Origin of the sequence: Pseudomonas sp. NFX15 (genome assembly GCF_049132105.1) — a bacterium.
GTDB lineage: Bacteria > Pseudomonadota > Gammaproteobacteria > Pseudomonadales > Pseudomonadaceae > Aquipseudomonas.
Window position 1 is genome coordinate 1 of sequence record NZ_JAFMPV010000009.1, and the last position, 217,696, is coordinate 217,696.

Here is a 217,696-nt window from a genome sequence, read left to right on the forward strand (position 1 = left end):
AACGACACCGCCCCCTGTTGGAGCGCGCTTGCCCGCGAAGGCGGTGTGTCAGCCTGTGAAGATGCCGAGTCGGACGGCCCCTTCGCTGGCAAGCCAGCTCCTACGGTGGATTTGTGGCGTATGTCGAAGCTGTAAACGACACCGCCCTCTGTAGGAGCGGGCTTGCCCGCGAAGGCGGTGAGTCAGCCTGTGAAGATGCCGAGTCGGACGGCCCCTTCGCTGGCAAGCCAGCTCCTACGGTGGATTTGTGGCGTATGTCGATGCTGTAAACGACACCGCCCCCTGTTGGAGCGCGCTTGCCCGCGAAGGCGGTGTGTCAGCCTGTGAAGATGCCGAGTCGGACGGCCCCTTCGCTGGCAAGCCAGCTCCTACGGTGGATTTGTGGCGTATGTCGATGCTGTAAACGACACCGCCCTCTGTAGGAGCGGGCTTGCCCGCGAAGGCGGTGTGGCAGTCAATGGTGATGTTGAAACAGCCAACCTATTCGCTGGCAAGCCAGCTCCTACAGGTTTTTCGTGTGCCTGAAAGCGGGTTGCTCAGCTCAAGCCCTTGTCGGTTCAGGTAATCTCTTCTGGTTATATAAACATTCTTAAATAGTCTTTTTAAGAATATCTGCGCGTCTCTAGTATTGCTCTCACGCCGCAAGCAGTGCCGACACTGCGAGGCAACCTCCCAGTTGAAGGAGCAGCACCATGAGCGCATCCCTGCGAAGCATCGACGGTCAAGACGAAGCCACCATCCTGCGTGAAATCCAGAGTGCCCTGCGCGACCTGCGCTTTGGTGCCGTGGAAATCACCGTGCACAACGCCCAGGTGGTGCAGATCGAGCGCAAGGAAAAATTCCGTTTGCAGCAGCCGGGCAACAAACCGGGCTGAGGCAAATCAGGCACCGCGATACCCCATAAGAAAAAGCCAATACACCAGAATTCCAGGAGCTTTCACCATGTCGTCGATTCGTCATTTCGCTTTGGCCGCCCTGGCCAGCGCCCTTTTTGCCGGCTCCGCCGTTGCCAAGGACTACGAGCTGCTCAACGTGTCGTACGACCCGACCCGTGAGCTGTATCAGGACTACAACGCCGAGTTCGTCAAATTCTGGCAAAAGGACCACGCGGGCGACACCGTGAAAATCCAGCAATCCCATGGTGGTTCGGGCAAGCAAGGCCGGGCGGTGATCGATGGCCTGCGTGCCGACGTGGTGACCCTGGCCCTGGCCGGTGATATCGACGAAATCGCCAAGCTCGGCAAAACCCTGCCGGCCGATTGGCAAAAACGCCTGCCGGACGCGAGCACGCCGTACACCTCGACCATCGTGTTCCTGGTGCGCAAGGGCAACCCCAAAGGCATCAAGGACTGGGGCGACCTGGTCAAGAATGACGTCTCGGTGATCACGCCGAACCCGAAAACCTCCGGCGGTGCGCGCTGGAACTTCCTCGCGGCGTGGGCCTATGGCCTGAAAGCCAATGGCGGCGACGAAGCCAAGGCCAAGGAATACGTGCAGACCCTGTTCAAGCACGTCCCTGTACTGGACACCGGCGCTCGCGGTTCGACCATTACTTTCGTCAACAACGGTCAGGGCGACGTGTTGCTGGCCTGGGAAAACGAAGCCTTCCTGGCGCTGAAGGAAGAGGGCGGCGCCGAAAAATTCGACATCGTCGTGCCTTCGCTGTCGATCCTCGCCGAGCCACCGGTGGCTGTGGTCGACAAGAACGCCGAGAAAAAGGGCAACGAGCAGATCGCCGAAGCCTATCTCAAGCACCTGTACAGCCCGGCCGGGCAGGAGATTGCGGCGAAGAACTTCTATCGTCCACGTGACAAGGATGTCGCCGTCAAATACGCCCAGCAGTTCCCGAAACTGGAACTGGTGAGCATCGACAAGGACTTCGGCGGCTGGAAAACCGCGCAGCCGAAATTCTTCAATGACGGGGGCGTGTTCGACCAGATCTACCAGGCGCAATAACCTGGCTTAAGCTGCATAAATGCAGGAGCGGGCTTGCCCGCGAAGACGGTGTATCAGGCGGCATTGACGTTGGCTGACACACTGCCTTCGCGGGCAAGCCCGCTCCTGCATGAATCGCGTTTTAGCTGAACAATTTTTAACCAAGGACTTTTATGTCGCGTCGTATCTCCCCCGTCATACCCGGCTTCGGGCTGACGCTGGGCTACACCTTGGTGTACCTCAGCCTGATTGTGCTCATACCCCTGGCGGCGATGTTCGTGCATGCCGCCCAACTCACCTGGGACCAGTTCTGGGCAATCATCTCGGCGCCACGGGTGCTGGCGGCGCTGAAGCTCAGTTTCGGCACCGCGCTGGCCGCCGCCATCATCAACGGCATCATTGGCACGCTGCTGGCCTGGGTCTTGGTGCGCTATACCTTCCCTGGACGAAAAGTGATCGATGCGATGATCGACCTGCCGTTCGCATTGCCCACAGCCGTGGCCGGTATTGCGCTGACCGCGTTGTACACCCCTAGCGGGCTGGTCGGTCAGTTTGCAGCCGATCTGGGGTTCAAGATCGCCTACACCCCCCTGGGCATTACCCTTGCCCTGACTTTTGTGACACTTCCATTCGTAGTACGTACCGTACAGCCAGTACTGGCTGATATTCCTCGTGAAGTGGAAGAAGCGGCGGCGTGCCTGGGTGCGAAACCGTTGCAGGTTTTTCGTCATATCCTGGTGCCGGCGCTGTTGCCTGCCTGGCTCACCGGCTTCGCCCTGGCCTTTGCCCGCGGGGTCGGCGAGTACGGTTCAGTGATTTTCATCGCTGGCAACATGCCGATGAAAACCGAGATTCTGCCGCTGCTGATCATGGTCAAGCTCGACCAATACGATTACACCGGCGCGACCTCCATTGGTGTACTGATGCTGGTGGTTTCCTTCGTCCTGTTGCTGCTGATCAACTTGTTGCAGCGGCGCATCGAAACCCCATAAGGAGGCGGCACCCATGTCCCAATCGTCTATTGCTGCCGCTTCCTCGAACGCTGCCCGCCGTGGCAGTGCGACTTCGCGGCGAATACTGATCGGCCTCGGCTGGCTGATTTTTGCGCTGTTCCTGTTGTTGCCGTTGTTCATCGTGGTGTCCCAAGGCCTGAAGCTCGGCCTCGGGGCGTTTTTCACCGCGATCTTCGAGCCGGACGCGCTGTCGGCACTGAAGCTCACGGTCATCGCCGTGCTGATCTCGGTGCCGCTGAACCTGGTGTTCGGTGTGAGTGCCGCGTGGTGCGTGAGCAAATACTCGTTCCGCGGCAAGAGCATGCTGGTGACGCTGATCGACCTGCCGTTTTCGGTGTCGCCAGTGATCGCAGGTCTGGTCTATGTGCTGATGTTCGGCGCCCAGGGCCTGTTCGGCCCATGGTTGCAGGACCACGACATCCAGATCGTCTTCGCCCTGCCGGGCATCGTGCTGGCGACGATCTTCGTTACCGTGCCGTTCGTGGCCCGCGAGCTGATCCCCCTGATGCAGGAGCAAGGCACCCAGGAAGAGGAGGCCGCGCGCCTGCTCGGGGCCAATGGCTGGCAGATGTTCTGGCACGTCACCGTGCCCAACATCAAGTGGGGCCTGATCTACGGCGTGGTGTTGTGCACCGCCCGGGCCATGGGCGAATTCGGTGCGGTGTCGGTGGTTTCCGGGCACATTCGCGGGGTGACCAACACCTTGCCGCTGCACGTCGAGATCCTCTACAACGAATACAACCACGTGGCCGCGTTCGCCGTGGCGAGCCTGTTGCTGATCCTGGCGCTCTTCATCCTGCTGCTCAAGCAGTGGAGCGAAAACCGTATCAACCGCCTGCGCGCCAGCGCCGCGGAGGAATAATTCATGTCGATCGAAGTGCGTAACGTCAGCAAGAATTTCAATGCATTCAAGGCGCTGGACAACATCAGCCTGGACATCCACAGCGGCGAACTGGTCGCATTGCTCGGCCCGTCGGGCTGCGGCAAGACCACACTGCTGCGGATCATCGCCGGCCTGGAAACTCCCGACCAGGGCAACATCGTGTTCCACGGTGAAGACGTGTCCGGCCACGATGTGCGTGATCGCAACGTCGGTTTCGTGTTCCAGCACTACGCCTTGTTCCGCCACATGACGGTGTTCGACAACGTCGCGTTCGGCCTGCGCATGAAGCCGAAAAACCAGCGCCCGAGCGAAAGCCAGATCGCCAGCAAAGTCCACGAGCTGCTGAACATGGTACAACTGGACTGGTTGTCGGACCGCTATCCGGAACAACTTTCCGGTGGTCAGCGCCAGCGCATTGCCTTGGCTCGCGCCTTGGCGGTAGAGCCTAAAGTGCTGCTGCTCGACGAGCCTTTCGGCGCCCTCGACGCCAAGGTCCGTAAAGAACTGCGTCGCTGGCTGGCTCGCCTGCACGAAGACATCAACCTGACCTCGGTGTTCGTGACCCACGACCAGGAAGAAGCGATGGAAGTCGCCGACCGCATCGTGGTGATGAACAAGGGCGTGATCGAACAGATCGGTTCACCGGGCGACGTCTATGAAAACCCGGCCAGCGATTTCGTCTATCACTTCCTCGGCGACTCGAACCGACTGCACCTGGGTGATGACAAACACGTGCTGTTCCGCCCACACGAAGTATCGTTGTCGCGCCATGAACTGGACGACCATCACGCGGCCGAAGTGCGGGATATTCGACCGCTGGGCGCGACGACCCGGGTGACGCTGAAGGTCGAAGGGCAGAGCGATCTGATCGAGGCTGAAGTGGTCAAGGATCACGACAGCCTGATCGGTTTGGCGAAGGGCGAGACGTTGTTCTTCAAACCGAAGGTCTGGCAGAAGGTCGCGAATATTTAAAATCAAAAGCTTCGCTGGCAAGCCAGCTCCTACAGGGAATTGTGTCGTTCACGCATCTCCTGTAGGAGCTGGCTTGCCAGCGAATGCGATCTAGACAGCCGCACGCTTCGGATTGACCCGCACACTTCCCGCCCGCGCCTCGATCTGCTCCTTGAGGTCATGCCGCATCCCCAGCATGAACGCCAGCTCGGCCACTACAAACAGCGGCCCGACAATCAACCCGGTCACGTCATCGACAAAGGCCGGTTTGCGCCCTTCGTAGTGATGGCCGACGAACTGGATCGCCCAGCCGATCACAAACATCGCCACGCCGCTGCCCAGCCAGACCAGCGTGCTTTGCTGCGCCAGCGCATGACCGGCCCACACCGAGAGCCCGAGCAACACCGTCATCAGCACGCCCAGGCGCAATTCCAGGCGCAGGTAAAACCACGCCGACGCCAGCGAGACGAGCACGGCCGGCGACAGCCACACGCCACCCACCGACCATTCCGGCCGTGACAGCAGCACCGCGACGGCCACCACGATCAGTGGGATGCCGATAAAGTGCGAGGCAATGTTGCGCGGATCACGGTGGTAGGTGGCGTATTGACTGAGGTGGTCGACGAGGCTTTTCATTGTTGTTCTCCTGTAGGGTGATTGATCATGCCCCGGGGCCAGTTCCCGCTCTGTCAGCCAGGCGACAATCACTAGGAGTTTTCATGGATATGCAGGTCTGGCGTCCACGCCTGATGAGCGGTCAATGGTTCAGCCATTTGCCTGTATCACTTCAGGATAGCCTGCTGTCGGCGGCCCGGTTGCGGCGCCTGTCATCGGGCCAGCGGCTGTTCAAGCGCGGCGACCCGCCCTGTGGCCTGTACGCGGTGCTTGAAGGTGCGGTGCGCGTGGGGGCTGTCAGCGAGCAGGGCAAGGAAGCGCTGCTGAGCCTGGTGGAAACGCCGCACTGGTTCGGCGAGATCTGCCTGTTCGACGGCCAGCCGCGCACCCACGATGCCTATGGCGTGGGCCAGTGTACGCTGCTGCACATACCCCAGAACACCTTGCTCGCGCTGCTCGACGAGCATCCGCAGCACTGGCGGCAACTGGCGTTGCTGATGAGCCAGAAACTGCGCATGACCTTCATCAACCTCGAACAACTGAGCCTGTTGCCGGCCCCGGCACGGCTGGCGCACCGCTTGCTGATGATCGCCGAAGGCTACGGCCAGACCACCCCGCCACGGCGGGTCCTGCAACTGCCCCAGGAGCAACTCGCATCGATGCTGTCGCTGTCGCGCCAGACCACCAACCAGATCCTCAAGGACTTGCAGGGGCAGGGGATCATTGGGCTGAGTTACGGCGAAATCGAGATTCTCGATGCCGAGCGGTTGCGGGCATTGGCGATGGTGTGATCCCAGGCAGTAGAAGCGGCTGGACTTCGGTGCAAATCTGCACTAAATACAATGCATAGTTGCTGAAAAGACAAAATATGCACTGTATATGATGCATGGTGGTGAAATGGAAAACCTCGGCGAACTGATCCGAACCCTGCGCAAGCAGAGAAAACTCTCCCAGCAAGACGTGGCACAGCAATATGGAATGAGCCGTGCAACGATCTCCGGCATCGAAAACAACACCATTTCCGAAATTGGCCTACGCAAAGTCGAGGCGATTCTCAACGGCTTCGGTTACGAGCTGACCGCCGTACCGCGACCATCGCAGCGGCCGACGCTGGACACCCTGAAAAAGGCCGACTTTCATGGATGAGCCGCAGGATCGACTGAACATCAGCGTTTCCAACCGTGCAGTCGGAACCCTCGGCCGTGGCCAACCTCCGATCGACACCGTGTTTGCCTACGCCGAGAATGCGCCTGAACAAAACGCCGTCTCGTTAACCATGCCGGTGCGTCTCGAGAGTTACGCGTGGGAACCCGGTGTTCCACCGCTTTTTGAAATGAATCTTCCAGAGGGCGCCTTACGCGATGAATTGACGCGTCGTTTCAGCAAGGCCGTGCGAGGGTTTGACGACTTTTCGATGCTCGCCATTGTCGGCCCGCACCAGCTTGGAAGAGTCAGCATTTCAAAACCGCAAGAACCGCACAATCAGCCGCCTGAAACCAGCCTGGCGGATTTGCTCGTGCACGATGGCGCGCAAGGTCTGTTCGAAGACCTCTTGCAGACCTATGGCCAATATTCGGGCGTTTCCGGTGTGCAGCCGAAAGTGCTGGTGCGTGACAGCGCGTCCTCCATCGACCGGTTGTCACATCGGGGGGCGACGCATCTGGTCAAGGCCTTTCGGCCAGAGCAATACCCGGAACTCGCTGCCAATGAATACTTCTGCATGCGAGCGGCATTGCATTCGGGCCTTGAAGTGCCGAAGTTCGAACTCAGTGAACACGGCAAATTCCTGATCGTTGAACGCTTCGACCTCAATGAAAAAGGCTATCTTGGGTTCGAGGACTTCTGCGTACTCAACGCCTGGCCTGCCAAAGCCAAATACGATGGTTCATATGAAGGGGCGGCCAAGCAGATCAAGGCCTTCGTTTCCCCGGCTTTGCTCAATCAGGCACTGGAGTCGTTTTTCAAGATCGTCGCACTTTCATCGGGGCTGAAAAATGGCGACGCGCACCTGAAGAATTTTGGCGTCCTGTATGAAGACTGTGCGGTCGATGCGTCAATCAGCCTGGCGCCCGCCTACGACATCATCACCACGTCGGTCTACATCAAGACCGACAGCATGGCGTTGTTACTGGGCGGATCTAAAGCATGGCCCAAGTACAAGATGCTGATGCGGTTTGGCCGTTCTGCCTGCAATCTGACCGAGGGCCGCTGCAACGAATTGCTGCAACAAGTCATCCACGGGATGCAAATGGCGATGGGCGAGATGAGCCAACACATCAAGGCCAACCGCGCCTTTGCCAAGGTCGCAGGGGCAATGCTCGAGCAGTGGGACGAGGGTATGGCGCGCAGCCTGGTCAAAGGCTGATCAACGCAACCCATCCCGAAACTGCCCCGGCGTCATCCCGGTCCAGCGTTTGAACGCGCGGCTGAAACTGCTGGTGTCGGCAAACCCCAGCAAATAGCTGATCTCGCTCAGCGATACCTGCGGGTCGCGCAGGTGCAGCAGCGCCAGGTTTTCGCGGCTTTCGTTGAGCAGCGTATCGAACCGGCAGCCTTCATCGGCCAGGTGCCGTTGCAGGCTGCGCAGGCTCAGGTGCAGGGCCTTGGCGATGTGTTCGGCGCTGGGCTCGCCTTCGGGTAATTGCTCTTCGATGGCATCACGCACCTTGCGCTCCCAAGTCAGCGGCTTGAGTTGCGCCAGGGTGCGCTTGAGCACGGTTTCGTTGTGTTCGGCCAACTCCGGGTTGGCGTCATCCAGGTGGCTGTCGAAATCGACGAGGGCAAATTCGAGGCGGTCTTCGCCAGCACCGAAATGTATCGGTGCGCGAAAGACCTTGTGCCACTGGTGCGCGTCTTCCGGCTCCGGGCGCCGCAGGTAAACCGCCAGCGGCGCGTAGTCGCGACCGAGGCGGTTCCGGCAGGTGCGCACATAAATCGCCATGAACGCATCGATGGCCTCGAAGGCCGGCAGCGGATTGCCCGGCGGGATTTTCAGGCGAAAGCGGTAACGGTCATCGTCGCGGATCAGTTCCAGCTCCTGGGCATCGCTGACCACCTGGTGATAGCGCACGATACGCTCGAACACTTCCCGCAGGCTGCCGCTGGCCACCAGTGCATACCCCAGCGCATGAAAGGTGGTCGGGCTGACAAAACGCGAAACCCGCAAGCCAATCGCCGGATCGCCGCTGACCTGCACCGCCAGTTTCCACAGATGCGTGGTGCCCGACAGCGGATAACGCGCGTTCGGGTCGTCCATCAAGTTCGGGTCGAGACCCGCCTGATGGCACAGGGCAGTGCTGTCGAGGCCCAGGGCATCGAGTTGCTTGCGCAGGGCGCGGGTCCAGCTGGCGAGGGAGGTCGGTTCAGTCATGCTGATTGGCGCTTCCAGTCAACAGGTTGGCGTTCTCGGCTACCGCGTTGCGAACGTTCGCAAGGCAGGATGCAACCATCAATAACCAGAGGATGGAAGCATGAGCGGCACTTCTGCAAGCCCCCAACGACTGAATGCATCACAACGATCCGCCCATATCCGTGAAGTGGTGCTGGCCAAAGGTGTCGAGCTGCGTGAGCGGTACCCGATTCTCAAGCATCAGGACGCCCTCGGCGCGGGTATTCTGACCTTTGCGTTGGCCGGCATGGTCGGTTCGGCGGCGCTCTACATGACCGGGCACATGGCCTGGTGGGCGTGCCTGTTGCTCAACGGGTTTTTCGCCTCGTTGACCCATGAACTGGAACACGACCTGATCCACAGCATGTACTTTCGCAAGCAGAAGGTGCCGCACAACCTGATGATGGGCCTGGTCTGGCTGGCTCGGCCGAGCACCATCAACCCGTGGATCCGTCGTCACCTGCACCTCAATCACCATAAGGTTTCGGGCTCGGAAACCGACACGGAAGAACGCGCCATCACCAATGGCGAGCCTTGGGGCATCGCGCGATTGCTGATGATTGGCGACAACATGATGTCGTCGTTCATTCGCATGCTGCGGGCCAAGACCTGGGCCATGAAGTTCAGCATCATCTACCGCACGCTGAAGGTCTACGCACCGCTGGCGCTGATGCATTGGGGCGCGTGGTATGTGTTTCTCGGTTTCCACGCCGCGAACGGCGTTGCGCACCTGATGGGCGCGCCGATCGAATGGTCGGCGACCACCTTGTCGGTGATGCAGGTGATCGACATTGCGGTGGTGGTGATCATCGGTCCGAACGTGCTGCGTACGTTTTGCCTGCACTTCATCAGCTCGAACATGCATTACTACGGTGATATCGAGCTGGGTAACGTGATGCAGCAGTGCCAGGTGCTCAACGCCCCGTGGCTGTGGCCGCTGCAAGCGTTCTGCTTCAATTTCGGCAGCAGCCACGGCATCCATCACTTTGTGGTGAAGGAACCGTTCTACATCCGTCAGTTGACCGTGCCGGTGGCACACAAGGTAATGCGCGAGATGGGCGTGCGCTTCAATGATTTCGGCACCTTTGCCCGGGCGAACCGGTTTGTGCGCAAGGCAGACGTTCAGGGCCAGGCTGTGGAGGGTGCGCGCGCCTGATGGCCTCTTCGCTGGTAAGCCAGCTCCCACAAGGGCGACGCATGACCTGTGGGAGCTGGCTTGCCAGCGAAGGCGGTTTAACAGGCAATATCAATCCGGTTGAAACGGCGACTCGCTCAAGATCACCCCGGTCTCATCCACATACCTCTGCCAATGCTCGATCAGCCCACTGAGTTTCTCCGGCTGACTCGACGCCAGGTCATGAATTTCTCCCGGATCACTGCCCAGATCATACAGCTGCCAGGTTGCCGGCCCCACCGGCCCCGGGATGTACACCGCCTTCCATTGCCCCTGTCGAATCGCTCGTCGCCCGAACAATTCCCACCCGGTCACGGTGTGCTCGTCATGCACCTGCGCCGTCTCGCCCGACAGGAACCCAAGCCATGATTTGCCGCGAACTTCTGCCACGGGTTTGCCGTGCCATTGCTTGCCCGGATGGCGCACGCCGGCAAGGTCCAGAATGGTCGGTGTGATGTCCATCACGGTGCCAAAACCGTGGCTGATCTGGCCTTTGAGCGGCAGCTGCGGATAGTGCACCAGCGCGGGCACGCGGATCCCGCCTTCGGTGGTGAAGGCCTTGAACAGCCGCGACGGTGCGGTCGCCACCTGCGCCCAGTTCGGCCCGTACCAGACGTAGGAATTGGCCCGGCCGATGTTATCCAGGCTGTTGTCGTAATGCTGGTTGAGGTAGGTCAGCAACTGCGGGCCGAATTTCGGGAAGGCCTCCAGCAATGCGCCTTCGGCACCGTTGTCGGACATGAACAGGATGAACGTATTGTCCAGTTGTCCCTGCTGGCGCAGGTAGTCGACGACGCGGCCGATGTTCCAGTCCATGCGCTCGACCATCGCCGCGTAGACCTCCATCGCCCGCGCAGAAATCTGCCGTTGTTCATCGCTCAGGGCATCCCACTGTGCCGTCAACTGGATCAGCGGATGCGGTTCGACATCGGCCTCGATCAGCCCCAGCTTCTTGAGTTTTTCCAGACGCTCAAGTCGCAGCACTTCAGGGCCAGCGTCATAACGGCCACGGTATTTCTCGACCACATCGGCCGGCGCCTGTAACGGCCAGTGCGGCGCAGAAAACGGCAGGTAGGCGAAGAACGGCCGGGTCTGATCGCGCTCCTTGAGGTATTGCAGCAGCTTGTCGCCGAAGGCATCGGAAGAATAAAAATCCTTGGGCAGTTTATCGATGAACTGGTCGTCCTCGATGTACAGCGCCGGGGTGGATTTCAGCAACCGTGGCGTTGACTCATCGTAGGTCGGCTCGAAGCCGTAATGGTTGGCCGCGCCTGGTAACAGCGAAAAAGAGCGCTCGAACCCCCGGGCGTGTGGCGCCAATTCCGCGGTCAGGCCCAAGTGCCATTTGCCGCTCATCAACGTCTGGTAGCCGGCCTCGCGCAGCAACTCGGGCAGGGCGACCACGCGGTCGTTCAAATGCCCTTCGTAGCCCGGTTTGCCAATCAGGTCCGGGGTGAGGGCTTCGGCCATGGTGCCGATGCCGGCGATGTGGTGGTCGGTGCCGGTGAGCAGCATCGAACGGGTCGGCGAGCAGGTGGGTGCGGTGTGGAAATCGGTCAGGCGCAGGCCATTGTTGGCCAGGGCATCGAGGTTCGGCGTGTTGATTTCACCACCGAAGGCACCGAGGTCGGAAAAACCCAGGTCGTCGGCCAAAATCACCAGAAAGTTGGGACGTTGCGGCATCAAAATTTCCTTTTTCAGTAGGCAATGAAGGACAGCGGCAGATCGCGGACCTGCACCGGCACGGGCGGCTGGTAGTGATCGTCGCTGGTGAGTTCGTGAAGCAGTTCTTCGCGCAGTTGGTGGAAGTCAAAACTGCTGCGCTGGCGCGGATGGGGCAGGGCGATGTCGACCACTTGCTTGATGCGGCCGGGGCGCGGCTCCATCACCACCACGCGGTCGGCGAGGAAGATCGCTTCCTCGACATCGTGGGTGACCAGCACCGTGGTGATTTTTGCCCGCGCGCGGATCGCCAGCAGTTCGTCCTGCATCTGCTGGCGGGTCAGCGCATCGAGGGCGCCGAAGGGCTCGTCGAGCAGCAAAATCCGGGGGCTGGCGACCAGGCCGCGAGCGATGGCCACACGCTGCGCCATGCCACCGGAGAGTTGGTGCGGATAGGCGCGGGCAAAGTCGCCGAGGCCCACCAGTTCGATGAAATCATTGATGCGCTGGTGTTTTTGCGCGGCGCTCAATGGCTCGTTGACCAGGCCCAGGCCGATGTTGTCGGCCACGCTCAGCCACGGGAACAAACGGTGTTCCTGAAAGACGATGCCGCGTTCGCCCCCGATGCCGGAGACCGCTTTCCCATCGACGGTGATCTGCCCGCGAAACTGTGTATCAAGGCCCACCAGCAAGCGCAGTAAGGTGGATTTGCCGCAACCGCTGGAGCCGACGATCGCGACGAATTCGCCCTCGGCAATCTCCAGGTTGAATTCTCGAATGGCCTCCAGTTCGAAGCCGTCGACGTCGAAGGTTTTGCCCACGTGATTGAAGCTGACAATCGGTGCGTTCATGCGTGTCTCCAGCCAGTGGCGCGGATTTCCAGGCGTTGGCCAATGAGGTTGAGCAGGGCGCCGGTCAGGCCCACCAGGAGCATGCCGGCCATGATCAGGTCCATGCGCAGCAGTTGCTGGGCGCCGATCATCTGGCTGCCGATGCCGCCGTTGGACGGCATGAAGTATTCGGCGCCGATGGTGCCGAGCCAGGCGTAGATCAGGCTCAGCCGCAACCCTGCAAAAATCCCCGGCGCAGCGCCGGGCAATACCAGCCGAGCGAGGCGCTGGCGCAGGTTCAGGCGCAGCACTTGCGCGGCTTCGTTGAGCTGCGGCGAGAGATTGGCGACGCTGCGTTGGGTGGCGATAAACAGCGGGAAAAACGCGGCGAGGGCGACGAACACCCACTTGGCCAATTCCCCCAAGCCGAACCATGCGGTGAGCAACGGCACCCAGGCGAAAATCGCGATCTGGCGCAGTGCCGCGAGGGTCGGGCCGAGCACGCGCTCGCTGGTTGGCGATAGCCCCAGCAACAAGCCGAGAGCAAACCCGAGGCCACCACCGAGCAGCAATCCACCCAGGGTTCGACCGAGACTCAGGGCCATGCCGTTCACCAGTGTGCCGTCGAGCAGGCCATTGAAGGTGGTGTGCAGCACGGCCAGCGGACTGACCAGAATATTCGCGTCAATCCATTGCTGATCCGAAGTCAGTTGCCACAACGCCAGAAGCGTCAGTGGCAGCAGCCACGGTTGCAAGCACTGCCAGCCTTGATAACGCGGCCCACGACGGATTTCAGCGGTGGCCGGGTGTGGCCAGTGCACCAGTTTGCTGTCCAGCAGGCCGATGGCGCGGTCCATCGCCACGCCGATTACGCCGATCACTACGATGCACACGAACACGATATCGAGCATGAACAACTGCCGTGCCCAGACCATCAGGTAGCCGATGCCTTCGCTGGAAGCGAGCAGCTCGACAGCCAGCAACGAGGTCCAGCCTGCGGCCAGCGCCAGGCGCACGCCGGCCATGAAGGCCGGCAGCGCGGCAGGCAATATCAAGCGTCGGATCAACAGGTGCCTGGGCAGGCGCAACACGGCGGCGGCTTCGCGCAATGTTGGTTGTGCATCGCGTACACCAACCAACGTGTGCAGGGTCACCGGCACGACGATGGCCTTGACCAGCACCACCAGTTTGAGCACTTCGCCGATGCCGAAAAACACCATGAACAAGGGAATCCAGGCCAACGTCGGGACTTGGGCCAACCCAGCGAACGTCGGAAACACCAGACGCTCCAGTCGACGGCTGAAACCCAGTGCCGCACCCAAAACAGCACCAGCGCTGATCCCGGCCAGCAGCCCCCAGAACAAGCGTTGCAGGCTGATCCACAAATGGCTCCATAGCTCGCCTTGGGACAGCTCGACCGCGCTGCTCCAGACCAGTGTCGGCGCCGGCAGGATCTGCTCGCTCATCCAGTGATTGCGGCTGGCGAGCCACCACAATGCAAACAGACTGAGGGGCAACAGCCAGGGCAAGAGCCGCTGGTTCAGCGTCGGCCAGAGTTGTCGACCCTCAAGCTGAGGTGCGGCCAGTGGCAGATCGAGAAGGGAAACACGGGTCATGAGGTGACCTCCGTTGTCGGAATGGACGCGTCATCAAAAACACACGGTCTCTTGTAGGAGCTGGCTTGCCAGCGAAGGCGGTGTATCTGATAGACCGGGTTGTCTGAATTCGCTGGCAAGCCAGCTCCTACAGTTATTCGCAATTGATCTATTAATGTATGGAAATAAGCCATTAAGAAATAATAGAGGTCATTTAAGGCCTCACCGTCGACCCACATCCAATGCCTTCGAAGAATATTTTTCATGCGGCCGAGGCATAGCTTGCGCAGAGGCCCGTGGTCGTTGGTATAGATCTAAAAGATCTAAAAATGTGAATTTATAGTATTTAAGTGATGATCCCACTTCAGCCTACTTTCGGCTCTTCAACGCCCGTTACCCCAAGGAGCCGCACCCATGAACATTCCCTTCAAACGCGTCATCAGCCTGCTCACTGCACCGGCGCTGGCGGGCCTTCTGGCCTTCTCGGCCAACGCCGATGAGCTAAAGGAAATCCGCATCGCCGTGCCGGACCTGAGTGCCGGCACCCTGCACAGTGGCGGCGGTGTCGTGGACGTATTGCGCGATCAACAGATCTTCGAAAAAGCCTTCGCCGACCAAGGCATCAAGATCCAGTGGAATTTCTTCAAGGGCGCAGGCCCGGTCATCAACGAGGCGTTCGCCAACGGGCAAGTGGACCTGGCGTACCTCGGTGACCTGGCCGCGATCATCGGCAGGTCCAATGGGCTGGACACGCGATTGCTCAGTGCCTCGGCGCGCGGGGTCAAGCACTACCTCGGCGTGGTGCCAGGTTCAGGCATCAAGACCCTGCAAGACCTCAAGGGAAAACGCGTGGCGATTTTCCGTGGCACCGCCAGCCAGTTGTCCTTCGATGCGGCGCTGGCCAGCCAGGGCTTGAGCGAGAAGGATGTGAAAGTCATTAACCTGGACTTCAACGCGGCGGTCGCGGCGCTCGCGGCGAAGCAGATCGATGCGTCGTGGAGTGGTTCCGCGCTCGCGGCATTACAGGCCAGGGGGCTGGCTGAGTTGCCGCTGACTACCAAGGACCTCGGTGGGGCCGGCAGCGTGCAGGCGGTATTGGTGGGCAGCGGCAAATTTGTCGACGAGCACCCGGACGTGGTCGCCAAATTGCTCAAGGCGCAGCAGCAAGCCGTGGCGTGGCTGACCCAGGAAAGCAACAAGGAGGCTTACGTGCAATTGGTGTCGGGGCTGGCGAGTTATCCGCCGGTGATTCTCAGCCAGGACCTGAAGGATCAGAAGTTGAGCGAAGTGTTTCCCTCGACACTGGATCCGGTGTTCCTTGGCAAATTACAGGATTCGGTGGACCTGGCTTCGCAGCAGAAGCTGATTCGCAAGCCGTTCAAGGTCAGTGATTGGGTGGCGCCGGAACTGGCGGCGGCGAAACTTTGATTCTTTAGCGCCCATTCGATCGCTTTCGCTGGCAAGCCAGCTCCTACAGGTGATACGCCATCCTTGTAGGAGCTGGCTTGCCAGCGAAGAGGCCCTAGACCGCAACGGCAATCTGCTGTTTATCCACAGCTACCAGGGTCTCGATCATCGCCCGAGCCGCCGGTGACAAGCGGAACCCCGTACGGCTGACGATCCCGCATCGTGCGTTCATGCTTTCGATGTTCTGCGGCAAGTTGCGCCAGTGCAGCAATACCAGCGAACCCTGGGCAATGTCCTCGATAAACGCCTCTTCAGTGCCCACGCCAATCGCATTCGATTGCAGCACCACTTTCACCAACGCCGGGAAATGCTCGGTCTCGATGGTCGGCGAAAAATCCACCCGGCCACTGAGGTTCGCCAGTAGTTTGCGAATGCCCGGCGGGATCATCGTGGTTGCCAGCGGGTAGTCGAACATGTCGTTGGTCGACAGGCTCTCCTTGGTCAACAGCGGGTGCCCCGGCCGGCAGAAAAACACCCCGCGCTTGGGCGTCAGCGCCTGGGTCTGGAAGTTCGGGTCCGCTTCGAAATGGCGGATGTCGGCAATAAAGAATTCGATCTCTTCACGGCTCAGCGCACGGCTGAGTTTCTCCCAGTTATCCACCGCAAAGCAGGTGCGCACTTTCGGGTGCGCGTTGACGAATTGCGCCACCGCATCCGGCACCAGTTTCACCGCTGGCGCCGGACCGCAGCCGAAGCGCAGTTCCCCGGCATCGAGCTTGTTCATCTGCGTCACTTCGGCGTTCAGCAGCGCCGCGCCCTGCACCAGACTACGGGCATGTTGCAGCACCACCAGGCCTTCGGGGGTGGGGCGCAGATCCTTGTTGCCACGGTCCACCAGCACACAGCCGAACTCTTGCTCAAGCCCCTGGATACTGCGGCTGAAGGCGGGCTGGGTAATGCCCATGGCCTCGGCGGCGCGCACGAAACTGCGGTGTTCGTCGAGGGCGATGAAGTAACGCAACTGGCGAAGATCCATATGCTTTTGCGGCATCCTAAAAATAGCTCGAAGGCATTTGCGACGAGGGTTGACTGAGGTTTTAAATGCAACCTCTTATTCCGTCAACGAAGCATGTAGATATCTATTAGATCTAAATTGAATATAGATAGAGCAGTGTTTCGCGGCCGGTTCAACCGCAAGCAGTCCGATGAGGGTCTACCCATGAGCAATGCCGCTATCGCTGTACAACCTGCTGTTCACGCGCTTGAAGTCCATCCGGTGGCCGGCCGCATCGGTGCCGAAATTCGTGGCGTGCAACTGTCGGGCGAGCTGGATGCCGCCACCGTCGACGCCATTCAGCAGGCGCTGCTGCAATACAAGGTGATCTTCTTCCGCGAGCAGACCCAGCTCGACGATCAGCGCCAGGAGGCGTTTGCCCATCTGCTCGGCGAACCCGTGGCACACCCGACGGTACCGGTGCGCGAAGGCACCCGTTTTCTGCTGGAACTGGACGGTGCCGAAGGTCAACGCGCCAGCTCCTGGCACACCGACGTGACCTTCGTCGAGGCGTACCCGAAAGCCTCGATCCTGCGCTCGGTGGTTGCCCCTGCGTTCGGCGGCGACACCCTGTGGGCCAATACCGCCACCGCTTACGAAGGATTGTCGACGGAGCTGCGTGAGCTGGCGGACAAACTGGTCGCCGTGCACAGCAACGAATACGACTACGCCGGTACCCGGCCTGACGTCTCGGCCGAGAAGCTGGAGCGCTACCGCAAGGTCTTCACTTCGACCGTTTACGAGACCGAGCACCCGGTTGTGCGTGTGCACCCGCTGAGCGGTGAGAAGAGCTTGCTGCTGGGGCATTTCGTCAAGCGCATCAAAGGCTATTCCCAAGCCGATTCGGCGCACCTGTTCGGCCTGCTGCAAAGCCATGTGATCCGCCAGGAAAACATCGTGCGCTGGCGCTGGAAGGCCGGTGATGTGGCGATCTGGGACAACCGATCCACCCAGCATTACGCGGTGGATGACTACGGCACGCAGGACCGGATCGTGCGCCGGGTGACGCTCAAGGGTGAAGTGCCGGTGGGTGTGATCGGGCAGGTCAGCAAGACCGTGAAAGGGCCGGATATCGGCGGCGTCTGACCTCACGCTTTCGCGAGCAGGCTCGCTCCCGCAAGCAGGTCCCTTGTAGGAGCTGGCTTGCCAGCGAAGGCGGCCTGGCAAGCAACACAGAACATTTTTTGATCGGGAACCCTGCCTTATGAGTCCGTTGCACCTCGCCCCAACCTCGTCACCCCAACGGCTCAAACGCCTGCCCCTGGCCCTGTTGCTGGCGGGCAGCGCCGGCTGGACCCAAGGCTACGCGGCCGATAGCGCCACCCCTGAAACGACCCCGGCAAAAACCGCCACCGCCGACAACACACAACTAGAGACGGTGACGGTCACCACGCGCCGCCGCGAAGAAAGTTCGCAAGACGTACCCACGCCGATGAGCGTGGTCAGCGGTCAGACCCTGGAAACCCAGCGGGTCTATCGCATCCAGGATTTGCAGCAACTGGTGCCCAGCGTCAATGTCGCCTACATGCATGCGCGCCAGTCCAGCGTGTCGATCCGTGGCCTGGGCAACAACCCGGCCAGCGATGGCCTGGAAGGCAGTGTCGGCCTGTACATCGACAACGTTTACCTCGGCCGGCCGGGCATGGCCGTGTTCGACCTGATGGACATCGAACAGCTCGAAGTGCTGCGCGGTCCGCAAGGCACATTGTTCGGCAAGAACACCACCGCCGGCGTGATCAACATCAGCACCCGTGCACCGACTTTTACACCCGAACGCAGCATCGAATCGTCGGTGGGCGAGGATGGTTACTTCCAGACCAAGGGCACGATTTCCGGCCCGCTGAATGATGAACTCGCCGGGCGCTTTTCCGCGTATCGCACCCGCAGCGACGGCGACATCAAAAACGAATACGACGGCCACGATTTGAACGGTGGCTCGCGCGATGGCTTTCGTGGCCAGTTGCTGTTCAAGCCCAACGAGGCGTTCAACCTGCGGTGGATCGGCGACTACAACGAAGAAGATTCCAGCGCCGGCACCCGTGTGTTGTTCAACACCGGGCCGACCATCAATGGCACCAACCTGTATCAGGCCCGGGCTACGGCCGCGGGTGCGACACTGGTCGACGGCACGGATCGCAAGGTCAACCTCAACAATGACCAGCACGTCACCGTGCACCAGGGCGGCACCTCGGTCGAGGCGAACTGGACGTTGCCGAGCGACTTTACCCTGACTTCCGTCAGTGCCTATCGCTGGTGGAATTTCACTCCGCGCAATGATGATGGCCTGAATACAACGGCCTTCTACAACGCCGGCGTTTCGGTGGAGGATAAGCAGTACTCCCAGGAGTTTCGCCTGGCGTCGCCGACCGGCGGATTCTTCGATTACGTGTTGGGCGCGTATTACTTCGGCTCCGACCTGGACAACAAGTCCTTCACCTTCAACGGCCCGCAAGCGGACATCTGGAACGGCACGCCAACCGGTGCCCTGAACAACGTCGACAGCGTCGGCAACGGGCATATCGAAACCAACAGCTTCGCGCTGTTCGCCCAGGGCACCTGGCATTTGACTGAACGCCTGGACTTCACCGCTGGCCTTCGCGGCACCTATGAAGAGAAAAGCGCCTGGGTGACCCGTGACGCGCCAACCGGTGGTGCTGACGTTACCGGTGCAGCGGCGGCGGCGCGGCGTGCGCGCGCTGGTGTCTTCGATTCCGGCGACTTGAATCAGTACAGCTCCAGCCCTTCGGGCCTGTTGAACCTCAGCTACCGCCTCACCGACGACTTGCTCACTTACGCCACGTTATCCCACGGCGAGAAATCCGGTGGGGTCAACCTGGCCGTGGGCACGGCGGCGGTGGCGGGGGCCGATTCGCTGCTGATCGGCACCGAGCGCGCCAACAACGCCGAACTGGGGTTCAAGAGCACGCTCTGGGATCGTCGTCTGCAACTCAACGCCAACCTGTTCTGGACCCAGGTCAACGGCTACCAGACCAATGCCTACGACGACGCCAACCGCGTGCAATACCTGACCAACGCCGGTTCCGTGCGCTCGCGTGGCGTCGAGTTTGAAAGCACGGTGCTGCCGTTGCGTGGCCTGACGCTGAACCTCAACGGCTCGTACAACGACGTCAGCTACCTCTCGTACAAGGACGCGCCGTGCCCGCCGGAAGTCAGTCTCGCGCCGGGCGCTCCAGCGTCTTGCGACCTCAGCGGTCATCAAGTGGTCGGTGCGTCGAAATGGATCGGCAACGCCAACGGCGAATACAAGTGGAACCTGAGCAACGGCTTCGAAGAGTACGTCACCGCCAGCTATGCGTTCCGCTCCAAAGCGGTGGGCACGGTGGAGGATTCCGACTTCGGGCAGATCCCGAGTTATGCCGTGGTCAACCTCTCTACGGGCCTGCGTGGCGACTTGAACCAGGGCCAATGGGACGTTTCGTTGTGGCTGAAAAACGCCTTCGACAAAACCTACTACACGACGCTGTGGACGGCGGCGAACGGCGGTTATGAAGGCCTGCTCGGCACACCACGAACGTTGGGCCTGACCGGTCGATACGACTTCTAAGAAAGGAGTTCAGCAATGGGCAATGTCCAGACCGCCGCCAGTACGCACGACGTGCCATGGCACCCGGCTGCCGGTGGCGCGTTGTTCGACCTCGGCCGACCACACCGCGTGCCCTTGGGGCAACAGCGTTTGCAGCGTGCGCCCAAGGGCATTTTGCGCCGGCGCGAAACGATCCTGCTTGGCGTGCTGGCGTTGCTGGCGCATGGCGCGGTGATTTATTGGGTCAACCAACAGCCTACTGCGGTGCTGCCGATCGTGCCGCCGGAAACTCCGCCGATGACCATCGAGTTCTCGCGACCGGCGCCACCGGTGGTCGAGCCGCCGCCACCGCAACCGGTGCAGCCCGTGGTTGAACCACCCCCCCCGGTGGAGGACGAGTTGGCTGTGAGGCCACCGCCACCCAGGCCGGTGCCCAAGCCCAAGCCGGTCGCCAAACCGATACCGAAACCGGCGCCGAAAGCCGTTGAGCAGCCGCCCGCGCCCGCTAAACCGACAGCCCCCGTCGCAGCCCCGGCCGCGCCCGCACCACCCGCGCCGACGCCTGTGACACCGGCCTCCGCCACCGCTGGCTACTTGAAAAACCCGGCACCGGAGTACCCGTCGCTGGCCCAGCGTAAAGGCTGGGAAGGCACGGTGCTGTTACGCGTGCATGTGCTGGCCAGCGGCAAGCCCGGCGAGATCCAGGTCCAGAAACGCAGCGGTCGCGATGCACTCGACGAGGCCGCGTTGAACGCGGTGAAACGCTGGAGCTTCGTGCCGGCCAAGCAAGGTGAGGTCGCCCAGGACGGCTGGGTCAGCGTGCCCATCGACTTCAAGATTCATTAAACCGAAACCAATTTCGCGCGAAACGTTTATACGAGGAATACATCATGACGTTACTGGCATCTCCACTTGAATCCATCGAGGGCGCGGTGATCTGGCTGCTGGTGGTTTTTTCGGTTGCGACCTGGGGCCTGGCGTTACTCAAGGGTGTGCAATTTGGCCGCCTCAAGTCACAGGATCGAAAGTTTCACCAGCAGTTCTGGGCCGCATCGAGTCTCGATTCGGCGGCTGAACTGAGCGAAACAAGGCCTGGTGCCGCGGCCCGTGTCGCACAGGCCGGTTACGCGGCGATTCAGGTCGGCGAGGCGCCGCAGGCGGCGGACTTGAGCCAGGCGATCAACCATCAGGATCGTCTGGAGCGTGCCTTGCGCCAGCAGATCGTGCGTGAGCGCCGGTCGCTGGAAACCGGGTTGGCGGTGCTCGCGAGCATTGGCAGCACCTCGCCGTTCATTGGTTTGTTCGGCACGGTGTGGGGGATCATGGAAGCGTTGAAAGGCATCAGCGCGGCAGGCTCGGCGAGCCTGGAAACGGTCGCCGGGCCAATTGGCGCGGCACTGGTCGCCACCGGCGTCGGCATCGCCGTCGCGGTCCCGGCGGTGCTGGTTTACAACTACTTTTTGCGCCGTTTGAAACTGACAGTGGCGGACCTGGATGACTTCGCCCACGACTTCTACAGCCTGGCGCAGAAGAGTTCGTTCCGCGTGTTGATCCACCCGACGGCGCACAAAGTGACGGCCCAGGGCAACGCGCAGACAGTGAAGGAGGCATCCTGATATGGCCTTCTCCACACAAGACACCGATGAGGTGCTCAGCGAGATCAACGTGACGCCACTGGTGGATGTGATGCTGGTGCTGCTGGTGGTGTTCATCGTCACCGCACCGCTGTTGACCAACGCGATTCCGATCAACCTGCCCAAGACCGAAGCGGTGGCGCCGGTGGAGCAGAAAGACCCGTTGGTGGTGAGTATCGACGGCGCCGGCAAACTGTTTATCAACAAGGATGAAATTCAGCCGGACCTGCTGGAGTTCAACCTCAAGGCGGCCAAGGCGAAAGACCCGGAAGTGCGCGTGCAATTGCAGGCCGACAACGGGGTGAATTACGGCGAAGTGGCGCGGGCCATGGCGTCGATCGAGCGGGCAGGGATTACCAAACTGTCGGTCATCACCGCGCGCTAAGCAGATTTTCGTTTTCCGGGGCCGTCTCCTTGGCAGGGTGCGGCCCTTTTTTTATCCCGAGAAAACAGCATCACAACATCTGTAGGAGCCGGCTTGCCGGCGAAGGGGCCCTGATGGGCGATGCAAGGCTCAAGGGCTCATTCGCTGGCAAGCCAGCGGCTAAAGATGCGGGGCTTTATATTCTTTATGGGTATTAATAAATAGCTTCTTATTCCTTAACGAATATATCTAGCCTCCCTATACTCGACCGGGAACAGACACGCAGCAGGAGAGCTCCCCCATGCGCAACGAATCAATTCGCTACCTGATTGTGCCGGGCTGGCAAGGATCGCCAGAAGATCATTGGCAAAGCCACTGGCAGAACAGCCTGCCGAACAGCGCACGGGTGGAGCAGGCCGACTGGCTGACACCGCGTCGTGAAGACTGGGTCGCGGCGCTGGCCGAGGCGATTGCCGCCGACAGCACGCCGGTGATCCTGATCGCCCATAGCCTGGGTTGCATCACGGTTGCCCATTGGGCAGCAACCGCGCCTGTGCAGTTCTTGCGTCAGGTTCGTGGTGCCCTGTTGGTTGCGCCTGCCGATGTTGAACGCCCGGCGTGCGCGCCGGCCTTGCGCAACTTCGCGCCGATCCCGACGGATCTGCTGCCCTTCCCGAGCCAGGTCGTCAGCTCCGACAACGACAGCGCCGTCAGTGCACCGCGGGCCCTGGAACTGGCGCGCAACTGGGGCGCCGAGGCGGGGATCCTGGCAGGCGCCGGGCATATCAACGTGAAGTCCGGTCACCAGCGTTGGGAGCAGGGTTTTGCTTATCTCTATCGCCTGCAAAACCGCATGGAACACCACGCCCTGCGCCGCGCTTGAACCCCATTTATTTTTGAACGCCCCCGTCTCCCGGCGGTTTTGGGCGGGAGTCTGCCATGAGCTTTGAAACCTTTGGTCAGCCGCTGCTGACCTTTCCCGATGCCGAAAAAAGTCCCCTGAGCATCCGCGCCAAGGCGCTGGTGTTTGTCGATCCACGTTCACGGCAACTGCGCGAGGACCTGGAGCAACTGGCCCCGCGTTCGGTCTCGGTGCTGATCCGCGGCGAAACCGGCACGGGCAAGGAGTTGCTGGCGCGGCATATCCATCGCGCCAGTGATCGCGGCGGATTATTCGTGTCGGTCAACTGCGGCGCCATCAGCCCGACTTACGCCGACGCCGAGTTGTTCGGCTATGCGGCGGGCAGTTACAGCGGCTCGGCGAGCAGCCGCGCCGGCTGGTTCGGCTCGGCCAACGGCGGCACGCTGTACCTGGACGAAATCGGCGACTTGCCGCTGCCGATCCAGATCAAACTGCTCGCGGCGCTGGAGAACCACGAAGTGACCCGAGTCGGTGCCCATCAGCCGAGCCCGGTGGATGTGCGGCTGGTGGCGGCCACCAGCATCGACCTGGCCCAGGCGGTTGCCGCCGGCAAGTTCCTTGAACGGCTCTATCACTACCTCAGCGAAGGCCAGCTTGAACTGCCGGCCCTGCGTGAGCGCACGGGCGACATCCTGTCGCTGGCCGAATACTTCCTCGGCATCTACAGCCAGCGGCTCGACCTGCCGGTGCCGCTGATCAGCGAAGCTGCGCAGTCAGTGCTGGAACGCCACAGTTGGCCAGGCAATACCCGGGAGCTGGAGAACATCATTCACTTTGCGTTGCTGGTGAGCACGGGCGATGAGATTTTGCCGGAGCATTTGAATTTGCCGCAGGTGTCCGTTTCGCTGGAGCAGATCGAGCACCAGATAAGGCAGATTTTCGCCAGCGGCTCAGTCGCTGACCAAACCGCCTTGCAACAACTGCTCAAAAACACCGCGCTCCTGTAGGCGCAAGCTTGCTCGCGAACCAGGCGACGGGGTTTTCCGAGAGGACGCCTTCGCTGGCAAGCCAGCGCCTACGGGGGAGGGTGGGTGATGCAGGCAGCATGAACAAAACGCTATATGAACCTGAATAAAGGTTATTGTTCTGGAATAAAAAATCCCGGTATTGTCCGCCTCACGCCAGCGATAGCATTTCACTGGCACTCTCATTTTGAAGCCGTCGCCACAAGCGACTGTTGATTGTCGATAAGGACACTGCATGAAAAAGGTTCTGTTGTTCACCGTACTGGCGGCTGCCCTGACCGCGGGCCTGGCCCAGGCTGGCGAGAAACTGGTGGTTGCCGCGACCCCGGTTCCACACGCCGAGATTCTCGAACTGATCAAGCCAACCCTCGCCAAAGAAGGCGTGGACCTGGAAATCAAAGTCTTCACCGACTACGTTCAGCCAAACATGCAGGTTGACCAGAAGCGTCTGGACGCCAACTACTTCCAGACCCTGCCGTACCTCAAGAGCTTCAACGAAGGTAAAGGCACTCACCTGGAAACCGTGATCGGTGTTCACGTTGAACCGTTCGGCGGTTACTCGAAGAAAATCAAAACCCTGGCTGAGCTCAAAGACGGCGCGACCATTGCCATCCCGAACGAAGGCAGCAACAGCGGCCGTGCCCTGATCCTGCTGCAGAAGGCTGGCCTGATCGAGTTGAAAGACCCGAAAAACGCCCTGGCCACCCCGAAAGACATCGCCAAGAACCCGCACAACTTCAAGTTCAAGGAACTCGAATCGGCCATGCTGCCGCGCGTGCTGGATCAGGTCGACCTGGACATGATCAACACCAACTACGCACTGGAAGCGGGCCTGAACCCGGCCAAAGACGCGCTGGTGATCGAAGGTGCCGATTCGCCGTACGTGAATTTCCTGGTAGCCCGTCCTGACAACAAGAACAGCGACGCCATCCAGAAGCTGGCCAAGGCCCTGACCAGCCCTGAAGTCAAAGCCTTCATCGCCGAGAAGTACAAAGGCGCGGTACTGCCGGCGTTCTGATTCGCGAGGTAAACTGGTTCAAGGTTTCAAACGCCGACGGCTTTCAATAGCGTCGGCGTTTTTTTCTGGGGGCCGGCGAGGATACTTTTGTGGCTGCTTCGCACCCCAACGGGGGCAAGCCCCCTCGCCACAGGATCAACAGCCGTCAGGCGGGCCTGGTTTCCAGTGCCCGGCGCAATGCCGTCAAAAGCTTGAGAATGTCCTGCGGATCCAGCGGTTGCGGTGCTTTTGCGTCTGCCATGTTCTCGTCCTTGTGAGGTATTGGCCGGGAGTCTGGCCAAAAGTGGTTCGTCCTTGGAGCAGTACTGCGAAAAAAAGATCCTTCCTACGGCGCAAGGTAAAATAGACGTCTTCCTTCATCCCGACAAATAACCCGTCGCTCAATCCGGCCAATACCAGGCCGGCTCCTCCAGCAACGTTTGGCCGACCATCGCGGTTTGCCCAAGGTTTTTCTCCAGCACAATACAGTTGCACTCGGGGTCTTCCTGCAGCGCCGAAATCAAGCGCCGGGCATGGGACACCACCCACACTTGGCATTGCGCCGAGGCGTGGATGATCAAGCGGGCAAGTGCCGGCAGCAGGTCCGGGTGCAGGCTGGTTTCCGGTTCGTTGAGCACCATCAGCGTCGGCGGCCGTGGCGTCAGCAATGCGGCGATCAGCAGCAGGTAACGCAAGGTTCCGTCCGACAACTCGGCCGCCGATAACGGCCGCAGCAAACCCTCCTGAAAGAACTCGATGACGAAGCGGCTGCCGGGCAATGGCTCGATGTTCAGGCGTGCGCCGGGGAAGGCATCGCTGATCGCTGCACGCAACGCGTCGGGATCGCCAATCTCAATGATCGTCTGCAAGGCCGCCGCCAGGTCACGTCCGTCATGGTGCAGCACCGGCGTGCGGGTACCCAGTTGCGGTTGACGGGCCGGCGCATCGGCATCGCTGCGAAAGTGATCGTAAAAGCGCCAGCGGCGGATGAACTCGCGCATCTCCAGCACTTCTGGGGAGCTGCGCAGACTGCCGACCTGATCGAACAGGCTGTCGAACGTCGGCGTGTGCTGCGACAGGACATCCCATTGACGGTAGGCGCGGGCGCGGACCATCGGACCGTCACGATCGACCAGCAGGCTAGCCGGGCGATAGAACGCCCCGGCCCACAGGCATTCGCGTTTGATCTGCGGGTCGAGGCTGAAATAAGAGGCTGTCGGCGTGCTGCGTCCGGGCAGCATGAAGTGGCCATTGGAATCGGGTAGGCCGAGGCTGATCGAGTAGCCGAAATCCTCCCCGGCAAACCCCAGGCGCAGGCGTTTGACGCCCTGGCGCACGGTGGGCTCGATGGCGACTTCGCCGTTGCGCATGCGACGGCTGATGGTTTGCGGCCCGGCCCAGAAGGTCGAATCCAGCCCGCCTTCACGAGCCAGGGCGTTGACCACGCCGCCTTGGGCGGTTTCCGCCAGCAGGCGCAGCGCCCGGTACAGGTTGGACTTGCCGCTGCCGTTGGGACCGGTGATCAGATTCAACCGGCCCAGCGGGATCACCAGTTTGTTGATCGAGCGGTAATTGGCCACCGCGAGCGTCTTGAGCATAAGGGTTCCTGGAGCGGGTTCGACCGGGTCATATTGTCAGATAAGCGCAGGTGTCTATGACAGGGGTTTCAGGGCGAATAAGCTGTGAATTCTTTCTTCATAAGGGGGACGTGCAAGCCGGGAATTCTGTTCTAAGCTCTCTGTCGAGTTGTCCAAAAAAAGGCCAAGGAGTTTGCATGGCGGTTCCCGGATTTAAAGTAGCAATGGCCTTGAGTGTCGTCACCCTGCTGACGGCTTGCGACGAGAAAAAACCCGTGCAGGAATACCTGCCGAGGGTTTTCGTGCAAGTCGTCAAGCCAGCGGATTACGCGGCCTCGGTAACCCTCACCGGTGATATCCAGGCACGGATACAGACGGAGCTGTCTTTCCGTGTGGGGGGCAAGATCATCCAGCGTTCGGTGGACGTCGGTGATCGAGTGACAGCCAAGCAAGTGCTGGCGCGACTTGACCCGAAAGATCTGCAGACCAATGTCGACTCCGCCCAGGCGCAAGTCGTCGCCGAACAGGCGCGGGTGACGCAAAGTGCGGCGGCGTTCATGCGCCAGGCAAAACTGTTGCCCAAAGGTTATACCAGCCAGAGCGAATACGACTCGGCCCAGGCGGCCCTGCACAGCAGCCAGAGCGCCTTGAGCGCGGCCCAGGCGCAGCTGGCCAACGCCAAGGATCAACTGAGCTATACCGCGTTGATCGCCGATGCACCGGGGATCATCACCCAGCGCCAGGCCGAAGTCGGCCAGGTGGTGCAGGCGACCATGCCGGTGTTCAGCCTGGCCCGTGATGGCGACCGGGACGCGGTGTTCAACGTCTATGAAGCACTGCTGGCCGAGAAGCCCACAGACCAAACCATTGTCCTGAGCCTGCTCGACAATCCTGCGATCAAAACCACCGGCACCGTGCGTGAAGTCACCCCGTCGGTGTCGGCGCAATCGGGCACCGTGCAGGTCAAGGTCGGCCTCGACAAACTGCCTGACGGCATGCAATTGGGTTCGGTGGTCAGTGCCACGGCCAGGGGCTCGGGCAGATCGGTCGTCGAATTGCCCTGGTCGGCGCTGACCAAGAACATCAGTGACCCTGCTGTGTGGATTGTCGACGACAAGGGCAAGGCCCAGTTGCACACAGTCACCGTCGGCCGCTACCTGACCGGCAAGGTCATCATCAGCGGCGGTTTGAAGGACGGGGATAAAGTCATCATCGCCGGCGGGCAGCTCCTGCACCCGGACATGGAAGTCGAGATTGCCGAAAACACTTACAAGGATCTGACGTGGGGGGCCAAGCCATGAAGCCTTTATGGGCATTGTCCATCGGGCTGGTGCTGAGCGCCTGCTCCAAGAGCGAACCGCCGCCGGAACCGGTACGGCCGGTATTGTCGATCAAGATCCAGTCCTTGAACGAAGAAGACCTGGGCCGTTTCGCCGGCAGCATCCAGGCACGTTATGAAACCGACACGGGCTTTCGGGTGGGCGGACGCATCGCCAGCCGCAACGTCGATGTCGGTACCGAGGTGGATAAGGGCACGCTGCTCGCCACGCTCGACCCTTCGGATCAACAGAACCAGTTGCGATCGGCCCAGGGCGACCTGTCGAAAATCCAGGCACAACTGATCAACGCCAAGGCCACGGCCCAACGTCAGCAAGCCTTGTTTGACCGTGGCGTCGGCGCGCAGGCGCAACTCGACGAGGCCAACACGGACCTGAAAACCACCCAGGCCTCGCTGGACCAGGCCCGTGCGGCACTCAACCAGAGCAAGGACCAATTGGGCTACACCGAGCTACGCGCCGACCACAAAGCCGTGGTCACCAAGTGGAGCGCCGAAGCCGGGCAAGTGGTCACGGCCGGTCAGCAGGTCGTGACCCTGGCGCAACCGGACATCAAGGAAGCGGTGATTGACCTGCCCGACACCCTGGTCGACCAGTTGCCCAGCGATGTGGTGTTCCTGGTCGCCATGCAACTGGATCCGAACACCAACACCACGGCGATCATCCGCGAAATCGAGCCCCAGGCGCAAAGCGCTACGCGCACCCGTCGCGCCCGCCTGACCCTGGCTGAAACGCCGGAAGGTTTCCGTCTGGGAACGGCGATCAGCGTCACCCTGAGCTCGGCGATCAAACCGCGCATCGAGCTGCCGCTCACCGCGCTGCAGGAGGTCGATGGCAAGCCACGCATCTGGGTGATCGATGCACAAAGCAAAACCGTCTCGCCCCGCGATATCAAGATCATCAGCCGCACCGACAGCACCGTGGTACTGGCCGGTGGCGTGAAGAACGGTGAGCGGGTGGTCAGTGCCGGTGTCAACAGCCTCAAACCGGGGCAACCAGTGAAATTCGACGAGGACAGTCAATGAAAGGGCCTTTCAACCTCTCGGAATGGGCCCTCAAGCATCAGTCGTTCGTCTGGTATCTGATGTTCGTCGCGTTGCTGATGGGTGTGTTCTCGTACTTCAACCTGGGGCGCGAAGAAGACCCTTCGTTCACCATCAAGACCATGGTGATCCAAAGCAAATGGCCGGGGGCGACCCAAGAGGAAACCCTCAAGCAGGTCACCGACCGGATCGAGAAAAAGCTCGAGGAACTCGACTCCCTCGACTACGTGAAAAGTTACACGCGGCCCGGTGAATCGACGGTTTACGTGTACCTGCGCGACACCACCAGTTCCAAGGACATCCCGGAGATCTGGTACCAGGTACGCAAGAAGATCAACGACATCAAGTACCAGTTCCCGCAGGGTATACAGGGGCCGTCGTTCAACGACGAATTCGGTGACGTCTTTGGCTCGATCTACGCCTTCACCGCCGACGGCCTGACCCTGCGTCAGTTGCGCGACTACGTGGAACAGGCGCGCATGGAAATTCGCGGCGTGCCGGGGCTGGGCAAGATCGAGATGGTCGGCCAACAGGACGAAGTGCTTTACCTGAACTTCTCCACCCGCAAACTCGCCGCACTGGGCATCGATGAGCGTCAGGTGGTGCAGAGCCTGCAATCGCAGAACGCCGTGACGCCAGCGGGTGTCATCGAGGCCGGGCCGGAGCGGATTTCGGTGCGCACGTCAGGCAAGTTCGTCTCGGAGAAAGACCTGGCCGAGGTCAACCTCAAGCTCAACGACCGCTACTATCGGCTGGCCGACATTGCCGACATCAGTCGTGGTTACGTCGATCCGGCTTCGCCGCAATTCCGCTTCAACGGCAAACAGGCCATCGGCCTCGCCATCGCCATGCAGAAGGGCGGCAACGTCCAGGCCTTCGGCAAAGCGTTGCACACGCGTATTGAGCAGTTGACCGCCGACCTGCCGGTGGGTGTCGGCATTCACAACGTTTCCGACCAGGCCGTGGTGGTAGAGGAAGCCGTCGGCGGCTTCACCAGTGCCTTGTTCGAAGCGGTGGTGATCGTACTGCTCGTCAGCTTCATCAGCCTTGGCGTGCGTGCCGGGTTGGTGGTGGCATGCTCGATCCCGTTGGTCCTGGCGATGGTGTTTGTATTCATGGAATACAGCGGCATTACCATGCAGCGGATTTCCCTCGGTGCGCTGATCATTGCCCTCGGCCTGTTGGTGGACGATGCGATGATCACCGTGGAAATGATGGTCACGCGCCTGGAGTTGGGCGAGACCAAGGAGCAGGCAGCGACCTTCGCCTACACCTCCACCGCGTTCCCGATGCTCACCGGTACGCTGGTGACGGTGGCGGGCTTCGTGCCGATCGGCTTGAACGGCAGCTCCGCCGGTGAATACACCTACACCCTGTTCGCGGTGATTGCCTGCGCGATGTTGGTGTCCTGGGTGGTGGCGGTGCTGTTTGCCCCGGTGATCGGTGTGCATATTCTCAGCACCAACGTGAAACCCCACGAAGGCGAACCCGGGCGTATCGGCAAGGCGTTCAACGGCGGCCTGCTGTGGTGCATGCGCAACCGCTGGTGGGCCATCGGTATCACCGTGTTGCTGTTTGTGCTGGCACTGTTCTGCATGCGTTTCGTACAGAATCAGTTCTTCCCGTCTTCGGACCGCCCGGAAATCCTGGTCGACCTGAACCTGCCGCAAAACTCATCGATCGACGAAACCCGCCGTGCCGTTGATCGCCTCGAAGCCACGCTCAAGGACGATCCGGACATCGTACGCTGGAGCACCTACATCGGTCAGGGCGCCATCCGGTTCTACCTGCCGCTGGACCAGCAACTGCAAAACCCGTTCTACGCGCAGTTGGTGATCGTGAGTAAAGGCAAGTCCCGCGAGGCCATGATGCAGAAGCTTCGCGAGCGCTTGCGCAACGACTTCGTGGGCATCGGCGCTTATGTCCAGGCACTGGAAATGGGGCCCCCTGTAGGGCGTCCGATCCAGTACCGGGTCAGCGGCAAGGACATCGACCAAGTGCGCCGACATGCCATCGACCTGGCCACTGAGCTGGACAAGAACCCGCACATTGGCGAGATCATCTACGACTGGAACGAGCCGGGCAAAGTGCTGCGCATCGACATCGCGCAGGACAAGGCGCGGCAGCTCGGGTTGTCTTCCGAGGACGTGGCCAACCTGATGAACGGCATTGTCAGTGGCCAGACGGTGACCCAGGTCGATGATGATATCTATCTGATCAACGTGGTCGGTCGCGCAGTGGATTCCGAACGCGGTACACCGGAAACCCTGCAAAACCTGCAAATCGTCACACCGAGCGGTACGTCGATTCCGTTGCTGGCGTTCGCTACCGTGCGCTACGAGCTGGAGCAACCGTTGGTTTGGCGTCGTGATCGTTTGCCGACCATCACCATCAAGGCAGCGATCCGCGACGAGATCCAGCCGACCGACCTGGTGAAGATCCTCAAGCCGTCCATCGACGACTTCGCGGCCAAACTGCCGGCCGGCTACAAGGTCGCCACGGGCGGTACGGTGGAGGAAAGCGGCAAGGCCCAGGGGCCGATCGCCAAGGTCGTGCCGCTGATGCTGTTCTTGATGGCGACCTTCCTGATGATCCAGCTGCACAGCGTGCAGAAGCTGTTCCTGGTGGCCAGCGTGGCACCGCTTGGGCTGATCGGCGTGGTCCTGGCGCTGGTGCCGACCGGTACGCCCATGGGCTTCGTGGCGATCCTCGGGATTCTGGCGTTGATCGGTATCATCATCCGTAACTCGGTGATCCTGGTGACCCAGATCGACGAGTACGAGAAGAAGGGATATGCGCCGTGGGATGCGGTGGTGCAGGCCACCGAGCACCGGCGGCGTCCGATCCTGCTGACCGCAGCGGCGGCGAGCATGGGGATGATCCCGATTGCCCGTGAAGTGTTCTGGGGGCCGATGGCCTACGCGATGATCGGTGGGATCGTCATCGCCACCTTGCTGACGCTGCTGTTTTTGCCGGCGCTGTATGTGGCCTGGTACAAGATTCGCGAGCCGAAGAAAGAGGGGCAGTAAAGGCGAGCGCTGCGCGCTCATCGCGAGCAGGCTCGCTTCCACAGGTTGACCGCGTTGCTACAGACAACGCGGTTCCCTGTGGAGCGAGCCTGCTCGCGAAGGTGTCCGAACTGACTACACAGCCTTACGCCAAACACTCGCCAACCAAGGCTGCTGTTCTCGCGGCAGCCCGGCCGGCCGGTAGTAATGCTCAAGCTCCACAAACCCCGCCTCGACCAACAACTGCTGCCACGCCGCCAGGTCGTGATACGACCCATAGCGTGGCCCATTCCAGCCTTCCTGATTCTCGCCACGGGGATTGGAACTGAACAACACCCCACCCGGCTTCAGCGTTCCCCACAACTGCTTCAACACCCGCGGCAACTCCTGGCGCGGTATGTGAAATAGCACCGCATTGGCAAAGATCCCGTCGAAGCGTTCGGTCGGCAGATCAAGCTTCAGGAAGTCCTGCTGCCAGACCTCGCAACCGCTGTCCTCACGGGCCATCTGCGCGAATTTTTCCGAACCGTCGAGGCCGACGGCGGTGTGGCCCATGCGAGTGAACGTCTGCAAGTCACGCCCCGGCCCGCAGCCGAAATCGAGAATGTCGAACGGCGCTTGCCCTAGAATGTGCCGCAGCAGGGCATCGATGTTCTGGCTGACGTCGTGATCGCGCGTGCCTTCCCGGAAACTGTCGGCCACCGAGTTGTAGTGGCCCAGGGTCGTGGCGGTGATCCGCTGGAGGTCGTCGGGTGTTTGCTTCATGGTCGGCCTGCGCAGGCAAATGGGATTGGCCGAATATACGCCATCATGCCTGGGGCCGCTGCGCAGCCCATCGCGAGCAGGCTCGCTCCTACAAGGAATCGCCCCGTGCACAAATTTACCAGTGCGCTGAAACCGCTGATTTTCCTGTACGAAAACTTCCCTGTCAGGGGAATGATCATTTGTGGCGAGAGAGCTTTCGTGGCGAGGGGGCTTGCCCCCGTTCGACTGCGCAGCAGTCGTAAAACCAGCGACCTCGTTTTTTCTGACACACCTCATTGAATGGTATTAGGGCCGCTTCGCGCCCCAACGGGGGCAAGCCCCCCTCGCCACAAAAGCAGGGTGACCTTCAGCTCATCAACGCTTGTTCAACCCCCGCGCCAACCGATCCCCACCCAACTGAATCACCGCCACCAACGCCACCAGCAACACAATCACCGTCAACATGATCTGGCTATCAAACCGCTGATACCCATAGCGATAGGCAATGTCCCCCAACCCACCGGCGCCAATCGCCCCGGCCATGGCCGAGGAGTTGATCATGGTCACCAATGTGATGGTAAACCCGCCGACAATCCCCGGCAGCGCTTCGGGCAGCAACACATGCCAGACGATGTGCCAACGCCGGCAACCCATGGCCTGCGCCGCTTCGATCAAACCGTGGTCAACCTCACGCAGACTGACTTCGGCAATCCGCGCAAAGAACGGCGTCGCGGCAATCGTCAGCGGCACCACGGCCGCCCACACACCGTACGTGGTGCCGACAATCAGCCGGGTGAACGGAATCAGCGCGACCATCAGAATCAGAAACGGGATCGAGCGAAACAGGTTCACGAACGCGCCCAACGCTTTGTTGAGCACTGGCGCTTCGTAGATCCCGCCCTTGTCGCTGGTGACCAGAATCACCGCCATCGGAATCCCCACCAGCAAGGCGATCAGCGACGACACGCCGACCATCAGAAAGGTGTCGATGAAACCCTGCAGCAAACGATCAAACCACATAACCCAACACCTCCGCCCGTTGTGCCCATTGCCCGGCGCGCCCGCGCAATTGTTCGGCACTTGCCGCCGAGCCGCTTACGGTCAGCAGCAGTTGCCCGAGCGCATGCCCCTGAATCCGCTCCACACCGCCCTGCAGCAGTTTCACCCGCCCACCGAGAGCGGCGAACAACGCCGCCAGATCCGGCTCGTCACTGGCACTGCCGGTGAACTGCAAGCGCAGCACCACCGCTGCTTCGGTGGAGGGCGGTGAGGCATGCAGACGGCTTTGAAGTTCCTCTGGCAAGGCGTGTTGCAGCGGCGCGAGCAAGGTCTGGCTGACCTCGTGCTGTGGATTGCCGAACACTTCCCAGACCGGACCTTGCTCGACGATCCGTCCGTGTTCCAGCACCACCACGCGGTCGCAGATTTCGCGGATCACTGCCATCTCGTGGGTGATCAGCACGATGGTCAGGCCCAGACGCTGGTTGATCTCGCGCAGCAGGCCAAGGATCGACTGGGTGGTCTCCGGATCCAGCGCCGAGGTCGCCTCGTCACACAGCAGAATGTCCGGGTCATGCACCAGCGCGCGGGCGATGCCGACGCGCTGTTTCTGCCCGCCGGAGAGTTGCGCCGGGTAAGCCTTGTGTTTGCCTTGCAAACCCACCAGTTCCAGCAGTTCACGAACTTTCCGCTCACGCTGTTCCTTGGGCACGCCAGCGACTTTGAGCGGCAGCTCGACGTTCTGCCAAACGGTCTTGGCCGACATCAGGTTGAAATGCTGGAAGATCATGCCGATGCGCCGACGCAGCGTCACCAGACGGTCTTCGTCGAACTCACCGATGTCGACCTGATCGATCAACACCCGGCCACTGCTCGGCTGTTCCAGGCGATTGATGGTGCGGATCAGCGACGACTTGCCGGCGCCGCTGCGGCCGATGATGCCGAACACTTCACCGCGCTGGATGACCAGGTCGATACCCTGCAATGCAGCCACCGGACCTTGCTGGCCGTTGTAGGTTTTGCCCAGGCCGATGAAACGCACGTGGGCGCGATTGAGCTTGGGGTGCAGTTCGGTTTGATCAGCACTTTGCGGCTCTGGAAGTTCCAGTCGCCGATGGATGGCAGCCGTCATGTTCAGCTTTCCCAGCCGGCTTGATAGAGCTTGCCGTGAGCTTTATCCAGCGCAGCGCGCACGGCGGGTGAATGCTGGTAGATGTCGACGAACTTGATCAGGCGCGGGTCGGTTTTACTCTTGGGCTGGATCACGAACTGAATCACGTATTCCTTGTGATCGAGGCCGTCGAACAGCAATGCGGAACCGGCATCGAACGTTTTCGACAAACGAATATAGGCGGGGTAGCCCTGCACCAGATCGGCATCGTCATAGGCACGCACCAGTTGCACGGCTTCGACCTGGAGGATTTTGATTTTCTTCGGGTTGGCGATGATGTCTTCTTCGGTGGCCTTGTAGCCGACACCCTGTTTGAGGGTGATCAAACCGGCCTTGGCCAGCAACTGCAAACCGCGACCGCTGTTGATCGGGTCATTGGCGATGGCCACGCTGGCGCCGTCGGGCAACTCGTCGAAGCTTTTGTATTTTTTCGAGTAGAGACCAACGTTGTTGATGATGCCCGGCGCGAACGGCACCAGGTCAAAACCGGCGGCAGCCTTGGCGTTTTCCAGGAACGGGATGTGCTGGAAATAGTTCACGTCGATGTCGCCAGCGGCGAGGCTGACGTTCGGTGCGATCCAGTCGGTGAACTCCACCAGTTCGACTTTCATGCCTTGTTTGGAGGCCTCTTCGACGGCCGCTTCCAGCGGGATGGCGAAGGCGGCGGTGGTGCCGATTTTCAGCGGTGCGTCGGCGGCGAAGATCGCCGAGCTGAACAGGCCGAGGGCCAGGGCCAGTGCTTTGACTGGATGGGAGAGGGAGTGCTTGGTCATGATCAGGTTTCCAGTCAGTGCATAGAATTTGGGGTGTTTGGGCGGGCCTCTTCGCTGGCAAGCCAGCTCCTACAAGGACCTGCGATAACCTGTAGGAGCTGGCTTGCCAGCGAAGCTCTTAGCGGCGAAACGCCGAACCCGTATGTTGCTCAGGCAAAAACGCCTCTCGCTCAAACAGCTTCTCGCGCAAGGTGCCGCTGTCGTATGCCGTTTTGTACGACCCGCGCCGTTGCAGCTCGGGAATCACCAGATCGATGAAATCCACATAGCTTTCCGGCGTGACGATCCGCGTCAGGTTGAAGCCATCCAGCCCGGTTTCGGCGATCCATGACTCCAGCTCATCAGCCACCTGTTCAGGCGAACCGACCACGGTGATGTAGCGACCACCGAGGGCGTGCTGATCGAGCAATTTGCGCCGGGTCCAGTCGTTGTTTTGCAGGTGTTGGGTAGCGGACTGAATGGCGTTGCTCTTTACGTACTGGATCGGCTCGTCGATCTCGTACTGGGAAAAATCGATGCCGGTCGACGCCGAGAAATGCGCCACCCCAGCCTCGGCACTGGCGTAGCTCAGGTACTCGGCGTGCTTGGCCCAGGCCAGCTCCTCAGTGGCGCCGACGATCACGTTCAGGCCCATGAACACCTTGATGTCCTCGGCGTTGCGCTCGGCTTTGATGGCGCTGGCGCGCACCTTGTCCACCTGCGCCTTGGTCGATGCCTTGGTCTGGCCGCTGATGAACACGCACTCGGCATGCCGCCCGGCAAACAGCAAGCCGCGATCGGAGCTACCCGCCTGGAACAGCACCGGCGTGCGCTGCGGCGACGGCTCGCACAGGTGATAACCCTCGACCTGATAGAACTCGCCCTTGTGCTCGACCTTGTGCACTTTGTCTGGCCGGGCGTAGATCCGTTGCTGCGGATCGTTGAGCACCGCGCCGTTTTCCCAGCTGCCTTCCCAGAGTTTGTAGAGCACCTGCAGGTACTCGTCGGCCTGGTCGTAGCGGCGGTCATGCTCGACCTGTTCGCTCAGGCCCATGGCTTTGGCGGCGCTGTCGAGGTAGCCGGTGACGATGTTCCAGCCCACCCGTCCACGGCTCAGGTGATCCAGCGTCGACAGGCGACGGGCGAACAGGTACGGCGCTTCGTAGGTGAGGTTGGCGGTCAGGCCGAAACCGAGGTTTTTCGTCACCGCGGCCATTGCTGAAACCAGCAGCAACGGGTCGTTGACCGGCAACTGGATCGACTCTTTGAGCGGCACGTCCACCGAATTCCGGTAGACGTCGTAGACCCCGACGATGTCGGCGATGAACAGGCCGTCGAACAGTCCGCGCTCCAGCAGTTGTGCCAGTTCGGTCCAGTACTCGATCGTGTTGTAGTGGGTGGACGTGTCGCGCGGGTGCGTCCACAAGCCATGGTTGATGTGCCCGATGCAGTTCATGTTGAACGCGTTGAGCAGGATTTTCTTTTTCGATGTGGTCATCAGATGGTCCCCCGCAGTGGCGGGTTTTCATCGTTGAGGTAGTAGTTGCCCACCGCGTGATATTTCCAGCGCACCGGGTCGTGCAGCGTGTGCACCCGGGCGTTGCGCCAGTGGCGGTCGAGGCCGTGTTCGCTCAAGGTCGCCTGGCTGCCGGCCAGTTCGAACAGTGTGCTACCGGCAACCAGGCAGATTTCAGTGCTCAGGGCGCGGGCTTCGGCGACGGCAATCGATGCCGCGGCGACGGTTTCGGCGTTGGTCTCGGCCTGGGCCTTGTCGAGGTATTCACCGGCACGCTCCAGCAGTGCCTCGGCGGCGTGCAGGCGAATACTCAGGTGGCCGAAACTCTTGAGGGTGAGTGGGTCGTCCGTGGCTTTTTCGTGGGTGGCGTCGATCCAAGGCCGGGTTTTCGTGCGCACAAAGTGCAGCGCATCTTCATAGGCAGCACGGGCGATGCCGGTGTCGATGGCAGCATGGAGAATCTGCGCCAGCGGGCCGACCGGGGTTGGTCGCTCGAAGGCGCTTTGAAAGGGAATGACATCCTCGGCCGTGACGTAGACCTCTTCGAACACCACCGAACCGCTACCCGTGGTGCGCTGGCCGAAGCCGCTCCAGTCGTCGATCACCGTCAGGCCCCTGCTGCTGCGCGGGACGAACGCCAGTTGCTGCACGCCGTTTTCATCCACCACCGAGGTCGGAATGCGCTGTGCGTAGATAGCGCCTGTGGCGTAGAACTTGCGCCCGTTAATGCGGTAGCCGCTGCCGTCACGAGTCAGGCGAGTGACGCGGTCATGGGCGGTTTTGGTACCGAGCTCGGCCAGGGCATTACCGAAGCGCTGGCCGGCCAATACTTCGGCGTACAGGCGTTGCCGCTGTTCGTGGCTGCCGTTCACGCGCAACACTTCCAAGGCATAGAAATGGTTCTGCGGGATCTGCCCCAGGGAGCCGTCGGCCCGGGCAATGAGGGCGATGACCTTGGCCAGGGTGACGTTGGAAACACCGGCGCCGCCGTATGCCTTTGGCACGCTGATACCCCACAGCCCCGAGCGGGAAAACACGTCCAGTTCCGGGTATGGCAATCGGCGTTCACGGTCGCGTGGGGCGCTGTCGCGTTTGAAGTCTTCGGCCAGGTCGCTGGCGACAATGAGGGCTTGCTCATCGCTGGTGATGACCGCGACGTGCTGAGAATGAGTCATGTTGTTCTCCAGATGTCTGGTCGTCAGATCCAGGAATGGCGATTAGGCAGCGTGCCGTTGAGTCGATAGGCGCCGACCGCGTGATACTTCCAGCGCACCGGGTCGTGCAGGGTGTGCACCCTAGCGTTGCGCCAGTGGCGGTCGAGGTTGAATTCGGCGAGGGTGGCGCGGCTGCCGGCCAGTTCGAAGAGCTTTTCGCTGGCCAGCAACGAGATCTCGGTGGTCAGCACTTTGGCTTCGGCCACGGCAATCGAGGCGCGCGCGGCAGCCTGGGCGGTGAGCGGCGCGGCGCTGACGTCATCGAGCACTTGCCCGGCCTTGCGCAGCAGCGCTTGGGCAGCATGCAGTTCGATTTTCAACCTGCCGATATCGGCGATCACGTACAGGTCATCGCTGGCCCGCTCGACCTTGGCGTCGATCCAGGGCCGTGCGCGGGTTTTCACGAAGTCGATGGCATCGTCGATGGCGCCTCGGGCGATACCGGCGTCGATGGCCGCTTGGATCAGTTGCGAGACAGCGCCCTGGATATTCGGCGTGTCGTTGATCCGCCAGTTATCCACGACCAGTTCGGGGTCGACCTGCACGTTGTTGAGCAAGATCGTTCCGCTGGCGGTGGTGCGCTGACCGAAGCCGGACCAGTCATCGACAATGCGCAAGCCCGGTGTGCCACGACGAATGAACGCCAGCACCTGCTTGCCGTCTTCGTTGAGCGCCTTGACCGCAACCCAGTGGGCAAACAGCGCGCCTGTGGAATAGAACTTCTGGCCATTGAGGATGCCGTCGGCGCTGATGCGGGCCTTCAGCTCCAGGGTGTTTTTGCTGCCACGTTCAGGCCCGGCATTGCCGATGCGCCAACCGTCGAGCACGCTTTTGAACAGCTGCTGTTTCTGCGCCTCGGTGGCACTGCCGAGCACCAGATTGAGGATGCCAAACTGGTTTTGCGGGATCTGCCCGAGCGCCGGGTCTGCCGCGGAAATGATCGCGAAGACCTCGGCCAGGGTCACGAACGAAACCTGCGGGCCGCCGTATTCGCGGGGAATGGAAATACTGCCCAGACCGCTGCGGGTGAACTGTTCGATCTCAGCCCACGGCAACTTGCGCTGCTGGTCGCGCCTGGCCGCTTGCTGGCGGGCAACCTGTGCCAGTTCATGGGCCGCTTTGATGGCTTGAGCGTCGTTGCGCAGGATTTGCGCAGGTAACAACAACGGGGCGATGTCCAGGTCACTCTGGACGATTGCATCTGCCAGACTGGACATCAGCGCCACTCCTTGGCTGCACGCAATGCCCTGGCGATCTGCACTGGGGTGAACGTGTTCCGGACCATACCTACCTCACATCTCATGAAAGCGCCGCTTGTGGCCGCGCATTGAAAACAAGAATGTCCGGTGGTCCGGTGTATATACCCTAAACGCGTATAAAAGTTTTAGAAACTAACTTTTTGGAATATCAATAGAAGCGTGTTCTCCAGCGCAGAACGCAATCCCTGTGGCGAAGGGTCTTGCCCCCGTTGAGGTGCGAAGCGCCTCCACCGGCCGAATGAATTTCTCCAGTTAAAACCCATTAGCCGGTTTTACGACTGCTGCGCAGCCGAGCGGGGGCAAGCCCCCTCGCTACAATCTGTGTTCATTGATGGCTGGATTCAGCAGCCTTGAGCATTTTTTTCGGGGGCGTGTTCAGGTAAGGATTTGCGCAACCAATCTTCAGCATCCTGGCCGGCGCCCAGCGCGAGTTGTTGCCCACCCGGTCGAGAATGCAATACGTCACTTCCAGCCGCAGGTCTTCGCCGGCTTCAAGGATGATCGCCGGCGGGATCCAGACCTGAACCGGCTGGCCTACATCGCCGGACGTGAGTCGAGGCAGGTCCATGCGCACATCGCCCCAGCGCAAAGTGATTTCATCGTCGACGGCCATGTTCAGGTACGGCTCGATGGTCAGGGGAACACCGCGTTTGACCTGGCTTGGGTTGACCCCCTTGCGGCGAATCGCCTCGGGAATGTTCACCGGTGCCAGGTGCTGGTTTTCATCATCGCCCAGCGTAGAGGGTTGGCCGCCAGGGCAGTCGAGTTTGATCTGCACGTTGCAACCGGCCGATATCGCCGGGTCCCGGCCTACCTGCATGACCCGGTAGTGAAGGCGTGACGTACCGTTGGCGACGAAGCTCTCGGGGACCCGCAACTGCACCGGTTGCCCGACATCGCTGGCTGCCAGCACGCGCGATGCCACGTAGCAGTTGTCCCAGAACAATTCGATCAGGTCGCCTTCGTCCATGGCGGGGTAGGGCGCAACGTCGATCAGCAGGTGCGCGGCGCAGGTGATACTGATGCCGGTCTTGTTCGATTGCGCCAGGGTCGGGGCCAAAAGCTCGGGTTTGTTCGCGGTGCTTTTCATGAAGTCTCCTTGAAGTCTTGCAACGAAGTCCGTTTCTGGAAAATCAAAAACCAAATATCGAACAGCAAAACCATTCATTACTTTGAAATGAAATAATGATTTGAGCGTGATGAGTGTCGCTGACTGGAGACTAGATAAGAGTTATCAATAAGCAGTGTCAATGAAATTTGTTAGTTGCGTGGCGGGATTGTGGTTATTCGGAAAGTTCCTACGCTGGCAAGTAAGTAAACCCTACTCTTGTGTCGAATTTATCCGCTGATGGCCGCGTTGCACGGTCGCTGTGGCTTGGGTTGGCGGTTATGTGCTTCGACCGTTGATTGAGTCGAGTCATTCGGTTTATTTGTTTCTACACATATATATGTACCGCACGTGCTGACAAAAACAACGTGTCGAATATATAAGGTCAATGGGGTATTAGTGCGGTGTTTGTTTTGAAGTGGTATCACTTCCGTCCCTGGAAGTTGACCATTGCTGCGTAGGTGTATTAGTTGTGGGCGTTATTCAGGAACTTGCTGAGAAACTGCTTCGTGCGTTCTTCTTTAGGGTTGGCAAACAGCGCCTTGGCTTCGCCTTGTTCGACGATCACGCCCTTGTCAAAAAACACCACGCGGTTGGCCACGTCGCGGGCAAAACCCATTTCGTGGGTGACGATCACCATGGTGCGCTTCTCTTCAGCGAGGCCACGGATGGTCGCCAGTACTTCGCCCACCAGCTCCGGGTCGAGGGCCGAAGTTGGCTCGTCGAACAGGATTACTTCGGGCTCCATTGCCAGCGCCCGGGCAATCGCCACGCGCTGTTGCTGGCCACCGGAGAGGCGACGCGGGTAAGCGTCCTCTTTGCCCGCCAGGCCGACCTTGGCCAACAGTTTCTTGCCCAGGGCTAAGGCGTCGGCGCGAGGTGTCTTCTTGACCACGATCGGGCCTTCGATGACGTTTTCCAGGGCGGTGCGGTGGGGGAACAGGTTGAAGTTCTGGAACACGAAGCCCACGTGCTGGCGCAGGTTGCGCACCAGGCTTTGCTGCTGGTTCAACGGGCGGCTGGTATCGATCTCGATATCGCCGACCTTGATCCGGCCGCTGGTGGGTTCTTCGAGGAAGTTAAGGCAGCGCAGGAACGTAGTCTTGCCCGAGCCACTGGGTCCGATGATCGCGACCACCTCGCCTTCCTTGACCTCAAGATCGATGCCGTTAAGCACGACTTGACCCTTGAACTTCTTTGTCAGTTTTTCCACGACAATCATCGGGTCAGGACTCCTGGTCGTGCCGATTGGCCCGCTCTTCCAACTTGTTCTGCAGGTGCGACAGCACCGTGGCCAGAATCCAGTAGATCAGCGCGGCGGCAAGATACATGGTGAAGACTTCGAAAGTCCGGGCGGTAATCAGCTGCGCCTGACGGAACAGCTCCGGCACCTGGATGGTGGCGGCCAGTGCCGTGTCCTTGACCAGTGAGATGAAGCTGTTGCCCAGCGGCGGCAGCGCCGTGCGCATCGCTTGCGGCAGGATGGCCCGGCGCAGGGTTTGCGCACGGGTCATGCCGATGCTCGCAGCGGCTTCCCATTGGCCGCGTTCGATCGATCCGATCGCGGCACGCAGGATTTCACAGGCGTAGGCGGCCATGTTCAGCGAGAAGCCGATCAGGGCCGCGGGCAGCGGATCCAGTTCCAGACCCAATTGCGGCAAGCCGTAATAGATCACGAACAGTTGCACCAGCAACGGCGTGCCGCGAAAGAACGACACGTAGATGCGGGCAATCCAGCTCACCAGTTTGAAGCGCGACAGGCGCATCAATGCCAGGCCGAAGCCCAGCAGCAAGCCGAAGAACATGCCGCCAAGACTGAGGATGACCGTGTAGTACGCGCCCTTGAGCAGAAAGGGCGCGGAGTCCAGTGCGAGTTGGAAAGCTTCTTCCATTATTGAGTGACGTCAGCTTGGAAGTATTTTTCCGAGATCTTGGCCAGGGTGCCGTCGGCACGCAACTCATCGAGGGCCTTGTTCACGGCTGCCAGCAGTTCCGGCTCACCTTTGCGCAGGGCAATACCGGACTCCTGACGGGAGAACGCTTGACCGGCAGCCACGGTTTTCGGGGCTTTCTTGGCGTATTCAAGCGCGGCGAGGCGGTCGATCAGGATCGCGTCGGTACGGCCGTTGTTCAGGTCGGCGAACTTGGTCGGATCATCGTCGTAGGTGCGCACGTCAGCGCCCGGCACGTTGGCGCGGACCCACTGCTCGTAGTTGGTACCCAGGCCTACACCGACTTTTTTGCCGGACAGGTCAGCGGCGGTCTTGATGTTCAGCGCGGCTTCCTTGTCCTTGAGCACCAGCGCTTGAATCCCGGAGATGGTGTACGGCTCGGAGAAGTCATACTTCTTCTTGCGTTCCTCGGAAATGGTCACCTGGTTGACCACGACGTCCAGGCGCTTGGATTCCAGGGCCGCGAGGATGCCGTCCCACTTGGTTGGCTGAATCTTGGCTTTGACGCCCAGTTTTTTCGCCAATGCTTCGGAAAGTTCGACTTCGAAGCCGGCCAGTTTGCCGTCGGCGTCGACGAAACTGAATGGCGGGTAGGTGCCTTCCAGGCCGACGTTGATCACGCCGGCATCCTTGATTTTTTGCAGTTGCTCACCGGCAACCGCCTGGCCGATCAGGCCGGCGCTCAGTGCCAGGCCCAGTGAACCCACCAGCAGATTGCGACGTAGTGCGGAAAAATTCATGACAAGCCCCTGTGTTTTCTTATGGAAGACTTTTTAAGGAAAGTTGGCAAATTCGGGATTTGGACGACTGCGATATCCTGCCCTAATGCAGCTTATGCGTCTCGCTGCAAATTCGCCTGCAGCATGACTATAAGATGACGTAGTTAGATATAAAAATAATAAATATTCTATTTTATATTCTTTATGGGTATATATCAGTGAGTCGCCGCGAATCCCTGTAGGCGCTGGCTTGCCAGCGAAGGCGGCGTGTCAGTCAACATTAATGTTGGATGTAGCCGCCTCTTCGCTGGCAAGCCAGCTCCTACAGGGTTCGCGTTGTATCTGTACTGGCTTTACAGATAATTCTTATAGGCAAACAACGCCGGTGCCCCACCCGTGTGCAGGAAAATGATCGGCCCCGCATCGAAACGCTGACGCCCGATCCCGTCCAGCATCCCCGCCATGGCCTTGCCAGTGTAGACCGGGTCCAGCAGCAAGCCTTCCTGGCTCGCCAGCAGCTTCACCGCCGCCAGTGTCCCGGCATTTGGCTCGCCGTAGCGCGGGGCGAAATACTCATCCCACAACTCGACCTTGAACGCGTCCGGCAAGCTCACGCCCAGCAACTCGGCGGTACGCTCGGCCAGCCCCTGGACCTTTGGCCGTTGATCTTCATCGCTGCGCGACACCGTCACGCCGATCACGGGCAGATCCGGCAGTGTTTCACTCAAGGCCAGTGCCAGACCGCTGTGGGTACCGGCGCTGCCCGAGGCCAGCACGACGGCGGCGAAGGTCAGGCCGGTGTCCTTGATCTGCTCGGCCAGTTCCAGTCCGGCGCGAACGTAACCCAATGCACCCAGGGCATTGGAACCACCGATCGGCACCAGATACGGCTTTTTGCCGTTGCTGCGCAGCCGGCCGGCGAGCGCTTGCAGTTGCTCGTCGGCGTTGTCGAGGTTTTCCACCAGTTCGACCTTGGCATCGAACAGGTCGAGCAGCAGGCGATTGCCATTGCCGGTGTAATTGCTGTCAGTGGTACCGAGTGGGTTTTCCAGGAGGGCCACGCAGCCAAGACCCAGTTTCGCGGCAATGGCGGCAGTCTGGCGTACGTGGTTCGATTGCAACGCGCCGGCGGTGATCAAGGTGTCGGCGCCCTCGGCCAGGGCATCGGCGGCCAGGTATTCGAGTTTGCGCAGCTTGTTGCCGCCCATCGCCAGTGGCGTCAGGTCATCGCGTTTGACGTACACCTCGCGACCCAGCCAGGTCGACAGGCGTTCGAGTTTTTCCAAAGCGGTGGGCTGACCGAGCAGGTCGAGGCGGTTAAAGCGGGCGAGCTGTTGTTTGATCATGGGTCCGTACTGGCCGTTGAAGGTCTTCGGACTATAGGCACGCGAAAAAGCCTGGGCAACTGCCAATCGCTTATAGCCAATCGAACTGAGCACAGCACTATTGGTTCTTAATTTGCCTCGCGACCCTTGCCGTAAAGTATTCGCCGTCAGTGCGGCCAGACAGTCCGGTCGCCCGTGAGGAGTTTTTACCGTGAGTGAGCGTTCCAGCCATTGGCAATTGCAGACCATCGTCAGCCAGCTGCGCACGGCACGTGAACAGTGGCGTGCCCAAAACGGCCGGGCCAGCGGCGAGCAGGGCGGTCGTGAATTACCCTCCCGGGCGGCCATGGCAGAGATTCTCGAAGCCCTGTGCGGCGCCTTGTTTCCGATGCGCCTGGGGCCGGTCGACCTGCGCGAAGAAAGTGAGGACTTTTATGTCGGTCACACGCTGGACGTGGCGCTGAATGCGCTGTTGGCCCAGGCGCGCCTCGAACTGCGTTACGCCGCACGCCACAGTGCCCAAGCGGATTCTGAAGTCGAAGCCAAGACTATCCAGATCATCCAGGACTTTGCCCTCGCGCTGCCGGGGTTGCGCAGCCTGTTGGACACCGACGTGCTGGCGGCCTATCACGGCGACCCGGCGGCGCGCAGTGTCGATGAAGTGCTGTTGTGCTACCCGGGGATCCTCGCGGTGATTCACCATCGCCTGGCGCACCATTTGTACCGCGCCGGGTTGCCGTTGCTGGCGCGGATCAGCGCGGAAATCGCTCACTCGGCCACCGGCATCGACATTCACCCTGGCGCGCAGATCGGCCGCAGTTTCTTCATCGACCATGGCACTGGTGTGGTGATTGGCGAAACCGCGATCATCGGCGAGCGCGTGCGGATCTATCAGGCCGTGACCCTGGGCGCCAAGCGCTTCCCGGCGGACGAAGACGGCCAGTTGCAGAAAGGCCAGCCGCGCCATCCGATTGTCGAGGATGACGTGGTGATTTATGCCGGGGCGACGATTCTCGGGCGGATCACCATCGGCCAGGGTTCGACCATCGGCGGTAACGTCTGGCTTACCCGCAGCGTACCGGCGGGCAGCAACCTGACCCAGGCGAACCTGCAGCATGATGATGGGGCGCAGAAGTAGGGTCCCGAAATTATCGCTGGGCAATACGCCGCTTTCGCTGGCAAGCCAGCTCCTACAAGGTCGACGTAATACCTGTAGGAGCTGGCTTGCCAGCGAAAGGTTTCAAGGCCAACACAAAAATGGGTCAACCCCAAAGATCTGACTCTTCCCCGTTCTCAAGCTAGTGTAGGACCGCGACCATCGAGCCCCGCGATTAGTCCTTAGCCCCCTATCCATGTTTAACTTGAACGTTCATTCAAGTTAAACCGGCGGTTCGCTGCCCGCTCACAACAGGAGGCTTGCCTTTGCTGAGTCCGATTTCTACAGCCACGTTTTACCCCTTCGAGGTGCTCCGAACGTGAGTGCGCCCTCCATTCCTCCAAGCGGCCTGGTCCGCATGAACCCGCCGGTGTTCTGGTTCTCGGCAAGCTTCATTCTGTTGTTCGGCATCGTGGTGATCGCCATGCCCGAACAGGCCGGCGCCTGGTTGCTGGCGGCGCAAAACTGGGCGGCCAATACGGTCGGCTGGTATTACTTGTTGGCGATGACCCTGTATCTGGTCTTCGTGGTGGTCACCGCGTTATCGGGCTACGGCAAGATAAAACTCGGTGCCGACCACGACGAACCCGAATTCAGTTATCTGTCCTGGGCCGGCATGCTGTTCGCCGCCGGGATCAGCATCACCCTGTTTTTCTTTTGCGTGTCCGAGCCGCTGACCCACATGCTCCAGCCCCCCCAAGGCGAGGCCGGCACGGCGCAGGCGGCGCGCCAGGCCATGCAGATTCTGTTTCTGCACTGGGGCCTGCATGGTTGGGGTGTGTTCGCCTTTGTCGGTATGGCGCTGGCCTATTTCGCCTACCGGCATAACCTGCCGCTGGCCCTGCGGTCGGCGCTGTACCCGCTGATCGGCAAGCGCATCAACGGCCCCATCGGCTACGCGGTGGATGGCTTCGGCATCATCGCCACGGTCTTCGGCCTCGGTGCCGACATGGGCTTCGGCGTGTTGCACCTCAACTCGGGCCTGGACTACCTGTTCGGCATCGCCCACACCCAATGGATTCAGGTCGGCCTGATCACCTTGATGATGGGAGCGGCGATCATCGTCGCCGTCTCCGGCGTCGATAAGGGCGTGCGGGTCATGTCCGACATCAACATGTTGCTGGCCTGTGCGCTGTTGTTGTTCGTGCTGTTCGCCGGCCCCACGCAGCACTTGCTCAACACCCTGATCCAGAACCTCGGCGACTACCTCGGCGCCTTGCCGATGAAGAGTTTCGACCTGTACGCCTACGACAAACCCAGCGACTGGCTGGGCGGCTGGACGGTGTTCTACTGGGCCTGGTGGATTGCCTGGTCGCCGTTCGTGGGACTGTTCATCGCACGGATTTCCCGTGGCCGCACCATCCGCGAATTCGTCTTCGGCGTGCTGTTGATCCCGCTCGGCTTCACCTTGGCGTGGATGTCGATCTTCGGCAACAGCGCCATCGACCAGGTACTCAACCACGGCATGAGCGCGCTCGGTATGTCGGCCATCGACAACCCGTCGATGACCCTCTACCTGCTGCTGGAAACCTACCCGTGGAGCAAAACCGTGATCGCGGTGACGGTGTTCATCAGCTTCGTGTTCTTCGTCACTTCGGCCGACTCCGGCACCGTGGTGCTCTCGACGTTGTCCGCCAAGGGCGGCAACCCCGATGAAGACGGGCCGAAATGGCTGCGGGTGTTCTGGGGCGCGATGACCGCGCTGGTGACCAGTGCGTTGTTGTTCTCCGGCAGCATCGATGCGTTGAAGTCGGCGGTGGTGCTGACCTCGCTGCCGTTCTCGTTGATTTTGCTGTTGATGATGTGGGGGCTGCACAAGGCGTTTTATCTGGAGTCGCAAAAGCAGATTGCGCAGATGCATTCCCTGGCGCCGGTGTCCGGTTCACGCCGCGGCGGCTGGCGTCAGCGCCTGAGTCAGGCGGTGCACTTCCCCTCGCGCGATGAGGTGTATCGCTTCCTCGACACCACGGTGCGCCCGGCGATTGAAGAAGTGTCGGCGGTGTTCCGCGAAAAGGGGCTGCACGTGGCCCTGCACCCGGACCCGGCCCATGACAGCGTCAGCCTGGAAATCGGTCATGGCGACCAGCATCCGTTCGTTTATCAGGTGCAGATGCGCGGCTATTTCACGCCGTCCTTTGCCCGTGGCGGCATGGGTTCCAAGCAGCTCAACAATCGCCGTTACTACCGGGCGGAAGTGCATTTGAGCGAGGGCAGCCAGGACTACGATCTGGTCGGCTACACCAAGGAGCAGATCATCAACGACATCCTCGACCAGTACGAACGGCACATGCAGTTCCTGCACCTGGTGCGCTGATCGCGGGCAAGGCGCCGGGGCTTTTCAGCGCTCGGCGCTCAGCACCATGAACAACACCAGCGCCGCCACTGGAATGCTGAACACGATCGTGCCAATCCCCAATTCCGTGCTCAACGACCGCCTGGCGATGACCACGCCGATGGCGCCATTGATCACCGTCAGCGCCAGCCACAGCACCACGAAACCGTAGGTCAATGTCTGGCGGCTGAAGCCGATTCGCTCGCCGATGAACAGCATCAGGGCGAGCAGGGCCAGGCCGAACGCGATGATGATCGTCGTGTGCATGACTGCTTCCATCCTTGCGATAGCGATCGCTGTTTCGTTGCTTGGGCGACTGTGTGCCTGTCGAGCCCGGTCACGCAAGCCTGTCATGGTTTTGTGCAATTGCACGGCTGATTGAATTTTTGTGAAACGTTTCAGCATTTAGTCGAATCCCGGGTTTTTTGCGGCTCGTGCGGGCGTATGCTGGGCGACTGGCGAAACAGTCGAGACCAGATTCAAGACCGACAAGAGAGGATTCGATGACTTACACCGCTGCCGAAAACCGCTATGACGCCATCCCTTACCGCCGCGTGGGTCGCAGCGGTCTGGTGCTGCCGGCCCTGTCGCTGGGCCTGTGGCACAACTTCGGCGACAGCACGCCGATCGACACCCAGCGCGCATTGCTGCGCACTGCCTTCGACCTGGGCATCAACCACTTCGACCTGGCCAACAACTACGGCCCGCCGTACGGCAGCGCCGAGATCAATTTCGGCCGTTTGCTGCGCGAAGACTTCAAGCAATACCGCGATGAACTGATCATCTCCAGCAAGGCCGGTTGGGACATGTGGCCGGGGCCTTACGGGCAGGGCGGCGGCTCGCGCAAGTACGTGCTGGCCAGCCTCGACCAGAGCCTGCAACGCCTGGGCGTGGACTACGTCGATATTTTCTATTCGCACCGTTTTGACCCGGACACCCCACTGGAAGAAACCGCCAGCGCACTGGCGACAGCGGTTCAGCAGGGCAAGGCGCTGTACATCGGTATCTCGTCTTATTCCGGGGTGAAAACCCGCGAAATGGCGGCCTTGCTCAAGGAATGGAAAGTGCCGTTGCTGATCCACCAACCGGCCTACAATCTGCTCAACCGCTGGGTGGAAAAAGACCTGCTGGAGACCACCGAAGAACTCGGCACCGGGGTGATTGCCTTCACGCCGCTGGCCCAGGGGCTGTTGACCGACAAGTACCTCAACGGTGTGCCGGCGGACGCGCGGGTCAACCGCCCGGGCGGTGGTTCGTTGCAGGCGTCGCACTTGTCTGACGCCAACATTGCTCACGTCCGTGCGCTCAACGAGATCGCCAAGCGTCGTGGCCAGAGCCTGGCGCAACTGGCCTTGGCCTGGACCCTGCGCGACCCACGGGTGACCTCGGCGCTGATCGGCGCGAGCCGGCCGGAGCAAATCATCGAGAACGTTGGAGCGTTGAAGAACCTGAGCTTTAGTGCAGAGGAACTGGCGGAAATTGACCGGTTTGCCCAGGAGGGCGGGATCAATCTGTGGGAGAAGCCTTCTACGGCTGAGTAATTTTCAGCGCCTGTCCCGGCCCCAATCGCGAGCAGGCTCGCTCCTACAGGGAAACGCATTCCAATGTAGGAGCGAGCCTGCTCGCGAGGGGCCGTATCGGCCAATAAAGAAATCAGGGTTCAGCGAAAGAACGGCACATCCCCCAACACCGTCGCCCGCTGCATCACACGCCGCGCCGGCCGGTAATCGTCCACCGCGTAATGCTGGGTCACGCGGTTGTCCCAGAACGCAATGTCGTCCTGCTGCCAGCGCCAGCGAAGGGTGAATTCCGGCCGCGTTGAATGGGCGAACAGGAACTTCAGAATCGCCTCGCTCTCGGTTTCCGACAGCTCGTTGATCTTCGACGTGAAGCCTTCGTTGACGAATAGCGAACGACGCCCGCTCACCGGGTGTGTGCGGATCACCGGATGCGACAACGGCGGATTCTTGCGTCGTGCTTCTTCCCATTGGGCCAGTGCTTCAGGCGTGTTGCCGTAGCGCTCCAGCGGAAACGAACGGGTGAAATCGTGGGTGGCGGTCAGGCCTTCGAGCAAGGTTTTCAGCGGCGCCGACAGCGCTTCATACGCCGCAATCCCGCTGGCCCACAACGTGTCGCCGCCAAACGCCGGCAGCAGCTTGGCGCTGAGCACCGCGCCCATGGCCGGGGTCGGCAGGAAGGTCACGTCGGTGTGCCAGATCGCGTTATCGCGCACGTCGGTGACGGCGGTGTCGAGGATCAGCACTTCCGGCTGCTCCGGCACATTCGGGTAGATCGGGTGAATATGCAGGTCGCCGAAGTAGGCGGCGAAGCGTGCCTGTTGCTGTGGGGTGATCGGCTGGTCGCGAAAGAACAGCACTTGATGCTTGAGCAGGGCTTGTTCGATGGCGTCGCGATGTTCCGCGCTCAGCGGCTGGCTGACGTCGACGCCGCTGATTTGCGCGCCGAGGGCGGAGCTTAAAGGGACGATGGTCAGGTGGCTCATGGTGGATCTCTTCAATCAGGAGGTGCCAACTGTAGGAGCGAGCCTGCTCGCGATCGCGGTGCATCAGTCAAAGCATTGTTGCCTGATAATCAGCAATCGCGAGCAGGCTCGCTCCTACAGGGGTGTTCAATATTCAGTGGGCCTGGCCGTGCCATGGCACCAGTTTGCGTTGCAGGGCGCGCAGGCCCATTTCCATGGCAAAGGCGATCAGCGCGATCACCAGAATCCCCAGTACCACCACATCGGTGACCAGGAATTGCGCTGCCGATTGCACCATGAAGCCCAGTCCACTGGTGGCGGCAATCAGTTCGGCGGCGACCAGCGTCGACCAACCCACACCCAGGCCAATGCGCACCCCAGTCAGGATGTCCGGCAGGGCACTCGGCAAAATCACATGGCGAATCAACTGCGCCCGGGAGGCACCCAACGATTGAGCTGCGCGCAATTTGGCCGGGTCGACCGTGCGCACACCGGTGGCGGTGGCGATGGCAATCGGGGCGAAGATCGCCAGGTAGATCAGCAGCACTTTCGACAACTCACCGATGCCGCACCAGATCACGATCAGCGGCAGATAAGCCAGCGGCGGAATCGGTCGGTAGAACTCAATCAGCGGGTCGAGCACGCCACGGGCAATGCGGTTGGCACCGATGGCGATGCCTACCGGCACGGCCGTGAGAATTGCAAAACCGAGGCCCAGGCCAATTCGGCTCAGGCTGGCACCGAGGTGCTGCCACAGGGTTGAGTCCATGTAGCCCGAGGTCGCCAGCAGCCAGCCTTTTTGCAGCACGGCGCAGGGTGGCGGCAAGAACAGCGGCTCGATCAAACCGGTCGCCGTCACGGCCCACCAGACAACAACGAGCGCGGCCAGCGTCAGTAGACTGATCCAGCGCGTGCTCAAGCGGCGGCGTACCGCCGTTACGGTCGAGGCTGGCGTTATCGCAGCCACGGGAACCTGGTAACTGCTCATGCGCGCTCCTGGCGCTGGGCGGCGCTGCGTTGGGAGAACACTTTGGCGAGGACGTGTTCGCGGGTTTCAATAAAACGCGGGTCGGATTTGATCGAGCGGGCCGACTCACCGGCGGCATAACGCTGGCCGAAGTCGAGGCTCAGACGCTCGACGATCTGCCCCGGGTTCGGCGCCAGCAGAATCAGGTCGGTGGCAAGGAACACGGCTTCTTCAATGTCGTGGGTAATCAGGAACACCGGTTTGGCGGTGCGTTGCCAGACTTGCAGCAACAGTTCCTGCATTTGCTCGCGGGTGAAGGCATCGAGGGCGCCAAAAGGCTCGTCCATCAGCAACACGCGCGGGTCGGCGGCGAGGGCGCGGGCCAGGCCGACACGCTGCTTCTGGCCACCGGACAGTTGCCAGATGCGCCGTTGTTCAAAACCGCAAAGGTCGACCAGGGCGAGCATCTCCCGGGCACGAGCCTCGCGTTTGTCCCGGGCAATGCCGGCCAGCTCAAGGCCGAAGGCAACGTTGGCCAGCACGTCTTGCCATGGCAACAGTGCGTCGTCCTGGAACACCACGCCGCGTTCGGCACTCGGGCCTTTGACCGGCACGCCGTCGAGGGTGATGCGCCCGACGCTGGGTTCGACGAAACCGGCAATCAGGTTCAACAGCGAAGTCTTGCCACTGCCGGACGGGCCGAGGGCAACCAGCAACTGCCGGGGCCCCAGGCTCAGGGAGATATCCGACAACACCGGTTCCGGGTTGCCGGGGTACTGTGCGCTGATGCGCTCCAGCTGTAGCAAGGCCATCGCGTTGACTCCCGATCAGTTGGTGATGAACTTGGCGCTGACGTACGGCGCGTAGTCCGGCAGTACCGCCTCGACCTTGCCTTGTTCCTTGAGGAAGGCGGCGGTGTCGGTGATGGCTTTGGTGGTCGGTGCGCCGAGGGTGATCACCTGGTCAGCGGCCAGCGGGTAGACGTTGCCTTGCAGCAGCAATGGAATGTCGGAGGCCTTGGCGCCAGACAGCTTCACCAGCTTGTCGACGTTGCCCTGGTTGGCCAGCCACGCTTGTGGGTCTTTGCGGTATTCGGCGTAGGCATCGAGAGTCACTTTGGCGAACGCGGTGACGATTTCCGGGTGCTTCTCGGCGAAATCCTTGCGCACGATCCAGGCATCGAAGGTCGGCGCGCCGAACTTGGCCAGTTCACCGGAGGTGATCAGCACTTTGCCATTTTCCTTGGCGACACCCAGGGCCGGGTCCCAAACGTAAGTGGCGTCGATGTCACCGCGTTTCCAGGCAGCAATGATTGCCGGTGGCGCGAGGTTGAGCACGGTGACTTTCGACGGGTCGATCTTCCAGTGCTTCAGTGCGGCGAGCAGGCTGTAGTGGCCGGTGGATACGAACGGCACGGCGATTTTTTTGCCGATCAGGTCTTGCGGGGTCTTGATCCCGGAACCGTCGCGCACGACCAGGGCTTCGGCGGCGCCGATCTGGGTGGCGATGAGGAAAGTTTCAACCGGGACTTTGCGGGTGATCGCGGCGGTCAGCGGGCTCGAACCGAGGTAGCCGATCTGCACGTCGCCGGAAGCGATGGCGGCAATGACGTCGGCACCGTTGTCGAACTTGCGCCAGCTGATATCGGCCTTGGTGGCTTTTTCGTAGGCGCCGTCGGCCTGGGCGACTTTCGCCGGGTCAACGGTGGTCTGGTAGGCGACGGTGAGGTCGGCCGCCTGGGCAAAAAAGCTCGCGGTAGCCAACGTAGCGGCCGCCAGCAAGCGAAGGGGGAAAGTCAGTTTCATCAGAAAAGCTCCTTGTCAGGCGACCGAGTGTCGGCATGAGAAAGAGACTAAATGATCTAAGAATTAGAAAATAAATAACTTTTTCGAATTAGCTTATGAGAGGAAAAATACTCTGTCAGTTCTTTGTAGGAGCCGGCTTGCCGGGGAACCGGGCGATGCGGTGTGACAGGTGCACCGCTTTCGCTGGCAAGCCAGCTCCTACAGGTGGTGACTAGTTGCTGATCGCCAGGATGCTCGCCTGGTAGGCACCGACGAACACATCGAAATCACCGACTTCGTTCTGCTCAAGCTCAGCCTGCTGAGCCAGCGACGAACGTGCACGCTCTTCAAACTTCGCCTGTTCCTCAGCGGGCAATGGCTCGCTGCGGAAGAACTCGGCATGGGCCTGGCTCTGGCGCAGGGAGAACTGGGCAAAGCTCTCCTTGTGTTCGGCCATCGCCGCCAGCACCTGGGCCGAGGGCGTCAGGGACGGGTCCTGAACCTTTTTCATCTGGGCGTCCAGCGCTTTGCTGTGAGCATCACCGCCATGGCTCTGATCGAGCATCGCCGCCAGGGGCGCAATGTTCTCCAAAAGCTCGCCGGCCCATTCCTTCAGGGTAACCGGTTGACCGTCACGCTGTAATTGCAGGCCCGGACGACGACCTTCCTTGACCACGCTGAGGAAGTTCGAGGTCGCGTTGCCGCAACTGGTGTTGGTCAGCAGCGGGCTGTCGTTGAGCGCGCAATACAGCAGGAACGCGTCGAGGAAGCGCGACTCGGTGAGGTCGATGCCCATCGGCAGGAACGGGTTGATGTCCAGGCAACGCACTTCGACGTACTGGATGCCCCGGGCCACCAACGCCTGGATCGGCCGCTCGCCGGTGTAGGTCACGCGTTTCGGGCGGATGTTGGAGTAGTACTCGTTTTCGATCTGCAGGATGTTGGTGTTGAGCTGAACCCACTCGCCATCCTTGTGCGTGCCGACTTCAACGTACGGTGCGTACGGCGTGGCCACCGCTTTGCGCAGGCTGTCGGTATAGCTGGCCAAGTCGTTGTAGCACGGTGTCAGGCCGGCCTGGGCATTGCTCTGGTAACCCAGGTCGCTCATGCGCAGGCTGGTGGCGTACGGCAGGTACAGGGTGTGCGGGTCCAGTTGTTCCAACTGGTGCGAACGACCACGCAGGAACCCGGCGTCCAGCGCCGGCGATGCCCCGAACAGGTACATCAGCAGCCAGCTGTAGCGGCGGAAATTGCGGATCAGCGCGATATAGGACGACGACTGGAAATCGCGGTCGGTGCCGACAAAACCCTCGGCCTGCCGGAGCAGTGGCCAGAGCTTTTCCGGCAGGGAAAAGTTGTAGTGGATGCCGGCAATGCATTGCATGGTCTTGCCGTAACGCAGGGCCAGGCCCTTGCGATAGACGTACTTGAGCTGCCCGATGTTGGACGTGCCGTAGTAGGCAATCGGGATGTCTTCCTCGGCCGGCAACGGGCACGGCATCGATGGACTCCACAGGTACTCGTTGCCGAGCTTGCTGTAGGCAAAGCGGTGAATGCTGTCCAGGCTCGCCAGCGTGTCCGCCGGGTCGGGCAGGGCTGGAGTGATGAACTCCAGCAGCGACTCGGAGTAGTCGGTGGTGATCTGTTCGTTGGTCAGCGCGGAACCCAATTCTTCCGGGTGCGGCGTTTGCGCCAGGCGACCTTCGCCGGTCACGCGCAGGCATTCACGTTCGATGCCGTGAAGGCACTGTTCGAGCAGAGAGAGGTTAGCGCGCTCGCCGAGCAGAGCCAGGCGGCGGTTGAGAAGTTCGCTCAAGTTGGATTCCTTCACGCGTCAGTCGCCCCAATATGGGGGTGGGCAAGACGGTCTACAAGGGTGAAGTTAAAACTGGCGTTTTCGCCTGGTTTTTATGCCGCACTGAATCGGTCAATCACTGATTGCAGCATTCCCCGTTGGAGCCAGTCTGTGGCGAGGGGGCTTGCCCCCGTTGGGCTGCGAAGCAGCCCCAAAATCTCATGGACCAGGATTTTGTGAGTGCTACGCACTCAAACGGGGGCAAGCCCCCTCGCCACAAACTGGATCCCACAGGGTTTCATGGCGTCGAAATTAACTCAAATCGATGACATCTCGCTACAGCACCGCGAACGTGCCTTGAGCTTTTGCGACCAGTTTGTCGCCCTGCATCACATCGGCTTCAACCACCAGGGTGCGCCGGCCCGGGTGGATAACCCGCGCCGTGCACATCACCTCGCCGTCAGCGACGGCGCGGATGTAGTTGATCTTGCATTCGATGGTCGCACTCTGCTGGTCAAAGCCGTGGGTGCTGGAGCAGGCCAGCCCCATGGCAATGTCCACCAGGCTGAACAAGGCCCCGCCGTGCATCTTTTCGGCGCGATTGCGCAGAGGCGGCTCCAGCCCCAGGGCGACTTGCGCCACCCCCGTTTCCAGGCTGTGCAAGCGACACCCCAGCAGCTTGAAAAAGGCGCTTTCGGTGTAACCGGCAGGGATGTCCATCAGCGTTTCTTCAACTGCTTGGCGTTGGCAAACAACGACGCCATGGCGTTGTTGCTCGGTGCTGCTGCCGTGGTTTCCTTGCGCGGTGCGGTGTTCTGGGATTGGCGTGGCGCCGACCCCGGACGTGCGCCGCGTGCACCATCGATTTTCTCGCCCGGGGTGTCGCTCATGCGCATCGACAGGCCGACACGTTTGCGCGGGATATCGACTTCCATGACCTTGACCTTCACCACGTCACCGGCCTTCACCGCTTCGCGCGGATCCTTGATGAACTTCTCCGAAAGCGCAGAGATGTGCACCAAACCGTCCTGATGCACGCCGATGTCGACGAAGGCACCGAAGTTGGTCACGTTGGTCACCACGCCTTCGAGGATCATGCCCAGTTGCAGGTCCTTGAGGTCTTCGACGCCTTCCTGGAACTCGGCGGTCTTGAACTCGGGACGCGGGTCACGGCCGGGCTTGTCCAGTTCCTGGAGAATGTCAGTGACGGTCGGCAGACCGAAGGTTTCGTCGGTGAACTTCTTCGGATCAAGGCGCTTGAGAAAACCGCTGTCGCCGATCAGGGAGCGAATGTCGCGATCAGTTTCGGCGGCGATACGCTGCACCAGCGGATAGGCTTCCGGGTGCACCGCGGAGGCGTCCAGCGGGTTGTCGCCGTTCATTACGCGCAGGAAGCCGGCGGCTTGTTCGAAGGTCTTTTCGCCCAGGCGCGGGACTTTCTTCAACGCAGCGCGGGTCTTGAACGCGCCGTGCTCGTCGCGGTGGCTGACGATGTTTTGCGCCAGGGTCGCGTTGAGGCCGGAGATCCGTGCCAACAGTGCCACCGAAGCGGTGTTCACGTCGACGCCCACGGCGTTCACGCAGTCCTCGACCACGGCATCCAGGCCACGGGCCAGTTTCAGCTGCGACACGTCGTGCTGGTACTGGCCGACGCCGATGGATTTCGGATCGATCTTCACCAGTTCCGCCAACGGGTCTTGCAGGCGACGGGCAATCGATACCGCGCCACGGATTGACACGTCGAGGTCCGGGAATTCCTTGGACGCCAGTTCCGACGCCGAGTAAACCGATGCGCCGGCCTCGGATACCATGACCTTGGTCATCTTCATGGCTGGGTATTTCTTGATCAGTTCAGCGGCCAGTTTGTCAGTCTCGCGGCTGGCGGTGCCGTTGCCGATGGCGATCAGGTCCACCGAATGCTTGGCGCACAGGGCGGCGAGCACGGCGAGGGTCTGGTCCCACTTGTTGTGCGGTACGTGCGGGTAAACGGTGGCGTGATCGAGCAGCTTGCCGGTGGCGTCAACCACCGCGACCTTGCAACCGGTGCGCAGGCCAGGGTCAAGGCCCAGGGTGGCACGCGGGCCGGCCGGCGCCGACAGCAGCAAGTCGTGCAGGTTGTGGGCGAACACGTTGATCGCTTCGGTTTCCGCGCCATCGCGCAGTTCGCCCAGCAAATCGGTTTCCAGGTGGGTGTAGAGTTTGACCTTCCAGGTCCAGCGCACCACTTCGCCCAGCCATTTGTCGGCGGCGCGGTTCTGGTTCTGAATGCCGAACTGTTGGCCGATCATGCCTTCACACGGGTGCATGCTGCCCGGCAGCTCGTCGCCGACTTTGAGTGCGGAGCTGAGGATGCCTTCGTTGCGGCCACGGAAAATTGCCAGCGCGCGGTGCGATGGCATGCTTTTCAGCGGTTCGTCGTGTTCGAAATAGTCGCGGAACTTGGCGCCTTCCTCTTCCTTGCCGGCGATTACGCGGGCACTGAGGGTGGCTTCCTGTTTGAGGTAGTTGCGCAGCTTGTCGAGCAGGCCGGCGTGTTCGGCGAAGCGCTCCATCAGGATGTACTTGGCGCCTTCGAGGGCCGCCTTCACATCGGCCACGCCTTTTTGTGCGTCGATGAAGCGTGCGGCTTCGGTGTCCGGGCTCAGGGACGGGTCGTTGAACAGGCCGTCAGCCAGTTCACCGAGGCCGGCTTCCAGGGCGATCTGGCCCTTGGTGCGGCGCTTTTGCTTGTACGGCAGGTACAAGTCTTCGAGGCGGGTCTTGGTGTCGGCGAGCTTGATGTCGCGTTCCAGTTGCGGCGTCATCTTGCCTTGCTCTTCGATGCTGGCAAGGATGCTGATGCGCCGTTCGTCGAGTTCTCGCAGGTAGCGCAGGCGCTCTTCCAGATGACGCAATTGCGTATCGTCGAGGCTGCCGGTCACTTCTTTCCGGTAACGGGCGATGAAAGGAACGGTAGAGCCTTCATCGAGTAGCGCGACGGCCGCTTCGACCTGTTGTGGGCGTACACCGAGTTCCTCGGCGATGCGGCTGTTGATGCTGTCCATAAAACCACCTGACAAATTGTGAAAGCAGGCTCGCAGGCGCATGAATAGGGCCTTGGCGAGTCTGGTTGAGCGGCCTGGCCAGCGCCGCTGCCTGGGTCAATAGGCAATGCGTTGACCCGTGAAATCGAACAATTACTGCTGACGCCATAAAAATAAATCGCGTCGCTCTGTAGTACCTGTCTGACGTTGCCTGACACAAAAGGCCGCGCATTATAACCAGCGTTACGGCATTCGGGGGCATCGTGGATTACCGGTGCAATGGCTGGTTTTCTGGCACTAAAGGAAAAATCTGCTAACAATGCACACGGTGCGTATAACGGCAGCTACGCCATAATGCGCGCCGAGATCAAAGGAGCATCCAATGAGCAGCACTGCACAAACTGCTGAAGGCGAAAAAATTCTTATCGTTGACGACGATCCGGGGCTCAGCAGCCTGCTGGAACGCTTTTTCGTCAGCAAGGGCTACCGCGCCCGTGCCGTACCGAACACTGAGCAAATGGATCGCCTGCTGGCGCGCGAAGTGTTCAACCTGGTCGTCCTCGACCTGATGTTGCCCGGCGAAGACGGCCTGACCGCCTGCCGCCGCCTGCGCAACGCGAACAACCAGATTCCGATCATCATGCTCACCGCCAAGGGCGACGAGCTGAGCCGTATCAAGGGCCTGGAACTGGGCGCGGACGATTACCTGGCCAAGCCGTTCAACCCCGATGAGCTGATGGCCCGTGTCAAAGCGGTCCTGCGTCGACAGTCGGCACCGGTGCCGGGCGCGCCGGGCAGCGAAGACGAAAGCGTGACCTTCGGTGACTACGAGTTGTCCCTGGCCACCCGCGAACTCAAGCGCGGCGAAGAAGTGCACATGCTCACCACCGGTGAGTTCGCGGTGCTCAAGGCGCTGGTGATGAACGCGCGTCAACCGCTGACCCGCGACAAGCTGATGAATCTGGCCCGTGGCCGCGAGTGGGATGCCCTGGAGCGCTCCATCGATGTGCAGATCTCCCGTCTGCGCCGGATGATCGAACCCGATCCGTCCAAACCGCGTTACATCCAGACTGTCTGGGGCGTGGGTTACGTGTTTGTACCGGACGGTACCGCCACCAAGTGATGGGCGATTTGTAGGAGCGGGTCTTGCGGGCAGCCGATCAATCGATCCTGTGCGCAGACTCGCGATCCGCAATATGCGAGCATCGCTCGCTCCTGCAAGTGTGTAACGGTTATCCATGAAAACCCCCGTTTGGTTCCCCCAGAGCTTTTTCTCCCGCACCCTTTGGCTGGTGCTCATCGTCGTACTCTTCTCCAAGGCACTGACCCTCGTTTACCTGCTGATGAACGAAGACGTGCTGGTGGACCGCCAGTACAGCCACGGCGTCGCCCTGACGCTGCGCGCCTATTGGGCGGCCGATGAAGAAAACCGCGGCAAGATCGCCGAGGCTGCGACCCTGATCCGGGTGGTCGGTGCCGGCGTGCCGGAAGGCGAACAGCACTGGCCCTACAGCGAGATCTACCAACGGCAGATGCAGGCGGAGCTGGGTGCCGACACTGAAGTCCGGTTACGCATGCATTCGCCACCGGCGCTGTGGGTCCGTGCGCCAAGCCTGGGCGATGGCTGGCTGAAGGTTCCGCTGTACCCCCATCCGTTGCGCGGCCAGAAAATCTGGAACGTGCTGGGCTGGTTCCTCGCCATCGGCTTGCTGTCCACGGCGTCGGCCTGGATCTTCGTCAGCCAGCTCAACCAACCGCTAAAGCGCCTGGTGTATGCCGCACGGCAACTTGGCCAGGGCCGCAGTGTGCGTCTGCCAATCAGCGATACGCCGAGTGAAATGACTGAGGTTTATCGCGCCTTCAATCAGATGGCCGAAGACGTCGAGCAGGCCGGTCGCGAGCGTGAGCTGATGCTGGCCGGGGTGTCGCACGACCTGCGTACACCGTTGACCCGCCTGCGCCTGTCGCTGGAACTGATGGGTGATCGCACCGACCTGACCAACGACATGGTGCGTGACATTGAAGACATGGACGCGATTCTCGACCAGTTCCTGGCGTTCATTCGCGACGGGCGTGATGAGTCGGTGGAAGAAGTCGACCTGAGCGACCTGGTGCGCGAAGTGGCAGCGCCGTATAACCAGACCGAAGAAAAAGTGCGATTGCGCCTGGAGCCTATCCAGCCGTTTCCATTGCGTCGGGTATCGATGAAGCGTTTGCTGAATAACCTGATCGGCAACGCGCTGCATCATGCTGGCAATGGCGTGGAGGTGGCAGCGTATGTGTCCGGTGACACCGCGGCGCCGTATGTGGTGCTGAGCGTCATGGACCGTGGTGCGGGTATTGATCCCTCGGAGCTGGAAGCGATCTTCAACCCGTTCACCCGTGGCGACCGCGCCCGTGGCGGCAAGGGCACCGGGTTGGGGTTGGCGATCGTCAAGCGGATTGCTTCGATGCATGGCGGCAATGTCGAGCTTCGCAACCGCTCGGGCGGTGGGCTGGAAGCGCGGGTGAGGTTGCCGTTGGGGTTGATGTTGCCGCGCGATGCGGTTTGAAAAAGCAGATTTTTTCAGCGGGCTGATGGCCCCTTCGCTGGCAAGCCAGCTCCCACAGGGTTTTCGGCTGTACACAAAAATAGTGTTCACTGAAGATCACTGTAGGAGCTGGCTTGCCAGCGAAGGCAGCCTCCTGGCCGCCCCAAAATCCAGGATTAACCCTTGCCCTTGGTCCGCGTCATATTCGGCCCGCCATTCTTCTCCAGATGCTCGATGATGATCCCCGCCACATTCTTCCCGGTGGTGGTCTCAATCCCCTCCAGCCCCGGCGACGAGTTCACTTCCATCACCAGCGGCCCATGGTTGGATCGCAGGATATCAACGCCCGCCACCGCCAGCCCCATGACCTTCGCCGCCCGCAGCGCGGTCATGCGCTCCTCTGGCGTGATCTTGATCAGGCTCGCGCTACCACCGCGATGCAGGTTGGAACGAAATTCGCCAGGTTTGGCCTGGCGCTTCATCGCCGCAATCACCTTGTCACCCACGACGAAGCAGCGAATGTCCGCGCCCCCGGCTTCCTTGATGTATTCCTGGACCATGATGTTCTGCTTGAGGCCCATGAACGCCTCGATCACCGATTCCGCCGCCGTCGCGGTTTCGCACAGCACCACGCCGATGCCCTGGGTGCCTTCCAGCACCTTGATCACCAGCGGCGCGCCGTTGACCATTTCGATCAGGTCGGGGATGTCATCGGGGGAGTGGGCAAACCCGGTCACCGGCAAGCCGATCCCGCGACGGGACAGCAATTGCAGCGAACGCAGCTTGTCCCGGGAGCGGGCAATGGCCACCGATTCATTGAGCGGAAACACCCCCATCATTTCGAATTGGCGCAGCACCGCGCAGCCATAGAACGTCACGGATGCACCGATCCTTGGAATCACCGCGTCGAAACCCTCCAGCGGTTTGCCGCGGTAGTGGATCTGCGGCTTGTGGCTGGCGATGTTCATGTAGGCGCGCAGAGTATCGACCACCACCATTTCATGACCACGTTCGGTACCGGCTTCGACCAGACGGCGGGTGGAATACAGACGCGGGTTCCGCGACAGCACAGCGATCTTCATGCAACACCTGTGGAGGAGGTAGATACCGGGAACACCGGCTTGTCTTGTACATATTTAATGCCCGGATTGACCACCAACTGGCCGTCGATCAGGGCTTTGGAGCCGAGCAGCAGGCGATAACGCATGGATTTGCGGCAGGCGAGCGTGAACTCGACCCGCCAGACCCGATCACCGAGGGCCAGGGTGGTGCTGATCACGTATCGCACCTGCGCGTGACCGTTAGAGCTTTTAATGGTTTTCATCGTCACCATCGGGGCTTCGCAGCGCCGGTGACGCAGTTGTACGACGGAACCCAGGTGGGCGGTGAAACGCACCCACTGCTCACCGTCGCGCTCGAAGGGCTCGATGTCGGTGGCATGCAGGCTGGAGGTACTGGCGCCGGTGTCGATTTTTGCCCGAAGGCCCGCGACTCCCAAATCCGGGAGCGCCACCCACTCGCGCAGACCGACAACGGTCAAATGGTCAAATGTCTTCAAAAGTGCTCAACCGGTAGAAACCGCTCTGGCCGCACGCGGCCGGATTCGCGGTATTCACGCAGAATAATGATTAAAAGGCGACAGATATCTACGGCCCGGATTTCCAGCGCCTCGGGGAGGCTCTGGCGTGTGAGCATTGTAATCCGGACCGGCGAAATTCTTGGTACGACTGAAACGGTAGTACAGTTCACCAATATTTCAGATTGAGGAAATTCCATGGCACAAAAAAACGAAGAGGACGACAAAGTCCGCCTCGATAAATGGTTGTGGGCTGCCCGTTTTTACAAAACCCGCGCCTTGGCCAAGGCCGCGATTGAAAGCGGCAAGGTGCATCACCGGGGCGAGCGCTGCAAACCGGGCAAGGAGCCACGCATTGGCGATGAGTTCGTCATCCGCACCGGTTTCGATGAGCGCACCGTGGTCGTCCAGGCGTTGTCGATTGTCCGCCGTGGCGCGCCAGAAGCGCAGACGTTGTACGCCGAGACCGAAGCCAGCATCGCCAAGCGCGAAAATGCGGCGGCGCAGAGAAAGGCCGGCGCCCTGGGCGTGAGTACCGATGGCAAGCCGAGCAAGAAGCAGCGGCGGGACCTGTTCAAGTTTCGCGGCAGCAGCAACGAGTAGGCCGGGCCCTGGGGTGAGCACGTTCCGGTGGGAGCGTGGCTTGCCCGCGATCGAGTGCGCAGCACTCGCCAAATTACAAGAACACTTGCATTTACCCATGCGCGCACCCATATCTGCGTAACGCAAACGGCCCATCGCAAGCATATTGCCACTCGTCGAAAATCGCACACAGCCCCTGGCCTGTAGGCCATAACCACAGTGCCGGCCGTGCAGAACGGGAAACGCCCGACCCCGCCAGCGCTTGAGCCGCCGGCTTGGATCGGGCCCGGATTGTTCTTAAAATGCCTTTCATGGCTGAACATTTCGCACCTGAGGGTGGCCGCAAGGCAAATTTCCTGTTCCTGTCATCTTTTTCACTACTTCAGATACCCAGACCTATGACCGACCTAGCGGATAACGACTTCACCCAACGCTTCATCTTCGATGACAGCGACACCCGTGGCGAGCTGGTCTCGTTGGAGCTCAGCTACGCCGAAGTCCTGGCCAAGCACGCCTACCCGCAGCCGGTCGCGCAACTGCTCGGCGAGCTGATGGCGGCCGCTTCATTGCTGGTCGGCACCATGAAGTTCGACGGCCTGCTGATTCTGCAGGCCCGTTCCGAAGGCCCGATCCCGCTGCTGATGATCGAGTGCTCCAGCGAGCGTGACATCCGTGGCCTGGCCCGCTACGAAGCGGATCGCATCGCACCTGACGCGACCCTGGCCGACCTGATGCCCGATGGCGTGCTGGCGCTGACCATCGACCCGAAACAGGGCCAGCGCTACCAAGGCATCGTCGACCTCGACGGCGCGACCTTGTCCGAGTGCTTCACCAACTATTTCGTCATGTCCCAACAAGTCGGCACGCGTTTCTGGCTGTACGCCGACGGCCGTCGGGCCCGTGGCCTGTTGCTGCAACAACTGCCGGCCGACCGCTTGAAGGACGAAGACGAACGCGCCGCCAGCTGGCAGCACATCACCACCCTGGGCAGCACGCTGACCGCCGACGAGTTGCTGAGCCTGGACAACGAAACCGTGCTGCATCGCCTGTACCACGATGAGCAGGTGCGCCTGTTCGATGTGCAGAAATTGCGCTTCCGTTGCAGTTGCTCGCGCGAACGTTCAGCCAACGCCCTGGTCAGCCTGGGTCAGGAAGACGCGCAACAATTGGTGGTCGAACACGGCGGCAACATCGAGATCGATTGCCAGTTTTGCAACCAGCGCTACCTGTTCGATGCCGCGGATGTCACCCAATTATTCGCCGGAGCGGGCATCGATACGCCGTCAGATACCCGCCACTAAAACGGTTCAGCGCAGGTAAATTCACTGCCTTGTGCCGGATTAACGCCGTTACGACAGGAGGGGCCTACTCTTTTTGGCCTTTTCTGGCATAATCCGGGCCACTTTTTTCGCGGTAGTAGTGCACGACTTTCTACTACAAAAACGTTTGGAGCACTCGGCCACTGGCCGACGGGGAACCTCATGACGCAAGCCAATAACGCCGTGTACACCGATCTGAGTGTTGATGATCTGGTTAAAGAAGCCCTCAACCGCGGTGAAGGCGAGCTTGCCGATACCGGCGCACTGGTTGTTCGTACCGGTCACCGTACCGGCCGTTCGCCAGTCGATCGTTTCATCGTTGATGAGCCGAGCACCACAGGCGCCATCGCCTGGGGCCCGATCAATCGCAAGTTCCCGGCCGACAAGTTCGACGCTCTTTGGGCTCGCGTTGAGGCATTCAACAACGCGCAAGAACACTTCGTGTCCCACGTGCATGTAGGTGCCGCTTCCGAGCACTACCTGGCTGTGAAGATGACCACCCAGACTGCCTGGCAGAACCTGTTCGGTCGTTGCCTGTTCATCAACCCGGCCCAGTACAACCCGGCTGGCCGTGAAGAGTGGCAAGTGCTCAACGTTGCCAACTTCGAGTGCGTGCCTGAGCGTGACGGCACCAACTCCGACGGTTGCGTGATCCTCAACTTCGCACAGAAAAAAGTGCTGATCGCCGGCATGCGTTACGCCGGTGAAATGAAGAAAGCCATGTTCTCGGTGCAGAACTTCCTGCTGCCGGCCGCTGACGTGCTGCCAATGCACTGCGCTGCCAACATCGGTGAAGAGGGCGACGTGACCCTGTTCTTCGGTCTGTCCGGCACTGGCAAGACCACCCTGTCCGCCGACGAAAGCCGTTACCTGATCGGTGACGACGAACACGGCTGGGGCGAAGGCGTGGTGTTCAACATCGAAGGCGGTTGCTATGCCAAGTGCATCGACCTGTCCGAGAAGAACGAGCCGGTGATCTGGAAAGCCATCAAGCACGGCGCCGTATTGGAAAACGTCGTGATCGACGATGCCAAGCACGCCGACTACGCCGATGTCAGCCTGACCCAGAACAGCCGCGCCGCTTACCCGCTGGAAAACGTTGCCAAGCGTTCCGAGAAGAACCTGGGTGGCGAGCCTAACGCGGTAATCTTCCTGACCTGCGACCTGACCGGCGTGCTGCCACCTGTGTCGATCCTCAACGAAGAGCAAGCGGCCTACCACTTCCTGTCCGGCTACACCGCTTTGGTCGGTTCGACTGAAATGGGTTCGGGCAGCGGCATCAAGTCGACTTTCTCCACCTGCTTCGGCGCACCGTTCTTCCCGCGTCCGGCTGGCGAATACGCTGAACTGCTGATCAAGCGCATCCGTGGCTTCGGCTCCAAGGTCTACCTGGTCAACACCGGCTGGACCGGCGGTGGCTACGGCGTCGGCAAGCGCTTCAACATCCCGACCACCCGTGCCGTGATCGCAGCGATCCAGAGCGGCGCGCTGATCGGTACCGAGACCGAGCACCTGGACACCATCAACCTCGACGTGCCAGTGGCCGTACCGGGCGTTGAGACTGGCCTGCTGAACCCACGCAACACCTGGGCTGACAAAGCCGCTTACGACGAAGCCGCCAAAGCACTGGCCGGCCTGTTCATCGAGAACTTCAAGAAGTTCGAAGTGAGCGACGCGATCAAAGCTGCCGGTCCCAAGTTGTAAGTGTTGGTTTGAGCTAACGAAAAAGCCGCCCTTCGGGGCGGCTTTTTTGTGGGCAAAACTCAGTCTTTCGCGAGCAAGTCAGGATGCGTCGGGCCGTTACTGGCCTTCGAGCGCATCTGTGTCCCAGCGTTGGGCCTTGATGGCCCGATAGAGCATGCCGATGGTCAATGGTGCCTTGTCGCCGCGACCCTTGGCTTTGCGCTTGAGAAATACATCGTAGCCGTCGGGCTGGAAATAGCGATAACTGTCGTAATCCACGAAATCGATGGCGAATTGGTCTTCCAGGGTTTCGATCAGGTGTTGAGCATCGGCGCCGCTGCAGCCCAGGTCGAAATTGATCGAGGTGTTGAGGCTGATGGTTTTGCGTTCGGGGAATCCGAGTTCTTCGTGTAGCAACTGGATGAGCAGATGTAGGGAGGGATCGTCGGGGAGGTTGGGGGCGAGGCTCATTACGGGGGCGTCCGATGTTGGAGCGGGAAACGGTCAAGTATGTGGAGCATTCAATAGGTCACCAATGCAATGTTCGAAAATAGCTTCAAGACCACGGTAGTCGCAGGCCACTGCAGCGATATTCGCGGGAACCCATGCAGCGTCTTTTATCAGCCACCAATCTACTGCGAAGCCGGCATTAATGATGATCTGTTCGAATAGGATCCGTTGAGCGCGACCGTTGCCCTCAAAAAAAGGTGAACGACGTTGAGATCACCGTACGACTCAGCAATCCTTTCGACTAGTTCGGTTGTACTGGTTCCGACAAACCCCGAAGCAGCCTCCATGACGCGAAAAATTTTCTCGGCTTCAGGGGCAACTCGGTCTGCGGCACAAAAAAGTGTGTCGCCTTTGCGGATATTGACAGTTCGCAGCAATCCCGCCCATTCGTAGACATCTGAAAACAGGGCCTTATGAATGTGTTGTAGAAGGCTAAGGTCGCATGGAGGGGGAAGGAGGCGGAAATTGCTGACGGCAATTTCTGAGAGTTCGCGCTCCGCTTTTTGTAGCTGCTCTTCGTCTCGGATATTGAGCAAGTTACGCAGAACGTCGCTACCTGGGTAGCAATAGGGGTCTTGTCCGACCCCATATTTATCCATCATTAACGTGGGTTCTGACGATATTTTTCGAGCACCGACTCCCGTGTCGGGCCCGGATGCGCTGGAGGGCGGCTTCGAGGATGTCTTGGGGGTTGGCTTCTGTGTCGATGATCAGGGGCGGGGTGTCGGTGAGGGTGGTTTGGAGTGGGAGATAGCGCTCGTTGGTGAACGGGTTCCATTTGTTCATTGGGAATTTCTCTTTTATGTCGTCTATGAACCGCCGCTATCGTGACCAAGCGATGGGAGGCGGACTGTGTTCAGGTTGGTCAAACCAGGGAGAGATAACCCAGGCACGCCGAAGCGTCCCAAACACAGCCGCCATAAAGCGTGTCGACAAAAAAGACGTCGGCAGCATACAAGCGCTTGCATAAGTTTTCTCTCATTTTCAGGTGACCAAACCTGATCGCTGATTTGGCAGCGACGGTCCGGACTATGGGGCTAAGTCGCAAATTACCGATAGCAGACAAGGTGTCTTGTTTTGTAGGACCTTGCCGAAGCTTTTATAGGTTGTTGCTGACGGACTTATCCACAGAGCACGGCGTTATCGTTCTTCGCTGGCAAGCCAGCTCCTACAGAGGGTTGTGGTGATCTTCAATCAGTGGGTTTGGGCAGGCGTTGGCGGGCGGCGTCGAGCAGATCGTTGCCGTCCTGGGTCAACAGGTACAGGGCGCTGACGATTTTGGGGATGTCGCTCGCATCGGCCTGTTTGAAACACAGGCAGTAGAGGGTTTCGAGCATGTCGCTGGCGGCGCGGATGCGTTGTCGGGCGGCGTCGAGAATTTCGAAGGGGTCGGCCTCGGTATCGATGACCAGCACCGGGGTTTCGCTGTAGCGGGATTTGAGCGGGCGGTAGCGGTGGGGCAGTGGATCTGCGCTGTTCATCGAGTGGTCCTGTGCGAAATCGGCAAGTGTGCCCGGCAGGCCGAGACACTGATTTCAGCCGCGCCGCAGACTATAGAAGGGTGCGGTGTTGTGCGACAAGACGGCTGAGGTCGACAGGTTTTGTAGGGGGTTTTCCGGGTTTTTGAGGAAAGGGACTACGCGGTGGGTGACGATGCCTCAGACGCTGTAGGTTATTTCGAAATTTATGGTAATTGAGCTGGCCTCATCGCGAGCAGGCTCACTCCTACACTGGATCTTGCCGTACACAAATTCCTTGTAGGCGTGAGCCTGCTCGCGATGACGATCTAACAGTCGCTACATCCCTCAAGTCTTCCAAGCCATCCGCGGTATCATCCCGTATCGTTTTTACCTCGACGTTTTCTCGACTCGCTGCCATCGCCGGCTAGGCTTTGCTCATCGCAGCGGTCAACGGAGTGACAGCTTATGCACAACACCCTGGAACAGGTTTTCGGTTATCCACAGTTTCGGCCCGGTCAGGAAGCGGCGGTCACTGCCGTGCTGGCGGGGCGCTCGGCGGCGGCGATTTTCCCCACCGGTTCCGGCAAATCCCTGTGTTACCAATTACCTGCGGTGATGCTGCCGCACCTGACATTGGTGGTCTCGCCATTGCTGGCGTTGATGCAGGATCAACTGGGGTTTCTGCAACGCCATGGCATCTCGGCGGGCAGTATCGATTCGGCCCAAAGTCGCGATGACGCCAGCGATGTCATGGCCCGGGCCAAATCCGGCGAGTTGAAAATTCTGATGATCTCGGTCGAGCGCCTTAAGAACGAGCGCTTCCGCCATTTTTTGCAGCAAGTGCCGATCTCGCTGCTGGTGGTGGACGAAGCGCACTGCATCTCCGAGTGGGGCCACAACTTCCGCCCTGACTATCTCAAGCTTCCGGACTATCAGCGTCAGTTCAACATCCCGCAGGTGCTGCTGTTGACCGCTACCGCGACGCCAAAAGTCATCGACGACATGCAGGCGAAATTCGCCATCGCCGCAGACGACGTGGTGACCACCGGATTCTATCGTCCTAACCTGAATCTGCTGGTTGAGCCGGTTCGCGGCCAGGACAAGCGCCGACGCCTTGTCGAGTGGATGAGCCAGCGTCCGGGCCAACCGAGCATTGTTTATGTGACCTTGCAGAAGACCGCCGAGCACATCGCCGAACACCTGAATCGCAACGGCATTCAGGCTGAGGCCTATCACGCCGGTTTGCCCCACGATCAGCGCGAAGCCATCCAGAAACGCTTCATGGTCGGTCAGTCAAACTGCATCGTCGCCACCATCGCGTTCGGCATGGGCATCGACAAGAGTGACATCCGCAACGTGGTGCATTTCGACCTGCCCAAATCCATCGAGAACTACAGCCAGGAAATCGGCCGCGCCGGGCGTGACGGCCAGCCATCGGACTGCCTGGTCTTGGCCAACCGCGACAGCCTCAACGTGCTGGAAAACTTCGTCTACGGCGACACGCCGGAGCTGGAGGGCATCCGTTGCGTGCTTGACGAGATACAAGCGGCAGTGGCCGAAGGGCAGTGGGAGTTTTTGCTGGGGCCGTTGGCCGATCAGAGCAATATTCGCCAATTGCCGCTCAAGACCCTGCTGGTGCAGCTGGAGTTGCGTGGGCTGATCGCTCCGCGTTACGCCTACTACGCCGAGTACCGCTTCAAGTATCTGCAGGAACCCGAAGCGCTGCTGGCCCGTTTTGAAGGTGAGCGCAAGGATTTCGTCGCGGCGATCATCCAGACCTCCAGCCGCGCACGGACCTGGGCCACGGTGAATTTCGAGGCGCTGTACGAGCAGCACCAGGCCGAGCGCAGTCGCGTGGTCAAGGCACTGGATTATTTCCAGGAGAAGGGCTGGGTGGAGCTTGAAAGCAAGCAGATGACTGAGGTCTACAGCGTGCTGCAAAGCAGGTTCGACAGCGCTGCGCTGGGCGAGGAACTGCACGGGTATTTCACTCGGCACGAACAAACCGAGATTGCACGGATTCATGCAATGCTGGATCTGTTCGCCACCGACCGCTGCCTGGGTTATCGCCTGGCCGAGTACTTCGGCGACCACAATGCCCCGCAGCAGTGCGGGCATTGTTCGGTCTGTCACGGGCAGATCGCGCGCCTGCCAGCACCGCCCGAGCTGCCGGCGCTTGTGGATAAAAACTTCGAGGCGTTGTGCGGTGGTTTTATCCACAGGCACGAGCAGCACACCGGCAACGTGCCTTCGGCGGAGCGCGTGACCCGTTTTCTGTGTGGAATCAGCGTACCGCTGTTCACCAAGCTCAAGGCACGGTCGATTTCTGGGTTTGCGGCGCTGGAGGATTATCCGTATGCCGAAGTGCGCGAGTGGGCCGAACAACATCTGACTGGTTGAACCCAACCCCTTGTAGGAGCGAGCCTGCTCGCGAGCAGGCTCGCTCCTACAAGGATTCGAGGGGTTCATCCATGCGCTGAATGTTGCTCATCACAGGAATAAATTTCAAAAAATCCCGATGCCTGACTATGGTGGTGGCTGTCTTCGGATCGCCAACAAGAGAACACAACATGAGCCAGACACCGTCGAATATTCAGCGCGCCGCCGTCATCGGCGCGGGCACCATGGGCCGTGGCATTGTCATGTGCCTGGCCAACGCCGGAGTGGCCGTTCATTGGGTCGACAATAATCCGCAAATGCTGGAACAGGCGCTGACCACGGTCGCGGACACCTATGCCCACAGCGTGCGTCAGGGTCGTATTGATCAGAATGAAGCCGATGCGCGTTTCACGCGGATCACGGCGGCCGATGGTTATGTGGCCATCCGCGATGTCGACCTGGTCATCGAGGCCGTGTACGAAAACCTCGAACTCAAGCAGCAAATCTTCCGCGAGCTCGATGGCTTGCTCAAGCCTGAAGCGATTCTGGCGAGCAACACCTCGGCGCTGGACATCGATGCCATCGCTGCGGTGACCCGTCGTCCGCAACAGGTGCTGGGCCTGCATTTCTTCAGCCCGGCGCACATCATGAAACTGCTGGAAGTCGTCCGTGGTGCGCAGACTGCACCGGCCGTGCTTGAGGCGGCGCTGGCGCTCGGCCAGCGCATGGGCAAGGTCAGTGTGGTGGCGGGCAATTGCGACGGGTTCATCGGCAATCGCATGCTCAACACCTATGTGCACGAAGCGCGGAAAATGCTGCTCGAAGGCGCATTCCCCTACCAGGTGGACGCCGCGCTGCAAGGGTTCGGTTTTGCCATGGGGCCGTTCCGCATGTTTGACGTGGTGGGCGTCGACCTGCAATGGCGCTCGCGCCAGCTATCGGGTATAGGCCAGGACGTGCCGGAAGTTCAGGTGGATAACCGTCTGTGTGAACAGGGGCGTTTCGGGCAGAAGAGTGGCAATGGTTTTTACCACTATGAGCCGGGCAGCCGTCAGGCTGAACACGACGCGCTGGTCGACTCGCTGGTGCTTCAAGTCAGTGAAGAACTCGGCTTCCAGCGCCGCGATATCGGTCCGCAGGAGATTCTCGAGCGCTGCTTACTGGCACTGGTCAACGAAGGCGCGAAGATCCTGCAGGAAGGCATTGCCGGGTCGGCCCACGACATCGATCTGGTTTACCTCAACGGCTACGGTTTTCCGGCAGACAAGGGCGGGCCGATGGCCTGGGCGGATCAGCAGGGGCTGGCGGACATCCAGCAACGTTTGATGGCCCTGGAGACGCGTCAGGGCGATCATTGGAAACCGGCGCGGGTGATTGGTGAGTTGGCGGCGGCTGGCAAGGGCTTTGCTGACAAGTGATTGATGGGGCGCCGGTGAGGGCGCCTTCGCGAGCAGGCTCGCTCCTACAGTTGAAATGCATTCCCCTGTGTGAGCGAGCCTGCTCGCGAATGATCACAACGCGATTTTCACCTTAGACTGCCGAACCCACTCCAGGAATCGACACGATGTCCAACCCGATGCCGCAACGCGCCGACTACCCGCACTTCCAGCCGATCACCACCCGTTGGCACGACAACGATGCCTACGGTCACGTGAACAATGTCACCTACTACAGCTTCTTCGACACGGCGGTGAATACCTACCTAATCGAAGTCGGCGGCTTGGATATCCATGACGGTGAGGTGGTGGGGTTTGTGGTGAGTTCGGCCTGTGATTACTTTGCGTCCATTGCGTTCCCGGATCGCATCGAGATCGGATTGCGGGTGGGCAAGCTGGGCAACAGTTCGGTGCAGTACGAGTTGGCCGTGTTCAAGCACGGCGACCCGGACGTCTGTGCGGCGGGGCGTTTCGTGCATGTGTTCGTCGATCGCGTGTCGAACCGGCCGGTGCCGATCCCGCAGCGATTGCGCGAAGCGCTGGAACACTTACTAGTGGTGCAGTAAGGCAAAAAAATCGCAGCTCGGGGGCTGCGATTTTTTTGATGGTCTGGCGCGTAAGGCGATCAGGCCTTAGTCGCGATAGTACTTGTGATGCTTGCGATGACCATAGGCGTGGCCGCGGTGACGGTGGTCGTCGCGGTAGTAGCGACGATCGTCATGGCCACGGTACGAGCGATGATCTTCCTCGTTGCTCTCTTTGCCCATGTAGTTACCCAGCGCGCCACCGGCGCCGCCGCCTGCTGCCGCGCCGATCAGGCTGCCGGTGGTGCCGCCCATGCTGCGGCCAACCACGTTACCGCCGGCTGCGCCGAGCGCACCGCCAATAGCTGCTTCGCCACGGCTGTGCTTGTTTGCGCCGACGGCGCTACCACCCGCGCCACCCAGGGCCGCGCCAATGGTGGAACCTGTGCTGCCGCCCAGCGATTGGCCGACGACCGAGCCCAAAACCCCGCCCAATGCGCCGCCTACGCCGGCTTCGGTAGTGCCGCCAGCAGACGCAAAACCGCTGACCAGGCCAAGGGACAACAAGAGAATCGAGGAGAACTTCATAAAGGAACCTCAAGGGGATGACGGCGCGATCCTGAGGCTGTGTCAGCGGTGTGACAATCGAAATCCGACGAGTAACACGACTTGTACACAATTCTATAAGTTACTGTTTTTAGGACGGAACTTAACGTTTTTTCGCGGGTCTTTTACTTATTCGCAAAGGCCGTTTTCGTGAGGAAACGGCCTTTTTTGTGGGCGAAAGGAAAGTACTGAATCTGGAATATTTGTTGTTTGATCTACCGTATTCGCGAGCAAGCCCGCTCCCACAGGGGAACGCATTCCAATGTGGGAGCGGGCTTGCTCGCGAAGAGGCCAGACCAAACGACGAATTACGCCGACCTGGCCATGATCAAGCCAGTCTCACTCGCCGCTTCCAGGCGGATCGCCACGAACTTCGACGTTGGCGTATGGCTGCCATCCCCGACGCTTTCCAGCGGCACCAATGGATTCACTTCCGGATAGTACGCGGCCGCTTGCCCGGCCGGGATATCAAACGCCAGCAGCGTGAAGCCTTTGACCCGACGCTGAACGCCATCATCCCAGAGCGAAACGATGTCAGCCTTCTGCCAAGGCTTGAAGCCCAGGCGAATGATGTCGGCTTCGTTGACGAACAATACATCGCGTTGTCCCTTCACACCTCGATAACGGTCGTCGAGGCCGTAGATGGTGGTGTTGTACTGATCGTGCGAACGCATCGATTGCATGATCAGGTCCGGCAGTACGCCGGTGGCGCGGGTGCGTTCGTGCACCAGATCTTTGGGCAGGGTGTTGGGTTTGAAATTGGCCCGGCCCGAGGCGGTGCTCCACTTGCGTGCGCCGGCGCTGTTGCCCAGGTAGAAACCGCCGGGTTGCTTGACCCGTTCGTTGAAGTCCTTGAAGCCGGGAATGGTCTCGGCGATCAGGTCGCGGATGCGGCCGTAATCGGCCACCAGCCAGTTCCAGTCCACCGGGTGGCTGCCCAGGGTCGCGGCGGCGATACCGGCGAGGATCGCCGGCTCCGAGCGCATCTGGTTCGACAGCGGGTGCAACTGACCATTGGAGGCGTGGACCATGCTGAACGAATCTTCGACGGTGACCGCTTGCGGGCCTTCGGTCTGAATATCGATGTCGGTACGGCCCAGGCACGGCAGGATCAGCGCGTCCTTGCCGTGGGTCAGGTGGCTGCGATTGAGCTTGGTGCTGATCTGCACGGTCAGGTCGCAGTTTTGCAGGGCCTGGAAGGTGCGTGGGCTGTCCGGCGTGGCTTGCGCGAAGTTGCCGCCCAGGCCGATGAAGACTTTCGCCCGGCCTTCGGCCATGGCGTGAATCGCCTCGACCACGTTGTGCCCGTTGTGGCGGGGCACTTTGAACGGGAAGCGGCGCTCCAGCGAATCAAGAAATGCCACCGGCGGGCGTTCGTTGATGCCCATGGTCCGATCGCCCTGCACGTTGCTGTGACCGCGCACCGGACACAAGCCTGCACCCGGCCGGCCGACGTTGCCGCGCAGCAACATCAGGTTGGCGATTTCCTGGATGGTCGCCACCGAGTGACGATGCTGGGTAATGCCCATGGCCCAGCACATGATGACGTTCTTGCCCTTGGCGTACATGCGCGCCGCTTGCTCGATCTCCTCGAGGGTCAGGCCGGACTGCTCGACGATCTGCTCCCACGGCGTGTCGTCGATGGCCGCCAGGTACTCCAGCACATTGGCGCTGTGTTCATTGAGGAAGTCGTGGTCGAACACCGCTGGGGCGCCAGTACGTTGTGCATCGCGCTCCCAAAGCAGCAGGAATTTGGCCATGCCGCGCATGATCGCCATATCGCCGCCGAGGGCGGGGCGGAAGAATGCGGTGTTGGTCGGCTTGTCGCCGTTGGTGAGCATTTCAATCGCGTGTTGCGGGTGCTGGAAACGCTCCAGGCCACGCTCCTTGAGCGGGTTGATGCACACCACTTGTGCACCGCGCTTCACCGCTTCGCGCAGCGGTTCGAGCATTCGCGGGTGATTGGTGCCCGGGTTCTGACCCCAGACGAAAATCGCGTCGGCGTGTTCGAAATCGTCGAAGGTCACCGTGCCTTTGCCCACCCCGACGCTTTGCGACAACGCCACACCGCTGGCCTCGTGGCACATGTTCGAGCAATCCGGGAAGTTGTTGGTGCCGAAGGCGCGCACGAACAATTGGTAGAGGTACGCCGCTTCGTTGCTGGCGCGCCCCGAGGTGTAGAACTCAGCCTGATCCGGGCTCGCCAAGCCGTTCAGGTGTTTGGCGATCAGGGCGAAGGCAGCGTCCCAACTGATCGGCTTGTAGCAGTCGGTGTCTGCGTCGTAGCTCATCGGTTCGGTCAGGCGACCCTGGTATTCGAGCCAGTAGTCGCTTTGCTCCAGCAACGAAGTGACGCTGTGCTTGGCGAAGAACCTGGCATCGACCCGGCGTTTGGTCGCTTCCCAGTTCACCGCCTTGGCGCCGTTCTCGCAGAACATCACCATGCCCTTTTCCGGCGAATCACCCCACGCGCAACCCGGGCAGTCGAAGCCACCGTTCTGGTTGGTCTTGAGCATGATGCGCAGGTTTTTCAGGGCATTGTCGCTGGTCAACCAGGCCTGGGCCACGCTGATCAAGGCGCCCCAACCACCGGCCGGACCTTTGTAAGGCTTATAGCGAGGAACGGGTTTCTGGTCGGCTTGACGGTGTTGACTCACGCTTGATTCTCCAAAGCCGGGCTGTACACCCGAGGCGCATTCTTCTGGGGCAGATGGATGAGATTGAGGTTGTGGCGACGGGCCCATTGCACGGCAAGGCCCGTGGGCGACGATAGGCTGACCAGGGTCTGGATCCCGGCGCGCAGGACTTTCTGGATCAGTTCGAGGCTGCAACGGCTGGTGACAATCGCCAGGCCGCCCGCGGTCGGAATATTTTGCCGGATCAGCCCGCCGATCAGTTTGTCGAGGGCGTTGTGCCGGCCGATGTCTTCACGGCCCAGCAGCAGCTCGCCCTGGTCATTCATGAACACCGCCGCATGCACGGCGCCGCTGTGCTGGCCCAAAGGCTGGAAGGCACCGATGCGTTGGCGCAGGCCATCGAGCCATTCGGCCGGTGGCAGTGGCGCGCCGGGCAATACCTGAAGGTCGGGCAAGGCCTGTTCGACGGCTTCCACACCGCACAACCCGCAACCGCTGGTGCCGGCCAGTTGCCGACGCTGCTGCTTGAGGTTCCAGAACGCACGGTTGGCGATGGTCACTTGGGCGTACTGCGCCGAGCCCGAGCCGCTTAGCTGCAAGTCATAAATGTCGGTGGCGTCGTGGATGATGCCGCTGCCGAGGCTGAAGCCGACGATGAAGTCTTCCAGGTCCGTGGGCGTGACCAGCATGACCGCCTGGCTGATGCCGTTATAGGCAATCGCCAACGCCACTTCCTCGGCCAGCGCGGTGCTGGTCGACTCCTCGAACTCAAGATTGCTGTAACTGTACGTCTGGCTGGCGGCTGGCGCGGGCGTTTCGAGGGCTGGCGCCGGACAGGCAGGGCGCTTGGTGTTCATGGCATCACCCACGGTTTGATCAGCGTTAAGACTAGGCGCGGCACCTTGTCGCGTCTAATCGCTAATACTGATCTACCGATAGATGCCGTCGATCAAGCGCCCATCAATGATCGTTGGTAGATCGCGAAACAGGCTTCAGCCAGGGCCGAGCGTGGCGCGCTGCGACGCATGATCAGCCCCAGTCGGCCGAGGGTCTGGGCGTTTTCGATCGGTTGCAGGCGCAGGTGTTCGGTCAGCCCTTCGAGGCCGCCCTCCAGCGGCATCACCGCGCAACACAGTCCGCCGTGCACCGCTTGTAACAATTGATGGACGGCGTCGGTCTGCAGCAACGGTTGTGGGGTCAAGCCGCGGCTGTGGAAGTTATGGTCGATCGATTGGCGAAAGTGCATGCCGCTGGTGAGCATGCCCAATGGCAGTTCGATCAACGATTCCCAGCTCAGCGGCGCTGGCCCAAAGGTGAAGAAGCGCTGGTCGTAGAGCAGGCCCATGCGGGTTTCGCTGAAGGCCAGGGAGTCGAAATGCTCGGCGTCGAGGCGCTCCAGATAGGAAACCCCGAGGTCCAGCCGATTGTTCGCCAGTTGTTCAAGAATCTGCTCGGAACTCAATGCCGAAAGTTCGAAGCGCAGGTTCGGGTGTTCCGCGTGCAGGCGTTGCAGCAGCGGCAATGGATCAAAACTCGACAGTGGCACCACGCCCAGGCGCAACGTACCGACCAGGTTGCCGCGACAGGCAGCCGCCTCGGCATACAGGCCGTCGTAGGCCGCCAGCACCGTGCGCGCCCAGGCCAGCACCCGTTCGCCCGGCGCGGTGAAACCTTCGAAGCGCTGGCCGCGATTGACCAGTGGCAGGTCGAGTTCTTCTTCGAGGCTGCGCAGGCGCATGGACAGGGTCGGCTGGGTGATGTGGCAGCGGGCGGCGGCCTGGCCGAAATGGCGGGTTTCGTCGAGGGCGATGAGGAATTTCAGCTGCTTGATGTCCATCTTCGCTCCAAGGTGCGGGAAGCTGCCGATTCTATCGCAAGCTTGGTCATTGGTCGGGTTGGATTCGCAAGTGACGGTCGTGGGCTAGGCTTTGGCGTCTGGAACCCGAAACCCAAGGAGAGTGCACCATGAGTCTTTTGAGCTTTGTGAAAGAAGCAGGCGAAAAACTGCTGGATTTGCTGACGCCCGGTAACGCCAATGCCAGTGAGCAGTTGAAGGAGCACATCAGCAAGGTCGGCCTGGGCAACCCGAATGTGCAGGCGACGGTCGATGGCGACAAGGTCACGGTGACCGGCGAAGTGGCGAGCCAGGAAGAGAAGGAAAAGATCCTGTTGGCGGTGGGCAATATTGCCGGGGTTGGCAGCGTTGACGATCAGATGACGGTGACCGGGCCTGTCGTGGCGGCGGCGCGTTTTGTGGTGGTGAAAAAAGGCGACACCCTCAGCGCGATCTCGCTGGCCGTGTACGGCAATGCCAACCAGTACAACAAGATTTTCGAGGCTAACAAGCCGCTGCTGTCGCACCCGGACAAGATCTATCCGGGGCAGTCGTTGCGGATTCCTGAGTAAGGCTCAAAACCGCGTGATGGCCTTCGCGGGCAAGCCACGCTCCCACAGGATCTGAGGTGTTCACGAATGATGCGAACGACTCAGTCCCTGTGTGTGTATTGCCCGCGATGCAGACGACTCGGTATCAAAGTCCGGCAATCAAGTCCCGATAGTCCTCGACCGCTGCAAACTCTGCCGTATCCTTCGGCCCCTTGCGGCTGTCCGGCTCACGCACGGCCAGCAAATGCGCCACGCCAAACTCCCGTGCACTGCGCAAGATCGACAAGGTGTCGTCGATGAACAGGCTGCGCGCCGGGTCGAAATCGATGTCGGCCTGCAAGGCCTCCCAGAACTGTGGGTTTTCCTTGGGGAAGCCGTAGTCATGGGAGCTGATCAATCGCTCGAAGTAGGGCGCGAGTTGGATTTTTTCCAGCTTTAGCGACAACGAATCCCGATGGGCATTGGTGATCAGCACCACGCGCTTGCCGGCTTGTTTGATCGCGGCCAGGAACGTGTCGGCATCCGGGCGCAAGGCGATCAGGTGCGCGGTTTCCAGTTTCAGGTCGCGTACCGACAGTTTCAGTTCGGCGCTCCAGAAATCCAGGCAGTACCACTGCAACTGGCCGGCATTGCGCTCGAACAACGGCTGCAATTCCATCTCGGCCATGGCCCGGCTGACCCCATGCAGCTCGGCGTAACGCTGGGGCAGGTGTTCCAGCCAGAAGTGGTTGTCGAAATGCAGGTCCAGCAACGTGCCGTCCATGTCCAGCAGGACGGTATCGATGTCGGACCAGGGTAGTGAAAGCATGGCAGCGTCTCGGGCAGTAGAAAGATTTCTGGCGTAAACAATCGGCAAAGCCGCGTTATAGTAGCGCGTTCACGCCAAGGAGCTTTGCATGCGCCAGAAACCCACGATACTCGCCCGCGAAATTGTCGCCACCAGTCGATTGTTCTGCGTGGAAGAGCTGAAGCTGCGATTTTCCAACGGCGTGGAGCGCACCTACGAGCGACTGGTTGGCAAGGGCGCCGGGTATGGCGCGGTGATGATCGTGGCGATGCTCGATGCCGAGCATGCGGTGCTGGTCGAGGAGTATTGCGGCGGCACCGATGAATATGAAATGTCATTGCCCAAGGGCTTGATCGAGCCGGGCGAAGACGTGCTGGCGGCGGCCGAGCGTGAACTCAAGGAAGAGGCCGGTTACGGCGCGCGGCAACTGGAACACCTGACCGAGCTATCGCTGTCCCCCGGCTACATGAGCCAGAAGATTCAAGTGGTGCTGGCCACCGACCTCTACGAAGCGCGCCTGGAAGGCGATGAGCCAGAGCCAATGCGGGTGGACAAGGTCAATCTGCGTGAACTCTCGGCACTGGCGCAAAACCCGCAATTTACCGAAGGCCGAGCCCTGGCGGCGCTGTACCTGGCGCGCGACCTGTTGACCCAGCGCGGAGCCTTCCAGCCATGAATTTCCCGCATCCGTTGATGGCGCCTGTGGTCGAGCTGGCCTTGCGGGCTGGCAAGGCGATCCTGCCGTTCTGGCGCACGGGCACGGCCGTCACGGCGAAGGCGGATGACTCGCCGGTGACCGCTGCTGACCTGGCCGCGCACCATCTGATCCTTGCCGGGCTCACCGCACTCGATCCGAGTATTGCGGTGCTGTCGGAGGAGGATGCCGACATCCCGCAAAGCGTGCGCGCCGGATGGCAGCGTTGGTGGCTGGTCGACCCGCTGGACGGCACCAAGGAGTTCATCAATGGCAGTGAAGAATTCACCGTCAACATCGCCCTGATCGAAAACGGCCGGGTGGTGTTTGGTGTGGTGTCGATGCCAACCAACGGGCGTTTTTATGTCGGTGGCGCTGGCCTCGGTACCTGGCGTGGCGATGAAGGGGGTACGCCTGTGGCGATCAAGGTGCGTGATGCATTAGCACCCGGCGAGTCGTTCACCGTGGTCGCCAGCCGGCGCCATTCCAGCCCGGAGCAAGAACGTTTGCTGGCGGGTTTGAGTGCCAGCCTGGGCGAGTTGCAACTGGCCAATATCGGCAGTTCGTTGAAGTTTTGCCTGCTGGCCGAAGGCGCCGCGGATTGCTATCCGCGCCTGGCACCGACCTCGCAATGGGACACGGCGGCCGCGCAAGGCGTGCTGGAAGGCGCGGGCGGTGAGGTGCTGGAGTTGAGCGGTGAGCCGTTCAGCTATCCGGCGCGGGAATCGCTGTTGAATGCGTTCTTTTTGGCATTGCCGGCAAAGGCGGCGTGGCGGGATAAATTGCTGGAACTGGCTCGTTCCTGAATTCACCTTAACCTTGTGGCGAGGGGGCTTGCCCCCGTTGGGCAGCGAAGCTGCCCCAAAAACATGCTATCTCATTGTGTCTGACACGCTGCGGACGCTGGACTTGGGAGTGCTGCGCACTCCAACGGGGGCAAGCCCCCTCGCCACAGGTTGTACAACACCTTCATATTCAGCGGTGCAGCACGTACTGCCCGACAAACCTTACCGCATCCTCTTCACGGCCTTCATTCACCACCCGCGTATGCAGGGTCAATCGCGCGCGGCTGTAGCGCTGGAACGTGGTCAGGAATTTCTTCCAGATCACCGGGTCCGGCGCCACGCAAATGGCGTGGGCGTCGCCCGTCACCGGCAGCGGGTAGCTGATCTGCCCTTCCTGAATCACGATGTGCCCGTCGGTAATCCCTACTTCCTTGAGGCGCAAATGCAGCCAGCCCCAACCCGCCAGGACCGCGCCGCAATACAGGCTGCCGCCGAACATGGTGCTCTTGTGGTTGACGTTGGCGTCCAACGGCAAGTGCAGGCGCAGTTGCTGGTCGTGCCAGTCGAGGACTTTGAGGCCCATGTCCCGTGTCAGGGGAATGTCGTGATGCAGGACGGATTCCAGTTGTCGGCTGTCGCGGCTCATTCAGGGGCCTCTGGTTTGAAGTGGGTGGTTGGACAGTAGCTCAATCGAGGTCGTCAGGGTGGGCCGGGGTGCCACTGTCGGCGAAACTCAGGCCGTGCTTGCGCAGTTTGTCGTGCAGGGTCTTGCGCGGAATGCCGAGGGCTTCGGCGACGCTGCGCACCGAGCTGTGCGAACGCGCCAGTTCGGCGGCGATCAGGGTTTTTTCGAAGTTCTCCACTTGCTCGCTCAAACCGCCGCTGACCACTTCGACGCGGTTTCCAACACCGCCTTGCGGCGTGCCGTTGTCGAGGGCCAGTTCCAACCCCAGGGCAAAACGCTCGGCGGCATTTTGCAGTTCGCGCACATTGCCAGGCCAGGTGTGGCGCAACAGCAAGGCCCGTTGCCCCGGTTGCAGTTCATGGGGCGGCAAGCCGTGGCGGGCACTGGCTTCGTCGGCGAAATGCTGGAACAGCATCAGCGCATCTTCGCCCCGTTCGCGCAGCGATGGGATGCGCAGCGGTGCGACGTTCAGGCGGTAATACAGGTCGGCACGAAAACGCCCTTGATCCGCCGCCTGGCGCAGGTCTTCCTTGGTCGCGGCGATGATGCGGATGTCCAGCGGGATCAACTGATTACCGCCCAAGCGTTCGACCACCCGCTCTTGCAGCAAGCGCAGCAGTTTGACCTGTACATCCAGGCTCATGCTTTCGATTTCATCGAGGAACAGCGTGCCGCCGTTGGCGAATTCGAATTTGCCGATGCGGCGTTTCTGCGCGCCGGTGAAGGCCCCGGGCTCGTGGCCGAACAGCTCGCTTTCAACCACGGATTCGGCCAGGGCGCCGGCATTGATTGCCACGAATGGCCCGTTGCGACGGTTCGATAGATCGTGCAACGCACGCGCCACGACTTCCTTGCCGGCACCGGTTTCGCCGAGGATAAGCACGTCAGCCTTGGTCGCGGCCAGGGCGCCGATTTGCTCGCGCAGGCGCAGCATCGACGGCGAATGGCCGACCAGCCGCGCGCTCAGTTCATTGCGGTCGCTCAAGGCCAGGCGCAGGCTGCGGTTGTCCAGCACCAAGCGGCGCAGGGCCATTGCGCGGCGCACGCTGTCTAGCAGGGCATCACTGGCGAAGGGTTTTTCCAGAAAGTCATACGCGCCGGCACGCATGGCCTTCACGGCGAGCGGCACGTCACCGTGGCCGGTGATCAACAGCACCGGCAATTCCGGGTCCTGGGCGTGCAGTTCGCTCAGCAGTTCGAGGCCGTCCATGCCGGGCATGCGGATGTCGCTGACCACCACACCCGGCCAGTCGCGTTCAAGCTGCGCGGCCAGACCCTTGGCTTCGGCCAGCGGCAGGATTTTCAGGCCGGCCAGGTCCAGCGTCTGGCCAAGCGCCTGGCGCAAGTGGGGATCGTCGTCGATCAACACGACCTGGATGCGGTTGTCGATGGTCATGCACTTCGGTCCTCGGACGGTTGCAGGCTCACGCCTGGTGCGCCTGCGCGCAATTTCAGGGTAATCAGGGCGCCGCCTTCCTTGTGATTGGCGAACGACAGTTCACCACCGAAGGCGCGCATCAGGGTTTCGCAAATTGCCAGCCCCAGGCCGAGGCCCTGGGTGCGAGTCTTGGTGGTGTAGAACGGCTCGCTGGCGCGGCCAAGGGCTTCCATGCAAAAGCCGGGGCCGTTGTCGCGGATGTACAGGTTGACGCCATCAGCCGTGGATTGGGCACTCAGCCAGAGCTTGCGTGGCGGGCCTTTTTCGGTCAGGGCATCCAGGGCGTTAGCCAGCAGATTGCCGAGGACCTGGCGCAAGCGGGTTTCCCCGGCCTCGACCCACAGGGTGGCGGCAGGCAGATCGCGGATCAACTCGACGTCCATGCTGCGTCGACGCTTGGCGAGCAAGGCCAGGGCATCGTCCAGGGCTGGTTGCAGGGCGACGCTTTCCGGGGCGTGTCGGTCGCGCCGGGCAAAGGCGCGCAAGTGGGCGATGATCGAGGCCATGCGGCCGGTCAATTCACTGATCAGCTTGAGGTTGCCGCGGGCATCGTCGGTGCGCTGGTGATCGAGCAGCACTTCGGCGTTTTCGGCGTAACTGCGAATCGCCGCCAGCGGCTGATTGAGTTCGTGGCTGATGCTCGCCGACATGGTGCCCAGCGCCGACAATTTACCGGCCTGCACCAGGTCATCCTGGGCGCGGACCAATTCCTGCTGGGCCTGCTCGCGCTCCAGCACTTCCTGTTTCAGACGGCGGTTCAGGCCTTCGAGATCGCTGGTGCGTTCGGCAACCCGGCCTTCCAGTTCGCGACGGGCCTTGGCCTCAAAGGCGATGCGTTCGAGGTAATGGCGCCGGCGTTGCATCATCAGGCCCAGCAACAACATCAACACCAGCAGCGTGGCGCCACCGATGGCCACCACCGTGCGCACCGGGCGGTCGATCAAGGTGCGCGGGGCGAGGATGCTGACATCCCAACCGGTTTCGGCGATCTGCTGGGTCTGGGTCAACCAGGCGTTGGGGTTGAGCTTGAGCGGTTTCGGATCACGGGTCGGGTAGGGCTGGATCGCGGTGATGGCTTTGCTTTCTTCCTCGTTCAGCGGGCGGGTCGAGCGGAAGCGCCACTCCGGCCGCGAGGTGAGAATGACCACGCCGTTGTGATCGGTCAGCAGCAGTTGTTCCGGGGTCTTTCCCCACAGGCTTTCGGTGTGGTCGAGATCGACCTTGACCACCAGCACACCGACGATTTTTTCACCGTCGCGCACGCCGGCGGCGAAAAAATAACCGCGCTTGGCAGAGGTCGTGCCCAGGCCGAAAAAGCGCCCGAGCCGCCCGGCCATGGCTTCGCTGAAATACGGCCGGAAGGAAAAATTGCGCCCGACAAAACTGTCGTGCTTGTCCCAGTTGGAGGCGGCCAGGGTCTTGCCGGTGGCGTCCATCAGGTACATGACCTCGGCGCCGGTCTGGTTCGCGATGTTTTTCAGCAGGCGGTTGGCATTGCCCTGGGTGACGCCGTCGTCCGGCGCGCCGAGCACGGCGCGCAGGGCCGGCAGGTCGCCGAGGATCTGCGGCAGCACTTCATAGCGGTGCAGGGTGCCCAGCAGGTTAGCGACGTAGAGGTCCAGGGTCTGGCGATTCTGGCTGGCCAGTTCGCTGCGATAGTAACGCTCGGCCAGATGCTGCAGCGGCCACAGCAACGGCGCCAGGCACAGCGCCAACAGGGCCAGGCTGCGCCAACGAGGTCTGGGGGGAAGGGTCGGAGTCATGAGCCGCGTGCGCCTGTGGGTACAGGCGCATTATGCCTAGGCTTGAGCCGCTTGGCTCAGGTGCATCTTGATACGGAAAACTTCTATCGGTTGGTCAGGCAAACACGTCAGCGTCCTTCAACAACACGCCGGCCTGATCTTTGGCCGACAACTGCGGCGCTGCCTCCAGCTGCCAGTCGATGGCCAGGTCCGGATCGTCCCAACGAATGCTGCGTTCGGCCGACGGCGTGTAGTAGTCGGTGGTCTTGTAAAGAAACTCGGCATATTCGCTCAAGACCACAAACCCGTGGGCGAAGCCTTCCGGGACCCAGAGCTGGCGATGATTGTCGGCCGACAGGCGCACCGCGACCCATTGGCCAAAGTTCGGCGATCTGCGACGGATATCTACGGCGACGTCCAGCACTTCACCCGCGGTGACACGAACCAGTTTTCCTTGGGTGTTTTGCAGTTGGTAATGCAAGCCACGCAACACGCCCTTCTGCGAGCGGGAGTGATTGTCCTGGACAAATTCAGTGTCCAGGCCGGTGGCTTCTTTGAAGGCCTTGGCGTTGAAACTCTCATAGAAGAAACCACGCTCGTCACCAAAGACCTTGGGTTCGAGGATCAAGACACCGGGCAGGTCGGTGGTCACAACATTCATGGAGGCTCTCCGGCAGTCTGCGTTTAATGGCCGCCATTCTTGCGCAAAAGTGCCGGCGGGGGCGAGTGTTCGAGAAACAATCTAGCGGTTTGTCCAGCCCCGGCAAACGACCAGCGCCGACCTCAGGGGGTTGCGTATCGCCCGAACCAGTGGCGATATAGGCGCCTAATAAAATTTCCGAGGTTGTTGTATGCCGCTCGCCACGTTGATTCATCGCGCCAGTCTGCCCAGCCCGCAAGTGTCTGCGGAGCAAGCGCTAGAGCTGCTGGAGGAACATTACGGGTTCAGCGGCAAATTGCACGCCCTCGGCAGCCAGCAAGACCTGAACTACCGCGTCGACAGCGACCACGGGCGTTTCGTCCTGAAAATCTGCCGGGGTGATTATTCGGCACTGGAGATCCAGGCCCAGCACGCTGGGCTCAAGCATTTGGCGCAACACTCGGATGTGCACGTACCGCGCGTGATGCCGGCCAAAAACGGTGCAGAGCTGTTGTCACTGGACGTGGGTGGCCAGGCGGTGCACGTTCGCCTGCTCGGTTACATCGAAGGCCAGCCGCTGACCAGCCTCAGCCATTTCAGCCCGACGGTGGTGGCGGGCTTTGGTCGCCTGTGCGGTGAAATGGACCTGGCCCTGGCAGATTTCGACCATCCGGGACTGGTGCGCACCCTGCAATGGGACGCCCGCCATGCTCATGCCCTGATCGCGCACTTGCTGCCGGTGATCAAGGATGAAGCCCAACGCAAACTGATCGTGGAAGCGTCCGAGCAAGCCGAGCGGCATTTGCAGCCGCTGGAGGCCAAGCTGCCGGTGCAGGCCATCCACATGGACATCACCGACGACAACGTGGTGTGGCAGCGCGATGCGCAGCGTCATTGGCAGTTGCAGGGCGTGATCGACTTCGGTGATCTGGTGCGCACCTGGCGCATTACTGACCTGTCGGTGACCTGCGCCGCGCTGTTGCACCACAGCGAGGGTGATCCGTTCTGCATTTTGCCGGCGATCCAGGCCTACCACGCGATCAACCCCTTGCAACGTGAAGAGCTGCTGGCGTTGTGGCCGCTGATCGTCGCCCGTGCGGCCGTGCTGGTGCTCAGCGGCGAACAGCAGGTCAGCGTTGACCCGGGCAATACGTACAGCCGCGACAACCTGGTCCATGAATGGGAAATTTTCCGCGTGGCCACGTCGGTGCCGTTGGCGCTGATGGAAGCGGCGATCCTCACCGCCGTCGGCCACGATCTGCCGGCCATTGGCAGCGAAGGTTTTGCGCCGCTGCTGCCCAACCTGGTGGGGCGTGAATTCGCGTTGATCGACCTGGGCGTGCTCAGCCCGCATTTCGAGGCCGGCAACTGGGAGCAGGAAGGCGTCGATCAGCGCCTGTTGGACGAAGCGGGCGCGGCACATGGACTGGCGGCCAGCCGCTACGGGCAATATCGGTTGTCCCACACCCGCCCGGACAGCGCCACTGAGCCGGACACTTTCGCGTTGCACGTCGAACTGCGCGTGCCTCACGGTACAACGCTCGAAGCGCCGTTTGCCGGGGTGGTGCATCAGCCGGCGGCCGGTGTGCTGCAACTGGACGGTCCGCAATTGAGCGTGCGGCTATGGGGCGTCGCCCCGTCGCTGCACAGCGGCGCGGCGCTGGTCAAAGGCCAGGTGCTGGGTTCCATCAGTGGGCCGCTGATCGTGCAGTTGTGCCGGGGCGCATCGATTGATGCGCCGTTGTTCTGCACACCTTCGCGCGCGGCGGCCTGGCAAGCGCTGTGCCCTTCGCCGGCCGCATTACTGGGTCTGGCGTGCGATGCGGAAGCCGAATTGGATGGGCCAACCCTGTTGGCCCGGCGCGATGCCAGTTTCGCCCGTACGCAAAAACACTATTACGTTGACCCACCGCGCATTGAGCGCGGCTGGCGCAACCATCTGATCGACATGCAGGGTCGTTCCTACCTCGACATGCTCAACAACGTTGCGGTATTGGGTCACGGTCACCCACGCATGGCGGCGGTCGCCAGCCGCCAGTGGTCGCTGCTCAATACCAACTCGCGTTTCAACTACGCGGCGGTGGCCGAGTTTTCCGAGCGCTTGCTGAAGCTGTCCCCGGACGGCATGGACCGCGTGTTCCTGGTCAATAGCGGCAGCGAAGCCAATGACCTGGCGATCCGCCTGGCCTGGGCCTACAGCGGCGGCCGGGACATGCTCAGCGTGCTGGAGGCCTATCACGGCTGGACCGTCGGCGCAGACTCAGTATCGACCTCGATCGCCGACAACCCCAAGGCCTTGAGCAGCCGCCCAGACTGGGTGCACCCGGTGACCGCGCCAAACACCTATCGCGGCGAATTCCGCGGCCCCGACAGCGCCCCGGACTACGTGCGCAGCGTCGAACACAACCTGGCGAAAATCGCCGAGCAGAAGCGCCAACTGGCCGGTTTCATCTGCGAACCGGTGTACGGCAATGCCGGTGGTATCTCGCTGCCGCCGGGCTACCTGAAACAGGTCTATGGCATGGTGCGGGCCCAAGGCGGCGTGTGCATCGCCGACGAAGTGCAGGTTGGCTACGGGCGCATGGGTGATTTCTTCTGGGGCTTTGAAGAACAGGGCGTGGTGCCGGACATCATCACCATGGCCAAGGGCATGGGCAACGGCCAACCACTGGGTGCGGTGATCACCCGCCGGGAAATCGCCGAGGCGCTGGAGGCCGAGGGCTATTTCTTCTCGTCCGCCGGTGGCAGCCCGGTCAGTTGCCAGGTCGGCATGGCAGTACTGGATGTGATGGAAGAGGAAAAACTCTGGGAAAACGCCCAGGTCGTTGGCGGGCATTTCAAGCAGCGCCTCGAAGCGTTGATCGATATTCATCCATTGGTGGGAGCGGTGCACGGTTCCGGTTTCTATCTGGGTGTCGAGTTGATTCGCAACCGCGAAACCCTGGAACCGGCCACCGAGGAAACCACGGCACTGTGTGATCGCTTGCGCGAACTGGGGATTTTCATGCAGCCCACCGGCGATTACCTGAACGTCCTCAAGATCAAGCCGCCGATGGTCACTTCGCGCCAGAGCGTGGATTTCTTTGTCGACATGCTGTCGAAGGTGCTTGCAGAAGGCCTGTAAATGCCAGCCCTGTAGGAGCGAGCCTGCTCGCGATGAGGTCCTGTCAGTTACAGATTTTTGGACTGATAGACCGCTATCGCGAGCAGGCTTGCTCCCACAGGGAGGGAGGGTGATAGTTCGATTGATATCGGGTTATTAGCGTCTGTATTTGTTTCCTTAGATGATCGGTGCTTTAAAAGGCGATATTTATCGGATATAAAGTCGCCATAGTCCACGGCGTGTATCCACGCGCTTTCCACTGCGGAGCCCTGATCCATGACCACTTTGAACAGCACCCCTCGCGCCGACGGCTTCTACATGCCCGCCGAATGGGCCCCTCAAACCCAGGCCTGGATGGTCTGGCCCGAGCGCCCGGACAACTGGCGCCTGGGTGGCAAGCCGGCGCAAGCCGCGCACGTGGCCGTGGCCAAGGCTATCGCCCGTTTCGAACCGGTGACCGTCGCGGTGTCCGCCGGCCAGTACGAAAACGCCCGCGCCCGTCTGGACGTGCCCAATATTCGCGTCGTCGAGATGTCCAGCGATGACGCCTGGGTCCGCGACACCGGCCCGACGTTCGTCATCAACAACAATGGCGAAGTGCGTGGCGTGAACTGGGACTTCAACGCCTGGGGCGGCTTCGATGGCGGCCTGTACTCGCCGTGGAACCGTGACTCGCAGGTCGGCGGCAAGATCCTCGAGATCGAGCGCAGCCCGCGCTACCGCACCGAAGGTTTCGTGCTCGAAGGCGGTTCGATCCATGTCGACGGCGAAGGCACGTTGATCACTACCGAAGAATGCCTGCTGAACCGCAATCGCAACCCGCACATGAACCGCGCGCAAATCGAAGCGGTGCTGAGCGCAAACCTGGCTGTGGATAAAATCATCTGGCTGCCGGACGGCTTGTTCAACGATGAAACCGACGGCCATGTGGATAACTTCTGCTGCTACGTGCGTCCCGGTGAAGTACTGCTGGCCTGGACCGACGATCCGCAGGACCCGAACTACCCGCGCTGCCAGGCCGCCATGAAAGTGCTGGAAAGCAGCACTGACGCCAAGGGCCGCCCGTTCACAGTGCACAAAATGCCGATTCCGGGCCCGCTGTATGCGACCGAGGAAGAGTGCGCCGGTGTCGATCCGGTCGATGGCACGCAAGAACGTAATCCCAGCGTTCGTCTGGCCGGTTCCTACGTGAACTTCCTGATCGTCAACGGCGGCATCATCGCCCCGCGCTTCGATGACCCGCAGGACGGTCCGGCCAAAGAGATTTTGCAGAACCTGTTCCCGCAGCACGAAGTGGTGATGGTGCCGGGCCGCGAACTGTTACTGGGCGGTGGCAACATTCACTGCCTTACCCAGCAACAACCCGCGCCGCACAAGGAGTGAGTGCGGTCGTAACAGACTGAGGAGGTTGTGAAATCCCTCAGGCTGTCGATCCGCTCCAGGCTTTGCACAGAGCCCGCAGCCCTACAGGGCTTCGGGCTTTTTTGTATCCGCTTGTCCACACTTCAGAAACCTTGGCACAGCTCTTGTATCTCTACCGATGCAAGACAGGGAGGGGGAGGACTTCGATGTTCTGTCATAAACCTTGGATATGTTAGCCGCTCACAAACGGGGAGAGAGCGCTGTAATGAACGCCGAAATGAATGCAGTGGGCGATAAGGCGTTGCATCCCCTGGCCGTAAACAGCGAATCGCTCCAGGTTCTGGCGCACTGGTTCAAGTCCAATGGAACGCGTCAGATCAGCGAAACTGATCCGCGCCGGACGATGATCGAGCGTTACCCTGCTGGTTTGTTCAGCGAGGCGGAACTGGATGCGTTGTGGGATGTAATGGAAGGATAAAGAAGAACAACAACGGATTGATCAAAAAAAAGCGCTGCCGGGATGGCAGCGTTTTTTTTGGGGTCCTTCACGCAATCCCGGGAAACTGTAGGCGCTGGCTTGCCAGCGAAGGCGGTCGTGCAGGCGCCATCGAGGTTGAATGTGCCGACCTCTTCGCTGGCAAGCCAGCTCCTACAGAAATTGTGTTTGGGCCGAGGGCGTATTCGACCGATTCCTGAAACAGTCTGAAAGTCTTTCCGATGTTTTTCAGTCGCGAACATGGGACTAATCTGCCGGCCTCGATTCTTTTGCCGGAGCCTGCTCATGATCCTCCACTATATCTACGATCCGTTGTGCGGCTGGTGCTACGGCGCCAAGCCGCTGGTCCAGGCCGCCGAGGGTGTGCTGCCGGTGATCGCTCATGGCGGTGGCATGATGACGGGTGCCAATCGGCAACGGGTTTCGCCACAACTGCGCAGTTACGTCATGCCCCACGATCGGCGCATTGCCGAATACAGTGGGCAATCGTTCGGTGAAGCCTATTTTGAAGGTTTGCTGCGCGATCACACCGCCGTGTTCGACTCGACGCCACCCATTGCCGCAGTGCTGGCCGCCGAACAAATAGCCGGTCAAGGCCTGGCGTTGCTGGGGCGTTTGCAAAGTGCTCATTACGTGGAGGGGCGCCGCATCGCCGACGAGTCGGTACTGTTTGAGCTTGCCCAGGACATGGGGCTGGACCGTCAAGCCTTCGAAAAGGACTTTGTGGTCGCCGACACCGAAGGCCATATTCGGCGCAGCCGGGCTTTGTTGGCCAAGGTCGGCGGGCAGGGTTTCCCGACGCTGGCGCTTGAACACAACGATCAGTTCACCCTGATCGATATCGGCCTATGGCTGGGTAAACCCCAGGCATTCGCGCTGTGGCTGAGTCAGTCGTTGCCCACTCAAGCGTCAGCCAATTCTGTGGCAGCCTGTGGCCTCGAAGGTTGCACTGATTGAATATTCCTGCCGTGTAAAGCAAGTTCTTAGACGATTTTCACCTATTTTTAGACGATTCATGAAATTGACACAGGGTTAAGGCCGCGACTAGGATTCGCGCCAACGCCTGTGGCCGACCGCCACGACTCAAAAACAATAAAAGGCCCGCCGCGAGAAGTCGTGAGCGGGCCTTTTTGTTTTTGCCACGAAATAAGAGCGCGATAGCGCCGTTTCGGCCGTTCGACACAGCGCGTATCAACCGGAAATAAGGAAAAGAACAACATGTTGAACAAGCGAATCAGCCTGATCGCTCTGGGGATGTTGAGTGCGACACAGGCCATGGCTAGCGACCAGGCCGAATCCAAGGGTTTTGTTGAAGACAGCAGCCTCAAAGTGCTGCTGCGCAACGCCTATATCAATCGTGACTACAAAGACGGCAACCCGGATAAATCCGAGTGGGGCCAAGCGGCCATCGGCACGTTCTCGTCCGGCTTCACCCAAGGCACCGTCGGTGTGGGTGTGGACGCCTTCGGCCTGTACGCGCTGAACCTGGAGCGCAGCGAAGACCGTAGCGGCGCCCAAGGCATCGATTTCTTCAAAAAAGGCGACAGTGGCCAGCCAGCTGACGACCTGTCCAAGGGCGGCGCGGCAATCAAGTTCCGCCTGTCCAGCACCACCCTGACCTACGGCGACCAGATGCCGGCGCTGCCGGTGCTGAATTACGACAATTCGCGCCTGCTGCCGGAAAGCTACACCGGTACCTTGATCACCTCCCGGGAGATCAAAGGCCTGCAACTGGACGCCGGTCGCTTCACCGCCGAATCGCGTAAAAGCGCTGAAGGCCGTGACAGCGGTGGCTTGAAGTCGATCAACGTGTTGGGCGGTAGCTACCAGTTCACCGAGCAATTCAAGGCCGCACTGTACGCTTCCGACGTCGAAGACGTGCTGAAGAAACAATACGTGAACGCCAACTACGTGTTCCCGATCGACAAGGACCAGTCCCTGACCCTGGACTTCAACGGCTACCGCACCAAGCTGGAAGATTCCTACGTCCGCGACAACGGCATCACCGGCGACGACAACAAGATCTGGAGCCTGGCGGCTACCTTCATCACTGGCCCGCACTCGTTCACCCTCGCGCACCAGCGCAGCACCGGTGACAGCAACCTGGGCTACGCTTACGGCGGCTACCAGAAAGATCAAGGTCGTGTAGGCGACGGTGGCAACACCATCTACCTGGCCAACTCCTACTGGTCCGACTTCAACGCCGAAGACGAACGCAGCTGGCAACTGGGCTACGGCCTGGACTTCAGCACCTTCGGTGTCCCAGGCCTGAGCTACAACGTGGCCTACGTGCGCGGTGACAACATCACCACCTCCACCAGCGAAGGCGGCACCGAGCGCGAGATTTTCAACCAGATCAAATATGTCGTGCAAAGCGGCCCGGCCAAAGACCTCAGCGTGAAACTGCGCAGCTCGGTCTTGCGCGTGTCGCAGAAGTCGAGCGAGTACAATGTCAGCGGCAACGAAGTGCGTGTGTTTGTGGATTACCCGATCAATATTTTCTGATGATGGGTTGTGGTTTCGAGGCCTGATGCAGGGCTGAGAATGAAGAAGCCCCGACTGGTTCGGGGCTTTTTTTGATTTTGATGTGCTCATGTCGCCGAAACTCTATTTCGGTAACACGTCTTTCGAACGTGTCGTCTGCGGCGACATGTTCGGAAGACGTGTCGCAAAAAGTGAAAAATTGCGACGCGTTAAGGCCTCATGTCTACACTAGCGACATGAGAGAAGCCTTCTTCTGCTCAAAAAACATACAAAATAATCAGGGTCGCATCCATGAATGAACCGCTGCTGCCATGGCAGGCTGACAGGCCATATAACCAACTTCCGCTGCTGCCACCAGGAACTGAGCTGGAAACACGTGCAGTTCTCAAGAAATGTATTGAGGCACGCACCGCATTGGCCGAGTTGAAACAGGCAGCAGAGTTGATTCCGAACCAGACGGTCTTGATCAATACAATTCCCCTGCTGGAAGCCAAAGACAGCTCGGAAATAGAAAGCATCGTTACCACCACGGATTTGCTGTTCCAGCATGCCCAAGACACGGAAAACCATGCCGACCCTGCGACCAAGGAAGCGTTGCGCTATCGAACAGCGCTCAATCAAGGCTTCCGGTCTCTAACGGAAAGACCGCTATCGACCAACACCGCCGTAGAGATCTGCCGCACGCTGAAGGGCGCACAACTGGATATCCGCCGTACGCCGGGAACACAGCTTGCGAATGACCGAACGGGTGAAGTTATCTACACCCCGCCAGAAGGGGAGGAGCACCTGCGCAACCTCCTCGCCAACTGGGAGCGTTTTCTGCACAACGAAACTGATCTCGACCCCCTCGTTCGTATGGCAGTCGGGCACTACCAATTTGAGGCCATTCATCCGTTTGTCGACGGCAACGGCCGGACGGGGCGGGTCCTCAATACTTTGTTCTTGATCCAGGAAGGCCTGCTGAACCTGCCGATCCTCTACCTCAGTCGCTACATCATTGCCCAACGCGCCGATTACTACCGGCTCCTGCTGGAGGTGACGACCAAACAGGCGTGGGAGCCATGGTTGCTGTTTATGTTGAGTGCAGTAGAAGAAACTGCTCGGTGGACCACAGCCAAGATTGCCGCTATCCGCGCATTGTCCGAACACACCACTCAATTCGTACGTGATCAGCTACCCAAAACCTATTCGCGCGAGTTGGTTGATGTCATCTTCGAGCAGCCCTACTGCCGCATCAGTAACGTGGTCGACAAGAAAGTTGCACAACGGCAGGCTGCATCACGTCACCTCAAAGAACTGGTCGCCATTGGAGTTCTGAAAGAGATTCAGGTGGGCAAGGAGAAACTTTTCATTCATCCGAAGCTGATGCAGTTACTCATTCGCGACAATAATGAATTCAAGCACTACGTCGGCTAAAGCACGTGAGCCGAAACGAGAAAGCCCCGAACGATTCGGGGCTTTTTCTTTTTCACGCACCGGGTTTGCGTGACGACGTTACTGACGGCGATTGTTCATCGGCGCATCCAACACCTTCACCACATCATCGATGATCGCCTTACTCATATCCTGCAAAAAATGCGACGCCCAAGCATGCCGATCAGTATCGCGAACCATGGCCGCGTCTGTTGCGAGCAGCTTGGCAACGTGGAGTAGATCGGAAGCGTGGTAGAGAGCCTGGATAACCGGAACGCCAGAATTGACGCGAAACAGAGGTTCGTTGGCGTGGAAGGAGAAGTGGGTTAGGCCGATGGTTTTCAGATCTTGGGGATTGGTCATTGGGCACCTCCGCTGGTTGGGAGGAATTGAGTATTTGCATGCCTTCGAAGAAAGGCCGGCAATGATACAAAGAACGTGAGAACACAGATTTTGGACGAATCAATTTTATACATGGTCTAGCTCCTATCGTTGAGGAACTGCCACGAACCGTCGCCAAACGATTATGGGTGGCAGCTGTGCGCAGGTTGGCGAACCGGGACAATAGGAACCCGGCAGACCCGAAGGTCTCCCGCGCACAGCTACCATAACGGGAAAAATACGAGCGAAAAAAAACGCCAGCAATCGTTATGGTGGCGCCTGTGCGCCTATTGTTTGGGTCGGGTCGCCAAACCCGGTCGCTGATTTTGCAGCGATGTGGGCAGCCTAGCGTGGGGCAGGGCGATTCGCAACCTAGGATCTTGGCCAACAGGGCTTGTCAACTCATTACACCACGTAACGAATGAAGTTCCCGCCCCCACCTTTATCCCCTCCCGCCAACCCCATACATTCATCTCCAACGCCTCTCCCATCATTCCGACGGGAAGGTCACTGGAGTTGCCCTCATGCCTTTCGTAACCGTACGCATCACTCGCGATGGCGTTACCACTGAGCAGAAAGCTCAGGTGATTGCCGAGATCACTGAAACACTGGAACGCGTGCTCAACAAACGCCCTGACCTGACCCACATCGTTATCGAGGAAGTCGACACCGATAACTGGGGTTACGCCGGCATCACCACCACCCAGTACCGCAAGCAGCTGGCCGAGGCGGAAGGCCAATCATGACGCCCTCAGTCACCATCGATTTCATTTCCGATGTGGTGTGCTCCTGGTGCGCACTGGGGGCGACGGCGCTGGAGCAGGCGATCGAGAACGTGGCCGGGGAAGTATCGGTCGCGCTGACCTACAAGCCGTTCGAGCTGAACCCGAACATGCCGGCCGAAGGTGAGCAAGCGGTCGAGCACTTGATGCGCAAGTACGGGAGAACGGCCGACGACGTCGCCGCTGGCAAGGCCATGCAAATCGCTCGCGGCGAGGCCATCGGCTTCAAGTTCGATCTGGAGAAGCGCACGCACTCCTACAACACCTTCGATGCGCACCGTTTGTTGCTGTGGGCTTTGCAGGAAGGCCGGCAAGTCGAGTTGAAGAAGGTGCTGCTACAGGCCTACTTCAGCGAAGGCCAGAACCCGAGTGATCACTCGACGCTGGTGCGTCTGGCGACTGAAGCGGGGCTGGATGCGGCAGGTGCGAGAGAGATGCTGGCGTCCGACGCATTCGCCAACGAAGTGCGTGAGCTTGAAATCTATTACCGCCAGCACGGCATCAATTCGGTTCCGGCCATGGTGCTGAACGGTCGACACTTGGTGTCCGGTTCGCAATCGGTCGAGTACTACGAACAGATGTTGCGACAAATGGCGAACGCCTGATTACAGATTTCCTACCCCCATTCTTTATTGTCAGAGGTCTTCATCATGAGCATTTCGAAAAAAGTCATCGTAATCACCGGCGCATCCCAAGGTCTCGGCGACGGAATGGTCAAAGCCTTTCGTGAGCTCGGTTACCGGATCGTCGCCACTTCGCGCTCGATCAAACCCTCCACCGATCCGGACATCCACACCGTTGCCGGTGACATCGGCGAGCCGGAAACCGCCCAGCGTGTCATCCGTGAAGCGATGTCCCGCTTCGGTCGCATCGACACCCTGGTCAACAATGCAGGAATCTTCATCGCCAAGCCGTTCACTGCGTACACAGCTGAAGACTACGCCAATGTGTTGTCGGTGAACGTCAATGGCTTCTTCTACATCACCCAACTCGCCATCGCCGAGATGGAAAAGCAAGGCAGCGGCCACGTCGTCAATATCACCACCAGTCTGGTAGACCATGCCATCGGTGCTGGCTTCGCTGACCAAAGGCGGCCTCAACGCAGCAACCAAATCCCTGGCCATCGAATACGCCAAGCGCGAGATCCGGGTGAATGCGGTCAGCCCGGGCATCATCAAGACCCCGATGCACGGCGAAGAAATCCACGCAGCACTGGGCAATCTGCACCCGGTCGGGCACATGGGCGAGATCGATGATATTGCACAGGCTGTCGTATATCTGGACGGCACCAAGTTCGTTACTGGCGAAATCCTGCACGTAGACGGTGGTCAGAGCGCGGGTCACTGAAAGCGATTTTTCAAACCCCGGAAACAACAAAGCCCCTGCATTTCTGCAGGGGCTTTGTTTTGTATGGTGCCGGCACCAGGAATCGAACCCGGGACCTACTGATTACAAGTCAGTTGCTCTACCATCTGAGCTATACCGGCGTGTCAGGGCGACGATTATAGCGATTGGATAGGTTCTGTAAACCCCTGAATTTTGACTATTTTTGCGCGGGCTTCAGGTCAGGCGCGCAGTAGGGTTTTCTTGAGTTTCTGAATGGCTTGCCAGGTCCGGCTGTTTTGCATTGCGCGAAGCTGTGCTTCGGCCTGTTCGGCGCGTTGCAGGGCAGCGCTGAGTTGGTGTTCGGCGTCGCTGACTGGGTGGCTGAAATTGTGGCCTTTGCAGAACTGGAATTCGTCCAGGTTGCACGGTGGGATGTCGAACGCGGGTTTGAGGTCCAGGTGTTCTTCGGCGAGGTAGTAGGTATTGATGCCGTCGAACAGGATGGAGTGGTAGCCGGCGTCGGTGACGAGGGTTTCCCAGGCCTGGTCGCGGTTCCAAGGAGTTTCGATGAGAATTACCCAGGGCCGCCATTGGCTGAAGTCCATGCCACGCAAGACGGTTTCTTCATGGCCTTCGACATCGATTTTCAGGAAGTGGATATCGCGCCCATGGGCGTGTTCTTCGCAGATGGAAGTCAGGGTACGGGACTTGATCGTTTGGCTGCGCACGTCCATGCCGGCATCTTTGTGCAGTTTTGCCATGGCCGGGTCGAGCGTCGAGAGGCCGGTGCCGGCTATGCCATAGAAGGTCAACTCGTCAGCACTTTCCCCGGCCGCACATTGCAGATTGGTGTCTCGAACGCGTTGCTGACACAGGGCCTCGTAGTAGTTGGGCATCGGTTCGACGTTGATGCCGGTCCAGCCATGGTCATAGAACGCCTTGGTGACGGAGTCATGGAGGGGGTCGTTGGCCCCGACATCGATATAGAAGCCGTTCTCGACGGTTTTGAGCGCGCGCCACAGGCGGATGTCTTCGAAATTCTGTGCGTAAGAAATAAACGTCACTGTCGCGTCCTGTCGGAAGAATTTGCTTGTGGATGGCCGCGCTGCTGGCGCCCTTGCGTGGTTGTATAACAAGAGTCATGAAATGGCGCAAATAGCCCGTCTGGAGGTCCGGGTTTAGGCATTTATGTCCTTTTCATTGAACGCTTATGCACAATTCGGTTTGTACCGCACGGCCTACAGCCCTATTTTGTGGAACTGTTCTCAATTGATCGCAAATACCTGTTTTTTCGATTTTTTATTCAGGTGTACGAAAATTGAACAGATTGGTTCCATGGCTGAAACAGCCATGGATATTGGATCCACACGTATTTCATCAACAGAGTTATCCACAGGCTGGACGGTTTTAATCGCGTTCCGCCAAGAGCAGTAAATTACGCGGTGTGAGCGGGGTTTCGCAGAACGTGCCGAGGCGAACGCTGTAGCCCTGATCGGCGAGGAAAATTGCCCGGTCAAGCACCAGCCAAAGCTCCAGTGGGCGTCGGAAAAGTCCGCGTAACAGTTCAAGGTTGCGCACTTCAGTCAGGCGCTGCCAACCGGCAGCTTCAAGGGCTGGCCAATCTTGCGCGTCGAATGTGGATAACTCTTTGAGTGCGGCCAAATGATCGCAGTAATCGGCAAAGGATTTATCCAGCCAGGCGCTGGGCAGGGAAGGGGTTGGCAGGTATTCATCAATGCCGCGCAGTTGTCGTTGCAGCAAGTCGAAACCCAGGCGACGGGCCATGGACATGTCGCGTTGACGTCGTACGCGGGCGCCGGCGGTGACGGTTTCACTCAAGGGCAGGGCGAGGTCATCGAGCGACAGTTGTAGGCTGGAGCCTTTGGCGGCCGAGGAAATCGGCGAATATTCGGTGAGACTGATGCGGTTGTAGCAGCACGGTGCAACGGCGAGTTGTTTGCAACCTGTTGCGCTGGCGAGTTGAATCAGCCGCACATGCAAATCACCGCAGGCATGTAGCGCGACGGGCGTGTGATGCGGGCTTAATAAGGAAGCGGCATCTGTCGCCAGTACATCTTGTTTGATATGCAGTGCATGCAGATGATGACGTTGACTGAGAGCCTGGCCGCTGGTTACCAGTGCCGGATCGTATTCCAGGCAGGTCAGTTGCTGACTCGGTTGCAGCAGGCGACGCCCCAAGTGGCCCTTTCCCGAGCACCAGTCCAGCCAATGCTGTGGCGCTTGGGAAAACTGCAATCTGCTGGCAAAGGCCTCGATCTGTTGCCATTTGCGTCCCGGCACATCGACGTTCAAGCGATGGCTGGCCATCTCGAGCATGCGTGCGGGCAATTGATCCACAGCGCTCAAAACGACGGACATCCTTGCCAAGGAAGCAAAGGGCTCCGGTGCATGGAGCAGGGCAGGTTGGTTGTGAGCGTTTTCCGCGTCTTCCAGCGTTCGCCCGCGTAGCCAGCAGGCTAACTCTGGGTAGGACGCTTCCCAGGGAAGTTGCAGATGAGTGAACGGCCGGGGTTTCCACAGTGCCTGGTGCGTTGTCAGGAAAGTATCCAGCGCAGTGAAACGGGCGAGCAGGGCCTCGCCCGTCAACACGCCGTCCTCAACGCCCTTGGCAGGCATCGACGCGCAGCCAGCGCTCCAGCAACTTGAAGCCACGCACCAGCACGTAAGCCATCACCAGGTAGAACATGCCGGCGGCGAAGAAGATCTCCACCGGCAGGTAGGTCCGGGCGATGATGGTTCGGGCCATGCCGGTCAGTTCCAGCAGGGTCACGGTGCTGGCCAAGGCGCTGGCCTTGAGCATCAGGATCACTTCGTTGCTGTAGGCCGGCAGGCCGATGCGCGCGGCGCGCGGCAGCATGATGTAGAACAGCGCTTTTGGCCGGGACATGCCCAGTGCCCGCGCCGCTTCGATCTCGCCCGGCGGAATCGCCTGAATGGCGCCGCGCAGGATTTCTGCAATGTACGCAGCGGTGTGCAGGGTCATGGTCGCCGTGGCGCACCAGAACGGATCGCGCAGGTACGGCCACATCGCGCTGTTACGAATGGCGTCGAACTGTGCCAGGCCGTAGTAGACCAGAAACAGTTGCACCAGCAGCGGTGTGCCTCGGAAAAAGAAGATGTAGCCGTAGGGAAATGCCCGCACCCACCACAGGCGCGACGAGCGGGCGATGCCCAGTGGAATCGCCAGCAACAAACCGGCGACCACGGCGATGGCCACCAGCTCCAGGGTCAATGTTGCGCCCTGGGCCAGTTTCGGCAGCCACTTGATGATGACTTCCCAGTTCATTGGGTGCTCCTCGCGAAGCCGCGAGCGGCGCGTTTTTCCAAGACGTGCATGCCAGTCATCGCCAGCACTGTCAGGCCCAGGTACATGAACGCGGCGACCATGTAGAAGGTAAACGGCTGTTTGGAGACGGTCACGCCGATTTGCGCGTGACGCATGATTTCTTCCAGGCCGATCACTGACACCAGCGCGGTGTCCTTCATCAGGATCATGAACAGGTTGCCAAGGCCGGGCAGGGCGATGCGCCACATCTGCGGCATGATCAACTTGGTAAAGATGCGCCACTTCGACAGGCCCAGGGCCACACCGGCCTCACGATGGCCCTTGGGAATGGCGAGGATTGCACCGCGGAAGACTTCCGTGGCATAGGCGCCGAAGCACAGGCCGAGGGCAATCACGCCGGCGGCGAAAGCGTTGAGCTCAAGGTCGGGGTTGCCAAAGAACTCGCCCAGGGTACGCATCAGGTTGACCGTGCCGAAGTAGATCAACAGCACCCAGAGCAATTCCGGAATGCCGCGAACCAGGGTCGAATAAGTGCCGCCAAGCCATTGCAGCGGCTTGTACGGGGAAGTCTTGGCCAAGGCACCGAGCAGACCGAGCACCAGCCCCAGGCACAGGGCCGAGAGTGCCAGTTTCACAGTCATCAGCGCGCCAGCGGCGAGCGCCGGGCCGAATCCGTAGAGGTCGATATTCATGGATTTCTTTTCAAATCGCGGCAGGCAATGCCGAGAACCGGCGCCGCTAAAGCGTGGCGCCGGTCAGGCAGGTCAGGATCAATAGATGCTGAACGGGAAGTACTTGTCGTTGATTTTCTTGTAGGTGCCGTCAGCGACGATTTCTTTCAGGGCGGCGTTCAACTTCAGGCGGATCGGGTCGCCTTTACGTACAGCGATACCGATCTTGTCGCTTTCTTCCACCGGGTCGCCCTTGAACTCGTAGTCACGGCCGGCGTCGCTTTTCAGCCACTCGTAGTTGACGTACTTGTCGGCGAGGATGCCGTCCAGACGGCCGGACGTCAGGTCGAGGTAAGCGTTTTCCTGGGTATCGTAGAGTTTTGGCTCGATGCCGTACTCGTCTTGCAGGAAGGTGCCGGACAGGGTCGAGCGCTGTGCGCCGATCACTTTGCCTTGCAGGGAAGCCTTGTCGGTCTTGAAGTCGACGTCTTTCTTGGCGATGAACTGCAGTTTGTTGGAGTAGTACGGGTCGGTGAAGTCCACCGCGCCTTTGCGCTCGTCAGTGATCGACATCGAGGAGATCAGGAAGTCGAACTTCTTGGCGTTCAGGGCCGGGATGATGCCGTCCCAGTCGGAGGTCACGACGGTGCACTCGACTTTCATCTTGGCACACAGGGCGTCGCCGATTTCCTTGTCGAAGCCGACGACATTGCCACTGGCATCTTTGTTGTTGAACGGCGGGTACGCCGCTTCGATGCCCATCTTCAGGGTTTCGGCCATGGCACCGGCGCTGAACGCCAGGGTGACGGCGGCAGCCAGGAAGACCTTTTTGTAGTTCTGCATGCGGGAAGCTCCGTTAGCGGTTGCTGGACATGAATTGTTTGCAGCGCGCCGAAAGCGGGTTTTCAAACACCTGCTGTGGCGATCCTTGCTCTTCTACCAGGCCCTGGTGGAGGAACACCACTTCGCTGGAGACTTGACGGGCGAAGCCCATTTCGTGGGTCACGAGCAGCATGGTGCGACCTTCTTCGGCCAGTGCGCGGATGACATTAAGTACTTCCTGGACCATTTCCGGGTCAAGCGCCGAGGTCGGCTCGTCGAACAGGATCACCTTGGGCTGCATGGCCAGTGTGCGGGCGATGGCCGCGCGTTGTTGCTGGCCGCCGGACAATTGCGCCGGGTAGGCGTGGCGCTTGTCAGCGATGCCGACCTTGGCCAGCAGGGCTTCGGCGACTTCGATGGCCTCGGCCTTGCTCTGGCCGAGCACACGGCGCGGCGCCTCGATGATGTTGTCGAGCACGCTCATGTGCGGCCACAGGTTAAAGTTTTGAAACACAAAACCGATTTCGCTGCGCAGGCGATTGATTTGCTTGCCGTCGGCGGCAACCAGTTCGCCATTCTTTGCGGCCTTGAGCTTGAGTTCTTCGCCGGCGACGAGGATCTGACCTTGGTGCGGGTTTTCCAGCAGGTTGATGCAACGCAGGAACGTGGACTTGCCGGAGCCGGAGGAACCCAGGATCGAGATCACATCGCCGTCGCGGGCGGTCAGCGAGATGCCCTTGAGCACCTCCAGCGAACCGTAGCGTTTGTGCAAGTTGCGGATTTCAAGCGCGGGCGTGGCCTCAGCCATGTGCGTTCCTCATAGATGTTGCGCTCCTGCTGTTGGCGGCCTTCCTGGCGAGGCGGCCAACCTAGCATAGCGTTTCAATGGCAGCCAACAGCGCTACAGAAGGTAAACGGCTGGCGTGTGGCAGGTTGTCGCATCGGCGCAGCAGACTGTCGCCCCATCAACAACCGAACAGCCGTTTGAACCGTGCCTGTCGATGGAAAGCGCGGTGGCTGTCGCAAAAAAAGGCGCGATGTTGCCAGCTTTGACCGGGTGTTGGAAGCGCTATCCGGCCAAATGCAGTGGTTGTGCACTTTTAATGTGCGCAGGGCCATTTTCAGAGGTGTTTCCGGTGCGCTGATTTCGTCCCCCCAAGTGGGTCGCCGGGTAACGCTCTGGCAAAGTGCCATTAAATTCAAGGGGTTGCGATGACCGTCCGGTCGGGACGAGATCGCCGGGCTAGAAGGTTTTGAAATATTTTGGCGCAATTATTGCGTGCAGAATCCAGAACGCCCCGTTGGCTTCTTTTTACGAGAAGGATCGCCGAACGGGAATGCACGCATTCGCTTCTCCTTACAAAGGTGTTTTATGAGCAATACCCAAAGCTCTAGTGGCCTCGAACAGGGGCTCAAACCGCGCCATGTGACCATGCTGTCGATTGCCGGGGTTATCGGCGCCGGCCTGTTCGTGGGTTCGGGTCATGCCATCGCTGCGGCAGGTCCTGCTGTACTGCTGGCCTACGCTGCCGCCGGTATGCTGGTGGTTCTGGTCATGCGCATGCTTGGTGAAATGGCGGTCGCTTCGCCGGACACCGGTTCGTTCTCGACGTACGCCGACCGCGCGATCGGTCACTGGGCCGGCTTCACCATCGGCTGGCTCTACTGGTGGTTCTGGGTGCTGGTGATTCCGCTGGAGGCCAACGCCGCCGCAACCATCCTGCACGCCTGGTTCCCGAACATCGCGATCTGGGCGTTCACGTTGGTGATCACCCTGTTGCTGACCGTGACCAACCTGTTCAGCGTGAAGAACTACGGTGAGTTCGAATTCTGGTTCGCCCTGGTCAAGGTCCTGGCGATCATCGGTTTCATTGCGCTGGGCATCCTGGCGATCTTCGGTTTCCTGCCAACCAGCCAGGTCAGCGGTGTTTCCCACCTGTTCGACACTGAAGGCTTCCTGCCAAATGGCATGGGCGCGGTGCTGGGTGCGATCCTGACCACCATGTTCTCCTTCATGGGTACCGAGATCGTGACCATCGCGGCCGCCGAGTCGAAAGACCCGGGCAAGCAAATCACCAAGGCCACCAACTCGGTGATCTGGCGGATTGGTTTGTTCTACCTCGTGTCGATCTTCATCGTCGTGGCCCTGGTGCCATGGAACGACCCGGTCCTCGCCAGTGTTGGCTCGTACCAGACCGTGCTTGAGCGCATGGGCATCCCGAACGCCAAGATGATCGTCGACATCGTGGTACTGGTTGCCGTGACCAGCTGTCTGAACTCGGCGCTCTACACCTCCTCGCGCATGCTGTTCTCCCTGGGCAAACGCGGCGATGCGCCGGCCATGGCCACGCGCACCAACGCCAGCGGCACGCCTTACTGGGCGGTGATGTTGTCCACCGGCGCGGCATTCCTGGCCGTATTCGCCAACTACGTGGCCCCGGCTGCCGTGTTCGAGTTCCTGCTGGCCAGTTCGGGTGCTATCGCGCTGCTGGTGTACCTGGTGATCGCATTCTCGCAACTGCGCATGCGCAAGCAGCGCATGGCGCGCGGTGAGAAAATCGCCTTCAGCATGTGGCTGTTTCCGGGCCTGACTTACGCGGTGATCATCTTCATCATTGCCGCCCTGACCATCATGCTGTTCCAGGAGGCCCATCGTGTGGAGATCCTCGCGACTGGCCTGTTGAGCGTGCTGGTGGTGGCTGCCGGTCTGTTCGTGGCTCGCCGTCGCAAGCTGGAAAAGCGTGGCGCGGTGGTGTTGAACTGATCCGCATCGCGTAACGCAAAACGGCCGCTGTCAGTGATGACAAGCGGCCGTTTTTGTTTGTGCCTAAGGCTTACTCGGCTTTTTCTTCCGGCGCTTCCAGCGATTCGCGGTAGACGTCCAGCGCGGCGCCGAAATCGGCGATGAACTGCGGCTCGCTCAGCCATGCCTGGGCGGCTTCGCGGTCCATGCCATCGGCCCACATGCGGTAATCGATAAGCATGTCGGCGGCCAGGTGGGTGGCGGCCATGCCTTCGTCGTCGGCGTTTTCCATGTCCAGCAGTTCTGGATGGTCGACGATGATAAAGGCGAGGTCTGCCAGCAATACCGAGAGCATTTCGCTGCGGCTGGCAGCTTCGGCGTCACGCATTTTGCTGAACATCGCCAGGGTGTATTCCGGGATCGGTTCGGCGAGGTGGCCGAGGTCATCGTCCAGTGCGGCGGGTTTACGGCCGTGGATATTGATCTGCTTGGCTTTGGCTTTTGCGCGCTTGGCGCGTTTCTGTTGCTTGTTCAGGGAGGCCATGGGAACTCAGTTCGGTTTCTGTTGGGTTTGCGCGGCGATAGCGTCGGACGCTGCCACGTAGTCGGCCTGGAAGGCCGGTGATTCAATCCACGCCAGGGCGCCGGCCTCGTCGGTTTCGGTCGACCATTGGCGATACTCGATCAGCGCGGCCAGGATGAAGTCCATCGCGCCGTCTTCGCCTTCCTGTTCGTATACAAGCTCCAGCAGCGGGTCTTCGAGGAAGGCCGTGCACAGGGCTTGCTGGCTGATCTTTTCGGCATCGATCATCTTCTTGAACAGTTCGGTCAAGTCCACCGATTCGAAGTCGATGCGATCGTCGTTCGGGTCCAGCTCGACCGGCTCGGCGGCCCGCTGGGTGCGGTTCTGCTTGGCCTTGGCCTTGGCGCGAGAGGCGCGTTTTTGCTGCTTGTTGGCGGAGGCCATGGGTGTCGTTCCGAGTTCGTTGAAAGGGCAAAAGGCCTAGCAGCGTGGCACTCGCCGCCCGGGGGTGCCGGGGGCCAGTTCACCGTTTTGCAGCCAGGCCAGTGCAATGGGCCATAGTGTGGCTTGGTATGCGCTGCGAAAAAAGGCGAAATGTCCGACTTCTTCTTCGTCGATGTCTTCGGGGTGGATACGCCAGTGAGTATGGTTGCTGCCGGTGAAGTAGCCGAGCAGGCGTTCGATGGCCGGGATGGTGCCGTAGGGGTCGTCGCTGAGGCTGATGGCCAGGGTTTGCGCGGTGACCCTCGCAAAGGGTAGCTGCCCCGGTGTTTTGCCGATGGCACGAGCACTGGAGCGCTTTTCGTAGCGGGCCGTGGACAGGCTCCAGTCGCGGACTACGCCGGCGGGCGTGTCTTCCAGCCAGCCGAGACGTTTGCCTGGGAAATAGCCGCAGATCAGCGTCACCAGCGGCATGACCACATGCCACTTGCCGAACATGCGCCAGCGCTGGGCGGGCGCGTAGTCGCGCCAGTAGGCGAATTGCGCACCGACCGTCACCAGACGCCGGATCAGGTGCCCAGAGGTCCCCAGTCCCGCTGCGCAGCCGCCAAAGCTGTGGCCGACCACATCGATGGGCTGCCCAGGAAACTCGCGCTGTGCGCGCTTGAGCATCGCCTCGAAATCCAGCGCTCCCCAATCGGTCCACGACGCTTGCAGCCCCCTGATCGATGCCGGGCGCGACTCGCCGACGCCGCGGTAGTCATAGGTGATGACGTCGAAGCCGTGGTTAAACAGGTAATCGGCAAAGCGCGAGTAATGGCGGCACCGGACCGAGGTGGCGGCATTGATGATCACCACCGGGCGAGCGCAGTCCTCAGAGGCATGTCGCCAGGCGAAACCGCCGAGGATGAAACCGTCTGCAGCGGTTTCCTTGAACGGTTTGCCGGGGGAGGCAACCGACAACGGCAACTCAATGTGCGTGGGGGCCAGTGGAGGCGTGTCCTGCAAATCCATGGGTGTCAGACCTTTGCGGGGAGCTGCCAACGATAGTCTTGATGCCGTTGATGAACAATCCATTCGCCTCAACGCAATGGTTGATTGCCAACCGTGGGGCCGTCCGATGCAAGCCGAGGTCTGTAGAGCAGATGACGTAGTACGTTTCGTACTCAACCCAAGACCAAATCAATCTGAAACCCCTCACTCCGCCAGGAAATCCAATGAAGGTAACGATTGGGTTCTACAGAACCCGGGAGTCGCCATCATGAAATACCTCCATTCACTCCTGTTGCCTCTCACCGCCGTCGGCGTGTTGATGTTTCCAGCGATGTCACCCGCTGCGAGCCTGGAACCTATCGACAACTCGGGCGTGCAGGTGCAACGCCAAGAGCAAAACGGGATCACCTACCTGTCCGGCGGTGTGGGCGAGGATGAGTCCAAGGCCATTCAGCAGACTACCGGCTACAACCTGCACATGACATTTTCGGTCGGGACGGGAAATGAATACATCCCTGACGTGACCGTCGTCATTCAAAAAGCCCCGGGGCAGACTGTGCTGACGCTCAACGACGCCGGCCCGTTGGTTTACGTGAAACTGCCTGCCGGTAAGTACACCGTCATTGCGACGCGCAATGGCGAAACACGCAAGGACGTTGCCGATATTGGCAGCGGTGCGGCTCGTAATCTGGTTTTCCACTGGAATGATGCGAGTTAGCGAAGGGCTCTTAACTATGGATTGGAAACAAACCCTGAATCCTGCGATTCAGGGTTTTTTGTTTGCTGCCACGATCAAAGGGAGGCCCATGTCTGGAGAAGCGCAACGCGCACAGGGTTGGTTTCTACGCTCAGCAGCTTGATGGCCAAGGCGCAGCAAACCACGATCAACATGGGTTTGATCAACCGTGGTCCAACCCGGACAGCGGCCCGGGCACCCAATTGAGCGCCGACGAAGGCTGCCAAAGCCATGGCGATGGCTACCGGCCAGATAATCACACCTTTGGTGATAAAGACCGACAGCGAACCGAGATTGCATGAGGCGTTGGCAAGCTTGGTGAAACTCATGGCCCTCATCATGCCCAAGCCGCAGAGCAGTACCAATCCGACGATAAAGAAAGAGCCCACGCCGGGGCCAAATATGCCGTCGTAAAAGCCCAGAATCGGCGCCACGGTAAACGAAAAAAGCACGATGCCGATTCTCTTGCGTCGATCTTCATTGGCCAGCTTTGGAGAGAGCGCGAAATAGAGGGCAACCAGAATCAGCATGATCGGTACACAAACTTCCAGGTAACGCTTGTCGATGGAGCTGACCAGCAAGGCACCACTGGCACCGCCGATAAATCCGCAAATAACCAGGAAACGGCCTTCGCGCCACTCGATCAGTCCCTTTCGAGCAAAGGTGACCGTTGCCGAAACAGTGGCCGAAGCGGCCTGGAACTTGTTCGTGGCAATCGCGCTGATAGGGTCTACGCCAGCCAAAAACAGGGCAGGCAAGGTAATTAGCCCGCCACCCCCTGCTATTGCATCAAAAAAGCCCGCGCAAAATGCGACGAGCGCTAACAGGCTGATTACATCCCAAGACATCCCGATCCCTCTTTCACAGTTGTTGGCAAGTTCATAAGTCAGCCTTGCAGTTTCATTGGGTCTTCTGAAATGACGATGGGAGTCGAAAATTTCGACAGTCCAAATAGGCGGACAAGCACTCGTCTGTTGTCCTTGATGACGTCTCGGCCGTGTAGCGCCCGAACGTTATTGATGAGCATGGCTGACGCTTGCGTCAGTGTGTATTCGATCGGGGTGGCTTCGCGCACACCTTCGCAAAGGGCGGCATAGGCCTTTTTGATGGCATGTGAGGCATTGTCGTTGGCCGAAAATCGGTAGGAGTTGAAGCGGGCCGCGACGCCGACGTTTTCATCGAACTCCAGAATCGAAACATTGCGCCCAGCCCCACCTTTACCGCTGACGAAAGAATCGCTTCGGGTGAACTGAAAGCTTCCTGTAGTCAGCGCGAGGCAATGGGTTATACCGATTTTTTCCAGCACAGGTGGCAATGGAATGACGATGGTCGGTTCCAGGCTCGGGTTCCACAAGGCTGAAAGTATCAATGACGACGGGGAGGGGGAGTGTCCGTCTTTCGCGTTTATGGCGCACCAGTAGGGCGCCTCGGTGTGCGGGCCGAGCGCCAGGCCGGAGTGGGAGCTTAGTTCTTTCATTTTTGGCTCAACAGGGATTCTGGTCAGCCCTCCACCCTTGAAGTTGGCCACCAGTCGAATCAGTTTTCCTTCATTGTCCATGTCGTAGGCGAAGGCAATGTTGTCCACCAGTTGCAACAGGATCTGATTGCGAGCGGCCAGGTAGAGAACGTCGTATAGGGTTTCCAGGGATGCCTGGTCCGGTAATTCGTTTGGAGGGCTGGCGTCGGAGAACTTTTGCAGGCCTTCAAAGATCAGCAAGGAGACAAGCCCATCGGAATAGGTATCCAGCAGTTCGCATTGGTCTCTCGAAAACGAGAGTCTCAATTCGATGGCGGACAAAGCAGTTCTGGACTTCGCCCCCGGTACCTGCGGCCCACCGAAAGTGGCCAGTTCTTCGGTGAGGGTATGAAGCAACGCTGACTGCTGACAATCAAAACTGAACGTTCTGATTTCCTGCTCAGAAAAAAAATCATTGTTTTTGACGTCTGGTCGAACGGCACCGTTCATTGTCTAGATCCCTGTCGTGTCTCTGCTCCCGGTTATGCGGCAGCTCCTCCTTTGATTTTGCAAAAAAATGTTAACGGGCGTATGTCGTCCATTTCCTTGAATGCGCGCAGAGCGTTCTGACAGACCAAGCCGGGATGGCAGCGTCGAAAGGGTATTGGCTGGGAAATTGTCGCTACGAAGGCGACAGAATCAATGCCCCATCAAATCGCAGGCATAAAAAAACCCTGAATCTTGCGATTCAGGGTTTTCGGTATTTGGTGCCCAGAGACGGAATCGAACCGCCGACACGGGGATTTTCAATCCCCTGCTCTACCGACTGAGCTATCTGGGCAACGGGGCGCATTAAAAGGGTTTTTCGGATTTACGTCAACGACTTTTTTAAAATTTCTTAAATTAATTCCGTCGCTTACGGAATCCGGGGGTTATTCCGACGGCGGCACGTAGCCGTCAGCCTTGGCGTAATCCTCGCCGGAGAAGTACTTGTCCATTTCGCCCTGCAGATATTTGCGATCTTCGGCGTTCATCATGTTCAGGCGTTTTTCGTTGATCAGCAGGGTCTGGTGCTTCTGCCAGTCCGCCCAGGCCTTGGCCGAGACATGATCAAAAATGTCCTGGCCTTTGGCGCCCGGGAACGGGGGGCGTTCCAGGGCTGGCAATTCTTCTTTGTACTTGCGGCACATGATGGTGCGGGTCATGACGACTCTCCTGCGTTCAATACGGCGGCCGCGCGTTCGAGCAAGGTCTTGACCGGGGCGGCAAGGCCCAGGCGCGGCGGGGTGGCGAGGTTATACCAGAGCCAGTCGGCCTCGGCCACGTGATGGCCGCTCTCCTGGACATGGACCAGCCAGGGTTCGATGGACAACTGAAAATGGCTGAAGGTGTGCACCAGGCTCGGCAGCGCCTGTTGTGTGCCCAGGGCCAGCGAGTGCTGGTTTGCCAGGTGTGGCAGGTCGTCGAGGTCGTCGAGCTCCGGCAAGCTCCACAATCCGCCCCACAGGCCCGTCGACGGACGACGGTAAAGCAGGATCGCGCCTTCGGCGTTGGCGAGCATCGGCATCAAGGTACGCTTTTGCGGGATGGCCTTGCGCGGCTTGGGAATCGGGTAGCGGGTTTCCAGGCCAAGCCTGTGCGCCTCGCAACTCTTTTCCAGCGGGCACAGCAGGCAGCTCGGTTTGCTGCGGGTGCAGAGCGTGGCGCCGAGGTCCATCATCGCCTGGGTGTAGGCGTTAACCCGGTCGTGCGGCGTAAAGCGCTCAGCGTTGGCCCACAGCTGCTTGGCCACCTTCGGCTCGCCGGGGTAGCCCTCTTGCGCGGTAAAGCGCGCCAGCACGCGTTTGACGTTGCCGTCGAGGATCGGCGCGCGCAGGCCCATGCTGATGCTCGCGATGGCGCCGGCCGTGGACAAACCGATGCCCGGCAGGTCAGTGAGCTTTTCCACGTCCCGGGGGAACTCGCTACCGTACTGCTCGACGACGATCCTCGCGGTCTTCTGTAAGTTGCGTGCGCGGGTGTAGTAACCCAGGCCGGTCCACAGGTGCAGCACTTCGTCTTCTGGTGCCGCGGCCAGGGCTTCGACCGTCGGCAACGAAGCCATGAAACGGTCGAAGTAGTTCAGCACAGTGCTGACCTGGGTCTGCTGCAACATGATTTCCGAGACCCACACCCGATACGGGTTGATGTCCTGTTGCCATGGCAAATCGTGACGGCCATGGCGGTCGAACCAGTCCAGCACCGCCGTTGAAAACTGCTCGGCTCTCATCGCTTGAACAGCCCCTTGAGCGCGTCCTTGAGTTGCGGGGTGACCTTGTCACCCAGCTTCTCGTCGATTTTTTCGCTGATCCTGTCGCCCGCCAGTTTGGCCGCGACCTGGCCCATGCGTTCGTTGTCCACACGGCAAGCCTTGGCGCCCAGTTCCAGCGGGCCGCGGCAGCGCAGTGGCCATTCGATGCCGACGAACTTGTCGCCGACCTGGCACGCCGGGTCCGGCATGGCGCTGGTATCGCCTTCGACGATGATGCCGACGCGGTAGTCCATGCCCAGCACGCGCAGATCGACGTCGCCGTCACCGTTGACGGTCATGCCTGGGATGCGCACTTTCAGGTCCGGGTTGCTGGCCACGCCGTTACGCAAGGTCAGGTTGCCCTTGAGTTCCTGGAACGGTGTGTCTTTGCCCCGTGGCTCGCCGTTGAGGGTTTTGCGGTTGAGCGTGGCGATGCCTTTGCACAGTTGTTGCTCAAGGTTGGCGTTGAGCAGCACGCCGTTGTTGATGACGAAGCTGGCGTTTCCGTTCAGGGTTTCGATCAGCGCTTTCTGGCTGTTGCCGTTGCCGGTCAGGGTGCTGTTGAGCGTGACCAGGCCTTTGACCGGTGGATTCTTGCCCTGGCTTTCGAGGATTTTTTCCACCGGCACGCGGCTGATCCGGGTCTGCAGGTTCAGCGCAGGCGTCTGCTGGCGTACGTCGAGGGTGCCCATGGCTTCGAAGTTGCCGTCGTACAGGTCGCCACGCAGGCTGGCCAGCGTCAGCAGGCCGCCCTGGCCGGTGGCCTTGAGCGCGGCATTGCCGATCGGCAACTTTTCCAGGGTCAGTTGACCGAAGGTCAGGTCGGCGTCCACATCGAGTTTGCTCAGGCGTTCCACCGGCAGCAGGCGGTCGATGCTCCACGCGCCCTTGGTCGGTGCAGGTGGCAGCGGCGAACTGCCCGCGCCAGCCATGGCATCGGCTTCGGTGCTGGCGACTTCGGCCTGGCGAACCTGCGTGGTGCTATTGGCCTCGGTCGATTTCGGCGGCAGGTAACGGTCGACGTTGAACGTGTCGGCCTTGAGCACGGCGCGCAGCGATTGCTTGGCAAAGTCTTCGACGGCGATGCGCCCGCTGAAGGTGCTGTCGTCGACTTTCAGGTTGAGGTTGTCCAGTGCCAGGGTGGTCGGCGTCGCTGCCAGTCGGCTGACCAACTCGACTTTACTCAGGCTGCCTTCGGCCATGGCCGGGAGTTTCTGGCCGATGCTGTCGACGAACTTCGCCAGGTCGAACTGGGCAATCGAGATGCCGCCGCTGACCTGTGGGGTCTTGTCGAGGTCATTGACCTTAAGCTCACCCAATGCCCGCAGTTGGTTGGCAGAGATCTTGATGCCGGTCCACTCGGCGACATTGGCCGCTTTGTCCAGCACCAGTTGACCCTGGGCGGAGAAGGTCATGGTCTTGCCTTGTAGCGGGTCGCCGGTCACTTCACCGGACAAGCGCATGTCTTCGAACTGATAGCGTTGCAGTGCACGGGCAATGCGCAACTCGCCCTTGAGTTCGGTGCGCACGCGCAACGCCGGCTGGTTGGCGGACAGGAAAGCCGTCAACTTGACCGGAATGTTGACGGAGTCGTGCACCGCACCGGTGCTCAATTGAATGCTTTCGGCGCTGAAGCTCTTGCCGGTTTGCTCGTCGTTGTATTCGACCCGTGCGTTGTTCACAGTCAGGCTGTCGATGTCCAGGCGGATCGGCTGAGGCGGTTTTTCCGGTGCAGTGCCGGTTTGCGGGGCGGGCGCGCTGGCGGTCGCCGGGGTGCCGGTTGCGCTTGCGTCTGGCGACGGTGGCAGCTTGCCGATGTCTTCCCAGTTGCCGTGGCCGTCCTTGTCGCGGGTCAGGCGCAGGTTCAGGCCTTCGACGCGTACGTCGCTCATCTGCACTTCACGGCGCAGCAGCGGCAGTACGCGCACCGACAGGCCGAGCATCTGCAGGTCGGCATACGGCTCGTTTGGCTTGACCATGGTCGCGATGCTGGCGTCGTGCAACTCCAGGCCCAGCCACGGGAACAGGCTCCAGCCGATATCGCCATTGAGCGTCAGCTCGATGTGGGCCTTGTCGCGGGCAATCTGGCGAATCTCGTCTTTGTAATCGTTGGGATCGAAGAGGTGGGTCAGGGCAAAGCCCAGCGCCACAATGATCAGCAACAGCCCGAGAAGTACCAGACCCAGGATTTTGCCGAACGCTTTCATGGGCGAGTCCTTGTAGTTAGTCGATTTTGAAATTTAGCCGGGGAGTATAGCGCTCCAGAACGGACGACCGGTCAGCGATCACGCAGACGTACAATCCAGCGGCAGGTTCAGCTTGGCCGCCAGTGCCTGCGCCTCCAAGTGCCCGGCCGGCGCCAGCAAGCGCAGCGGCAGGCCTGATTGCGTGGCAAGTTTCAGGGCTTCGGCCACCAGGCGCTCGGCAACACCCCGGCGACGGGTAATCTTTCGCACGCATAGTTGGGACAAGTGCCAGGCGTCCTGGTGCCTTTGCAGGCGAGCGGCGCCCAGCAGGCGGTCGTTGAAGCGACCGGCGATCAGCGAGCCGTCGCGCAGGCACTGGTCAATCAACTGCGCGTCCCCGCAAAACGGTGCGAACAGCCAGTCGGGGGCATCCGCGTAAATTTTTTGCAGGTCCTGCCGATCCTGGGCAGTGGCTTGGTGCAGCGGCTCGACAATGATCGGCATGGTGATTCCTGTGCGTGATCTCACAAAGGAGATCAGATGACGTACAAAAGGTGATGTCAGTTTGGTTTTTCTGTCACCTGCTGATGGTAACCTTTGCCCGTTCGTCCGTCCTTCTGCGACCTGTTGTCGCACAAACAAGGCGCTCCACCGAAAAAAAAACGGTCATGCCTGCGTGCATAAAGGCCGGGAGCGGACTGTGGCTGGCGAACCCTACTAATAATTGGGGGATACACAATGACCACGAGCATCACGGCGGACGGCCTCAGCGCCGGCCAGCCTGCGTTCCTGTCCAAGGAACGGATCATCGCCAAGCCCGGTTTCAACCGTTGGCTGGTGCCACCGGCCGCGCTGGCCATCCACTTGTGCATCGGCATGGCCTACGGCTTTTCGGTGTTCTGGTTGCCGCTGTCCAAGGCGCTGGGCATCACCGCGCCAGTGGCCTGCGCGCCAGACATGAGTTTTATCGCACAAGTTTTTTCGTCCCAGTGTGACTGGCCGATCTCGATGCTCGGCTGGATCTACACGCTGTTCTTCATCTTCCTCGGCTGCTCGGCCGCCATCTGGGGTGGCTGGCTGGAACATGCCGGGCCACGCAAGGCCGGCGTTGTCTCGGCTCTGTGCTGGTGCGGCGGCCTGCTGATTTCGGCGCTGGGGGTGTACACCCACCAGATCTGGCTGATGTGGATCGGCTCCGGGGTCATTGGCGGAATCGGCCTGGGCCTTGGCTACATCTCGCCGGTCTCGACCCTGATCAAGTGGTTCCCGGACAAGCGCGGCATGGCCACTGGCATGGCAATCATGGGCTTTGGCGGTGGTGCGATGGTCGGCGCTCCGCTGGCGGCGGCGCTGATGGGGCATTTCGCCTCGCCAACCAGTGTTGGCGTGTGGCAGAGCTTTTTGGTGATGGCCGCGATCTACTTCGTGTTCATGATCGGTGGCGCATTGTCCTACCGCGTTCCGCCGACTGGCTGGAAGCCTGAAGGCTGGACCGCACCGGTGAAAAAAACCTCGAACGCGATGATCACCCACCGTCACGTCCACGTGAATGTGGCGTGGAAAACACCGCAATTTCGCCTGGTGTGGCTGGTGCTGTGCCTGAACGTTTCGGCCGGTATCGGCATCCTCGGCATGGCATCGCCGCTGTTGCAGGAAGTGTTCGGTGGCAAGTTGCTGGGCAATGACCTGGCGTTCGGTCAACTCGACGCCTCGCAACTGGCCTCGATTGCTGCCATCGCGGCCGGTTTCACCGGTCTGCTCAGCTTGTTCAACATCGGTGGGCGCTTCTTCTGGGCGTCGTTCTCCGATTACCTGGGCCGCAAAAACACTTATTTCGTGTTTTTTGCCTTGGGCTTTGCGCTGTACGGATTGATCCCGAACCTCGGTCACTTGGGCAGCGTTGCGCTGTTCGTGTCGGCGTTCTGCATCATCCTGTCGATGTACGGCGGTGGTTTCGCGACCGTTCCTGCGTACCTGGCGGACCTGTTCGGCACGCAAATGGTCGGTGCGATTCACGGACGTCTGCTGACGGCGTGGGCGGCGGCGGGCGTGTTGGGCCCGGTGCTGGTGAACTACCTGCGCGAGTATCAACTGAGCATCGGCGTCGAGCGCGCAGCCGCGTACGACATTACCTTGTACATCCTCGCCGGCCTGCTGGTGCTGGGGTTCCTGTGCAACCTGCTGGTGCGTCCGGTGGCGGACAAGTACTTCATGACCGAAGCCGAACTGGCTGCCGAGCAGGCGCTGGGCCATGACAAAGGCGCCGACAGTAATACCGTGCTGGAGTGGAAAGCCGCACCGGGCACCAAGCTGCTGGCGATTGCAGCGTGGCTGGTGGTGGGCATTCCGCTGGCGTGGGGTGTGTGGGTGACCCTGCAGAAAACGGCAGTGTTGTTCCACTAACCCCCCCTGTAGGAGCCGGCTTGCCGGCGAATGCTGCAACGCGGTGTGCCAGGCACGCCGAGTTCGCTGGCAAGCCAGCTCCTACAAAAGGTCAAAAGCCGTGCATTCGCAATGAATGCCGGCTTGTATGGACATGTCTATCGCCGGCACCCCCGAATTCACTCCGTCAGCGATATCACCTCTCGTGTTTCTGTTTGGCGCCCGCACGCCTATAATGGCTGCCTTTTTCGCCCAATGATTTTGCGGAGCTGGTGATGGCCGAACGTAAGGCGTCTGTCGAGCGCGACACTCTGGAAACCCAGATCAAAGCCTCGATCAACCTCGATGGCACCGGAAAGGCCCGATTCGATATCGGTGTTCCTTTTCTTGAGCACATGCTGGACCAGATCGCCCGTCACGGGCTGATCGACCTGGATATTGTCAGCAAGGGCGACTTGCATATCGATGACCACCACACCGTGGAAGACGTCGGTATCACCCTCGGCCAGGCGTTTGCCAAAGCCATCGGTGACAAGAAAGGCATCCGTCGCTACGGCCACGCCTACGTGCCGCTCGACGAAGCGCTGTCGCGCGTGGTGATCGATTTCTCCGGTCGCCCAGGCCTGCAAATGCACGTGCCGTACACCCGCGCTACCGTGGGCGGCTTCGACGTTGACCTGTTCCAGGAATTCTTCCAGGGCTTCGTCAACCATGCCCTGGTCAGCCTGCACATCGACAACCTGCGTGGCACCAACACCCACCACCAGATCGAAACCGTGTTCAAGGCTTTCGGCCGCGCCCTGCGCATGGCCGTCGAGCTCGATGACCGCATGGCCGGGCAAATGCCTTCGACCAAGGGCGTCCTGTAATGCAGACAGTCGCGGTTATCGATTACGGTATGGGCAACCTGCACTCGGTGGCCAAGGCCCTCGAGCACGTGGGTGCCGGCAAGGTGCTGATCACCAGCGATGCCAACGTGATTCGCGAAGCCGACCGCGTGGTTTTCCCCGGCGTCGGCGCGATTCGCGATTGCATGGCGGAGATCCGTCGCCTCGGTTTCGATTCGCTGGTGCATGAAGTCAGCCAGGACCGTCCGTTCCTCGGCATCTGTGTCGGCATGCAAGCCTTGCTCGACACCAGCGAAGAGAACGACGGCGTCGACTGCATCGGCCTGTTCCCGGGTGCGGTGAAGTTCTTCGGCAAAGACCTGCATGAAGACGGCGAGCACCTGAAAGTCCCGCACATGGGCTGGAACCAGGTCAAGCAGAAGGTCAGCCACCCGCTGTGGCACGACATTCCGGACATGGCGCGTTTCTACTTCGTGCACAGCTACTACATCGCTGCCGCCAATGCGCGCCAAGTGGTGGGCGGCGGTCACTACGGTGTCGATTTCGCCGCGGCGCTGGCCGAAGGCTCGCGTTTCGCCGTGCAGTTCCACCCGGAGAAAAGCCATACCCATGGCCTGCAGTTGTTGCAGAACTTCGCTGCGTGGGACGGTCGCTGGTAAATGGCAGTCAAGAAAAAGCCGCCGATCCTGACCCTCACTCCCGAGCAGGAGAACGAGGCCAATCACAAGATCAAGCGTTTCATGGAAGACCGCTTCGAACTCGACCTCGGTTCGTTCGAGGCGGCAGAAATTCTTGAGCTGTTTACCCGTGAAATTGCTCCGCACTATTACAACAGAGCGATTTTCGATGTGCAGGCGCACCTCAAAGAGAGGTTCGAAAGCATCGAAAGCGACCTGTGGGCGCTCGAGAAAAACTGATTTCCGAGCCAAGCTGAACATTCAAATTTGAAGGTTTGCCAGATGCTGATTATTCCCGCTATCGATCTTAAAGACGGTGCCTGTGTTCGTCTGCGCCAGGGCCGCATGGAAGATTCCACAGTGTTCTCCGATGACCCGGTGAGCATGGCTGCCAAGTGGGTGGAGGGCGGTTGCCGTCGTCTGCATCTGGTCGACCTGAACGGTGCGTTCGAAGGTCAGCCGGTCAACGGCGAAGTGGTCACTGCCATCGCCAAGCGCTACCCGAACCTGCCGATCCAGATCGGCGGCGGTATCCGCTCCCTGGAAACCATCGAGCATTACGTGAAAGCGGGCGTGAGCTACGTAATCATCGGCACCAAGGCTGTGAAAGACCCGGCCTTCGTCGCCGAAGCCTGCCGCGCGTTCCCGGGCAAAATCATCGTCGGCCTGGATGCCAAGGATGGTTTTGTCGCCACTGATGGCTGGGCTGAAATCAGCACCATCCAGGTGATCGACCTGGCCAAGCAGTTTGAAGCCGACGGCGTGTCTTCGATCGTTTATACCGACATCGCCAAAGACGGCATGATGCAGGGCTGCAACGTACCGTTCACCGCCGCGCTGGCTGCTGCTACCAAGATCCCGGTTATCGCTTCCGGCGGCATCCACAACCTGGGTGACATCAAGACCCTGCTCGACGCCAAGGCACCGGGCATCATCGGCGCAATCACCGGCCGGGCGATCTACGAAGGCACCCTCGACGTCGCCGAAGCGCAAGCTTTCTGCGATTCGTACAAAGGCTGAGGACTGACCATGGCGCTGGCCAAACGCATCATCCCTTGCCTGGACGTGGACAACGGCCGGGTGGTCAAGGGTGTGAAATTCGAAAACATCCGCGACGCCGGTGACCCGGTTGAAATTGCCCGTCGCTACGACGAGCAGGGCGCCGACGAGATTACCTTTCTCGACATCACCGCCAGCGTCGACGGCCGCGACACGACGCTGCACACCGTCGAACGCATGGCCAGCCAGGTATTCATCCCGCTGACCGTGGGCGGTGGCGTGCGTACCGTGCAGGACATACGCAACCTGCTCAATGCCGGTGCAGACAAGGTATCGATCAACACCGCCGCGGTGTTCAACCCGGAATTCGTTGGTGAGGCCGCGCAGCATTTCGGCTCGCAATGCATCGTGGTGGCCATCGATGCGAAGAAAGTGTCTGGCCCGGGCGAAACCCCGCGCTGGGAGATCTTCACCCATGGCGGGCGCAAGCCAACCGGTCTCGACGCCGTCGAGTGGGCGAAGAAAATGGAAGGCCTGGGCGCTGGCGAAATCCTCCTGACCAGCATGGACCAGGACGGCATGAAAAACGGCTTCGACCTGGGCGTCACCCGCGCCATCAGCGACGCGCTGGGCATTCCAGTGATCGCTTCCGGAGGTGTCGGCAACCTGCAACACCTGGCCGACGGCATCCTTGAAGGCCACGCCAGCGCGGTGTTGGCGGCGAGTATTTTCCACTTCGGCGAATACACGGTGCAGGAAGCCAAGGCTTATATGGCCCATCGCGGCATCGTGATGCGCTGAACAAACCAGTGCAGGCCAGTGGACATCATGGCGTGCCCAAGGCACTCTTGGGTACGCCATGGATTTCGGTAGCCAGACATGCTTAGACGCCTTCTTCTCGTTCTCGCCAGTGCTTCCCTGTTGCTCAGCAATGGGGCACACGCCGCCGACAACCCCGATACCGACCTGGTGTTGCTGACGGAGAACTTCCCGCCGTACAACATGGCGAAAAATGGCAAGAACTTCGCTCAGGACGAGAACATCAACGGCATCGCCGTGGACATCGTCCGCGAGATGTTCAAGCGCGCCAACATCACCTACAGCCTGACGCTGCGTTTCCCCTGGGAGCGAATCTACAAGCTCACCCTGGAAAAGCCCGGTTACGGTGTGTTTGTCATGGCGCGGCTGCCGGACCGCGAAAAGCTGTTCAAGTGGGTCGGCCCTATCGGCCCGGATGACTGGATCATGCTGGCCAAGGCTGACAGCAAGATCACCCTGCAAACCCTGGACGACGCGCGCAAGTTCAAGATCGGCGCCTACAAAGGCGATGCGATTGCCGAGACGCTGGCCAAGCAGGGCCTCAATCCAATCGTCGTGCTGCGCGATCAGGACAATGCAAAAAAACTGGTCAACGGCCAGATCGACCTGTGGGCCACCGGTGATCCGGCCGGGCGCTACCTGGCACGGCAGGAAGGCGTCAACGGCTTGAAAACCGTGTTGCGCTTCAACAGTGCCGAGCTGTACCTGGCATTGAACAAGGAAGTGCCGGACGAGATCGTCGCCAAGCTCCAGGCCGCGCTCGATCAACTGCGCAAGGAAGGCCACGTGGACGAGATCATGGCGCGATATCTCTAACGCCATCCCGTGTTGTAAACGCTGACTGTAGGCGCTGGCTTGCCAGCGAAGGCGGCCTTACAGACAGTGCAATTTTCGAAAAAGCTTCGCCGGCAAACCGGCTCCTACAAGGGCCGGCAGCAAACTAGCGGTACACCCCATCCTTGCCATGTGCCGCCGTCGCCCGATTGCCGCGCACGCTGATCATCTGCTTGATATCAATCCACTCGATACCCTGGGACTTGAGCTTGGGCAATTCGCGTTCCAGCACCGCTAGCGTCTGTGGATACGGATGCCCGATCATCACCGCCGACCCCTGCTTGTGTGCCAGGCTGATGGCCGTCTGTAGCTGGGTGAAAATTGCCGCTTCGGTACGCTCGTCATCCAGGAACACATCTCGCGAAACACTCGCCAGGCCGATTTTCTGCGCTTGGGCGGCGGCCACGGTCTGGGCACTGGTGCGGCTGTCGACGAAGAATTTGTGTCGCTGCTGCAATTCCGCCATCAGCCAGGCCATGGCGACCGGTTGTGCGGTCATGCGACTGCCCATGTGGTTGTTGATGCCGCTGGTGTAAGGGACCATTTTGAACGCGGCGTTCAGGCGCTTTTCGAGTTCTTCGATGGGCAGTTCGGGATGCCAGGCAAACGGCCCGGTGGCCGGGTCCATGGGCATGTGCAGGATGACAATCTTGCCCGCGCGATGGGCCTCGCGGGCGAATTCGGTGGCATTGGGTGTGTCGGGCATGATTGCCGTGGTCACCGGGCCTGGCAGGGCCAGCACGCGGCGATCCCGTGGCAGGTTTTGCCCCAGGTCATCGATGATCAGCGTCAGGTAGGCTTTTTGCGCAGTGGGCGAGGCGGGGGTTGCGTGAACAACACCCGCCAGGCAGCACAGCAGACCCATCAGTAACCGCAGAAACATCTCAGCGTCCGGACGTGATGCTCAGCCCTTTGAGCAGGCTCAGCGCCTGGGCCAGTTGGTAGTCATCGTCCTGTGGCATTGGCTTGGCCTTGCCGCTGGAGCCGGTCGGTTTGTCGACGCCACCGTTGCCGTTGCCGAGGTGGCCTTGCAGGTCGGCTTCCTTGAAGTACTCGCTGTCCTGCTCGCTGGTGATCTTGGCCTTGCGCACTTCGATGTCCGGCACGATGCCCTGGGCCTGGATCGAGCGGCCGTTCGGCGTGAAGTACAACGCCGTGGTGATCTTCAAGGCGCGATCGTTATTCAGCGGCAACACGGTTTGTACCGAGCCCTTGCCGAAGCTGGTGGTACCCATCAGCACGGCGCGTTTCTGGTCCTGCAAGGCGCCGGCGACGATTTCCGAGGCCGAGGCGCTGCCGCCGTTGATCAGCACGACCATTGGCACGGCTTCGCTTTCGTCCTTGCCGGTGGCCGAGAAGCGCAGTTCGGAGTTGGCGATGCGGCCCTTGGTGTAAACGATCAGGCCCTTGGTGATGAAGTGGTCGACCACTTCCACTGCGGCCTGCAACACGCCGCCCGGGTTGTTGCGCAGGTCGAGAATGATGCCCTTGAGCTTCTTGCCGTTGTCCTTGCGCAGCTTGGCCAAGGCCTTGGAGACCTCTTCGCCGGTCTTGACCTGGAACTGGGTGATGCGGATGTAGCCGTAGCCAGACTCGAGCAACTGGCTCTTCACGCTCTTCACCTGGATGACGGCGCGGGCCAGGGTCACGTCGAATGGCGTACCGCCATCGCGAACCAGGGTCAGGGTGATTTTCTGGCCGATCTTGCCGCGCATCTTGTCGACGGCTTCGGTCATGGTCTGGCCGCGGGTCGGCTGGCCGTTGATCTTGACGATGAAGTCGCCGGCCTGGATGCCAGCCTTGGAGGCCGGGGTGTCATCGATGGGCGACACCACCTTGATGAAGCCGTCTTCGGCGCCGACTTCGATGCCCAGGCCGCCGAACTCACCGCTGGTGCTTTCCTGCAACTCGGCGAAATCTTCGGGGCCCAGGTAGGCCGAATGCGGGTCAAGGTTGCTGAGCATGCCCTTGATGGCGTTTTCCAGCAGGGTCTTGTCGTCCACAGGTTCGACATAGGCGGCCTTGATCCGGTCCATCACCTCGGCAAAAGTGCGCAATTCCTCCAGCGGCAGTGGCGCCTTGGTGGTCGCAGCAGTGCCCGCAGGCGCAACCGCCGGGGCTGGTTGAGCGGCAAACGCCAGAGGCGCGCCGATCACCAGAGCGATCGTCAGGGCCAGCGAGGTAAGGCGGGACAAATGCAGCATGTCGAACGAACTCCTAATGTAGGTGACTCAACGCCTATCCTTGCGCGTGGCACCATTGCGCCGGATCACTCGGGTGACCCTGCTGACGAATTGCGAAATACAGCGCTGGTGTGTCTTGTCCGCCACTGTTACCGACCGTGGAAATAGGCTCACCGGCTTTTACAACGTCACCCGCAGACTTGAGCAGCGTCTGGTTGTGACCGTACAAACTCAAATAACCGTTGCCGTGGTCGAGAATCACCAGCAGCCCGGCACCGCGCAGCCAGTCGGCGAACACCACGCGACCGCCGTGTACGGCATGCACCGCACTGCCGGCAGATGCGCCGATCATCACCCCGTCCCACTTGGTCCGGGCATCGTCGCCACGGCTTTCACCGAAGCGCGCCAACAGTCGACCATCGACAGGCCAGGGAAGTTTGCCGCGGGTTGATGCAAACGGACCGCCAAAGGTCTCGCCGGCGCTGGAAACCAGCGCGCCAGGGGTCGACTTGACCGGTTTGCGTGGGGCGTCATCGCTGGCATCTGCCTGCGCCTGGGCCTCACGTAAACGCTTTTTTTCGGCTTCCTGCTGGGCAATCAGCGCTTTTTGCCGCGCTTCTTCTGCCTCACGGGCCTGGCGGGCCAGCGTTTCTTCAATGGTTTTAAGGACTTTAGACAGGTCTGCTTGATCCTGCTCGCGCGCCGCCAGTTTCTGGTCACGAGCCTTTACATCGTCATTGAGCTTGGCCAGGACTTTCTGACGCTCCTGGCGGACTTTTTCGAGTTCGCCGCGTTGGCTGTCGAGGCTGCTTTGCTGCACCAGCAATTGCGCCTGTTGCATCGAGATGTCTTTTTCGACATTGCTCAGTTGGCGCAGGGTTTCGTTGAAGTTCTTCAACTGCTCCAGTCGGGCCTGGCTCAGGTAGTCGTAATAGGTGAGGGTGCGGGCGAATTTTTCCGGATTCTGCTGGTTGAGCAGCAGCTTGAGGTATTCCTGACGACCATTCTGGTAGGCCGCTCGGGCCTGCATGGCGATCAGTTGTTGCTGTTCAGTGCGCGCGCTCTGGAGTTTTTTTTTCTCTGTATCGAGGCGCTGTAGCTCGGATTCGCTTTTCTTCAGCTCTTTTTGCAGGGCGTCGACCTGCTTCTCGAGCTTGCCCATCTCGGTTTCGGTGCCCTTGAGGTCTTTTTGCACGCCGGACTTTTCTTCCTGCAGCTTGCCCAGCAGTTTCTTCAGCTCGGCAATGTCCTGACGCGTGGCGTCCAACTGTTGTTGGGTGTCTGCGCGCTCGTCGGCAAACGCCGGTTGCAGCAGGCATGTCAGGGCTAGGGCTATCAGGACGCGAAGCATAGGGGCGGGCGGCACCAGGGAAAGGGACGGCCTAGTATGCCCGCCATGGACGGCAAAAAAAATGCCCATTTCTGACTGTGTGATAACTGGACCGAAAAACGCCGAAAACCCATGTAGGAGCGAGGCTGCTCGCGATTGCGTCGGTACATTCAACAGGGATGTTGTATGTCAGATTGCTATCGCGAGCAGGCTCGCGCCTACAGGTTTTGCAGCGTTTTTGAAGTCCGGTCAGACCAGGATCGACGTCCCGGTCATTTCCGCGGGTTGCTCCAGGCCCAGCAGCTTGAGCATGGTCGGCGCGACATCCGCCAGCACGCCGCCTTCGCGGACCTTCAGATCACGCTTGCCGACATAAATGAACGGCACCGGCTCAGTGGTGTGTGCGGTGTGCGCCTGACCGGTGGATTCATCGGCCATTTGCTCGACGTTACCGTGGTCCGCGGTGATCAGCGCTTCGCCGCCGACCTTTTCCAGGGCATCGACGATGCGGCCGACGCACAGGTCCAGGCACTCGACGGCCTTGACCGCCGCTTCGAACACGCCGCTGTGGCCGACCATGTCGCCGTTGGCGTAGTTGACTACGATCACGTCGTAACGCTGGTTTTCGATGGCCTCGACGATGCGGTCGGTGACTTGCGGCGCGCTCATTTCCGGCTGCAAGTCATAGGTGGCGACTTTCGGCGACGGAATCAGGATGCGTTCTTCGCCTGGGAACGGCTCTTCACGGCCGCCGGAGAAGAAGAAGGTCACGTGGGCGTATTTCTCGGTTTCGGCGATGCGCAGCTGGGTCTTGCCGTTTTTCGCCAGGTAGTCGCCCAGCACGTTTTCCAGGCTGCCGGCGGCGAAAGCCGATGGCGCAGGGATGCTCGCGGCGTATTGGGTCAGCATGACGAAGCCGGCCAGTTTCGGCTGGCGGGCGCGTTCGAACTCGCTGAAGTTGTCTTCGACGAACACGCGGGTCAGCTCGCGGGCGCGGTCGGCGCGGAAGTTCATGAACACCACGGCATCGCCGTCTTCGACTTTCACCGGCTCGCCGATGGAGGTGGCTTTGACGAATTCGTCGCTTTCGCCGCGAGCGTAGGCAGCTTCGAGACCTTCCTGGGCGGTGGCGGCGTTGAACTCGCCATGGCCGTCGACAATCAGGTTGTAAGCCTGGGATACGCGGTCCCAACGGTTGTCGCGGTCCATGGCGAAGTAGCGGCCGACGATGCTGGCGATTCGGCCTTTGCCCAGGGCCTGGAACGTCGTGTCGAGCAGTTCGATCGACGATTGAGCGCTTTTTGGCGGCGTGTCGCGGCCGTCGAGGAAGGCGTGCAGGTAGATATTCTGGGCGCCGCGCTTGAAGGCCAGTTCGGCCATGGCGACCAGGTGGTCCTGGTGGCTGTGCACGCCGCCATCGGACAGCAAGCCCATGAAGTGCACGGCTTTGCCAGCGGCAACCGCTTTGTCCACGGCAGCGCAGAGGGTCGGGTTCTCGAAGAACTCGCCGTCGCGGATCGATTTGGTCACACGAGTGAAGTCCTGATACACCACACGACCGGCGCCGAGGTTCATGTGGCCGACTTCGGAGTTGCCCATCTGGCCATCCGGCAGGCCGACGTCCATGCCGCTGCCCGAGATCAGACCGTTCGGCACCGTGGCCCACAAACGGTCCAACACCGGCTTCTTCGCGGCGAATACGGCGTTGGATTCGGGGTTGTCGCTGTGACCGAAGCCGTCGAGAATCATCAGGACCAAAGGTTTAGGCGTGGTAGTCATGGAATCCACTCGTGGCTGAGGTAAAAGGGGTAATGAAAAAAGGGAGTCGCAGTTTAATGCGAAGTTCCTGCCACGTCACCGCCGGACGGGGTTTGGCCCACCATAGGGGCTGTGTATACTGGCCGACATTTTAACGCCCTGGAACCTCCTTCGATGGTTGCTCACCTGATTGAATTTGCCACTAACCACTACATTCTCGTCGGTATCTTCGTCGTACTGCTGGCGTTGCTGATTGCCTATCAGATGCAGGGCGGCGGCCGTAGCCTGAGCACTGGCGAACTGACCGGCCTGGTCAACAAGGACGCCGGCATCGTGGTCGATATCCGTCCGGCCAAGGATTTCGCCGCCGGTCACATTGTCGGCGCGCTGAACATTCCCCAGGACAAACTGGCTGCCCGCGTCGGTGAGCTGGAAAAGCACAAGGCCAAGACCATCATCCTGGTCGACGCCCTCGGCCAGACCGCCGGTACCCACGCCCGTGAACTGATGAAATCCGGCTTCACCGCCGCCAAGCTGTCCGGCGGTATCTCCAGCTGGAAAGCCGACAATCTGCCGCTGGTGAAGTGATATGAGTAACGTCGTCGTCTATTCCAGCGATTACTGCGGTTATTGTTCGCGGGCCAAGCACCTGCTCACGAGCAAAGGCGTGGCCTTCGAAGAGATCAAGGTCGATGGCAAGCCGCAGGTGCGCGCTGCGATGGCCCAGAAGGCCGGGCGTACGTCTGTGCCGCAAATCTGGATCGGCAGCACCCACGTGGGCGGTTGTGATGATTTGTTCGCCCTGGAGCGCGCCGGCAAGCTCGACGCACTGCTCAAGGCCTGACGGCAAATACCCAAAACAAGCAAACCTAAAAGAACCCTGGATCAAGAAGGATCTGCGATGACTGACCAACAGAACACTGCTGCGAACGAAGAAGAAACTGCACCGCAATTCTCCTTGCAGCGCATTTATGTGCGTGACCTGTCCTTCGAAGCTCCGAAAAGCCCGGCGATCTTCCGCCAGCAGTGGGAGCCGAGCGTCGCCCTGGATCTGAATACCCGTCAAAAGGCACTGGAAGCTGACTTCCATGAAGTTGTGCTGACCCTGTCGGTCACCGTAAAGAACGGTGACGAAGTGGCGTTCATCGCTGAAGTGCAGCAGGCCGGTATCTTCCTGATCAAGAACCTCGACGACGCTTCGATGAGCCACACCCTGGGCGCGTTCTGCCCGAACATCCTGTTCCCGTACGCTCGCGAAACCCTGGACAGCCTGGTGACCCGTGGCTCGTTCCCGGCACTGATGCTGGCACCGGTGAACTTCGATGCGCTGTACGCGCAAGAGCTGCAACGCATGCAGGCTGCTGGCGAGACGCCAACCGTTCAATAAACGGTTTATGCAGATATGAAAAAAGCGCCGTAACAGGCGCTTTTTTCATGGCGCATACCTTTGTAGGAGCTGGTTTGCCAGCGAAGGGGTCGTAACATTCAACATCGATGTTGTCTGTTACTCCGCTTTCGCTGGCAAGCCAGCTCCTACAGGGGTGTGGGGGTTATTTGAAGTCGTTCTGTCGCCAGGCTTCGTACACGGCCACCGCCACGGTGTTCGACAGGTTCAGGCTGCGGCAGCCCTCGCGCATCGGCAGGCGAAGGCGTTGCTCGGCGGGCAGGGCGTCGAGCACTTCGGCCGGCAAGCCGCGGCTTTCCGGGCCGAAGATAAACGCGTCACCTTCGACGAAGCTGGCATCGTGGAACGGCCGCGAACCCTTGGTGGTGAACGCGAACACTCGTGGATGGCCGAGGCTCTCCAGGCAACTGGCGAGGTCGGCATGGCGCTGCAGGGTGGCGTACTCGTGGTAATCGAGGCCGGCCCGGCGCAGGCGCTTGTCGTCCATCTCGAAGCCCAGCGGCTCGATCAAATGCAGGTGGCAGCCACTGTTGGCGCACAGCCTGATAACGTTGCCGGTATTCGGCGGAATTTCTGGTTGGAAAAGGATGACGTGAAACATGCACGGCTCCGAAGGTAAAGATGACGCGCATTCTACGCCGCCTGCAGGCGTGCGTTCGACACTATTCCTGCGGGTGATGGGGTCGCTGGCGATTGTCGGGGTGATGGTCGGGCTAATGATTGGCCGCCTGACCACGCCGGATCCCAGCCAGTTGCAGCAGGTTGAAGTGACGAGTGACGGCCTGGTGGTGTGGTTCAACAACGAACCCAAGGTCCATGGTGAAATCGTCCAGGGCAGTGTCGCGCTGCTGTTTGGCGCCGAGGGCAAGGCGCAGAAAGGCCAGCTCAAGCTCGCCGACAAGGACGTTAACTGGCGAGTGCGCTTGAGTGATGGGGGGTTGTTGCTGACGCTGGTGGCGGCCCGGCCGTTGCAGGGCGAGTGGGCCGGTCGCGAGGTTGATGACCGCTGGCGGCTGGAGATCCATCTGCGGGAGCAATAAAAGAGGGAATCCCCGGCCTGCCTGTACCAAGGTCCCCAAAACGTGAGGCTCGTCGCGAGTGCGGTGTGAGCCTGGTGTAAAGAAGGAACCCCTGACCTGCCTGTATCAAGGGCCCCAAAACTGTGGGCTCGTCGCGGGTGCGGTGTGAGCCCGGTGTAAAGAGGGGAATCCCCGGCCTGCCTGTACCAAGGTCCCCGAAACTGGGTAGGTGAACTGATTCACCTGAAAGGGTTATTGCAGGGGGCGTGCCAGGTTTTAATATTGCGAAACAAATAAGCGCATAAAAACGCTGAAAGCCCCGGAGAACGGGGCTTTCGTGCTTCTGCAGTCTGGTTTTTCTGGCGGTTGAAGGCGGGAGGGTGGATCAGGTGTCGTGCGCGATTGCGGTTCACGGTGCATTCAGTCGGTGCACTGATGGCCCTGAAAGCATCGCGAGCAGGCTCACGTGTAGGAGCGAGCCTGCTCGCGATTGGACCTAACTTTCAGCACTGCATGAATTAAAGGCCGATCAATCAGCCCTCATCCCCTTCATCCTCATCCCCGCCATCCACTTTCATTCCCAATTCCTTGATCTTGCGGGTCAGGGTATTACGCCCCCAGCCCAGCAAGACGGCGGCATCGCGGCGGCGGCCGGCGGTGTGCTTGAGGGCGGTCTCGATCATGATCCGCTCGAAAGCCGGCACGGCGCTGTCGAGCAGGCTCGACTGGCCGCGAGACAGCGCCTGGTCGGCCCACTGGCGCAAGGCCTGTTCCCAGTTGGTGACCGGTGCAGAGTCCTGCGGCAGGCTCAGCAGCTCCGGCGGCAGGTCGCCGATGTGCACTTCGCGACCCGACGCCATCACGGTGATCCAGCGGCAGGTGTTTTCCAGCTGGCGCACGTTACCGGGCCACGGCAGGTTCTTCAGGTATTCCTCGGTTTCGCTCTTGAGCAGCTTCGGCTCGACCGCCAGTTCCTGGGCAGCGCGGCTGAGGAAGTGCTTGGCCAGGGTCGGGATGTCTTCGCGACGGTCCGACAGGCGCGGGATGTGGATGCGGATCACGTTGAGGCGGTGGAACAAGTCCTCACGGAACTTGCCGGCATGCACCAGGGTTTCCAGGTTCTGGTGGGTCGCGGCGATGATGCGCACATCGACCTTGACCGGCACGTGTCCGCCGACGCGGTAGAACTCGCCATCGGCCAGCACGCGAAGCAAGCGGGTCTGAGTGTCGGCCGGCATGTCGCCGATTTCATCGAGGAACAACGTGCCGCCGTCCGCTTGTTCGAAGCGCCCGCGACGCAGGTTGGCCGCGCCGGTGAACGCCCCTTTCTCATGGCCGAACAGTTCGGACTCCATCAGGTCCTTGGGGATTGCCGCCATGTTCAGCGCAATGAACGGTGACGCCGCCCGCGGGCTGTGGCGGTGCAGGGCATGAGCCACCAGCTCCTTGCCGGTGCCGGATTCGCCGTTGATCAGTACGGTGATGTTGGAGTGGCTCAAGCGGCCGATGGCGCGAAACACTTCCTGCATCGCCGGTGCTTCGCCGATGATTTCCGGGGTGCGGGTCAGTGTCGGGGCGACTTCCATGCCTTGCTGTTCCTGGGCGTGCTGGTTGGCGCGCTTGACCAGGGACACCGCTTCATCGACATCGAATGGCTTGGGCAGGTATTCGAAGGCGCCGCCCTGATAGGAGGCGACAGCGCTGTCCAGGTCGGAATGAGCGGTCATGATGATGACCGGCAACCGTGGATGCTGCTCGCGAATCCGCGCCAGAAGGTCAAGGCCACTGGCGCCGGGCATGCGGATGTCGGAGATGATCACATCCGGCTGCTGGCGCGCCAGGCGGCTCATCACGCCATCGGCGCTGTCGAAGCTTTGCGTGGTCATGCCTTCCTGCTGCAGGGCTTTTTCCAGGACCCAACGGATTGAACGGTCGTCATCGACGATCCACACGGTTTCACTACGGCTCATGTCGATGTGGCTCCTTGTTCCAGTGGCAGAAAGATCGAGAAAGTGGTGTGGCCGGGGTGGCTGTCACATTCGATCAGGCCCTGGTGCTGGCTGATGATGTTCTGGGTGATGGCCAGGCCCAGCCCGGTGCCGTCCGGACGACCGCTGACCATGGGAAAGAAAATGGTTTCCTGAAGTTCCGCAGGGATGCCCGGGCCGTTGTCGATGATTTCGATCTTGGTCACCAGGCGATGGCGCACGTGGCCGATGGTGAACTGGCGCATGGCGCGGGTGCGCAGACTGATGCGGCCCAGGCGCAGTTCGTTCTGGCTGCTGATGGCTTGCATCGCGTTGCGCACAATGTTCAGCACCGCCTGGATCATTTGCTCACGGTCGATCAAGACATCGGGAATGCTCGGGTCGTAATCGCGCACCAAGGTGATGCAACCCTGGCTTTCGGCCTCGACCAGTTGGCAAACACGCTCCAGCACTTCGTGGACATTGCACAGGGCCAGCGACGGCAACTTGTTGGAGCCGAGCATGCGGTCCACGAGGTTACGCAGGCGGTCGGCTTCTTCGATGATGACGTTGGTGTAGTCGCGCAGGCTTTCTTCCGGCAGCTCCCGGGCGAGCAATTGAGCCGCGCCGCGAATGCCACCCAACGGGTTCTTGATTTCATGGGCCAGGCCGCGCACCAGCATCTTGCTGGTTTCCTGCTTCGACAACTGTGCTTCTTCCTTGGTAATGCGCAGCAGGCGATCGCGGGGGTGGACTTCGAGCAGCAGCAGGGTGTCGCCATTGCTGAGGATCGGCGTGACCGCGTAATCCACGGTCAGGGTCTGGCCGGTGAGGGCGGTGAGCATGGCTTCGCGCTTGGTGAACGGGTGTGCTTGTTCGACGGCTTGGCGCAACGAATTCAGCGCCTCGGTGGATTCGGTAAACAATTCGCTGATGAATTGCCCGTGGCTGCGCTGACCGCTGATAGCCAGCAGCATCTCCGCCGCCGGGTTCATGTACTCGAGGCGCAATTCGGCGTCGAGCAGGATGGTGGCAGTGGTGAGGTTGTCGAGTAGCAAACGGTGGAGTGCGTCGCTAATGGTCATCGGGACCTCTTTTAGGGCGCAGCGTGCGCAAGAAACAAGCGTTGCTGCGGAAAATGCAAAAACCAAACCAAGGCTCCGAAAAGAAGCGCCGAAAGCCTGAAACGGGCGTTTAACGCTCGATTGCGTGGCGTTCTGCCAGCTTTCGCGGGTAGTTTCGAACCAAAATGGGTTGCAATGTGAGTAGGGTGCAAGCATTTGCACCAATATAGGGCGCAAACCTATACAAGGTTAGAAAAGTCGCTGGAAAGGGTTTTTTTCTTCGGCGGGTTTATCGCTGAGCGGGCATTCCGGTCGCTGGCCGTAGTCTTCGAGGGCGCAAGGTTTGATCCGGCGTTTCTGGCTGAGCGAGGTACGCTGCATGTGGAAAGGTTGGCTAGCCGTGCGTTCGACGATGCGCCCCTGTTCGTCGAGGATTTCCACCGACAGGGTGTGGCTGCCGCGATCAATGTTGCTCAACGGGAACACCGGGCTCGTGCCGGGTTCTGCAGTGGGCTGGCCGTCGAGCAGCAAGCGGTAGCGGTGACCAGGTTGCAGGGCAGGCTCATGGGTGGCGCTGACAATGACTTCTCCTGCATTGCTGCGGATAGTTGCATCGGGTTCCGGGACCAGGATACGCAACACGTCGTAGTGGAACAGTGCGGGTTCTTCTATTGGGTTTTCGGCAATCACCGACAGGGCAGAAGCGGGGTTGGCGCCCGTGTCGGCCTGCGCCAAGACGGAATGGGCAATAAGGCTGGCAATCAGCAGCCAGGCCTTCACGGCTTGTGCACTCGTTGGACGATGATGTTCACGGTGGGGCTTTGCTGCACAACCTTTTCACCCTCGATGACTTGAACGGCGAGGCGATGCTCGCCGCGATCGATATTCACCAGTTGCAGGGTCGGCACGTTGCCAGGCTGGCCGTAGGGCTGATCGTCCAGCACCAGCCGCAGCAGATGCTGGTCTTGCAGGCCTGGTTCGATCTGCACGTTGACGATGAACGAGCCGTTGTTGGCGCGCAGGTTTTCTGTGGTGGGCAGGCCTGTTAGCGTCAGCACTTCATAGGCTTTGGGCGGCTGGCCTTGGCGGGGTGGTTCGCTCGCTGGATCAGCATCGGCGGGCGGCTGTCGCTCGACGCTGTTGAGGGGCGGCAGCTCGACCGGTTGGGCGCTGACGCCGTCAGGTGGTTGATTGCTATACGCTGTGGCGCCGTTGGCATCGGTGTACTTGTAGATCTGCGCCGTGGCGGGCAGAACGATCAGCAGCAGGATGAAGAGAAAACCACGACCCATGGAATCGACCGGAAACGAAAGCGATGGGTTGCAGCATAGGTCAGGCTGGGTGTTTGACCCAAGCAGGTAACATTCGGGCGTAATTGAAGCCCCCTGTAGGAGCTGGCTTGCCAGCGAAAGCGGTTGGTCTGACACAGTAGTGTTGTATGTGTCGACGCATTCGCTGGCAAGCCAGCTCCTACAAGGTTTTATAGTGTTTTCAAGACAATAAAAAAGGCCTCCCGAAGGAGACCTTTTTGTCACGCCGCTTGCGCAGGCGCTACCGGATTAGCAGCTGTAGTACAGCTCGTATTCCAGTGGGTGTACGAAGGTACGTACCTTGATTTCTTCTTCGCTTTTCAGGGCGATGTAAGCGTCGATGAAGTCGTCGCTGAAGACGCCGCCTTTGGTCAGGAACGCACGACCTTTGTCCAGCTCTTCCAGGGCTTCTTTCAGGCTGCCGCAAACTTGTGGGATCTCTTTCGCCTCTTCAGGCGGCAGGTCGTACAGGTTTTTGTCAGCGGCGTCGCCAGGGTGGATCTTGTTCTGGATGCCGTCCAGGCCAGCCATCAACAGTGCGGCGAAAGCCAGGTACGGGTTGGCAGCCGGGTCCGGGAAGCGTGCTTCGATACGGCGGGCTTTCGGGCTCGACACGTAAGGAATACGGATCGAAGCAGAACGGTTACGAGCCGAGTAGGCCAGCATTACCGGCGCTTCGAAGCCTGGTACCAGACGCTTGTAGGAGTTGGTAGCCGGGTTGGTGAAGCCGTTCAGGGCCTTACCGTGCTTGATGATACCGCCGATGAAGTACAGGGCGGTGTCGGACAGGCCGGCATAACCTTCACCTGCGAAGGTGTTCTTGCCATCTTTCCAGATGGACATGTGTACGTGCATACCCGAGCCGTTGTCGCCGTACAGAGGCTTAGGCATGAAGGTCGCGGTACGGCCGTAGGCGTCAGCAACGTTGTGCACGACGTACTTCAGGGTTTGGGTTTCGTCGGCTTTCTTCACCAGGGTGTTGAACTTGACGCCGATTTCGTTCTGGCCGGCAGTCGCCACTTCGTGGTGGTGAACTTCAACGGTCAGGCCCATTTCTTCCAGTGCGTTGCACATGGAGGTACGGATTTCGTGGTCGTGGTCGAACGGCGGAACCGGGAAATAGCCGCCTTTGACGCCTGGACGGTGACCTTTGTTGCCGCCTTCGATGTCCTGGTCGGACATCCACGAACCTTGTTCGGAGTAGATCTTGAACATGGAGCCGGAAATGTCGGACTTGAACTTCACTTGGTCGAAGATGAAGAACTCTGGCTCTGGACCCGCGAACACGGTGTCACCGATACCGGTGGCTTTCAGGTGTTCTTCAGCACGACGGGCGATCGCACGTGGGTCGCGGTCGTAGCCTTGCATGCTCGAAGGTTCGATGATGTCGCAGACCAGGATCAGGGTCGGCTCTTCGGTGAACGGGTCCAGCACGGCGGTGGAGTCGTCCGGCATCAGGATCATGTCGGAGGCTTCGATGCCTTTCCAGCCAGCAATGGACGAACCGTCGAACATTTTGCCGACTTCGAAGAAGTCGTCATCCAGCGCATCGCGAGCCGGCATGGTCACGTGGTGCTGAGTGCCTTTGGTGTCCGTGAAGCGCAGATCAATCCATTTGACGTCATGATCTTTGATGAGTTGAACCGACTTCGACATAGTGTCCTCCGGGTGGCTTCGGGCTTAGTAATGGATAGCCCTTGGAAAGTGGGTGATGCCGGCGCGAATACTCTGCCAAGGCAACCTGCCTCACAAGGGAGCAAATTGCATGCCAGTGCCCCACCATGGGTTTTTTGCCCCAAAAACACGCTTATTAGCCATAAATGCACTTTAAAGCAGAAAATACCGCCCCGTAATGTGGCGTCATTTCCAATAAATGACCCGTTTTGGTGCGTGCAAAACCTTCTGCACATTAACTGGTTAAACCTTGAGCAATTTCCGCTATAATCCGCGCCCCCCTTTTTCGGCAGGCCTCGTGCGCGCTGTTTCCATGAAATTAATCGTAAAAGTCTTCCCCGAGATCACCATCAAGAGCCGCCCGGTACGGATGCGTTTCATCCGCCAATTGGCCAAGAACATCCGTGCCGTGCTCCGCGATCTGGACCCGGCTGTGGTGGTGAACGGCGTGTGGGACAACCTCGAGCTGGAAACCCGCGTCAGCGACCCCAAGGCCCTGAAGGAGATGGGCGAGCGCCTGAGCTGCATGCCGGGCGTCGCGCACTTCCTGCAAATCGACGAGTACCCGCTGGGCGACTTCGACGACATCGTTGAAAAGTGCAAGCAGCACTACGGCGATGCCCTGGCCGGGAAGATCTTTTCGGTGCGTTGCAAGCGCGCCGGCAAACACCCGTTCAGCTCGATCGACATCGAAAAATATGTCGGCAGCCAGCTGCGCCGTCAGTGCGGTGCTGCCGGGATCGACCTGAAAAACCCGGAAATCGAAGTGCGCATCGAAGTTCGCGACCAACGGTTGTTTGTGATCCACAGCCAGCACAACGGTATCGGCGGTTATCCGTTGGGCGCGCTGGAGCAGACGCTGGTGCTGATGTCCGGTGGTTTCGACTCCACCGTGGCGGCGTACCAGATCATGCGCCGCGGCCTGATGGCGCATTTCTGCTTCTTTAACCTGGGCGGACGGGCCCACGAACTGGGCGTCATGGAAGTCGCGCATTTCATCTGGAAGAAGTACGGCAGCTCCCAACGCGTGCTATTTGTCAGTGTGCCGTTCGAAGAAGTGCTCGGCGAAATCCTCGGCAAAGTCGATAACAGTCATATGGGCGTAGTATTGAAGCGTATGATGTTGCGCGCTTCGTCACAAATTGCCGATCGACTGCACATCGACGCGCTGGTCACCGGTGAGGCGATCTCCCAGGTGTCGAGCCAGACGCTGCCGAACCTGTCGGTGATCGACTGCGTGACCGACAAGCTGGTCCTGCGCCCACTGATCGTCGCGCACAAGCAGGACATCATCGACACGGCCAACGAAATCGGCACCGCCGATTTCGCCCGGCACATGCCGGAGTACTGCGGGGTCATCTCGGTCAACCCGAAGACCGCCGCCAAGCGCTATCGCGTCGAGCACGAAGAGAAAGAATTCGACATGGCGGTGCTCGAGCGTGCGCTCGAAAACGCCAAACTGGTGCCGATCGATCGGGTGATCGATGAACTGGGCCAGGATGTACAAATTGAAGAAGTCAGCGAGGCGCTGGCCGGTCAGATCGTCATCGACATCCGTCACCCGGATGCCGCTGAAGACGACCCGCTGGACCTGGCTGGCATCGAGGTACAAACGATGCCGTTTTATGCAGTGAACGCTCGTTTCAAGGAACTGGACCCTACTCGCCAGTACCTGTTGTATTGCGACAAAGGCGTGATGAGTCGCCTGCATGCCCACCATTTGCTCAGTGAGGGGCATGCCAATGTGCGCGTTTATCGACCGAGCTAAGTGCCCGGGGCTGTTTGCCTGTGGCCTGCGTCACCGGCCCCCCGACGCCACCGTCAAGCTGTAACGGCTTTCACGGACGCTACTGTTAATCGCTGCCAAGACTTGTCAGCACACCGAATCCTCTGATCGAGATACACAAGTGATCGAAAATCTACGCAACATCGCCATCATTGCCCACGTTGACCATGGTAAGACCACCCTGGTTGACAAACTCCTGCGTCAATCCGGCACCCTGGAGCGCAACGAGCTCAACGACGAGCGCGTGATGGACTCCAACGACCAGGAAAAAGAGCGCGGTATTACCATTCTGGCGAAAAACACCGCCATCAACTGGAACGGCTACCACATCAACATCGTGGACACCCCGGGCCACGCCGACTTCGGCGGCGAAGTTGAACGCGTAATGTCGATGGTCGACTCCGTTCTGCTGCTGGTTGACGCTCAAGACGGCCCTATGCCGCAAACCCGTTTCGTGACCAAGAAGGCCTTCGAAGCCGGCCTGCGTCCGATCGTGTGCATCAACAAGGTTGACCGCCCAGGCGCGCGTCCGGACTGGGTTCTGGACCAGATCTTCGACCTGTTCGACAACCTGGGTGCCACCGAAGAGCAGCTGGACTTCAAAGTCGTCTACGCCTCGGCCCTGAACGGTATTGCCGGTCTGGACCACACCGAAATGGCTGAAGACATGACCCCGCTGTACCAGTCGATCGTCGACAACGTACCGGCGCCGGCTGTTGACCGTGACGGTCCGTTCCAGATGCAGATCTCCGCACTGGACTACAACAGCTTCCTGGGTGTTATCGGTGTTGGCCGTATCGCGCGTGGTCGCGTCAAGCCGAACACCCCGGTTGTCGCTATCGGCGCCGATGGCAAGAAGCGTAACGGTCGTATCCTGAAGCTGATGGGTCACCACGGTCTGCACCGTGTAGACGTTGAAGAAGCTGCGGCTGGCGACATCGTGTGCATCAGCGGCATGGACTCGCTGTTCATCTCCGACACCCTGTGCCACCCGGACACCGTTGAAGCGATGAAGCCGTTGACCGTCGACGAGCCAACCGTTTCCATGACCTTCCAGGTAAACGACTCGCCATTCTGCGGTAAAGAAGGCAAGTTCGTGACTTCCCGTAACATCAAGGAACGTCTGGACAAAGAGCTGCTGTACAACGTTGCACTGCGCGTTGAAGAAGGCGACTCGGCTGACAAGTTCAAGGTTTCCGGCCGTGGTGAGCTGCACCTCTCGGTACTGATCGAAACCATGCGTCGCGAAGGCTTCGAAATGGCTGTAGGCCGTCCGGAAGTGATCATCCGCCTGGTTGACGGCGTGAAGCACGAACCGTTCGAAAACGTCACCATCGACCTGCCGGAAGAATCTCAGGGCAAGGTGATGGAAGAGATGGGCCTGCGTAAGGGCGACCTGACCAACATGGTGCCGGATGGCAAGGGCCGTGTACGTCTGGAATACAACATCCCTGCTCGTGGTCTGATTGGTTTCCGTAACCAGTTCCTGACCCTGACCAACGGTGCTGGCATCCTGACCTCGATCTTCGACCGTTACGACGTGATGAAGTCGGGCGACATGTCCGGCCGTCAGAACGGCGTTCTGGTGTCGGTTGAAACCGGCAAGGCACTGACCTACTCCCTGGAAACCCTGCAGGCGCGTGGCAAGTTGTTCGTAGAACACGGTCAGGAAATCTACAACGGTCAGATCGTTGGTCTGAACAGCCGTGACAACGACCTGGGCGTCAACCCTACCAAGGGCAAGAAGCTCGACAACATGCGTGCTTCGGGTAAAGACGAAACCATCGCCCTGGTTCCACCTGTTCGCTTCACCCTGGAACAGGCTCTGGAATTCATCCAGGACGATGAATTGTGCGAAGTGACTCCAAAGTCGATTCGCCTGCGTAAGAAAATTCTTGACGAAAGCGAGCGTACCCGCGCTGCCAAGAAAGCCAAGGCCTAAGATTTAGCCTGGCTTAACGAAAACGCCCCCGGTCGAAAGGCCGGGGGCGTTTTTGTTTGTCTGCGGTTTGTGTGGTGTTTGTGCGGGCCTCTTCGCTGGCAAGCCAGCTCCTACACGGTTTTTGAGTCGTACACACTGTAGGAGCTGGCTTGCCAGCGAAAGCGGTCGATCAGCCGCCGAAATCTCAGGGACTGTCAGAACCGCTCGATCGACCGCGAAGTCCGATCACGTTCGACTTCCTTGGGCTTGTACGCGCAATACCCCGGCCGTGGGCCGATTTTCGGGTGGTTGCGGCAAGTATCCGGGCGCTTTTCATAAATAGTGCACAGACGGCTCTTACGATCCAGGTACAGGCAATCGTTGTTGCTCATGCGCTGGAGGGTGAAGATGCCTGATTTCTGGTTGAAGCGTTCGACCAGCCCTTCCTTTTGCAGGCGCTTGGCAATGTTCTTCGGCGGATCGCCCAACTCGAACTCATCGACCACGCCAATGCGGATCAGGTCCTTGATCTTGACCTCGACAGGCAAGGTGCAGCAGCTGGACATGCACGAGCCGCACATCGGGGCAGAATATTTGGCCCAGGTATCGAGGCGGTCGATCTCCGCGGCGGCGATCAGGTTCGGCTTCATCATCGGTTGTTACCAGCGTGTGCATCAGGGCGCGCGATCATACCGGGACTGGTGGATTTTTGAACAACCTTTCGCCAGATTTTTTCATCGGCGGCGCAAACTACCCGAAAATCGGCACGGCCCCTGCATTCATTCGAGGACGCGACAAGGCAATGTCGATCCAGCTCGCAATCAAGGGAAAAACTGCCGAACCAGAGCCTCTACCGCCTGTCAGACCGTCTAGGCTCAGACAACTCCAAGCTCGCTCGAGGTCCTATCGATGACTCAAGAACCACTTGTTCGCGAAGCAGAGGTGGCCGCATTCCGCGACGCCGTCTTGACCAAACTCACTTATGCAGTGGGCAAAGACCCGGATCACGCCTTCGACCATGACTGGTTCGAGGCCATCGCCCTGGCGGCGCGGGACCATATGGTCGAGCACTGGATGGACCATACGCGGCAGATCTACCGCAAGGGCCAGAAGCGCGTTTATTACCTTTCCCTGGAATTTCTCATCGGCCGGCTGCTGTTCGACAGCCTGAGCAACCTCGGCCTGCTCGACGTGGCCCGCGAGGCGTTGACCGAACTCGGTGTCGACCTTGAGCGCATCCGTTTGCTGGAGCCCGATGCGGCCCTGGGCAACGGTGGCCTTGGGCGACTGGCGGCGTGCTTCCTGGAAAGCATGTCGACCCTCGGCATCGCCGGTCATGGCTACGGCATTCGTTATGAGCACGGATTGTTCCGCCAGGCGATTGTCGATGGCTGGCAGCAGGAGCAGACCGAGCACTGGCTGGATTTCGGCAACCCGTGGGAATTCGAGCGGCCGGAAGTGGTGTACAGCATCGGCTTCGGTGGCAGCGTCCAGACCCTGATCGACGACACCACCGGCAAATCCCGGCAAGTCTGGTCGCCGGCAGAAACGGTGCGGGCAATTGCCTACGACACGCCGGTGGTCGGCTGGCGCGGGGCAAGCGTCAACACGTTGCGCCTGTGGCGCGCCCGGGCCATTGAAGATTTGCACCTGGAGCGTTTCAACGCCGGTGACCACCTGGGCGCCGTGGCCGAAGTCGCCCGGGCCGAGAGTATCTCCCGCGTGTTGTACCCGGCGGACAGCACCGAGGCCGGCCAGGAATTGCGCCTGCGCCAGGAATATTTCTTCGTCGCCGCCTCCCTGCAGGATTTGCTGCGCCGCCATCGCAACATGCACACCTCGGTGCTGACCCTGGGCGATCACGCCTCGATCCAGCTCAACGACACCCACCCCTCGATTGCCGTGGCGGAGCTGATGCGGCAACTGGTCGACGTCTATGACGTGGCGTGGGATGCGGCGTGGCAGGTCACGGTCGATACGCTGTCGTACACCAACCACACGTTGCTGCCCGAAGCGCTGGAAACCTGGCCGGTCGGCCTGATGGAACGCATGCTGCCGCGGCACATGCAGATCATCTACCTGATCAACGCCCAGCACATCGATTCGCTAAGGGCCAAAGGCATCCACGATTTCGACGTGTTGCGCGCGGTGTCGCTGATCGAGGAAGACAACGGTCGGCGGGTGCGCATGGGTAACCTGGCATTCCTCGGTTCCCACAGCGTCAACGGTGTATCCGGTTTGCATACGCAACTGATGCGCAAGACGGTGTTCTCCGAACTGTACAAGCTTTACCCGGAGCGCATCAACAACAAAACCAACGGCATTACCTTCCGCCGCTGGCTGTACCAGGCCAACAGCGAACTGACCTCGATGCTGGTCGATTCCCTTGGCCCCGAGCTGCTGGATAACCCGGAAGAACGCTTGATCGGCCTTGAACCGTTCGCCGAGAAAAGCGCTTTCCGCAAAGCCTTCGCCGAGCAACGGCTGCACAGCAAGAAAGCGTTGGCCTACCTGATTCATGAGCGCTTGGGCGTCGCGGTCAACCCGGCAGCGATGTTCGACGTGCAGGTCAAGCGGATCCACGAATACAAACGCCAGTTGCTCAACCTGATGCACACCGTGGCGCTGTACCAGGCGATTCGCGCCGAGCCGGAAATCGACTGGGTGCCGCGGGTGAAAATCTTCGCTGGCAAGGCGGCCGCGAGTTATCACCAGGCCAAACTGATCATCAAGCTGACCAACGACATCGCCCGGGTGGTCAACAACGATCCGACCGTGCGCGGCCTGCTCAAGGTGGTGTTCCTGCCCAATTACAACGTCAGCCTGGCCGAGAGCATCATTCCGGCGGCGGACTTGTCCGAGCAGATCTCCACTGCCGGGTTCGAGGCTTCGGGCACCAGTAACATGAAATTCGGCCTGAACGGCGCTCTGACTATCGGCACACTGGACGGCGCCAACGTGGAAATGTGCGAGCGCATCGGTGCCGAGCACATGTTCATCTTCGGCCTCAGCGCGCAGCAGGTCGAAGCGCGCAAACAGAACCATGAGTTCAGCGCGGTACCGGACATCGCTGCGTCCCATCGCCTGAACGATGTGCTGCAAGCGATTCGTGGCGGGGTGTTCTCCCCGGATGATCCGTCCCGTTACACCGGGCTGATCGATTCGCTGGTGGATTACGACCGCTTCCTGGTCTGCGCCGACTTCGATTCCTACTGGAATGCGCAAATGCGCGTCGAAGCCCATTGGCACGACTCGGACCAGTGGTGGCGTTCGGCGGTATTGAACACGGCGCGGATGGGCTGGTTCTCGTCCGACCGGACCATTCGCGAGTACGCCACGGAGATCTGGAAGGCGTTGGAGTAGTCTTAAATGGCGCCCAGGCCCTGCCTCCACGCCCTGTGAGAGCGAGCAGACTCGCTCTCACAGGGCGGACGCGGTCCAGTTGTAGCGAAAGCGCCCGCCCAGTCGGTAAAAAAGCCTGAATGGCCGCTGTTCCCAGTCCCACATCCAGCCCGTTTCAATCTACGCTCAACCCCGCGCATGAACTCTCTTTGACCGTTCACGTCTGATAGGAGGAAATGCGCCCCGACTCGCGTTAAACTGCGCGGGTTTTTAGCCCCCCCCATTCCTCCGGAGCCGTCCATGTCCCGCGTTACCTTGAGTCGCTATTTGATTGAGCAGACCCGCAGCAACAACACTCCTGCCGATCTGCGCTTCCTGATCGAAGTGGTGGCGCGTGCCTGCAAGGAGATCAACCACGCCGTGTCCAAAGGCGCCCTGGGTGGTGTTCTGGGCAGCATGGGCACTGAAAACGTCCAGGGCGAAGTGCAAAAGAAGCTCGACGTGATCTCCAACGAAATCCTGCTCGAAGCCAACGAATGGGGCGGTCACCTGGCCGGCATGGCGTCCGAAGAAATGGACAATGCCTACCAGATCCCGGGCAAATACCCGAAAGGCGCCTACCTGTTGGTATTCGACCCGCTGGACGGTTCGTCGAACATCGACATCAACGCCCCGGTCGGCACGATCTTCTCGGTACTGCGTTGCCCGAACGAATACTTGAGCCAGAACGAGCCTTTGAATGAAAAGGCCTTCCTGCAGCCAGGCACCCAGCAAGTGGCCGCCGGCTACGCGATCTATGGTCCACAGACCATGCTGATCCTGACCCTGGGCGACGGCGTGAAAGGCTTTACCCTGGACCGTGAAATGGGCAGCTTCGTCCTGACCCACGAAAACATCACCATTCCTGAAGCGACCCAGGAATTTGCCATCAACGCCTCCAACCAGCGTCACTGGGAAGCCCCGGTACAACGCTACGTCAGCGAATTGCTGGCTGGCGACGAAGGCCCGTTGAAGAAGAACTACAACATGCGTTGGGTTGCCGCAATGGTCGCCGACGTGCACCGCATCCTGACCCGCGGCGGTCTGTTCATGTATCCACGCGACAGCCGCGAGCCGTCCAAGCCCGGCAAGCTGCGTTTGATGTACGAAGCCAACCCGATGTCGTTCCTGGTGGAACAAGCGGGCGGCGCGTCCACCGACGGTCACCAGCGCATCCTCGACATTCAACCGGATGGCCTGCACCAGCGCGTAGCGGTGTTCCTCGGTTCGAAAGAAGAAGTCGCCCGCGTCACGGCTTACCACAAGGAATAAACCATGACCGCGCCCTGGCAGCCGTTGCTCGATTGGTGGTTCGGTGAGGCTGAATCTTCCAGCGAAGTAGCGGCGCAGAAGGGCAAGTTGTGGTTCGGCAAGCGCGCCAGCCAGGACCTCGAAGCGCAGACGCGCTTCGGGGACTGGGCCGAGCAGGCACTGGCCGGCGGATTGACCGAGTGGATGCAACGTCCCGACGGTTGGCTGGCCCTGGTGCTGTTGCTCGATCAAATCCCGCGAATGATCTTTCGCGACTCTCCCAAAGCTTTTTCCGGCGATCTGCGGGCACAGAAACTGGTGGCCCAAGGCATTGCTGCGGATTTCGACCGGCAATTGCAGCCGATTCAGCGGGTGTTCATCTACCTGGTGTTCGAACACAGCGAGAACCTCGCGGTGCAGAATGAAGGTGTCTCGCGCTACCTCCAATTGGTGGCGCAGCAGCCGGAGAGCGATCGGGCGTTGTTCAGCGATTACCTGGACTATGCCGAGCGGCATCAGAAGGTCATTGCGCAGTTTGGGCGGTTTCCGCATCGCAATGCGGTGTTGGGAAGGGAGTCGACGTCTGAGGAGTTGGTGTTTCTGTCGAAGCCTGGGTCACGGTTTTAGTTTTGCGATGTTGCTGATGCCGCTTTCGCTGGCAAGCCAGCTCCTACAGGGATTTCGCAGATCTTTGTAGGAGCTGGCTTGCCAGCGAGGAGGCCCGTTCAGGCACTAGATACGGAAGCTACCCACCAACTGCTTCAACCGCGCCGCCTGCTGCTCAAGATCGGCGCACGCGCGCAAGGTCGATTGCAGGTTCTCCACACCTTCCTGGTTCAACGTGTTGATCTCGGTGATGTCGACGTTGATCGACTCCACCACAGCTGTTTGCTCTTCGGTGGCGGTGGCCACCGACTGGTTCATGCCGTCGATCTCACCGATGCGCTGGGTCACGCTGCCCAGGCGTTCGCCGGCCTGATTGGCGATGCCGACGCTGCTTTCGCTCTGGCGCTGGCTGTCGGTCATGATGCCCACCGCCGCGCGGGCGCCGACTTGCAGCTCTTCGATCATGGTCTGCACTTGCTGCGCCGAGTCCTGGGTGCGATGCGCGAGGTTGCGCACCTCATCAGCTACCACGGCAAAACCACGGCCGGCTTCGCCCGCACGGGCCGCTTCGATGGCGGCGTTCAGCGCCAGAAGGTTGGTCTGCTGCGAGATGCTGGTGATCACCTCGAGAATCTGCCCGATGTTCACCGTGTTGCTGTTGAGGGTTTCGATGTTGGCGCACGAATCGCTGATCTTCGCCGACAGCTGCTGCATCGCGGCGATGGTTTTATCCACCACCTGCTGGCCATCTTCGGCCAGGCTGCGGGCATCGCTGGAATGTTGCGAGGCGAGGGCGGCGTTCTGCGCGATTTCCTGGGCGGCGGCGCCGAGCTGGTTGATCGCCGCGGCCACGCTACTGGTGCGCGAAGCTTGCTGGTCGGAGTTGAACATCGACGAGTTCGATGCGGCGACCACGCGCAGCGCAACCTCGTTGACCTGGCCGGTGGCCGACGAGACTTCGATGATCGAAGTGTGAATGCGCTCGACGAAGCGGTTGAACGACAGGCCCAGCGCGCCGAATTCGTCGTTGCCGTGAATCACCAAGCGCTTGGTCAGGTCACCTTCGCCTTCGGCGATGTCGTGCATGGCGCGGCCCATGGTCAGCAGCGGCTGCATCAGCAGGCTGATCAGCATGCCCAGCAGGGCGATGATGATCACCACGGCAATCACCATGGCAATGATCGCCGAGGTACGGAATTCGCTGAGCATCGAGAACGCGGTGTCTTGGTCGAGTACCAGCGCCACGTACCAGTCCGCCGACGGTACGCCGTTGACGTGGGTGAAGGAGATGAACTGGCGCTTGCCGTCGATCTCGACGTCCTTCATGCCAGGCGTGACTTTCGGCGTATCGCCTGGATAGGCCTCGGCCAGGCTCTTGAGCACCAGTTTGCTGTCCGGGTGAATCAGGATCTTGCCGTCGGCACCGACGATGAACGCGTGGCCGTGGCCACCGAAGTTCAGCGAATTGATGATCGCGCTGACGCTCGACAGGTCGATGTCCGCACCGGCTACGCCGAGCATCTGGCCCTGACGCTGCACCGGCGTTGCCACGGTGATCACCAGTTTGCCGGAGGACGCCGCGATGTAAGGTTCGGTGACGATGGTCTGTTGCGCACTGTTCGCGGCCTTGTACCAGCCACGGGCACGCGGGTCGTAGTCCGCCGCGCGGTTGCCGGCCGGCACCGAGAACATCACACCGTCGGCGCCACCAAAGTAGCTGAGCTGGAAGTTGCCGGTGTAGGCGGGCAGGTCGATGATGCGTTTAAGGCCGGTGGGTGCGCTGCCATCCGCGCTGACCTGTTGGGCCATCGACTGCAGCAACTGCATGCGGCTTTCCAGCCAGGTCTGGATGTTGCTGGTGGTCAGGCTGCCGAGTTCCTGCATCGAGGCTTCGGTGCTGTTGCGCAAGGTTTGGCGCTGGCGATAGTCGTTAAACAGGATGAAACAAGCGAATGCAACGGCCACCACGAGGGCGGCTGCCAGCAAGATCTTGTGGCTGAACTTCATGTTTCGGGTCATGGGTGAGCTACCGCAGCGGGTCTGGTCTACAAAAGGGGGAGCAAATGCCAGCGACGTGACTTTGCGTTGCATTTATGTCGACTGACCGACGCCAAAGATTAGGCGGAATGTGCGAAAAACGACGAAATGCTCGATGAACACGCAAAGTGGCTGTTTTTCGGCACGCCACAGACGAGCGGCGCGATAAATAGCCTGTCGGGCAGGGAACCTGACAGGGGTTTTCACTTCTAAGCTTCAGCTTGGCAGCCATGCCAATCCCCTCGCCCTCGGAGTTTCCCCATGTCGCTGCGTTCCATTGCCTTGCTTTCGTTCTGCGTGTTGCTCGCTGCGTGCAGCAAGGTCAACCAGGAAAACTACTCGAAGCTCTCGGCCGGCATGGCCAAGGCTGACGTGGAAACCCTGTTGGGCAAACCCGCCGATTGTTCAGGCGCGCTCGGCATGTCCAGTTGCACCTGGGGCGACAAGAACAGCTTTATCAGCGTGCAATACGCCGGTGACAAAGTGCTGATGTTTTCTGGCCAAGGCCTGAAGTAAACCGGGGCGAAATGCCCACGGGAGAAAAATAATGAAGCGGTTGTTGATCATCCTTTTTGCCGGCCTGGTGTTGGCCGGCTGTGCCACGTCTGGCCAGGACGCATTGGCGCCCAAGACGGCCAAAAGCGTCAATCTCAAGCGTTACCAGGGCACCTGGTACGAATTGGCCCGCCTGCCGATGTACTTCCAACGCGATTGCGAGCAATCCGAAGCCCACTACACGCTCAAGCCGGACGGCAACGTCGCGGTATTGAACCGCTGCCTGACAGCGCAGTGGCAATGGGAAGAGGTCAAGGGCACGGCGTATCCACAGGAGTCCGGCAAGAGCGACAAGCTGTGGGTCGAGTTCGATACCTGGTTCTCCAGGCTGATTCCGGGTGTGGCGAAGGGCGAATACTGGGTGCTGTACGTCAGCGATGACTACAAGACCGCCATCGTCGGTGACCCGAGCCGCAAATACTTGTGGCTGTTGTCACGCACGCCGACCGTCAATGGGGTGGTGCGAGAAGAATTGCTCAGCAAGGCCCGTCAGCAGGGTTACGACACCACACGCCTGATCTGGCGCGCGACGGAACAGCAGATGGCCAAGACCTCTGACTGATCGCCAAACGCTTTTGTCGATGACTGCTCTTTGTAGGCGCTGGCTTGCCAGCGAAAGCGGTCCATCAATCAACACATCTGTTGAACCTGATGGCTGTTTTTGTAGGAGCTGGCTTGCCAGCGAAAGCGGTCCATCAGTCCAGCACAATGGTTGGACCGGATGGCCTCTTCGCTGGCAAGCCAGCTCCTACGGGTTTTGCGTCAGCCTAAAAGCTCGCGCAGGACCTGGGTAAAGGCACGATTGCTTTCTTCCTCGTCGGCATGGCACCCGTCACGCACCACCCATTGCCCGTTCACCAACACATCGCGCACCTGGCGATCGCCACCGGCAAACAACCAACGGTTGAGAATCCCGTCACCACTGGCTGTTGCCAGGTACGGATCGTTGCCATCGAGCACCAGCCAGTCGGCACGCTTGCCGACCTCCAGTGCGCCAATCGATTGGCCCAGCGCCTGGGCGCCGCCATCCAATGCTGCATCGAACAACGTACGGCCAACCATTGGCTGTTCCGCGCCGTACAAGCGATTACGCCGCTGGTCGCGCAGGCGCTGGCCGTATTCCAGCCAGCGCAATTCTTCCACCACGCTCAACGACACATGGCTGTCGGAACCAATGCCCATGCGCCCGCCCTGAGCGAGGAAATCCACCGCCGGGAAAATCCCGTCGCCGAGGTTGGCTTCGGTGGTCAGGCACAGGCCGGCGATGGCGCGGCTCTTGGCCATCGACGTGACTTCTTCCGGGTTGGCGTGGGTCGCGTGGACCAGGCACCAGCGCTGATCGACCTCGACATTTTCGTACAGCCATTGCAGCGGACGGCGACCGCTCCAGGTCAGGCAGTCGTCGACTTCCTTTTGCTGCTCGGCGATGTGGATGTGCACCGGGCATTGTTTGTCGCTGGCGGCCAGCACTTCGTTGATCTGCTGCGGCGTGACCGCACGCAGCGAGTGAAAGCACAGACCCAGCGATTGCGCCGGTTGCTGGGCCAACACCGGTTGCAGGCGCGCTTGCAGCCTGAGGTAGTTTTCGGTGCTGTTGATGAAGCGGCGCTGGCCTTCGTTCGGCGTCTGCCCACCGAAACCGGAGTGGCTGTAGAGCACCGGCAGCAGGGTCAAACCGATGCCGGCAGAACGCGCGGCCTGGCTGATGCGCAGGGCCAGTTCCGCCGGGTCTGCATATGGCTGGCCGCTGGTGTCGTGGTGCACGTAGTGGAATTCCGCGACCGAGGTGTAACCGGCCTTGAGCATTTCGATGTACAGCTGGCGGGCGATGACGCCGAGTTGCTCCGGGCTGATTTTTCCGACGAGGCGATACATGAGGTCGCGCCAGGTCCAGAAACTGTCGTTCGGATTGCCCGCCACTTCCGCCAGCCCGGCCATGGCGCGCTGGAACGCGTGGGAGTGCAGGTTCGGCATGCCCGGCAGCAGCGGACCGCTCAACCGTTCGGCGCCATCTGCATGGGAATCGGCCTGGATATGGGTCAGTACGCCGTCGGCGCTGACCTCAAGACGTACATTGTTGGCCCATCCATTTGGCAGCAGCGCGCGTTCGGCAAAGAAGGCGGACATGGTTCAGCACCCCATCGTGTGTTATTTGTATATACATATACAGACGTTTGCCTGCCCGGTAAACTCCGGCAAGCTAGCGACATTCAACAAATGACCAAGGATTAACCGTGCCGACTCCGCCTCCAGTTTCACCGTTGGCCGCGAACATGGGCGACAGTCCGGCGCCCTTGTACGCCCGCGTCAAACAGATGATCACCCAGCAAATCGACAGTGGTAACTGGCCGCCGCACTATCGCGTGCCGTCGGAAAGCGAGCTGGTCAGCCAGTTGGGCTTCAGCCGCATGACCATCAACCGCGCCCTGCGCGAGATGACGGCCGACGGGCTGCTGGTGCGCATGCAAGGTGTCGGCACGTTCGTCGCCGAGCCGAAAAGCCAGTCCGCGTTGTTCGAAGTGCACAACATCGCCGACGAGATTGCCTCCCGCGGTCATCGCCATACCTGCAAGGTCATCACCCTGGAGGAAGAGGCCGCTGGTTCCGAGCGCGCCCTGGCCCTGGACATGCGCGAAGGGCAGAAGGTCTTCCACTCGCTGATCGTGCATTTCGAAAACGATATCCCGGTGCAAATCGAAGATCGTTTCGTCAATGCGCTAGTGGCGCCGGACTACCTCAAGCAGGACTTCACCCTGCAAACGCCTTACGCCTATTTGAACCAGGTTGCGCCGTTGACCGAAGGCGAGCATGTGGTCGAGGCGATCCTGGCTGAGTCGTCCGAGTGCAAGTTGCTGCAAATTGAAAAAGGCGAGCCGTGCCTGCTGATTCGTCGCCGCACCTGGTCGGGTCGTCAGCCGGTGACCGCCGCTCGCTTGATTCACCCCGGTTCTCGTCATCGTCTGGAAGGGCGCTTTCATAAATGAGCAGTTTGAAAGTTTTACGCGCTGCGGATTACCCGCGCATGCCGTGGAAAAACGGCGGCGGCAGCACCGAAGAAATCACCCGCGATGCCGGCACCGGCCTGGAGGGTTTCGGCTGGCGCCTGTCGATTGCCGATATCGGTGAGTCGGGCGGCTTTTCCACCTTCGCCGGTTACGAGCGAGTGATCACCGTACTGCAAGGCGAGGGCATGACCCTGACGGTGGATGGCCGGGACACACGACCTTTGTTACCGTTGGACCCGTTTGCGTTCAGTGGCCAGAGCCAGGTTGCCTGTACATTGCTCGGTGGTCCGATTCGCGATTTCAACTTGATCTACGCGCCGCAGCGTTATGCCGCACGGTTGCAGTGGTTGAGCGGTGAGCAGCGGTTTTTCAGTTCGGCAAGTACGGTGTTGGTGTTCAGCGTCAGCGAGGCACTGCAAGTGCAGGTCGGTAATAGTGCGTCGACGCTCGGTCGCCATGACTGCCTGCAACTGGACGGTAACACCGGGTTGTTGGACGTCTGCGTCAATGGCGCCTGCTGCGTGATTGAGCTGACCGCACACTGATCCAACGGCTTGCGAAATCTCATTGTGGCGAGGGGGCTTGCCCCCGTTCGGCTGCGAAGCAGTCGTAAAACCGACTTATGCGGTGTCAGCCTTTGAAGCCGCTTCGCGACCCAACGGGGGCAAGCCCACTCGCCACAAAAGCAGTAACCCTCTGCGTTCCCCATCGCGCACCACTTTGTTACCGAACGCCCCAGCGTGGCGCAAAACCACGCTCGAGTAACAAAATCCCCTCCGTTCAAAAAACTCCGCGAAAAATTTCATCCACGCCAGAACCCCTGTTCCAGGCGCTCTCCAGCTGTTTCAGGATTTTTCTTGAATGCCCATCCAACAAGTTGGCCGCTTGATTGCATATGCTTGTATGTACAAGTAAAGACGTATGCGTATGAGTCACGAAGACTCAACCGTCGTCCACTGATTCGCCGGTGTGCACTGATGCCCATCGGCTTGCTCGCCCACTGCCTGGGTTGGTTTTGGATTGATTGCTGAGGAGTTCTTTTCGTGACTAAATTTCGTGACGTTGAAATCCGCGCTGCCCGCGGTAACAAGCTGACCGCCAAGAGCTGGCTGACCGAAGCGCCGCTGCGCATGCTGATGAACAACCTCGACCCTGAAGTCGCCGAGAACCCTAAAGAGCTGGTGGTTTACGGTGGTATCGGTCGTGCGGCACGTAACTGGGAATGCTACGACAAGATCGTCGAAAGCCTGACCAACCTGAACGACGACGAGACCCTGCTGGTGCAATCCGGCAAGCCGGTCGGCGTGTTCAAGACCCACACCAATGCACCCCGCGTGCTGATCGCCAACTCCAACCTGGTGCCACACTGGGCGAGCTGGGAACACTTCAATGAACTGGACGCCAAAGGCCTGGCCATGTACGGCCAGATGACCGCCGGCAGCTGGATCTACATCGGCAGCCAGGGCATCGTCCAGGGCACCTACGAAACTTTCGTCGAAGCCGGTCGCCAGCACTACAACGATGACCTCAAGGGCAAGTGGGTACTGACCGCTGGCCTGGGCGGCATGGGTGGCGCACAACCGCTGGCGGCAACCCTGGCCGGCGCTTGCTCGCTGAACATCGAGTGCCAGCAGGTCAGCATCGATTTCCGCCTGAAAAGCCGTTATGTCGATGAGCAAGCCAAAGACCTCGACGACGCGCTGGCCCGCATCGCCAAGTACACTGCCGAAGGCAAGGCGATCTCCATCGCGCTGCTGGGCAACGCCGCTGAAATCCTGCCGGAACTGGTCAAGCGCGGTGTGCGCCCGGACATGGTCACCGACCAGACCAGCGCCCACGACCCGCTCAACGGCTACCTGCCGGCTGGCTGGACCTGGGACCAGTACCGCGAACGCGCCAAGACTGAACCTGCCGCAGTGATCAAGGCCGCCAAGCAGTCGATGGCCGTGCACGTCAAAGCGATGCTCGACTTCCAGAAAATGGGCGTGCCGACCTTCGACTACGGCAACAACATCCGTCAGATGGCGCAAGAAGAAGGCGTGGAAAACGCATTCGATTTCCCAGGCTTCGTACCGGCCTACATCCGTCCGCTGTTCTGCCGTGGCATCGGCCCATTCCGTTGGGCTGCACTGTCGGGCAACGCTGAAGACATCTACAAGACCGACGCCAAGGTTAAAGAGCTGATCCCGGACGACGCCCACCTGCACAACTGGCTGGACATGGCCCGTGAGCGCATCAGCTTCCAGGGGCTGCCGGCACGTATCTGCTGGGTTGGCCTGGGCCTGCGCGCCAAGCTTGGCCTGGCGTTCAACGAAATGGTGCGCAGCGGCGAGCTGTCGGCGCCAATCGTCATCGGTCGCGACCACCTCGACTCCGGTTCGGTGGCCAGCCCGAATCGCGAAACCGAATCGATGCAGGACGGTTCCGACGCTGTGTCCGACTGGCCGCTGCTCAACGCACTGCTCAACACGGCGAGCGGCGCGACCTGGGTTTCGTTGCACCACGGCGGCGGCGTCGGCATGGGCTTCTCCCAGCACTCGGGCATGGTGATTGTCTGCGACGGTACGGACGAAGCGGCTGAGCGTATCGCTCGCGTGCTGCACAACGACCCGGCCACCGGTGTCATGCGTCACGCCGATGCGGGTTACCAGATCGCCATCGACTGCGCCAAGGAACAAGGGCTGAACCTGCCGATGATTACCGGCAAATAAAATAAAAAACCAACCCTGTAGGAGCCGGCTTGCTGGCGAGCCAGACACCGCGGTGTCTCAGGCAGACTGCCTTCGCTGGCAAGCCAGCTCCTACAAAAGTGCCCACAGAGGTTCAACAATAATGGCTAACAGCGAACGTGCAGGCAGTAAACCGTTGATCGAGAAACGCTCGATCGACTACATCCCGGAAGCGGAAAGACACGGTCGTCTATTCAGTCAGTTCACCCTCTGGATGGGTGCCAACCTGCAAATCACCGCGATTGTCACCGGCGCATTGGCCGTGGTCCTGGGCGGTGATGTGTTCTGGTCGTTGATCGGTCTGTTGATCGGTCAGTTGCTCGGCGGCGGCGTGATGGCACTGCATGCGGCGCAAGGGCCGAAGCTTGGCCTGCCGCAGATGATCTCCAGCCGCGTGCAGTTTGGCGTTTATGGTGCGGCCATCCCGATCGTGCTGGTGTGCCTGATGTACCTGGGCTTCACCGCCACGGGCACCGTGCTGTCCGGCCAGGCGCTGGGCCAGTTGTTTGGGGTCAGCGACACCGTCGGTATCCTGCTTTTTGCTAGTGTCATCGTGGTGGTCACGGTACTCGGTTATCGGGTGATCCACTGGATCGGCCGTATCGCCAGTGTCATTGGCGTGATTGCGTTCGTTTACCTGTTCAGCCGTCTGGTGAGCCAGGTTGACGTTGGCGCGCTGTTGCAAATCCGTCACTTCAGCTGGAGCAGCTTCCTGCTCGCGGTGTCGCTCGCGGCATCCTGGCAGATCGCCTTCGGCCCCTATGTGGCTGACTATTCCCGCTACTTGCCGAGCCAGGTGTCCTCGGTGAAAACCTTTTTCGCGGCGGGCGCCGGCTCAGTCATTGGCGCGCAGGTGGCGATGGTCCTCGGCGTGTTCGCGGCCGCTTCGGCCAACGGACAATTCGCCGGTCATGAAGTGGCCTACATCGTGGGCCTGGGCGGTACCGGTGCCACCGCCGCGCTACTGTACTTCAGCATCGCGTTCGGCAAGGTCACTATTTCGACGCTCAATTCCTACGGCAGCTTCATGTGCATCGCGACCATCATCAGCGGTGTCCGGGGTGAACTGAAGGTCTCACGCTTGCAGCGCCTGGTCTTCGTGCTGGTCATCGTCGGTGCGGCGACCCTGATGGCGTTGCTCGGCCAGCACTCGTTCCTCGGTGCGTTCAAGTCCTTCATCCTGTTCCTGCTGGCGTTCTTCACGCCATGGAGCGCGATCAACCTGGTGGACTACTACTGCATCACCCGCGAGCGTTATGACGTGCCGGCGCTGGCCGATCCGAACGGTCGCTACGGTCGTTGGAACCTGCTCGGTATCAGCGTCTATGTGTTCGGTGTGCTGGTGCAACTGCCGTTCATTTCCACCAAGTTCTATACCGGTCCGCTGGTGGCGGCCCTCGGTGATGTGGATATTTCCTGGATCATCGGTCTCGTACTGCCCGCCGCCCTGTATTACGTATGTGCAAAAAAATGGCACGGTAGCGTGCCTGATCGTTTGATCCTGCCGGTCGAGCAGGGCGCGGTCACCGAACAACAGCTGAATGTCGGTCGCGCCGCGGCGCAGGCCTGATTGGACGTGGACAGGGCTGGATGCCTCTTGACTGCCGTAAGCCCATTCATGATTAGGAGCGTCACAACAATGAAATCGAACAAGACCCTGCTGACCACACTGCTTTCCATGGGCCTGCTGGCCAGCGCCGGCGCCACTCAGGCGGCGGGCTGGTGCGAGTCGGGCAAACCTGTGAAATTCGCCGGCCTGAACTGGGAAAGCGCCATGCTCCTGACCGACGTGCTGCAGGTCGTGCTGGAGAAAGGCTACGACTGCAAGACAGACAGCCTGCCGGGTAACTCCATCACCATGGAAAACGCCCTGAGCAGCAACGACATTCAAGTGTTTGCCGAAGAGTGGGTCGGCCGCAGCGAAGTCTGGAACAAGGCTGAAAAAGCCGGCAAGGTCGTCGGTGTCGGCGCACCTGTGGTGGGCGCGGTTGAAGGCTGGTACGTGCCGCGCTACGTGATCGAGGGCGATGCCAAGCGCAAGCTCGAGCCTAAAGCCCCGGACCTGAAAAACATTGCCGACCTGGGCAAATACTCGGCGATCTTCAAGGACGCCGAAGAGCCGTCCAAGGGCCGTTTCTACAACTGCCCGGCCGGCTGGACCTGTGAACTCGACAACAGCGAAATGCTGAAAAGCTACGGCCTGGAAAGCACCTACACCAACTTCCGTCCAGGCACTGGCCCGGCGCTGGATGCCGCCGTGCTGTCGAGCTACAAGCGTGGCGAGCCGATCCTGTTCTACTACTGGTCGCCAACCCCGTTGATGGGCCAGGTTGACGTGGTGAAACTCGAAGAGAAGCCAGGCGTCGACAAGACCGTGACCATCAAGGTCGGCCTGTCCAAAACCTTCCACGACGAAGCGCCGGAACTGGTGACCGTGCTCGAAAAGGTCAACCTGCCGATCGACATTCTCAACCAGAACCTGGGGCGCATGACCAAAGAGCGGATCGAGTCGCCAAAACTGGCGAAGATCTTCTTGAAGGAACATCCTGAAGTCTGGCACGCATGGGTGAGCGAAGACGCAGCCAAAAAGATCGACGCGGCCTTGTAGGTTAAGTGTCTCCGGCTGTCGGCGACGGCAGTCGGATGCTTGATCGCAACCCCTTGATTGAGAGCCTCTTATGTTTCCCGAAAGCTTTACCTTTTCCATCGCCGACTGGGTCAACGGTTGGGTCGATTCGCTGGTCACCAACTACGGCGACGTGTTCCGGCACATTTCCGACACCTTGTTGTGGGCCATCGTCAATCTTGAAAGCCTGCTGCGTGCAGCGCCCTGGTGGTTGATGCTGGCCATCGTGGCCGGTGTCGCCTGGCACGCGACCCGCAAGGTCGTGACCACCGCCGTCATCGTCGGCCTGTTGTTCCTGGTGGGTGCGGTTGGCCTCTGGGACAAGCTGATGCAAACCCTGGCGCTGATGATGGTGGCGACGATCATCTCGGTGCTGATTGGCGTGCCGATGGGCATCCTCTCGGCGCGCAGCAATCGCCTGCGTTCGGTGCTGATGCCATTGCTGGACATCATGCAGACCATGCCGAGCTTCGTGTACCTGATTCCGGTGCTGATGCTGTTCGGCCTGGGCAAGGTCCCGGCGATTTTCGCCACCGTGATCTACGCCGCGCCGCCGCTGATCCGCCTGACCGATCTGGGCATTCGCCAGGTCGACGGCGAAGTGATGGAAGCGATCAACGCTTTCGGTGCCAACCGCTGGCAGCAACTGTTCGGCGTGCAACTGCCGCTGGCCCTGCCGAGCATCATGGCCGGGATCAACCAGACCACCATGATGGCCCTGTCGATGGTGGTGATCGCCTCGATGATCGGTGCCCGTGGCCTGGGTGAAGACGTGCTGGTGGGGATCCAGACCCTCAACGTCGGACGTGGCCTCGAAGCCGGTCTGGCGATCGTGATTCTGGCCGTGGTGATTGACCGCATTACTCAGGCGTACGGTCGTCCACGGCATGAGGTGAGCAAATGAACAACGCAACCGTGAGCAAGATCGAAGTCAAGAACGTCTTCAAGATTTTCGGCAACCGTTCCAAGGAAGCGCTGGCCATGGTTGGCCAGGGCAAGACCAAGGACCAGGTGCTGGCCGAAACCGGCTGCGTGGTCGGCGTCAATGACCTGTCGTTGAGCATTGGCAGCGGCGAGATCTTCGTGATCATGGGCCTGTCGGGTTCCGGCAAGTCGACCCTGGTGCGCCACTTCAATCGCCTGATCGACCCGACCAGCGGCGCGATCCTAGTGGACGGCGTGGACATCCTGCAATACGACATGGAAGCCCTGCGCGAATTTCGTCGGCGCAAGATCAGCATGGTGTTCCAGAGCTTTGGCCTGTTGCCGCACAAGAGCGTGCTGGACAACGTCGCCTACGGCCTGAAGATCCGTGGCGAGAGCAAGCAGGTGTGCGCGGAGCGCGCGCTGCACTGGATCAACACCGTGGGCCTCAAGGGCTACGAAAACAAATACCCGCACCAGCTCTCCGGCGGCATGCGCCAGCGTGTCGGCCTGGCCCGCGCATTGGCGGCAGACACCGACATCATCCTGATGGACGAAGCCTTCAGCGCCCTCGACCCGCTGATCCGCGCCGAGATGCAGGACCAGTTGCTGGAACTGCAAAAGACCCTGCACAAGACCATCGTGTTCATCACCCACGACCTCGACGAGGCCGTGCGCATCGGCAACCGCATCGCGATCCTCAAGGACGGCCGCCTGATCCAGGTCGGCACGCCGAAAGAGATCCTGCACTCGCCGGCGGATGAGTATGTCGACCGCTTTGTGCAGCGTCGGGCGGCGGTGGTTTAAGAGATTTTGCGGTGACTGTGCCGGCCCCTTCGCTGGCAAGCCAGCTCCTACATTGGAATGTGGACCCCTGTAGGAGCTGGCTTGCCAGCGAAGGGGCCGGTAAAGCTGCATCAATATTCAGGTTGTAAGCACGAGGTCAAAGATGTCCCAGGCTGAAAAAATCGTTATCACCCAAGCGCCAGTCACCTGGCAGGACGTGGTTGCCGTAGCCCGCGATGGCGCACAGCTTGAGCTGTCGGCGCCGATCTGGGCGCGTATTGAAAACGCCCAGGCCATCGTCCAGCGCATCGTCACCAGCGGCGAGCGTGCCTACGGCATCAACACCGGCCTGGGCGCGCTGTGCAACGTCTCGCTGCAGGACGAACAACTCAGCCAATTGTCGCGCAACACCTTGCTCAGCCACGCCTGTGGCGTCGGAGCACCGCTGAGCAACGAACAGACCCGCTCGATCATGTGCGCCGCCGTCGTCAACTACAGCCACGGCAAATCCGGCCTGCACCGCCAGGTGGTCGAAGCGCTGCTGGCGTTGCTCAACCGCGGCATCACCCCGCAAGTGCCGTCCCAGGGTTCCGTGGGCTACCTGACCCACATGGCGCACATCGGCATCGCGCTGCTGGGTGTCGGCAACGTGAGCCATCGCGGCCAAGTCGTCTCGGCGCAACAAGCCCTGGCCGAAGAAGGCCTGCAACCGGTCAAGCTCGGTGCCAAAGACGGTTTGTGTCTTGTCAACGGCACGCCGTGCATGACCGGCCTGAGCTGCCTGGCGATCGGCGATGCCACGCGCCTGCTGGAATGGGCCGACGTGATTGGCGCCATGAGCTTTGAAGCCCAGCGCGGGCAGATCGACGCGTTCGATGCCGAGATCATCGCGCTCAAGCCGCACCCCGGCATGCAGCAAGTTGGCATCAATCTGCGAGCCCTGCTCGACGGCAGCGAAGTGATCGCCCAGAGCAAAGGCATTCGCACCCAGGATGCCTTGAGCATCCGCTCGATCCCGCAGGTGCACGGCGCCGCGCGCGATCAACTGGTGCACGCGATCAAGCAAATAGAAACCGAACTCAACGGCGCCACCGATAACCCGCTGGTGCTCGGCACTGCGGACAATTACCGCGTGGTGTCCCAGGCCAACCCCCACGGCCAGTCCGTGGCGATGGCCGCGGACCTGCTGGCAATTGCCATGGCGGAAATCGGCTCCATCGCCGAGCGTCGCCTGGACCGCCTGATCAACCCGCACGTCAGTGGCCTGCCGGCGTTTTTGGTGGCCAATCCGGGGGTGAACTCCGGGATGATGATCGTGCAATACGTGGCGGCTTCGTTGTGTGCAGAGAACCGTCAACTGGCACAACCGGCGGTGCTGGATAACTACGTGACCTCGGGCCTGCAGGAAGACCACCTGAGTCTGGGCACCAACGCTGCGCTGAAGCTGCACCGCGCGCTGGAAAACTGCACGCAGATCCTCGCCATCGAATACCTGCTGGCTGCACAAGCCTTCGAATTCCTGAAAGAACAACGCTTCGGCGCCGGCACCGATACCGCCTGGCGTCTGCTGCGCGAACGTGTCCCGGCTTACGATCAGGACCGTTGGTTGGCGCCGGACATCGCTGCCGCCGCCGCTGTATTGAAAGACTCGAATGTGCTGCAAAAAGCTTTACCGAACCTGAACTGATTTCCAAACAAAACCAGCGTGCCAAGGCGCCAGCCCCTTCAACAAAGGGGAAGCGACGGACAACGGAATTATCCGGAGCGTCTGGTAGTTAATAAAAAACTCTCAAAAGGAGAATGAAATGACTGCGCTTAATTTGATCCCCGGCCAACTGACCCTCGCCCAACTGCGTGACGTCTATCAGCAGCCGGTGAAATTGACCCTCGACCACAGCGCCTCGGCCCAGATCGAAGCCAGCGTCGCCTGCGTCGAGCAGATCCTCGCCGAGAACCGCACCGCCTACGGCATCAACACCGGTTTCGGCCTGCTGGCCTCGACCCGCATCGCCAGCGAAGACCTGGAAAACCTGCAGCGCTCCTTGGTGCTGTCCCACGCCGCCGGTGTCGGCCAGCCAATCAGCGACGAGCTGGTACGGTTGATCATGGTGCTCAAGGTCAATAGCCTGAGCCGTGGTTTCTCCGGCATTCGCCGCGTGGTGATCGACGCGCTGATCGCCCTGATCAACGCCGAGGTATATCCGCACATCCCGCTGAAAGGCTCGGTCGGTGCCTCCGGTGACTTGGCGCCATTGGCCCACATGTCGCTGGTGCTGCTGGGCGAAGGCAAGGCGCGCTACAAAGGCGAGTGGATGGAAGCGACCGAGGCGCTGAAAGTCGCTGGCCTGACCCCGCTGACCCTGGCGGCGAAAGAAGGCCTGGCGCTGCTCAACGGCACGCAAGTGTCCACCGCGTTTGCCCTGCGTGGCCTGTTCGAAGGTGAAGACCTGTTCGCTGGCGCTGTGGCGCTGGGCGGCCTGACCGTTGAAGCGGTATTGGGCTCGCGCTCGCCATTCGACGCGCGCATCCACGCGGCCCGTGGTCAGAAAGGCCAGATCGACGCCGCTGCCGCGTACCGCGACCTACTCGACGAGCGCAGTGAAGTCTCCGACTCCCACGAAAACTGCGAGAAGGTGCAAGACCCGTACTCCCTGCGCTGCCAGCCGCAAGTCATGGGCGCCTGCCTGACCCAGTTCCGCCAGGCTGCCGAAGTGCTGGCCGTCGAAGCCAACGCCGTGTCGGATAACCCGCTGGTATTCGCCGCTGAAGGCGACGTGATTTCCGGTGGTAACTTCCACGCCGAACCGGTGGCCATGGCTGCTGACAACATGGCGCTGGCCATCGCCGAAATCGGCTCCCTGAGCGAGCGCCGCATCTCGCTGATGATGGACAAGCACATGTCGCAACTGCCGCCGTTCCTGGTGGCCAATGGCGGCGTGAACTCCGGTTTCATGATTGCCCAAGTGACCGCAGCGGCACTGGCCAGCGAGAACAAGGCACTGTCCCATCCGCATTCGGTGGACAGCCTGCCAACGTCCGCCAACCAGGAAGACCATGTGTCGATGGCGCCGGCTGCCGGCAAGCGTCTGTGGGAAATGGCTGAAAACACCCGTGGCATTCTTGCCGTGGAATGGCTGGCAGCCGCTCAGGGCCTGGACCTGCGCAATGGCTTGAAGACCTCGCCGAAACTGGAAAAGGCCCGTGCCATTCTGCGTAACGAAGTGCCTTTCTATGAGAAAGACCGCTTCTTCGCGCCGGACATCAATGCGGCGACTGAATTGTTGGCTTCGCGTTGCTTGAATGAGCTGGTGACGGCGAAGTTGCTGCCGAGCCTTTAAAAGGGCCCCTTCGCTGGCAAGCCAGCTCCTACAGGAGCCGGTTTGCCGGCGATTCGATTTTGCGTCGAATAACAATAATTAGGGACGAGAAATGGCACAGCCAGAAAAAGGGTTGAAACGCGGGCTTTCTGCCCGACATATACGCTTCATGGCGCTGGGGTCGGCAATCGGCACCGGGCTGTTTTATGGATCTGCCTCGGCCATTCAAATGGCCGGGCCTGCGGTGCTGCTCGCGTACCTGATCGGTGGCGCGGCGGTGTTCATGGTCATGCGCGCCCTCGGTGAGATGGCGGTGCACAACCCGGTGGCCGGCTCTTTCGGCCAGTACGCCAGCACCTACCTGGGGCCGATGGCGGGTTTCATCCTCGGTTGGACCTACGCATTCGAAATGGTCATCGTCGGCATGGCCGACGTCACGGCGTTCGGGATTTACATGGGCTTCTGGTTCCCGGAAGTTTCCCGCTGGATCTGGGTGCTGGGTGTTGTTTCCATCGTCGGCGGCCTGAACCTGTGCAACGTCAAAGTCTTCGGTGAAATGGAGTTCTGGCTGTCGCTGCTCAAGGTCGCGGCCATCGTCGCAATGATCCTGGGTGGTTTCGGCATCATGCTGTTCGGCATCAGTACGGCCCCCGGCCAGGCGACCGACATCAGCAACCTCTGGACCCAGGGCGGTTTCATGCCCAATGGCATGGGCGGTCTGATCGCTTCGTTCGCGGTGGTGATGTTTGCGTTTGGCGGTATAGAAATCATCGGCGTAACGGCCGGTGAAGCCAAAGACCCGCAGCACGTGTTGCCCCGGGCGATCAATGCTGTGCCGTTGCGGATTCTGCTGTTCTACGTGCTGACGATGCTGGTGCTGATGTCGATCTTTCCATGGCAGCAGATCGGCAGCCAGGGCAGCCCGTTCGTGCAGATCTTCGACAAGCTGGGGATCAGCTCGGCGGCCACCATCCTCAATATCGTGGTGATCACGGCGGCGATTTCGGCGATCAACAGTGACATCTTCGGCGCTGGCCGCATGATGTTCGGTCTGGCCCAGCAAGGCCATGCGCCCAAGGGTTTCGCCCGCCTGTCGCGTAATGGCGTGCCGTGGATGACGGTGGTGGTGATGAGTACCGCGCTGTTGCTGGGCGTGTTACTGAACTACTTGATCCCGGAAAACGTGTTCCTGTTGATCGCTTCCATCGCGACCTTTGCCACGGTGTGGGTCTGGCTGATGATTCTGGTGACCCAAGTGGCCATGCGCCGCTCCATGAGCGCCGAGCAAGTGGCACAACTGAAGTTCCCGGTACCGCTCTGGCCCTATGCGCCGGCGGCGGCGATTGCCTTCATGTTGTTCATTTTCGGCGTGCTGGGCTATTTCCCGGACACCCAGGCAGCGCTGATCGTCGGCGTGGTCTGGATCGTGTTGCTGGTGCTGGCTTACCTGACGTGGGTGAAACCGGCGGCGGGCCAGGCAGCCCTGGTGACGCAGAACCCTACTTTTTCTCATCGATAACCTAACGGAGGCCAAGGATGAAAACTCTCTGGCAACACTGCCACGTCGCAACCATGGCACAAGGCGTCTACTCGATCATCGAGGACGCGGCCATCGTGACGTCAGGAGCGCACATTGAGTGGATCGGCCCGCGCGGAGAGTTGCCGGCGGGCGAGTACCCGGCCGTCAATGATTTGAACGGGGCCTGGGTCACACCGGGCCTGATCGACTGCCACACTCACACGGTGTTCGGCGGTAACCGCAGCGGCGAATTCGAGCAGCGTCTGCAAGGCGTCAGCTACGCGGAAATCGCCGCCAGCGGTGGCGGCATCGCCAGCACCGTGCGCGCCACCCGCGCCGCGAGCGAAGATGAACTGTTCGCCAGTGCCGCCAGGCGCCTGAAAAGTCTGATGCGTGATGGCGTCACCAGCATCGAAATCAAGTCCGGCTACGGCCTGGACCTGGCCAACGAACGCAAGATGCTGCGCGTGGCCCGTCGCCTCGGCGCGGAACTGCCGGTCAGCGTGCGCAGCACCTGCCTGGCGGCTCACGCCTTGCCGCCGGAGTACAAGGACCGCGCTGACGACTATATCGATCACATCTGCGCTGAAATGCTTCCGGCCCTCGCCGCCGAAGGGCTGGTGGACGCCGTGGATGCCTTCTGCGAATACCTGGCGTTCTCGCCGGCGCAGGTCGAGCGGGTGTTCATTACCGCCCAGAAACTGGGCCTGCCAGTGAAGCTGCATGCCGAGCAGTTGTCGTCGCTGCACGGCTCGAGCCTGGCGGCGCGCTACCACGCACTGTCCGCCGATCACCTGGAATTCATGACCGAGGACGACGCCATCGCCATGGCCGAGTCCGGCACCGTCGCGGTGTTGCTGCCAGGCGCCTTCTACTTCCTGCGCGAAACCCAATTGCCGCCAATGGACGCCCTGCGTAAGCACGGCGTGAAAATCGCCATCGCCAGCGACCTCAACCCGGGCACCTCGCCAGCACTGTCGTTGCGCCTGATGCTGAACATGGCTTGCACCTGCTTCCGCATGACCCCGGAAGAAGCCCTGGCCGGCGCGACGATTCATGCCGCCACCGCGCTGGGCATGGCCGACACCCATGGTTCGCTGGAGGTCGGCAAGGTCGCGGATTTCGTCGCCTGGCAAATCGATCGTCCGGCCGACCTGTGTTACTGGCTGGGCGGCGACCTGGAAAAACGCGTCGTGCGCCACGGCGTCGAATCAAGTCTGTAGGAGATCTGTTGTGGATAAGGTTCTGAAATTCAAACAAGGCCGCGTACCGCTGCTGATCAGCATGCCCCACGCCGGTGTGCGCCTGACGCCTGCGGTCGAAGCCGGGTTGATCCCTGACGCGAAAAGCCTGCCGGACACCGACTGGCACATCCCGCAGCTGTACGATTTCGCCGCCGAACTGGGCGCCAGTACCCTGGCCGCCGAGTACTCGCGGTTTGTCATCGACCTGAACCGGCCATCGGATGACAAGCCGCTGTATGTGGGCGCCACCACCGGGCTATATCCAGCGACGCTGTTCGACGGTGTGCCGTTGTTCCGCGAAGGGCTGGAGCCTTCGAAAGAAGAACGTGCGACTTATCTGGAGCAGATCTGGACGCCGTATCACAACACCTTGCAAAACGAACTGGCGCGCCTGAAAGCCGAGTTCGGCTACGCGCTGCTGTTTGATGCCCACTCGATCCGCTCGATTATCCCGCACCTGTTCGACGGCAAACTGCCGGACTTCAACCTCGGTACCTTCAACGGCGCCAGTTGCGATCCACAGCTTGCCACTCAATTGGAAGCGATCTGCGCGCTTCACGACAACTACACCCACGTGCTCAACGGGCGCTTCAAGGGCGGCCACATCACCCGCCATTACGGCAACCCGGCCGAGAACATCCATGCGGTGCAACTGGAACTGGGGCAGTGCACCTACATGGAAGAGTTCGAGCCGTTCCGCTATCGACCGGACCTGGCGGAGCCGACGCGGGTGGTACTCAAGGAGTTGCTGCAAGGGCTGCTGGCCTGGGGCGAGAAGTACTACAAGGCTTAATGCCTGGCATATAACCCTGTGGGAGCGAGCCTGCTCGCGATAGCGGACTGTCTGTTACATCCATGTCGACTGATCCACCGCCATCGCGAGCAGACTCGCTCCCACAGGTATGTGCCCATTTTCAATGTTGCATCAAGGCAACCGCTGGTCGGAACTATCATTTCTGACAGGTGTTCGTCCCCCCGATTCTTACCGACACTACTTCCTCATTCCGTGAACAGGTTCCACGAAGAGGGAGTACAGCGTCATGACTGACATCAGCAAAGAAACGTTCGAAATTTCAGGGGGATCTCCACCCGCCGCGACCGCAGAAAAGCCACCAGCCCCTGTGGTTGAATGGCCAAAACTTATGGGGCTGTATGTCAACTATGTTCGTATTGCCGGCACATGCCTGGACGGCGCGAGCGTAGAGATATCGACCTCTCCCTCCAGTTGGGAAGCCGTCCCGGCGATTGGCACCAATTGGAGTTACCTTCTAATTAACCCCGACGCGGGAAGTTACGAAAATATTCAGGTACGGCAGGCGGTCAAAGGCGTTCTTTCAGATTCACACCAAGTGCCCGCGTTTATTGTGCTACGCACCAGCCTGCCTCAGCCAGTGGTTACCGAACCGCCAGAATTCAGTTTTGTTTCACTGGGGGGGGCCGTGCATTTCCAAGGAACGTGTAAAGAAGGTGCGGAAGTCAGTTTATTTGACCTGGACGAAAATTTATTAGTGCGCGCCAATGTAACCGACACAACATGGTCTTGTGATCTTACCCTCAATCAGAAGGAAATAATATTTATCAAGGTCAGGCAAGCGATTGGCGAAGAGACCTCTAGTGTAGTGGGTTGCTGGATTGGGGTAGGTCTCCAAGACAATAGGCCTGAACTAAGTATTACAACACCACCTTACGAAATGGATACATATCGTGAGGGTGATTATGTGTACTTCGAAGGTACATGTACTCCCGGTTCCGGCATGAAAAGTTATGTGGGTGCATATGATGAATGGGGGCTTATAGCTAATTCTCTTTCTATGGTAGATGGACGGTGGGCGGGACTTGTTGGGCCTATGAAGGCTAGAGATTCAAGTACAACCGGGTACGTCAAGCTGGGGTTTATATATTTTGATGGGGGGAATAACATAATTAGGCAGAGCCTTAGTTGGAGGACCTATGTGGGAGATGCCAATGCACCTGTGCCTCCCGTGACAACCGAGCCTCTTTCCGGAAGCAGCTGTCCACCTGGTAGCGTAAAATTTGAGGGTTCATGCGAGGAGGGCGCCCGGGTTCAATTGGCTTTTATTCCATCGGATCAGCAAATTGATATTAATGTCGAAGGCAACAAGTGGTACGGCACTGCAAGCTTGACCACCCCTGGCGATTATTCCTTTCAGGTCAGGCAGTATAGGGGCGATCTGCAGTCTCGATGGAGCGAAGTAGTGAAATTCAGCGTGACTTAAAGGTCCAATGACGTAGTCGGTTACCGTCTTCTGCCACCTGTCCTGTATATGAGATGGGCGGTGGCAGAAGTTTTGAGCATCTCACTTCCATTCTTTTCAACCACTTCATCGATTCTGACAATTCGGATTTTCTGATTATCTGCGGTTGATGCTCATCATTTCATTCCGGGTTGATAAGTCCCTCGCTCAGCCATCAGTATGTTCCTCACCACACCTGACAGTCGCCACTGTGCAAATCTCGGTCGCCACAGGTCACTTTTACCGCTCGTCTGCTGCGTAATGTTCTGGCCACGGTGCACAAAGACACCGCCCCGACAATAATCCGCTGCCGCACGAGAATGCTCCCTATGACAAGCCCCAAAGGTCTGTTCACTCGCTGTCTCTCAATCTTCTGCGGTACCGCTCTGCTGAGCGCCGGCGCCATGGCCGCGGACGACGCCTCCTGCAAAACCGTGCGCATGGGCGTGGTCAACTGGACCGACGTGATCGCCACCAGTGGCATGGCCGATGTGTTGCTTAACGGTCTGGGCTACGAAAGCAAGCAAACCAGCGCCGTGCAGCAAATCATCTTCGCCGGCATCCGCGACAAGCGCCTGGACATCTTCCTCGGTTACTGGAAACCGGCGATGGATAAAAACATCGCACCCTTCGTGGCGGCCAATCAGGTCAAGGTCCTGGACAAACCGCCCAGGAAAGCCAGCTGATGGTGCCGATCATGGAGCGCCAAACCGCTCAAGATGTCGCGAAAAAATGGCTGCGTGACCATCCCGAAGACTTGCAGCGCTGGCTGGCGGGTGTCAGCAGTTTCGATGGCAAGGACGGCGTGGCGACGGTTCAGGCCAGTTTGAAAAACTGATGGCTGAACACCGTTGATGAGGCGAATGAGACCACTGTGGCGAGGGGGCTTGCCCCCGTTGGGCTGCGCAGCGGCCCCTGAGAAACGGATCGGCCGTGGAATTTGCGAGCGCTTCGCACTCGAACGGGGGCAAGCCCCCTCGCCACAAATGTTGTATTTCCAGTTCGTAATTTTCTGATCCAACGGGCAACAAACCCATGGCTCCTTACCCGCTTTCCAAACAAATGACGGCATTCGTCGAGAAAACCGTCAGTTTCAACAGCCGCGACAGCAGCATCATCGGGTTGCGCCAGGCCTACAGCGAGATGTGCCGGGCGTTTACCCCGGCGCGCCCCGCCGGGTTGTCTGTGGTTGATTTCGGGTTGGACGGTGTTGCTGTTCGTTCCTATCAGCCACCGGCCAGTGGTGCGTCGTGCATCGTTTATCTGCATGGCGGCGGCTGGGTGGTGGGAGACCTCGACTCCCACGATTTCATCTGCGCCGAATGGGCATCGACACTCGGTGTACGGGTGATCGCCCGTTGCGTTATGACGGCGTGCTGTATGCCGAGCGACTGAATGCTGCAGGCGTGGCTGCCACACTATACGTCGGCGAGGGCCTGGTTCATGGCTGTTTACGGGCTCGCGGGCAGGCGGCCGAGGTCGATGCACTGTACGAAACCTTGTTCGGATATCTGTCGGCAAGACTCTGACTCTGCATGGGCATGCTCATTGACGTAATTCGGGTTTATGATGCCCCACGGCAGAATAATAGAAGTCCCCCCAGGGATGACCTCGACCCCTTACGGAGTGCGCAATGCAGACTTTGTACCCGCAGATCAAACCCTACGCCAGGCACGATCTGGCCGTCGATGCGACCCACACCCTGTACGTCGACGAAAGCGGTTCACCGCAAGGTTTGCCGGTGGTGTTCATCCATGGCGGCCCCGGCGCCGGCTGTGATGCCCAGAGTCGTTGCTACTTCGATCCCAACCTGTATCGCATCGTCACCTTCGACCAGCGCGGTTGCGGTCGCTCCACCCCCCACGCCAGCCTGGAAAACAACACCACCTGGGATCTGGTCGCCGACCTTGAAAAAATTCGCCAGCACCTGGGCATCGACAAATGGGTGCTGTTCGGCGGCTCCTGGGGTTCGACCCTCGCGCTGGCCTACGCGCAAACCTATCCGGAGCGGGTGCACGGCCTGATCGTGCGCGGGATTTTTCTTTGCCGCCCGCAGGAAATCGAATGGTTCTACCAGGCGGGCGCCAGCCGTCTGTTCCCCGATTACTGGCAGGACTACATCGCGCCGATCCCGTTGGATGAGCGCGACGACTTGCTCACCGCGTTTCACAAACGCCTGACCGGCAACGACCAGATTGCCCAGATGCACGCGGCCAAGGCCTGGTCTGTCTGGGAGGGCCGCACCGCGACCCTGCGCCCCAACCCGCTGGTGGTTGATCGTTTCTCCGAGCCTCAGCGTGCGTTGTCCATCGCCCGTATCGAAAGCCACTACTTCACCAACAACGCTTTCCTTGAGCCGAACCAACTCATCCGCGACATGGGCAAAATCGCCCATCTGCCCGGCGTGATCATTCATGGTCGCTATGACGTGATCTGCCCGCTGGACAACGCTTGGGAGCTGCACCAGGCCTGGCCTAACAGCGAGCTGCAAATTATCCGTGACGCCGGCCACGCCGCTGCCGAGCCGGGCATCACCGATGCCCTTGTACGTGCGGCCGACAAAATGGCCCGGCGCTTGCTCGACTTGGCGCCAGAAGAAGCATGAAGGGCCTGCTGCAAAGGGTGCGCGGCGCGCGAGTCGAGGTTGCGGGCGAGATCGTGGGTGCCGTCGATCAGGGATTGCTGGTCCTGGTAGCCGTCGAGCCTGACGATACGCGGGCCAACGCCGACAAACTTCTCAATAAGCTGCTTAACTATCGGGTATTCAGTGACGCCGAGGGCAAGATGAATCTGTCCCTGGCGGACATCGGTGGCGGGCTGCTGCTGGTCTCTCAGTTCACCCTGGCTGCCGACACCAAGAGCGGGCTGCGCCCGAGTTTCTCGACCGCGGCCCCTCCTGCGCAGGGCGAGGCGCTTTTCGACTATTTATTAAGCAAAGCGAAACAGGTGCATGGCACAGTGGCATCAGGTAGATTCGGCGCGGATATGCAGGTGCACCTGGTCAATGATGGCCCGGTAACCTTCCTGTTACAGGCCTGAAAGCGCTTGAAACAAGTTTTTACGCTCGTTTCGGCTGTAAACAGGGCATTTTCCGGATAAATACTTTGTTACCCCTGATGCGTTGTAACGCGGCCTACTAGATAATCGCGCGCTACGGGGATCAGCGTTCGTTGGTCCATTTTGACTTAGGTAGAGACTTGTCCGGATCCGATTGGGGAATCATTTCGCCCCAGCGGAGTCGGAACAATGCTCGCCAACTTGGCAAGAGTGGTTTGCAAGGGCGGTTTTTTCACACCGCGTACCGCGCAGACCCTTTAACTGGCCGTTGGTTTTTTGATCTGTTTTCGGCGAGGGTTGCTCGTGATTGTTAGTCCCTGTAACGCACCAAAATTGTCTGCCAAACGGCTACGTAGCGCCCTCGTAGCGGGTTCTGCATTGCTCTGCCTGCTCAGCGCCGGCCAGCTTTGGGCATTCAGTCTGGATGATGTCTCGGCCAAGGCAAAAGAGCTGGCCGCGCAGAAGTACGAAGCGCCGCGCAGTAACCTGCCGAACGAATTTCGCGACATGAAATTCGCGGACTATCAGAAAATTCGTTTTCTGACCGAAAAAGCCGAATGGGCTGATCAGAAGACGCCGTTCAAGCTGTCCTTCTATCACCAGGGCATGCATTTCGATACGCCGGTGAAAATCAACGAAATCACCGCGAACACCGTCGAAGAGATCAAATACGATCCAAGTCGTTTCGACTTCGGCGACTTGCAGTTCGACCCCAAGGCCACCGAACAACTCGGCTATGCCGGTTTCCGTGTGCTGTACCCGATCAACAAGGCTGACAAGCAAGACGAAATCATGACCATGCTCGGCGCGAGCTACTTCCGCGTCGTCGGCAAGGGTCACGTTTATGGCTTGTCCGCCCGCGGCATGGCCATCGACACCGCGCTGCCGTCCGGAGAAGAATTCCCGCGTTTCCGCGAATTCTGGATTCAACAACCCAAGCCGGGCGACAAGCATTTGGTGATCTTCGCCCTGCTGGACTCGCCGCGTGCCACCGGCGCCTATCGCCTGATCCTGCGTCCGGGCAGCGACACCATCGTCGACGTCAAGGCGCAGATGTTCCTGCGTGACAAGGTCGGCAAGCTGGGCATCGCGCCGCTGACCAGCATGTACCTGTTCGGCGCCAACCAGCCGTCGAAAGTGCTCAACTACCGTCGCGAACTGCACGACTCCAGCGGGCTGGCGATCCATGCCGGCAACGGCGAGTGGATCTGGCGTCCACTGAACAACCCGAAACACCTGTCGGTGAGCAACTTCTCGGTCGAAAACCCGCGTGGTTTCGGCTTGCTGCAACGCGGCCGTGACTTCAGCCACTACGAAGACCTCGACGACCGCTACGACAAGCGCCCAAGTGCCTGGATCGAGCCGAAGGGCGAGTGGGGCAAGGGCACCGTCGACCTGGTTGAAATTCCGACCGCCGACGAAACCAACGACAACATCGTGGCCTTCTGGAACCCGGAGAAATTGCCGGAACCTGGCCAGCCGCTGGATGTCGCTTATCGTATGCACTGGACCATGGACGAAGCCGCCATTCACGCGCCGGACAGCGCCTGGGTCAAGCAGACCCTGCGTTCCACCGGTGACGTAAAACAATCCAACCTGATCCGTCAGCCAGACGGCAGCGTGGCTTATCTGGTGGACTTCGAAGGCCCGTCGCTGGCGGCATTGCCGGCCGATGCCGACGTGCGCAGCCAGGTCAGCGTCGGTGACAACGCTGAGCTGGTGGAAAACAGCGTGCGCTTCAACCCTGAAACCAAGGGCTGGCGCCTGACCCTGCGGTTGAAGATCAAGGATCCGGGCAAGGCCACTGAAATGCGTGCGGCGCTGGTACAAAACATCGTGCCGGCCGACCTGGCCAAGACTTCGATCCCGGCGTCCAACTCCTCGGTTGCCAAAGCCGACAAGGTGGCCGCCAAGCAACAAGAGAAGGAAGACAAGGAAGCCAAGCAAGGGGAAGCCAAGCCGACTGACGCCAAGCCGGTTGCAGAGGCCAAGGACAAGGCCAATAAAGACGCCAAGCAGCAGCCTGCCGCTGCCGACGCGACCCCAGCCACACCGGAATCGGCGCCGACTGAAGAAGTCCTGACCGAGACCTGGAGCTACCAGTTGCCTGCCGATGAGTAATTCACACGTACAGCCAGAAACTCTTTCCGAGTATCTGGCGCATCTGCCGATGACCGACCAGCAGCGCGCGGAACTCGCGGGCTGCCAGTCCTTCAGCGAGCTGCATGAACGCCTGTCGTCCTCGACGTTCGACGCCCCGACCGACGCCGCCCAGGCTTCGGTCGGCAAGCGCCTGACCCTGAGCACGGCCGAAGAGCTGCAAGACGCGGAAATGCTGGTGCTCGACGCCAATGGCCGGGTTTGCCTGAAGGCAACCCCGCCGATCCGGCGGACCAAGGTCGTGCCGGAGCCATGGCGCACCAATATCCTGGTGCGTGGCTGGCGCCGCCTGACCGGTCGTACCAACCCGCCGAAGCCGCCCAAGGACGAACGTGTCCTGCCCGCGGCGCGCTGGCGCACCGTGGGTTCGATCCGTCGCTACATTCTGTTGGTGCTGATGCTCGGCCAGACCATCGTTGCCGGCTGGTACATGAAAGGCATCATGCCGTACCAGGGCTGGTCGTTCGTCGACCTCAACGAGGTGCTGCACCAACCGCTGCTGCAAACCGCCACGCAAGTACTGCCATATGCGTTGCAGACCAGCATCCTGATCCTGTTCGGGATTTTGTTCTGCTGGGTGTCGGCCGGTTTCTGGACCGCGCTGATGGGCTTCCTCGAATTGCTCACCGGTCACGACAAGTACCGTATTTCCGGCGCCAGCGCCGGCACCGAGCCGATTGCGAAAGATGCACGCACCGCGCTGGTGATGCCGATCTGCAACGAAGACGTGCCCCGGGTATTCGCCGGTCTGCGCGCAACCTTCGAGTCAGTCGCGGCCACGGGTGACCTGGATCGTTTCGACTTCTTCGTCCTCAGCGACAGCAACGACGCCGATATCTGCGTCGCCGAGCAACAGGCTTGGCTGGACGTCTGCCGTGAAGCCGGTGGCTTCGGCAAGATCTTCTATCGCCGTCGCCGTCGCCGCGTTAAACGCAAGAGCGGCAACCTCGACGACTTCTGCCGTCGTTGGGGCGGTGACTACAAGTACATGGTCGTACTCGATGCCGACTCGGTGATGAGCGGCGAGTGCCTGACCAGCCTGGTGCGCCTGATGGAAGCCACGCCGGACGCCGGGATCATCCAGACCGCGCCGCGTGCGTCGGGCATGGACACCCTGTATGCGCGCATGCAGCAGTTCGCCACCCGCGTATACGGCCCTCTGTTCACCGCCGGCCTGCACTTCTGGCAGTTGGGTGAATCCCACTACTGGGGTCACAACGCGATCATCCGCATGAAGCCGTTTATCGACCACTGCGCCCTGGCGCCGTTGCCCGGTAAGGGCGCGTTCTCCGGCGCGATCCTCTCCCACGACTTCGTTGAAGCGGCGCTGATGCGCCGTGCCGGCTGGGGCGTGTGGATTGCCTACGATTTGCCGGGCAGCTACGAAGAACTGCCGCCGAACCTGCTGGACGAACTCAAGCGTGACCGTCGCTGGTGCCACGGCAACCTGATGAACTTCCGCCTGTTCCTGGTAAAAGGCATGCACCCGGTGCACCGTGCGGTGTTCCTGACCGGCGTGATGTCTTACTTGTCGGCGCCGTTGTGGTTCTTCTTCCTGGTGTTGTCGACCGCGCTGCTGGCAGTCAACACACTGATGGAGCCGCAGTACTTCCTCGAACCACGCCAGCTCTATCCACTGTGGCCTCAATGGCATCCGGACAAGGCCATTGCGTTGTTCTCGACCACCGTCGTGCTGCTGTTCCTGCCGAAACTGTTGAGCATCATCCTGATCTGGGCCAAGGGCGCGAAAGAGTTCGGTGGCAAGTTCAAGGTGACCCTGTCGATGCTGCTGGAGATGCTGTTCTCCATGCTGCTGGCGCCGGTGCGGATGATCTTCCATACCCGTTTCGTCCTCGCCGCGTTCCTCGGCTGGGCCGCGACCTGGAACTCGCCGCAACGTGACGACGACTCCACGCCATGGAGCGAAGCGGTCAAGCGCCACGGCCCGCAAACCCTGCTGGGCTTCTTCTGGGCCTTGCTGGTGATCTGGCTGAACCCGAGCTTCCTGTGGTGGCTGGTGCCGATTGTCGGTTCGTTGATGCTGTCGATTCCGGTGTCGGTGATCTCCAGCCGTGTTGGCCTGGGTCTCAAATCCCGCGACGAGAGCCTGTTCCTGATCCCTGAGGAATACAATCCACCGCAGGCGTTGCTGGCCACTGACCAGTACACCCACGAAAACCGCTGGCACGCGCTGAACGACGGCTTCGTCCGTTCGGTGGTCGATCCACAACAGAACGCCCTGGCGTGCTCGCTGGCGACTTCGCGCCACCGACAGTCCGAGCCAATCGAGTGGCTGCGGGTCGAGCGAGTGCGTCACGCGATGAAGGTTGGGCCGCAAGGGCTGACCAACAACGAGAAGGTGCAACTGCTGAGCGATCCGGTGGCCCTGGCTCGCTTGCATGAGCAGGTCTGGAGCGAAGGGCATGCCGAGTGGCTGGAGGCGTGGCGCAAGTCGGTGAAGGCCGACCCCCATGCACCGTTGTTGCCGCTCAAACCGTTGAGTGTGCAGCCTCAGTTGGCTTGATAAAAGATCTCGAAAAAGCCCTGCAAGCGTGTGCTTGCAGGGCTTTTTTCGTTTTGGCGCCGGGTTTTATCGTTGGTCCCCGCATGTTGTTTGGTCGACCCAATATCTGCAGAGTTGTTGCACGGCAGTTTTTGAGCAGGCAACTACGACCTGATTCACCAAGGCCGCATTTTCTCGACGACCTTTTAGCGCGTTGTGAACTCCGCGATCAATGGAGGAGACTCTCCTGAATCATTACTGGCTGTGATCCTAGCGTCATAACGTGTTTTGGGGAGCAATAGTGGGGCAAGTTTCGGCTCGGTTGTGCTGTACAGCAATTCGTTACCTCCAGGGCCGATCAGAACGACGCGGTACCCGTTTACGGGCTGGCTTGGAGCGTCCCATTCAAGTTTTGAAACTATAAGGGGTATATAGCGAAAGTTGCTTGGCGCGTCTGGCTTCAAAGGCGGGATGGTTATTGGAAGTGATACGACAACCGAAGGTAAGGTGAAGTTGCCAACGGCCCATATCTCGATAAGAAACATGTCATCTGCAGACGGATTGCGGATCTGATAGGAAGTCTGCGTGCTTGGTACTAAAACAGGGGAAGAGTTGTTTACAGATATGGCGTAGTTTGTGACGTTTGTACTGGTAGAGCGAGACCAACTGACCGACGCCAGGCCAGGTGTGCTTGATGTAAATCTTAAGTTGGTGATTGGCGCCAGCAGTGATCGGGCGATAGTGAAGCTGAAATTGTTGATTGTACCGTGGGTAGCGCCGAATATTATCTGGTGACCGATTGTCGTTTGTTGTCCTACCTTTCCTTCAAATTGAAGGCTAGGTCTTTCCTCGCCATGAGATATACCCAATGTCGGTACTGTAATACCATCAACGCTATATTTACAGGTTACATCGCGAGAGGTAGAGGTCGGTGGGTCCCAAGAAATGCATGCAGTATAAGCGTCGCCATCTGAGGATTTTTCTACTATGACTACTTTAGGATTTTTTAGATTTTCCGGATATGTTTCATATTCGCTCTCAGTGTATTCGGAGTAAAGTCCATTTTTATCTTTTGCCCGGATTTTAATGGGGTAGGTTGTTTCTGTTTCCAAGTTCATCAAATAGAAAAGGTTGACAGGGGTAATCATCCGTGGAAGGTCTCCTATGATGACTTCATAGTGTTCTATGCCTGCCTGGTCGTATGATGGAACGAAAGTACCAATGATACCATTCGCGTTCAGGGAACCGATTGTGATGTGTGTGGGGGCAGTTGGGGGGGTGGTATCTTGAGCGAAGGTAAATGGCGATGAGAAAGTTGAGCGCTTTCCGGTTGTATTAACTGCTCTGACTTTAAGTGTGTAGTTTTTAAAAGGAAGATTTTTTTCTCTGTGAGGGATATCGCTTGTGGTGATTAGTAGGTTGTCACCTTCGAATATTTCATATTGTCTGATACCGATATCATCTTCCCCTCGGTCCCAATTGAATTCCACCGTGTTCTGCAGGTTTTGCCCGGTCAACTTTCTGGCGGTGAGGTTTTTTGGAGGTTTGGGCGGTGATAAATTTTCTACTCTTTTTCTATTTAGAGCTATGCAGGCATCCGTGACACTAGCGATGGTGTCGGGGCGCTCAAGAAAGTCGACCATAAGAATTTTTACATTCTGTTTGCCTTCCTGAAATGGTAATTTGCGTATAGGGTGATCGGCCTTCAAATGTATAGGGCCATTTGAGCTTCGAGTGGCGGCGCTTAATGCCCAGTATAAATCTTGAGGCGGGGAAGCCATTGTGTTGGCTACCAGATTTGCGATATTTTGTTCGCTGTCATCTGCGCTCCAAATATGTCTAATCGTCGGCCAGAGGTCGATTTTTTGCACCCATTCCGGCTTCCAGTCTTTGGGGGAGCCATGGTCGAAAGATAAAATGATATTGCGCCCCGGGAATTTGAGACGGATTTCACCAACGGTCATGTCCTGAGCTGAGTTTGGTATCAGTAGATTTTTAAGTGGTGTTAGATGGGGAAATGCTTTTTCAAGGCTGTCAGGTTGGTTTTTTCTGAATTTTCGAATATCTAGTATCAGAAACTCGCCAGGGTTTTCGTTTGAAAAAATCCGAGCTATATCGACCAGGTTTTGCAGTGTTCGTTTCGCGTTAGAGTAGAAACCACTTTGTCCGTGCGTGAATTCAAACTGCACTGTCCATTTATATTCAGGCGCGGAACTCCCCGTCTGCTTCAAGTAGCTGGTATCGTCAAGTCGCAAATCAAGATATCGTGCGCCGACATTTAATTGGTGATGAAATGAATTGTTCTGACAGGCACCCAATAGCTCGGCGATACCCCATGTGCCTGCCATATCAACACCGGAATTATGTGCGCCTGGAATTGCCAATTCATGTAGCCGCATATCTTCGATGCCCACTAAGTCGGTCATCCAGCGTTTGTAATTTGCAGTGGCTTCGATGGGCTCGGAAGGAGGTGGAGTGTCCATGGTTGCAGGTATGCTGCTTGTATCGTCGTTCATGATAAATGCTCCATAGAGAATGGAGCTCTAATCGTGATCCTTTTTGCGCGTGGCTGAAACTATCAGAACTGTCAGTTAAATTAGCAGCTGATATTTGCTAATCTTAAAAGTTTGATCGGTAGTCGAAGGTGCGGTAGTTTTTCGGGGGCTCAGAAAAACAATGGGCCGGTATGGAGTGCCGGCCATATTATCTTGCAAGGTTATTCACGCTATAAGAACCTTCAAACCTTGAACCGCCCCACCAACATCTGCAAATGCGTCCCCAACCGCGCCAGCTCAACGCTCGACGCTGCCGTCTCTTCACTCGCCGCCGACGTCTGATCCGACACATCCCGCACGTTCAGCACACTACGGTTGATCTCCTCGGCCACGGCGCTCTGCTGTTCGGCGGCCGCCGCGATCTGCTGGTTCATCGCCTGGATCGCCGACACCGTGCGGGTGATGCTTTCCAGTGAGCCACCGGCGCGGCGGGTCAGTTCGACGCTGCTGTCGGTCAGGGTGCGGCTGTTGTCCATGATGGTCGCCACTTGCTGGGTGCCGTTTTGCAGGCCGACGATCAGCTCTTCGATCTCTTCGGTGGACTTCTGGGTGCGCTGCGCCAAGCTGCGGACTTCGTCGGCGACCACGGCAAAACCGCGTCCGGCTTCACCGGCGCGGGCGGCTTCAATCGCGGCGTTGAGCGCCAGCAGGTTGGTTTGCTGGGCCACGGACTTGATGACGTCGAGCACGCTGCCGATCTTGTCGCTTTCGCGCTTGAGTTCGCCCATGGCCTCGGTGGAGTGGCCGACTTCCTTGGCCAGGCGTTCGATCTGGGCGATGGCTTCACCGACCACTTTGTCGCCCTCACGGGCCTGCTGGTCGGCGGCGACGGCGGCTTCGGAGGCTTCTTCGGCGTTGCGCGCAACTTCCTGCACGGTGGCGGCCATTTCGTTCATCGCGGTCGCGACTTGATCGGTTTCGACCTTCTGGCTGTTGACCCCGGCGCTGGTCTGCTCGGTGACGGCGGACAGCTCTTCGGCGGCGCTGGCAATTTGCGTGACGCCATCGCTGATGCCGCCGATCAGTTCGCGCAGGCCCTGGGTCATACTCTGCATGGCGCGCTGCAACTGGCCGAGTTCATCCCGGCGCGGGGAGTTCAGGTTGTAGGTCAGGTCACCGGCGGCCACGCGTTGGGCCACCTCCAGCGTCTGGTTCAATGGAATGATGATCTGCCGGGTGATCGCCCAGGCGGCCAACAGGCCGAAGGCAATGGCCAAAACGGTAGCCAGCAGCAGCATGTTCTTGGCGTGGGCGGCATCGGTGTCACGCACGACCGTTTGCGAGGTGGTGAGCTTCTTGCTCACGTCCAGGAGGATTTCACCCTGGGCGGCCATATGGGCCAGGGCCTTGGCGCTGGCCATCTGGGAGTCGCGGAACTGGCTGACCGCAGCGCGATAGGCCTTCAGCGAATCGGTCGCCTGTTGCAGGTTGGCGAGGTGTTCTTGCGGCAGCTTGGCCGGCAGGCTCTCGAGGTTTTTCAGGGCATTGTCGATGGCGTCGAGGGCCGGTTGTTCGGCTTCGCTCTTGGCGCTGTAGGTGTAGCCGCGGACCTGGAAGCGCGCCTGCTGGATCAGCTTGCTCAGGTCGATGACGCTGTTGAAAGCGCTGACGCTGTCGCCTTGCAGCATGGATTTTTCCACCTCGGCGACGCGGGCCACGGCGTTGTCGGCGGTGGCGCCGAGCGTGCTGCGGGCGTCTTCACGCTGGATACCGGCCTGGGTCATGTCGCTGAAGGCGCGGCGGTATTCGGCGACGGCGGCCAGTTGTTGATCGACCAGCGCGGAATCGGCAGGCTGCTCGATCAAGCCGCGGGCGGTCTGCAGTCCGCTTTCGAGTTTGCCCAGCAGCTCGTTGACCGCACCGGGGCCTTGTTCGCCGCGGCGCATCTCGTAATCCAGGCGGGCAATGCGCAGGTCTTTGGTCAGGCCGTTGAGATCGGAGATGAACCCCAGCTTGTCGCCGCGACTGGTCACGTCGCCCAGGCCGGTCCAGCCGGTGAACGTGATCAGCAGGGTGAGCAACAACACCAGGCCAAAGCCGATCCCCAGTTTGCGTTTGACGCTGACGTTGCCCAAATTATCGGCTAGCCATTGATACATGCTGAAACTCCCCGGACCACAATTTGGTTTTATGGGGGGTGTATCGGCAGGGGCGCTTGAATCTGTAGACATCCAGGACTTTTCAGATGTGCGGTGATCTGTGGCGAGGGGGCTTGCCCCCGTTCGGGTGCGCAGCAGCCGTAAAAAGTACATGCGGTTTAGCTGGAATAAACAACAGTGGCCGCTTCGCGCCCAAAAGGGGGCAAGCCCCCTCGCCACAGGGATTGTGTCTGGTGTTAGAAAAGGCGGGCGAGCAGCGCGGTCACGGCGGTTTCGACGCGCAGGATGCGTTCGCCCAGTTGCACCGGTTGCAGGCCGGATTTGCCCAGCAGGTCGATTTCGTAGGGAATCCAGCCACCCTCCGGGCCGATGGCCAGGGTTACCGGTTCGCTCAAGGCGCGGGGGCAGGGCGGATAGTTGCCGGGATGCCCGACGAGGCCGAGGGTGCCGTCGGTGATCGCCGGCAGACGATCTTCGACAAAGGGCTTGAAGCGCTTCTCGATGACGACTTCCGGCAGCACGCTGTCCCGAGCCTGTTCAAGACCGAGGATCAATTGCTCGCGAATCGCTTCCGGCTCCAGGAACGGCGTCTGCCAGAAGCTCTTCTCGACGCGATAGCTGTTGACCAGCACCACCCGTGGCACACCCATGGCCGCCACGGTCTGGAACACCCTGCGCAGCATTTTGGGCCTTGGCAGGGCCAACACCAGGGTCAATGGCAGCTTGGCCGGAGGCGACTGGTCGAGGGTGACGCGCAATTCCGCTTCATCGGCGTCCAGGCGCAAGACTTCGGCCGAACCCATCAGCCCGCCGATCCGCCCGACACGCATGCTGTCACCCACTTCGCAGCGGTGGACTTCCTGCATGTGGGTCAAGCGGCGATCGCGCAGGACCACTCGGTCGGCCGCAATGAAGTCGGCATCGATGAGGAGCAGCAGGTTCACGCTTGGGTCGCTGGCGGCTGGTCGTTGTGATCGTCAGCCGGTTCATCTTGCGGATGGTCGCTGCGCTTGCTGATCAGGCTGCCAAACAAAATGCCGATCTCGAACAACATCCACATCGGCACGGCCAGCAGGGTCTGCGAGAAGATGTCCGGCGGCGTCAGGATCATGCCGACCACGAAGCAGCCAATGACCACGTACGGGCGGATTTTCTTCAGGTATTTGACGTCGACCACGCCGATCCATACCAGCAGCACCACGGCCACCGGGATTTCGAACGCCACGCCGAAGGCGAAGAACAGCGTCATGACGAAGTCGAGGTAGCTGGTAATGTCGGTCATCATCTCCACGCCGGCCGGAGTGGCGGCGGCGAAGAACTTGAAGATCAGTGGGAACACCAGGTAGTAGGCGAACGCCATGCCGGCATAGAACAGCACGATGCTCGACATCAGCAACGGCACGGCAATGCGTTTTTCATGCTTGTACAGGCCGGGGGCGATGAAACCCCAGATCTGGTGCAGGATCACCGGGATGGCCAGGAACAGCGAGACCATCATCGTCAGTTTCAGCGGCGTCAGGAACGGCGACGATACGTCGGTGGCAATCATCGTCGCGCCGGCTGGCAGGTAGGCGCGCAGCGGCGTGGAGACGAAGGTGTAGATCTGCTGGGTGAACGCAAACAGGCCGGCGAAGATGATGAAGATCGCCGCTACGCAGCGCAGCAGTCGGGTACGCAACTCGGTGAGGTGCGAAACCAGCGGCATGTGCTGGTCGTTTTCTGGGAGATCGCTCATGAGGCTCGCGGAGGCAAAGTGGTGTCGTGAGAAGCCGGCGTTGTCGGCGCGGCGGCAGGAACAACCGGTACAGCTTCAGCAGGAGCAGCGACGGGAGCCACGGTTTCAACCGCAGTCGCTGTCATGACCGGCGCAGGTTCCACGGCCGCAACGACCGGTGCAGGCGTAGTCGCGGCAGGCGGTTGAATCGCCTGCTCACCCACGTGTTCCACCGGCGTCGGTTCCTGCTGGACGGGATTGAAGATCTTCCGCGCCTCCTGCTCAAGCGACAGGATGTGCTCGTTGTGCAGTTGCCGACGAATCTCGTCGGCACCGATTTCACGTTCAACTTCCTGTTTGATCGCGTTGAAGCTGCGCTTCAGGCGTCCGACCCAGAGGCCGGCCGTGCGCGCAGCGCCCGGCAGGCGCTCGGGGCCCAGCACCAGCAGGGCAACGAGGCCGACGAGCAGCAGTTCAGAGAAGCTGATACCAAACATAAGTCAGTACTCACACGTCTTTGCGGATCGGCTCTTCGACTTTCTGTGCCTGCACATCGATGGTGTGCGGCGGGTTCACAGAGGCCTGGGGCTGTACCGGCGGAACCGGTTGGGCCGGGGTCGCCGTCGGATCGGCCGGTTTTTCGTCGTCGTTCATGGCTTTCTTGAAGCCCTTGATCGATTCGCCGACATCGGTGCCGAGGTTTTTCAGTTTCTTGGTGCCGAACACCAGTACCACGACAACCAGGATGACGATCCAGTGTTTCCAGTCAAAAATGCCCATGCTGCTGCTCCTCTCTAATAGTTATTCAGGCGGACGGGCGCGAGGCTTTCTCGGCGTGTCCGGAGAGACCGAAACGACGGTCCAGTTCATCGAGTACAGCCTGTGGATGCTGCCCCAATTGGGCGAGCATGACCATGCTGTGGAACCACAAATCGGCGGTTTCGTAGATCACATCGCTGCAGTCGCCGCTGACGGCGGCGTCCTTGGCGGCAATGATGGTCTCGACCGACTCTTCGCCGACTTTTTCCAGAATCTTGTTCAAGCCCTTGTGGTACAGGCTGGCGACATACGAGCTGTCGGCAGCGGCGCCTTTGCGCGCTTCCAGCACCTCGGCCAGACGGGTCAGAGTGTCACTCATGTTTGTGTCCTGCGGAATAGATGGCGTGCGGATCTTTCAAAACCGGGTCGACGGTCGTCCAGTCGCCGTTCTCGTAAACGCGGTAGAAGCAGCTCTGGCGGCCGGTATGGCAGGCGATGTCGCCGATCTGCTCGACCATCAGGATGATGACGTCGGCGTCACAGTCCAGGCGCATCTCGTGCAGGGTCTGCACGTGGCCGGACTCCTCGCCCTTGCGCCACAGCTTGCCACGCGAACGCGACCAGTAGATGGCGCGGTTCTCGGCAGCGGTCAGTTGCAGTGCTTCGCGGTTCATCCAGGCCATCATCAGGACGCGCCCGGTCTTGTGATCCTGGGCAATCGCCGGCACCAGGCCGTCAGCGTCCCACTTGATCTCGTCCAGCCAGTTTTTCATCTTCGACTCCGACAACGGGCTCCACACTTCATGAGTAGCGCCCCGCGTTGAAACAGTGTGCCAGTGGTTCACACAACTGGCTATCGGCGAACGACCAGATACAAACCGACGGCCATCATGATCCCGGCCGGCCAGTAAGCGAACGGGTTGAGCGGCCCGCCCGCGGCCAGGATCGCGCCCCCGGCCAGATGGGCCGTACCGAGCAAGCGCAGGAACCATTCGTCCCGACGGCGATGCCACGGTGGCGGTGGGTCGTAGGCGTGGGGTTGGGACATGCGTTCGAGCAGGTCGCGGGCCATGTTGGCCAGGTGCGGGATCTGTTCGAACTGGCTCTGCACATTGCCCAGCAAGGCCTTGGGGCTGACCCGCTCGCGCATCCAGCGTTCGAGGAACGGCTGCGCGGTGTTCCACAGGTCGAGGTCCGGGTACAACTGGCGGCCCAGGCCTTCGATGTTCAGCAGGGTTTTTTGCAGCAGGACCAACTGGGGCTGCACTTCCATGTTGAAGCGGCGAGCGGTCTGGAACAGGCGCATCAGCACCTGGCCGAAGGAAATATCCTTTAACGGTTTTTCGAAGATCGGCTCGCACACGGTACGGATCGCCGCTTCGAATTCGTTGAGTTTGGTTTCCGCCGGCACCCAGCCTGAATCGATGTGCAACTGCGCCACGCGCCGGTAGTCGCGCTTGAAGAAGGCGAACAGGTTGCGCGCCAGGTAATCCTGGTCCTCGGGCGTGAGGCTACCGACGATACCGCAGTCGATGGCGATGTACTGCGGGCTCCACGGATTCACCGTGCTGACGAAAATGTTGCCCGGGTGCATGTCAGCGTGGAAGAAGCTGTCGCGGAAGACCTGGGTGAAGAGGATTTCCACGCCGCGCTCGGCGAGCATCTTCATGTCGGTGCGCTGGTCGGCCAGGGTCGCCAGGTCCGTGACCTGGATGCCGTAGATGCGCTCCATCACCAGCACTTTCGGCCGGCACCAGTCCCAATAGACTTGCGGTACATACAGCAGCGGCGAGCCTTCGAAGTTGCGCTTCAACTGGCTGGCGTTGGCCGCCTCGCGCAGCAGGTCGAGTTCGTCGTAGATGGTTTTTTCGTAGTCGCTGACCACATCCACCGGGTGCAGCAGGCGCGCATCGGCCGAGAGTTTTTCTGCAGCGCGGGCAAGGATGAACAGCCACGCCAGGTCCTGGGCGATGATCGGCTTGAGGCCTGGGCGGATCACCTTGACCACCACTTCTTCACCGGTTTTCAGTTGCGCGGCATGCACCTGCGCGACCGAGGCCGAGGCCAGCGGTTCGACATCGAAACGGCTGAACACGTCGCTGATCTTCTTGCCCAGCTGTTCTTCGATCAGCTTGACCGACAACTGCGAATCGAACGGCGGAACGCGGTCCTGCAACTTCATCAGCTCATCGGCGATGTCTTCAGGCAGCAGGTCGCGGCGGGTCGAGAGAATCTGCCCGAACTTGATGAAGATCGGCCCCAGGTCCTGCAAGGCCAGACGCAGACGCGCACCACGGCTCAGGTCCAGCGGCTTGCGCGGCAACCAGCGCCACGGCAGCACATAGCGCAGCGCCAGGAGAAACCAGGGCAGCGGCAGATCGAACAGCAGGTCATCGAGGCGGTAGCGGATCACGACGCGCTGGATGCGCAACAAACGGCGGACGGCAAGCAGCTTCATGCGTTATCGCTTGGGTCGAGGGATCGGGAAAGGCGCTCGAAACGCGCCTCGAGGCGTTCCAGATCAAGTTTGATCCGGTCCAGTTCACTGAATCGTGCTTCGGCTTCGCGCTGACCGACGAGGGTGCGCGATTCTTCGGCCAGGTATTCGCCCAGGTTCTGGCCCAGGCTGGCGAAACCTTGCTGATACCAGCGGGCGCGGCTGCGCAGGTGGCCGCCGACCAGTTGTGTGGCAACGGGGCCGAGCACGCGCGCGAGTTCGTACTCCCAGTCGAGCTCCAGGTCCTGGAGGATCGCCGCCAGCTCCAGCAGCACGCCGCTGTCGCCATCGAGTTCGACTTCCGGGGCGTGCAGCACCGCGGTCTTGTCTTTGCTCACGGCCAGTTTGATCAGGCTCGAGGCCGGCGCACGCAGGGTGCAGTCGACAGCGGTTTCCCAATGCGAGGCCAGCATCAAGCCTTCGTCGCTCGGCAGAATGAACAGTTGCAGCGCCGGGCTGCGGCAGTCGACGGCAATCACCTTGCCGGTCAAATGCGCCAGCCGCGGCAGCGCCGTGCTGTCGAGGCGCAGCACCCGGTTCAGGCCGAGTTCAACGCTGGCGAGCAGGCCGGCGAGCAACATCAGGGCTTGATGCCGCGGTGCAGGGCAACGATGCCTGCGGTCATGTTGTGATAGGTCACGCGGTCGAACCCGGCCTCGACCATCATCGACTTCAGGGTTTCCTGGTTCGGGTGCATGCGGATCGATTCGGCCAGGTAGCGATAGCTTTCCGAGTCGTTGGTGATCAGCTTGCCCATCAGCGGCATGAAGGCGAACGAATAAGCGTCGTAGGCCTTGGACATCAGCGCGTTGGTCGGCTTGGAGAATTCCAGCACCAACAGGCGGCCGCCTGGCTTGAGCACACGGAGCATCGAGCGCAGGGCGTCTTCCTTGTGGGTCACATTGCGCAGGCCGAAGGCGATGGTCACGCAGTCGAAATGGTTGTCCGGGAACGGCAGTTTTTCTGCATCGGCCTGAACGAATTCGACGTTGCCAGCCACACCGAGGTCCAGCAGGCGGTCACGGCCGACCTTGAGCATGGATTCGTTGATGTCGGCCAAGACAACCTGGCCGGTCGGGCCGACCAGGTGCGAGAACTTCTTGGTCAGGTCGCCCGTGCCGCCAGCGATGTCGAGCACGCGGTTGCCGCTGCGCACGCCCGACAGTTCGATTGCGAAACGCTTCCATAAACGGTGCATGCCGCCCGACAAAAGGTCGTTCATCAGGTCGTACTTGGCGGCTACCGAGTGGAAAACCTCAGCGACTTTTTCCGCTTTCTGGCTTTCCGGAACGTTTTTGAAGCCGAAGTGAGTGGTGGGTTCGGCATCGCTGCCTTTGCGCTGATCAGTCATATCGCTGTCACCAAAAGAGAATGCGCGACATTCTAATCCCCAAGCCATGCTTTGTCTTGGCAAGGCTGAAGGTAAGATGGGCAACCATCGGGACGTTTTGACGCAGCAGCGGTCAAGATGCCTCGGGAAAGCATCCATAAAGCAGGAGTCATTCGATGGCCCATATTAGTGTTGAACGTGCCCATGGCCTGGGCAAGGAAGCGGCTCGCGAGAAGGCCGACAAACTGGCGCAGAAACTGTCCGACCAGTATGGCCTGGAGCCGCAATGGTCCGGCGACACCCTGAACCTCAAGCGCTCGGGCGTGAAGGGCGCGGTGCATGTCAGTGAAGATTCGATCAAGGTCGACGTGGAGCTGGGCCTGATGATGTCGGCCATGAGCGGCATGATCAAAGCGGAAATCGAAAAGGCCCTCGATAAAGTGCTGGTCTGATCCCGACTTCGCGCCGAACCGATACCTCTGTAGGAGCGGGCTTGCCCGCGAAGGCGGTAGTTCAGCCACAGACAATATGGTGGATGTACCGGCCCCTTCGCGGGCAAGCCCGCTCCTACAGTTTTTGATGTGGTGTGACCAAAGGTTTATGTCAGTTGTTAGGGTGCCGTTTCTAATTTTTCTCCCTACTTTGTGCCCAAGCCCGACACTTCTTGCGGGCAGTTCCTCAAACCTTCTGCGCGTGAGGTGCACCATGGCCAAAGTTATTCTGAAGAAAAAAATCGACGCATCGACCTCTGCTCTTGGCGACGTCAAAACCTACGCCCGCAAGATCTGGCTGGCAGGCCTGGGTGCCTACACCAAGGTCGGCCAAGAGGGTAGCGAGTACTTTCAAGAGCTGATCAAGGCTGGTCAAGTTGTTGAAAAAAATGGCAAAAAAGTAGTCGCTGAGAAACTCGAAGCGGCGAATGCCGAAATCGATGAAGCCAAGACTGAAGTGAGCACTTTCAAAGGTCGCGTCGAAGTTCAACTCGACAAGGTCGAGAAGGCGTTCGACACGCGTGTCGCAAGTGCCTTGAATCGTATCGGCATTCCGTCTAAACATGACGTTGAGACACTCTCTGCTAAGCTCGATGAGCTGACGGCATTGCTCGAACGTGTCGCGCGTAAATCTTAAGGAGAACGGGATGGCTGGCAAAAAGAATACTGACAAAGAAGGCAGCTCGTGGATCGGGAAAGTCGAAGACTACTCCCGCAAAATCTGGCTGGCTGGCTTGGGCGTGTACTCGAAGATCGACACTGACGGCAGCAAGCTCTTCGATACATTGGTTAAGGACGGCGAGAAAGCCGAGAAGCTCGCCAAGAGCGCTGTTGGCAACAAGGTTGACGACGTCAAGGATTCCGCTTCTTCGGCCAAGTCGCGCATCAGCGGCGTGAAAGACCGTGCGCTGGGCAAGTGGGATGAACTCGAAGGTGCTTTCGACAAGCGCCTGAACAGCGCCATTTCGCGCCTGGGCGTTCCGAGCCGCAACGAAGTCAAGGCGTTGCACAGCAAGGTCGATACCCTGACCAAGCAAATCGAAAAGCTGACCGGTGCCAAGGTTGCGCCTGTTGCGGCGAAAACCGCAGCCGCCAAACCTGCTGCCAAAACGGCCGCGGCCAAACCAGCGGCGAAAACCGCTGCCAAGCCATTGGTAAAAGCAGCGGCCAAGCCTGCTGCTAAAACCGCTGCGGCAAAACCTGCAGCCGCCAAGCCAGCGGCCAAACCGGTTGCAGCGAAAGCCGCCGCCAAGCCAGCCGCTAAACCGGCTGCCAAACCAGCAGCGGCCAAGCCTGCGGCTAAAACGGCTGCAGCCAAACCTGCCGCCGCCAAGCCAGCCGCCGCGAAAAAACCTGCTGTGAAGAAGCCGGCCGCTCCAAAAGCCGCCGCGCCGAAACCCGCAGTAGCGGCTGCAAAGCCAGCGACACCGGCAGCCCCGGTCAGCGCATCGAACTCCGCGACCGCGCCTACCCCTGCCGTGACCCCGACTGCCGCGCCAGCTCCATCGACGCCAACCAGTCAGTCCTGATTTTCAGGGCTCAAGAAAACGCCCGGCCTGTGAAGGTCGGGCGTTTTTGTTTGCACAGAATTTGATGGCCGTCTCTGTAGGCGCGAGCTTGCTCGCGAAAAAGGTACATCCGACACTAATCAGCGCCTGCAATACCATCGCGAGCAAGCTCGCTACTACAGGGGTATCGGTGGCCAGGGTTATTCGTGGTCTTGCAGATACTCCATCGCCATTTGTTCGGTCGCCGCCTTCATCGACGGCAGCAAGTGCGGCGCCACCAGCATCATGATCTGGTAAACCACCAGCCGCACTTCGCCCTGACGATCCAGGATTCGCTGGTAGTCCAGCGAGAACAGCAAGGTCATGGTGATCTGCTCCACCAGCTGGCCCAACGCCTGGGTCTCGCTGACCAACAGCCCTTGCGCCTGCAATCTCGCCAGCAGCGACGCCAGGGTGCGCTTGAGGGCATTGAGCAGGTTGCGAATGCCCTTGGCCAGTTTCGGCAGGCGCCCGGCGAGGTTCGACAGGTCCTGGAACAGGAACCGGTAATGGGACAGGCGTTCGACGATCAGGTGCAGGAACAGCCAGTAATCCTCCGGTGCCAGTTCGACATCGGCCGGTGGATCGAGCAAGGGTGCCAGTTCACCCTGGAAGCGCTCGAACAGCCCGAGGATCAGCGGTTCCTTGCCGTGGAAGTGGTAGTAGAGGTTGCCCGGGCTGATGCCCATTTCGTTGGCAACTTCCATGGTGGAGACATTCGGTTCGCCCTTCTGGTTGAACAACTGCAGGGCACATTCGAGGATCCGGTCGCGGGTTTTCATCCAGTCTTCTTATTGATCGGGTCTTGCCACGGCCATCATTGGCCGCGGCGCGTTGAACGTCAGCGCACGCGCACGTAAGTACCGGGTGCTGCCTCCATCGGTGGGTAGTTCTGGTTGCCTAGCGCCATGTGGGTTTCTTTCAATGTTCCGGAACGCTCCTGAATCCAGCCCAGCCATTGGGTCCACCAACTGCCATCGACATGCTGGGCGTCGTAGTACCAGGCGCGCGGATCGCTGCTCAGTTTGCGGTTCTCGACGTAGTTGGCTTTCGGATTGCCCGGCGGGTTGAGGATGCTTTGCACATGGCCGCTGTTGGACAACACGAAGCGTCGTTCGCCACCGAGCAGCAGCGTCGAGCGATACACCGCGTCCCACGGCGTGATGTGGTCGTTGATGCCGGCGACGCTGAAGCTGTCGACGGTGACTTTCTGCAAATCGATCGGCGTGCCACACACTTCCAGCCCACCCGGATGGGTCAGCGGGTTGTGCTTGAAGAAATCCAGCAGGTCGCCATGAAACGCGGCGGGCAGGCGCGTGCTGTCGTTGTTCCAGTAGAGGATGTCGAACGCCGGTGGCTCTTTGCCCAACAGGTAGTTGTTGACGAAGTAGCTCCAGATCAGATCGTTGGGGCGCATCCAGGCGAAGATCTTGGCCATGTCGCGACCATCAAGGACACCGCGCTGGTAAGAGCGGCGCTTGGCGGCTTCAAGGGTCTGTTCATCGGCGAACAGCGTGGCCGGGCTGTCCATTTGGCTGTCGAGCAAACTCACCAGATAGGTCGCACTCGAGACCCGCCGCAACTGCCGCTTGGCCTGCAGATGACCCTGCAACGCGGCAATGGTCAGGCCGCCGGCGCAGGCGCCCATCAGGTTGACCTCACGTGCACCGGTGATCGCCCGGCAGACATTCATGGCTTCTTCCACCGCTTCGACGTAGGTCGACAGCCCCCATTCGCGGTGGCGGACGTCGGGGTTGCGCCAGCTGATCACGAAGGTTTGCAGGTTGTTCTTCAGGGCGTACTGGACAAAGCTGTTGTGCGGGCTCAGGTCGAAAATGTAGAACTTGTTGATCTGTGGCGGCACCACCAGCAGCGGCTTGGAATACTGCTTTTCGCTCATCGGCTTGTACTGGATCAGCTCCAGCAGCTCGTTGCGAAACACCACCGCACCGGTGGTGGTGGCGACGGTCTTGCCGACTTCGAACGCTTGCTTGGTGACCTGCCTGGGCAGGCCGTCGTTGTGCAGTAAATCGTCCACCAGATGGCCGATGCCGCGCACCAGGCTGTTGCCGCCGGAGTTGAACAGCTCCTTGACCGCCAGTGGATTGAGCAGGCTGTTGGAGGGCGAAACGGCGTCGTTGAGCAAGGTGAACGCGAAGTGGGCGCGGGCACGGTCGTCCGGGCTCATGCCGCTCTCGTCGATCCAGCTCTTGACCTGTTTCTGCCAGCTCAGATAGGCCTGCAGGCTACGGCGATAAAACGGGTTGAGGCTCCACGCCGGGTCGGCGAAACGTGCGTCCTGCGGGTTGGTCGGGTGCAGGGTTTCCCCCAGCAATACGCGGCCAAGCTGACCGCCAAGCTTGAGTGCGTGTCGGGCGCTGTGCACCGGGTTGCGCAAGCCATGGGCGGCCACACTGCGCAGGGTCGACAGCAGATCCCGACCACGCAGGCCAGTGATCGCACTCTGTGCATTGATGAACGCGGCGGGAGTCGGTAAGGAGTCCCTCGCTGGTTTCTCGCGCATGATTGAACACTCCTTCGTCGCAGGCCAAAAACAAACACACCGAACCAGAACACCATAGACGCTGTAGCAGGTTGTTGCGCGGCGTGGCTTCCCGCCGATCGCTGGCGCAGCGCTTTAGCCGCCCAATGGCGCCGGACGCGGATGCATTACCGCGCGCTGGCGCTCCTCTTCCAGGAATTTCATGATGATCGGGGCCACGGCTTCGGCGCGGGTAATCAGGAACAGATGCCCGTCGTCGATAATGTGCAACTGGGCGTTGGGAATCCGCCAGGCCAGCACACGCATGTTGATCAGCGGGATCAGCGGATCGTCGTCGCCGGCCAGCACCAGGGTCGGCTGGCGGATTTTGTGCAGCCAGTGAATGCTGGTCCAGCCGAGGCCGGCGAACAGTTGCCAGTAGTAACCGAGCTTGCCCGCCGAACGGACTTTTGCCGCGTGGCTGGCGGCCAGCGTCGGGTCGCGACGGAACGAGCCGCCGTAGATCATCGGCGCAATGCGGATCACGTGGGACGGCTGGATGTAGCGCCGCGGGCTGGCCATCATCCACAGCACCTTGGGCTTGCCCGGCACCATCACCGCGCCGGCAGCTGTCGCGGCCAGCACCAGTTTCTTGCAACGCTCCGGGTAGTCGTAGGCGAACTGCTGGGCCAGGGCGCCGCCCCAGGACACGCCGATGACATTGACCTGCCCGTAGTCGAGATAATCGAGCATGCGCGCCGTGAGCTTCGCCAGGCCCGGGAAACGATACGGCCGGTTGGGCGTCGACGAGCCGCCGACACCGGGCACGTCGAAGGCGATGACTTCCAGGTCCGGGTCCAGCGCCGCGACGAACGGAAACACCAGCTCCAGGTTGGCGCCGATGCCGTTGAAAATCAGCAGGGGCGTCAAGTGAGGCTTGCCGGGGCGTACCGCCGTGCGGAGGGTCTGGCCATCCAGGTCGACGGTACGGAATATGAACGGTTGCGGCATGCTTCTGGCCCTGTGGGTGGATCTTGGTTCCTGACACGCATTCTGTAGGAGCCGGCTTGCTGGCGATGCGGTCACCTCGGTTTGCCAGTCTCACCGTGGTGATGCGTTCGCCAGCAAGCCGGCTCCTACAGGTCTGCGGGTCTAGCGCTCGTGTACATAAGTGCCCGGTGCGGCTTCACCCGCCGGGTAGGCCTTGTTGCCCAGTTTCAGTGGCGCTTTTTTCAGGTTGCCCGAACGCTCGGCTTGCCATGCCTGCCAGTGCAGCCACCAGGAATCGGCGTGCTTGGTCGACTCTTCCTGCCAGTCATCGGGGTTGGCCGGCATTTCGGTGCTGGTCATGTAGCGCGATTTCGGGTTGCCCGGCGGGTTCAGGATGCTCTGGATGTGCCCGCTGCTGGACAGCACGAACTCGACGTTGCCGCCGAACAATTGCGCCGACTTGTAGCACGAGCGCCACGGCGTGATGTGGTCGCTGGTACCGGCCAGGGAGAAGATATCGACCGTGACTTTCTTCAGGTCGATCGGCGTGCCGCACACTTCCAGTGCATCGGCACGGGTCAATGGGTTGCTTTTGAACATTTCGATCAGGTCGCCATGGAACGCCGCGGGCAACCGCGTGGTGTCGTTGTTCCAGAACAGGATGTCGAAGACCGGCGGCTCGTTGCCCAACAGGTAGTTGTTGACCCAGTAGTTCCAGATCAGGTCGTTGGGGCGCATCCAGGCGAACACCTTGGCCATGTCGCGGCCTTCCAGCACGCCGGCCTGGTAGGACTGGCGCTTGGCGGACTCGAGGGTTTGCTCGTCGACGAACAACGCCACGTCGCTGTCCAGGGTGGTGTCGAGCACGCTGACCAACAGGGTCAGGGCGTTGACCTTGTTCTCGCCGATTGCTGCGTAGTGGCCCAGCAACGCGGTGCAGGTGATGCCGCCGGAGCAGGCGCCGAGCATATTCACGTCTTTGCTGCCGGTGATCGCGGTGATCACGTCAACCGCTTCCTTGAGCGCTTCGATGTAGGTCGACAGACCCCACTCGCGTTGCGCCTTGGTCGGGTTGCGCCAGCTGACGATGAAGGTCTGCACGTTGTTGCGCAGGCAGAACCGCGCCAGGCTTTTTTCCGGGCTCAGGTCGAAGACGTAGAATTTGTTGATCTGGGGCGGCACCACCAGCAGCGGGCGCTCGTGCACTTGCTCGGTGATCGGCTTGTACTGGATCAGCTCCAGCACGTCGTTGCGAAAGATCACCGCGCCCTCGGTCACGCCCAGGGTCTTGCCGACTTCGAAGGCGCCCATGTTGACCTGGCTCGGCATGCCGCCGTTGTGCACCAGGTCCTTGGCCAAGTGCGAGAGGCCATCGAGCAAGCTCTTGCCACCGGTTTCGAAGAAGCGCTTGACCGCCGCGGGGTTAGCCGCCGTGTTGGTCGGGGCGAAGGCCTCGGTCATGAGGTTGATCACGAAGTGCCCACGGCTGACGTCCTTGGCCGGCAGGTTACTGTCATCGATCCAGTCGTGGAGTTCCTTGCGCCACGCCAGGTAGGTTTGCAGATAACGTTTGTAGAGCGGGTTCTGGCTCCAGGCCGGATCCGCGAAGCGACGGTCATCGCTGCCCGGTAGCAACGCGGATTTGCCGAGCAGCACGTTCTTGAGTTCAAGGCCGAAATGCGCGACATGCCTGGCGCTGTGAATCGGTTGCTTGATGGCCTGCCTGAGCACCATTCGAGCTGAAGCCAGTAGATCCTTTCCACGCAGTCCAACGACAGGATTCAGCCCCAAGGTGTTTTCCGAGGCCTGATACTTCAAGTCATCGTTATTCTTGTTACTCATCTACGACGCTCCATTGTCCTGAGACGAGTACCGGGTCCTGCTGTGTAGTCACACAGCCCATGCCAGGTACTGCTGCTCGGGGTGACCGTTAATACTGCATCGCTGCTTTTTCATGGCAGAGAGCACTGCAGGGAACTTGCCAGTTCCATTGGTTACCCGAGTTTAATTTTTTTCGCAAGCAGGCCAATTGGCGGCCCTGGAGCGGAGCATTCAAACAGATGAAATTAGAAAATGCCCTCTAAAGAGCAAGAGGCTCAGGCTAGAGCATCAGCTTGACGACGGACTGGTTCGGGTCGCGGGTTTTTCCGGCGGCTTTCAGTTCGGCCAGATAGTCTTCCCAAAGTGCGTCATAACGTCGCGCCAGCTCGTAGAGGTATTCCCAGGTGAACAGGCCGCTGTCGTGACCGTCATCGAAGGTCAGTTTCAGTGCGTACTGACCGGCCGGTTCTACCTTGGTCAGGCCGACGTTGATCTTGCCGAATTGCAGGATGGGTTTGCCGTGGCCCTGGACCTCGGCGGAAGGCGAGTGCACGCGCAAGAACTCGGCGGGCAGGGTGTATTCCTCACCGGACGCGTATTTGAGCGACAGGGTTTTCGAGGCTTTGTGGAGTTTGATGTCGGTGGGGAGTTGGGTCATGGCCTGAAGTCCGTTTGTGTGGAACGGTTGCGACCCTTTGTAGGCGCTGGCTTGCCAGCGAAGGCGATCGAGAGGGCGCCTTCGCCGGCAAGCCGGCTCCTACACAGGTCTCACATGACTACAGGATATAACGGGACAGGTCTTCGTTCTGCGCCAATTCGCCCAGGTGGCTGTTGACGTAGTCGGCGTCGATCTGGATCACCTTGTCGTCATGGGCGCTGGCCAGGTCGCCAGCACTGAACGATACCTCTTCGAGCAGGCGCTCGAGCAGGGTGTGCAGTCGACGGGCACCGATGTTCTCGGTCTTCTCGTTGACCTGCCAGGCGATCTCGGCGATGCGCTTGATGCCGCTTGGCAGGAACTCGATGCCCAGGCCTTCGGTTTTCAGCAGCGCGCAATATTGCTCGGTGAGCGAGGCATGCGGTTCGCTGAGGATGCGTTCGAAGTCTTCCGGCGACAGGGCCTTGAGTTCGACCCGGATCGGCAGGCGGCCTTGCAGCTCGGGCACCAGGTCGCTTGGCTTGCTCAGGTGGAACGCACCGGACGCAATGAACAGGATGTGGTCGGTCTTGACCATGCCCAGCTTGGTGTTGACGGTGCAGCCTTCGATCAGCGGCAGCAGGTCGCGCTGTACGCCTTCGCGAGACACGTCGACGCCGCCGGAGTTGCCGCGCTTGGCGACCTTGTCGATTTCGTCGATGAACACGATGCCGTGCTGCTCGACCGCTTCAAGGGCCTTGGCCTTCAACTCTTCATCGTTGACCAGGCGGCTGGCTTCTTCGTCGCGCACCATCTTCAGCGCTTCTTTGACCTTGAGCTTGCGCGCTTTCTTCTTGCCCTTGCCCATGTTGGCAAACAGGCTTTGCAGCTGGTTGGTCATTTCTTCCATGCCCGGTGGCGCGGAGATGTCGACACCGGCCGTTTCGGCGACTTCGATTTCGATCTCCTTGTCATCCAGTTGGCCTTCACGCAGGCGCTTGCGGAACAACTGGCGGGTGTTGGAATCGGCGGTCGGAGCGTCATCGCTGCTGAAGCCCATGCGTGCCGGTGGCAGCAGCGCGTCGAGGATGCGCTCTTCAGCGGCGTCTTCGGCACGGTGGCGAACCTTGACGATTTCCTGCTCGCGCAACAGCTTGATCGCGGCGTCGGCCAGGTCGCGAATGATCGACTCAACGTCGCGGCCGACATAGCCGACTTCGGTGAACTTGGTCGCTTCGACCTTGATGAACGGCGCGTTGGCCAGCTTGGCCAGGCGACGGGCGATCTCGGTCTTGCCGACACCGGTCGGGCCGATCATCAGGATGTTCTTGGGGGTGACTTCAACGCGCAGCTCTTCAGGCAGCTGCATGCGGCGCCAGCGGTTGCGCAAGGCAATGGCGACGGCGCGCTTGGCATCGTCCTGGCCGATGATGTGGCGATTGAGTTCGTGGACGATTTCGCGGGGAGTCATGGACATAATATTCAGTGGACCTCAAGCAAGAATGAGCCGTGGTGCGATGGGCTGCACGGGCTTACTCGGCGCAGTCCTGCTCCTCAATGGTCTGGGTGTGGTTGGTGAATACGCAGATGTCGCCGGCGATGCCGAGGGCGGTTTCGACGATCTCGCGGGCCGACAGGTCGGTCTTTTTCAGCAGCGCGCTGGCAGCGGCTTGCGCGTAGGCGCCACCGGAGCCCATGGCGATCAGGCCGTCTTCGGGTTCAACCACATCGCCGTTACCGGTGATGATCAGGGAAGCGTCTTTGTTGGCGACCGCGAGCATGGCTTCGAGGCGGCTCAGGGAGCGGTCGGTACGCCATTCTTTGGCGAGTTCGACGGCGGCGCGCACCAGGTGGCCCTGATGCTTTTCAAGCTGACCTTCGAATCGTTCGAAAAGGGTAAAGGCGTCAGCGGTGGCACCGGCAAAACCGGCGATGACCTGGCCGTGGTACAGGCGACGCACTTTTTTCGCGTTGCCTTTCATCACGGTATTGCCGAGGGAAACCTGGCCGTCGCCGCCCATGACGACTTTGCCGTGGCGGCGAACTGAAACGATGGTGGTCAAGGGAAGAGTCTCCACGCAGCGGGGCGAAAATGCCTTATGCCCATTCATATGGGGGTGGTGGAGTGGATTTCAACTGTGGGGGGTGTTGAGGGACGAGCGGTTTGGCGCGGGGTGAAGGATGTATTGCCTGGAACGGCGCCTTCGCTGGCAAGCCAGCTCCTACAGGGTTTGTCGAATATTCTGTAGGAGCTGGCTTGCCAGCGAAGAACGATGACGCGGTGGTCCTGACGGGATCAGCGGCTCTGGCGTTGTTGTAACAGCAAGTTGCTAAAGCCTGCGCCGGCCAGTTGTTTCTGCGCCGTGGTCAGTTGTTCGCGGTTACTGAACGGACCGACCAGCACCCGATACCAGGTTTCATCCTTCACCGTGCCCGATTCAACCGCTACGGCCTGACCCAGCAGGATGATCTGCGCCCGAACCTTGTCCGCATCGGTCTCTTTGCGGAACGAGCCGGCCTGCAGGAAAAACTTGGTCACCGGCGCCGCCTTGACCGGCGGTGCTGGCGGCGGGGTGATCCCGGACAGGGCAGCCTGGGCGCGGGCCGTGTCGATCTTCGCCGCTTCGGCCGGGGTCACCGGCGTGGTCGGGATGGCCGGCACTTGCGGCGTCGGCAGGGTTTTCTCCGGCACGGCATCGGGCGGCACGATGACTTCCGATTCCGGCAGCAAGGTGTAGAAGTCGTACTTCGGCTTCACCGGCTGCGTCGGGCTCGGCGGGGTCTTGTTGGCCTCGGCGATCTTCGCGGCTTTCTGCTGTTGCTGTTCGACTTTCTCACGCTTGACCGTGTCGCTGCCCTTGCCCGGCTCCAGTTTCATCAGGAACACGATGAAGGCGCCGACCGTCAGGCCGATGGCCATCCATAGCCAGCCCGGGATCGGTTGCTTTGCAGGAGCTTGGTAACGGCTGGCGCCACGCTTGGGTGCAGGTTTTTTCTTGGCAGCCAACTTACATACGCTCCAGAGTTTCCAGGCCCAAGAGTTCCAGGCCTTGCTTGAGGGTGCGTCCGGTCAGCGCGGCGAGGCGCAGGCGGCTCTGCATTTGTGCCGGGGTGTCGGCGGCAAGGATCGGGCAGTTCTCGTAGAAGCTGGAGAACAGGCCGGCGACGTCGTACAGGTAGGTGCAGAGGATGTGCGGGGTGCCTTTTTCCGACACGTTATTCAGGATCTCGCCAAACTGCGCGAGCTTCGCGGCCAGTTCGTGTTCGTGCGCCGCTTCGAGGACGATCTGGCCGTCGACTTCGCTGAAGTCCTTGCCGAGCTTGCGGAACACACCGGCCACGCGGGTGTAGGCGTACAGCAGGTACGGCGCGGTGTTGCCTTCGAAGTTGAGCATCAGGTCGAAGTTGAAGCTGTAGTCGCTGGTGCGGTGCTTGGACAGGTCGGCGTATTTCACTGCACCGATGCCCACCACCTTGGCGATGTTGCGCAATTCGGTTTCGGCCAGCTCCGGGTTCTTGTCTTTCACCAGGGTGTAGGCGCGCTCCTGGGCTTCGGTCAGCAGGTCGACCAGCTTCACGGTGCCGCCATCGCGGGTCTTGAACGGACGGCCGTCAGCACCGTTCATGGTGCCGAAGCCCATGTGTTCCATTTCCATCGGATGGGTCACGAAACCTGCCTTGCGCGCCACGGCAAACACTTGCTGGAAGTGCAGGGCCTGGCGCTGGTCGACGAAGTACAGTGCGCGATCAGCCTTGAGCTTGCCGCTGCGATAGCGCACGGCCGCCAGGTCGGTGGTGGCGTAGAGGTAGCCGCCGTCCGCTTTGACGATGATTACCGGCAGCGGGTCGCCGTCGGCATTCTTGAACTCGTCGAGGAACACGCACTGGGCGCCGTTGCTCTCGACCAGCATGCCCGCGGCTTTCAAGTCGTTGACCACGTTGATCAGGTCGTCGTTGTAGGCGCTTTCGCCCATCACGTCGGCCATGGTCAGCTTGACGTTGAGCAGTTCGTAGATCTTCTGGCAATGGGACAGCGAGATGTCCTTGAACTTGGTCCACAGCGCCAGGCAGTCCGGATCGCCAGCCTGCAACTTGACCACCAGGCCACGGGCGCGGTCGGCGAACTCTTCGGACTCGTCGAAGCGCTGCTTGGCGGCGCGGTAGAAGTTCTCCAGGTCCGACAGCTCGTCGCTGGTGATCGGGTTTTCCTGCAAGTACGCCATCAACATGCCGAACTGGGTGCCCCAGTCGCCCACGTGGTTCTGGCGGATCACGGTGTCGCCGAGGAATTCGAGCACGCGGGCCACGCCGTCGCCGATGATGGTCGAGCGCAGGTGGCCGACGTGCATCTCTTTGGCCAGGTTCGGTGCCGACAGGTCAACCACGGTGCGCTGCACCGGGCCAGCCTTGCGCACGCCGATGTGGGCGTCGGCCAGGGCGGCGTCAAGGCGCGAGGCCAGGGCGTCGGTGTTCTGGAAGAAATTCAGGAAGCCAGGGCCGGCGATTTCGCACTTGGCGACGTTTTCGTCGGCCGGCAGTGCGGCGATGATTTTTTCCGCCAGGTCGCGTGGCTTCATGCCCGCCGGCTTGGCCAGCATCATGGCGATGTTGCTGGCGAAGTCGCCGTTTCTCTTGTCGCGGGAGTTCTCCACCTGGATCGCCGGCGACAGGCCTTCAGGCAACACACCTTCGTTGACGAGTTGGGTGATGGCTTGTTGGATCAGCTGGCGAATGGTGTCTTTCATGGTCTTCTCTTTCGACCGCAGGCGCGGCGGCGCTTCATGCGCTGGTGGAAAAACTGGGCATTATCCGTGGCGAAGCCGGGCTTGCCAACCTTAGCAGGCAGGAGGCGGATGTATGGTGACAATTAGGGCCTCTTCGCGAGCAAGCCCGCTCCCACAGGTTTTATGGTGGGCAAAAATTGGATGTCCACCACAAAACCATTGTGGGAGCGGGCTTGCTCGCGAAAGCGATCTGAAGATCAATACAAATCGACCGGATCGACATCAAGGGACCAGCGCACCGCCCGCCCGCTCGGCATCTGCTCAAGCACCAGCAACCAACTGGCCAGCAGCCGATGCAGCGGTGCCCGCGCCGTCGCCTGCAACAACAGCTGTGCACGATAACGTCCGGCCCGACGCTCCATCGGCGCCGGCACCGGCCCCAATAGCTCGATCCCGGTCAGATTCTGATCGGCCAGTAAACGTTCCGCCTCGCTGCAAGCCTCATCGAGGAAACCTTCGGCTTGCCCCGGCTTGTGCGCCTCGGCCCGCAGCAGCGCCAAGTGCGCAAACGGCGGCAGGCCGGCCGCGCGGCGTTCGCTCAGGGCCTGCTCGGCGAAAGCGAAATAACCTTGCTCGGTCAATTGCACCAACAGCGGGTGATCGGCCAGGTGCGTCTGGATGATCACCTTCCCCGGTTCTTCGGCGCGGCCGGCGCGGCCCGCGACCTGGACAATCAACTGGGCCATGCGCTCGCTGGCGCGGAAATCACCGGAAAACAGGCCGCCGTCGGCGTCGAGTATCGACACCAGCGTCACCCGTGGAAAGTGGTGGCCCTTGGCGAGCATCTGCGTGCCGATCAGGATGCACGGCTGGCCCTTTTGAATGGTCGCGAACAACTGGTTCATCGCATCCTTGCGTGATGTGCTGTCGCGGTCGACCCGCAGCACCGGATAGTCCGGGAACAGAATCGACAGGCGTTCTTCGGCGCGCTCGGTGCCGGCGCCTACGGGGCGCAAATCGACCTTATTGCACTTGGGACACTGGCGCGGCACGCGTTCGACGTAGCCGCAGTGGTGGCAGCGCAACTCGCCGTAGCGCTGATGCACGGTCATGCGCGCATCGCAGCGCTGGCATTCGGACATCCAGCCACAGTCGTGGCACAGCAAGGTCGGCGCAAAGCCCCGGCGATTGAGGAACACCAACACTTGTTGGCCGGCGGCCAGGGTCTGGCCGATGGCTTGTTGCATCGGCCCGCAAATGCCGCTGTCCAGCGGACGGCTTTTCACGTCCAGGCGCAGGAAGCGCGGCTGCTTGGCGCCACCGGCACGCTCGTTCAGGCGCAGCAGTCCGTAGCGGCCGGTGTAGGCGTTGTGCAGGCTTTCCAGTGAGGGCGTGGCGGAGCCGAGGACAATCGGGATGTTTTCCTGACGTGCCCGCACCAGGGCCAGGTCGCGGGCGTGATAGCGCAGGCCTTCCTGCTGTTTATAGGAGCCGTCGTGTTCTTCGTCGATGATGATCAGCCCCGGGTTTTTCATCGGCGTGAACAGCGCCGAACGGGTGCCGATAATAATGTCGGCCTCACCATCGCGAGCGGCGAGCCACGCATCGAGGCGCTCGCGGTCATTGACCGCCGAATGGATCAGCGCGATGCGCGCATTGAAGCGTTGCTCGAAGCGCGCCAGGGTCTGCGGGCCGAGGTTGATTTCCGGGATCAGCACCAGCGCTTGCTTGCCGGCCTCGAGGGTTTCGCGGATCAGCTGCAAATACACTTCGGTCTTGCCGCTGCCGGTGACGCCGGCCAGCAGGAACGCGTGATAACTGTCGAAGCCGGCGCGAATCGCCTCATAGGCGGCGCGTTGTTCCGGGTTCAGTGGCAGTTCCGGCTGCGCCAGCCAATGTTCATGGCGCGCGCCGGGGGCGTGGCGGCGGATCTCGACTTGCACCAGGCCCTTGGCCAGCAGCAAATCCAGGCTGTCCTTGCTCAGCATCAATTTGCTCAGCAACTGATGGGCGACGCCGTGGGGGTGCTGGGCCAGTGTGGCCAGGGCTTCGCGCTGGCGCGGGGCGCGAGCGATGCGCGGGTCATCGAGGCTGGCGCCCGGCGCGGCCGACCAGAAACGTTCCTGGCGCGCTTCGGCCAGCTCGCCCTGACGCAACAGCACCGGCAACGCCCAGCTCAAGGTGTCGCCGAGGCTGTGCTGGTAATACTGAGACGTCCACAGGCACAGTTTGAAGAGCGCGGGCGGCAGTGGTGGCGTGGCATCGAGCAGGGCCAGGGCCGGCTTGAGTTTTTCGGCCGGCACTTCGCTGGTGTCGGTGACCTCCACCAGGATCCCGATCATTTCGCGCCGGCCGAACGGCACCCGCAGGCGCATGCCGGGGTGCAACTGGGCGCGCAGGACCCCGGCCGGAGCCCGGTAGTCGAACAGGCGGCGCAGCGGCGAAGGCAGGGCGAGGCGCAGAATGGCGTCGGGCACGCGGGGGGATCTCAGTCAGCGAAAAAACGGGGTTGCATGTCCCCCTGTAGGAGCAAGCTTGCTCGCGAAAGCGTCGTGTCAGGCAACGCATAGGCTGACTGACTCGCCCTCATCGCGAGCAAGCTTGCTCCTACAGCGGGGGGGCGTATTGGCCGGGAGCCTAGCAGACGGTCGGTAGAAGCGACAGCTTGCGTGATCGGGATTGTCTGGTAGAATCCGCGGCCTAATTACGTGCGGTATTCAACAATAGTGTTGGGTGGCGGCACGCTAGCCCGAGGAAAACACCATGAAAGCTGATATCCATCCAGAATACCCAGCCATTGCTGTTACTTGCAGCTGCGGCAACAAGTTCGAAACGCGTTCGACCTTCGGCAAAGCCCTGGCGATCGACGTTTGCAACGAATGCCACCCGTTCTACACCGGTAAGCAGAAGACTCTGGATACCGGCGGCCGTGTACAGCGCTTCGCAGACCGTTTCGGTCAATTCGGCAAGAAAGCTCCTGCTCCTGCTGCTGCAGAGTAAGGCAGAAAAGCCTGATGGGCTTTTCCTTGCTGTTGAAAAAGGCGTCCCTCGCGGGCGCCTTTTTTGTGTCCGCGGTTTGGCTGTCTGGCGCCCAGGCCTTTTGCCCGACGCCAAGCGGTCTGACGCCCGTCGCGGTGCAGCGGGTGGTGGATGGCGACACCTTGCGCCTGAGCGATGGCCGCAATGTACGCATGATCGGCTTGAACACGCCGGAGCTGGGCAAGAAGGGCCGCTCCGACGAACCGTTTGCCGTGGCAGCACGCAAGCGCCTCGAAGCCCTGGTGGTGGCCAGCGATGGCCAGGTGGGTTTGCTGCCCGGTAAAGAAAGCAAAGACCACTACGGCCGCACCCTGGCTCATGTCTACGGTGCCGATGGCGTCAACCTCGAAGCGCAAATGCTCGCCGAAGGCCTGGGCTTCCAGGTGGCCGTGGCACCGAATGTCGACCTGGTGGCCTGTCAGCAAGCCGCAGAGCGCAGTGCTCGGCAGGCCGGGCTCGGCGTTTGGCGTCAATCGCCTGTCGTGGATGCGCAGCAAATCAGCGCCTCCGGTTTTGCCGTGCTCAGCGGGCGTGTGAGCAAGGTGCAGCGCAATCGCGGCGGGGTTTGGATCGAACTGCAGGATTCGGTTGTATTGCGCGTTGCGCCCAATCTGCTGGCGCGCTTCGATGTAAATGCGTTGCAAAACCTGGAGGGCAAACAGGTCGAGGCGCGCGGCTGGGTGCTGGATCGCTCGCGCAAGGGTGGACTCAAGAATGGCCAGGCGCGCTGGATGTTGCCGTTGACCGACCCGGCGATGCTTCAAGCGCTGCAGTGATAAAAAATTGTAGACATTTTTTCTGTTGATTGTGAACAGTCTATCCCTTGTGTTTCGCGGCTCTTGGCCCAAAGTCGTAGGGCCGGGCGCTTGACAGGGGTGACCAGCCAGTCTTGTGGGGACTTTGCGAGGCGCGTATCCTCGCTGACCAGTCTGTCCAACAGTAAAAGCGGAATGCCAAAATGTCTGATCTGAAAACTGCCGCTCTCGAATATCACGCCAATCCTCGTCCAGGGAAGCTGAGTGTCGAGCTCACCAAGGCCACCGCTACCGCCCGCGACCTGTCGCTGGCCTACAGCCCCGGCGTAGCCGAACCAGTACGCGAAATCGCCCGCGATCCTGAACTGGCCTACAAATACACCGGCAAGGGCAACCTGGTTGCAGTCATTTCCGATGGCACCGCGATTCTCGGCCTGGGTAACCTCGGCCCATTGGCTTCCAAGCCAGTGATGGAAGGTAAAGGCGTGTTGTTCAAGCGCTTCGCCGGCATCGACGTTTTCGACATCGAAGTCGACTCCGAAAGCCCGCAAGCCTTCATCGACACCGTCAAGCGCATCTCCATCACCTTCGGTGGCATCAACCTGGAAGACATCAAGGCACCTGAGTGCTTTGAGATCGAACGCGCTCTGATCGAGCAGTGCGATATCCCGGTATTCCACGATGACCAGCACGGCACCGCTATCGTCACCGCGGCCGGCATGATCAACGCCCTGGAAATCGCTGGCAAAACCCTGGCCCAGGCCAAGATCGTCTGCCTGGGTGCCGGTGCTGCCGCTATCTCCTGCATGAAGTTGCTGGTGAGCATGGGCGCCAACATCGAAAACATCTACATGGTCGACCGTACCGGCGTGATCCACTCCGGCCGTGACGACCTGAACCAGTACAAGGCCGTGTTCGCCCATGCGACCGACAAGCGCACCCTGGCTGACGCCCTGCAAGGCGCTGACGTGTTCGTTGGCCTGTCCGGCCCGAACCTGCTGAGCCCTGAAGGCCTGCTGTCGATGGCGGCCAACCCGATCGTGTTCGCGTGCTCCAACCCTGATCCGGAAATCTCCCCGGAGCTGGCACACGCCACCCGTAGCGACGTGATCATGGCCACCGGTCGTTCCGACTACCCGAACCAGGTCAACAACGTACTGGGCTTCCCGTTCATCTTCCGTGGTGCCCTGGACGTTCGCGCCAAGCGCATCAACGAAGAAATGAAAGTGGCTGCGGCCAACGCTCTGCGTGAACTGGCCAAGCTGCCGGTACCTCAGGAAGTGTGCGACGCCTATGGCGGTATCAAGCTGGAATTCGGTCGTGAGTACATCATTCCGAAGCCAATGGACAAGCGCCTGATCACCCTGATCTCCGACGCCGTGGCCAAAGCTGCAATCGAGACTGGTGTGGCAACCCTGCCGTATCCGAAGAACTACCCACTCAAAAGCGTGGATGACGTGTTCAACGGCTAAGCCGTTGTAGCGCTTCAAGCGAAAGCCCCGGCTCGTAAGAGTCGGGGCTTTTTTTTGGTTCTTCACGGATTACCGGGAAAGACGCTCTTGATCTTCATGAAAAAGAATTCGCTATCCCGGTAACCGTACGCCATCCGCTTGATGACCTTTATTCGATTGTTTATCCCTTCCAGCTGACCCGTATGCATCGGCCAGCGAACCCGGCTTACGATGCCCCGCCAGTAACCCTTCAATCGTTTGGCAAACAGGATTTAGGCCGGTATTTCGCTTTCATGCGCATGGCGCAGCCATTGCTTCCAGGCTGATCGCCAGCCCCAGGCCGTGCTCGGCGCCCAAAGCGTTTTGAGCTCAGCCTTCATCAAGTAGACCGTCATCAACGCTCGGTTGGCCGCCAGCAAATCCTCCAAACGGACCTGTTGCTCAGGCGTTTTCAGATTCTGCGGATTGCGCAGCAACAGCCATCGCGCCTGCTTGATGACCTTGCGAGCCGGCTTGTCATGACGTAGCCGGTTAGCTTCGTCGACGCGGACCCGATCAATGACCTCTCGGCCATATTTGGCCACCACATGGAAGAGGTCATAGACCACGCGCGCTTTTGGGCAGTGCTGACGCACCTCCAGGTCAAATGCGGTGTTCATGTCCATCGCCACCGCTTCGATTCGTGCGCAACCCTCTGGCCCAAGCTCTTCGAAAAAGGGCCTGACCGCCGCTCGGCTGCGGCCTTCGCCGATCCAAAGTACTCGTCGCGTATCGGCATCCAACACAACACTGGCGTAGCGATGTCCCTTGAATAGCGCGAATTCATCCATCACCAGGCGTCGTGGTTGCGCCTTTGGCAACTCGCTCAACGCCGTTTGCAAGGCTCGACGCTCCAACAGTCGAACGGTGTCCCAATGCAGTCCGAACATCTGAGCCACGTGCAGCGTGGGAAGGCGCTCGCAGGCTTGAATGACCGCATCGGCCAGGCGGCGCGTCATGCGCGCATAACGATCCAGCCAGCTGACGGCTTCCATACGTTTGCCACAGTCGCGGCAGCCAACCCGCCTGAGCAACACTCTGAGGCGCACCGCGCGACCGAGAATCGGCAAGTCACGAACTGTACGCTCGCAATACTCATGAGTGGTTGAACAGGGCTTTTGGCAGCCACCGCAGGACGGGAATCGGGTGGCGTGGGGTGTCAGATCGATCTGAAGGGCGTCACCATCAGGTTTGATCGTGACGACAGAAAAGCCCTCCCAAAAAGGAAGGAAAGTATTAATATCGCGCATAAGAACGCCGGTTTGTTAGATGTGTTTGCTCGCACGAACATCATCAATCAAATCGGCGTTCTTGTTTCAGTGTTTCCCGGTAATCCGTGAAGAACCTTTTTTTTGTGTCGCCCCGGCGCCTTCGCTGGCAAGCCAGCTCCTACAGTAGGCCGCACTCCCCTGTAGGAGCTGGCTTGCCAGCGAAGGCGCTGGTTCAATCAATGCATAGCTTTCAGATGTAAAAAAGCCCCGCACTTCTCACGAAGGCGGGGCTTTTCAATAGGGCTGCAATCAGAACAAATCGATCGGCGCCTGCTCATCCGCTGGCAGCGGGCTACCCGGTGCGGTGCCATTGCCGATTTCATTCACCGATGGCGGCGTATCTTCGGCCTTGAACAGCTCGAAGTAGGCCCCTGGCGTACCCGGGCTCGCCGCGCGACCGCTGACCGGGTCGACGCGCAGGCTGAGGATGCCTTCCGGCTCAGGTTGCGTGTGCGGCGGCTTGCCCTTGAGCGCAGCGCCCATGTAGTTCATCCAGATCGGCAGCGCGACGGTACCACCGAACTCCTTGCGACCCAGGCTTTCCGGCTGGTCGAAACCGGTCCACACAGTGGTCACGTAATCGGCGTTGTAGCCGGAGAACCAGGCATCCTTGGATTCGTTGGTGGTACCGGTCTTGCCGGCAATGTCCGGACGGCCCAGGGCCAGTGCGCGACGACCGGTGCCGAGCTTGATTACGTCCTCAAGCATGCTGTTGAGAATGTACGTGGTGCGACCGTCGACGATGCGCTCGGCCACGGCCGGTGCCTGCGGTGTCGTTGGCGCAGTGCCCGGGGCTTCGCCCGGCGTCGCGTTGACCGTGAACGGCTGCGCGGTGGTCGGTGCGGCAACGCCATCGGTGGCCGCGCCGCCCTGAGGCACGCTCGGCGGGTTGGCGACGAACAGCGTGTCGCCGTTGCGGCTTTCGATCTTGTCGATGATGTACGGTGTGATCTTGTAACCGCCGTTGGCAAACGTACTCCAACCGGTGGCGATCTCCATCGGCGTCAGGGTCGCGGTGCCCAGGGCCAGCGACAAGTTCGGCGGAAGGTCCTGTTTGTTGAAGCCGAAGCGGGTGATGTAGTCGATGGTCTTGCCCACGCCCATCGCCTGCAACAAACGGATCGACACCAGGTTGCGCGACTTGTACAGCGCTTCGCGCAGACGGATCGGGCCGAGGAAGGTGTTGGTGTCGTTCTTCGGACGCCAGACCTTGTCCAGGTACTCGTCGACGAACACGATCGGCGCGTCGTTCACCAAGGTGCTGGCGGTGTAACCACTATCCAGTGCAGCGCTATAGACGAACGGCTTGAAGCTCGAGCCTGGCTGGCGCTTGGCCTGCAAGGCGCGGTTGTAGTTGCTCTGCTCGAAAGCGAAGCCGCCGACCAGCGAACGAATGGCGCCGTTCTGTGGGTCCAGGGACACCAGTGCGCCTTGCGCCTGCGGGATCTGGCTGAACTTCAGCGAATTGTTCGGCTGACGCTGCACGCGAATCAGGTCACCGACCTGGGCCACGTCCGAGGGTTGTTTCGGGTTGGCGCCCATGCTGTTGGTGTTCAGGAACGGCCGGGCCCACTTCATGGTGTCCCAGTTGACGTGCTCCTGGCCGGTGCGGGTCAGTACTTGCAGGCCGTTCTTGTCGACCTGGGTGACGATGGCCGGTTCCAGGCTGCTGATGGTGCGTTGCTTGGTCAGCTCAGTGGCCCAGGCTTCGCGGGTCTTGCCCGGCAGGCGTGATTCCGGCCCGCGATAACCGTGACGTTGGTCATAGGTGATCAGGCCTTCGTGCACGGCAGTGTTTGCCAGTTCCTGAAGATCGCTTGGCACCGTGGTGGTGACGCGAAAGCCTTCGGTGTAGGCGTCGCTGCCGTAGCGTCCGACCATTTCGGCACGGGCCATTTCGGCGATGTACGGGGCGTTCACTTCCGGGGTCGGCACGTGATAGCTGGCGTTCAGCGGCTCGTTGACCGCGGCGGTGTAGTCGGCCTCGGTGATTTTCCCCAGCTTGTACATGCGCCCCAGGATCCAGTCGCGACGCTCCTTGCTGCGCGCCGGGTTGGCGAGCGGGTTGAAGCGCGACGGTGCCTTGGGCAGGCCGGCGATCATCGCCATTTGCGCCAGGCTGATGTCGCGGATCGACTTGCCGTAGTAGACCTGCGCTGCGGCCTCGATGCCGTAGGCGCGGTTACCCAGGTAGATCTTGTTGACGTACAGCTCGAGGATCTCGTCCTTGGTCAACTGTCTTTCGATCTGCAGCGCCAGCAGGATCTCGGTGGTCTTGCGCGAAAAGCTGCGCTCGCTGGACAGGAAGAAGTTCTTCGCCACCTGCATGGTGATCGTGCTGCCGCCGGACTGGATGTGCCCGCTCTTGACCAGTTGGGTCGCGGCACGCATCAGGCTGCTCGGATCGACACCATAGTGGTTGGCGAAGTTATCGTCTTCAGCACTTAGTAACGCATTAATGAAATTGGGGGGAATGTCGGCGAAACGGATCGGAGTACGGCGCATTTCGCCAAATTCTGCGATCAATTTGTTGTCGCTGCTGTAGACCCGCAAAGGAATCTGCAACTGGATGCTTCTCAGCGCCTCCACGGACGGCAGTCCAGGACTAAGGTAAAGGTACGCCCCGCTCAGACCCAGGAGGAGTCCGCAGAAAACCGCGACGATGGACCAACCGAAAAACTTCAGCAGACGAATCAAGGCTTTTGGATATCCAGGGCAAAAATGAATTGGGCTACAGGGTTCAGGCTAAATGAGAACGACCCGCGCTTGAGCAAATGCGGAAAAAAACGCTGGGCATTATAAGCATTTTTCGGCCCAGGAGCGTGATCGGCGCTGCTGTCAAGACGGGTGGATTGAACGCAATGGACATTGCAGAGTCCGTAACTCACGGAAAGTCATAGGGAATTGATAGTGCTAGGACTCTTCAACAAAAAATCCAATACGCTGCTTGGCGTCGATATCAGCTCCACCTCGGTGAAACTTCTGGAGCTGAGCCGCCAGGGTGACCGCTACCGCGTCGAGGCCTATGCCGTCGAGCCGTTGCCGGTCGGTGCGGTAATCGAAAAGAACATCGCTGAACTCGAAGGGGTGGGGCTGGCCCTCACACGTGCGCTGGCCAAGGCCAGGACCGGCCTCAGGAACGTGGCGGTGGCCGTGGCCGGTTCGGCAGTGATCACCAAGTCCATCGAGATGGAGGCCGGGCTTTGCGAAGACGAAATGGAGCGTCAGCTGAAGTTCGAGGCTGACCAGTACATTCCTTATCCCCTGGACGAAGTCGCGATCGATTTTTCGGTCCAGGGCCTCTCCGCGCGCCATCCCGAGCGCGTCAACGTGCTGCTCGCCGCGTGCCGCAAGGAAAACGTCGAAGTTCGCGAAGCGGCCCTGGCCCTGGCCGGGCTGACCCCCCGCGTGGTCGACGTCGAGGCCTATACGCTGGAGCGCGCGTTCGCTTTGCTGGCCGACCGGTTCGAAAATTCCCCGCTGAGCTCTGCGGTGGCGGTGGTGGACATTGGCGCGACCATGACCACCCTGAGCGTGTTGCACGACGGGCATATTATCTACACCCGCGAACAACTGTTCGGTGGCCGGCAATTGACCGAGACCATCCAGCGTCGCTACGGCGTGACACTGGAGCAGGCGGAACTGGCGAAAAAGAGCGGTGGTCTGCCGGACGACTATCTCATCGAGGTGTTGCAGCCGTTTCGCGAGGCGCTGGTGCAACAGGTCTCGCGTTCGTTGCAGCTCTTCTTTGCCGCTGGCCAGTTCAGCGCTGTCGACCATCTCCTGCTGGCCGGCGGTACCGCGTCGATTGACGGGCTGGCGCGTTTGATCGAGCAGCAACTGGGCACGCCGACCCAGGTCGCCAACCCTTTCTCCAGCATGGTGCTCGGCAACAAGGTCAATGCGACGGCGTTGGCCCACGACGCTCCGGCATTGATGATTGCCTGCGGCCTGGCCCTCAGGAGTTTTGACTGATGGCCCGGATCAACCTTCTGCCCTGGCGCGAAGAGCGACGAGAATTGCGTCGCAAGCGTTTCCTGCTGGTTCTGGCGCTGGCCGTGGCGAGTTCGCTGGGCGCGGTGCTGGTCGCGAACCAGATCATCGGGGGCGCCATCGATCGGCAAGTCGCCCGTAACCACTACATTGGCCAGCAAATCGCTACGGTCGATGAGCGGATCAAGCAGATCAATGACCTCAAGGCGCGCCGTCAGCAAGTGGTCGAACGCCTGCGCGTGATCCAGGACCTTCAAGGCAATCGCCAAACCAGCGGGCGAATATTTGAGCAGTTGGCGCGTGCAATGCCCGACGGCGTGTATTTCACCGAAGTGAAAATGACCGGCAAGACGTTGGCCATCACCGGCGCCGCGCAATCCAACCAGCGCATTTCAGACCTGATGCGCAACCTGAAAGCATCCGACTGGTTCGATGCGCCGAGCCTGGCCGAGGTCAAGGCTTCCGCCGCCGGACAAGTGGACCAGGCCAACGTCTTTCAATTGACCGTGCACCAGACCCGGCCCGCCACGCCGGAGGTGGGCAATTGAGTCCGTCCGAGTGGTTCGAAGGGTTACGCAAGATCGACATTAGGGAGTTGGATACCCGCAACATCGGCGCCTGGCCGTCGACGATCAAGGTACTGCTGGCCGCTGTGCTCATGCTGCTGGTGCTGGCACTGGGCTATAACCTGTCCACCCGTGCGCTTCAAGAGCGGCTCGATGTGCAGCGCGTGGAGGAGTCGAGCCTCAAGGAGCAGTTCGCCGGCAAAGCCCGCATGGCCGCGAACCTGGATCTCTACACCGAGCAATTGAAGGAGATGGACAACGCCTTCAGCGTGCTGCTGCAGCAACTGCCCAGTGACACCGAAGTGCCAGGTTTGCTCGAAGACATCACGCGCACCGGCCTGGGCAGTGGCCTGCAATTCGAAGAGATCAAGCTGTTGCCCGAGGTCACCCAGCCGTTCTACATCGAGTTGCCGATCCAGATCACGGTCACCGGGGCTTATCACGACCTGGCCACCTTCGTCAGTGGCGTAGCGGGACTGCCGCGGATCGTCACCCTGCACGATTTCGACCTTGCGCCCGTCAGCCCCGACGGAGGTCCGAAACTGCGCTTGAGCATCCTCGCCAAGACCTATCGCTACAACGGCAAGGGGCAGCCTCAATGAGCGCAGCGCGATGTATTCCTGTTGCGGTGTTGTTGTCATTGCTGGCCGGTTGTGGTGCCGGCGACGACTACAACGACCTGGATGCGTACATGAACGAAATGCGCCTGCGAGCGCCGGGCAACATTGAACCAACGCCGGTATTTCGGTCCTACCCGACATTCACCTACGACGCCGCCAGCTTGCGAAGCCCGTTTTCACCGCAGATCAGTGCCGATCCGGCAGCTCGGCGGCCGGGTTCGCGTCACGTAAGACCTGACCCGGATCGGGTCAAGCAGTACCTCGAGGGCTTCAACATCGAGCAGTTCGAAATGGTTGGCACCCTGTCCAATGCTTCCGGCGCCTTTGCCCTGTTGCGCGGGGCGGGCGGGGTGCACCGGCTGAAAGTCGGCGATTACCTGGGGCGTAACGACGGGCGGATCGTTGCGATCAGCGGCTCGCAAGTCGATGTGGTGGAAATTGTGCCCGATGGACAGGGCGCATGGCTGGAGCGGTCGCGGACCATCCCTTTGAAAGAACACTCGTAGTGGAATTGGATCAATGAACAGGACTTTCTCCGCCTTCGGCGTCTCGCTATGGATAGCGTTGCTGTCGCCGATGGTACAAGCGGTCAACCTGAAAACGCTGGACGTCGCGGCATTGCCTGGGGATCGCGTCGAATTGAAGCTGGCGTTCGATGGGCCGCCCCCGGCGCCCCATGGCTACACGACGGACTCGCCGGTGCGGATCGCACTGGACTTGCCGGGCGTCACCAGCCAACTGGCCAGCAAAACCCATGACCTCGGCAGTGGCAGCGCCCGCAGTGCAACCGTGGTGGAGGCCCAGGGTCGTACCCGCTTGGTCATCAATCTGGCCCAATCCGTTCCCTACGATTCGCGTATCGAAGGTAACAATTTATGGGTGGTGGTCGGGCAAGAGGCGAGGCCGCCGTCACCTCGGCCAACGATGCCTGCTCCGGCGCGCACGCCGGTGGTGACCGGTAAGGCCATCCGGGGAGTGGATTTTCAGCGCGGCACCCAGGGCGAAGGCAATGTGGTGATCGACTTGTCGGACCCCGCGATGGCGCCCGACATTCAGGAGCGCGACGGCAGGATCATCCTCGGATTTGCCAGGACCCGCTTGCCTGAGCCGTTGCGCGTGCGCCTGGACGTGAAGGAATTCGCCACGCCCGTGCAGTTCGTCAAGGCCAACTCAAGTGGTGACCGGGCGACGATCAGCATCGAGCCCGGCGGTCCGTTCGAATACTCGACCTATCAGACCGACAGCAAACTCACGGTCAGCGTCCGCCCAGTGACAGTCGATGACCTGCACAAACGCAGTGCAGGCGAGCAGGCCTACACCGGTGAAAAGCTTTCATTGAATTTCCAGGACATCGATGTGCGTTCGGTTCTGCAACTGATCGCCGATTTCACTCACCTCAATCTGGTAGCCAGCGACACGGTGCAAGGTGGCATCACGCTGCGTTTGCAGAACGTGCCGTGGGACCAGGCGCTGGACCTGGTGCTGAAGACCAAGGGGCTCGACAAGCGCAAGGTTGGCAATGTGCTGTTGGTTGCGCCGGCGGATGAAATTGCGGCCCGTGAGCGCCAGGAACTGGAATCACAGAAGCAGATTGCTGATCTCGCGCCATTGCGCCGTGAGCTGTTGCAGGTCAATTACGCCAAGGCAGCGGACATCGCCAAGCTGTTCCAGTCGGTGACCAGCGCCGAAGCGAAAGCTGACGAGCGGGGTTCGATTACCGTCGATGAGCGCACCAACAACATCATTGCCTACCAGACGCAGGAACGCCTCGATGAGCTGCGCAGGATCGTCTCGCAACTGGATATCCCGGTGCGTCAGGTGATGATCGAAGCACGCATTGTCGAAGCCAACGTCGACTACGACAAAAGCCTGGGCGTGCGTTGGGGCGGGTCGATACAGAACAAGGGTAACTGGAACACTTCCGGTGTCAGCAACGGGGTCAACGGCTCGTCGACCATCGGCACGCCCGGCAGTACCGGCACCAACTCACCGTTCGTCGACATGGGGGCGGCCAACAATACCTCGGGCATCGGCATCGCGTTCATCACCGATAACGTCTTGCTCGACCTGGAGCTGACTGCCATGGAGAAGACCGGCAACGGCGAAATCGTCTCGCAACCCAAGGTGGTCACTTCCGACAAGGAAACCGCGAAGATCCTCAAGGGCACCGAGATTCCCTATCAGGAGGCCAGCTCCAGCGGCGCGACGTCGGTATCGTTCAAGGAAGCTTCGCTGTCGCTTGAGGTGACGCCGCAGATCACCCCCGACAACCGGATCATCATGGAGGTCAAGGTCACCAAGGACGAGCCGGACTACCTGAACAAGGTCCAGGATGTACCGCCGATCAAGAAAAACGAGGTGAATGCCAAGGTCCTGGTCAACGATGGCGAGACCATCGTCATTGGTGGCGTTTTCTCAAATACTCAAAGCAAGGTCGTAGATAAGGTGCCATTTCTTGGCGATGTGCCGTATCTTGGCCGCCTTTTCCGGCGTGATGTGATTTCGGATAAAAAATCCGAGCTGTTGGTATTCCTCACTCCGCGTATCATGAATAACCAGGCGATTGCTGTGAGTCATTGATTCTGTGCGAAATTTGATTCTTGTTGGACCGATGGGCGCTGGAAAAAGCACCATCGGCCGGTTGCTGGCCAAAGAGCTGCGCCTGCCGTTCAAAGATTCCGATAAGGAAATTGAATTGCGCACGGGCGCCAATATCCCTTGGATCTTCGATAAAGAAGGCGAACCGGGCTTTCGTGATCGCGAGCAGGCGATGATTGCCGAGCTGTGCGACTACGACGGTGTGGTGCTGGCGACGGGCGGGGGCGCGGTCATGCGCGAAGCCAATCGTCGGGCATTGCATGCCGGTGGGCGAGTGGTTTATCTGCATGCGTCGGTAGAGCAGCAGGTCGGCCGCACGGCCCGCGACCGCAATCGGCCATTGCTGCGTACAGCCGACCCGGCCAAGACCCTCAGGGATCTGTTAGCGATCCGCGATCCGCTTTATCGGGAAATCGCCGACCTGGTGGTCGAAACCGATGAGCGGCCGCCGCGAATGGTCGTACTCGACATTCTAGAGCGCTTGCAGCAACTGCCTCCCCGTTAAAGCGCCGGGCGAAATGCGCTATCCTCGGCGTCGCCCCATGACCGCACAAGGTTGTGGCGGCTGGCTACCGAACGGCGTCACACCAGCAGAGGCCGCGGACATTCGTTAATTCAAGGCAGGATGCCTGATTCCATCTTCACTGTGGGGACACATGCAGACACTCAAGGTCGATCTAGGCGAGCGCAGCTACCCGATTCATATTGGCGAAGGTTTGTTGGACCAGCCTGAGCTGCTGGCCCCGCACATTCGCGGACGGCAAGTAGCAATCATCTCCAACGAGACCGTGGCGCCGCTCTATCTCGAACGTCTGACCCGCAGCCTGGCGCAATTCTCGGTAATTTCCGTGGTGCTGCCCGACGGCGAAGCCTTCAAGACCTGGGAGACCCTGCAGCTGATTTTCGACGGCCTGCTGAGTGCCCGGCATGACCGCCGCACCACGGTGATCGCCTTGGGTGGCGGTGTGATCGGTGACATGGCCGGCTTTGCCGCCGCCTGCTACCAGCGCGGCGTCGATTTCATCCAGGTGCCGACGACCCTGCTGTCGCAAGTCGACTCTTCGGTGGGCGGCAAGACCGGGATCAACCATCCAATGGGCAAGAACATGGTCGGTGCGTTCTATCAGCCCAACGTGGTACTGATCGATACCGCCAGCCTCAACACCCTTCCAGCCCGCGAACTGTCCGCCGGCCTGGCCGAAGTCATCAAGTACGGGCTGATCTGCGACGAGCCGTTCCTGACCTGGCTCGAAGCCAACGTCGATCGCCTGCGTAATCTGGATCAACAAGCACTGACCTACGCCATTGAGCGTTCCTGCGCGGCCAAGGCTGCCGTGGTCGGTGCCGATGAGAAAGAGACCGGCGTACGTGCCACATTGAACCTGGGCCACACGTTCGGTCACGCCATCGAAACCCATATGGGCTATGGTGTGTGGCTTCATGGTGAAGCCGTGGCTGCTGGCACCGTAATGGCGCTGGAAATGTCCATGCGTCTGGGCTGGATCAGCGAGCAGGAGCGCGATCGCGGCATTCGCCTGTTCCAGCGTGCGGGGCTGCCGGTTATACCGCCCGAAGAGATGACAGAAGCCGATTTCCTCGAACATATGTCCATTGATAAAAAAGTGATCGACGGTCGTTTGCGCCTGGTGCTGCTGCGCCACATGGGTGAAGCGGTGGTGACCGACGATTATCCGAAAGAGGTTCTACAGGCCACGCTGGGGGCAGACTACCGCGCCCTGGCTCAGCTTAAAGGTTAATAAGAACGCGATGACTAGTTTGCATGCGGACGAGGCTTTCCTCGGCCATTACCAGTTGAGCCATGACCCTTTTTCTCCACGGGTGCCTGGCTTCAAATTTTTCCCGGCCCAGCGCAAACCCGTGCTGGGGCAACTGCATCACCTGGCCCGCTACAGCCAGTTGCTGCTGGTCGTCACTGGCCCCGAGGGCAGTGGCAAGACCCTGTTGCGTCAGGCGCTGGTCGCCAGTACCAACAAGCAATCGGTTCAAAGTGTAGTGGTGTCCGCCCGTGGCGCCGGCGATGCGGCCGGGGTGCTGCGTCAGGTGGCCCAGGCGTTGAACGTTGCCCACGCAGATGCCGACGCCATCCTGGCTCAGGTGGTGCAGCTCGCACTCACCGGTCAGGAAGTCTATTTGCTGGTCGATGATGCCGAACTGCTCGACGAATCCGCCCTTGAGACGTTGATGGTCCTGGCGGCCGGCGCACCTGAAGGTCGCCCGCACGTGTTCCTGTTTGGCGAGTCTGCGATGATCGCTCAGCTTGAGGCTTTGCACCTCGAGGAAGAGCGTTTCCACGTCATCGAGCTGCAGCCCTACACCGAGGAAGAAACCCGCGAATACCTGGAGCAGCGTCTCGAAGGCGCCGGCCGCGGTATCGAACTTTTCACCGCGGATCAGATCTCTGATATTCACGAAAGCTCCGAAGGCTGGCCTGGCAACATCAATCAGGTCGCCCGCGATGCCATGATCGAAGCCATGATCGCCAGCCGCACTGCGGTCAAGCGTCCAAAAATGGGGTTCAATATGCCGAAGAAACACGTATTGGCGATTTCCGCCGTCGTCGTGGTCGCGGTCGCTGCCGCCTGGTTGATGCCGGGTCGCAGCAAGGCGCCGACCAACGGTGCGCCGGCCAACGAGCAGGCGCAGTTGCCGCTGGGCCAGGGAAAACCAACCGCCAATGGCGGGGCGCCATCCGTCGAATTCGCCGGTAATACCCAGCCGATGCCATTGCCGCTGGTCGGTAACTCGCAACCGGTCATGCGCGGCCCGTTGGCAGAAGCCGCAGGTGGCATCACCGAAGGCGACGATGGCGTGCCGGTCGAAGGTTCCAGCGCCACACCGCCGACAGTGACCACCACTGCGCCACCTGTGGGCGTTCCTGCCGGCCCTGCGCCGACGACTGCGGCCAAGCCGACGCCTGCGCCGACCCAGGTCGCCACTGCCAAGCCAGCCCCGGTTCCTGCGGCCAAGCCTGCTCCAGCACCGGCCAAGCCAGTCGTTGCCGCCGCAGCCAAGCCTGCCGAGAAAGCGGCTCCAGCAGCCAAGGCGGCTGGTGGAACCTGGTACGCCGGTCAAGCGCCAAGTCATTACGTCGTTCAGATCCTCGGCACCAGCTCCGAAGCGACTGCTCAAAACTTCGTCAAGGAGCAGGGCGGCGAGTACCGTTACTTCAAGAAAGTCCTCAACGGCAAGCCGCTCTACGTGATCACCTACGGTAGCTTCCCGTCGCGCGATGCAGCCGTTTCCGCCATCAAGGCCTTGCCAGCGAAGGTTCAGGCTGGTAAACCTTGGCCTCGCACTGTCGCCAGCGTCCAACAGGAACTGGCAACAACTCGCTGAAGATTCGGCGGCCTTACCCAGGCCGCTTCTCCAAGCACCTCAAAATTTCTACACGTGCGCGCAACCCCTTCGGGCTGCGTGCCTTGTGGTGTCTGCGTCACAGTAGTCTTTGAGTCAGTGCGGTCGAAACTAAAAAAGTTTTGACTAGCACAGCATATCGCTTTAAACCTTTCACAAATGCGACATGGATTTGCGACATTTCGTCGTCAAATTTGTGAGGCCCAGTGTCGGTGTGTACAATGACCTCCCTTTTGCCCCCGCAAAGCTGGCGTACGTTCGGCGCGGATGGTAAGTGGTTGAATTGAAAAGAAATTTGCCTCAGCAAGAGGCAGCCTGGTGAGAAAGTGTCTATGAAAGCAGGTCTGTACCAACCAGATGAATTCAAGGATAACTGCGGTTTCGGCCTGATAGCCCATATGCAGGGCGAGCCCAGTCATACCCTTTTGCAAACGGCCATCGAGGCCCTGACCTGCATGACCCACCGCGGTGGGATTAATGCCGACGGCAAGACCGGTGACGGTTGCGGTCTGCTGATTCAGAAGCCGGACGTGTTCCTGCGAGCCATCGCCCAGGAAACGTTCGGCATCGAACTGCCCAAGCAATATGCCGTGGGCATGGTCTTCTTCAACCAGGACCCGGTCAAAGCCCAAGCCGCTCGCGAGAACATGAACCGCGAGATCCTGGCCGCCGGCCTGCAACTGGTCGGCTGGCGCAAAGTGCCGATCGATACCAGCGTCCTCGGCCGTCTGGCCCTTGAGCGCCTGCCGCAGATCGAGCAGGTGTACATCGGCGGAGAAGGCCTGAGCGATCAGGACATGGCCGTCAAGCTGTTCACTTCCCGTCGTCGCTCGTCCGTGGCCAACGCCGCCGACACCGACCACTACGTGTGCAGCTTTTCGCACAAGACCATCATTTATAAAGGCCTGATGATGCCGGCGGACTTGACCGCCTTCTATCCAGACCTGAGCGATGAGCGCCTGCAAACCTCGATTTGCGTGTTCCACCAGCGCTTCTCCACCAACACCCTGCCGAAATGGCCGCTGGCTCAACCGTTCCGCTTCCTGGCGCACAACGGCGAGATCAACACCATCACCGGCAACCGCAACTGGGCCGTGGCCCGTCGCACCAAGTTCAGCAACGACCTGATGGACCTGGAAGAACTCGGCCCGCTGGTCAACCGCGTGGGTTCCGACTCTTCGAGCATGGACAACATGCTCGAGTTGATGGTCACCGGTGGCATCGACCTGTTCCGTGGCGTGCGGATGATCATTCCGCCAGCGTGGCAGAACGTCGAGACCATGGACCCGGACCTGCGTGCATTCTACGAATACAACTCGATGCACATGGAACCGTGGGATGGCCCGGCCGGCGTGGTCATGACCGACGGTCGCTACGCGGTATGCCTGCTCGACCGTAACGGTCTGCGTCCGGCGCGCTGGGTCACCACCAAGAACGGCTTCATCACCCTGGCCTCGGAAATCGGTGTCTGGAACTACCAGCCTGAAGACGTGATCGCCAAGGGCCGCGTGGGCCCGGGCCAGATCTTTGCCGTGGACACCGAAACCGGCCAGATCCTCGATACCGACGCCATCGACAACCGCCTGAAGTCCCGTCATCCGTACAAGCAATGGCTGCGCAAGAATGCCCTGCGCATCCAGGCGACCATGGAAGACAACGACCACGGTTCGGCGTTCTACGACGTCGATCAGCTCAAGCAATACATGAAGATGTATCAGGTCACGTTCGAAGAGCGCGACCAGGTGCTGCGTCCGCTCGGCGAGCAAGGCTACGAAGCCGTGGGCTCGATGGGTGACGATACGCCGATGGCCGTGCTGTCCCAGCGCGTGCGCACGCCATACGACTATTTCCGCCAGCAGTTCGCGCAGGTCACCAACCCGCCGATCGACCCGCTGCGTGAAGCCATCGTCATGTCGCTGGAAATCTGCCTCGGTGCCGAGCGCAACATTTTCCAGGAGTCGCCGGAACACGCTTCGCGCGTGATTCTCAGCTCGCCGGTCATTTCCCCGGCCAAGTGGCGCTCGCTGATGAACCTCGATCGTCCGGGCTTCGAACGCGCGATCATCGACCTCAACTACGACGAAAGCGTCGGCCTCGAAGCGGCGATCCGCAACGTGGCCGATCAGGCTGAAGAAGCCGTGCGCGCCGGTCGTACCCAGGTTGTGCTCAGTGACCGTCACATTGCCCCGGGCAAGCTGCCGATCCACGCTTCGCTCGCCACGGGCGCAGTGCACCATCGCCTGACCGAAAAAGGCCTGCGTTGCGACTCCAACATCCTGGTGGAAACCGCGACCGCTCGCGACCCGCATCACTTCGCCGTGTTGATCGGTTTCGGCGCCTCTGCCGTGTATCCGTTCCTGGCGTATGAAGTGCTGGGCGACTTGATCCGCACCGGTGAAGTGCTGGGCGACCTCTATGAAGTGTTCAAGAACTACCGCAAAGGCATTACCAAGGGCCTGCTCAAGATCCTGTCGAAGATGGGCATCTCGACCATCACTTCGTACCGCGGGGCGCAGCTGTTCGAAGCCATCGGCCTGTCCGAAGAAGTCTGCAACCTGAGCTTCCGTGGCGTGCCAAGCCGTATCAAGGGTGCGCGTTTCGTCGACATCGAAGCCGAGCAGAAGGCCCTCGCGACCGAAGCCTGGAGCCCGCGCAAGCCGATCCAGCAGGGTGGTTTGCTGAAGTTCGTCCACGGTGGCGAATACCACGCGTACAACCCGGACGTGGTCAACACCCTGCAAGCCGCTGTGCAGCAGGGCGACTACAGCAAGTTCAAGGAGTACACGTCGCTGGTGGACAACCGCCCGGTGTCGATGATCCGCGACCTGCTGAAAGTCAAAACCCTCGACACACCGCTGGATATCAGCGAAATCGAACCGCTGGAATCGGTGCTCAAGCGCTTCGACTCCGCCGGTATCTCGCTGGGCGCCCTGTCGCCGGAAGCTCACGAAGCCCTGGCCGAAGCCATGAACCGCCTCGGCGCGCGTTCCAACTCCGGCGAAGGCGGCGAAGACCCGGCGCGCTACGGCACCATCAAGAGCTCGAAAATCAAGCAAGTGGCGACCGGCCGTTTCGGTGTGACCCCGGAATACCTGGTCAACGCCGAAGTGCTGCAGATCAAGGTCGCCCAGGGCGCCAAGCCGGGCGAGGGTGGTCAACTGCCAGGCGGTAAAGTGAACGGCCTGATCGCCAAGCTGCGTTACGCAGTGCCGGGCGTGACCCTGATTTCGCCGCCGCCGCACCACGACATCTATTCGATCGAAGACTTGTCGCAGCTGATTTTCGACCTCAAACAAGTCAACCCGAAGGCACTGGTCTCGGTGAAGCTGGTGGCAGAGGCGGGCGTCGGCACCATCGCCGCCGGTGTGGCCAAGGCTTACGCTGACCTGATCACCATCTCCGGCTACGACGGCGGTACCGGTGCGTCGCCGCTGACCTCGATCAAATACGCGGGCGCTCCGTGGGAGCTCGGCCTGGCCGAAACCCACCAGACCCTGCGCGGCAACGACCTGCGCGGCAAAGTCCGGGTACAGACCGACGGTGGCCTGAAAACCGGCCTCGACGTGATCAAGGCCGCGATCCTCGGCGCTGAAAGCTTCGGCTTCGGCACCGCGCCAATGATCGCCCTGGGCTGCAAATACCTGCGCATCTGCCACCTGAACAACTGCGCCACCGGCGTCGCGACCCAGAACGAGAAGCTGCGCAAGGATCACTACATCGGTACCGTCGACATGGTGGTGAATTTCTTCACCTACGTCGCCGAAGAAACCCGTGAGTGGCTGGCCAAGCTGGGCGTGCGCTCCCTCGAAGAGCTGATCGGCCGCACCGATCTGCTGGAAGTCCTCGAAGGCCAGACCACCAAGCAGCATCACCTGGACCTGACCCCGTTGCTGGGCAGCGACCACGTGCCGGCGGACAAGCCGCAGTTCTGCGGCGTTGAGCGCAACCCGCCGTTCGACAAGGGCTTGCTGGCCGAGAAAATGGTCGACATGGCCACCTCGGCGATCAACGACCTGAGCGGCGCCGAGTTCGCCTTGGATATCTGCAACTGCGACCGTTCCATCGGCGCACGGATCTCCGGCGAAATCGCGCGCAAGCACGGCAACCAGGGCATGGCCAACGCGCCAGTCACTTTCCGCTTCAAGGGCACTGCCGGTCAGAGCTTTGGTGTGTGGAACGCCGGCGGTCTGAACATGTACCTCGAAGGCGACGCCAACGACTACGTCGGCAAGGGCATGACCGGCGGCAAGCTGGTGATCGTGCCGCCGAAGGGCAGCGTCTACCGTACCCAGGACAGTGCCATCATCGGCAACACCTGCCTGTACGGCGCCACCGGCGGCAAGCTGTTCGCCGCGGGTACGGCGGGCGAGCGTTTCGCCGTGCGTAACTCCGGTGCCCACACCGTTGTGGAAGGCACTGGCGATCACTGCTGCGAGTACATGACCGGTGGTTTTGTCTGCGTGTTGGGCAAGACCGGTTACAACTTCGGCTCTGGCATGACCGGTGGTTTCGCCTACGTGCTCGACCAGGACAACACCTTCGTTGACCGGGTCAACCACGAACTGGTGGAAATCCAGCGGATCAGCGGCGAGGCGATGGAAGCCTACCGCAGCCACCTGCAACGCGTGCTGAACGAGTACGTCGAGGAAACCGACAGCGAATGGGGTCGTGAACTCGCCGAGAACCTCGATGATTACGTGCGTCGTTTCTGGCTGGTCAAGCCCAAGGCTGCCAACCTGAAGTCGTTGCTTTCCAGCACCCGTGCCAACCCGCAGTGATATGCGCCTGAAGAGTTTGATGAGGTTTTAAAATGGCTGAACGTCTGAATAATGACTTCCAGTTCATCGAGGTCGGGCGCAAGGATCCGAAGAAGAAACTGTTGCGTCAACGCAAGAAAGAGTTCGTGGAAATCTACGAACCCTTCAAACCCCAGCAGTCGGCCGACCAGGCCCACCGCTGCCTGGGTTGCGGTAACCCGTATTGCGAATGGAAGTGCCCGGTGCACAACTTCATTCCGAACTGGCTGAAACTGGTGGCCGAGGGCAATATCCTCCAGGCCGCCGAATTGTCGCACCAGACCAACACCCTGCCGGAAGTCTGCGGCCGGGTGTGCCCGCAGGATCGTCTGTGCGAGGGTGCTTGCACCCTCAACGACGGTTTTGGCGCGGTGACCATCGGTTCGGTGGAGAAGTACATCACCGACACCGCGTTCGCCATGGGCTGGCGTCCGGACATGTCCAAGGTCAAGCCGACCGGCAAGCGTGTCGCGATCATCGGTGCAGGCCCGGCGGGCCTGGGCTGCGCCGACGTGCTGGTGCGTGGCGGCGTGACCCCGGTGGTGTTCGACAAGAACCCGGAAATCGGTGGTTTGCTGACCTTCGGCATTCCTGAGTTCAAGCTGGAAAAGACCGTGCTGAGCAATCGCCGCGAAGTCTTCACCGGCATGGGCATCCAGTTCCGCCTCAACACCGAGGTGGGCAAGGACGTGACCATGGAGCAACTGCTCGAAGAATACGATGCGGTCTTCATGGGCATGGGCACCTACACCTACATGAAGGGCGGCTTTGCCGGTGAGGACCTGCCGGGCGTGTACGACGCGCTGGACTTCCTGATCGCCAACGTCAACCGCAACCTTGGCTTTGAAAAGTCGCCGGAAAATTTCGTCGACATGAAAGGCAAGAAGGTCGTGGTACTCGGCGGTGGCGACACGGCGATGGACTGCAACCGTACCTCGATCCGCCAGGGCGCCAAGTCGGTGACCTGCGCCTATCGTCGTGACGAAGCGAACATGCCAGGCTCGCGCAAAGAGGTGAAGAACGCCAAGGAAGAAGGCGTGAAATTCCTCTACAACCGCCAGCCAATCGCCATTGTTGGCGAAGACAAGGTCGAAGGCGTGAAGGTGGTCGAGACCCGTCTCGGCGAGCCGGACGCCCGTGGCCGTCGCAGCCCCGAGCCGATCCCGGGCTCCGAAGAGATCATCCCGGCCGACGCCGTGGTCATCGCTTTCGGTTTCCGTCCGAGCCCGGCGCCGTGGTTCGAGCAGTTCGAGATCCAGACCGACAGCCAGGGCCGTGTCGTGGCCCCGGAACAAGGTCAGTACAAACACCAGACCAGCAACCCGAAGATCTTTGCGGGCGGCGACATGGTGCGTGGTTCCGACCTGGTGGTGACGGCGATCTTCGAAGGCCGTAATGCCGCTGAAGGGATTCTGGATTACCTGGGCGTCTAAATCACACCTGAGCCTGTAGGAGCCGGCTTGCTGGCGATGAACGATAACGCGGTGTACCTGATACACCGCGTTAT

187 protein-coding genes, 2 tRNA genes and 7 pseudogenes are annotated in these 217,696 nt (G+C 60.3%); 99 read left to right on the forward strand and 97 right to left on the reverse strand.

The window, feature by feature from the left end; translation table 11 throughout:
* Positions 1-692: 692 nt before the first annotated feature.
* The 5 genes from oscA (at position 693) to J1D76_RS11955 (ending at position 4,803) form a co-directional block, all read left to right on the forward strand.
* Positions 693-875: a sulfur starvation response protein OscA gene (oscA, locus tag J1D76_RS11935; RefSeq protein WP_003248957.1), complete on the forward strand. Its 183-nt coding sequence runs from the start codon at positions 693-695 to the stop codon at positions 873-875.
* Positions 876-942: 67 nt separating this feature from the next.
* Positions 943-1,956, forward strand: coding sequence for a sulfate ABC transporter substrate-binding protein (locus tag J1D76_RS11940; RefSeq protein WP_421138516.1), 1,014 nt, complete (start codon positions 943-945; stop codon positions 1,954-1,956).
* Between the two features lie 152 nt (positions 1,957-2,108).
* Positions 2,109-2,927, forward strand: a complete 819-nt coding sequence (gene cysT / locus J1D76_RS11945) for a sulfate ABC transporter permease subunit CysT (RefSeq protein ID WP_421138517.1) — start codon at positions 2,109-2,111, stop codon at positions 2,925-2,927.
* A 13-nt stretch (positions 2,928-2,940) separates the two neighbouring features.
* On the forward strand, positions 2,941-3,810 hold the full coding sequence (gene cysW, locus J1D76_RS11950) for a sulfate ABC transporter permease subunit CysW (protein ID WP_007972954.1): 870 nt from the start codon (positions 2,941-2,943) through the stop codon (positions 3,808-3,810).
* A 3-nt stretch (positions 3,811-3,813) separates the two neighbouring features.
* The gene (locus tag J1D76_RS11955; protein WP_421138518.1) at positions 3,814-4,803 is read left to right on the forward strand and encodes a sulfate/molybdate ABC transporter ATP-binding protein; all 990 of its coding nucleotides are present in this window, start codon (positions 3,814-3,816) and stop codon (positions 4,801-4,803) included.
* A 90-nt stretch (positions 4,804-4,893) separates the two neighbouring features.
* Here the strand turns inward: J1D76_RS11955 and J1D76_RS11960 are convergent, their stop codons facing one another.
* The gene (locus J1D76_RS11960) at positions 4,894-5,418 is read right to left on the reverse strand and encodes a DUF962 domain-containing protein (RefSeq protein WP_421138519.1); all 525 of its coding nucleotides are present in this window, start codon (positions 5,416-5,418) and stop codon (positions 4,894-4,896) included.
* Positions 5,419-5,501: 83 nt separating this feature from the next.
* Here J1D76_RS11960 and J1D76_RS11965 point away from each other — a divergent pair, with 83 nt between their 5' ends.
* The 3 genes from J1D76_RS11965 (at position 5,502) to J1D76_RS11975 (ending at position 7,762) form a co-directional block, all read left to right on the forward strand.
* Positions 5,502-6,188, forward strand: a complete 687-nt coding sequence (locus tag J1D76_RS11965; RefSeq protein ID WP_421138520.1) for a Crp/Fnr family transcriptional regulator — start codon at positions 5,502-5,504, stop codon at positions 6,186-6,188.
* 106 nt (positions 6,189-6,294) lie between these two features.
* Complete coding sequence (locus J1D76_RS11970; protein ID WP_421138521.1) at positions 6,295-6,543, forward strand: helix-turn-helix domain-containing protein; 249 nt, start codon at positions 6,295-6,297, stop codon at positions 6,541-6,543.
* Positions 6,536-7,762, forward strand: coding sequence for a type II toxin-antitoxin system HipA family toxin (locus tag J1D76_RS11975; protein ID WP_421138522.1), 1,227 nt, complete (start codon positions 6,536-6,538; stop codon positions 7,760-7,762). Before J1D76_RS11970 ends, J1D76_RS11975 begins: the two co-directional genes overlap by 8 nt.
* On the opposite strand, the gene J1D76_RS11980 is transcribed toward J1D76_RS11975, so the two are convergent.
* The gene (locus J1D76_RS11980; protein ID WP_421138523.1) at positions 7,763-8,767 is read right to left on the reverse strand and encodes an AraC family transcriptional regulator; all 1,005 of its coding nucleotides are present in this window, start codon (positions 8,765-8,767) and stop codon (positions 7,763-7,765) included.
* A 100-nt stretch (positions 8,768-8,867) separates the two neighbouring features.
* Between J1D76_RS11980 and J1D76_RS11985 the strand changes: the two genes are divergently transcribed.
* Positions 8,868-9,941, forward strand: coding sequence for a fatty acid desaturase (locus tag J1D76_RS11985; protein WP_421138524.1), 1,074 nt, complete (start codon positions 8,868-8,870; stop codon positions 9,939-9,941).
* Positions 9,942-10,031: 90 nt separating this feature from the next.
* On the opposite strand, the gene J1D76_RS11990 is transcribed toward J1D76_RS11985, so the two are convergent.
* Genes J1D76_RS11990 through J1D76_RS12000 form a run of 3 tightly spaced genes read right to left on the reverse strand, consistent with a single transcriptional unit; the run spans position 10,032 to position 14,067 of the window.
* Entirely contained in the window at positions 10,032-11,642 is a 1,611-nt protein-coding gene (locus tag J1D76_RS11990) for an arylsulfatase (protein WP_421138525.1), read from the reverse strand.
* A 14-nt stretch (positions 11,643-11,656) separates the two neighbouring features.
* Positions 11,657-12,472, reverse strand: a complete 816-nt coding sequence (locus J1D76_RS11995; RefSeq protein WP_421138526.1) for an ABC transporter ATP-binding protein — start codon at positions 12,470-12,472, stop codon at positions 11,657-11,659.
* Positions 12,469-14,067 (reverse strand): ABC transporter permease, encoded by a 1,599-nt coding sequence (locus J1D76_RS12000; protein ID WP_421138527.1) that lies wholly within the window; start codon positions 14,065-14,067, stop codon positions 12,469-12,471. Before J1D76_RS12000 ends, J1D76_RS11995 begins: the two co-directional genes overlap by 4 nt.
* A 393-nt stretch (positions 14,068-14,460) precedes the next feature.
* On the opposite strand from J1D76_RS12000, the gene J1D76_RS12005 reads away from it, so the two are divergent.
* Positions 14,461-15,474, forward strand: a complete 1,014-nt coding sequence (locus J1D76_RS12005) for an ABC transporter substrate-binding protein (RefSeq protein ID WP_421138528.1) — start codon at positions 14,461-14,463, stop codon at positions 15,472-15,474.
* 94 nt (positions 15,475-15,568) lie between these two features.
* Here the strand turns inward: J1D76_RS12005 and J1D76_RS12010 are convergent, their stop codons facing one another.
* On the reverse strand, positions 15,569-16,489 hold the full coding sequence (locus J1D76_RS12010) for a LysR family transcriptional regulator (RefSeq protein ID WP_421138529.1): 921 nt from the start codon (positions 16,487-16,489) through the stop codon (positions 15,569-15,571).
* A 183-nt stretch (positions 16,490-16,672) separates the two neighbouring features.
* Here J1D76_RS12010 and J1D76_RS12015 point away from each other — a divergent pair, with 183 nt between their 5' ends.
* The 8 genes from J1D76_RS12015 (at position 16,673) to J1D76_RS12050 (ending at position 24,954) form a co-directional block, all read left to right on the forward strand.
* Complete coding sequence (locus J1D76_RS12015) at positions 16,673-17,593, forward strand: TauD/TfdA dioxygenase family protein (RefSeq protein WP_421138530.1); 921 nt, start codon at positions 16,673-16,675, stop codon at positions 17,591-17,593.
* Positions 17,594-17,711: 118 nt separating this feature from the next.
* Positions 17,712-20,072, forward strand: coding sequence for a TonB-dependent receptor (locus J1D76_RS12020; RefSeq protein WP_421138531.1), 2,361 nt, complete (start codon positions 17,712-17,714; stop codon positions 20,070-20,072).
* 15 nt (positions 20,073-20,087) lie between these two features.
* On the forward strand, positions 20,088-20,897 hold the full coding sequence (locus tag J1D76_RS12025; RefSeq protein WP_421138532.1) for an energy transducer TonB: 810 nt from the start codon (positions 20,088-20,090) through the stop codon (positions 20,895-20,897).
* 44 nt (positions 20,898-20,941) lie between these two features.
* On the forward strand, positions 20,942-21,667 hold the full coding sequence (locus J1D76_RS12030; RefSeq protein WP_421138533.1) for a MotA/TolQ/ExbB proton channel family protein: 726 nt from the start codon (positions 20,942-20,944) through the stop codon (positions 21,665-21,667).
* Between the two features lies 1 nt (position 21,668).
* Complete coding sequence (locus J1D76_RS12035) at positions 21,669-22,070, forward strand: ExbD/TolR family protein (protein ID WP_421138534.1); 402 nt, start codon at positions 21,669-21,671, stop codon at positions 22,068-22,070.
* 280 nt (positions 22,071-22,350) lie between these two features.
* Positions 22,351-22,932 (forward strand): alpha/beta hydrolase, encoded by a 582-nt coding sequence (locus J1D76_RS12040; protein ID WP_007972928.1) that lies wholly within the window; start codon positions 22,351-22,353, stop codon positions 22,930-22,932.
* Between the two features lie 56 nt (positions 22,933-22,988).
* Positions 22,989-23,918, forward strand: coding sequence for a sigma 54-interacting transcriptional regulator (locus J1D76_RS12045; protein WP_421138535.1), 930 nt, complete (start codon positions 22,989-22,991; stop codon positions 23,916-23,918).
* A 253-nt stretch (positions 23,919-24,171) separates the two neighbouring features.
* Positions 24,172-24,954 (forward strand): MetQ/NlpA family ABC transporter substrate-binding protein, encoded by a 783-nt coding sequence (locus J1D76_RS12050; protein ID WP_421138536.1) that lies wholly within the window; start codon positions 24,172-24,174, stop codon positions 24,952-24,954.
* A gap of 380 nt (positions 24,955-25,334) precedes the next feature.
* On the opposite strand, the gene J1D76_RS12055 is transcribed toward J1D76_RS12050, so the two are convergent.
* Positions 25,335-26,531 (reverse strand): AAA family ATPase, encoded by a 1,197-nt coding sequence (locus J1D76_RS12055; protein WP_421138537.1) that lies wholly within the window; start codon positions 26,529-26,531, stop codon positions 25,335-25,337.
* A 176-nt stretch (positions 26,532-26,707) separates the two neighbouring features.
* Between J1D76_RS12055 and J1D76_RS12060 the strand changes: the two genes are divergently transcribed.
* The 3 genes from J1D76_RS12060 to J1D76_RS12070 are packed head-to-tail and all read left to right on the forward strand — an operon-like array spanning position 26,708 to position 31,919.
* Complete coding sequence (locus tag J1D76_RS12060; protein ID WP_421138538.1) at positions 26,708-27,811, forward strand: efflux RND transporter periplasmic adaptor subunit; 1,104 nt, start codon at positions 26,708-26,710, stop codon at positions 27,809-27,811.
* Complete coding sequence (locus J1D76_RS12065) at positions 27,808-28,872, forward strand: efflux RND transporter periplasmic adaptor subunit (RefSeq protein ID WP_421138539.1); 1,065 nt, start codon at positions 27,808-27,810, stop codon at positions 28,870-28,872. Before J1D76_RS12060 ends, J1D76_RS12065 begins: the two co-directional genes overlap by 4 nt.
* A complete protein-coding gene (locus tag J1D76_RS12070) occupies positions 28,869-31,919 on the forward strand; it encodes an efflux RND transporter permease subunit (RefSeq protein ID WP_421138540.1) in 3,051 nt (1,016 codons plus the stop codon). The genes J1D76_RS12065 and J1D76_RS12070 overlap by 4 nt, the downstream gene beginning before the upstream one ends.
* A 114-nt stretch (positions 31,920-32,033) precedes the next feature.
* Here the strand turns inward: J1D76_RS12070 and J1D76_RS12075 are convergent, their stop codons facing one another.
* The 12 genes from J1D76_RS12075 to J1D76_RS12130 all read right to left on the reverse strand — a co-directional run bounded on the left by J1D76_RS12075 (position 32,034) and on the right by J1D76_RS12130 (position 44,678).
* Entirely contained in the window at positions 32,034-32,663 is a 630-nt protein-coding gene (locus J1D76_RS12075) for a class I SAM-dependent methyltransferase (protein ID WP_421138541.1), read from the reverse strand.
* Between the two features lie 354 nt (positions 32,664-33,017).
* Positions 33,018-33,662, reverse strand: a complete 645-nt coding sequence (locus tag J1D76_RS12080) for a methionine ABC transporter permease (RefSeq protein ID WP_003220597.1) — start codon at positions 33,660-33,662, stop codon at positions 33,018-33,020.
* Positions 33,652-34,773 (reverse strand): methionine ABC transporter ATP-binding protein, encoded by a 1,122-nt coding sequence (locus J1D76_RS12085; RefSeq protein WP_421138542.1) that lies wholly within the window; start codon positions 34,771-34,773, stop codon positions 33,652-33,654. The genes J1D76_RS12080 and J1D76_RS12085 overlap by 11 nt, the downstream gene beginning before the upstream one ends.
* A 2-nt stretch (positions 34,774-34,775) precedes the next feature.
* Positions 34,776-35,585 (reverse strand): MetQ/NlpA family ABC transporter substrate-binding protein, encoded by an 810-nt coding sequence (locus tag J1D76_RS12090; RefSeq protein ID WP_421138543.1) that lies wholly within the window; start codon positions 35,583-35,585, stop codon positions 34,776-34,778.
* Positions 35,586-35,703: 118 nt separating this feature from the next.
* Positions 35,704-37,062 (reverse strand): LLM class flavin-dependent oxidoreductase, encoded by a 1,359-nt coding sequence (locus J1D76_RS12095; protein WP_421138544.1) that lies wholly within the window; start codon positions 37,060-37,062, stop codon positions 35,704-35,706.
* The gene (locus J1D76_RS12100) at positions 37,062-38,255 is read right to left on the reverse strand and encodes an SfnB family sulfur acquisition oxidoreductase (RefSeq protein ID WP_421138545.1); all 1,194 of its coding nucleotides are present in this window, start codon (positions 38,253-38,255) and stop codon (positions 37,062-37,064) included. Before J1D76_RS12100 ends, J1D76_RS12095 begins: the two co-directional genes overlap by 1 nt.
* Before the next feature lie 23 nt (positions 38,256-38,278).
* Positions 38,279-39,511, reverse strand: a complete 1,233-nt coding sequence (locus J1D76_RS12105; protein ID WP_421138546.1) for an SfnB family sulfur acquisition oxidoreductase — start codon at positions 39,509-39,511, stop codon at positions 38,279-38,281.
* Between the two features lie 367 nt (positions 39,512-39,878).
* Entirely contained in the window at positions 39,879-40,643 is a 765-nt protein-coding gene (locus J1D76_RS12110; RefSeq protein WP_421138547.1) for a hypothetical protein, read from the reverse strand.
* Positions 40,644-41,127: 484 nt separating this feature from the next.
* Positions 41,128-41,883 (reverse strand): L-cystine ABC transporter ATP-binding protein TcyN, encoded by a 756-nt coding sequence (gene tcyN, locus J1D76_RS12115; RefSeq protein WP_421138548.1) that lies wholly within the window; start codon positions 41,881-41,883, stop codon positions 41,128-41,130.
* A gap of 4 nt (positions 41,884-41,887) precedes the next feature.
* The gene (gene tcyL / locus J1D76_RS12120; RefSeq protein WP_003220607.1) at positions 41,888-42,553 is read right to left on the reverse strand and encodes a cystine ABC transporter permease; all 666 of its coding nucleotides are present in this window, start codon (positions 42,551-42,553) and stop codon (positions 41,888-41,890) included.
* Positions 42,553-43,353: a cystine ABC transporter substrate-binding protein gene (tcyJ, locus tag J1D76_RS12125; protein ID WP_421138549.1), complete on the reverse strand. Its 801-nt coding sequence runs from the start codon at positions 43,351-43,353 to the stop codon at positions 42,553-42,555. The genes tcyL and tcyJ overlap by 1 nt, the downstream gene beginning before the upstream one ends.
* 332 nt (positions 43,354-43,685) lie before the next feature.
* Positions 43,686-44,678, reverse strand: a complete 993-nt coding sequence (locus J1D76_RS12130; RefSeq protein WP_421138550.1) for a D-cysteine desulfhydrase — start codon at positions 44,676-44,678, stop codon at positions 43,686-43,688.
* 190 nt (positions 44,679-44,868) lie between these two features.
* Here J1D76_RS12130 and epsC point away from each other — a divergent pair, with 190 nt between their 5' ends.
* A complete protein-coding gene (gene epsC / locus J1D76_RS12135) occupies positions 44,869-45,795 on the forward strand; it encodes a serine O-acetyltransferase EpsC (protein WP_421138551.1) in 927 nt (308 codons plus the stop codon).
* 376 nt (positions 45,796-46,171) lie between these two features.
* Positions 46,172-48,127, forward strand: coding sequence for a choline transporter BetT (gene betT / locus J1D76_RS12140; RefSeq protein WP_421138676.1), 1,956 nt, complete (start codon positions 46,172-46,174; stop codon positions 48,125-48,127).
* A gap of 24 nt (positions 48,128-48,151) precedes the next feature.
* Here betT and J1D76_RS12145 read toward each other — a convergent pair whose 3' ends face one another.
* The gene (locus J1D76_RS12145; RefSeq protein ID WP_421138552.1) at positions 48,152-48,412 is read right to left on the reverse strand and encodes a hypothetical protein; all 261 of its coding nucleotides are present in this window, start codon (positions 48,410-48,412) and stop codon (positions 48,152-48,154) included.
* Between the two features lie 236 nt (positions 48,413-48,648).
* Between J1D76_RS12145 and mgrA the strand changes: the two genes are divergently transcribed.
* Entirely contained in the window at positions 48,649-49,686 is a 1,038-nt protein-coding gene (gene mgrA, locus J1D76_RS12150; protein ID WP_421138553.1) for an L-glyceraldehyde 3-phosphate reductase, read from the forward strand.
* A 119-nt stretch (positions 49,687-49,805) separates the two neighbouring features.
* On the opposite strand, the gene tauD is transcribed toward mgrA, so the two are convergent.
* The 7 genes from tauD to J1D76_RS12185 form a co-directional block, all read right to left on the reverse strand.
* On the reverse strand, positions 49,806-50,648 hold the full coding sequence (gene tauD / locus J1D76_RS12155; RefSeq protein WP_421138554.1) for a taurine dioxygenase: 843 nt from the start codon (positions 50,646-50,648) through the stop codon (positions 49,806-49,808).
* A gap of 133 nt (positions 50,649-50,781) precedes the next feature.
* Entirely contained in the window at positions 50,782-51,615 is an 834-nt protein-coding gene (gene tauC, locus J1D76_RS12160) for a taurine ABC transporter permease TauC (protein WP_421138555.1), read from the reverse strand.
* Positions 51,612-52,406 carry a taurine ABC transporter ATP-binding subunit gene (tauB, locus tag J1D76_RS12165; protein WP_421138556.1) on the reverse strand — a complete coding sequence of 265 codons (795 nt, stop codon included), beginning with the start codon at positions 52,404-52,406 and terminating at the stop codon, positions 51,612-51,614. Before tauB ends, tauC begins: the two co-directional genes overlap by 4 nt.
* Positions 52,407-52,421: 15 nt before the next feature.
* On the reverse strand, positions 52,422-53,399 hold the full coding sequence (tauA, locus tag J1D76_RS12170) for a taurine ABC transporter substrate-binding protein (protein ID WP_421138557.1): 978 nt from the start codon (positions 53,397-53,399) through the stop codon (positions 52,422-52,424).
* Between the two features lie 211 nt (positions 53,400-53,610).
* The gene (gene gshA / locus J1D76_RS12175; RefSeq protein ID WP_421138558.1) at positions 53,611-55,194 is read right to left on the reverse strand and encodes a glutamate--cysteine ligase; all 1,584 of its coding nucleotides are present in this window, start codon (positions 55,192-55,194) and stop codon (positions 53,611-53,613) included.
* A gap of 315 nt (positions 55,195-55,509) precedes the next feature.
* On the reverse strand, positions 55,510-55,893 hold the full coding sequence (locus J1D76_RS12180; protein ID WP_421138559.1) for a PaaI family thioesterase: 384 nt from the start codon (positions 55,891-55,893) through the stop codon (positions 55,510-55,512).
* Entirely contained in the window at positions 55,893-58,217 is a 2,325-nt protein-coding gene (locus J1D76_RS12185) for a Tex family protein (protein ID WP_421138560.1), read from the reverse strand. Before J1D76_RS12185 ends, J1D76_RS12180 begins: the two co-directional genes overlap by 1 nt.
* 361 nt (positions 58,218-58,578) lie before the next feature.
* On the opposite strand from J1D76_RS12185, the gene ompR reads away from it, so the two are divergent.
* Both ompR and J1D76_RS12195 read left to right on the forward strand, forming a co-directional pair.
* Positions 58,579-59,319 carry a two-component system response regulator OmpR gene (gene ompR, locus J1D76_RS12190; protein WP_007972873.1) on the forward strand — a complete coding sequence of 247 codons (741 nt, stop codon included), beginning with the start codon at positions 58,579-58,581 and terminating at the stop codon, positions 59,317-59,319.
* Positions 59,320-59,434: 115 nt separating this feature from the next.
* Complete coding sequence (locus tag J1D76_RS12195; RefSeq protein WP_421138561.1) at positions 59,435-60,748, forward strand: ATP-binding protein; 1,314 nt, start codon at positions 59,435-59,437, stop codon at positions 60,746-60,748.
* Between the two features lie 155 nt (positions 60,749-60,903).
* Here J1D76_RS12195 and rimK read toward each other — a convergent pair whose 3' ends face one another.
* Positions 60,904-61,809 carry a 30S ribosomal protein S6--L-glutamate ligase gene (gene rimK / locus J1D76_RS12200; protein ID WP_007972871.1) on the reverse strand — a complete coding sequence of 302 codons (906 nt, stop codon included), beginning with the start codon at positions 61,807-61,809 and terminating at the stop codon, positions 60,904-60,906.
* On the reverse strand, positions 61,806-62,267 hold the full coding sequence (locus J1D76_RS12205) for an ATP-dependent zinc protease (RefSeq protein WP_421138677.1): 462 nt from the start codon (positions 62,265-62,267) through the stop codon (positions 61,806-61,808). The genes rimK and J1D76_RS12205 overlap by 4 nt, the downstream gene beginning before the upstream one ends.
* A 234-nt stretch (positions 62,268-62,501) precedes the next feature.
* Here J1D76_RS12205 and J1D76_RS12210 point away from each other — a divergent pair, with 234 nt between their 5' ends.
* From J1D76_RS12210 to J1D76_RS12220, 3 genes are all read left to right on the forward strand, one after another.
* Positions 62,502-62,906, forward strand: coding sequence for an RNA-binding S4 domain-containing protein (locus tag J1D76_RS12210; RefSeq protein ID WP_421138562.1), 405 nt, complete (start codon positions 62,502-62,504; stop codon positions 62,904-62,906).
* A gap of 377 nt (positions 62,907-63,283) precedes the next feature.
* Positions 63,284-64,186 carry an Hsp33 family molecular chaperone HslO gene (hslO, locus tag J1D76_RS12215; protein WP_421138563.1) on the forward strand — a complete coding sequence of 301 codons (903 nt, stop codon included), beginning with the start codon at positions 63,284-63,286 and terminating at the stop codon, positions 64,184-64,186.
* 180 nt (positions 64,187-64,366) lie between these two features.
* Positions 64,367-65,908, forward strand: a complete 1,542-nt coding sequence (locus J1D76_RS12220) for a phosphoenolpyruvate carboxykinase (protein WP_421138564.1) — start codon at positions 64,367-64,369, stop codon at positions 65,906-65,908.
* A gap of 96 nt (positions 65,909-66,004) precedes the next feature.
* Here J1D76_RS12220 and J1D76_RS12225 read toward each other — a convergent pair whose 3' ends face one another.
* The 3 genes and pseudogenes from J1D76_RS12225 to J1D76_RS12235 form a co-directional block, all read right to left on the reverse strand.
* Positions 66,005-66,358 carry a DUF1493 family protein gene (locus tag J1D76_RS12225; RefSeq protein ID WP_421138565.1) on the reverse strand — a complete coding sequence of 118 codons (354 nt, stop codon included), beginning with the start codon at positions 66,356-66,358 and terminating at the stop codon, positions 66,005-66,007.
* 33 nt (positions 66,359-66,391) lie between these two features.
* Positions 66,392-66,999 (reverse strand): annotated as a pseudogene (locus tag J1D76_RS12230) (Fic/DOC family protein).
* A 588-nt stretch (positions 67,000-67,587) separates the two neighbouring features.
* On the reverse strand, positions 67,588-67,878 hold the full coding sequence (locus tag J1D76_RS12235) for a hypothetical protein (RefSeq protein ID WP_421138566.1): 291 nt from the start codon (positions 67,876-67,878) through the stop codon (positions 67,588-67,590).
* A 444-nt stretch (positions 67,879-68,322) separates the two neighbouring features.
* On the opposite strand from J1D76_RS12235, the gene J1D76_RS12240 reads away from it, so the two are divergent.
* The 3 genes from J1D76_RS12240 to J1D76_RS12250 all read left to right on the forward strand — a co-directional run bounded on the left by J1D76_RS12240 (position 68,323) and on the right by J1D76_RS12250 (position 72,238).
* Positions 68,323-70,257 (forward strand): RecQ family ATP-dependent DNA helicase, encoded by a 1,935-nt coding sequence (locus J1D76_RS12240; protein WP_421138567.1) that lies wholly within the window; start codon positions 68,323-68,325, stop codon positions 70,255-70,257.
* A 170-nt stretch (positions 70,258-70,427) separates the two neighbouring features.
* Positions 70,428-71,654: a 3-hydroxyacyl-CoA dehydrogenase NAD-binding domain-containing protein gene (locus J1D76_RS12245; protein WP_421138568.1), complete on the forward strand. Its 1,227-nt coding sequence runs from the start codon at positions 70,428-70,430 to the stop codon at positions 71,652-71,654.
* Positions 71,655-71,800: 146 nt separating this feature from the next.
* A complete protein-coding gene (locus J1D76_RS12250) occupies positions 71,801-72,238 on the forward strand; it encodes an acyl-CoA thioesterase (protein ID WP_421138569.1) in 438 nt (145 codons plus the stop codon).
* A 66-nt stretch (positions 72,239-72,304) separates the two neighbouring features.
* Here the strand turns inward: J1D76_RS12250 and J1D76_RS12255 are convergent, their stop codons facing one another.
* From J1D76_RS12255 to J1D76_RS12270, 4 genes are all read right to left on the reverse strand, one after another.
* A complete protein-coding gene (locus J1D76_RS12255) occupies positions 72,305-72,784 on the reverse strand; it encodes a glycine zipper domain-containing protein (protein WP_421138570.1) in 480 nt (159 codons plus the stop codon).
* Between the two features lie 326 nt (positions 72,785-73,110).
* Positions 73,111-75,459 (reverse strand): FdhF/YdeP family oxidoreductase, encoded by a 2,349-nt coding sequence (locus J1D76_RS12260; protein ID WP_421138571.1) that lies wholly within the window; start codon positions 75,457-75,459, stop codon positions 73,111-73,113.
* The gene (gene fdhD / locus J1D76_RS12265; protein WP_421138572.1) at positions 75,456-76,295 is read right to left on the reverse strand and encodes a formate dehydrogenase accessory sulfurtransferase FdhD; all 840 of its coding nucleotides are present in this window, start codon (positions 76,293-76,295) and stop codon (positions 75,456-75,458) included. The genes J1D76_RS12260 and fdhD overlap by 4 nt, the downstream gene beginning before the upstream one ends.
* Before the next feature lie 92 nt (positions 76,296-76,387).
* The gene (locus tag J1D76_RS12270) at positions 76,388-77,275 is read right to left on the reverse strand and encodes a LysR family transcriptional regulator (protein ID WP_421138573.1); all 888 of its coding nucleotides are present in this window, start codon (positions 77,273-77,275) and stop codon (positions 76,388-76,390) included.
* Between the two features lie 128 nt (positions 77,276-77,403).
* On the opposite strand from J1D76_RS12270, the gene lysM reads away from it, so the two are divergent.
* Positions 77,404-77,844, forward strand: coding sequence for a peptidoglycan-binding protein LysM (gene lysM, locus J1D76_RS12275; RefSeq protein ID WP_421138574.1), 441 nt, complete (start codon positions 77,404-77,406; stop codon positions 77,842-77,844).
* 124 nt (positions 77,845-77,968) lie between these two features.
* Here the strand turns inward: lysM and yrfG are convergent, their stop codons facing one another.
* Positions 77,969-78,631: a GMP/IMP nucleotidase gene (yrfG, locus tag J1D76_RS12280; protein WP_421138575.1), complete on the reverse strand. Its 663-nt coding sequence runs from the start codon at positions 78,629-78,631 to the stop codon at positions 77,969-77,971.
* An 88-nt stretch (positions 78,632-78,719) separates the two neighbouring features.
* On the opposite strand from yrfG, the gene nudE reads away from it, so the two are divergent.
* Together nudE and cysQ are read left to right on the forward strand one after the other, a co-directional pair.
* Complete coding sequence (nudE, locus tag J1D76_RS12285) at positions 78,720-79,286, forward strand: ADP compounds hydrolase NudE (RefSeq protein ID WP_421138576.1); 567 nt, start codon at positions 78,720-78,722, stop codon at positions 79,284-79,286.
* Positions 79,283-80,110, forward strand: coding sequence for a 3'(2'),5'-bisphosphate nucleotidase CysQ (cysQ, locus tag J1D76_RS12290; RefSeq protein WP_421138577.1), 828 nt, complete (start codon positions 79,283-79,285; stop codon positions 80,108-80,110). The genes nudE and cysQ overlap by 4 nt, the downstream gene beginning before the upstream one ends.
* Positions 80,111-80,279: 169 nt before the next feature.
* Here the strand turns inward: cysQ and J1D76_RS12295 are convergent, their stop codons facing one another.
* From J1D76_RS12295 to rfbC, 4 genes are all read right to left on the reverse strand, one after another.
* Positions 80,280-80,735 carry a thioesterase domain-containing protein gene (locus tag J1D76_RS12295; RefSeq protein ID WP_421138578.1) on the reverse strand — a complete coding sequence of 152 codons (456 nt, stop codon included), beginning with the start codon at positions 80,733-80,735 and terminating at the stop codon, positions 80,280-80,282.
* Between the two features lie 40 nt (positions 80,736-80,775).
* Positions 80,776-82,170, reverse strand: a complete 1,395-nt coding sequence (locus tag J1D76_RS12300; RefSeq protein ID WP_421138579.1) for a sigma-54-dependent transcriptional regulator — start codon at positions 82,168-82,170, stop codon at positions 80,776-80,778.
* Positions 82,167-83,975, reverse strand: a complete 1,809-nt coding sequence (locus J1D76_RS12305; RefSeq protein WP_421138580.1) for a sensor histidine kinase — start codon at positions 83,973-83,975, stop codon at positions 82,167-82,169. Before J1D76_RS12305 ends, J1D76_RS12300 begins: the two co-directional genes overlap by 4 nt.
* 94 nt (positions 83,976-84,069) lie before the next feature.
* Complete coding sequence (gene rfbC / locus J1D76_RS12310; RefSeq protein WP_421138581.1) at positions 84,070-84,615, reverse strand: dTDP-4-dehydrorhamnose 3,5-epimerase; 546 nt, start codon at positions 84,613-84,615, stop codon at positions 84,070-84,072.
* Positions 84,616-84,805: 190 nt separating this feature from the next.
* Here rfbC and J1D76_RS12315 point away from each other — a divergent pair, with 190 nt between their 5' ends.
* The 6 genes from J1D76_RS12315 to fic all read left to right on the forward strand — a co-directional run bounded on the left by J1D76_RS12315 (position 84,806) and on the right by fic (position 93,455).
* Entirely contained in the window at positions 84,806-87,718 is a 2,913-nt protein-coding gene (locus J1D76_RS12315) for an aminotransferase (protein WP_421138582.1), read from the forward strand.
* 255 nt (positions 87,719-87,973) lie between these two features.
* Positions 87,974-89,080 carry an agmatine deiminase gene (aguA, locus tag J1D76_RS12320; protein ID WP_421138583.1) on the forward strand — a complete coding sequence of 369 codons (1,107 nt, stop codon included), beginning with the start codon at positions 87,974-87,976 and terminating at the stop codon, positions 89,078-89,080.
* A gap of 244 nt (positions 89,081-89,324) precedes the next feature.
* Entirely contained in the window at positions 89,325-89,537 is a 213-nt protein-coding gene (locus J1D76_RS12325; RefSeq protein WP_421138584.1) for a hypothetical protein, read from the forward strand.
* A 303-nt stretch (positions 89,538-89,840) separates the two neighbouring features.
* On the forward strand, positions 89,841-90,512 hold the full coding sequence (locus J1D76_RS12330; protein ID WP_421138585.1) for a DsbA family protein: 672 nt from the start codon (positions 89,841-89,843) through the stop codon (positions 90,510-90,512).
* A gap of 261 nt (positions 90,513-90,773) precedes the next feature.
* Positions 90,774-92,060 (forward strand): OprD family porin, encoded by a 1,287-nt coding sequence (locus J1D76_RS12335; RefSeq protein WP_421138586.1) that lies wholly within the window; start codon positions 90,774-90,776, stop codon positions 92,058-92,060.
* A gap of 270 nt (positions 92,061-92,330) precedes the next feature.
* Positions 92,331-93,455: a protein adenylyltransferase Fic gene (gene fic / locus J1D76_RS12340; RefSeq protein WP_421138587.1), complete on the forward strand. Its 1,125-nt coding sequence runs from the start codon at positions 92,331-92,333 to the stop codon at positions 93,453-93,455.
* Between the two features lie 78 nt (positions 93,456-93,533).
* Here the strand turns inward: fic and J1D76_RS12345 are convergent, their stop codons facing one another.
* Positions 93,534-93,815, reverse strand: coding sequence for a DUF3077 domain-containing protein (locus J1D76_RS12345; RefSeq protein WP_421138588.1), 282 nt, complete (start codon positions 93,813-93,815; stop codon positions 93,534-93,536).
* A 542-nt stretch (positions 93,816-94,357) separates the two neighbouring features.
* Between J1D76_RS12345 and J1D76_RS12350 the strand changes: the two genes are divergently transcribed.
* The 3 genes and pseudogenes from J1D76_RS12350 to J1D76_RS12360 all read left to right on the forward strand — a co-directional run bounded on the left by J1D76_RS12350 (position 94,358) and on the right by J1D76_RS12360 (position 95,962).
* Positions 94,358-94,579: a tautomerase family protein gene (locus J1D76_RS12350; RefSeq protein WP_008046542.1), complete on the forward strand. Its 222-nt coding sequence runs from the start codon at positions 94,358-94,360 to the stop codon at positions 94,577-94,579.
* On the forward strand, positions 94,576-95,220 hold the full coding sequence (locus J1D76_RS12355) for a DsbA family oxidoreductase (protein WP_421138589.1): 645 nt from the start codon (positions 94,576-94,578) through the stop codon (positions 95,218-95,220). The genes J1D76_RS12350 and J1D76_RS12355 overlap by 4 nt, the downstream gene beginning before the upstream one ends.
* A 45-nt stretch (positions 95,221-95,265) precedes the next feature.
* Positions 95,266-95,962, forward strand: a pseudogene (locus tag J1D76_RS12360) (SDR family NAD(P)-dependent oxidoreductase).
* 64 nt (positions 95,963-96,026) lie between these two features.
* Here the strand turns inward: J1D76_RS12360 and J1D76_RS12365 are convergent.
* The 7 genes from J1D76_RS12365 to J1D76_RS12395 form a co-directional block, all read right to left on the reverse strand.
* A tRNA-Thr gene (locus J1D76_RS12365) sits at positions 96,027-96,102 on the reverse strand.
* A gap of 78 nt (positions 96,103-96,180) precedes the next feature.
* Positions 96,181-97,005: an FkbM family methyltransferase gene (locus J1D76_RS12370; RefSeq protein ID WP_421138590.1), complete on the reverse strand. Its 825-nt coding sequence runs from the start codon at positions 97,003-97,005 to the stop codon at positions 96,181-96,183.
* 343 nt (positions 97,006-97,348) lie between these two features.
* The gene (locus tag J1D76_RS12375) at positions 97,349-98,578 is read right to left on the reverse strand and encodes a methyltransferase (RefSeq protein ID WP_421138591.1); all 1,230 of its coding nucleotides are present in this window, start codon (positions 98,576-98,578) and stop codon (positions 97,349-97,351) included.
* A complete protein-coding gene (locus tag J1D76_RS12380) occupies positions 98,559-99,248 on the reverse strand; it encodes an ABC transporter permease (protein WP_421138592.1) in 690 nt (229 codons plus the stop codon). Before J1D76_RS12380 ends, J1D76_RS12375 begins: the two co-directional genes overlap by 20 nt.
* Positions 99,245-99,940 carry an ABC transporter permease gene (locus J1D76_RS12385; protein WP_421138593.1) on the reverse strand — a complete coding sequence of 232 codons (696 nt, stop codon included), beginning with the start codon at positions 99,938-99,940 and terminating at the stop codon, positions 99,245-99,247. The genes J1D76_RS12380 and J1D76_RS12385 overlap by 4 nt, the downstream gene beginning before the upstream one ends.
* Before the next feature lie 78 nt (positions 99,941-100,018).
* Positions 100,019-100,762 carry an ABC transporter substrate-binding protein gene (locus J1D76_RS12390; protein WP_421138594.1) on the reverse strand — a complete coding sequence of 248 codons (744 nt, stop codon included), beginning with the start codon at positions 100,760-100,762 and terminating at the stop codon, positions 100,019-100,021.
* A gap of 13 nt (positions 100,763-100,775) precedes the next feature.
* The gene (locus J1D76_RS12395) at positions 100,776-101,549 is read right to left on the reverse strand and encodes an ABC transporter ATP-binding protein (protein WP_007972784.1); all 774 of its coding nucleotides are present in this window, start codon (positions 101,547-101,549) and stop codon (positions 100,776-100,778) included.
* A gap of 564 nt (positions 101,550-102,113) precedes the next feature.
* Between J1D76_RS12395 and gabP the strand changes: the two genes are divergently transcribed.
* Positions 102,114-103,505, forward strand: a complete 1,392-nt coding sequence (gabP, locus tag J1D76_RS12400) for a GABA permease (RefSeq protein WP_421138595.1) — start codon at positions 102,114-102,116, stop codon at positions 103,503-103,505.
* Positions 103,506-103,575: 70 nt separating this feature from the next.
* On the opposite strand, the gene J1D76_RS12405 is transcribed toward gabP, so the two are convergent.
* From J1D76_RS12405 to J1D76_RS12415, 3 genes are read right to left on the reverse strand one after another with little or no spacing between them, the layout of a single operon-like run.
* A complete protein-coding gene (locus J1D76_RS12405) occupies positions 103,576-104,028 on the reverse strand; it encodes a hypothetical protein (protein ID WP_421138596.1) in 453 nt (150 codons plus the stop codon).
* 6 nt (positions 104,029-104,034) lie between these two features.
* Positions 104,035-104,451 carry a hypothetical protein gene (locus J1D76_RS12410; RefSeq protein ID WP_421138597.1) on the reverse strand — a complete coding sequence of 139 codons (417 nt, stop codon included), beginning with the start codon at positions 104,449-104,451 and terminating at the stop codon, positions 104,035-104,037.
* A gap of 36 nt (positions 104,452-104,487) precedes the next feature.
* On the reverse strand, positions 104,488-105,462 hold the full coding sequence (locus J1D76_RS12415; RefSeq protein ID WP_421138598.1) for an alpha/beta fold hydrolase: 975 nt from the start codon (positions 105,460-105,462) through the stop codon (positions 104,488-104,490).
* A gap of 247 nt (positions 105,463-105,709) precedes the next feature.
* Between J1D76_RS12415 and J1D76_RS12420 the strand changes: the two genes are divergently transcribed.
* On the forward strand, positions 105,710-106,159 hold the full coding sequence (locus J1D76_RS12420; RefSeq protein WP_421138599.1) for a carboxypeptidase regulatory-like domain-containing protein: 450 nt from the start codon (positions 105,710-105,712) through the stop codon (positions 106,157-106,159).
* A 74-nt stretch (positions 106,160-106,233) separates the two neighbouring features.
* Here J1D76_RS12420 and J1D76_RS12425 read toward each other — a convergent pair whose 3' ends face one another.
* From J1D76_RS12425 to panM, 7 genes are all read right to left on the reverse strand, one after another.
* A complete protein-coding gene (locus tag J1D76_RS12425; protein WP_421138600.1) occupies positions 106,234-107,025 on the reverse strand; it encodes a TSUP family transporter in 792 nt (263 codons plus the stop codon).
* Positions 107,026-107,063: 38 nt separating this feature from the next.
* Positions 107,064-108,143, reverse strand: coding sequence for a hypothetical protein (locus J1D76_RS12430; RefSeq protein WP_421138601.1), 1,080 nt, complete (start codon positions 108,141-108,143; stop codon positions 107,064-107,066).
* Positions 108,144-108,398: 255 nt separating this feature from the next.
* Positions 108,399-108,474 (reverse strand) — tRNA-Phe (locus tag J1D76_RS12435).
* A 91-nt stretch (positions 108,475-108,565) separates the two neighbouring features.
* Positions 108,566-108,838: an oxidative damage protection protein gene (locus J1D76_RS12440; RefSeq protein WP_421138602.1), complete on the reverse strand. Its 273-nt coding sequence runs from the start codon at positions 108,836-108,838 to the stop codon at positions 108,566-108,568.
* A complete protein-coding gene (gene mutY / locus J1D76_RS12445) occupies positions 108,835-109,902 on the reverse strand; it encodes an A/G-specific adenine glycosylase (protein WP_421138603.1) in 1,068 nt (355 codons plus the stop codon). The genes J1D76_RS12440 and mutY overlap by 4 nt, the downstream gene beginning before the upstream one ends.
* A complete protein-coding gene (locus J1D76_RS12450) occupies positions 109,899-112,130 on the reverse strand; it encodes an AsmA family protein (RefSeq protein ID WP_421138604.1) in 2,232 nt (743 codons plus the stop codon). The genes mutY and J1D76_RS12450 overlap by 4 nt, the downstream gene beginning before the upstream one ends.
* 78 nt (positions 112,131-112,208) lie before the next feature.
* A complete protein-coding gene (panM, locus tag J1D76_RS12455) occupies positions 112,209-112,613 on the reverse strand; it encodes an aspartate 1-decarboxylase autocleavage activator PanM (protein ID WP_421138605.1) in 405 nt (134 codons plus the stop codon).
* 234 nt (positions 112,614-112,847) lie between these two features.
* Here panM and J1D76_RS12460 point away from each other — a divergent pair, with 234 nt between their 5' ends.
* The 7 genes from J1D76_RS12460 (at position 112,848) to J1D76_RS12490 (ending at position 118,650) form a co-directional block, all read left to right on the forward strand.
* A complete protein-coding gene (locus tag J1D76_RS12460; protein ID WP_421138606.1) occupies positions 112,848-114,512 on the forward strand; it encodes an OFA family MFS transporter in 1,665 nt (554 codons plus the stop codon).
* Between the two features lie 254 nt (positions 114,513-114,766).
* On the forward strand, positions 114,767-115,360 hold the full coding sequence (gene hisB / locus J1D76_RS12465; protein ID WP_003218037.1) for an imidazoleglycerol-phosphate dehydratase HisB: 594 nt from the start codon (positions 114,767-114,769) through the stop codon (positions 115,358-115,360).
* Positions 115,360-115,998, forward strand: a complete 639-nt coding sequence (gene hisH / locus J1D76_RS12470; RefSeq protein WP_421138607.1) for an imidazole glycerol phosphate synthase subunit HisH — start codon at positions 115,360-115,362, stop codon at positions 115,996-115,998. Before hisB ends, hisH begins: the two co-directional genes overlap by 1 nt.
* Complete coding sequence (locus tag J1D76_RS12475) at positions 115,999-116,256, forward strand: DUF2164 domain-containing protein (RefSeq protein ID WP_150702700.1); 258 nt, start codon at positions 115,999-116,001, stop codon at positions 116,254-116,256. It begins immediately after the preceding gene.
* A gap of 42 nt (positions 116,257-116,298) precedes the next feature.
* Entirely contained in the window at positions 116,299-117,036 is a 738-nt protein-coding gene (gene hisA / locus J1D76_RS12480) for a 1-(5-phosphoribosyl)-5-[(5-phosphoribosylamino)methylideneamino]imidazole-4-carboxamide isomerase (RefSeq protein ID WP_027617356.1), read from the forward strand.
* 9 nt (positions 117,037-117,045) lie between these two features.
* Positions 117,046-117,816, forward strand: a complete 771-nt coding sequence (gene hisF / locus J1D76_RS12485) for an imidazole glycerol phosphate synthase subunit HisF (protein ID WP_007897430.1) — start codon at positions 117,046-117,048, stop codon at positions 117,814-117,816.
* Between the two features lie 78 nt (positions 117,817-117,894).
* Entirely contained in the window at positions 117,895-118,650 is a 756-nt protein-coding gene (locus J1D76_RS12490) for a substrate-binding periplasmic protein (protein ID WP_421138608.1), read from the forward strand.
* 124 nt (positions 118,651-118,774) lie between these two features.
* Here the strand turns inward: J1D76_RS12490 and J1D76_RS12495 are convergent, their stop codons facing one another.
* From J1D76_RS12495 to gpmI, 4 genes are all read right to left on the reverse strand, one after another.
* The gene (locus J1D76_RS12495; protein WP_421138609.1) at positions 118,775-119,551 is read right to left on the reverse strand and encodes a divergent polysaccharide deacetylase family protein; all 777 of its coding nucleotides are present in this window, start codon (positions 119,549-119,551) and stop codon (positions 118,775-118,777) included.
* Between the two features lies 1 nt (position 119,552).
* Positions 119,553-120,872: a S41 family peptidase gene (locus J1D76_RS12500; protein WP_421138610.1), complete on the reverse strand. Its 1,320-nt coding sequence runs from the start codon at positions 120,870-120,872 to the stop codon at positions 119,553-119,555.
* A 34-nt stretch (positions 120,873-120,906) separates the two neighbouring features.
* Positions 120,907-122,202 carry a murein hydrolase activator EnvC family protein gene (locus J1D76_RS12505; RefSeq protein WP_421138611.1) on the reverse strand — a complete coding sequence of 432 codons (1,296 nt, stop codon included), beginning with the start codon at positions 122,200-122,202 and terminating at the stop codon, positions 120,907-120,909.
* 228 nt (positions 122,203-122,430) lie between these two features.
* The gene (gpmI, locus tag J1D76_RS12510; protein ID WP_421138612.1) at positions 122,431-123,960 is read right to left on the reverse strand and encodes a 2,3-bisphosphoglycerate-independent phosphoglycerate mutase; all 1,530 of its coding nucleotides are present in this window, start codon (positions 123,958-123,960) and stop codon (positions 122,431-122,433) included.
* Between the two features lie 153 nt (positions 123,961-124,113).
* Between gpmI and J1D76_RS12515 the strand changes: the two genes are divergently transcribed.
* The 3 genes from J1D76_RS12515 to secB are packed head-to-tail and all read left to right on the forward strand — an operon-like array spanning position 124,114 to position 125,326.
* Positions 124,114-124,527, forward strand: coding sequence for a rhodanese-like domain-containing protein (locus J1D76_RS12515; protein ID WP_421138613.1), 414 nt, complete (start codon positions 124,114-124,116; stop codon positions 124,525-124,527).
* Position 124,528: 1 nt separating this feature from the next.
* Positions 124,529-124,783, forward strand: coding sequence for a glutaredoxin 3 (gene grxC / locus J1D76_RS12520; protein WP_421138614.1), 255 nt, complete (start codon positions 124,529-124,531; stop codon positions 124,781-124,783).
* Positions 124,784-124,840: 57 nt separating this feature from the next.
* Positions 124,841-125,326, forward strand: coding sequence for a protein-export chaperone SecB (secB, locus tag J1D76_RS12525; protein ID WP_421138615.1), 486 nt, complete (start codon positions 124,841-124,843; stop codon positions 125,324-125,326).
* A 163-nt stretch (positions 125,327-125,489) separates the two neighbouring features.
* On the opposite strand, the gene trmL is transcribed toward secB, so the two are convergent.
* Positions 125,490-125,945 (reverse strand): tRNA (uridine(34)/cytosine(34)/5-carboxymethylaminomethyluridine(34)-2'-O)-methyltransferase TrmL, encoded by a 456-nt coding sequence (gene trmL / locus J1D76_RS12530; protein ID WP_421138616.1) that lies wholly within the window; start codon positions 125,943-125,945, stop codon positions 125,490-125,492.
* Between trmL and J1D76_RS12535 the strand changes: the two genes are divergently transcribed.
* Positions 125,944-126,384 (forward strand): hypothetical protein, encoded by a 441-nt coding sequence (locus tag J1D76_RS12535; protein WP_421138617.1) that lies wholly within the window; start codon positions 125,944-125,946, stop codon positions 126,382-126,384. The genes trmL and J1D76_RS12535 overlap by 2 nt on opposite strands.
* A 512-nt stretch (positions 126,385-126,896) precedes the next feature.
* On the opposite strand, the gene ntrC is transcribed toward J1D76_RS12535, so the two are convergent.
* The 5 genes from ntrC to glnA form a co-directional block, all read right to left on the reverse strand.
* Entirely contained in the window at positions 126,897-128,333 is a 1,437-nt protein-coding gene (gene ntrC / locus J1D76_RS12540; RefSeq protein WP_421138618.1) for a nitrogen regulation protein NR(I), read from the reverse strand.
* Positions 128,330-129,415: a nitrogen regulation protein NR(II) gene (gene glnL, locus J1D76_RS12545; protein ID WP_421138619.1), complete on the reverse strand. Its 1,086-nt coding sequence runs from the start codon at positions 129,413-129,415 to the stop codon at positions 128,330-128,332. Before glnL ends, ntrC begins: the two co-directional genes overlap by 4 nt.
* A 228-nt stretch (positions 129,416-129,643) precedes the next feature.
* Positions 129,644-130,174, reverse strand: a complete 531-nt coding sequence (locus J1D76_RS12550; RefSeq protein WP_421138620.1) for a penicillin-binding protein — start codon at positions 130,172-130,174, stop codon at positions 129,644-129,646.
* Complete coding sequence (locus J1D76_RS12555) at positions 130,171-130,686, reverse strand: DUF4124 domain-containing protein (RefSeq protein WP_421138621.1); 516 nt, start codon at positions 130,684-130,686, stop codon at positions 130,171-130,173. The genes J1D76_RS12550 and J1D76_RS12555 overlap by 4 nt, the downstream gene beginning before the upstream one ends.
* 267 nt (positions 130,687-130,953) lie before the next feature.
* The gene (gene glnA / locus J1D76_RS12560) at positions 130,954-132,360 is read right to left on the reverse strand and encodes a type I glutamate--ammonia ligase (protein WP_421138622.1); all 1,407 of its coding nucleotides are present in this window, start codon (positions 132,358-132,360) and stop codon (positions 130,954-130,956) included.
* 331 nt (positions 132,361-132,691) lie between these two features.
* Between glnA and thiI the strand changes: the two genes are divergently transcribed.
* Complete coding sequence (gene thiI / locus J1D76_RS12565; protein ID WP_421138623.1) at positions 132,692-134,146, forward strand: tRNA uracil 4-sulfurtransferase ThiI; 1,455 nt, start codon at positions 132,692-132,694, stop codon at positions 134,144-134,146.
* Between the two features lie 139 nt (positions 134,147-134,285).
* Entirely contained in the window at positions 134,286-136,106 is a 1,821-nt protein-coding gene (typA, locus tag J1D76_RS12570) for a translational GTPase TypA (RefSeq protein WP_103396910.1), read from the forward strand.
* A gap of 194 nt (positions 136,107-136,300) precedes the next feature.
* Here typA and J1D76_RS12575 read toward each other — a convergent pair whose 3' ends face one another.
* On the reverse strand, positions 136,301-136,738 hold the full coding sequence (locus tag J1D76_RS12575; RefSeq protein ID WP_421138624.1) for a YkgJ family cysteine cluster protein: 438 nt from the start codon (positions 136,736-136,738) through the stop codon (positions 136,301-136,303).
* Positions 136,739-136,994: 256 nt separating this feature from the next.
* On the opposite strand from J1D76_RS12575, the gene J1D76_RS12580 reads away from it, so the two are divergent.
* From J1D76_RS12580 to J1D76_RS12590, 3 genes are all read left to right on the forward strand, one after another.
* Positions 136,995-139,448, forward strand: coding sequence for a glycogen/starch/alpha-glucan phosphorylase (locus J1D76_RS12580; protein ID WP_421138625.1), 2,454 nt, complete (start codon positions 136,995-136,997; stop codon positions 139,446-139,448).
* A gap of 279 nt (positions 139,449-139,727) precedes the next feature.
* Positions 139,728-140,738: a class 1 fructose-bisphosphatase gene (locus J1D76_RS12585; RefSeq protein WP_421138626.1), complete on the forward strand. Its 1,011-nt coding sequence runs from the start codon at positions 139,728-139,730 to the stop codon at positions 140,736-140,738.
* Between the two features lie 3 nt (positions 140,739-140,741).
* Positions 140,742-141,344, forward strand: coding sequence for a DUF924 family protein (locus tag J1D76_RS12590; RefSeq protein ID WP_421138627.1), 603 nt, complete (start codon positions 140,742-140,744; stop codon positions 141,342-141,344).
* Between the two features lie 105 nt (positions 141,345-141,449).
* Here the strand turns inward: J1D76_RS12590 and J1D76_RS12595 are convergent, their stop codons facing one another.
* The gene (locus J1D76_RS12595) at positions 141,450-142,214 is read right to left on the reverse strand and encodes a methyl-accepting chemotaxis protein (protein ID WP_421138678.1); all 765 of its coding nucleotides are present in this window, start codon (positions 142,212-142,214) and stop codon (positions 141,450-141,452) included.
* A 93-nt stretch (positions 142,215-142,307) separates the two neighbouring features.
* Positions 142,308-143,414 (reverse strand): annotated as a pseudogene (locus J1D76_RS12600) (cache domain-containing protein); the annotation flags it as partial.
* A 207-nt stretch (positions 143,415-143,621) separates the two neighbouring features.
* Between J1D76_RS12600 and J1D76_RS12605 the strand changes: the two are divergent.
* Together J1D76_RS12605 and J1D76_RS12610 are read left to right on the forward strand one after the other, a co-directional pair.
* Positions 143,622-143,876: a hypothetical protein gene (locus tag J1D76_RS12605; RefSeq protein ID WP_090328096.1), complete on the forward strand. Its 255-nt coding sequence runs from the start codon at positions 143,622-143,624 to the stop codon at positions 143,874-143,876.
* A gap of 31 nt (positions 143,877-143,907) precedes the next feature.
* Entirely contained in the window at positions 143,908-144,477 is a 570-nt protein-coding gene (locus J1D76_RS12610) for a lipocalin family protein (RefSeq protein ID WP_421138628.1), read from the forward strand.
* Between the two features lie 200 nt (positions 144,478-144,677).
* On the opposite strand, the gene J1D76_RS12615 is transcribed toward J1D76_RS12610, so the two are convergent.
* The gene (locus tag J1D76_RS12615; RefSeq protein WP_421138629.1) at positions 144,678-146,042 is read right to left on the reverse strand and encodes a formimidoylglutamate deiminase; all 1,365 of its coding nucleotides are present in this window, start codon (positions 146,040-146,042) and stop codon (positions 144,678-144,680) included.
* Positions 146,043-146,188: 146 nt separating this feature from the next.
* On the opposite strand from J1D76_RS12615, the gene hutC reads away from it, so the two are divergent.
* The 19 genes and pseudogenes from hutC (at position 146,189) to mdoH (ending at position 170,061) form a co-directional block, all read left to right on the forward strand.
* The gene (gene hutC / locus J1D76_RS12620) at positions 146,189-146,899 is read left to right on the forward strand and encodes a histidine utilization repressor (RefSeq protein WP_173677901.1); all 711 of its coding nucleotides are present in this window, start codon (positions 146,189-146,191) and stop codon (positions 146,897-146,899) included.
* Positions 146,896-147,465 carry a HutD family protein gene (locus J1D76_RS12625; protein ID WP_421138630.1) on the forward strand — a complete coding sequence of 190 codons (570 nt, stop codon included), beginning with the start codon at positions 146,896-146,898 and terminating at the stop codon, positions 147,463-147,465. Before hutC ends, J1D76_RS12625 begins: the two co-directional genes overlap by 4 nt.
* A 498-nt stretch (positions 147,466-147,963) precedes the next feature.
* Positions 147,964-149,631 carry a urocanate hydratase gene (gene hutU / locus J1D76_RS12630; RefSeq protein ID WP_421138631.1) on the forward strand — a complete coding sequence of 556 codons (1,668 nt, stop codon included), beginning with the start codon at positions 147,964-147,966 and terminating at the stop codon, positions 149,629-149,631.
* A gap of 121 nt (positions 149,632-149,752) precedes the next feature.
* Positions 149,753-151,219: a purine-cytosine permease family protein gene (locus J1D76_RS12635; protein WP_421138632.1), complete on the forward strand. Its 1,467-nt coding sequence runs from the start codon at positions 149,753-149,755 to the stop codon at positions 151,217-151,219.
* A 69-nt stretch (positions 151,220-151,288) separates the two neighbouring features.
* On the forward strand, positions 151,289-152,257 hold the full coding sequence (locus J1D76_RS12640; protein WP_421138633.1) for an ABC transporter substrate-binding protein: 969 nt from the start codon (positions 151,289-151,291) through the stop codon (positions 152,255-152,257).
* A 70-nt stretch (positions 152,258-152,327) separates the two neighbouring features.
* Positions 152,328-153,179: an ABC transporter permease gene (locus J1D76_RS12645; RefSeq protein ID WP_421138634.1), complete on the forward strand. Its 852-nt coding sequence runs from the start codon at positions 152,328-152,330 to the stop codon at positions 153,177-153,179.
* A complete protein-coding gene (locus J1D76_RS12650; RefSeq protein WP_421138635.1) occupies positions 153,176-154,006 on the forward strand; it encodes a quaternary amine ABC transporter ATP-binding protein in 831 nt (276 codons plus the stop codon). Before J1D76_RS12645 ends, J1D76_RS12650 begins: the two co-directional genes overlap by 4 nt.
* A gap of 142 nt (positions 154,007-154,148) precedes the next feature.
* A complete protein-coding gene (locus tag J1D76_RS12655; protein ID WP_421138636.1) occupies positions 154,149-155,672 on the forward strand; it encodes an HAL/PAL/TAL family ammonia-lyase in 1,524 nt (507 codons plus the stop codon).
* A gap of 118 nt (positions 155,673-155,790) precedes the next feature.
* Positions 155,791-157,323 (forward strand): histidine ammonia-lyase, encoded by a 1,533-nt coding sequence (gene hutH / locus J1D76_RS12660; RefSeq protein WP_421138637.1) that lies wholly within the window; start codon positions 155,791-155,793, stop codon positions 157,321-157,323.
* A 91-nt stretch (positions 157,324-157,414) separates the two neighbouring features.
* A complete protein-coding gene (locus J1D76_RS12665; RefSeq protein WP_421138638.1) occupies positions 157,415-158,821 on the forward strand; it encodes an amino acid permease in 1,407 nt (468 codons plus the stop codon).
* 17 nt (positions 158,822-158,838) lie between these two features.
* Positions 158,839-160,044: an imidazolonepropionase gene (hutI, locus tag J1D76_RS12670; protein ID WP_421138639.1), complete on the forward strand. Its 1,206-nt coding sequence runs from the start codon at positions 158,839-158,841 to the stop codon at positions 160,042-160,044.
* A gap of 10 nt (positions 160,045-160,054) precedes the next feature.
* Positions 160,055-160,858: an N-formylglutamate deformylase gene (hutG, locus tag J1D76_RS12675; protein WP_421138640.1), complete on the forward strand. Its 804-nt coding sequence runs from the start codon at positions 160,055-160,057 to the stop codon at positions 160,856-160,858.
* A 247-nt stretch (positions 160,859-161,105) separates the two neighbouring features.
* The gene (locus J1D76_RS12680) at positions 161,106-162,302 is read left to right on the forward strand and encodes a hypothetical protein (RefSeq protein WP_421138641.1); all 1,197 of its coding nucleotides are present in this window, start codon (positions 161,106-161,108) and stop codon (positions 162,300-162,302) included.
* A gap of 347 nt (positions 162,303-162,649) precedes the next feature.
* Positions 162,650-163,158 (forward strand): annotated as a pseudogene (locus J1D76_RS12685) (glycine betaine ABC transporter substrate-binding protein).
* A gap of 197 nt (positions 163,159-163,355) precedes the next feature.
* Positions 163,356-163,849 (forward strand): annotated as a pseudogene (locus J1D76_RS12690) (alpha/beta hydrolase fold domain-containing protein).
* Between the two features lie 104 nt (positions 163,850-163,953).
* Positions 163,954-164,925 carry a prolyl aminopeptidase gene (gene pip, locus J1D76_RS12695; protein ID WP_421138642.1) on the forward strand — a complete coding sequence of 324 codons (972 nt, stop codon included), beginning with the start codon at positions 163,954-163,956 and terminating at the stop codon, positions 164,923-164,925.
* Positions 164,922-165,359 (forward strand): D-aminoacyl-tRNA deacylase, encoded by a 438-nt coding sequence (gene dtd / locus J1D76_RS12700; protein ID WP_421138643.1) that lies wholly within the window; start codon positions 164,922-164,924, stop codon positions 165,357-165,359. Before pip ends, dtd begins: the two co-directional genes overlap by 4 nt.
* A gap of 321 nt (positions 165,360-165,680) precedes the next feature.
* Positions 165,681-167,498 carry a glucan biosynthesis protein G gene (locus tag J1D76_RS12705; RefSeq protein WP_421138644.1) on the forward strand — a complete coding sequence of 606 codons (1,818 nt, stop codon included), beginning with the start codon at positions 165,681-165,683 and terminating at the stop codon, positions 167,496-167,498.
* Positions 167,491-170,061, forward strand: coding sequence for a glucans biosynthesis glucosyltransferase MdoH (gene mdoH / locus J1D76_RS12710; protein WP_421138645.1), 2,571 nt, complete (start codon positions 167,491-167,493; stop codon positions 170,059-170,061). The genes J1D76_RS12705 and mdoH overlap by 8 nt, the downstream gene beginning before the upstream one ends.
* A gap of 185 nt (positions 170,062-170,246) precedes the next feature.
* On the opposite strand, the gene J1D76_RS12715 is transcribed toward mdoH, so the two are convergent.
* The 12 genes and pseudogenes from J1D76_RS12715 to ubiE form a co-directional block, all read right to left on the reverse strand.
* Positions 170,247-172,556 (reverse strand): hypothetical protein, encoded by a 2,310-nt coding sequence (locus J1D76_RS12715; RefSeq protein WP_421138646.1) that lies wholly within the window; start codon positions 172,554-172,556, stop codon positions 170,247-170,249.
* A gap of 221 nt (positions 172,557-172,777) precedes the next feature.
* Positions 172,778-173,650 (reverse strand): methyl-accepting chemotaxis protein, encoded by an 873-nt coding sequence (locus J1D76_RS12720; RefSeq protein WP_421138679.1) that lies wholly within the window; start codon positions 173,648-173,650, stop codon positions 172,778-172,780.
* Positions 173,633-174,847: pseudogene (locus tag J1D76_RS12725) on the reverse strand (methyl-accepting chemotaxis protein); the annotation flags it as partial. The gene J1D76_RS12720 and the pseudogene J1D76_RS12725, both read right to left, overlap by 18 nt.
* 83 nt (positions 174,848-174,930) lie before the next feature.
* Positions 174,931-175,638, reverse strand: a complete 708-nt coding sequence (locus J1D76_RS12730; RefSeq protein WP_421138647.1) for a 16S rRNA (uracil(1498)-N(3))-methyltransferase — start codon at positions 175,636-175,638, stop codon at positions 174,931-174,933.
* Positions 175,635-176,429 carry a twin-arginine translocase subunit TatC gene (gene tatC, locus J1D76_RS12735; RefSeq protein WP_421138648.1) on the reverse strand — a complete coding sequence of 265 codons (795 nt, stop codon included), beginning with the start codon at positions 176,427-176,429 and terminating at the stop codon, positions 175,635-175,637. Before tatC ends, J1D76_RS12730 begins: the two co-directional genes overlap by 4 nt.
* Complete coding sequence (gene tatB / locus J1D76_RS12740) at positions 176,426-176,905, reverse strand: Sec-independent protein translocase protein TatB (RefSeq protein ID WP_421138649.1); 480 nt, start codon at positions 176,903-176,905, stop codon at positions 176,426-176,428. Before tatB ends, tatC begins: the two co-directional genes overlap by 4 nt.
* 10 nt (positions 176,906-176,915) lie before the next feature.
* Positions 176,916-177,188, reverse strand: a complete 273-nt coding sequence (locus tag J1D76_RS12745) for a twin-arginine translocase TatA/TatE family subunit (protein ID WP_421138650.1) — start codon at positions 177,186-177,188, stop codon at positions 176,916-176,918.
* Between the two features lie 25 nt (positions 177,189-177,213).
* Entirely contained in the window at positions 177,214-177,546 is a 333-nt protein-coding gene (locus tag J1D76_RS12750; RefSeq protein ID WP_085725457.1) for a phosphoribosyl-ATP diphosphatase, read from the reverse strand.
* Positions 177,539-177,940 (reverse strand): phosphoribosyl-AMP cyclohydrolase, encoded by a 402-nt coding sequence (gene hisI, locus J1D76_RS12755; protein ID WP_160390647.1) that lies wholly within the window; start codon positions 177,938-177,940, stop codon positions 177,539-177,541. The genes J1D76_RS12750 and hisI overlap by 8 nt, the downstream gene beginning before the upstream one ends.
* Before the next feature lie 80 nt (positions 177,941-178,020).
* Positions 178,021-179,625: a ubiquinone biosynthesis regulatory protein kinase UbiB gene (ubiB, locus tag J1D76_RS12760; RefSeq protein ID WP_421138651.1), complete on the reverse strand. Its 1,605-nt coding sequence runs from the start codon at positions 179,623-179,625 to the stop codon at positions 178,021-178,023.
* Entirely contained in the window at positions 179,622-180,245 is a 624-nt protein-coding gene (locus J1D76_RS12765) for a ubiquinone biosynthesis accessory factor UbiJ (RefSeq protein WP_421138652.1), read from the reverse strand. Before J1D76_RS12765 ends, ubiB begins: the two co-directional genes overlap by 4 nt.
* A complete protein-coding gene (gene ubiE / locus J1D76_RS12770; RefSeq protein ID WP_060542605.1) occupies positions 180,245-181,015 on the reverse strand; it encodes a bifunctional demethylmenaquinone methyltransferase/2-methoxy-6-polyprenyl-1,4-benzoquinol methylase UbiE in 771 nt (256 codons plus the stop codon). Before ubiE ends, J1D76_RS12765 begins: the two co-directional genes overlap by 1 nt.
* 155 nt (positions 181,016-181,170) lie before the next feature.
* Here ubiE and J1D76_RS12775 point away from each other — a divergent pair, with 155 nt between their 5' ends.
* The 3 genes from J1D76_RS12775 (at position 181,171) to J1D76_RS12785 (ending at position 183,014) form a co-directional block, all read left to right on the forward strand.
* On the forward strand, positions 181,171-181,446 hold the full coding sequence (locus J1D76_RS12775; protein WP_421138653.1) for a polyhydroxyalkanoic acid system family protein: 276 nt from the start codon (positions 181,171-181,173) through the stop codon (positions 181,444-181,446).
* A gap of 253 nt (positions 181,447-181,699) precedes the next feature.
* Positions 181,700-182,122, forward strand: a complete 423-nt coding sequence (locus tag J1D76_RS12780; protein ID WP_421138654.1) for a phasin family protein — start codon at positions 181,700-181,702, stop codon at positions 182,120-182,122.
* Positions 182,123-182,132: 10 nt separating this feature from the next.
* A complete protein-coding gene (locus J1D76_RS12785; RefSeq protein ID WP_421138655.1) occupies positions 182,133-183,014 on the forward strand; it encodes a phasin family protein in 882 nt (293 codons plus the stop codon).
* Between the two features lie 179 nt (positions 183,015-183,193).
* On the opposite strand, the gene J1D76_RS12790 is transcribed toward J1D76_RS12785, so the two are convergent.
* The 10 genes from J1D76_RS12790 to J1D76_RS12835 all read right to left on the reverse strand — a co-directional run bounded on the left by J1D76_RS12790 (position 183,194) and on the right by J1D76_RS12835 (position 196,163).
* Positions 183,194-183,814, reverse strand: coding sequence for a TetR/AcrR family transcriptional regulator (locus tag J1D76_RS12790; RefSeq protein WP_421138656.1), 621 nt, complete (start codon positions 183,812-183,814; stop codon positions 183,194-183,196).
* Positions 183,815-183,873: 59 nt separating this feature from the next.
* Entirely contained in the window at positions 183,874-185,556 is a 1,683-nt protein-coding gene (gene phaC / locus J1D76_RS12795) for a class II poly(R)-hydroxyalkanoic acid synthase (RefSeq protein WP_421138657.1), read from the reverse strand.
* 114 nt (positions 185,557-185,670) lie between these two features.
* Positions 185,671-186,525 (reverse strand): poly(3-hydroxyalkanoate) depolymerase, encoded by an 855-nt coding sequence (gene phaZ / locus J1D76_RS12800; protein WP_421138658.1) that lies wholly within the window; start codon positions 186,523-186,525, stop codon positions 185,671-185,673.
* 141 nt (positions 186,526-186,666) lie between these two features.
* Positions 186,667-188,346: a class II poly(R)-hydroxyalkanoic acid synthase gene (phaC, locus tag J1D76_RS12805; RefSeq protein WP_421138659.1), complete on the reverse strand. Its 1,680-nt coding sequence runs from the start codon at positions 188,344-188,346 to the stop codon at positions 186,667-186,669.
* Between the two features lie 259 nt (positions 188,347-188,605).
* Positions 188,606-188,983 carry a gamma-butyrobetaine hydroxylase-like domain-containing protein gene (locus J1D76_RS12810; RefSeq protein WP_421138660.1) on the reverse strand — a complete coding sequence of 126 codons (378 nt, stop codon included), beginning with the start codon at positions 188,981-188,983 and terminating at the stop codon, positions 188,606-188,608.
* A 118-nt stretch (positions 188,984-189,101) separates the two neighbouring features.
* Positions 189,102-190,439, reverse strand: coding sequence for an HslU--HslV peptidase ATPase subunit (hslU, locus tag J1D76_RS12815; protein WP_421138661.1), 1,338 nt, complete (start codon positions 190,437-190,439; stop codon positions 189,102-189,104).
* A 55-nt stretch (positions 190,440-190,494) separates the two neighbouring features.
* The gene (gene hslV / locus J1D76_RS12820; protein ID WP_007975582.1) at positions 190,495-191,025 is read right to left on the reverse strand and encodes an ATP-dependent protease subunit HslV; all 531 of its coding nucleotides are present in this window, start codon (positions 191,023-191,025) and stop codon (positions 190,495-190,497) included.
* A gap of 233 nt (positions 191,026-191,258) precedes the next feature.
* A complete protein-coding gene (locus tag J1D76_RS12825) occupies positions 191,259-191,969 on the reverse strand; it encodes an SPOR domain-containing protein (RefSeq protein WP_421138662.1) in 711 nt (236 codons plus the stop codon).
* Between the two features lies 1 nt (position 191,970).
* Positions 191,971-193,707: an arginine--tRNA ligase gene (gene argS, locus J1D76_RS12830; protein WP_421138663.1), complete on the reverse strand. Its 1,737-nt coding sequence runs from the start codon at positions 193,705-193,707 to the stop codon at positions 191,971-191,973.
* 236 nt (positions 193,708-193,943) lie between these two features.
* A complete protein-coding gene (locus tag J1D76_RS12835) occupies positions 193,944-196,163 on the reverse strand; it encodes a primosomal protein N' (protein ID WP_421138664.1) in 2,220 nt (739 codons plus the stop codon).
* A 286-nt stretch (positions 196,164-196,449) separates the two neighbouring features.
* Here J1D76_RS12835 and rpmE point away from each other — a divergent pair, with 286 nt between their 5' ends.
* The 3 genes from rpmE (at position 196,450) to J1D76_RS12850 (ending at position 198,952) form a co-directional block, all read left to right on the forward strand.
* Positions 196,450-196,686 carry a 50S ribosomal protein L31 gene (gene rpmE, locus J1D76_RS12840; RefSeq protein WP_150714750.1) on the forward strand — a complete coding sequence of 79 codons (237 nt, stop codon included), beginning with the start codon at positions 196,450-196,452 and terminating at the stop codon, positions 196,684-196,686.
* A gap of 14 nt (positions 196,687-196,700) precedes the next feature.
* Positions 196,701-197,501, forward strand: a complete 801-nt coding sequence (locus J1D76_RS12845; protein ID WP_421138665.1) for a thermonuclease family protein — start codon at positions 196,701-196,703, stop codon at positions 197,499-197,501.
* Positions 197,502-197,683: 182 nt separating this feature from the next.
* Entirely contained in the window at positions 197,684-198,952 is a 1,269-nt protein-coding gene (locus tag J1D76_RS12850) for a malic enzyme-like NAD(P)-binding protein (RefSeq protein WP_421138666.1), read from the forward strand.
* A 62-nt stretch (positions 198,953-199,014) separates the two neighbouring features.
* On the opposite strand, the pseudogene J1D76_RS12855 reads toward J1D76_RS12850, so the two are convergent.
* Positions 199,015-200,220, reverse strand: a pseudogene (locus tag J1D76_RS12855) (ISL3 family transposase).
* Between the two features lie 270 nt (positions 200,221-200,490).
* Positions 200,491-202,935 carry a penicillin-binding protein 1A gene (locus tag J1D76_RS12860; RefSeq protein ID WP_421138680.1) on the reverse strand — a complete coding sequence of 815 codons (2,445 nt, stop codon included), beginning with the start codon at positions 202,933-202,935 and terminating at the stop codon, positions 200,491-200,493.
* Between the two features lie 216 nt (positions 202,936-203,151).
* Between J1D76_RS12860 and J1D76_RS12865 the strand changes: the two genes are divergently transcribed.
* The 10 genes from J1D76_RS12865 (at position 203,152) to J1D76_RS12910 (ending at position 217,622) form a co-directional block, all read left to right on the forward strand.
* On the forward strand, positions 203,152-204,216 hold the full coding sequence (locus J1D76_RS12865) for a pilus assembly protein PilM (RefSeq protein WP_421138667.1): 1,065 nt from the start codon (positions 203,152-203,154) through the stop codon (positions 204,214-204,216).
* Complete coding sequence (locus J1D76_RS12870; RefSeq protein ID WP_421138668.1) at positions 204,216-204,782, forward strand: PilN domain-containing protein; 567 nt, start codon at positions 204,216-204,218, stop codon at positions 204,780-204,782. The genes J1D76_RS12865 and J1D76_RS12870 overlap by 1 nt, the downstream gene beginning before the upstream one ends.
* Complete coding sequence (locus tag J1D76_RS12875; RefSeq protein ID WP_421138669.1) at positions 204,779-205,402, forward strand: type 4a pilus biogenesis protein PilO; 624 nt, start codon at positions 204,779-204,781, stop codon at positions 205,400-205,402. The genes J1D76_RS12870 and J1D76_RS12875 overlap by 4 nt, the downstream gene beginning before the upstream one ends.
* Positions 205,399-205,926, forward strand: coding sequence for a pilus assembly protein PilP (locus tag J1D76_RS12880; RefSeq protein ID WP_421138670.1), 528 nt, complete (start codon positions 205,399-205,401; stop codon positions 205,924-205,926). Before J1D76_RS12875 ends, J1D76_RS12880 begins: the two co-directional genes overlap by 4 nt.
* A gap of 13 nt (positions 205,927-205,939) precedes the next feature.
* Positions 205,940-208,000 carry a type IV pilus secretin PilQ gene (gene pilQ / locus J1D76_RS12885; protein WP_421138671.1) on the forward strand — a complete coding sequence of 687 codons (2,061 nt, stop codon included), beginning with the start codon at positions 205,940-205,942 and terminating at the stop codon, positions 207,998-208,000.
* 4 nt (positions 208,001-208,004) lie between these two features.
* On the forward strand, positions 208,005-208,523 hold the full coding sequence (gene aroK / locus J1D76_RS12890) for a shikimate kinase AroK (protein WP_015093141.1): 519 nt from the start codon (positions 208,005-208,007) through the stop codon (positions 208,521-208,523).
* A 151-nt stretch (positions 208,524-208,674) separates the two neighbouring features.
* Positions 208,675-209,775 carry a 3-dehydroquinate synthase gene (gene aroB, locus J1D76_RS12895; RefSeq protein WP_421138672.1) on the forward strand — a complete coding sequence of 367 codons (1,101 nt, stop codon included), beginning with the start codon at positions 208,675-208,677 and terminating at the stop codon, positions 209,773-209,775.
* A 10-nt stretch (positions 209,776-209,785) separates the two neighbouring features.
* Positions 209,786-211,375, forward strand: a complete 1,590-nt coding sequence (locus J1D76_RS12900) for an AAA family ATPase (RefSeq protein ID WP_421138673.1) — start codon at positions 209,786-209,788, stop codon at positions 211,373-211,375.
* Between the two features lie 350 nt (positions 211,376-211,725).
* Positions 211,726-216,171: a glutamate synthase large subunit gene (gltB, locus tag J1D76_RS12905; RefSeq protein ID WP_421138674.1), complete on the forward strand. Its 4,446-nt coding sequence runs from the start codon at positions 211,726-211,728 to the stop codon at positions 216,169-216,171.
* Positions 216,172-216,203: 32 nt separating this feature from the next.
* Entirely contained in the window at positions 216,204-217,622 is a 1,419-nt protein-coding gene (locus J1D76_RS12910; RefSeq protein ID WP_421138675.1) for an FAD-dependent oxidoreductase, read from the forward strand.
* Positions 217,623-217,696: the final 74 nt, after the last annotated feature.

What these genes read in the sequence shown, in the direction of transcription:
- J1D76_RS12090 (WP_421138543.1), bottom strand. Translation starts at nt 35,585, where the DNA reads ATGACCAAGCACTCCCTCTCCCATCCAGTCAAAGCACTGGCCCTGGCC.
- tatB (WP_421138649.1), bottom strand. Translation starts at nt 176,905, where the DNA reads ATGTTTGGTATCAGCTTCTCTGAACTGCTGCTCGTCGGCCTCGTTGCC.
- J1D76_RS12245 (WP_421138568.1), top strand. Translation starts at nt 70,428, where the DNA reads ATGAGCCAGACACCGTCGAATATTCAGCGCGCCGCCGTCATCGGCGCG.
- hslU (WP_421138661.1), bottom strand. Translation starts at nt 190,439, where the DNA reads ATGTCCATGACTCCCCGCGAAATCGTCCACGAACTCAATCGCCACATC.
- tatC (WP_421138648.1), bottom strand. Translation starts at nt 176,429, where the DNA reads ATGAGCGATCTCCCAGAAAACGACCAGCACATGCCGCTGGTTTCGCAC.
- panM (WP_421138605.1), bottom strand. Translation starts at nt 112,613, where the DNA reads ATGCCGATCATTGTCGAGCCGCTGCACCAAGCCACTGCCCAGGATCGG.
- J1D76_RS12450 (WP_421138604.1), bottom strand. Translation starts at nt 112,130, where the DNA reads ATGAAAGCGTTCGGCAAAATCCTGGGTCTGGTACTTCTCGGGCTGTTG.
- trmL (WP_421138616.1), bottom strand. Translation starts at nt 125,945, where the DNA reads ATGTTTCACGTCATCCTTTTCCAACCAGAAATTCCGCCGAATACCGGC.
- J1D76_RS12720 (WP_421138679.1), bottom strand. Translation starts at nt 173,650, where the DNA reads ATGCAGAGTATGACCCAGGGCCTGCGCGAACTGATCGGCGGCATCAGC.
- gltB (WP_421138674.1), top strand. Translation starts at nt 211,726, where the DNA reads ATGAAAGCAGGTCTGTACCAACCAGATGAATTCAAGGATAACTGCGGT.
- hisA (WP_027617356.1), top strand. Translation starts at nt 116,299, where the DNA reads ATGCTGATTATTCCCGCTATCGATCTTAAAGACGGTGCCTGTGTTCGT.
- J1D76_RS12910 (WP_421138675.1), top strand. Translation starts at nt 216,204, where the DNA reads ATGGCTGAACGTCTGAATAATGACTTCCAGTTCATCGAGGTCGGGCGC.
- J1D76_RS12380 (WP_421138592.1), bottom strand. Translation starts at nt 99,248, where the DNA reads ATGAACTGGGAAGTCATCATCAAGTGGCTGCCGAAACTGGCCCAGGGC.
- aroB (WP_421138672.1), top strand. Translation starts at nt 208,675, where the DNA reads ATGCAGACACTCAAGGTCGATCTAGGCGAGCGCAGCTACCCGATTCAT.
- J1D76_RS12315 (WP_421138582.1), top strand. Translation starts at nt 84,806, where the DNA reads ATGCCGCTCGCCACGTTGATTCATCGCGCCAGTCTGCCCAGCCCGCAA.
- fdhD (WP_421138572.1), bottom strand. Translation starts at nt 76,295, where the DNA reads ATGAACACCAAGCGCCCTGCCTGTCCGGCGCCAGCCCTCGAAACGCCC.
- J1D76_RS12635 (WP_421138632.1), top strand. Translation starts at nt 149,753, where the DNA reads ATGGCTAACAGCGAACGTGCAGGCAGTAAACCGTTGATCGAGAAACGC.
- J1D76_RS12195 (WP_421138561.1), top strand. Translation starts at nt 59,435, where the DNA reads ATGAAAACCCCCGTTTGGTTCCCCCAGAGCTTTTTCTCCCGCACCCTT.
- J1D76_RS12355 (WP_421138589.1), top strand. Translation starts at nt 94,576, where the DNA reads ATGACGCCCTCAGTCACCATCGATTTCATTTCCGATGTGGTGTGCTCC.
- J1D76_RS12535 (WP_421138617.1), top strand. Translation starts at nt 125,944, where the DNA reads ATGCACGGCTCCGAAGGTAAAGATGACGCGCATTCTACGCCGCCTGCA.
- hisH (WP_421138607.1), top strand. Translation starts at nt 115,360, where the DNA reads ATGCAGACAGTCGCGGTTATCGATTACGGTATGGGCAACCTGCACTCG.
- hisI (WP_160390647.1), bottom strand. Translation starts at nt 177,940, where the DNA reads ATGAAAAACTGGCTGGACGAGATCAAGTGGGACGCTGACGGCCTGGTG.
- J1D76_RS12775 (WP_421138653.1), top strand. Translation starts at nt 181,171, where the DNA reads ATGGCCCATATTAGTGTTGAACGTGCCCATGGCCTGGGCAAGGAAGCG.
- cysW (WP_007972954.1), top strand. Translation starts at nt 2,941, where the DNA reads ATGTCCCAATCGTCTATTGCTGCCGCTTCCTCGAACGCTGCCCGCCGT.
- J1D76_RS12110 (WP_421138547.1), bottom strand. Translation starts at nt 40,643, where the DNA reads ATGAAAAGCACCGCGAACAAACCCGAGCTTTTGGCCCCGACCCTGGCG.
- J1D76_RS12300 (WP_421138579.1), bottom strand. Translation starts at nt 82,170, where the DNA reads ATGACCATCGACAACCGCATCCAGGTCGTGTTGATCGACGACGATCCC.
- phaC (WP_421138657.1), bottom strand. Translation starts at nt 185,556, where the DNA reads ATGCGCGAGAAACCAGCGAGGGACTCCTTACCGACTCCCGCCGCGTTC.
- cysQ (WP_421138577.1), top strand. Translation starts at nt 79,283, where the DNA reads ATGAATTTCCCGCATCCGTTGATGGCGCCTGTGGTCGAGCTGGCCTTG.
- grxC (WP_421138614.1), top strand. Translation starts at nt 124,529, where the DNA reads ATGAGTAACGTCGTCGTCTATTCCAGCGATTACTGCGGTTATTGTTCG.
- hisB (WP_003218037.1), top strand. Translation starts at nt 114,767, where the DNA reads ATGGCCGAACGTAAGGCGTCTGTCGAGCGCGACACTCTGGAAACCCAG.
- J1D76_RS12475 (WP_150702700.1), top strand. Translation starts at nt 115,999, where the DNA reads ATGGCAGTCAAGAAAAAGCCGCCGATCCTGACCCTCACTCCCGAGCAG.
- J1D76_RS12065 (WP_421138539.1), top strand. Translation starts at nt 27,808, where the DNA reads ATGAAGCCTTTATGGGCATTGTCCATCGGGCTGGTGCTGAGCGCCTGC.
- tauA (WP_421138557.1), bottom strand. Translation starts at nt 53,399, where the DNA reads ATGAAACTGACTTTCCCCCTTCGCTTGCTGGCGGCCGCTACGTTGGCT.
- J1D76_RS12305 (WP_421138580.1), bottom strand. Translation starts at nt 83,975, where the DNA reads ATGACTCCGACCCTTCCCCCCAGACCTCGTTGGCGCAGCCTGGCCCTG.
- J1D76_RS12780 (WP_421138654.1), top strand. Translation starts at nt 181,700, where the DNA reads ATGGCCAAAGTTATTCTGAAGAAAAAAATCGACGCATCGACCTCTGCT.
- J1D76_RS12605 (WP_090328096.1), top strand. Translation starts at nt 143,622, where the DNA reads ATGTCGCTGCGTTCCATTGCCTTGCTTTCGTTCTGCGTGTTGCTCGCT.
- J1D76_RS12060 (WP_421138538.1), top strand. Translation starts at nt 26,708, where the DNA reads ATGGCGGTTCCCGGATTTAAAGTAGCAATGGCCTTGAGTGTCGTCACC.
- J1D76_RS12220 (WP_421138564.1), top strand. Translation starts at nt 64,367, where the DNA reads ATGACGCAAGCCAATAACGCCGTGTACACCGATCTGAGTGTTGATGAT.
- fic (WP_421138587.1), top strand. Translation starts at nt 92,331, where the DNA reads ATGAATGAACCGCTGCTGCCATGGCAGGCTGACAGGCCATATAACCAA.
- J1D76_RS12095 (WP_421138544.1), bottom strand. Translation starts at nt 37,062, where the DNA reads ATGACCACATCGAAAAAGAAAATCCTGCTCAACGCGTTCAACATGAAC.
- J1D76_RS12870 (WP_421138668.1), top strand. Translation starts at nt 204,216, where the DNA reads ATGGCCCGGATCAACCTTCTGCCCTGGCGCGAAGAGCGACGAGAATTG.
- dtd (WP_421138643.1), top strand. Translation starts at nt 164,922, where the DNA reads ATGAAGGGCCTGCTGCAAAGGGTGCGCGGCGCGCGAGTCGAGGTTGCG.
- J1D76_RS12325 (WP_421138584.1), top strand. Translation starts at nt 89,325, where the DNA reads ATGAACGCCGAAATGAATGCAGTGGGCGATAAGGCGTTGCATCCCCTG.
- J1D76_RS12130 (WP_421138550.1), bottom strand. Translation starts at nt 44,678, where the DNA reads ATGATCAAACAACAGCTCGCCCGCTTTAACCGCCTCGACCTGCTCGGT.
- tauD (WP_421138554.1), bottom strand. Translation starts at nt 50,648, where the DNA reads ATGAGCCACCTGACCATCGTCCCTTTAAGCTCCGCCCTCGGCGCGCAA.
- J1D76_RS11970 (WP_421138521.1), top strand. Translation starts at nt 6,295, where the DNA reads ATGGAAAACCTCGGCGAACTGATCCGAACCCTGCGCAAGCAGAGAAAA.
- J1D76_RS12050 (WP_421138536.1), top strand. Translation starts at nt 24,172, where the DNA reads ATGAAAAAGGTTCTGTTGTTCACCGTACTGGCGGCTGCCCTGACCGCG.
- tcyL (WP_003220607.1), bottom strand. Translation starts at nt 42,553, where the DNA reads ATGGAAGAAGCTTTCCAACTCGCACTGGACTCCGCGCCCTTTCTGCTC.
- J1D76_RS12030 (WP_421138533.1), top strand. Translation starts at nt 20,942, where the DNA reads ATGACGTTACTGGCATCTCCACTTGAATCCATCGAGGGCGCGGTGATC.
- secB (WP_421138615.1), top strand. Translation starts at nt 124,841, where the DNA reads ATGACTGACCAACAGAACACTGCTGCGAACGAAGAAGAAACTGCACCG.
- pip (WP_421138642.1), top strand. Translation starts at nt 163,954, where the DNA reads ATGCAGACTTTGTACCCGCAGATCAAACCCTACGCCAGGCACGATCTG.
- ompR (WP_007972873.1), top strand. Translation starts at nt 58,579, where the DNA reads ATGAGCAGCACTGCACAAACTGCTGAAGGCGAAAAAATTCTTATCGTT.
- hutC (WP_173677901.1), top strand. Translation starts at nt 146,189, where the DNA reads ATGGGCGACAGTCCGGCGCCCTTGTACGCCCGCGTCAAACAGATGATC.
- J1D76_RS12390 (WP_421138594.1), bottom strand. Translation starts at nt 100,762, where the DNA reads ATGCAGAACTACAAAAAGGTCTTCCTGGCTGCCGCCGTCACCCTGGCG.
- J1D76_RS12745 (WP_421138650.1), bottom strand. Translation starts at nt 177,188, where the DNA reads ATGGGCATTTTTGACTGGAAACACTGGATCGTCATCCTGGTTGTCGTG.
- J1D76_RS12225 (WP_421138565.1), bottom strand. Translation starts at nt 66,358, where the DNA reads ATGAGCCTCGCCCCCAACCTCCCCGACGATCCCTCCCTACATCTGCTC.
- J1D76_RS12295 (WP_421138578.1), bottom strand. Translation starts at nt 80,735, where the DNA reads ATGAGCCGCGACAGCCGACAACTGGAATCCGTCCTGCATCACGACATT.
- J1D76_RS12500 (WP_421138610.1), bottom strand. Translation starts at nt 120,872, where the DNA reads ATGCTGCATTTGTCCCGCCTTACCTCGCTGGCCCTGACGATCGCTCTG.
- J1D76_RS12335 (WP_421138586.1), top strand. Translation starts at nt 90,774, where the DNA reads ATGTTGAACAAGCGAATCAGCCTGATCGCTCTGGGGATGTTGAGTGCG.
- tcyJ (WP_421138549.1), bottom strand. Translation starts at nt 43,353, where the DNA reads ATGAATTTTTCCGCACTACGTCGCAATCTGCTGGTGGGTTCACTGGGC.
- J1D76_RS12625 (WP_421138630.1), top strand. Translation starts at nt 146,896, where the DNA reads ATGAGCAGTTTGAAAGTTTTACGCGCTGCGGATTACCCGCGCATGCCG.
- rfbC (WP_421138581.1), bottom strand. Translation starts at nt 84,615, where the DNA reads ATGAATGTTGTGACCACCGACCTGCCCGGTGTCTTGATCCTCGAACCC.
- J1D76_RS12045 (WP_421138535.1), top strand. Translation starts at nt 22,989, where the DNA reads ATGAGCTTTGAAACCTTTGGTCAGCCGCTGCTGACCTTTCCCGATGCC.
- J1D76_RS12460 (WP_421138606.1), top strand. Translation starts at nt 112,848, where the DNA reads ATGACCACGAGCATCACGGCGGACGGCCTCAGCGCCGGCCAGCCTGCG.
- rimK (WP_007972871.1), bottom strand. Translation starts at nt 61,809, where the DNA reads ATGAAGATCGCTGTGCTGTCGCGGAACCCGCGTCTGTATTCCACCCGC.
- tauC (WP_421138555.1), bottom strand. Translation starts at nt 51,615, where the DNA reads ATGAGCAGTTACCAGGTTCCCGTGGCTGCGATAACGCCAGCCTCGACC.
- J1D76_RS11965 (WP_421138520.1), top strand. Translation starts at nt 5,502, where the DNA reads ATGGATATGCAGGTCTGGCGTCCACGCCTGATGAGCGGTCAATGGTTC.
- rpmE (WP_150714750.1), top strand. Translation starts at nt 196,450, where the DNA reads ATGAAAGCTGATATCCATCCAGAATACCCAGCCATTGCTGTTACTTGC.
- J1D76_RS12010 (WP_421138529.1), bottom strand. Translation starts at nt 16,489, where the DNA reads ATGGATCTTCGCCAGTTGCGTTACTTCATCGCCCTCGACGAACACCGC.
- J1D76_RS12810 (WP_421138660.1), bottom strand. Translation starts at nt 188,983, where the DNA reads ATGACCCAACTCCCCACCGACATCAAACTCCACAAAGCCTCGAAAACC.
- J1D76_RS12585 (WP_421138626.1), top strand. Translation starts at nt 139,728, where the DNA reads ATGTCCCGCGTTACCTTGAGTCGCTATTTGATTGAGCAGACCCGCAGC.
- hslO (WP_421138563.1), top strand. Translation starts at nt 63,284, where the DNA reads ATGACCGACCTAGCGGATAACGACTTCACCCAACGCTTCATCTTCGAT.
- J1D76_RS12410 (WP_421138597.1), bottom strand. Translation starts at nt 104,451, where the DNA reads ATGGCCTCCGCCAACAAGCAGCAAAAACGCGCCTCTCGCGCCAAGGCC.
- J1D76_RS12645 (WP_421138634.1), top strand. Translation starts at nt 152,328, where the DNA reads ATGTTTCCCGAAAGCTTTACCTTTTCCATCGCCGACTGGGTCAACGGT.
- J1D76_RS12610 (WP_421138628.1), top strand. Translation starts at nt 143,908, where the DNA reads ATGAAGCGGTTGTTGATCATCCTTTTTGCCGGCCTGGTGTTGGCCGGC.
- phaZ (WP_421138658.1), bottom strand. Translation starts at nt 186,525, where the DNA reads ATGCCGCAACCGTTCATATTCCGTACCGTCGACCTGGATGGCCAGACC.
- J1D76_RS12715 (WP_421138646.1), bottom strand. Translation starts at nt 172,556, where the DNA reads ATGAACGACGATACAAGCAGCATACCTGCAACCATGGACACTCCACCT.
- J1D76_RS12345 (WP_421138588.1), bottom strand. Translation starts at nt 93,815, where the DNA reads ATGACCAATCCCCAAGATCTGAAAACCATCGGCCTAACCCACTTCTCC.
- lysM (WP_421138574.1), top strand. Translation starts at nt 77,404, where the DNA reads ATGAGTCTTTTGAGCTTTGTGAAAGAAGCAGGCGAAAAACTGCTGGAT.
- phaC (WP_421138659.1), bottom strand. Translation starts at nt 188,346, where the DNA reads ATGAGTAACAAGAATAACGATGACTTGAAGTATCAGGCCTCGGAAAAC.
- cysT (WP_421138517.1), top strand. Translation starts at nt 2,109, where the DNA reads ATGTCGCGTCGTATCTCCCCCGTCATACCCGGCTTCGGGCTGACGCTG.
- J1D76_RS12405 (WP_421138596.1), bottom strand. Translation starts at nt 104,028, where the DNA reads ATGGCCTCCCTGAACAAGCAACAGAAACGCGCCAAGCGCGCAAAAGCC.
- J1D76_RS12055 (WP_421138537.1), bottom strand. Translation starts at nt 26,531, where the DNA reads ATGCTCAAGACGCTCGCGGTGGCCAATTACCGCTCGATCAACAAACTG.
- J1D76_RS12100 (WP_421138545.1), bottom strand. Translation starts at nt 38,255, where the DNA reads ATGACTCATTCTCAGCACGTCGCGGTCATCACCAGCGATGAGCAAGCC.
- J1D76_RS12440 (WP_421138602.1), bottom strand. Translation starts at nt 108,838, where the DNA reads ATGACCCGCACCATCATGTGCCGCAAGTACAAAGAAGAATTGCCAGCC.
- J1D76_RS11995 (WP_421138526.1), bottom strand. Translation starts at nt 12,472, where the DNA reads ATGAACGCACCGATTGTCAGCTTCAATCACGTGGGCAAAACCTTCGAC.
- oscA (WP_003248957.1), top strand. Translation starts at nt 693, where the DNA reads ATGAGCGCATCCCTGCGAAGCATCGACGGTCAAGACGAAGCCACCATC.
- J1D76_RS12765 (WP_421138652.1), bottom strand. Translation starts at nt 180,245, where the DNA reads ATGTTGCTCGCCGGCCTGCTCGCCAGCGTTGAACTCGGCCTGAACCGG.
- J1D76_RS12180 (WP_421138559.1), bottom strand. Translation starts at nt 55,893, where the DNA reads ATGGACATCCCTGCCGGTTACACCGAAAGCGCCTTTTTCAAGCTGCTG.
- pilQ (WP_421138671.1), top strand. Translation starts at nt 205,940, where the DNA reads ATGAACAGGACTTTCTCCGCCTTCGGCGTCTCGCTATGGATAGCGTTG.
- aguA (WP_421138583.1), top strand. Translation starts at nt 87,974, where the DNA reads ATGACCACTTTGAACAGCACCCCTCGCGCCGACGGCTTCTACATGCCC.
- J1D76_RS12880 (WP_421138670.1), top strand. Translation starts at nt 205,399, where the DNA reads ATGAGCGCAGCGCGATGTATTCCTGTTGCGGTGTTGTTGTCATTGCTG.
- J1D76_RS11985 (WP_421138524.1), top strand. Translation starts at nt 8,868, where the DNA reads ATGAGCGGCACTTCTGCAAGCCCCCAACGACTGAATGCATCACAACGA.
- tauB (WP_421138556.1), bottom strand. Translation starts at nt 52,406, where the DNA reads ATGGCCTTGCTACAGCTGGAGCGCATCAGCGCACAGTACCCCGGCAAC.
- J1D76_RS12590 (WP_421138627.1), top strand. Translation starts at nt 140,742, where the DNA reads ATGACCGCGCCCTGGCAGCCGTTGCTCGATTGGTGGTTCGGTGAGGCT.
- J1D76_RS12420 (WP_421138599.1), top strand. Translation starts at nt 105,710, where the DNA reads ATGAAATACCTCCATTCACTCCTGTTGCCTCTCACCGCCGTCGGCGTG.
- J1D76_RS12085 (WP_421138542.1), bottom strand. Translation starts at nt 34,773, where the DNA reads ATGACGGCTGCCATCCATCGGCGACTGGAACTTCCAGAGCCGCAAAGT.
- J1D76_RS12505 (WP_421138611.1), bottom strand. Translation starts at nt 122,202, where the DNA reads ATGCTTCGCGTCCTGATAGCCCTAGCCCTGACATGCCTGCTGCAACCG.
- yrfG (WP_421138575.1), bottom strand. Translation starts at nt 78,631, where the DNA reads ATGCTTTCACTACCCTGGTCCGACATCGATACCGTCCTGCTGGACATG.
- J1D76_RS12900 (WP_421138673.1), top strand. Translation starts at nt 209,786, where the DNA reads ATGACTAGTTTGCATGCGGACGAGGCTTTCCTCGGCCATTACCAGTTG.
- J1D76_RS12680 (WP_421138641.1), top strand. Translation starts at nt 161,106, where the DNA reads ATGACTGACATCAGCAAAGAAACGTTCGAAATTTCAGGGGGATCTCCA.
- J1D76_RS11960 (WP_421138519.1), bottom strand. Translation starts at nt 5,418, where the DNA reads ATGAAAAGCCTCGTCGACCACCTCAGTCAATACGCCACCTACCACCGT.
- J1D76_RS12595 (WP_421138678.1), bottom strand. Translation starts at nt 142,214, where the DNA reads ATGTTCAACTCCGACCAGCAAGCTTCGCGCACCAGTAGCGTGGCCGCG.
- J1D76_RS12385 (WP_421138593.1), bottom strand. Translation starts at nt 99,940, where the DNA reads ATGAATATCGACCTCTACGGATTCGGCCCGGCGCTCGCCGCTGGCGCG.
- betT (WP_421138676.1), top strand. Translation starts at nt 46,172, where the DNA reads ATGAACCCGCCGGTGTTCTGGTTCTCGGCAAGCTTCATTCTGTTGTTC.
- ubiB (WP_421138651.1), bottom strand. Translation starts at nt 179,625, where the DNA reads ATGAAGCTGCTTGCCGTCCGCCGTTTGTTGCGCATCCAGCGCGTCGTG.
- J1D76_RS12025 (WP_421138532.1), top strand. Translation starts at nt 20,088, where the DNA reads ATGGGCAATGTCCAGACCGCCGCCAGTACGCACGACGTGCCATGGCAC.
- J1D76_RS12270 (WP_421138573.1), bottom strand. Translation starts at nt 77,275, where the DNA reads ATGGACATCAAGCAGCTGAAATTCCTCATCGCCCTCGACGAAACCCGC.
- J1D76_RS12430 (WP_421138601.1), bottom strand. Translation starts at nt 108,143, where the DNA reads ATGAACGGTGCCGTTCGACCAGACGTCAAAAACAATGATTTTTTTTCT.
- J1D76_RS12490 (WP_421138608.1), top strand. Translation starts at nt 117,895, where the DNA reads ATGCTTAGACGCCTTCTTCTCGTTCTCGCCAGTGCTTCCCTGTTGCTC.
- J1D76_RS12580 (WP_421138625.1), top strand. Translation starts at nt 136,995, where the DNA reads ATGACTCAAGAACCACTTGTTCGCGAAGCAGAGGTGGCCGCATTCCGC.
- J1D76_RS12515 (WP_421138613.1), top strand. Translation starts at nt 124,114, where the DNA reads ATGGTTGCTCACCTGATTGAATTTGCCACTAACCACTACATTCTCGTC.
- J1D76_RS12655 (WP_421138636.1), top strand. Translation starts at nt 154,149, where the DNA reads ATGTCCCAGGCTGAAAAAATCGTTATCACCCAAGCGCCAGTCACCTGG.
- J1D76_RS12015 (WP_421138530.1), top strand. Translation starts at nt 16,673, where the DNA reads ATGAGCAATGCCGCTATCGCTGTACAACCTGCTGTTCACGCGCTTGAA.
- J1D76_RS12395 (WP_007972784.1), bottom strand. Translation starts at nt 101,549, where the DNA reads ATGGCTGAGGCCACGCCCGCGCTTGAAATCCGCAACTTGCACAAACGC.
- J1D76_RS11940 (WP_421138516.1), top strand. Translation starts at nt 943, where the DNA reads ATGTCGTCGATTCGTCATTTCGCTTTGGCCGCCCTGGCCAGCGCCCTT.
- J1D76_RS12040 (WP_007972928.1), top strand. Translation starts at nt 22,351, where the DNA reads ATGCGCAACGAATCAATTCGCTACCTGATTGTGCCGGGCTGGCAAGGA.
- J1D76_RS12075 (WP_421138541.1), bottom strand. Translation starts at nt 32,663, where the DNA reads ATGAAGCAAACACCCGACGACCTCCAGCGGATCACCGCCACGACCCTG.
- J1D76_RS12615 (WP_421138629.1), bottom strand. Translation starts at nt 146,042, where the DNA reads ATGTCCGCCTTCTTTGCCGAACGCGCGCTGCTGCCAAATGGATGGGCC.
- J1D76_RS12210 (WP_421138562.1), top strand. Translation starts at nt 62,502, where the DNA reads ATGGCACAAAAAAACGAAGAGGACGACAAAGTCCGCCTCGATAAATGG.
- J1D76_RS12425 (WP_421138600.1), bottom strand. Translation starts at nt 107,025, where the DNA reads ATGTCTTGGGATGTAATCAGCCTGTTAGCGCTCGTCGCATTTTGCGCG.
- J1D76_RS12375 (WP_421138591.1), bottom strand. Translation starts at nt 98,578, where the DNA reads ATGCCTGCCAAGGGCGTTGAGGACGGCGTGTTGACGGGCGAGGCCCTG.
- hutH (WP_421138637.1), top strand. Translation starts at nt 155,791, where the DNA reads ATGACTGCGCTTAATTTGATCCCCGGCCAACTGACCCTCGCCCAACTG.
- J1D76_RS12850 (WP_421138666.1), top strand. Translation starts at nt 197,684, where the DNA reads ATGTCTGATCTGAAAACTGCCGCTCTCGAATATCACGCCAATCCTCGT.
- J1D76_RS12020 (WP_421138531.1), top strand. Translation starts at nt 17,712, where the DNA reads ATGAGTCCGTTGCACCTCGCCCCAACCTCGTCACCCCAACGGCTCAAA.
- J1D76_RS12035 (WP_421138534.1), top strand. Translation starts at nt 21,669, where the DNA reads ATGGCCTTCTCCACACAAGACACCGATGAGGTGCTCAGCGAGATCAAC.
- gabP (WP_421138595.1), top strand. Translation starts at nt 102,114, where the DNA reads ATGAGCAATACCCAAAGCTCTAGTGGCCTCGAACAGGGGCTCAAACCG.
- J1D76_RS11955 (WP_421138518.1), top strand. Translation starts at nt 3,814, where the DNA reads ATGTCGATCGAAGTGCGTAACGTCAGCAAGAATTTCAATGCATTCAAG.
- J1D76_RS12185 (WP_421138560.1), bottom strand. Translation starts at nt 58,217, where the DNA reads ATGGACAGCATCAACAGCCGCATCGCCGAGGAACTCGGTGTACGCCCA.
- J1D76_RS12350 (WP_008046542.1), top strand. Translation starts at nt 94,358, where the DNA reads ATGCCTTTCGTAACCGTACGCATCACTCGCGATGGCGTTACCACTGAG.
- glnL (WP_421138619.1), bottom strand. Translation starts at nt 129,415, where the DNA reads ATGACCATTAGCGACGCACTCCACCGTTTGCTACTCGACAACCTCACC.
- J1D76_RS12750 (WP_085725457.1), bottom strand. Translation starts at nt 177,546, where the DNA reads ATGAGTGACACTCTGACCCGTCTGGCCGAGGTGCTGGAAGCGCGCAAA.
- ubiE (WP_060542605.1), bottom strand. Translation starts at nt 181,015, where the DNA reads ATGACTGATCAGCGCAAAGGCAGCGATGCCGAACCCACCACTCACTTC.
- J1D76_RS12555 (WP_421138621.1), bottom strand. Translation starts at nt 130,686, where the DNA reads ATGGGTCGTGGTTTTCTCTTCATCCTGCTGCTGATCGTTCTGCCCGCC.
- J1D76_RS11980 (WP_421138523.1), bottom strand. Translation starts at nt 8,767, where the DNA reads ATGACTGAACCGACCTCCCTCGCCAGCTGGACCCGCGCCCTGCGCAAG.
- J1D76_RS12240 (WP_421138567.1), top strand. Translation starts at nt 68,323, where the DNA reads ATGCACAACACCCTGGAACAGGTTTTCGGTTATCCACAGTTTCGGCCC.
- J1D76_RS12005 (WP_421138528.1), top strand. Translation starts at nt 14,461, where the DNA reads ATGAACATTCCCTTCAAACGCGTCATCAGCCTGCTCACTGCACCGGCG.
- tcyN (WP_421138548.1), bottom strand. Translation starts at nt 41,883, where the DNA reads ATGATTGTCGTGGAAAAACTGACAAAGAAGTTCAAGGGTCAAGTCGTG.
- hisF (WP_007897430.1), top strand. Translation starts at nt 117,046, where the DNA reads ATGGCGCTGGCCAAACGCATCATCCCTTGCCTGGACGTGGACAACGGC.
- J1D76_RS12080 (WP_003220597.1), bottom strand. Translation starts at nt 33,662, where the DNA reads ATGTGGTTTGATCGTTTGCTGCAGGGTTTCATCGACACCTTTCTGATG.
- J1D76_RS12495 (WP_421138609.1), bottom strand. Translation starts at nt 119,551, where the DNA reads ATGTTTCTGCGGTTACTGATGGGTCTGCTGTGCTGCCTGGCGGGTGTT.
- J1D76_RS12105 (WP_421138546.1), bottom strand. Translation starts at nt 39,511, where the DNA reads ATGTCCAGTCTGGCAGATGCAATCGTCCAGAGTGACCTGGACATCGCC.
- mutY (WP_421138603.1), bottom strand. Translation starts at nt 109,902, where the DNA reads ATGAGAGCCGAGCAGTTTTCAACGGCGGTGCTGGACTGGTTCGACCGC.
- J1D76_RS12235 (WP_421138566.1), bottom strand. Translation starts at nt 67,878, where the DNA reads ATGAACAGCGCAGATCCACTGCCCCACCGCTACCGCCCGCTCAAATCC.
- ntrC (WP_421138618.1), bottom strand. Translation starts at nt 128,333, where the DNA reads ATGAGCCGTAGTGAAACCGTGTGGATCGTCGATGACGACCGTTCAATC.
- J1D76_RS12640 (WP_421138633.1), top strand. Translation starts at nt 151,289, where the DNA reads ATGAAATCGAACAAGACCCTGCTGACCACACTGCTTTCCATGGGCCTG.
- J1D76_RS12250 (WP_421138569.1), top strand. Translation starts at nt 71,801, where the DNA reads ATGTCCAACCCGATGCCGCAACGCGCCGACTACCCGCACTTCCAGCCG.
- J1D76_RS12330 (WP_421138585.1), top strand. Translation starts at nt 89,841, where the DNA reads ATGATCCTCCACTATATCTACGATCCGTTGTGCGGCTGGTGCTACGGC.
- J1D76_RS12255 (WP_421138570.1), bottom strand. Translation starts at nt 72,784, where the DNA reads ATGAAGTTCTCCTCGATTCTCTTGTTGTCCCTTGGCCTGGTCAGCGGT.
- J1D76_RS12665 (WP_421138638.1), top strand. Translation starts at nt 157,415, where the DNA reads ATGGCACAGCCAGAAAAAGGGTTGAAACGCGGGCTTTCTGCCCGACAT.
- J1D76_RS12650 (WP_421138635.1), top strand. Translation starts at nt 153,176, where the DNA reads ATGAACAACGCAACCGTGAGCAAGATCGAAGTCAAGAACGTCTTCAAG.
- mgrA (WP_421138553.1), top strand. Translation starts at nt 48,649, where the DNA reads ATGACTTACACCGCTGCCGAAAACCGCTATGACGCCATCCCTTACCGC.
- J1D76_RS12790 (WP_421138656.1), bottom strand. Translation starts at nt 183,814, where the DNA reads ATGAAAACCCGCGACCGGATCCTCGAATGTGCCCTGCAGTTGTTCAAC.
- J1D76_RS12000 (WP_421138527.1), bottom strand. Translation starts at nt 14,067, where the DNA reads ATGACCCGTGTTTCCCTTCTCGATCTGCCACTGGCCGCACCTCAGCTT.
- J1D76_RS12415 (WP_421138598.1), bottom strand. Translation starts at nt 105,462, where the DNA reads ATGGATTTGCAGGACACGCCTCCACTGGCCCCCACGCACATTGAGTTG.
- gpmI (WP_421138612.1), bottom strand. Translation starts at nt 123,960, where the DNA reads ATGACTACCACGCCTAAACCTTTGGTCCTGATGATTCTCGACGGCTTC.
- J1D76_RS12785 (WP_421138655.1), top strand. Translation starts at nt 182,133, where the DNA reads ATGGCTGGCAAAAAGAATACTGACAAAGAAGGCAGCTCGTGGATCGGG.
- J1D76_RS12845 (WP_421138665.1), top strand. Translation starts at nt 196,701, where the DNA reads ATGGGCTTTTCCTTGCTGTTGAAAAAGGCGTCCCTCGCGGGCGCCTTT.
- J1D76_RS12575 (WP_421138624.1), bottom strand. Translation starts at nt 136,738, where the DNA reads ATGATGAAGCCGAACCTGATCGCCGCCGCGGAGATCGACCGCCTCGAT.
- J1D76_RS12145 (WP_421138552.1), bottom strand. Translation starts at nt 48,412, where the DNA reads ATGCACACGACGATCATCATCGCGTTCGGCCTGGCCCTGCTCGCCCTG.
- nudE (WP_421138576.1), top strand. Translation starts at nt 78,720, where the DNA reads ATGCGCCAGAAACCCACGATACTCGCCCGCGAAATTGTCGCCACCAGT.
- thiI (WP_421138623.1), top strand. Translation starts at nt 132,692, where the DNA reads ATGAAATTAATCGTAAAAGTCTTCCCCGAGATCACCATCAAGAGCCGC.
- J1D76_RS11990 (WP_421138525.1), bottom strand. Translation starts at nt 11,642, where the DNA reads ATGCCGCAACGTCCCAACTTTCTGGTGATTTTGGCCGACGACCTGGGT.
- hutI (WP_421138639.1), top strand. Translation starts at nt 158,839, where the DNA reads ATGAAAACTCTCTGGCAACACTGCCACGTCGCAACCATGGCACAAGGC.
- argS (WP_421138663.1), bottom strand. Translation starts at nt 193,707, where the DNA reads ATGAAAGACACCATTCGCCAGCTGATCCAACAAGCCATCACCCAACTC.
- glnA (WP_421138622.1), bottom strand. Translation starts at nt 132,360, where the DNA reads ATGTCGAAGTCGGTTCAACTCATCAAAGATCATGACGTCAAATGGATT.
- J1D76_RS11975 (WP_421138522.1), top strand. Translation starts at nt 6,536, where the DNA reads ATGGATGAGCCGCAGGATCGACTGAACATCAGCGTTTCCAACCGTGCA.
- mdoH (WP_421138645.1), top strand. Translation starts at nt 167,491, where the DNA reads ATGAGTAATTCACACGTACAGCCAGAAACTCTTTCCGAGTATCTGGCG.
- J1D76_RS12070 (WP_421138540.1), top strand. Translation starts at nt 28,869, where the DNA reads ATGAAAGGGCCTTTCAACCTCTCGGAATGGGCCCTCAAGCATCAGTCG.